Source organism: Halomonas sp. N3-2A, assembly GCF_002216165.1.
Classification (GTDB): Bacteria; Pseudomonadota; Gammaproteobacteria; order Pseudomonadales; family Halomonadaceae; genus Vreelandella.
Genome location: NZ_CP022286.1, coordinates 2,449,148 through 2,679,833 on the forward strand (window position 1 = coordinate 2,449,148; position 230,686 = coordinate 2,679,833).

Consider the following 230,686-nt stretch of genomic DNA (forward strand, 5'->3'; position numbering starts at 1 on the left):
GAGCGCACGCTGATTGCCATTGAATTTCATGACCCCGCACAGCCGCGCCAACTGATGGCGAGATTGCGTCGCCTGTACCTACGTGCTCGTCCTGAAAAAATGGAGATGAATATTCTGCGTGGCATTCTTTCGGCAACCGAAAAAGCGACAGACAAACATCGTCCATAGCGCTGGCCACCGCTGCGGCTTGGGCAACCGAAACTTGAAGTCGTATCGGTGCGCCCCAACATCGTTTTTTTGAGCGCTGCATTGCACTAGGCACTAGCCATATTCCAAGAACTTATGATTGCCGCCCTTTAACGCCCAAGGATCACCCATGTTTCAACGCTTGCGTGAAGACATTAATAGCGTATTCGACCGCGACCCAGCGGCACGTAACTCTCTTGAGGTGCTGACCAACTATCCCGGCCTGCACGCCCTGCTGCTTCACCGCTGCAGCCACTGGCTATGGAAGAAAAATTTTAAATGGTTGGCGCGAACGCTATCGACGTTTTCCCGCTGGCTGACCGGCATTGAGATTCACCCAGGCGCCACTATTGGCCGCCGTTTCTTTATTGATCACGGCATGGGCGTAGTGATTGGGGAAACAGCGCTAGTCGGCGACAACGTGACCCTTTATCAAGGCGTTACCTTAGGCGGCACCAGTTGGAATAAGGGTAAGCGTCACCCTACGTTAGAAGATGGCGTCATTGTTGGCGCTGGCGCTAAGATCCTTGGCCCGTTCACCGTAGGCGCGGGAGCTAAAATTGGCTCTAATGCCGTGGTCACCAAAGAAGTGCCATCCGGCGCTACGGTGGTGGGCATTCCTGGCAAAATCGTTAAACGCGCCGACCCCGATGTCGAGGAAGCGTTAGATGTCGACCCGGCTCGCCGCGAGGCAATTTGCCAAAAATTTGGCTTCGATGCTTATGGTGTAAGCCAGGATATGCCCGACCCTGTGGCACGTTCGATGCAGGCGATGCTGGATCACATGCACGCCGTGGATGAACGCATTGAGCGTATGTGCTCGACACTGCGTCAATTGGATGCCAACTATCGCGACGGCCAACTCCCGGCTCTGCGCGATGAAGATTTCGCCGACATTCTTGATGAAAACGATACGGGCTGCCCAGGGGTTGGCAAACACAGTTCCGAGCCAAAAGCCGACGCCGAGGCGGGCGAGCCAGCAGCCGCCAGTACCCAGCAAAGCGCTCCTGATTCAACGCCTAACTCGCCATCTGATGCAGCGGCTGATTCAACCTCTGACTCAACGACATCGCGCAATAGTTGACCAAAGCACTCAGGATTTCCATAATGGCGTTACATTTGCCGTAAGTGCGCTGAGGTTCAGCGTCGAGGTGCCTGTCATGCGCTTGACCACTAAAGGCCGTTACGCCGTTACCGCCATGCTCGATTTGGCGATAAATACCCCCCAAGGCCCGACCAGCTTGGGGGATATTTCTCAGCGTCAGGAAATTTCGCTCTCTTATCTTGAGCAACTATTTGCACGCCTGCGCCGAGCGGGTCTAGTTAGCAGCGTGCGTGGTCCTGGTGGCGGCTATTTGCTGGCTAAACCAGCCGAAGACATCAGCGTTTCCCAAGTGATTGATGCTGTTAATGAGACCGTGGATGCAACACGCTGCCAAGGGCTTTCAGACTGCCAACAAGGCGACACCTGCCTAACCCATCACCTGTGGTGTGATCTATCAGGGCAGATTCGTAACTTCCTTGATGACACCAGCCTTGCACAACTGATGCAGCGCCCCGATGTTATACGCATTGCCTCTCGGCAAAAGCAGCGCGTAGAAGCTGGCATTCTCGCCTCATCCCCTTAACGGCTTTCACTGCACGTTGGACTCTATGACGATGACCTCCACCCCTTCGCTGCCGATTTATTTGGACTATGCCGCGACCACGCCGGTCGATACCCGTGTGGCCGACGTCATGCAGCGCTATTTAACTGTTGATCAGCTGTTCGCCAACCCTGCCTCGCGCAGTCACATGCTGGGCTGGCAGGCGGAACAGGTGGTAGAGCAGGCTCGCCGTCAAGTCGCCGATACCATTAACGCAGACCCACGTGAAGTGGTTTGGACCAGCGGTGCCACTGAGGCCAACAATCTAGCGCTGATCGGCTACATGCGCGCCAATCGTGAGCGCGGCATGCACCTGGTAACGTCCACCATTGAGCATAAAGCGATAGTGGATACTGCCAACGCCCTGGAAAGCGAAGGTTTTGAAGTGACGTGGCTCACGCCTGGGCGAGACGGGCGTACCACGCCAGAACAGCTGCGCGCTGCCATGCGAGACGACACGGCACTCGTGTCATTAATGGCGGTCAATAACGAATTGGGTAGCATTAATGATATTGCCGCGCTGGCAGAGGTTGCCCATGAGTTCGGGGCTGTTTTTCATACTGATGCGGCCCAAGCTGTAGGACGTATTCCGTTAGATGTGGTGGCGCAACAAATTGATCTAATGTCGCTGTCTGGACATAAAGTTTATGGCCCCAAAGGCGTTGGTGCGCTTTACGTCAAACGCCATCCAGATATACGCATAGAAGCACTTATCCATGGTGGCGGCCACGAGCGAGGCATGCGCTCTGGCACACTTCCGACCCATCAAATTGCCGGCATGGGTGAAGCGTTTGCGCTAATGCAACACCATCACCAGGAAGATCAAGCTCATATCGCCCAGCTACACGCACGCTTCCTAAAAGGGCTAGAAGATGTTGATGGTGTCTTCGCCAACTCTCCGCTGGAAAATGCCGTTCCCAATATTTTAAACCTGGCATTTAAAGGGGTAGACGGTGAATCTCTATTGATGGCGCTGCGCGATGTTGCTGTGTCAACCGGGTCTGCTTGTAACTCTGCTAGCGTCGACCCTTCCTACGTTTTATTGGGAATCGGCACACCGCGCGCCCTTGCACTCTCATCGCTACGTTTTAGTTTTGGGCGTTTCACCACTGACGCCGACATTGATCATGCGCTGACACTACTGCGCCACGCGTTGAGCGGACTACGCTCAACGCGTTAAACGGCTGATGCCACATTTGGCAATCAACCTACCGACTTCTTGAAGGAGGACGCCCGATGGCAACTCTCAACATTACCCCCGCTGCTGCTCAGCAAATCCGTCACGTTCTCGACGAGCGTGGCCAGGGGCTTGGGCTGCGCGTTTCTGTAAAACCTAGCGGCTGCTCAGGCTATAGTTACGTACTCGACTTTGCCGATGACGTAAGCGATGACGAAATTCGCTTTGAAGAGCACGGCGCCAGCGTGTATATCGCGCCAGACGCGCTAGAAATACTCAACGGCAGTGAAGTGGACTATGTCAGCGAAGGGCTGAATCGCTTTTTCCGCTTCAACAATCCCAACGTAAAAGATGAGTGTGGCTGTGGCGAAAGCTTCACGGTCTAAACGTTTAGCGCTGCATCACCGGTATTCATCACCCCCTTGAGGCGCTATAATCGCGGCCACTCGGCAATCGGTAATGCACAGCAGCCCTGCCGACTCTTTTTTCCTGCGCCGCCTCGGCTTTCCGGGGCGGCACTTCTGCTTTATGCCTCTTAAGGAGATTCCACCATGGCAATTGAACGTACTCTTTCTATTATCAAGCCTGATGCCGTTGCTAAAAATGCGATTGGCGACATCATTTCTCGCTTTGAAAAAGCAGGCTTGAAAGTTGTTGCTGCGAAGATGGTTCATCTTTCTGAAGAAAAAGCAGGCGGTTTCTACGCCGAACACAAAGAGCGCCCTTTCTTTAAAGACCTTGTGGGCTTCATGACCTCTGGCCCGGTTGTTGTTCAGGTACTGGAAGGCGAAGGCGCTATCGCTAAAAACCGCGACCTGATGGGTGCTACTAACCCGAAAGAAGCGGCGCCCGGCACTATCCGCGCTGACTTTGCGGAAACAATCGACGCAAACGCTGTCCATGGTTCTGATTCTCCGGAAAGCGCTGAGCGCGAAATTAGCTACTTCTTCGGTAACGACGAAATTTGCCCGCGCTAAACCAAGCGTGCCGCCGATTCAACATCCGTTGCCGGCCATTTTCGCGGGGGCTATGCCCCCGCCTTTTCTCTGAACGCTGACCGCCATGACCACTACCGTAGCTCAACATACGCCTACCTCTCTCTCCTCGACCGAAAGCGAACCTGCCGCCACTAACGCGCCAGAGCGCCAGAACCTGCTGGGCATGTCTCGCGAGCAGATGGAGGACTTCTTTTTGTCGATTGGCGAAAAGAAGTTTCGCGCTGCCCAGCTAATGAAGTGGATTCACCAGGAAGGTAGCGATGATTTTGCTGCCATGACGAATCTATCCAAACCGCTGCGAGAAAAACTGGCTCGGCTGGCTGAGATTCGTGGCCCTGGCGTTGTCTATGAAGGTACCTCCAGCGACGGCACACGCAAGTGGGTCTTGGAAGTAGAAGATGGCAGCTACGTGGAAACGGTGCTGATTCCTGCGGAGAATGGCAAACGCCGAACGCTATGCGTCTCTTCCCAGGTAGGCTGCTCGTTAGACTGCAGTTTTTGCTCAACGGGCAAACAAGGCTTCCAGCGTAATCTGACCGCTGCCGAAATTATCGGCCAGGTTTGGGTCGCCCAGCGTAGCGTAGGCCCGCGCCGCGATACCGCTAATCGTCCGGTGACTAACGTAGTCATGATGGGCATGGGCGAGCCGCTGCTCAACTTTGATAACGTCGTGCCAGCAATGAAGCTGATGCTCGACGACAATGGCTATGGACTTTCCAAACGCCGCGTCACGCTTTCCACATCCGGCGTTGTGCCGATGATAGATAAGCTTGGCGATGAGATCGATGTAAGCTTAGCCATTTCGTTGCACGCTTCTACTGATGAGCTACGCAACGAGCTGGTACCGATTAACCGTAAATATAATATTCGCGCGCTGCTGGATGCCTGCCACCGTTATCTATCCAAATGCCCGGATAACCGTCAGGTTACCATCGAATATACGCTCATTAGAGATGTGAATGATCAGCAGGAACATGCTGAACAACTGGCGGCACTGCTAAAAGAGCTGCCCTGCAAAATCAACCTGATACCTTTCAACCCATTTCCTAATTCAGGCTACGAAAAGCCCTCACGTAACCAAGTGATGCGCTTTCAGCAATGGCTATACGACCTGGGTTATAACGCCACCGTACGCATCACGCGGGGCGATGATATCGACGCTGCTTGTGGCCAACTGGTAGGAAAGGTGAAAGACCGCACTAAGCGAAGTGCGCGCTATATTCAGTCTGTACAGCTTGATGCGGACTAAACCGCCGTTATCTTGACTTCCGTCGAGTGCGGCGCTTTGATGGACACGTTTTCAAACCGCCACAAGTGCAGCTCTATCGAATGACGATGCATCTGATGATCACTGCAAGATGGTTATTAGCAGAGAGTTATTAGAAGATAGTTATTAGAAGATTGTTATTAGCAGATAGCGACTACAAGAGGGTGTACATGATCGGTCACCGCTGGCGACGTTACCCATCCCGGGTTCACATGCTGTGCGTGCTAGTAAGCAGCATGTTGTTAGCTGGCTGTGCCACGTCAGGTAGCACGTCTTCTCAGGCTGACGATGACGCTGCAGACGCTTACACCCAACTAGGCGTTGCTTACCTAGAACGCGACAACCTAACCCGTGCGCTCAGCGCGCTTGATCGTGCGCTTGAAATTAATCCACGCAATGCCGAGGCACTTCAGGCGCTTGCGCTGGTCTATCAACAGCAGAGTGAAAATGAGCTTGCAAATCGCTATTTTCAGCAAGCGATTAACACCGCACCTTCTTTGACACGTGCGCGTAATAATTACGCGGCGTTTTTATATCAGCAGGGGCAGTTCAACGCCGCTTGCGAACAGTTAGAAATAGCATCTCACGATGCCCAATATGCCAATCGCGCCCAGCTATTTACTAACCTAGGGCAGTGCTATTTGGCAGCCGATAACATTGATGAAGCGCGCAAACGCTTATTGCGCGCAGTGAGCATTGATCCACGTAGCCCGCGTGGATATTTATTATTAGCCGAACTTGAAGCTTCACAGGGCAATTATGGTCAAGCCTGGGAGCCGCTGCAGCGCTATTTGCAGCTGGCCGGGCAAGATCCAGTCGCGTTGGAAATGGCGATCGATATCGCCCACGCCCGTGGTGATCACGCTGCGGCTGCGAACTACCAGCGCTTATTGAATATTGACTAACGGTGCCCTGACCACCTAATTATTGAAGGATGCTCAGCTATGAGCGATACACAATCATACGATAATGTTACGACCTCTAGCCCCATTGCCACACCCGGCGAGCTTCTCTCACGCCAACGCGAAGCACTCGGCGTACCGCTTACCGATGCCGCACGGGCGCTTAATTTACGCCCTGCGGTTGTCGACGGTTTAGAACAAGATAACTACGAAGAAATCCCTGTTGCCGCTTATCGCCGGGGCTATTTACGTGCTTATGCAAAATACCTGGGCATGGATGATCGTCTAGTACTTGAGGCCTACCAAGCTAACCATGGGAGTACAGAGACAGATCGTCGGGTGGCTCCAGTGTCAGTCACCCGGCCACCATCGCGTATTGGTGCATGGTTATTTAAGCTAGTCACCCTGCTAGTGATTGTTGCCTTGATTGCCGTCACGGTCATGTGGTGGCAAAGCCGTGGCGGCAGCGAACCCCCCAGCATGGGGAGCAATCCTTCACTAGAAGAAGGCGGCTCCAGCGATACTCCAGCCGACAATGCAACACCGACTGAACAAACGCTGGCAGCTACCCCTCAGTTGCCTAGCAACGCAACAGCACAACAAACCGGCACAGCCGAGGGAGTCGATGAGGGAGCGGCTAACGCCGCAACGGCTGCCATTGAGTCGGCATCAGAGTCGTCTACGTCTGCCGAAGGGGCAGAAGCTGCTGAGCTCACCGCTGCAGATACAGCTGAACAAGCGGACGCCGCCACTGACAGTGAAGACAACACGGTCGAAACAGCGCCCGCAACAAATCCAAACCTGCTTGAACTTACGTTTAACGAGCAGTCGTGGACTGAAATTTTTGATGCCAATAACCAGCGAGTGTTCGTTGGTCTGCAAACGCCTGGCACCACAGCAAGTGTTGAGGGCGAACCGCCTTTTCGTTTAACTATCGGCAATGCCACCGGCGTAGAGCTGCGCTATGAAGGCGAGGACGTTAACCTTGTCCAGCGCGCCGGTGCCAATAATGTTGCCCGCTTTACCCTGGGAGAGTGACCCGTCTTATGCACGCCCCTTCTCCGATTAAACGCCGCTTCTCGCGTCAAATTCACGTTGGCAATGTGGCTGTAGGTGGTGATGCACCTATTGCCGTTCAGAGCATGACCAACACAAATACGCTGGACGTCGATGCCACCGTGGCACAAATTCAGCAGTTAGAAAAAGCGGGAGCCGATATTGTCCGCGTTTCGGTACCCGATATGGACGCCGCTGAAAGTTTTGGCAAAATTAAGCAGCGTGTCGATGTCCCACTGGTGGCAGACATTCATTTTGACTACAAAATTGCCCTGCGTGTCGCCGAACTAGGTGTCGACTGCTTGCGTATTAATCCAGGTAACATTGGCCGAGAAGATCGCGTACGTGCGGTTGTTAATGCTGCCCGCGATAACGGCATACCGATTCGTATTGGCGTCAATGCCGGGTCGCTGGAAAAAGATCTACAGAAAAAGTATGGCGAGCCCACTCCCGCAGCGTTAGTGGAGTCGGCCATGCGCCATATTGATTACCTGGATCGCCTTGATTTCCAGGAATTTAAAGTCAGCGTCAAAGCCTCAGATGTGTTTATGGCGGTAGCCGCGTACCGCGACCTGGCTACCCGTATCGAGCAGCCACTCCATCTAGGCATTACCGAAGCCGGCGGCCTGCGCTCGGGTACGGTGAAGTCGTCGATTGGTCTTGGCATGCTGCTAATGGATGGCATTGGCGACACAATTCGCGTATCGCTCGCCGCCGATCCGGTGGAAGAAATTAAAGTCGGCTTTGACATGCTTAAAAGCCTAAGGCTGCGAGCCAAAGGCATTAATTTTATTGCCTGCCCTAGCTGCTCACGGCAAAATTTTGATGTTATTAGCACCATGAACCAGCTAGAAGAGCGGCTTGAAGACGTCATGACCCCACTGGACGTATCGGTGATTGGTTGCGTCGTTAATGGCCCAGGTGAAGCGAAAGAAACCGATATTGGTCTAACCGGCGGCTCCCCTGCCAACTTGGTGTACATCGATGGCAAACCCGCTAGCAAGCTGCGTAACGACCACTTGGTGGATGACCTTGAAAAGCTGATCCGCGATAAAGTACGCCAAAAACAGCAGCAAGAAGACGACATGATTGCGCGCAGCGTTTAAAAAAGCCGAGCAAGCGATACCCAACCTGGAGGCGGGCATAACCTTTTTTCCCCGCCCCAGTGTTGTCTCCCATACAAGGAGTTTTCATTGAGCAAGTCCGCCGCAAAAAAAATTCAAGCTATCCGTGGTATGAATGATTTATTGCCCAGCGAAAGCCCCCGCTGGCAATTTTTTGAAGCCAAGGTGCGTCAGTTGATGCATCGCTATGGCTTTGATGAAATCCGTACGCCCATTGTTGAACAAACGGCGCTATTTGCTCGCTCTATTGGTGAAGTCACCGATATTGTCGAAAAAGAGATGTATACGTTCGACGACCGCAACGGCGACAGCCTGACGCTGCGCCCCGAAGGTACGGCTAGCTGTGTACGGGCAGCGATGGAACATGGCTTGCTGCATAACCAAACGCAACGGTTGTGGTATCAGGGCCCAATGTTCCGCCACGAGCGTCCGCAAAAAGGCCGCTATCGTCAATTTCATCAGGTAGGCGTAGAAACGTACGGCTTTGATGGACCGGATATCGATGCAGAAGTCATTCTGCTTTCAGCGCGTCTATGGCAAGAGCTCGGCTTACTGGAGCATGTGACGCTAGAGCTTAACTCCCTAGGCTCCACAGAGGCGCGCGCGGCCTATCGCGACAAACTCGTCGCTTATTTTGACCAGCATCACGACGTCCTTGATGATGACTCTAAGCGCCGCCTCACCAGCAACCCACTGCGTATTTTGGATTCCAAGAATCCAGCGATGGCGGAAATGCTCAACGGTGCGCCGCAGTTGATGGATCATTTGGACGATGAGTCGCGGACACATTTTGAACAACTCAAAGCAATGCTGGATGCAGCAGGCATTGACTACGTTGTTAACCCACGCCTAGTACGCGGTCTTGATTACTACTGCCGCACGGTATTTGAGTGGACGACCACGGCCCTAGGCAGCCAAGGCACGGTATGTGCAGGCGGCCGCTACGATGGCCTGGTCGAACAACTAGGCGGAAAGCCCACGCCAGCGGTTGGTTTTGCCATGGGTATCGAGCGCTTAATATTGCTGCTGGAAACATTAGACCTGATTCCAGAAGAAGCGCTAGGTGGCTGCGATGTTTATCTGCTACCCATGGATGACAACGCTACTATTGTCGCCCTCACCCTGGCTGAAAAACTACGTAGTGAGCTGCCAACCCTTAGGCTGCAGTTACACTGTGGTGGCGGCAGTTTTAAAAGCCGTATGAAAAAAGCGGACAAAAGCAACGCACCGATTGCCGTCTTATTGGGCGAAGATGAGCTAGCAGAGCAAGCCGTAACGCTTAAGTTCCTGCGTGATGATCGCGAACAGTTGCGCGTATCTCAGGCTGAGCTCACCGCGACACTGCAAAACCTAGTGCCCCACTAACCTTACTGCCTACTCTCTGGCAGACGAACACTCGCCAGCCGCTCTTGCGGCTGAGCTAAAGAACAGGAGGCCGCCCGTGGCGGAGCTGAGAAGCGAAGAAGAACAGCTAGAGGTAATTAAACGCTGGTGGAAAGAGAACGGAACCTCTCTCATAGCAGGGGCTGTTCTTGCTGCGGCGGGTGTGTTTGGCTGGAATGCATGGCAAAACTATCAAGAAGGCCAAGCAGAAGCCGCCTCCGTGCGTTATCAGCAACTCGTCAACATGACCGCTGGTAACACTTTGGCAGATGATCAGTTAGCCAATGCCCGTGAGCTCATTGATGAAATCACCAGTGACCATGGCGACACCCTCTACGCAGAGTTAGCACAGCTGCTGGAAGCACGTTTAGCCGTTCAACAGGGTGATCTTGATGCAGCGAAAAGCGCGCTTGAGAACGTGGCTAGCGACTCCTCTCGCCGCTATGTGCAAAGCCTTGCATGGCTGAGATTAGCGCGCATTGAGATTGCAAACGGCAATCCACAAGCCGCCCTGAGTTTGTTAGATAAGTCGATTAGCGATGCTCTGGCAGCTCAACAGGCCAACGTGCGCGGCGACGCTTACGCTGCGTTAGACCAAACAGAACAAGCGCGAGACGCTTGGCAAACTGCGCTAGAACTGGCTCAAACCCAGAATCAGCCGCTTTACGGCGTACAGTTCAAGCTTGATGATCTCGGCGTCGAAGAGGTGACACAATGATCATGACCAGTCTTCCCAAATCGCTATTTTCAAAGCCTTCTGTGCGCATTACCGTCGGAGCCGTGGCACTCGCCTTGCTAGCAGGCTGTGCCAGTAAAGGCGAACCGGCTGACTCGCCTAAAGAGCTGCGTAGTTTTACAGCAACTTCAACGCTTAATGAGGTATGGGACAGAGACGTAGGCGATGGTCTTGGTCGTGCCCGTTACCCCATTGCTCCGGCTCGTGAAGGCGACAGCGTATTTGCTGCGGATGCCAATGGATTGGTCGCCGCCTTTAACGCCAATAACGGCAACCGCGAGTGGGAAATCGAGCTGGATACGCCTATTTCAAGCGCGCTTAACGCCATTGCAGGTCAAGTCTATTTAGGCACCCGTAACGGTGAAGTTATTTCCCTGGATCAGCGCGACGGTAGTGTCAATTGGCGCTCACGGGTTTCCAGTGAAGTGCTGGCAGCACCTCAAGCGAATCAACAGCTACTACTGGTGCAGAGCGTTGACGGCCAAATCACCGCGCTCGACCGTGTCACTGGCGAGGAGCGTTGGGTATATGCCAGCTCACAACCGTCGCTCACCCTTCGTGGTACCGGCACGCCAATGGTCATTGATCCTGTAAGCTTTGTTGGCTTTGCTAACGGACGACTAGCAACATTAGACAACCGCAATGGCCAACCACTGTGGGAGTTACAAATTGCTACTCCCCGCGGACGTAGCGACGTCGACAGGTTGGTTGATCTTGCCGGTCAGCCGGTAGTAACGCCTGATGGTCGACTTTTCGTTACTAGCTATAACGGTAGCGTTGTCGCTTTAGAAGCAACCCGCGGTGGCGTTCTATGGGAAAGCAACTTATCTAGCCGCCATACGCCTATTTTGGTAGGTAACATTCTGCTAGTGGTCACTGATGATAGCCACGTCGTTGGCCTGAATGCCGACAACGGACAGGAAGTGTGGCGTAACGATGACTTGGAAGACCGCCGGTTAACAGCACCTGCGTTTGCAGATGGCCGCGTGGTCGTCGGTGACTTCGAAGGCTACGTTCATCTACTTGATGCCCGCGAAGGCACGTTAGTAGGCCGTACGCGCGTGCACAAATCTGGCATTAGCGTGCGTCCTGCCACTGAAGGCAGCACCATTCATGTCCAGGCCAATAATGGTCGCCTGGAAACCCTGGAAGTAACCCCATGACACCCGTCATTGCTTTAGTCGGTCGGCCCAATGTGGGCAAATCGACGTTGTTTAACCGCCTAACCCGCTCACGCGATGCGCTCGTAGCGGACTTTCCTGGCCTTACCCGAGACCGTAAATACGGGAACGGAATGCTAGGCGGCAAAGCGTATACGGTGATTGATACCGGCGGCATCAGCGGTGACGAAGAAGGGATTGATGCGGCAATGGCCGAGCAGTCCCTGGCCGCCATTGATGAAGCCGATATTGTACTGTTTCTAGTAGACGCGCGCGCAGGGCTTAACGTGGCTGATGAAGCCATTGCGAACCATCTGCGCGTTAATCAGAAAAAAACCTGGCTGGTGGTCAACAAAACCGATGGTTTGGAAGAGCATTCGGCCATGGCCGACTTCTGGACTTTAGGGCTTGGCGACCCATGGCCGATTGCTGCCGCCCATGGCCGCAATGTCTCACTGCTCATTGACACAGTGTTGGAGCCGTTTCCAGAACGCGATCCTAGTATTCCTGGGGACACGGGCACCAAAGGCATTCGTATCGGTGTTATTGGCCGTCCCAACGTGGGTAAATCCACATTGGTTAATCGGCTGTTGGGCGAAGAGCGCGTTGTTGTATTCGATGAGGCGGGCACTACCCGCGATGCGATTGAAATCCCGTTCGAGCGTCGTGGTAAGCCCTACGTATTGGTTGATACTGCGGGTATTCGGCGGCGTAAGAACGTGCGCGAGATTGCTGAAAAGTTTTCCATTATCAAAACCCTGGATGCGATCAAAGAGTGTCACGTCGCCGTGATGGTACTCGATGCGCGCAGCGGTTTAGTTGAGCAAGATCTCCACCTGCTTGATTACGTGCTAACCACTGGCCGCGCGCTGGTGCTGGCCATCAATAAGTGGGATGGACTGGAAAGCGACGCAAAAGAGAAAATGCGCGCAGAAATTAAGCGCCGCCTGGGCTTTGCTGAGTATGCCGAGATGCATTTTATCTCCGCCCTACACGGCACCGCTGTGGGTGACCTTTATCCTTCGATCGAACGAGCTTTCAATGCCGCGAACGCTCACTGGTCGACCAACCGATTGACCACTCTGCTTCAAGATGCGGTCAGCCAGCACCCGCCGCCCATGGTTAACGGTCGGCGTATCAAACTGCGCATGGCACACCAAGGTGGTAGCAACCCGCCCATCATCGTAGTGCATGGTAATCAGACTGAATCACTGCCGGAAGCCTATCGCCGCTATCTAACCAACACCTTCCGTAAAGTGTTGAAGGTTCGCGGTACGCCAATGCGCTTTGAGTTCCGTTCAGGCAGCAATCCGTTTGACCACATGGCAGGGGCAAGCGATAAAGAGAAAGCCAAAAAACGCGAGCTCAACCGTACTAAAGAAGCACGTAAAAGCCGCCGTTAATGCTAGCTCATTAATCTACCAAACGCCTGCTGACCTTCATCAGCAGGCGTTTTGGTTGATGGCCCCCATTATCGAGTAATTTTGCTTGACTGCTATCCGCACTAGCCCTCAAATAGCCGCGTTTTTCGGCAATCGCCTCTCTGACATTTTGCACCTCTGAACCTTTGCCCTTCTTAGGAGAGATATTATTAATGCACTACGCAATTAAACGCGGGCGCGGCTTGCTCTTGCTGCTGATGGCAAGCTTGCTAGCAGGTTGCCTTGCCCTGCCCCAAACAGGCTTATTTGCCTTTCGCTTGGCGGTCACATCGCTGGGCATTGAAGAGGTGCGTATTGGCCCTTATAACGTGCAAGCAGGGCTTGATACTAGCGACCTGACAAGTTTGCTTGCGTCTAGCCTTGGCGCTGGCAGCTTGCCCGTTCAGGCCACCTTAGCGATGGGCCTTGGATTACCTACCGGTATGCCCGCTGTTGAGATGTCGGGTTTCCGTTGGATGCTCGATATGCCGGGGGTCGATCCAGTGCAAGGCCAATATCAAGAGGATGTAACACTAACATCAGGGGCAGACTCAACGTTACGTCTACCGGTATCGTTTGACATCCTGGCTACCGACACCCAGCGCATGATGCCAATGCTAGAACTCGCCAGTCAGTTAGCCACCCAGGGCTCACTACCGCCTGGCAGTGAGCTTTCTATCACGCCAGGAGACCTGCGTGGACTGGGTATGACATTACCTGCAGGGCTTTTAACGCCGACCATTCGCCTGAACGTAGGCGCCGACGGCCAGTTAACGCCTGTGCGTTAAGCCTGACGACTTCCTCCATGAAGCCGTTTGCGGCCCACCCACTGGGCTGCAAACTGCCAAGCCGTTCGGCCACTACGCCCTCCTCTTAGTGTTGCAAAACGAACCGCTTCTGCCCGTGCGGCCTCGCTCCAATCCTGCTTATCACCAATACGAGCCACCCAGTGCTCACAGACCTCTAAGTAAGTCGCTTGGCTGAAAGGATGAAAACCTAACCATAAGCCGAAGCGATCCGACAACGAGATCTTTTCCTCAACAGCGTCACCGTGATGTAGCTCTTCACCCACGAGACGCGTACCGCTATTGTCGTCCATGGATTCCGGCAGTAAATGGCGGCGGTTAGAAGTGGCATACAACAAGACGTTTTCCGGCGGCCCCGTTAAGGCGCCGTCTAAGACGCTTTTTAGCGCCTTGTAAGCATCATCATTACCTTCAAATGAAAGATCGTCGCAATACACCACGAAACGATGCGGCGTATCGCGCAGTTGTTCTACCAATATCGGCAGACTACCCAAATCGTGGCGATCCACTTGAATCAAGCGCAGCCCATCATTCGCCAACGAGTTAAGCAGCGCACGAATCACCGATGATTTCCCGCTGCCACGTGATCCCCACAGCAAACCATGGTTGGCGGGTAGCCCCTGCAAAAATGCACGGGTGTTATCGACTAACGCTAATTTTTGACGCTCGATGCCTAACAGGTCATCCAGAGTCATCGTGTCGCGTGGTGGCACGGGAACCAATCGCCCACCTAACGGATGACGCTGCCAAATAGCCGCCACATGCTTGTCCCAATCCACCTGGATCGGTGCAGGCGGCAACCAATGTTCTACGTGGTCCAGCAACCGCGTTAAGCGTTGGCTCAATTCAGCATCCATGATTGTCCTCAGAGTGCGTTATGATATGAGTTGATTTACCACTGACAGTGGTTATCTTGTGTGCAAAGATCCCTACTCGTCTATAAGGAAACCGCTTATGCGCTGGCTTCGCCCCCTGGCTGTTACCGCACTGTGTGCTTCTGTCGCAGCATGCTCCACGTCACCTACCGGCCGCTCTCAGTTGCTGCTGCTTTCAGATGATCAGCTTAATCAAATGGGCCAGCAAGCCTTTGCGCAGTATCAACAAGATATTCCCACCGCAGGTCAGGCAAGCCACCGCTATGTACAGTGCATCGCAGATGCCATTGTAGAAGTATTGCCAGCCGAACAGCGTAATCTTGATTGGCAAATCCGTGTCTTTGAATCTGAACAGCCCAACGCCTTTGCGCTGCCCGGTGGCTACATGGGTGTGAATACGGGCATGCTTGATATCGCCACCAATCAAAACCAGCTTGCCTCGGTTGTCGGCCACGAAATTGGTCACGTCATTGCGAATCATGCCAACGAACGCGCCTCAACAAAAAGCGCAACGTCACTTGGTTTATCGGTGCTTGCCAGCACCTCAGGCATGCAAACTCCTGGTGGCCAACAGCTAATGGGGGTACTGGGGATGGGAGCGGAATACGGAATTGCGCTGCCATTCTCCCGTCGCCACGAAAGTGAAGCCGACGTTATCGGTCTCCAGTTGATGGCTCAGGCAGGTTTTGACCCACGAGAAAGCGTTACCGTTTGGGAAAATATGCAGGCGGCCTCCGGCGGTGGCGCTCCGCCCGCCTGGATGTCGACGCACCCAAGTGAAGGCCAGCGTATCGAAGGGCTTCAAGCCAGCATGAATAACGCCATGGCAAGCTACGAGCAGGCACGCAATAACGGCCGCACCCCCAACTGCCCACGCCCCTAGGCACCTTAATATTGAGGTTTGAATGATTCGACTTGGTTTATTGCTGCTTGTCTTGCCGATTTTAGTGTTACTCGGCGTCTATTTCTGGGAGCTTGGTGACGTACGCGCTTGCCAGCTCGACGGGGGGCACTGGGACTACCTGACAAATGCGTGCCGTGACACGCCGCAGCCCTTTGTATCGTGGCTTGAACGCTCACCGCTGCTGGTCAACGGTGGCATGCTGGTCTCTGTGGTTGGTCTTGTTATGTGCATGATTGGCTTTTACACCAAATCTCGCTAAACACGCGAGAACAACCAGCATTAACCAATAAAGGCAGCCGCAATGGCTGCCTTTTCTTTGTTGAGCAATCGAAAGCTAGCTAGTCACTGGCGACGTTCAACGATTGCCTTAATAGTGTACGCACCGGGGCTGTTGCGGGCCGCACGTTACGCCATAAAAAGAAAGATTCAGCAGCTTGTTCAACCAGCATACCCAGGCCATCGAGCAACTTGGCGCCGCGTGGCCCTGCCCACTGCAAAAACACCGTGGGTTCCGAGCCATACATCATGTCGTAGGCCCAAGCACCCTGGTTAAATAAGTTATCCGGCAGCGGCGGCAAATCACCAGAAAGACTGGCACTAGTGCCATTGATCACCAAATCAAACTGGCCTTCTAACGTCTCAAATCCACCGCCATGAAGAGTGCCTAAGTCGGCAAATGCGTCTGCTAATTGGACGGCTTTTTCCGCCGTTCGATTGACGATAACAACGTCACGAGGTTGCTCGGCAAGCAACGGCTCAAGCACGCCACGCACTGCACCACCGGCACCGATCACCAGCACGCGTTTATCCTTAATGGGTACGTGATGGTATCCAAGGTCACGCACAAGTCCAATGCCATCCGTGGTGTCACCGTAAGTACGGCCATTGCCGCCGACAATTAGTGTATTCACTGCCTGAGCACGCTTGGCACGGTGGCTCAGGGTATCGCACAGCGCAAAGGCATCGCCTTTGAACGGGACGGTCACGTTCGCCCCTCGGCCACCCGCTGCCACAAACTCTCGCCAGGCACTGGCAAAACCTTCCACCGGTGCAAGTTCGGCGGTATAGGTCATAGGTTGCTGAGTTTGGCTAGCAAACTCTTCGTGAATTAATGGCGACTTAGAGTGCTTAATCGGGTTTCCAAACACGCAGTAACGGTCGGTCATACAGGCTCCTTACACTTTACCCAACTGGGTGGCTTCGGCTAGCCAGTCGCGTGGTACCAAGTAGTCGTGCAATTTAGCCTCTCGGCTGCCCTCGGGCGGTGTAAATGCGTACTCCCAACGGGCTAGCGGCGGCATCGACATCAAGATGGATTCGGTGCGCCCGCCGCTTTGCAAGCCAAACAGAGTGCCCCTATCCCACACTAAGTTAAATTCTACATAGCGGCCGCGGCGATAAAGCTGAAAATCACGCTCTTTTTCACCCCAGGCATCACCCTTACGGCGCTCTACAATCGGTACGTAGGCGTCCAGAAAGCTATCGCCCACCGCACGCTGAAAAGCAAAACAGTCGTCGAAACTGCCTTCATTTAAATCATCGAAAAACAGCCCACCAACACCACGTGTCTCGTCGCGATGCTTAAGATAGAAATACTCATCGCACCACGCTTTGTAGCGCGGATATACCTCTTCGCCAAATGGCATACAGGCAGCCTGGGCAACCCGATGCCAGTGCACAACATCTTCAAACACCGGGTAGTAAGGCGTTAGATCAAAGCCGCCACCAAACCACCATACCGGCGCCTCACCCTGTTTTTCAGCGATAAAAAAGCGCACGTTTCCATGACTTGTCGGCACATTAGGATTTTCAGGATGGAGCACCCAGGAAACACCCACCGCATGAAAGCTGCGTCCGGCTAGTTCCGGTCGTGCAGCCGTCGCCGAGGGGGGCAACTGAGCCCCGTAAACATGCGAGAAATTAACACCACCTTTTTCGAAAACAGCGCCTTCTTCGATGACCCTTGAACGTCCGCCACCGCCTTCTTCACGCTGCCAGCTATCTTCTTTAAATGTCGCTTTTCCATCAGCAGCGGCAAGCCCGGCGCACAACCGCTCCTGTAGATCCAGAAGGTAATGTTTAACGTCGTCTAGGTGCTCGTGAGCCACAGTAACTCCAAAGAGGTTGGGTATAAGTGTGATTGGTAAGTAGTCAACGGCAGAGACAGCTCAAGGCGCTTCGCTATGAACGCATTACTTTGCCCGTCACCAGGTCTTTGATAGTGCTGGGCTTTGCGTTTCCTCCAAGCTCACCCGCGACAATCGCGGCGACCTCCTCACCGAAAATGGACGCGACTTCGTCAGCGCTCATGGCGGGTGGGTCGCCCGCGCGATTAGCGGAGGTAGAGACGAGCGGGCCACCAAAGGCCTCACAGAGCGCCTTCATCAGCGGATGGTCGGTCACCCGCAGAGCCACACTTTGATGGGCACCGCGCACTAGACCGTGACTACGGCCATTGTCAGGCACTAGCCAGGTATTAGGGCCAGGCCAGCTGGCCGCTAAGGGTGCATGCAGCGCAACGGGCAGTTGGTTTAGCCAAGGCTGAAATTGCTGAATATTCGCAGCAACAAGAATCACCCCTTTGGCTGGATCACGCTCTTTCATACGCATCAAATGCGCTAACGCTTCATCGTTATCTGGGTCACAGCTCAGCCCCCAGACTGCTTCGGTGGGGCAGGCGATAACGCCCCCCTCTTTTAATGCTCGTACCGCCTCTTTAACCTCAACAGCCGATTTCATAGATGCTCCTCGTTACAAACGCGGCCCCTCATCACCTGAGATTGTTACATCTTCAGTAGATGAAAAACGGTTACTTACATCCTACCATGGCCGCGCTAAACGCACCCAGCCGCCCGCTTGCTGCGCCACTTTGCCATCAAGTTCCAGCATCAATAACCGTTGTTGGCATTCACTGACCGTAAGGCCCGCGCTCTGAACCAATATATCAATTGGCGTTGGCGTTGCGCCCAGCGCGCTTAGTAGATTGTCCTTGGGCTCATCGTTTTCGATAGGCAAATCAAGGCTTACGTTGTCAGCGATAGCACGTGGACCGGTTGGCATATAGCGTTCAGCCCAGTGCTGCAACTCTTCTAAAATATCGTCCACATGACGCACCAGCGTCGCACCGCTACGTAATAACTGCAGGCAACCACGAGCCTGCACGTTATGTAGCGACCCAGGCAGTGCAAACAGCTCACGGTCTTGCTCAAGGGCTAATCGTGCGCTTACCAATGAGCCGCTCTTCTCAGTCGCTTCGACCACTAACGTACCTAATGAAAGGCCGGTCACAATTCGGTTCCGTCGAGGAAAGAAGGCTGGCCGAGCAACGGTTCCTGGCGGATGCTCGGATAATAACAAGCCTCCTGGCACGCTACTTAGCTGCTCATGTAAATCACGGTGACGGGGCGGATAAATGACATCAACGCCACAGCCAAGCACTGCAATCGACTGCCCACCTGCTGCTAACGCTGCACGCTGTGCGACACCATCAACCCCGAGAGCCATACCGCTGACGATGCACCAGCCGCGATTAACAAGCTCTCTGGCAAACGCCTGAGCATTACCGCTTCCTTCAGCAGTGGGACGCCGAGTGCCCACCATAGCCAGTTTTGGGCCATCTAGTGCACTAAGATCACCTTGTGCCCACAGCACCACAGGTGGGTCCGGCAATTGATCGAGCAACTCAGGCCATGCGGGATGATTGCGATGGAGCAAATGGCGATTAGGCGCGGCCGCCAGCCATGCGAAGGTATGGTCGACTGCCTGCTGCAACGGGCTTCGCTCTGGCTGCGCCAACCAAAGCCGCAGCGCACTCGCGGCATTGCTGGGCAGCCCAGCAAGCCAGCCATGGGGCCATTGAGGCTGTTTGGCGGCCAGCGCTGCGGTGCGAAGCGCCCCCATACCCGGTAGCTCATTCACCACTAGCCACTCCTTGGCATCCATACCTATCCCCTGTTAGTTGTATGGTGTTTAGCGTATCGGCGTGTGTACCCGGTCTCCAACCGCTAAAACGTTCGATGCCTGCATCACCAACGCATAGCTCATCAGGCTATACGGCTTTACCACCATGACGCTTCCCGCCTCAGTGGCGGGAAGTTGCAGAAGCTCCTGGCTACGCGGGTCATTAACAAGTTCGCCCTGCTGGCCAACATGTAATACATGACCGGGCTGCAAGCCATCCTGAGTACCAATATCCAGTGCCACTATTTGTAAGCGTCCAATAAAGCGCACTCCGCCTGGTACCGCAATAATCTGGCCTGCGACATCGTTCAACGGTAAACGAGGCTGAAAACTACTTTCTGACGACTGAGATTCAAACAACGGGGCATCAAGCGGCAGCAAAATATCGTTATTACGCACCTCCTGGTAGGCGCTAAGTACTTCTAGGCGGGCAATCTCTCCCTCTCTGCTGAGCTGGCGCGCTTCGCCAATATTGATTAACTCCGTACCTAACGGAGTACCCTCAGCGGAAACATAACGCTCGCCCGGACGATAAATACCTAAACGCGCGCTGGACGGTAGTACGCCGCGCGCATACAGCATATCGCCTGCGCCACTCATCAAGCGTCGATTCTCACCGCCCACGACGTAGGCCAGTTCCCGTATAGGCGCGCCTGGTTCTACGACGCGATGCTCTCGCAAAAACGCCTGAATCGTTTCCATCGGCAGCGGCGCCATTGCCTGTTGCTGAGGAACGGCGCGCATTTGGGGAGAAAGCTTTACCACCCGCTGCGGAGATTCCCACGCCAATGCGGCGGTCGTCATAAGCGTCAAACATGCCAACGACGCGCTATAATAAAGAAACCTTTTCGCCACTGCCCTTTTCACCACCATCCTGTGCTCTCTTGTCAGTTATGGGTGAAGCCGTTGAGGGGAGCTGCATGGCGTTGTACGTGCCCAGGAACGCTTACAGCATGATATAGTGGCCGATAGTAAAGCACTTAGGTCTGCCAACACAGGTGGCAAGGCCTGCTCATATTAAAGACTCAGCATAACGGTGATTGTAACGCCATGGCCAAACTTCCTATTCTCGAATTCCCCGACGAGCGCCTGCGCACCAAGGCTGCACCGGTGGAAACCGTTGACGATGAGGTCCGCCAGCTCGTCGACGATATGTTGGAGACCATGTACGACGCGCGCGGCATCGGCCTTGCAGCGACACAAATCGATGTTCATCGACGTGTCGTAGTAATGGATGTCAGCGACGATAACTCGCAGCCGCTCGTACTTATTAATCCGCGCTACGAGCCGATTGGTGACGAAAAAGAGCCGCTTTCTGAAGGCTGCCTATCCATTCCGGAATACTACGCGGAAGTACCGCGTTATTTAAAAGTAAAGCTGAACGCGCTAGATCGTAGTGGTGAGCCCTACGAGTTAGAGGCCGATGGTTTATTAGCCCACTGCATTCAGCATGAGTATGACCATTTGGAAGGCGTGCTTTTTGTTGACTACTTATCACCCCTAAAGCGTGACCGAGTGATGAAAAAGATGCAGAAACGCCACAAGCTATTACACGACGCATAAACCGACCTACGCCGTGTTATTGCTGGCCGAGCTGACACGCTGCAAGCGCACAGAATGTTATTCCTGGTGCGTTGTAGCGTTGCTTCTCGGCCTTTATTTGTTTCCCCCACGGCACACGATTACTTTCCCCCTTCAATGCTAGGTAGTCATCACCATGTCACAGTTGCGCGTTGTTTTTGCTGGCACGCCGGATTTCGCCGCTTCAAGCCTTGCTGCCGTGCTCGAAAGTCAGCATCAAGTGGTAGCGGTCTATACTCAACCTGACCGCCCAGCAGGCCGCGGGCGCAAGCTCACCCCCAGCCCCGTCAAGCAGCTCGCTGTTGAGCATGGGCTACCTGTCTACCAGCCCGTCAGCTTAAAAGGCACTGATGCCCAAGCGGAATTAGCAGCATTGAATGCCGACGTAATGGTTGTCGTTGCTTACGGGCTCTTACTACCACAGGCCGTGCTCGACATTCCCCGTTTAGGCTGCATCAACGTGCACGCATCGCTGCTACCACGCTGGCGAGGTGCCGCCCCTATCCAACGCGCCATTGAAGCCGGTGATAGCGCATCAGGCGTTACCATTATGCAAATGGATGCGGGCCTGGATACCGGTGAGATGCTGTATGAAGTTCGTACGCCGATCACCTCGCGCACCACGGGCGGAGACTTGCATGATCGGCTGGCCATTCAAGGGGCGAATGCGCTGATTAACGTGCTGGATGCGCTGGACAGCAACGATTTAAAAGCAACACCTCAGCCTGACGAGGGCGTCACCTACGCCGCCAAGCTCAGCAAGGCGGAAGCCGAGCTGGACTTTCATCAGCCCGCTGAACAACTGGCGCGCAAAATCCGTGCGTTTAACCCGTGGCCAGTGGCTTGGTGCACGTTAGGCAATGATCGCTTACGTTTGTTGATGGCCAGTGTTGAACCAGGTGAACAGCCTCCCACTACGCCCGGCACACTACTCCAACATGGCGAGGATCACCTACGCATTGCCTGTGGCGAGCAAGGCCAAGAAGTACTGTGCGTTAGCCATGCCCAGTTACCTGGTGGTAAAGCGATGGCCGTGCGCGACCTGCTTAACGCCCGTCAAACCCCGCTTACCGTCGGCGCACGCCTTGGGCACGCCGCCGCTCATCAAGGAGTTAGTGAATGAGCCAGAATCGCCCACCCAAAGGCGGCAGCGGCCAGGAAGTTCGCGCCGCGGCCGCCCGCGCACTAGTCCCTGTTTTGACTGACCAAGGCTCACTGGCCGGGCTAGATGAGCACAGTGTGATTGCCCGCGATCGCAGCCTGTTAAAAGAGCTATGTTACGGTACCTGCCGACGCTTGCCGCGCCTGGAAGCGTTGGCCAGAACACTGCTCAAGCAGTCTTTTAAAAAGCGCGATAGTGATGTTCACGCCTTGTTACTGGTGGGCATCTACCAGCTGCTTTATATGCGTATTCCGGCCCACGCAGCGGTTGGCGAAACCGCTGGCGCCGCTCGCCTGCTAGGCAAAGAGTGGGCTACCCGAGTGCTTAACGGCTGCCTGCGCCGCCTCCAGCGTGAATCCGAAGCGCTTCAAGCCGCCGTTGACCTAGATGAGAGCGTTGCCCTGGAGCACCCGCCCTGGCTGCTTAATGCGTTACGCAGCGCTTGGCCTGAACAGTGGCGCGCCATTGCCGCAGCGAACAATGAACCAGGCCCCATGACGCTGAGAGTCAATCAGCACCACAACGACCGTGAAGCCTATTTACAACAGCTGACTGAGCAGGGGTTAAGTGGGCACCTATGCCTACACGCGCCGGATGGCATTACCTTGGATGCACCCTGTGATGTCTCCATACTTCCCGGCTTTGAAGAAGGTCATGTCAGCGTCCAAGACGAAGCGGCTCAGCTTTCTGCCGCACTGTTAGGGCCTGCATTAGCCCCCCGCCCAGGCGCCCACGTTCTCGATGCTTGCTGTGCGCCTGGCGGTAAAACTGCCCACCTATTAGAGCAGTTTGATATTGCTCTGACGGCCATTGATAGCGACAACCAGCGCCTAGGCCGTGTAGACGATACACTGAACCGCCTAGGCTTAACGGCAGAACTGCAGCACGCTGATGCTACCCAGCAAGACTGGTGGGACGGCGCGCCTTTCGACGCGATTTTGCTTGATGCGCCCTGTTCTGGCACGGGCGTTATTCGTCGTCACCCCGACATTAAAAAACTGCGCCGTAAAGAGGATATTCGCCAGCTCGCTAAGCTACAGCGCCAACTGCTGGATAATCTTTGGCCACTACTCCGCCCAGGCGGTACCTTGCTATACGCCACCTGTTCAGTGCTGCCCGAGGAAAACGCTGAGCAAATCAAGGCATTTCTTGACCGCACGCCCGATGCAGAAGTCACCACGCCAAATGACGTAGCCTGGGGCGAACCGAGTGGCCAAGGACGTCAACTGTTTCCCGCGCAAAGCAGTCATGATGGCTTTTTTTATGCCAGACTAGAGAAGCGTACTGCTTAATATACCGCCCCTACCGGGGTGGTGAACCGATGACAAGGATGGAGACACTATGAGTACTCACACTTATAAGCATATCGAGCTAACCGGTTCTTCTGAAAAGGGAATTGAAGAAGCTGTGCAAAGTGCCCTCGCCAAAGCATCAGAAACCATTCATAACTTACGCTGGTTCGAAGTCACCGACACTCGTGGCCATATCGAGGACGGCCGTGTCGCTCACTGGCAGGTCACGATAAAAGTTGGCTTCACACTCGAGTAATCCCTACCTGCTTTTCAACGGCGGCTGGTTTACACTGGCCGCCGTCTTTATTGCAGCGCACATATCTCTTGCCGAGAACGCGCTGGCGCTTACAACGGAACCGATGCTTAGCAATGAAAATCATCATTCTCGGCGCCGGCCAGGTCGGCGGCACCCTAGCGGAGCACCTTGCCCGCGAGGAAAACGATATTACTGTCGTCGATACCGACGGCGCGAAACTGCGCGAGCTGCACACTAAACTGGATATTCGCACCGTGACGGGCGCGGCTTCGTATCCCATTGTGCTGCGTCAGGCGGGCTGTGAAGACGCCGATATGTTGATTGCGGTGACCAACACCGATGAAATCAACATGATCGCCTGCCAAGTCGCCCATACCCTGTTTCGCACGCCTACCAAAATTGCCCGCGTACGCTCAACCGCCTACCTCACCCGTAAGGGGCTGTTTGCCCACGAAGCGATCCCTATTGATGTACTGATCAGCCCTGAACAAGTGGTTACGGATCATGTTCGCCGCCTGATTGAGCACCCGGGTGCGCTGCAGGTGTTGGAATTTGCCGGTGGTTTGGTGCAGTTAGTGGCGGTCAAGGCGTTCTATGGTGGCCCGTTGGTGGGACAGGATTTAGCCTTTTTAGCCAAGCACATGCCCAATGTGGAAACACGCGTGGCGGCAATTTATCGCCGCAACCGACCGATTATTCCCCGTGGCGATACGGTGATTGAAGCCGACGACGAGGTGTTTTTCCTGGCGGCACGGCGTGATATTCGCGCGGTAATGAGCGAACTACGCCGCGTTGAACGGGATTTCCGGCGGGTGGTGATTGCCGGTGGGGGCAATATCGGTGAACGTTTAGCCGAACACCTGGAGCACAGCCATCAGGTCAAGATTATCGAGCACAGTTTAGAGCGCTGTACTGCGCTTTCCGAGCGGCTTGACCGAACGGTGGTGCTACACGGCAGCGCCACCAGCAAGCGGCTGCTGGAAGAAGAGAACATCGAAGACTGCGATATCTTTTGTGCTCTGACCAACGACGACGAGGTCAATATTATGTCGTCGCTGCTGGCCAAACGCTTGGGCGCCAAGAAGGTACTGACGCTGATTAACAACGCTGCCTACGTGGACTTGGTTCAGGGGGGCGAAATCGATATCGCCATTTCCCCCCAGCAAGCAACCATCGGCAGCCTGCTTACCCACGTCCGCCGGGGCGATATTGTCAACGTGCACTCACTGCGCCGTGGCGCTGCGGAAGCCATCGAGGCGATCGCCCACGGTGATAAGCAGTCGTCCAAAGTGGTGGGCCGGACCATTGCTGAGATCAATCTGCCTGAAGGCACCACCATTGGTGCCATTGTGCGAGGCAAAGAGGTCATGATTGGCCATGGGGATGTGATGGTAGAAAGCGGCGACCACGTCATTCTATTCGTGATTGATAAGCGGCGCATTCGTGACGTGGAGCGGCTGTTCCAAGTGGGATTAACGTTCTTCTAGGCAATGGCCTTCTAGGCAACGCTCTTCAAGAAAACAGGCCACCGCTATGAGGCAACCACTGCTATGAGTTTGCGGGTCATACTACGCATTTTAGGGCTACTGTTGATGCTATTTAGCCTCACCATGTTGCCACCCATGCTGATATCGCTTTGGTTTCGCGACGGTGTTTGGCACGCTTTTATGAGCGGCATCGCCATTTCAGTGATAACGGGCTTACTGCTTTTCCTACCCAATCGCCGCGCCCATAAAGAGCTACGGATTCGCGACGGTTTTATTATTGCGGCCATGTTTTGGACCGTACTGGCACTCTTCGGCTCGCTACCACTGATGCTGTTTGGTGAAGGCTCGCTCGGTGTCACCGATGCAGTATTTGAATCGTTTTCCGGACTCACCACGACTGGTGCAACCGTCATTACTGGCATCGATTTTCTGCCAGAATCCATTCTTTACTATCGCCAGCAGTTGCAGTGGTTAGGCGGCATGGGGATTGTAGTGTTAGCGGTGGCCATTTTGCCCACCTTGGGTGTCGGGGGAATGGCCCTGTACCGTACTGAAATTCCTGGGCCGCTAAAGGATTCAAAGCTGACGCCGCGAATTACCGAAACCGCTAAAGCACTGTGGTACATCTACGCAACGCTAACGCTGGCCTGTATGGTCGCTTACATGTTGGCGGGGATGAGCTGGTTCGATGCCTTGGGACACAGCTTTTCGACCGTCGCTATTGGCGGATTTTCGACCTATGACGCCAGCATCGGCTACTTTGACAGTGCCGCCATTGAGCTGATTTGCGTTGGCTTTATGCTGATCTCAGCATTCAGCTTTAGCCTGCACTTTATTGCTTGGCGTGAAAAGCGCTTGCTGCACTACTTTCAGGACCCTGAAGCGCGCTTTTTAATGATATTTCTTGCTGGGTTAACCACGATCACCGTGATTACTTTGTGGCTCACGGACACCTACGACGATGTTGAAGGTCTTAGACACGCGCTATTTGAAGTTGTCTCTGTCGCCACCACTGCAGGATTTGCAGTTGCCGACTTTTCAGGCTGGCCAGGTGCGTTACCGTTTCTGTTATTTGTCGCCGCCTTTGTAGGTGGTTGTTCCGGTTCGACGGCGGGCGGCATGAAAGTAATCCGCATTATTCTGATCTTGAAGCAGGGTATGCGTGAAGTCATGCGCCTTATTCACCCCAATGCAGTCATTGCCGTTAAAGTGGGCAAGGTTAGTGTTCCCGACAGCATCGCCCAGGCGGTATGGGGCTTTTTCTCAGCCTACGTCATGCTATTTTTCTTGATGCTGGTGGGCGTTATGGCAACAGGTGTTGACCAAGTTACCGCTTGGTCAACCGTTGGCTCTGCACTAAATAATTTAGGCCCAGCACTAGGCGAAGCTAGCAGCCATTACGGCGACTTGCCCAGCCTAGCCAAGTGGATTTTGGTGCTCGCGATGCTGCTGGGCCGCTTGGAAATTTTCACGGTACTTGTGCTATTTACACCCGCCTTCTGGCGTCGTTAAACACGTATCAATGCTTTCTATTCAAATTGAGACACATTAATGATCCATGACGATACAACACCGCTGGCGCAAGAACCCAACGCGCAGCCTAAGACCAGCGGCCCGTTAAAAACCGTCACCGTTGGCGGCACCCGTTACACCCTGCTCGGCACCGCTCACGTCTCTGCCGAAAGTGCCGATGACGTTCGCCAATTAATCAACAGTGGCACTTTCGACGCCGTTGCCATTGAGCTATGCGACGCACGTCATCACAGCATGGACAACCCCGATGCCATGGGGGAACAGGATCTTTTTCAGGTATTTAAACAGGGCAAAGCGGGCATGGTAGCGGCAAGCCTGGCGCTTGGTGCGTTTCAGCAACGGATTGCTGAGCAGTCAGGTATTCAGCCTGGCGCTGAAATGCGTGCAGCAGTAGAAGAGTGCCGTACCCACAAGCTGCCTTTAATGTTGGTCGATCGTGACGTTGGCATTACATTAAAGCGCATTTACCGCAATGTCCCTTGGTGGCAACGCTTCTCGCTATTTTCGGGGCTAATTGGCAGCGTAATGTCGCGCCAAGATGTTTCCAAAGAGGACATCGAAAAGCTCAAAGAAGGCGATATGCTGGAGGCCACTTTCAGCGAATTTGCTGCCGAATCAGAAGCACTCTATACCCCGCTTATTCGCGAACGCGACCGCTATATGGCACTGCGCTTAGCTGAAGAAGCGCCGCCTGGGCGCTATCAAAACGTGTTAGTGGTGCTGGGTGCCGGGCATTTAAAAGGCACCGGTGAACACCTGGAAGCACCGCTTCCTGAAAACCCTACCACTGAGCGTGAATCGCTGGAGGCAACACCGCCACCGTCTAAACTCTGGAAAGCTGCCCCTTGGCTGATTACCGCGCTGGTTATCACCGGTTTTGTGATCGGCTTTTCGCGCAATACTGAGCTTGGCTGGCAGTTGGTCATTGAGTGGTTTTTAATCAATGGCATTTTATCCGGCGGCGCGACGATAGCAGCCCTTGCGCACCCTGTGACGGTGATTGCCACCTTCTTTGCCGCCCCACTGACCTCGCTTAACCCCACCATTGGTGCAGGCTTTGTCGCTGCAGGGGTCGAACTCTATATGCGCAAACCGAAGGTGCGCGACTTTTCGACACTACGCCATGATGTCACCGAGCTCAAAGGTTGGTGGAAAAATCGCGTCTCCCGTACGTTGCTGGTGTTTATTTTGGCAACATTAGGCTCTGCGGTGGGTACCTGGGTAGCAGGCTTTAGAATTGCCGGTGCACTGTTCGGTAGCGGCACCGCGTGAGTACGATCAAACAAGCGCCATGGCAAGCTGATGCATTGCTATTGCTGGTAACGGTGGTAGCCGCTGGCGGCTGGATTTTTTCTAAAGAAGCGTTAGCGGGCATGCCACCGTTACTGTTTATTGGTACGCGCTTTTTACTGGCAGGACTGATACTCCTACCCTTCGCCTGGCCTGCCCTAAGGCGCTTACCCGCGCGTAGGATAAGACGCGGCGTACTGGTAGGCTGTTTGTTCAGCACCGCGATGGCCTTCTGGATTCTGGGGTTAAATTACTCTGACCACCTGGGCGAAAGCGCGTTTATCAACAGCTTGGGAATTTTGCTGGTACCCGTTGTAGCACGGTTGCTGTTTGGCGACCGTCCGCCACGCTCTACCTGGATCGCCCTGCCAGTAGCGCTACTGGGCTTTGCCCTCCTGTCGCTAAACGCAGGGTTCAAAGTAGAAGCTAGTCAATTGCTAATGGTCTGCGCGGCGCTCTGCTTCGCGCTACTGATCAACGTCAATACTCGCGTGGTGCGCAACGTGCCAGCGCTACCGCTCACCACACTACAGTTGCTCTCGGTGGGCAGCGTACTGACCTGCCTATCCTTGTTCGCCGAGGATCAGCCGCTAGCGCTCAGCCCCTCAATTCTGGGCTGGTTTATGGCCAGCGTGCTGCTGGCAAGTTCGCTGCGCTTCTTTCTGCAAATCAAAGCCCAGGGCATGACCACACCTAGCCACGCGGCAGTTATCTTAATGCTTGAAGCCGTGTGGACCGCCCTATTCGCCGCATGGTGGTTTGGCGAAACCATGACCCTGCTACAGCTGCTTGGCTGTAGCCTGATTTTTACCGCCCTGTTGATTAACCGCTGGTACTGGGTACGTAAAGTGATGCTTCGCTGGCTACCGGGTGCTCAGCGCTAACCCTTGCGATCTAATAGCCGCTGCATGGCAGCGGTTGGTTCAGCAATTTTGCGATAGTAACGGCTTTCAGCGTAGCTATCGTTAAATACATCAAAGTAATCGTCTAGCACATCAGCGGCATTTTCATCACCACTTTGGCGCAGCAGTTCAATGGCAACTTCTGCCGTACACAGGTGCGCTTTTGAGGCGGGTTTGCGTAACCGATAGCGTGTTTCCCGCTCAGTGCGCAGCGGTAGTACCGGCAGCGCATCCAGATAAGGACTCTTGCGGAACATTCGCCGCGCTTGGCGCCAAGTGCCATCTAAAATCACAAATACCGGAATACGCGCCTGCTGCTTTACAGCGTGCACAGCATTAATGTCCACCACACGGTCCGCGTAGTCGGGCTGGTCATCTGGGAAGATCACAAAAGGCGCGTAGCGCGGATCTTCAAGCAGCGCGGCTAACTCTTCGTCCGGCGCGGTGCGGTACCAGGTAAACACTCTGGTTTGCGTCAGCACATCGCCAATTAACCGCCCCGTATTGGTCGGCTTGTAGTGTTCTATAGAGTGGGTCAACAGCCATACCTGGGCGGTGCTATCCGCTTTCACCTGATAAGGGCACAGACAGTTGAGCTCAGGAAGATTGCACCCTTCGCAGCGTGTGACAAAACTGCCCCGTGCTTTAAATTCACGCCGAGGTGGACGCGGATGCCCCGTAGCAGGGTCGTAGTCAGTCAATGAAGAAGACTCAGGGGGCTGTGACGTAGCGTCGGACATCCGCGCTCCAATTCATAAAGGGCGATTAACAAAAGACGGATAACAAAGGGCGCCGAGTATAAAGCAGCCCGGCCACCATGACGAACCCCAGCTCTCTAAAACCATTCGTAGTAAACCAACGCGCTTCGAATAGTTGACACCAAAAGCGTAACGCCGCTAGAGTCTCGTCAACTTTCAAAAGAAAAAAGGTTTACCCGTGACCGCCACCGCTTTCAATGCCGCCGCCCCGCGCCACGACTGGACGCTGGAAGAGATTAATGCGCTGTTCGCACTGCCCTTCAACGACCTGCTATTTAAAGCTCAGCAAGTGCATCGCGCCCACTTTGATGCTAACGCGGTGCAGGTCTCGACCCTGCTGTCGATTAAAACGGGGGCTTGCCCGGAAGACTGCAAATATTGCCCGCAGTCCGGTCACTACAATACCCAACTCGAAAAAGAGAAACTGCTGGAAATCGAAAAGGTCGTTGCCCAGGCCAAGGCTGCCAAAGAAGCTGGCGCTAGCCGTTTCTGTATGGGCGCGGCATGGCGCAGCCCGCGGGACAAAGATTTACTGCTGGTCGAAGAGATGGTTCGCCAAGTAAAAGCCTTGGGGCTGGAAACCTGCATGACGCTAGGCATGGTCGACGGTGATCAAGCCAGCCGTTTGGCGGCTGCCGGGTTGGATTACTACAACCATAACCTGGATACCTCCCCCGACTTTTACGCTGAAATCATCACCACCCGTACCTTCAGCGACCGCCTGGACACCCTGGCCACCGTGCGTGAAGCGGGCATGAAAGTATGCTCCGGCGGCATTTTAGGCATGGGCGAAGGCGCGCAAGACCGCAGCGCGCTGTTACAGCAGTTGGCGAAGTTATCACCGCACCCAGAATCCGTGCCCATTAATATGCTGGTTAAGGTACCGGGCACTCCGCTGGAGAACGTCGAAGACTTGGACCCACTTGAGTTTATCCGCGCCATCGCGGTGGCGCGGATTATGATGCCGCAAAGCCATGTGCGGCTTTCCGCTGGCCGCGAGCAGATGAGTGAGTCGACTCAAGCACTGGCATTTTTGGCGGGAGCCAACTCGATCTTCTACGGCGACAAACTGCTCACCACCGGCAATCCTCAGGCAGACCGCGACCGCGCGCTATTTGCAAAATTAGGCCTGCACCCAGAACGCCGTGATACCTGCGAAGATGAAGCCACTCACACCGAGCGACTCACCCAACAAGCTCAGCAGCGCGCCCAGGCAGAGCGGGCAGCAGCACTGGCGGTAGATGCCAGTGTCTGACGCGTGGCAGCAGCGGCTAGCCAGCGCCCGTCAGCAGCGTGTTGATCAACAGCGCTGGCGGCACCGACGAGTGAATACCCTTGGCACGCTGGACTTTGCCGGCAATGACTATCTCGGGCTGGCTCATGATCCACGCGTGCAAGCTGCCCAGGCAGAGGGTGCGCGCCGCTTTGGCGCAGGCGCGGGCGCGTCGCACTTGGTCAGCGGCCACTTGGAAGTTCACGACGCACTGGAAGACGCCCTAGCCGAGTGGACCGGACGACAGCGTGCACTACTGTTTTCCACTGGCTATATGGCTAACCTTGGCGTGTTGCAGGCGCTCGCTGACCCGCACACTGCCCTCTTTCAAGACCGTTTGAACCATGCCTCGCTACTCGATGGTGCAACGCTAAGCGGCGCTCGCTCGCGACGCTTTCATCACCGCAATAGCGCTGATCTTGAACGTCTGTTGGCGCGCAGTTCCGCCCCCCATAAGCTGGTGGTCAGCGACGGCGTGTTCAGCATGGATGGCGACGTTGCCGATATTGCCACCCTTGCCCACGTCAGCCAGCAACACAACTCCTGGCTAATGATCGATGATGCTCACGGTCTGGGCGTGTTAGGCGCTAACGGCAGCGGCTGTGTGGCAGGTTTTGATAGCCAAGCGGTGCCTATTTTGGTGGGTACACTGGGCAAAGCACTGGGCACCGCTGGCGCGTTTGTGGCCGGTGACGCGGCGCTGATTGAGCACCTCACCCAGTTTGCTCGCAGCTATATCTATACCACGGCCCAGCCCCCCAGCATTGCCGCAGCGACCCTGGAAGCGCTGGCTATCGTGCAGCGCGAGCCTGAACACCGCCTACAGCTTACGCGCCATATCAACTATTTTCGCCAGCAGGCCCAAGCGCTCGGGCTGCCCCTTGCCGACTCCCATACACCTATTCAACCGCTGTTACTCGGCAACGAGCCACGCACCATGGCTTGGGCGGCTAAGCTCGCCCAACGGGGTATTCACGTCGGGGCGATTCGTCCACCCACGGTACCTAATGGTGCCGCACGGCTGCGCATTACGCTGAGTGCCCGCCACACTCCAGGCGATATTGATCGGCTTATTGAAGGGCTGAGCGCCTGTCAGAGTGAGGAAGCAGCATGTCCCGCCTAGACGCCCCTCAACGTCTTGTGCTGCTGTCGGGCTGGGGGATCGATCAGCGTATCTGGCAGCCGTTGGACACCTACTGGTCCGCCCATACTGAGGTGCACACGGTGAACTGGCCGGGCTATGGCGATACCCCTGCCCTGGCTGAACCGGCCACCCTTGATACCCTTGCCAGCGCCATGGCCGACCAACTACCCAGCGACGCCGTATGGGTTGGCTGGTCGCTGGGCGGGCTGTTAGCCAGCGCGCTGCTCGATAAGCTGCCTGCACCACGCGGCTTGGTGCTGATTGGCACAGGCGGGCAATTTTGTAGCGATGACGGCGTGAGCAAAGCCGAGCTTGCCAGCTTTCAGCGCGCCTTTAGCCGCGACCCCGACGCCACCTGGCGGCATTTTTTACGCTGGCAAACCCAAGGCGAACCTAACGCTCGCCACGCCCACCAACAGCTACGTGCCATGTTGGGCGACACCCCCAGCGCTACTAACAGCACCCTATCCCAAGGGCTTCACTGGCTTGCCACCCTGGATAACACCCAGCGTTTGCAAGAGGCGCCCTGTCCGGTCATTCAGCTAGTGGGCGAGTACGATCCGTTAGTATCTTCCAGCACCCGCGCTCAGGCGATTAACCTTGCCCACGCAGGACACTGCCCGATGCTTTCCCAACCTGCTCAACTAGTCGCGACCATCGCTTCCCAGGCCGCACTGGTCGCCAAGGAGCACGTATGTACCTAACGGCAACGCCAAACTGGCAGGCAAAAGTCGCCCACGCTTTTTCTCGCGCGGCACCCCGCTACGATGCGCTGGCCAGCGCTCAGCGCCAGATAGGGGAAACGCTATGGTCATCGCTTCCGCCTAATGCCGACAACATACTCGACCTTGGCTGTGGTACTGGCGTCTGGACACAGCGACTAGCCACTCAATTTCCCCATGCCAACGTCACTGGGCTGGATATTGCCCCTGGCATGCTCGCCCATGCCCAGGCGCGCTATGGCCATCATATTCGTTGGCAGCAAGGCGATGCCGCCGCGCTGCCTTTTGAGCGCGCCACCTTTGATCTGGTCTTTTCCAACCTTGCCATCCAGTGGTGCCGCGATATCGATGCGGTGATGCGCGAGCTTCAACGAGTACTGTCCCCTGGCGGCCAAGTGCATCTCACGACACTCTTACCCGGCACGTTGGCAGAAGTCGCCTCTGCTTGGCAGCGCCCGGAGGCATTACTGCAAACGCCGAATGCCCAAGCGCTTGAACGCGCCGTTGGCTTAAGCGGCTTAACGCTGGTTGATCGCATTACCGAATGGCGGCGGTTTTACTACCCCGATCTCACTGCCGTCATGGACTCAATTAAGGGAGTAGGCGCCCAGGTGGCGCGGCCCAAGGCACGTCTTACCCGCCGAGACCTGGTCGCCGCCCGCCAGCGTTTTGAAACGCTACGTGAACCCCAAGGGCTCCCCGTTAGCTACCACTGCCTCACTCTGCGCTTGGAAAAATCACCATGACCGTCTATTTCGTAACCGGCACCGATACCGATGCAGGTAAGACCCTGGCCACCAGCGCACTGCTGTGCGCTGCCAAACAGCAGCAGCTCAGCACGCTGGGGCTTAAGCCGATTGCCTCTGGCAGCCACATCACGGCGGATGGGCTGCGCAATAGCGACGCCTTGGCGCTACAACAACAGAGCGCTCCCCCCGTCGATTACACCACCGTTAACCCGTGGGCGTTTGCGCCCGCTATTGCGCCGCACCTGGCCGCCAGCGAGGCGGGGTGCGCTCTTAACGTCAATAGCGTAGTGGCCTCGCTTACCGCCACCCTAAACGACATGCCGCGCGATTTAACGCTCATTGAAGGCGCTGGCGGCTGGCGTGTGCCACTCAATGAGCACAACGACTTTTCCGATATACCGCGGATGATGCAGCTGCCCGTTATTCTGGTCGTGGGACTAAAGCTTGGCTGTCTTAATCATGCGCGGCTTACCGCGGAGGTGATCGCTGCCGATGGCCTACCCCTTGCGGGTTGGGTCGGCAGCGTAGTGGACCCTGAGTTCGCCGCTGATACAGCGCGCTTTGAGGCCAATATCGCGCTGCTTAAAAACGCCCTTAACGCGCCATGTCTAGGCATTATTCCTCATTTAGCCACCGCCGATGCCACCCATGCGCGCCACGCGCTTTCACTATCTGCACTGCTCAACACCTCAGTTTTGAATCAGGAAGCCGCTTTATGAGTTCTCCCGTTTGGCACCCTTACGCCCACCTCAAAACACAAGCACCCGCCCCTAAAGTGGTCGGCGGCAGCGGTAGCCATTTCACCCTGGAAAGCGGCGAGCAACTGCTCGACGCGACCTGCTCCTGGTGGTGCATGATTCATGGCTATGGCCATCCACGTTTAGTCGCGGCCATTCGTGAACAGGCAGGCGAGCTATGCCATGTCATGCTCGGTGGCCTCACCCATAATCCCGCCGACCAGCTTGCTCGGGAGCTCGTGCGCATCACCCCTGACGGTCTTAATCACGTGTTCTACTCCGACAGTGGTTCAGTCGGGATGGAAGTGGCGATGAAAATGGCCCTGCAGTACCAGGTGCTCATCGGCCACCCCGAAAAGTGCAAGATGCTTTCGTTAATGAAGGCCTACCATGGCGACACCACCGGCTGTATGGCGGTATGCGACCCTGAAGAAGGCATGCACAGCCTGTTCGCCAGCCTGCTTCCCCAACACCACTTCGCTCCCGCGCCCACCGCACCGTTTAACGCCACACCGGAACAGGTAGCCGACGATTTAGCGGCGCTGCGCGACGTACTGGCGAGCCATCACCATGAGATTGCTGCCCTGCTGATGGAGCCGTTGTTACAGGCAGCAGGCGGGCTGAATATGACCTCGCCTGACTACCTGCGCGGCGCACGGGCGCTATGCGATGAGTTTGGCGTGCTGCTGATTTTTGATGAAGTGGCCACCGGTTTTGGCCGCACGGGTAAGCTGTTTGCTGCCAATCACGCTGACGTGACACCAGATATTATGGTGCTCTCTAAAGGACTAACCGGCGGCTATCTAGGCCATGCAGCAACCCTAGCCAACGACCGCGTTCACGATGCATTTGTTGGCGACAGCGCCCACCATGCCTTTATGCACGGCCCGACATTTATGGGCAACCCGCTGGCCTGCCGCGTCGCGCTGGAAAGCCTGCGCGTGTTTGAAGAGGAGCACTACCTGGACAAGATTGCGACTCTCAGCCAACAGCTTAGCCGAGCGTTAATTGACGACTCTGCGCTGAACGCCCACCCAGACGTGGCCGATGTGCGGGTGCTGGGTGCCACCGCGGTGATTGAAGCGCACTCCGCCGAGGCACTGAAAGGTGTCGGGCAGTTCGCCCGCGAGCGTGGGGTGTGGCTGCGCCCAATCGGCCGCTGGCTGTACACCATGCCCGCTTATATCGCCACCGACGCCGACATCGCTCAGATTACCGACGTAATGAAGGCATGGTTTTTGAAGCGATAACTCTTAAAGCAATAGTTATTAGAGAACACTCAAGGCAGCATTAAATTGCCCTGTTTGCGCCACTGGTTGACCAAGGCAGGAACGCCTTCACCTGCCGTGGTGTTAATCGCTAGAACGCCCGGCGGTGTTAAGGCATCCGCGTCGGGGTCGACCAGCGCACACGGGGTATCCAGGTCAATATACGATAGCAGCGATGCTGCGGGCATAACCGCCAAAGACGTGCCCACCACCAGCAAAAAGTCCGCTTGGCTAACAAGCTCGCAGGCGTCTTCAAACAGCGGTACCGATTCACCGAACCATACGACATCCGGGCGCAGCTGGCTGCCTTTGTCGCAAATATCACCCAGCGCAATACCGCCTTTTGGCAGTGGATAGCGCAGCCGCGCATCCACTGAAGAGCGCGCCTTCAAAATCTCACCATGCAGATGCAACACATCTCGCGACCCTGCACGCTCATGCAGATCATCAATATTCTGCGTAACCACGCTGACTCTAAAGCCATCTTTTTCAAGTGCCGCCAGGGCTTTATGGGCAGCATTGGGCTTGGCCTTACGAATTTGCTCCCGGCGCAGGTTATAAAACGCCAGCACCCGCTGAGGATCTCGCTGCCAGCCTGCAGGCGTAGCTACCTCTTCGACTGGGTGGTCTTCCCACAGGCCATCGCTGGCACGGAACGTTTTAATGCCACTCTCGGCGCTAATCCCTGAACCGGTAAAAACCACTAGGTGCGGTGTTGCTGTCATGTCTTCCTCGACTAAATCACTGCTTACTGTTTCACAAGGAGCCTCTTATTAATGTAATGAGCGCAGGCCAGACAAGGCAAAAATCAACGAAAAAGCGCAGTTTACGGGTTGTAAATGAGCATTTTGAGGCGATTTTTAACGCAGTATGGCCAAGCGCAATAGTTAATCAGAGGTTACTTAATATACCAGCTGCCCTATGGTCCCCGCGAAGCGCTGCTTATTACGATATGGGTAAACATCAATCACCCGACCATCGACAATGGCCTGCTGTAGCTCCAACCAGTAATCGGGATCAAATAACTCCGGATGCTGTTGCATAAAAATACCGCGCAGCTCCGGGTTGGCAAACATAAAGGGGCCGAACTCCTCGGGGAAGATATCATTGGGGCCAACGTAAAAACTCTCCCCACCACCTCCCTGAAAGTCATTGCCATACGATTTAGGCATGTGCCGAAAGCGACACTCCGTGAGATAGCACACCTCGTCGTAATCGTAAAAAATCACTCGACCATGGCGGGTAACACCAAAGTTTTTTAACAGCATATCGCCCGGGAAGATGTTCGCCGCTGCCATCTGTTTAATGGCGTTACCATAGTCTTTGAGCACCATTACGCGCTCGTCCGCGCTGCACTGCTCCAGATAGATATTCAGCGGTGTCATCATGCGCTCGGTATAACAGTGCTTGATGATCACCTTGTCATCTTTCAATGACACAGTAGACGGCGCTACTTCTAGCAAGTGCTCTAAACACTCTGGCGCAAAGTGATCCTGACGCACGATAAAATTCGAGAACTCCTGGGTATCAGCCATACGCCCAACACGGTCATGGCGTTTCACCAGGCGGTATTTCTCGCGCACTATCGCGTGGGTGACCTCTTTGGCCGGATCGAATTTATCTTTAATGATCTTAAACACGGTGCGAAAACTGGGTAGCACAAACACCGCCATCACCATGCCACGCACCCCAGGCGCAATGACGAACTGATCCTCACGCTTGGCCACTTGCAGGTTTAAGGCACGGAAAAATTCGGTTTTGCCATGCTTAAAAAAGCCAATCGCGGCATACAGTTCGCCTTCAGGCTTATGGGGCATGAGCTGTTTTAAGTAGTGGACAAACTCCCCAGGTACCGGTACATCGACTTGGAAGTAGGCACGGGTAAACGAGAAAATAATCGAGACTTCATCAGTCTCGGTTAACACGGTATCCAAGTGCAGGCAGGGGTCGCCGCCCTGCTGCTCGCCAAACCCCTCACCATGTAGAATAGGTAACACCAGTGGCACCTGCTCACCGCCCCCCAAAATGCGGCCGACTAAGTAGGCCCCTTTATTGCGGTAAAAGACGCTTTTCAACAGCTCTAATTGAGCGTCTTCTGACTGCAAAATAGCGGCGGGAAGCAGGGTTTCTAATAGGCCTGCAGCTAGTTCAATATCGCGTTCCAGATCAGCAAAGGCGTTATCAAACGGTGCCTCTTCAAGCGCCCAGGCAAGCGCTTGAGACCAATCACCGTTGACTGAATGCTGGCGACAAAGCTCAATTCCAGAATGGTGCGCAGCATCTTCTCGGGAGCTGTACACAAACATCCAGTCATTGCGAATATGACGGTGGTGGAAAATCGAGCAGAATAACGAGTTAAAAAACGTCTCGGCCAACTCGTAATCCAACCGCTGACTAATCAGCTGCGCATAGTGCTCACGTGCCTCCCGCCAGGTCTCACAGTACGTAAGCGCCTCATGATCAAAGGTACGCTGCAAACGTGTCAGCGTATCGCCCACTTTCTCTTCATAAAGGTTAATCCGCGCCGCTGAGGCTTGCTGGGCATCACGCCACGCCGCATCACGAAAACGCCGACTGGCGTCAAAGGTAATCTGCTTGAAGCGTGCTCGGTAGCCATCAAATCCATGCAGAATAGTGGCCGCTAAACGATACGCGGGAGAGTGCTTCATGGCGGTGCTCCTGACTATTTTCCCCAGCTTCGCGTAACGGAGCACTACATGCGAGAAGACCTTGGTGGGTAATCCGCATGTTTAAGAAGGCAGCTAGCTGTTTTAGCACTCATCATAAAAAGCCTCTGGGCCATTGGGCTCAGAGGCTTAAACTGCCTAGTTAGCCTAGGCGATTAGGATCAAACATTACAGCTTGGCAGCAGCTGGCGCCGGCTCGTCAATGTCTAGCTCTTCCGGGGCAGCAGTCACCAGCGCAAACTCCTCTTCAGCGGTTTTCGCCACCAGCTTATTCTTGCTGTAAAGGAAGTAGTACGCTGCACCAGCAATGAATAGAACGATGGTGTAATTAAACGCGCGGGGGTCGAAAGCATAGACACCGGTCAGCGCGACGAGGGAAAGCACTAACGCAACGCCAGAGGTCACCACACCACCGGGTGTTTTATAAGGGCGCGGCAAGTCAGGCTGTTTAACTCGTAATAGAATGTGGCTGAGCGCCATCAATGCATAAGAGAGCGTCGCGCCGACAACGGCCATCCCTAGAATTAGATCACCCTCGCCGCTAAGTGAGACTAAAAAGCCAAATACACCAGGCACAATCAGCGCCAGATAAGGCACTTTACGCTCGCTGGTCAGTGACAGCGGTTTTGGTAAGTAGCCCGCACGAGAAAGCGCAAACACCAAACGGCTGTAGCCATAGATAATCGAGAAAAATGACGCCACCAGCCCCGCAAGACCTAACACATTAACCAGCGTGGCAAGTGTTGGGTTACCCGCAACGTTAAGCGCATCGACCAGCGGCACCCCACTTTGACCAATCATTTCAGCCCCCGCCGCGCCGGCCAGTAACACCACGACCAATAAGGCGGTAAATAGCAGGAACAACATCGCGGCGATAATCCCTTTAGGCATATCCCGCGCGGGGTCTTTGGCTTCCTCTGCCGCTAGCGGCACGCCTTCAACCGCCAAAAACAGCCACATCCCAAACGGCAGCGCTGCCCATATACCGTACCAACCATAGGGCATAAAGGTGCTCGCACCGGCTGCATCGGTGGGCGCAATATCAAACAGATTCGCTGAATCGAAATTGCCAATCAGCGCCACTGCCGTTGCCAAAATCGCGAACACGGCCAGCCCGCTAATCACCATCATGACTTTTAGCGCTTCACCCACGCCTGCTAGGTGAATACCGATAAACACTGCGTAGAACAGCAGGTAAACCAGCGGCCCATTAATGCCCAGCAGCGATTCAACTGCCGAGCCAATGAAAATCACGATCGCAGCAGGCGCAAGCGCGTACTCAATCAACACCGCAAGCCCGGTTAAATAGCCACCGGCTGGCCCCATCGCTTGGCGGGCAAAGCTATAGCCTCCCCCCGCGGCTGGAATCGCTGCGGACATTTCCGCCAATGCTAATACGAGTGCCAGGTACATCATCGCCATTAAGCAGGCGGCAATGGCAAAACCACCCCAACCCGCTTCAGCAATACCGAAGTTCCAGCCGGCAAAATCACCGGAAATAACATAAGAAACCCCAAGCCCTGCTAGTAATAGCCAGCCCGCGGTACCTTTGCGCAGCTGGCGCTTGGCCAAATACGCTTGATCGACAGAAGGTTGTGTCATTGTCATGCCCTTTTCAGTGTGGAACGCAATCGTTGTCAGCGGCGTGCTGAGTCGGGGTGTTGGTTCCATATTGTTGTTAGGAGTTTTTTAGGAGCGTTTCTATAAGTGCTTGTTATTTATGTATTGTTATTACTCTTTTTAATTGCTATTTAATTACTCTGTTATCTATATGGCGCTGCTTATGCATAACGCTTCGCTTCCTGTGCCGCTTATTAATCGGCCACCAGGAAGTTTTGAGTTGTCCCCCCTGTTGCACCGTCTAATACGCTGTCCTCGCTACGATCTTTCAGTTGCACGCCAGACAGTTTCCGCTGACGGGCTTCGGTTAATAGCAACAACAACCGCCGTGCGGCCTCTTCCGGTTTGAGCCCTGCTGGACGCACGTTTGAAATGCAGTTGCGGCGATCATCCTTTAAGCCCACTTCTGGTTCCCAGGTCATATACAGCCCGAGGCTATCGGGGGAGCTTAAGCCTGGGCGCTCACCAATCATCACCAGCACGGCATCGGCATTAAGCAGCGCGCCAACCTCATCACCAATCGCCACGCGGCCCTGCTCTACGATGGTTAATGGCGCGAGCTGCCACTCCCGCTGATCACTCTCCAAGGCGCGATACAGCGCAGTAAGAAACGGCTCGCTGTTCTGCTGTACTGCCAGTGCGGAAAGCCCATCGACAATCACCACCGCTAAATCGAAGCGCTGGCCACATTGCGCCGCTTGTTGCAGTTGCTCTCGCGAAGCGTCGTCAAGACGACGGCCATAATCCGGACGCTGCAGATACATGGCCCGGTCTACTGCATGGCTATGCACATGAAGAGGTGTCTGGTTCAGGCTCAGCGCTGTCGTTAACTCATCGGCCAGCGCGTCGCACTCAAGGGGGCAGTGAACGGCATCCTGGGCTTGGGCATGAGCCAGTTGAAACGCCAATAGCTGATGCGTGGGCAGACTAATGCCCGCTCGTCCAAGCCCAATGCGAGCATCGGTAAATGCCCTCAGCCGCTCCCATGGGTTAGCGATCACAATCGGTGGGGCTTTTTTCGATTCATTATCAGACATCGCGAGCAGCCTCCGTTGGCAGGTGGCGCAGGCTATTAGCGAAAGCGGCAGGTAGTTGATCATTTAACCGATAGGAGGAAACATCTTGGAAGATTTGCATCTTCGCCAGCCACTGCTCGAACTCCGGGGCGGCCTTCAACCCAAGCACGCGCCGTGCGTAAAGGGCATCGTGAAAGGACGTGGTTTGATAGTTGAGCATGATGTCGTCAGAGCCTGGGATGCCCATCACAAAGCTACAGCCCGCCACACCTAACAGCGTCAGCAGGTTGTCCATATCATTTTGATCGGCTTCAGCGTGATTGGTGTAGCAAACATCACAGCCCATGGGCACGCCTAGCAACTTGCCGCAGAAGTGGTCTTCCAGCCCCGCTCGGGTGATCTCTTTGCCATCGTACAAATACTCAGGGCCGATAAATCCCACCACCGTATTCACCAGCAGCGGATTAAACTTGCGCGCCACCGCATAGGCACGGGCTTCACAGGTTTGCTGGTCTAAACCATGATGAGCATCAGCGGAAAGCGAGCTGCCTTGCCCAGTTTCGAAATACATCACGTTGCGCCCAACCGTACCGCGATTCAGCGTTTGAGCAGCCGCCTCGGCCTCCGCCAGGGTACTCAAATCAAAGCCAAAGCTGCGGTTGGTGGCTTCGGTACCGCCAATGGATTGAAAAACCAGATCTACCGGCGCGCCCTGCTCAATCGCTTCGAGTGTGTTGGTCACATGAGTGAGCACGCAGGATTGGGTGGGTATTTCGTATTTCTGAATGACATCGTCCATCAGGCGCATTAGCTTGATGCTTTGGGCGACATTATCAGTCGCAGGATTGATCCCAATGACCGCGTCGCCACTGCCATACAGCAAGCCATCCAGAATACTGGCGGCAATCCCGGTCACGTCATCGGTAGGATGGTTGGGCTGCAAACGCGTGGATAACCGCCCCGGCAAACCAATAGTATTGCGAAATGCGGTCGTCACATGGCACTTCTTGGCGACTAGCATCAAATCTTGATTGCGCATCAACTTGCTAACAGCGGCGGCCATTTCAGGGGTAATGCCAGGGCGAGCCGCGGCTAACACATCGCTGGTGGCATAGTCGGATAGTAGCCAGTTACGAAAGTCACCCACGGTTAAATGCTTCAGCGGCGCAAATGCAGCAGCATCGTGCTCATCGATGATTAAACGAGTAATTTCGTCTTGCTCATAGGGGACCAGCACATCATTCAAAAATGTGGTAAGCGGGAGCTCTGCCAGCACCATTTGCGCCACTACCCGCTCTTCTGCTGATTCTGCAATGACCCCTGCCAAGCGGTCGCCAGAGCGTGGCGGCGTGGCCTTGGCCATTAATTCCGCCAAGCCATTAAAGCGATAGCGGCGGCTTCCAACAGTTGTGTGATAGGTCTGCGCCATGGGACCTTCCTTTTTTATATTTAAAAGTGGCTTTTTCTATAACTACGGTTTCTAAAACTATGGTTTCTAAAACAATGGCGCCGAATGCGCGTTGAGGAACAGAATTTGCTTGTTTCCACAATAGCGCTATCACTTAATGGGGAGTATCGAGTTTTGGCAAACCTGTCATACTTATAAAAACATTATTAAATACAATAAATTAGAGGCAAGCATGCAACGTGATGGCACTTTAATCACGTTCACAGGAGTTTTTCATGACGCTGACAAGCCAAGACATTGCACCAAAAAAATGCATTCAAGAGGCGTTTGATGCCGACGAACATGCCCAAAATCTGACCCGCTGGCAGCAGCAATACGACCAACTAAGTCCTGGCCGCTTTTATGGGCGACTAGATGAAATTGAGTTACCCGCCATGCAGGTGTTTAAAGAACATACCGGGCAAGCACTGCGACAAGACTGCCGAGTGTGGGCTGACTCGCTCTGGCTGGGCATCCCCACTCAAGCACCAGGGTCACGAATTAATGGGCAGGCGTTGGAAGAATATGAGGTGATGTGTCATCCCGGCGGTCGTGATTTTGAGCTGGTAACCCCCGAGGCGTTTGATATCTATGGACTAGTGATACGTATGCCGTTATTACAGGCTGCCGCCCAGCGACAGGGGGTGATACTTGATCATGAGTGGCAAGATTCACCCCGCCGCCGGGTAGCGCCTGAAACTCTGCATGCTGTGTCTTTTTTACTTGAACGCTTACTCTCAAATCAACAAGGCCCCATCGCTGAAAACGTTCATCAAGATATTTTGCTAACAGGCCTAATGGAAGTATTAAAAGCTAACCAAACAAGCCATGAATTGCCTCCCAGCTACCCTCATCGAAAAGCAGTGGTTGACCGGGTGAAGCGCTATGTTGATGAGCACCTGGAAGGTCCAGTCACCATGGAAACGTTATGCGAGCTAACTCATGTCAGCAGGCGTACGCTGCAATACAGTTTTACGTCTATCCTAGGGATTAGTCCGCTGCAGTTTTTACGTTTAACGCGGCTGAATAGAGTGCGTCGTGCTCTGCGCAGCGCAGAGCCTCACCAAACAGTGACTGAAATTGCCACCTACTGGGGCTTTTGGCATTTGGGGCAATTTGCTCATGACTATAAGCAACAGTTTGGCGAAAGCCCTTCGCAGACGTTAAACGCGATTCACTGAGCGTGCGCGGCATCCCTTTCGAGGTAAAGATCTTATGTCGAGGCAACGATCCTATATCGAGGTAGAGACCCTATGGTAAATACCACCGCCTGGAATCGCTTGCGCTATAGCATTTACGCGCCAGTCTATGATCTGGTGGCGACTAAAGCGTTTCGTAAACCCCGCAGAAGTGCGCTTAACCAAGTTGACTGGGAACCTGGCATGCGAGTGCTGCTGGTGGGTGCAGGCACCGGCTTAGACCTGCCTTATTTACCGCGCGAATTAGAAATCCATTTAACCGACCTAACCCCCGCAATGGTGACGCGAGCCCGTGAGCGAGCGGAACATGCGCAACGTGACGTGGTATGTCGTGTGATGGATGCTGCTGCACTGGACTACCCAGATGCGCATTTTGACGTCGTTGTGATGCATCTTATTTTGGCGGTGATGCCCAACCCTGAACAGGGACTAGCCGAAGCGCACCGGGTACTGAAAAACGACGGGCAGCTCTGTGTTATGGATAAATTTCAACCCGACACCCACATTGCTGGTCCAAGTCGGCGAGCACTGAACGTCATTACTTCATTGATCGCGACCGACATCACCCGCCAGGCGACACCACTACTTCAACAAGCAGGCTTCAACATCCGCCGCGACGAACCCGTATTGATGAATGGCCTTTTTCGCGCACTTTTAGCAATAAAGTAAACTGCCCTCACAACTGCACATCGCCTCAAAATACCAGTACAGCCGAAACAACAACGTCCAATGCTGGTACAATTAATAGCAACCCGTTACTTGCACGCTTCATCAACATGTAAGGTGACCAATGCCTAAAGCAGCTGTGAAACGCTTCCGTCGTTTACCCGAAGAAGAGCAGTCCCGCGTGATTGAAATGGCTTGGGAAGATCGCACTCCGTTTGAAGCGATCGACACTATGTTTGGCCTAGGCGAGCCGGACGTCATAGAGGTAATGCGCCACCAGCTTAAGCCGGCCTCGTTTCGACTGTGGCGCAAGCGTGTTACTGGTCGCGCGACGAAGCATACGGCTTTGCGATCGCCGGATATTTTACGGGGCTACTGCCCAACGCAATATAAGCGCTAATCACCATTTGCCACGAAAAATCAGAGGATGCCATTTTCTAGTAGGTCTTTTTAATCGCTGAATAAATGTTATATTATCACATAACATAACGCCGTTTATAAAAACCCGCTTAGAGGTGCATTCACAATGACCGTGTTTTCTCCCCTGCCCGTCACCGTACTTTCAGGATTTCTAGGTGCAGGTAAAACCACCGTACTCAATCATATTTTGGCTAACCGCGAAGGTCGCCGCGTCGCGGTGATTGTCAACGATATGAGCGAGGTCAATATCGACGGTGCATTAGTGCGTGGCGGCCCTGGCGAGTCCACGTTAGATGGCGAGGTAGCGCTGAACCGTTCTGAAGAGCGGTTAGTAGAAATGAGCAACGGCTGCATTTGCTGCACGCTGCGTGAAGATTTGCTAGAAGAAGTTAGTCAACTGGCCAGAGAGGGTAAATTTGATTACTTGGTGATTGAGTCCACTGGGATTTCCGAACCGCTACCCGTGGCGGAAACCTTCACCTTTGAAGATGAAAGCGGCCAGAGCCTTTCCCACGTTGCACGCCTTGATACGCTGGTCACTGTTGTCGATGGAGCCAACTTTCTTGAGCAGTACCGCGAAGCGCAGAGCCTCGCTGAAGCGGGCGAAAGCTTAGGTGACGACGACGAACGTAACGTCGCGGACCTGCTGGTCGACCAGATCGAGTTTTGTGATGTATTACTGATCAGTAAAACGGATCTGATCAATAAAAAAGAGCTTGATGCGCTAACGGCGATTCTGCGCTCACTAAACCCTGATGCAGAGCTGGTGCCCATCACTCAAGGTGGCGTGCCGCTAGACAAGGTGCTTGATACTGGCAAGTTCAATTTTGAGCGCGCCCAGCAAGCGCCTGGTTGGCTAAAAGAGATGCGTGGCGAGCATGTGCCAGAAACCGAAGAGTACGGTATTGGCAGCTTTGCCTACCACGCTCGCCGCCCTTTCCACCCGCAGAAATTCCACGCTTTACTCAATGAAGGGTGGTTTGGTAAAGGGCTGCTACGCTCGAAAGGCTTTTTCTGGCTTGCTACTCGGCCACGCTTTGCAGGCCAATGGAGCCAAGCAGGTGGTATTGCTCATCACGGCCCAGCGGGCGTGTTCTGGAAAGCTATCCCCGAAGCTAACTGGCCGGAAGATCCTGAAACTCGCCAGTTCATTATGGAAAAGTGGCAGGAGCCGTTTGGCGACATGCGCCAGGAGCTGGTGTTTATCGGCCAGAACTTGGACCAAGCCAAGATGCGTGATGCACTAGACGCCTGCCTGCTAAGTGAAGCTGAACTGCTACAAGGTATGGAAGCCTGGAAGCAGCTACCCGATCCGTTCCCCGCTTGGGAGTAATGCTTTAACTGCCGGAGCTAGCTAAACAGCGCTCTGCCCACTGCCGCACTTCAGGGTAGGCACGCTGCTCAAAGACCGCGAAACCGTTAAGGCCGCGGGCTTTGAGTGGGGTAAAAATCGGCATAGTTAAACCGCATAAGAAGTGTGCCAGCCGCTGGGCATTGGGCGGCTGGCCGAACTGTTCGGTGTGGCGTTCAATCAGCGGTGTGGCATAGCGGATAAAATCCTTTTCAGACAGCGCGGGTAATGGCGTCGCATCCGGCAGCCGAACCGGGTTGCCGTAGCATACCGAACAGTGACCACAGCGGCCCTGCTCGGTATCAAGTGGTCCATCGAAGGTGGTATCCCCAAAATGCTCAGCTAACCGCCGAGTCAGGCAGCTTTGCGACTCAAACAGTGCCAGCATGGAGTGCAGCCGATCAATTTCGATTCGCTCCCGCTGTAGGCACTCATTAAACAACTGGCTCGCCACCGCCTCGACCGAAAATTCCGGCTGACAAATTTCATACACATCGGTCATGCGTTTACCTTCCAGGGTCAACCAACCTTTATCCTGGAAGTATTCAAGCGCGGTAATCACGCGGGCACGGGAAGCATCAATTTGCTGTGCCTGCCCAGCCTGATGCAGCCGCTCAAAATCCACCGTCCCCCAAGTACGAGCAATAGCAATATTGTCGATTAACAAACGTACAAAGGCTGCCCGCTCTCCTTCAAAGCGCCCCACCAAGGCAGTAGGCTCAATATGGTAGCGCAACCGATACTCGGCTAAGAACGCAAAGCGCGGCGCAATTATGCCGTGCATTTCCAACCGCACCAGTAGCGTTTTAAGTGGCAGCAGGCGGATATTGGTATCTCGGGAAAGCGTGTTGAGCAGCACTTCCCACTGGCGATCTGGCGCTTGACCGGCTGATGAGATTTCCTCCAATAAACGCAAAATACCCGCGTACTCAGGCGTATCGCCGTAAACGAAGCTCTCAAGCACTCGCAGACCATCGCGTCCGGCAATGGTTAAACAGGTGGAAGGCAGTCCATCGCGCCCTGCCCGACCAATTTCCTGACTGTAATTCTCAATCGATTTAGGTAGATCAAAGTGCACAACGTTGCGGATATTGCCTTTATCAATCCCCATGCCGAAGGCAATGGTAGCCACAATGCAGGGCGATTCGCCGCTCATAAACTGGCGCTGAATGTCGTCGCGGCGGGCTGAATCCAGTCCCGCATGGTACGCCTGGGCAGCAATCCCCTGGGCCTCCAGCGCACTTGCCAACTGCTCGGCGGTTTGCTGCAAGGTGACGTAAATAATCGTAGGCGCTTCGTTGCCAGGCGGCATTTGTGGCATAAGCCAATCAATCAACTGTTGCTGACGTTTTTCCATGGCGGGCACCACCAGAAGCTCTAAGTTAGCGCGATAAAAGCCAGTGGTAATGACATTTTCCGGTACGATTGAGAACTTCTCACGCATATCAGCGATAACCGCTGGCGTGGCCGTGGCTGTCAGTAGCAACACCTGGGGAATAGCAAAATCACGCTGATAATCGGGCAGTTTAAGGTAATCGGGGCGGAAGTTATGTCCCCACTCAGAGAGACAGTGTGCTTCATCAACCACCAGCAGCGATATTTGAACCTGGCGTAGAAAGTGCCGAAAACGCTCGTTCTTAAGCCGCTCCACCGACACCATAAGGATTTTCAGCTCACCGTTTTTGGCGCGCCCCATCACATCACGGGTCGTAGCGCGATCTTGGGTGGAATCAATACTGGCGGCTGCAACACCATGGCGTGCCAAGAAAGCGAGCTGATCCTGCATTAGTGCCAGCAGCGGCGATACCACCAGCGTCAGGTGTGGAAGATGAAGTGCAGGCAACTGATAACAGAGTGACTTCCCCGCCCCGGTGGCAAAAATCGCCGCCGTGGAGTGCCCCTCCAACACTCTGGACACCACCGCCTGCTGGCCGCCGCGAAAAGCATCAAATCCGAATACTGCCTTCAGCGTCTGCTGCGGTGATAGCGAGGTCATGGCCGTTCCCTGGAGTGTCGTCAATACGTTAGGGCTAAGCTAACGCGTTCACGTCATTTTCTCCAATCAAGGGGCGCCATTAAGTGCAGGGGTGCGGCTTTTCATTCTGTGCGGGGAGAGCCAGCGCCTGCCAAGCCTCAAAGGTGGTAAAAAACACCTGCCCTGTTAGCTCGCGGTAAAGCGCTGTGTTGGTTAAGCGATCCATCACCGGGCCTTTCACTTCCGCCAAGTGCAGCATTGCGCCAGCATCTTTTAACCGGCCGTTAATCGCTTCTAAGCTTTCAAGCGCGGACGCATCAATCACATTCACCGCCTGGCAGGTCAATACAATATGTTTTAACGAAGGGGAACGAGCAGCCAGTGCCATCACGGTATCTTCTAAGTAGCGAGCGTTAGCAAAGTAAAGACTTTCATCAATGCGCAGCATGGCCACATGCTGATCGGTTTCGACTTCATGGCGCTTCACGTTGCGGAAATGTTCGGTGCCCGGCACCCGCCCTACCACGGCACTATGGGGCTGGCTGGTACGATACAGGTGCAGCCCTAGTGAGAGCACCACACCGCTGATAATGCCGACCTCGACACTGTGCAGCAGGGTGAGTAGCAAGGTCGCCACCATTGCCACGCCGTCGCTGCGGGAGTATTGCCAAGTGCGCTTTACTGCGGGCAGATCAATCAATGTGCCCACGGCGACGATAATAGTAGCGGCCAATGTCGCCGTCGGCAGAAAGGCCAGCAGACCCGTGAGCAACAGCGCAGAAAGCACAATACCTAAGGCGGTAAATGCCCCGGCCAACGGTGTTGCCGCCCCCGCTTCAAAGTTCACTACCGAGCGTGAAAACCCACCTGAAACCGGCGAACCACCGCTGACGCCAGCGCCCAAATTGGCCATCCCAAGAGCGATAAGCTCTTGATTAGGATCGATACGCTGGCGGCGCTTAGCCGCCAGAGTTTGCGCCACGGATACCGATTCTACAAAGCCCACCAAACTGATCAATAAAGCGGCAGGCAACAGGCCAAGCCATAGCGACTGATCTAGGCTAGGCAGCGTAATGGCAGGCAAGCCGCTAGGCACAAAGCCGACCAGATCCACGCCGTACTGCCCCAAGTTAAAGTGCCAGGCCAGCAGCGTAGTCACCATCACCGCTGAAATCGGTGCGGCTTTGACCATCAATCCAGAAGCGCTGGCCGAGATACCTATCGCCATCAGCCAGGTATTCAAGCGCTTGCGGCAAACCAGCAGATAGCCCCACACCCCTAAACCAATCAGCAGCGTGATGAGATTGACCTGTCGCCACTGGCTGAACAGTGCGCCCAGCAGCTCGATGACATTATGCCCCGCAGCCTCAACACCTAGAATATGCTTGAGCTGACTAATGGCGATCAAGATTCCCGACGCAGTGATAAACCCAGAAATAACCGGATGGCTTAAGAAGTTGACCAAAAAGCCCAGCCGCAGTACGCCCATGGCAATCAATATCAATCCTGAAAGCGCCGCCAACACCAGTGCAGCGCCAATATATTCAGGGCTGCCTGGAGTAGCAAAGCTGCTTAAAGCCGACGCCGTCATTAATGCTGCCACGGCTACCGGCCCTACCGCCAAGCTGGCACTGGTACCAAAGATGGCGTAAAGCACCAGCGGTAGCATACTGGCATACAGGCCCATCTCTGGCGGCAACCCAGCCAGCAAGGCATAGGCCAACGCCTGGGGCACCAGCATTAGCGTGACGATAACGGCTGCCAGCGAATCTTTAAATAACACAGCCCGGTTATAGCGCCGCAGCCAGCCAACCACAGGCACCCAACGCTCTATGTTCATGGGGAGTACTCGCTCTGGTAATAGCACTGACTAAGGCACATCACACCGCACGCCTACGCTGTCTGATTTTCAAGCCCTTGACGGTGCTCTTCCAAATCAAAACCGGCTGCTTTGGCAGCGGAAAATAGTTCCGCCAGATCGCATTTTTCGGTATGGCGCTTTGCGTAAGCCCAAAGATGGGTAGCACGTTTACCTGACCGACAAAACGCCAAAATAGGCCGAGGTAGCTGCTGCAACGCCTTAGCAAAAGCGGCGACATCCACTTGGCTATACTCGCCGGGGGTCACAGGAATGTGTACCCAATGAAGGCCAAGTTCTGCTGCTTTAACGCGGTAAGCATCCTCTCCAGAAAACTCAGCGCTTTCACCAGGCTTGCAGTTACAGATCACCGTTTTAAAGCCCTGAGCTTTTACGTGCTCAAGCTCCTCGACCGTGAGCTGTGAAGTAATAGCAACGCCCTTCTCTAACGATTGTGTTTGCATGCATCTCTCCAGCGTTTCTCGCTGCCGCTTTAAGCAGCAGCGCAAGGCATAACCCCGTCAAAACAATTGTTATAAACATAGCTCATTTTGGAATATAAGCAATAGCGCACGACAAAAACACCCGGGACTTTTTTTGAGAAAAGACCCGGGTGGCGCATAAATATCGAAGGGGAAACGTAACGCTATTGAGTGTTGTCGCTGCTAGGGAACGGATTAATTAAACGCTTTCTCTAATGCAAAGCGCGGCTGTGGCTGGCCGTCTTTGTTAACGCTTTCAGTGAACATTGTAAGCGGGCGCACCCACAGGCCGTAGTCGCCGTAAAGCGCACGGTAAACTACCAGCACCTCTTCATTTTCACTGTGCTGAGCGGTGCCCAGTACTTCGTAAAGGCTGCCTTTATAGTGGCGATATATACCGGGAACAGGCGCAGTCATTCACTTTCCTCTTGTTGGGTCGTTGAAGGCATGGGCTTAGCGGCTTTTTTAGCCAACCGTTCGAGCACTTTTGAGGCAGCGACAAAACCAAACGTACCAGTGACAAAGGTGGCGGCGCCAAAGCCTGAGGCGCAGTCTAAGCGGGTAGCATCACCGTTGCCGGGCTTTTGCAGACAGACTTCGCCGTCAGCGCCAGGGTACACCAACTGCTCATCAGAATAGACACACTCAACGGAAAAGCGCCGCTTGGGATTACGCGAAAAACCATAATCACGGCGCAGCCGCGAGCGCACTTTAGAAAGCAGTGGATCGTGTTCAGTACGTGTTAAATCTGCCACCTGAATGCGGGTAGGATCCGTCTGACCGCCTGCAGCTCCCGTCACGGTAATCGGTAGTTTACGTCGTTTGCACCAAGCGATTAGCGCTGCCTTGGCGATCACGCTATCAATGGCATCCACCACATGATCGGCATCATCGGGGATACGCTCGGCAAGGTTAGTGGGCGTGACAAAAGCACTGTCGGCTACGACGTTTATCTCCGGGGCAATCAAGCGACAACGCTCGGCCAACACGTCCACCTTTGGCTGGCCAATGGTGGCGTCTAACGCATGGAGCTGACGATTGACGTTGGACACGCATACGTCATCCAAATCAATCAGCGTTAGCTTGCCAATGCCAGAACGCGCCAGCGCTTCTACCGTCCAGCTCCCCACGCCACCCACACCCACTACCACAACATGGGCATGGCGAAACGCCGTGGCAGCACGTTGGCCATACAAGCGGCGAATGCCGCCAAAGCGAAAGTCATAATCCGAAGACATTACAGGCTCTCTATTTTACAACATGCTATTTGACAGCACGGTTCGATTCATCACGACTACCGCTGAAGCACAGCGGGCGTTGAAATGGCTGGGGTGCGCACGCTATCTAGCGGCAGATGCCCAGCCCAGCCGAATTGCTCAAATAGGCTTCTCATGGTCGCATCGAGTGCGCAGCTTAGTTGGATGCGCTTATCGGCTAAGGGGTGATCAAACGCTAAATAGCTGGCAGCCAACAGCAAACGGGGAGCATTCAGTTGATCCGCAAAAAAACGGTTGTGGACACTTTTGCCGTGCTTGGCATCACCAATAATGGGATAACCACGCCGAGAAAGATGGCGACGGATCTGATGTCGCCGCCCGGTCATAGGCCGCGCTTCCACTAGCGAATAGCGCGCCACTGGATAGCGGTCTACCTGCACAGGCAATTCAACGCTATCCAGGCGTCGAATATCGGTCATCGCGGGCATAGCAGGCATCTCGGCTTTGGGGCGCGTGCCATCTTCTTCCCGCAATGGGTAATCAAGGCGCTCTTGCTCCGGCGCCTTGCCCCTCACTACCGCCAGATAGCGTTTTTCTACCTGCCGTTCGCTAAAGCCTTCACTCAACACGGCTGCCGCTTCAGATGATAAACCAAACACCATCACGCCAGAGGTGGGTCTATCTAACCGATGCACCGGATACACTCGTTTGCCAATTTGGTCACGCAGGCGTTGAAGCAAAAATTCTGTTTCTCCACGCGCCAGCGCCGAGCGGTGCACTAGTAACCCAGACGGCTTATGCACTGCAACAAGGTGCTCATCCTGATAAAGGATGTTCAATGGCAACATGGCACTCCCCGGTAACGGCAATTGAGATAACAAATCGCGGTGATTTGAAGCAGCGCGCTATTGTCGCGGCTTAACGGTTCAATGTCATCCGCTACTAGCGGCATCAAGAAAGCAAATAGCCCAACGCCCGATCCATTGGCAGAGTTGCTTCGCGGAAGCTACCTTGAAATGGCAACTCGTCATACGAGCTTCCATGGATAAGGAAAGGAGAATTGCACTATGCGTTATTCACTACCGCTAACAGGTATTGCCGCGGGGCTTCTGCTGGCAACTACCGCTCAGGCCAATGAAGCGCTCGACGTTGAAATGCACAAGGTCAGCGCTGAAGGAATTGAAGAGTCTATTGGGACTGTCGCTATTGAGCATACTGAGCACGGCGTGTTGCTTACGCCGTCGTTAACTGACCTAGAGCCCGGCGTATACGGTTTTCATGTCCACCAAAATGCCAGCTGCGAGCCTGCTGAAAACGATAGCGGCGAAATGACAGCAGCGCTGTCTGCAGGTGGTCATTACGATCCTGAAGAGGCTGGTACCCACCAAGGCCCCTACGGCGATGGCCATCTGGGCGACCTACCGGTTCTCACGGTGAATGAAGATGGCGAAGCTAACCTTCCCGTGCTGGCACCGCGCTTGAGTATGGAAGATATGCCGGGGCGCAGCCTGATGATCCATGCGGGCGGCGATACGTATTCAGATGCCCCCCACTTAGGCGGTGGCGGTGCGCGCATGGCCTGCGGCGTCGTTGAATCGTAGCGGTTAAAACCCCATCAATATAGCGATATATCGGGCAGCACAGCGCTGCCCTTTTTTGTGTTGATGATTGCTCTTGCTAGCACCATTGGCCACTAAAGTCTTAAAGCGATTCTCCTGATGAGTCGGTACATTCAGCCCGGCCAAATAAGCGTGCTAACAAGTAATTCACTAGCATGCACTACCCTATTAATCCCCCTGAGACTGAGTGCCCTGAATGATCACCTTCATTGTATCGATAATTCTTCTAGTCGTGGGCTACTTCACCTACGGCAAGTTTGTTGAGCGCGTGTTTGTTACTGACCGCAAGCGTCAAACACCGGCGTTTAGTATGCGTGACAATATTGACTATGTGCCGATGAACACCACGCGCAACTCACTTATTCAATTGCTTAACATTGCCGGTGTCGGCCCGATTTTTGGCCCCATTTTAGGCGCGCTTTATGGCCCAGTGGCTTTTATATGGATTGTGGTTGGCTGCATCTTTGCAGGTGCCGTACACGACTACCTCACCGGTATGATCTCGATTCGCAATCACGGGGCTCATTTGCCTCAGTTGGCGGGTAAATTTCTCGGTAAAACCATGAAGCATGTGGTCAACGGCTTTGCTATTTTGCTGTTACTGCTGGTGGGCACGGTCTTTGTAACCTCGCCCGCAGCGCTGCTTTCTAATATGACATCACTCTCTTTAACGCTCATTATTCTAGCGATTTTTGCCTACTATCTGGTTGCTACGCTGCTACCGATTGATAAAGTCATTGGCCGTATCTACCCCTACTTTGGCGCTTTGCTGCTGTTCAGCGCCGCAGGCATCGGTATTGGTTTGGTTGTTACCGGCGCACCGATTCCAGAACTCTCTTTCCAGAATATGCATCCGGAAGGAGCGCCCATTTTCCCGCTGCTGTTCTTAACGATCTCCTGCGGTGCTCTTTCAGGCTTCCATGCCACGCAAACCCCCATCATTTCACGCACGACGCAAAACGAAACCAATGGCCGTAAAATCTTTTACGGCATGATGATTGCCGAAGGCGTGATTGCGATGATCTGGGCCGCCGCCGCCATGAGTTTATTCCAGGGCGAACAATCGCTGTCCGCAGTGCTGGCGGCTGGTGGCCCTGCAGCGGTGGTCAGCGAAGTATCTATTAGCATGCTTGGCGCTGTTGGCGGCACGCTGGCCGTGCTGGGGGTTATTGTGCTGCCGATTACCTCGGGCGATACCGCCTTCCGCAGTGCACGAATGATTATTGCTGACTATCTCAAGGTTGAGCAGAAGCCGATTATTAAGCGTATTTTGATCGCCCTGCCACTGTTTGTTGCTTCTTACGCGCTTACCCACATGGACTTTACCCTGCTATGGCGCTACTTCTCCTGGGCCAACCAAACCACCGCGGTTATCGCACTGTGGGTCGGCACCATGTACCTAGTGCTATCACGTAAGCCTTATCTGATTACCTCGATCCCAGCTGTCTTTATGACCATGGCCACCTTTACCTATTTAGCCTACGCACCGATTGGCTTTGGCTTACCACTGCAAACAAGCTGTATCGTCGCGGCGCTGGGAACACTGGTATGTATCGCACTGTTTATGAAGCGTGTACGCCGCTTAAGCCGCGCAACCTTTGCTGTTGATGAGCATGCTGATGCCTTTGATGCAGGCCAAGAGGGACAGACCCAAACACTATCTACTGCTACCAAGTAAGTTATTGTTCTACTGCCCCTTAAGAGAAAAAGCGCTGAGTTAATCAGCGCTTTTTTTATGGGCATCTCTTAGCTTCTTCGACCACTTTTTGACTCGCTGTTTTGACTAGTTGTTTTAACCACTGAAACACGCCTTTTTAGACGCAGCATTAACGCATAGATTGATGCCCAACCAGCCAATGTTATATCATAACCAAAATATCTTATTGAGCGGTTCAGCAAGCGATGGTGTCAATGTGCAGCGACCCAGTGTTATCCGTGCGTGATCTGCGCATTAAAATCGGCCAGCAACAGGTTGTCGATGGACTCTCGTTTGACGTCATGCCCGGTGAGCGAGTTTGCCTATTGGGCGCATCTGGCTCGGGGAAATCATTCACAGCTAAAGCTGTGCTCGGTTTGCTGCCCCCTAATGCTCAAGCTCAGGGAAGTATACGGATTCAAGGCCAAGAAGCGATTGCGACATCGGCAACACAGCGGCTAAAAAACTCACGAGTGTCAATGGTTTTTCAGGATTCACTTTCGGCGCTTAACCCCTTAGTTTCTATCGGTTTCCAGCTGCGGGAACCCTTTTTACGCCATCACGGCCTATCGCGCCAAGCCGCGACTGACGCCGCAGTGGCACTTCTCGCATCACTGGACCTTCCAGAGCCCCAACGGTTAATCAAGCGCACCCCAGCAGAGCTTTCTGGTGGGCAACGCCAACGGGTCTGTATTGCCTTGGCTATGGCGTGTAAAACATCGTTAATGGTTGCCGATGAGCCTACGACTGCGCTCGATGTTGTCACTCAATCCCAAGTGTTACGCGCATTACGTCAACATACCGACAGCTCAGCATCTGCGTTGCTATTCATTACTCATGATCTACACGCGGCAGCACAGCTATGCCAGCGGGCAGTCATTATTGAACGGGGCATGATGATCGAAAGCGGTGAGTTAGACACCCTAATCACCTCCCCGCAGCACCCATTCACTCAAGCGCTCGTAGCGGCGGCGCATAATGTGCAACCGCCTGAAGTAGTCCCAACTGACTATTTGAAGAGTGCCTAAATGCAGAGCCATCCACTTTTTAAGTGCCAGGAAGCCTTCCTCTCAGCAAACGGGCTCTATAAAAGCGTCTCGTTACCCCGCACCGTTTTTTGGCGGGCGGGTGAATGCAAGCAAGTAATGAATAACATCAACCTGACGCTTTATCCGGGTGAACGTGTCGGACTAGTCGGCTTGTCAGGATCGGGGAAAACGACATTACTGCGCTCGCTGTTAGCGATTGAAGCGCCCGATACGGGTTCGATTACTTGTCTGCATAAAACGGTACGTCCCGCCTCCACGGCCAAGCTTAGATGGTACCGTCGAGCTGTTCAGTATATTCCCCAAGACCCCGGTGCCTCCCTTGATCCTCGCATGAGTGTTCGAGCGCTAGTGGCCGAGCCATTAATAAGGCTGAACGTTGATTGCGCCCCGGGAGAACGTGCCAGAGAAGCGCTGGAGCAAGTTGGCTTAGATGCACGTTTTTTGGACCGTTTGCCTCATGAGCTTTCCGGTGGCCAGGCTCAGCGGGTCGCTATTGCCCGTGCGATTGCTACGCGCCCGCGCTTTTTACTCGCCGATGAGCCACTGAGCGGCCTAGACCTACCGGTTCGCGCGCAGGTGATTAGCGTGCTGAAAAAGCTATGCGATGAAAGCGGCACAGGGCTACTGATGGTGTCCCATGACTTATCGGTGGTCACCCAATTGTGCCAACGCACGCTGGTCATGGATGACGGCAAAATAGTTGAAGATCGCTCAACGGAAGCGCTTTGGCGCGCCCCCCATCATCCGACTACGCGCTCGCTAATCAATGCCGTTGCGCAACTACCTACTTGTGCGCATCCAAACTGCAATGCAGCTGAGTTAGCAGCACTTTAATTAACGTATTTGTAACTTTTTTACTTTTTCTACCCATTTTTCCTGCCCGTCACTTCAACTGGAGTTTTTACGATGTTCCCCCGTCCGCTGCACCTTTCCCTGTCTATTGCCCTTGCCGCCCCGTTACTGCTGGCCGGTTGTTTTGATGAACAGCGTGACACCACATCTTCAGAGGCCGGTGAACGAATCAGCCTAGCGATGCTGCAGCCACCTCGCTCGGGATTAACGCCACTTTCCGATGATGCTTTCAAACTGTCGCGCTGGAGCACAGCAGAAACGCTCATTCGGTTGGATGCCAGCAGCGACCCACTGCCATTTCTGGCCACCGAGTGGGAGCAGCTCGATGGCCATATTTGGCGGTTCGTGATTCGCGATGGGGTCAGCTTTCATGATGGCACGACACTGACCGTTAGCGACGTAGTGAACGCTCTCACTGCGGCCACCCATGCCGCCCCGAAACCACGCATTTTAGATGGCGTGAACATGACCATCGAAGCCGATGGTGATAATGCGGTGATTGTGCGCACCGATACCAATGACCCGCTGATTCCCAATCGCCTATCAAGCCCCCAGCTAGCGATTTTAGCCGCCAGCGCCTATGGCGAGGATGGCCGGGTTAACCCCATCAAAGCAGGTACCGGCCCGTTCGTATTAACAGAGATCAACGGTACTAGCAGCGCCCATCTGGATCGCTTTGATGACTACTGGGGCGAGCCCGCCAAAGTGGCCGGTATTGATGCTGATTATGTCCCCGACGGCACCGCTCGGGCGGCAGCCTTAAGAACCGGTGTGGCCGATGTGGTTGAAGCGATTCCGGTGTCTCAGGTGGCGCTGCTTGACCCTGAGTTAGTCCACGAAGTGCCCATGCCACGCACCAATACGCTTTACCTGAATACCGAATCAGGCCCAATGACCGACCCCGGCCTGCGCGCAGCCGTTCGTGACGCAATAGACCGCTCCGCTATTGTGAATACCGTTTACGAAGGGCGCGCGGATATCGCTGAAGGGTTACTCGGCCCGGCACTAGCGTGGGCAAGCGACTACCGCACCCCGCTTGAAGATCGCACTGCACCCACCGAACCAAACGGCACTGACATCACCCTGGCGACGTTTACTGACCGCGCCGAGCTGCCCGAAGTGGCTGTACTGCTTGAACAGCAGCTGACCCGTGCAGGCTTTAACGTGAACCAAGAAGTGCGTGAGTACGCACATATCGAAGCAGACGCCTTAGCCGGTGAGTTTGACGCCTTTATTCTTTCGCGTGCCACCGTCCTCGATTCAGGCGACCCGGTGGCCTATATGTTCAGCGACTTCGCTTGTGCGGGCTCTTTCAACATCGCCCAGTTGTGTGACCCCGCCGTCGATGAAGCGCTAGCCAATGCCGTCACGCTGCCCACCGGAAGTGAGCGTCGTCAGGCAATTATCGAGGCGGAAGCAGCTATTTTGCGCACTGATGCGGCTATTCCGATGCTCCACGAACGCGTAATTCAGGGCGAGTCAGCGCGGGTCTCTAACGCCGAGCGCGACCCCCGCGAACGTGCGCTGATCACTGAGCAGACAACCATCGACGTCGACAGTGACTCCTAAGGGTACGCCACGCATGACAACCGCAATACCGCTGCGCCTATGGCGCAGCTTGCGTATCACGCCCTTTATTCCGCTGCTCTCACGTTTGGTTACACTAGCCAGCGTGGTGGTGCTGGTGGGGCTACTGCCGTGGTTATCCGGCAGGGACCCTGCACTGAGCATTTTGCGGGCACGCTCTGCCGAGCAGGAAGCCACCCCCGAAGCCTTAGCAGCCATTCGTGCTCAGTTAGGCCTGGATCTTGGCCCCTTCGAGAAGCTACAGAGCTGGCTGCTGGGTCTGCTGCATGGCGATGCAGGCAACTCCTGGATCTCCGGCGCCCCCGTGCTACCGGGTATGTTAAAGAGCGCCCAGGTATCACTTACGCTAATGACCTTTGGCATGCTGGTCGCGGTGGTTACCACTACGCTGATCTGTACCCCCGTGGTACGGCGTGGCTTGCGAGGTCAGGTTAGCCGTTCTTCCGGCACCATTGGTGCAGCTCTGACGGCTCTGCCTGAGTTTCTACTCGCCTCACTACTGCTAGTCGTGTTTGCAGCATGGCTAAACTGGCTACCGCCTTACGGCTGGCGAGGTTTTAGTTATGCCCTATTGCCCGCCTTTGCGCTGGGCCTTCCGGCAGGCGGTCTGTTGGGCCGCTTGTTTAGCGATGGCCTTGCTGCCACCTTCAGCGAGCGCTGGGTCGCTACCTGGAACGTAGCAGGCTTTTCACCCAGCCGAATTGTCATGGCCGCACTGCGACGCACCTTACCCAGCCTGATGCCTCAGGTCGGCATGGTCATGGTGGGTCTGACGGGTGGAGCCATTGCCGTCGAACAGGTATTCTCTATTCCAGGCCTGGGTCGAGCAACGCTTGGCGCAGCATCTGCCCAGGACCTTCCCGCGCTACAAACTGGCATTCTGATTCTGCTGATTATCGCCATTATATTAGGCAGCTTGGCCAATATTGGTCGCGTGCTGTTACTGGGCCGTGCTTTTCAGCTTGGGGCTCTGCCCGTGGCGCATAGCGAGCCACCTATTCCACGCAGGGCATGGGTCGTACCCACCATCGCGATGTTGCTACTCTTTGTGCTAATCGTAGCGGGGATGGGACGTGATCCGTTTAGCTCCGCGTTCATGCGCTTAGAATCCCCAAGCCTTGCGTTACCACTAGGTGCCGACGGCACTGGGCGCGACATTTTGGCGCGAGTAGCTCACGGAGCGCTGTCCACCATGGGCATGGCAACCGTCGTCGTATTCTTTTCGCTAATAATAGGGCTGCTGATTGGACTAGCCCCCAAGCTCGCCACGGGTCCTATTGAAATCACCAAGGCAACGCCCCCCACCATTGCGGGATTGATTGTCGCTGGGCTAATAGGGCCAAGCGCTAGCGGCGCGATCATTGCGGTAACAGCCGTCGCTTGGGCTCCGCTTGCTGCACACACAGCAGCACTGGTGGCGGAAGTAAAAGCCCAGCCCCACGTGCGTATTACGCCAATGCTAGGCGTGGGTCATTTCCGCTTAATGAGCCGTTACATCTTACCGGCCGTGCTTGGCCCAGTGTTTCGCCACGCCATGCTGCGCTTACCTGGCGTAGCGCTGGCCTTGGCAGCACTTGGTTTTCTCGGCCTGGGGCCACGCCCACCTTCACCAGAGTGGGGGTTAATCCTTGCCGAAGGTATGCCCTATATTGAGCGAGCGCCTTGGGCGGTGCTGATTCCCGCATTAGCACTGATTTTGCTATCGGTACTAGCGGTGTCACTTTCAAACCTGATGGGTTTAAGCAAACTATCTCGCTAGCAGTATCCAAGCTCAAAAATAGAAGGCCTAAACAGCCAAAAAAACGGGCAGCCACATGGCTGCCCGTTTTGCTGATTGACGCTTTAATTAAATTAACAAGCGTTACTCTTCGTCAGTCGCCAACTGCATATGTTTTTGTAGGTAATTTTGAATACCTACTTTATCGATCAGACCAAGCTGCGTTTCGATATGATCAATATGACTTTCTTCATCGGCAAGCAGGTCACGCAGTAGATCGCGGGTTACGTAATCCTTAACGCTTTCACAGTAGGTAATTGCTTCGATGTAGTCTTTGCGACCGTCATGCTCGATTTTCAAATCACTTTCGAGCATTTCTTTTACATTTTCGCCGATATGTAGTTTGCCTAGATCCTGCAGGTTAGGAATGCCTTCAAGGAACAAAATACGCTCGATTAGTTTATCGGCGTGTTGCATTTCTTCAATGGACTCATCGTATTCCCACTTGGCAAGCTCTTTAAAGCCCCAGTCTTTGTACATTTTGGCATGCAAAAAATACTGGTTGATGGCTACCAGTTCATTGCCGAGGGCGATATTGAGATGCTGAATAACCTTGGGATCACCTTTCATGACGTCACCTTTCTTAGTGTGCGATTACGCTAACTAGAGAGTATAGGCCATAAATAGGCTTACTCCCAACGATGCTGGGAGTATATAGGAAATGACTAAAAATTCAAAAGAATCATATAGTTGCTAACGATAAATCTAACAATAGTGATTCGCGTCACACAGCGTAAGCGAGACTCATATCCGCTTCGCAACGAGCCTCCTGAACCGCTTCACGGGTTAGCGATTTAGCAAAACAAGCGCATTTTCCGCACTGGGTTCCGCAACCTGTGGCCTCGCGTACTTCTCGCCAACTGCGCGCTCCATCGCTAACGTGCTGGCGAATCTGATGGTCGGTTACTCCCTTGCACACGCAAACGTACATGGCAACACCTCATAAAGATCATGAGATGAATGTAAATGATTCGCATACATCTTTTCAAGTAGAAATAGATGCTTTTTGGTAGCCATTCGTCTTAATAAAAATGAGCCATATGATAACGCCTTGTCATAGCAATATTTTTAGCAAAGCAGGCGGTAAAATTATTTTTTCGGTAGCACCACGGTTTGCGTATTCGAGGCGATATCTGGCCAGCTTCTGCGCTGTCGATCAAACAAAACCCACCAGTAACCAATGCCAAACGCGGCCAGGGAAAGCCAGGCTGTCACACAGCGAACGAGACTTTGCTTAAGTGTAATCGCATGACCATCGGTGGTTTGCACCCGCAGCCGCCATGCCTGCATCCCTAAGGTCATGCCGCCACGCCGCCACGAATAGACAAAGAATAGCGTGACAAAGAACAGCAACATCAGCCTAAGGCTCCAGATATCAAATTGAGTTGTGCCTATCTCGTCAGCCTGCTGCCCCAGCACAAAGCGAAAAAAAGCCAGATGAGCCACCGTCACCGCGAGCCAAATGGCTGTGACCAAAAATCCGTCGTACAGCATCGCGCCTAAACGGCGGCTTAACCCAGCAGGCCAAACGCTATCTAGTTGGGTAAAGCGCCGGGGGTTCGTCACCTTGCTCGTCACTATGCTCATCCTCATTCACGTATCGCCGCCGCAACTAGCCGTTGCGGTGTAAGAAATAAATACCTACCGCCGCACAGGCAAGAGTTGGCACCAACACCGCCCACACAGGCGAAAAACCAAAGATGGTTGATGCTGGTGCCAGCAGGTCTTGTACATACTTAAATACAAGGCCGGTCACCACGCCATAAAACACTCGCGTACCTGCGGCCACCGTGCGCAGTGGGCCAAACACAAAGGAAGCGGCGATTAATACCAGTGATCCCATCGTTAGTGGCATCAGCACCTTTTGCCAGAAATAGAGCAGCGGTTGGTCAGCTTGGAGGTTTTGACTTTGCAAAAAGTTAGCGTACGCCCACAGTTCACTGGGCGCTTGGCTCTCGACATCACGCAGCAAGCGTTCCAATTGAGTGGGCGTTAACGCAGTATCCCAACCTGCATATTGCTGATACTCCGACTCTGTATGATCATCAAAAATATGCGTAGTGGTAACGCCTTCCAACTGCCATGCGCCTTCCTCCCAATGCGCGCGATTCGCATGGGTAGCCTCAATTAGCCGACGCTCATCAAAACGATAGCGGGTTAAATCCAGCACCACGTTATCCGCACGAATAGCGCCAAAGCGATACACACTTTCTCCTTCAAACTGCCAACCACTTCGGCTAGTTAGCAGCGCCCCTTCCCCCTGGCGCTGTTCTAAACGCCATGCCTCGGCAAATTGCTCCGTACGGGGAGATACAAATTCGGCGACCAGCAGTACCACCACGACCACTAATAGCACCGGTTTCATGACACCCCAGACAATCCGCGCAAGCGACCGGCCAGCGGCACGCATCACCGTTAACTCGTTGCTGGATGCCATGCTCCCCATGCCAATCAGCGCGCCAATCAACACTGCCACCGGAGCGTATTGATAAAATCGCCAAGGCAGACGCATGCCCAGATAAATCAACACGTCTAACGCGGTATAGTTACCTTGGGTGTCGCCTAAATCACCGATATAGGCGATGGTGATGTCCAAGCCAAGCAGGACGAACTGGACGACAATGATGGCCGCCAACACATTGCGGGCAATATAACGATCAAGACGATCAGCAAGCATGAATTAGCCCCTTCATTAGCGCATTCCTTTACGTTGCGAGTGCCATAGCAGCAGGCAGCCAAGCGCCAAAAACAGCCCGTGTACCGGCCAAACCCCCAGCGCAACTTCCAGCGCGCCCTTACCGACCGCATCCACCGCAGCCAATAGCAGGCTCAAATAAGCGACGTAAAGAAAAACGGCAGGCAGTAGTTTGGCAAACCGCCCCTGACGAGGGTTTACTCTGGAAAGCGGCTGGGCTAGCAATGCCAAAACAAACACCATTAGCGGTAACCCCGCTCGCCACTGAAATTGCGCTTGGGCACGAGGACTGGGGTCGTTCCATAGTTCAGTCGTGGTCGCGTACTCTAAAGCATCCAGCTCTTGTCGATTCCGACTCAAGCCCAGGCGTAATGTGTAGCGTTCAAACGTTAACCGCTCGGCAGCTTGTTTCCCTGGCGTTACGCCATAGCGCTCGCCATCCTCCAGCACTAGAAAACGGCTGCCAGTTTCCATACTGGTTTCTTGATAACCAGAACCCGCCCGGGTCACGTAGCTATGGGTCTTTTCCGCCCCAGCCACAGGCTGCTCATGAACCAGCACTTCCTGCATTTCAGTGCCATCGCTGCTGAAATCGCTGATGTAAGCGGTACGTCCTCCACCGAAATCCTGGAAACGCCCAGGTGCCAGTACTGACACATCCAATCGACTGCGCTGCTCTTCAAGCGTGGCCTCAGTTTGTAACGCGCCCGCAGGTGTTAGCCACAAACTACACAGCCCCACCAGTACTGCCACGACCGAAGCAGGCAGCAGCGTTACTCGCAACAGCCGCATAGGGCTCATACCACACGCGACCATCACGGTAATTTCACTGTTCATATAAAGCTGACCATAGGCCAGCAATATTCCCAGGAAAAAAGATAGCGGTAGAATCAGCTCCATAAATCCTGGCAGGTGAAAAACCATCAGGCTGCCTAAGATAGTGACCGGAATGTCACCCTCTGCCGCATCAGAGAAATAGCGAATAAAACGGCTGCCCATGATGACCAGTAGCAAAATTCCCGCCACCGCTGACATCGTAAGTAATACTTCGCGAGTTAAGTACCGAAATAAAATCAACGCACTCTCCGGCTAGTAGCGCAGGTTGCAATGCAATGCGCCCATGGCTTGGGTACACTAATCAAACTGCTATCAAAAACCTGTTATCAAAAACCGATTATCAAAAACCCAAGTAACGGGGCATTATCCCGAATCACTCGATGCTTGTCTTGTTGGAGACGTCATGGAATTTTCCGTTCAGACCGCGAACCCAGCCAAAGCCGAAACGGCTTGCCTCGTTTTGCCTGTCTTTAAAGGTAGCGACCTATTGCCCGCCGTCGCCAAATTAGATGATGCGAGCGAACGGCTAATTGGCCAGCTGCTTGACCGTGGCGACTTTGATGCCTCGCTGGGCAATGTGCAGCTAGTTCCCTTTGCGCCGGGCCTGGGCGCCGAACGTTTATTGCTTGTTGGCCTAGGCGAACGTGCCAAATGCCAGGAAGCGGCGTTTATCAAAGCCTTAGACGCTGCCATGGCAGCGTTGACCAAGCTGCCAATTGACGAAGCTAGCGCTACCTTTACCGACGTTCCTCTAGAAGATCGCGACACTGCTTGGAAAGCCCGTAAAACACTCGAAGCGGCGGAACGCGCTGTTTATCGCTTTGACCAGTTCAAATCATCACCCACAAAAGCTCCCAGCCTGACCAAGCTGGATCTGATTGTCAGCGATGCCGACGAAGCACCGATGGCCAAACAAGGTGCAGCACTGGGCACCGCCATTGGCCAGGGTATCAACGTTACTCGTACCTTGGGCAACTTGCCGGGTAATGTCTGCACACCTCGTTATCTTGCCGAGCAAGCCGAGCAGCTAGGCCGTGATTCCCAAGGCGCCCTTGAGGTTGAAATCTTAGATGAAGAGGCGCTGGAAGCGCTGGGCGCTGGCTCACTGCTGTCTGTTGGGCGCGGTAGCCAAGAGCCGACTCGCCTGATCGTGATGAAATACCAGGGTGCGGAAAATCCTGAAGAAGCGCCCCATGTGCTCGTGGGCAAAGGCATCACCTTCGATACCGGTGGTATCTCGTTGAAGCCCGGCGAAGGCATGGATGAAATGAAGTTCGACATGGGCGGTGCGGCGAGCGTATTCGGCACCGTAAAAGCAGTGCTCGCCATTAAGCCCAAGCTAAATGTGGTGTTTATTGTTGCCGCTGCTGAAAACATGCCTGACGGCGCAGCCACCAAGCCCGGCGACATTATCAAAACCCTGAAAGGCTTGACGGTTGAAGTGCTCAACACCGATGCCGAAGGCCGTTTGGTGCTGTGCGATGCGCTTACCTACGCAGAGCGCTTTACCCCGGCTAGCGTGGTTGATATTGCCACCCTCACTGGCGCGGTCATTATCGGCCTTGGCCATCACGCAACGGGGCTGCTTTCCAACGATGATGATCTGGCACTCGACCTGCTGGACGCTGGCGAAGCGGCTTGGGATCGTGCTTGGCATCTGCCTCTTTGGGATGAATATCAGGAACAGCTAGATTCCAACTTCGCCGACTTGGCCAATATTGGTGGCCGCCCGGCAGGCACCATTACCGCAGCGTGTTTCCTGTCGCGCTTTGCCGATCACTTCCCCTGGGCGCATTTGGATATCGCTGGCACCGCCTGGCACTCTGGCAAGCAGAAAGGCGCTACCGGCCGCCCGGTTGGGCTACTAACCCAGTACTTGCTTGATCGTGAGGCCGATGCACAAGTAGAAAATAGCGACGGCTAACATCACAATCAGACGATCAACAGTTGCCATTCGTTGACGTAAACGTTACATCTAAGGGCATTAGCGTGCGTGCTGTTTTCAGGTCGCACGCTACACCATATAAACACTAACACTTGCCCTTCGGGGCCAAGCTATAGCGGAGAGAAGACGCCGTGCCCACAGCTTCAGATACCCAACTTGAATCACATTTTGAAATACTGCCGTCCAACCAACCGATGGCCGATGAGATTCGTGACAGCATTCTGCAAAACCCAGGTTTTGGTAAGTATTTCACTGACCATATGGCTCACGTCCGCTGGACAGTCGACGCCGGCTGGCACGGCCACCAAGTACGCCCTTATGGTCCATTAACCCTCGACCCAGCGGCCTCGGTGTTGCACTACGGCCAGGAAATTTTCGAAGGGGTTAAAGCTTACCGCCACGCCGATGGCTCCATCTGGACGTTCCGCCCAGAGAAAAACGCCGAGCGTTTTCGCCGCAGCGCCCGCCGATTAGCGTTGCCGGAGCTTTCCGATGAAGATTTCATCGGTTCACTGAAAGCACTGCTGGCCCAAGACCATGCCTGGGTACCCACACCTTCCAGCGATACCGACGAGTGCAGCCTCTATCTGCGCCCGTTTATGATTGCTTCGGAAGCTTTCTTAGGCGTACGTGCGGCTCACGAAGTCGATTACTACGTGATTGCCTCCCCTGCAGCGGCCTACTTCAAAGGTGGCCTTAAACCAGTTTCCATTTGGCTCTCTTCCCACTACAAGCGCGCGGCCCCCGGCGGTACCGGCTTTGCCAAGTGTGGCGGTAACTACGCGGCATCGTTGGCAGCGCAACAAGAAGCCACGGCCAATGGTTGCGGCCAAGTTGCGTTTTTGGATGCTGCCGAAAACAAGTGGCTCGAAGAGCTGGGCGGCATGAACCTGTTCTTCGTCTATAAGGACGGGCGTCTGGTAACGCCTCGACTAACCGATACCATTCTGGAAGGCGTGACCCGCAACTCCGTGCTTACCCTGGCAAAAGAGGCTGGTTTAACACCGGAAGAGCGCGCCATCAGCATTGATGAATGGCGCGAAGGTGCAGCGTCTGGCGAGATTACCGAAGTGTTTGCCTGCGGCACCGCAGCGGTTATCACCCCGATTGGCGAACTGGTTACTGAAAACGAGCGCATTCGCTTACAGGGCGATGGCAGCAACGACATTGCCATGCGCCTGCGCAAAAAACTGCTCGACATACAGTATGGCCACAGCGAAGACAAACACGGCTGGCTCACCCGGTTGGTATAAAACAGCCGGAGTAAATCGGCTGGTATGACCCAGAGCTTCGCCGCCGCACAGCGGAGGCGAAGCTTTTAAGCGTGTTAACACCGCTGGAGCCTTTGATGGCACGTATCGATTTTTATATCCTTCCTGACACTACCCTGGAAGCGCGCCTCCAGTTTGCTTGCAAGCTAGCCGAAACCATCCATCGCAAAGGCTATCGGTTGCATCTGCACTGCGAAGATAAAGCCCTGGCCGAACAGGCCGATGAGGCCCTTTGGCAGTTCCGTGAAGATGCCTACCTACCCCACGCGCTGGAAGACAGCGACATGGCCGCCAGCGTGCCGATTACGCTTGGTTGGCAGCAACTCCCCGTGCCAACGCAAGAAACCGCACTACTGAACTTGCACCCTGACATTCCCGACGGCGTGGAGCGCTACGCCCGCATTGCCGAAATTATCAATCAGCACCAACAAGTACTGGTCGCCAAACGCGCCTGCTGGCAGCGCTATAAAGAAATGGGTCATGAAGTGGTGCCGCATAAGTTGGGGTAACCTTTTTACCATCTGGCCACTGATGCATAGCCACTTACACTAGCGCCATACATAACAACAACTCAGCGGAAGAGTCACCCAATGCGCTTTCCCACTCGGCTTGCATCCACCCAATCTTCCCATGCTTTTTTAGCGCGCGCCCCATTAGCGGTGATTGTCATTGCCCAGCTGTTTGGAACATCGCTCTGGTTCAGCGTTAACGGCGTTGGGCTGGCGCTTCAACAAGCCGTTGGTTTGAGTGAAAGTGACCTGGGGCTGCTCACCATTGCGGTACAAGCAGGCTTTATTACCGGCACGCTGTTGATTGCTACCACCGGCCTTGCCGACCGCGTACGTGCCAGCCACTTGTTTGCTATCTCGGCGATAGCAGGCGCGCTGATTAACGCCGCGTTTATTGGCGTGGCCGAGAGCGTCAGCTTGGCGGTAGCAGCACGCTTTTTGGTCGGGCTTTGTCTTGCCGGTATTTATCCGCTCGGTATGAAATTGGTGGTGAGCTGGACACCCAACAACGCAGGCGCGGCGCTGGGCTGGCTGGTCGGCATGCTGACACTGGGCATTGCTTCTCCGCATCTACTGCGCGGGTTAACGCTGCACTTGCCATGGCAGTGGCCGCTGTTGCTGGCCTCTGCCCTGGCACTGCTCGCCGCACTGATGATTTTTAAACTAGGCGTGGGGCCACATCTGCCCGCCAAAGCCAGCGGCGGACGCCCTTGGGCGGGACTGGCTGCCTTCAAGCAAAAACACTTCCGCGCTGCGGCGCTGGGCTACTTTGGCCACTGCTGGGAGCTATACGCCCTGTGGGCGCTGGTACCTTTTTTAGTTGCTAGAGAGCTGGAACGCCTAAACGCAGCGCCGGGCCTTCAGCCATGGCTAAGTTTTGCGGTGATTGCGTTGGGCCTGCCTGGCTGCGTATGGGCTGGCCGCTGGAGCCGCCGAGTGGGCAGCGCGCGAGTGGCCTTTGTGGCGCTAGCGACCTCCGGCACGCTTTGTTTGCTCTATCCGCTATTAGACAGCACATCACCCTGGCTACTGCTAACCCTGTTAGGGATTTGGGGCATTAGCGTGATTGCCGATTCCGCGCAGTTTTCCGCGCTGGCGTCAGCCGCCGCCCCACCCGAGCGCCTCGGCGCGGCACTTGCCATGATGAATGCTATTGGTTTTGGCCTAACGATTCCTTCTATTGCCCTAGTCACTGCCCTGTGGGCCAGCCAAGGTCCCTGGGTAATCTGGTGGCTACTGCCCGGCCCAGTGCTTGGATTAATCGCCATGCGTGGTTTGCATGTTCGTACCACACACCCCTGACGCCAAGGGGTCGTTCGCGGTATACTTGCCACCATTTTTTTGCAAGCCGTGAGCCGACTCCCCATGGAAAAGACCTACCAACCCGAACAGATCGAAACCCGCTGGTACGAACGCTGGGAAGCCGACAACCGCTTCGCCCCAACAGGACGTGGCAAGCCATTTTCGATCATGATTCCGCCGCCTAACGTGACCGGCAGCCTGCACATGGGCCACGCGTTCCAGGACACCATTATGGATACCCTGACGCGCTGGAAGCGGATGCAGGGCAACAACACCCTGTGGCAGGTAGGCACCGACCACGCTGGTATCGCCACGCAAATGCTGGTTGAGCGTAAAATTGCCGCGGAAGAAGGCAAAACCCGCCACGACCTGGGCCGCGATGCGTTTATCGACAAGGTGTGGGAGTGGAAAGAGGAGTCCGGCGGCCACATCACCCGCCAGTTGCGCCGCATGGGCGCCAGCGTTGATTGGTCCCGCGAGCGCTTCACCATGGATGACGGCTTCTATAAAGCTGTGCAAGAAGTGTTCGTGCGCTTGCACGAAGAAAAGCTGATCTACCGTGGCAAACGCCTGGTTAACTGGGACCCTACCCTACACACCGCCATTTCCGACCTGGAAGTGGAAAACAAAGAGCAGCAGGGCAGCTTCTGGCACTTCCGCTACCCACTGGCCGATGGCGTCAAAACCACCGATGGTAAAGATTATCTGGTCGTGGCAACCACTCGCCCCGAAACCTTACTAGGCGATACGGGTGTCGCGGTTAACCCAGACGATGCTCGCTATGCCTCGTTGGTCGGCAAATTTATCGAATTGCCGCTAGTCGGTCGCCGCATTCCTATCGTTGCCGACGAGCACGCCGATATGGAAAAAGGCTCCGGCTGCGTGAAGATCACCCCGGCCCACGACTTCAATGACTACGAAGTCGGCAAGCGCCAGAACCACCTGCTGATCAATGTATTCACCAAGGATGCCACCATCCTTGAGCGCGCTGAAATCTTTGACCTGAAAGGCACTCCCCAGCCCGACGAAGACGCCAGCCTGCCCGCCAAGTACGCAGGGTTGGACCGTTTTGAAGCGCGTAAGCAGATTGTGGCCGATATGGACGCCCTGGGCCTTTTGGAACAGGTAGAAGCAGTCAACAACACCCTGCCCTATGGCGACCGTTCTGGCGATGTAATCGAGCCATTGCTCACTGATCAATGGTTCGTTGCGGTAGAAACGCTAGCCAAACCCGCCATTGAAGCGGTGGAAAACGGCGATATCCAGTTCGTGCCGAAGAACTACGAAAATATGTATTTCGCCTGGATGCGCGACCTGCAGGACTGGTGCATTTCTCGCCAGCTGTGGTGGGGCCACCGCATTCCCGCCTGGTACGATGCCGAAGGCAATGTGTACGTTGCCCGCAGCGAAGAGGAAGCCCGCGAGAAGCACGGCTTAGGTACAGAGGTGGCGCTGACCCAAGACGAAGACGTGCTCGACACTTGGTTCAGCTCGGGCCTATGGACGTTTGGCACGCTAGGCTGGCCGGAAAAAACCCCAGAACTGGAAACCTTCCACCCCTCCAGCGTGCTGGTGACCGGTTTTGACATTATCTTCTTCTGGGTTGCCCGGATGATCATGATGACCCTCAAGTTCACTGGCGAAGTCCCGTTCAAAACCGTTTATGTACACGGTTTGGTGCGCGACGGTCAGGGTCAGAAAATGTCCAAATCTAAGGGCAATGTGCTGGACCCCATCGACCTGATTGATGGCATCAGCCTGGATGCGCTGCTGGAAAAGCGCACCGGTAATATGATGCAGCCGAAACAGGCCAAAGCCATTGCCAAAGCGACCAAGGACGAATTTAAAGACGGCATTGAAGCCCACGGCACCGATGCCCTGCGCTTTACGTTCCTTTCCCAGGCAACCACCGGGCGCGATATCAAGTTTGATATGAACCGCCTGGATGGCTACCGCAACTTCTGCAACAAGCTGTGGAACGCTTCACGCTACGTGCTAATGAATGCCGAAGGTGAAGATTGCGGCACAGAGGGTGGCGACGTTGAGCTTTCACTGGCCGACCGCTGGATTATTTCCCAGTTGCAGAAAACTGAAACCCAGGTCACCAAAGCGATGGACGAGTACCGCTTCGACCACGCCTCCCAAGCGCTGTATGAGTTTGTCTGGAACGAGTACTGCGACTGGTACCTAGAGCTTTCCAAGCCGGTTTTGTGGGACGAAAATGCCAGTGCAGAAGCCAAGCGTGGCACCCGCCGTACGCTGGTCCGCGTACTGGAAACCATTCTGCGCCTCGCCCACCCGATGATGCCCTACATCTCAGAAGAGATCTGGCAGCGCGTTGCGCCGCTGGCAGGCACCTTCGTCGGTGATGGCGCGTCTATCATGCTCCAAGCCTGGCCGGAAGCTGACGAAAGCAAAATCGACGAACAGGCCACTCGGGATATCGAATGGCTAAAAGGCGTGATTATCGCGGTGCGTAACATCCGCGCTGAGATGAACATTGCCCCCGGTAAGCCGCTGGACGTACTGCTCACCAAAGGTAAACCGGAAGACGCCGAACGCCTGGAAAGCAACCGCCACTTCCTCGCCAAGCTGGCTAAGTTGGAAAGCGCCACCTGGCTAGCCAACCCAGACGACGCACCGCTTTCAGCCACCCAGCTAGTGGGCGATATGGAAGTGCTGGTGCCGATGGCAGATCTGATCGACAAAGACGCCGAACTCAAACGCTTAGCCAAAGAAATTGACAAGCAGGACAAGCTGATCGGCGGCATCGAGAAGAAGCTCGGCAACGAAGGCTTTATCGCCAAAGCCCCGGAAGCCGTGGTGGAAAAAGAGCGTGGCAAGCTCGCCGAATTCCAAGCTGCCAAGCAGTTGTTGGAAGAACAGCGTACGAAAATCTCTGCGCTGTAAATCATACCGCGCCAGACAAAAACACCCGCTTAAAGCGGGTGTTTTTTTAGCAGCCAATCGACTGTTCGAGTGTGACGCTCCCTTGTCCGCTGGCCCAATAGCGCCTATAACTTGACTATGGACTCACCCAGTACAGACAGCGTTTCGACTCGACACCCTTTGGCGGTGTTGCGTTTCCTTGGCTTGGTAGTGTTAGGAAGTGGCGTTGGAGGAGTGGCGGCGTTGGCTGCCGTTGGCTTCGTTAATACGGTGGTATGGCTCAACGACCTACTGTTGATCTCCCCCCGGGGCCAGATGATGGCTGCTGACACCACTTTAGTTACATTGGCTACTCTGCTAGTGCCAATCCTTGGGGGGCTGCTCGTTGGTCAACTACACCGCGGCCTGCCTGGGGGCCGCCCCCATACCCCTGCCGATGTCATCGCTGCCGTCCAGACCCGCCGAGGCAGCCTACCCGCCAAGGCGGGTATTCTCTCAGCGTTAAGCGGCCTAGCGTCGTTAGGCGCAGGCGCCTCAGTAGGCCAGTACGGTCCCCTGGTTCACCTCGGCGCGACACTTGGCTCTCTCATCACACGCGTGCTGCGTCTGGGACGTTCAGAGGACAATATCACGATCGCTTGCGGGGTAGCTGCCGCCATCGCGGCGGCCTTCAATGCGCCACTGGCAGGCATTGTCTTCGCCCACGAAGTGGTACTACGCCACTATGCCCTGCGCGCCTTCGCCCCAGTGGCTGCCGCCGCCATCGTCGGCTATGTGCTAGCCTCTCAGTTGCTGGCTCAAGGAGCGCTGTTCCACATTACTGAGCCTGCCGTCCCCCAGCCCTGGGAGTTCGCCCTTTTCCTAGCTCTGGGTGGCCTAGGCGCCCTAGTGGCCGGGGCCTATATACATGCCATTCTTGCTATGGGGCAACTGGCCAAGCGACTACCGCTGCCCACCAGCCTCCGTCCCGCTCTCGCCGGAGCACTGCTTGGACTGACTGCTCTTTGGGTACCCGATATTCTCGGCATGGGCCAGGAAACCCTGCGCTTCGCCACCTTGCCTGGGGCCTACGGCGGCGGCGAGCTGCTGCTGGTATTGCTACTCAAGCTGGCCGCTACCGCTTTGTGCTTGGGGCTCGGCTTCGCCGGTGGCGCTTTCAGCCCAGCGCTGGTGATCGGCACTCTATTTGGTGCTCTAGCCGGTACTCTGGTAGCAGAGCTTGGCGGCGGTCAAGAGACCTTTATCTTCTATGCGGTGTGCGGCATGGTGGCAGTTACCGCACCGGTACTCGGTGCCCCCCTCACCACGCTGCTGATCGTCTTCGAACTTACCGGCAGCTATGCCTTGACCACCGCCGCCCTGGCCAGCGTCACGCTAGCCAGTCCTCTGGCTGCCCAGCTGTTCGGCCGCTCGCTGTTCGATATTCAATTAGCCCGCCGTGGTTTGGATCTCTCCGCGGGCCGCAGTCGCGCGGTGCTCCAAGAAGAACGGTTGACCGAGCTGATTAGCCACGACGCCGTGACCCTACTCCCCGAGACCCCACTGACCATGGCTATCTCACGCCTTAGTTTAGCGGGGCGTGGCGAAGCTTACTTAGTGGATGATCAGGAGTGTTACCACGGTTGCGTTACCCTGGCGAGTCTGGAGGCCCTCCGCGAAGACAGCGAGTCCCCAACCCTGGCCGACTGCCCCAAAACTCCTCGCCCAGTGCTAGATCCTCAATCCTCACTTTGGGAGGCCATGCATCAGCTACAGAAGATCACCGGCGAGGCCATCGCGGTGGTGGATGAAAAGCGGCGCTTCTTGGGAGTGGTCTATGAGTCGAGCATTGCTCAGGCCTTCTTGCATCATAGCGACGCCCTACGTCGGGAGGAGCACGGTGCTGGCTAGACGATGGACCCTCGGACTACTGGCTGGGCTACTCACCCTGGCTCCCTCCATCAGTGCGGAAGTGCCCGACGCCGCCACCTCACTAACGGTACTGAGCTGGGGCGGCGCCTATGAGCAAGCCCAGCGCCGCGCGCTCTTCACGCCCTTCACCGAGGCTCATGGTGTAGCGGTGGAAGTGACCCGCTATAACGGCGGCCTGGCAGCACTGCGCCAAGCCGTGGCAGAGAACAACGTCCCTTGGGATGTGCTTGATATGACCCGCAGCGAGGCCATGGCAGCCTGCGAGGAAGGCCTACTGGAACCGCTTCCCCCGGAGCTGGCCGCCCCGGCGCCAAATGGCACCCCAGCAGCCCAAGATTTTCTCCCCGGCGCCCTGGGGCGTTGCTTTATCAGCCACTCGATCTTTGCCACCGTCGTGGCCTATCGCCGCGACGCCTTCCCCGGACGTCGCCCCACTCGCATCGCTGACCTCTTTGATCAACAGCGCTTCCCTGGTCCCCGGGCCCTTCAGCTCACCCCGGCGGCGAACCTAGAGTGGGCGCTGCTCTCCTACCGAGTGCCCCGGGAAGAGCTTTATCGCCTGCTCAGTACCCGTCGCGGCCTAGATCTGGCCTTCGCCCGGCTGCAAAGCATCGACAATATCCACTGGTGGGAAGCCGGTGATACTCCAGTGCGCCTATTGGAAGAGGGTCAGGTGGTCATGGCCTCCGGCTACAATGGGCGTTTCTTCGCTGCCATGGTGGAGCGCTACCTGCCCATAGAGATCCTCTGGGATGGCCAGTTTCAGGAACACGAAACCTGGGCAATCCCCCGCGGTGCCCCAAACGCTGAGGCGGCGCGAGACTTTATCCGTTTTGCCACCACCAGCGAACGTCAGGCGGAGCTGGCTCGGTATATCCCTTATGGCCCAGCGCGACGCTCTGCTGCTATGCAGGTCTCCACCCACCGCGACAGCGGCCTGGACATGCGCTTGCATATTCCTACCCATCCCATCAACGCCCAGGGCGCGGTGACCAAAGACGAGACGTGGTATGCACGCACCCAGGAACGCATCGAAGCTCTGTTTCGTGAGGCGCTATTTCATGAAACCCTGCCGACACAGCAATGAGCGTCGTTGCAATAAATGGGCGACCCCGTGGTTATTCATGTTGTAAAACATTGATAAGCTTTCCAAATGGGTCACGCACATAAAACCGACGGACACCCCAAGGCTCACTTACCGGCCCGTACTCAATCTCAATCTTTGCCAATTTCACTCTCGCCAAGGCAGTCTCTAAGCTATCCACCTCTATCGATAGGTCTGGCACTGGCGTACCTGAGCCGCCTTCCGACGCCACACTCAACTGAGCGGTCATTTCCTCGCCTGAGCTATAGGTCCTTATCCAGCCATGATCCATCACAAGCTTGAGACCAAAGATAGTCGCATAGAACTTCTCAGCGTCTTCAAGATGCTTGGCAGCAATGTTAGAGACAATACGCTTTACAATCACCTTACCTCCTACAAGCCAGCTCCATGGGATGAGGAATGCTCACCCTATCCCCCCCTTTCTCCTTATCTTTCATCTCTTTTTATGCGTAACCATGTAAGGTTAGTACAAGAATAGCCACTAACTGGCATTGCTAAACATATACCGACACGGATGACGCTATGCCAATACCTTTAGCGGCACGTTTGCAGGCACTGGAAAACACGCTGCAACAGGCGAAAATCGCTTACCAATCGCTTGCGCCGATGGCGGACACTGGGCTTGCCCACGATCATGTGTGGGTGCATCGCGATGGCGATGATTGGGTCGCACGGCTGCCCAAGCAGAGCCAAATGAACTTGGCCCCGGCCGACAACTTGGCATATGAAGCTGCGTGCTACGAACGCGCCAGCCAGGGTGGCCAAGTGCCCCGCTTGCATGGCATCTTGCCCGTGAGCGATGCCCTGCCGCGTGGAGGGCTGCTGGTCGATGCCATTGAGGGACGGCTGGCGCAGCTGCCGGACGATTTACCACGTATCGCAGAGACTCTGGCAAGCCTACATCGCTTACCGCTACCTGAGCATCCCGAACCACTACTAGCGCCTGCCGACTCATGGCAGGCCATGTGTGAGGAAGTTAGCCGCCAGGCCGAGTGGCTGGAAAAGGCCAACTTGGAGCCCGATGTCATTGCCCGTGTTCGCGATGAGCTGGAGGCACTGCCCACCACGCTGCCCGATGCCGAGCGCTGTTTGATCAGCTTTGATACCCACCCTGGAAATTTTCTGATCACTGCAGATGGTAGCGCGATGCTGGTGGACTTAGAGAAGTGCCGCTACGGTCTGCCAGGGATCGATTTAGCCCACACCTCGCTTTACACCTCGACCACCTGGGACATTAACAGCCAGGCAGTGCTTACGCTGGAAGAGGTCGTCGCTTTTTATCAGCGTTGGCAAGCGCATGCGGATAAATCACCCAGCACGGAAACGCTGGTTGCCTGCCGACGTGCCACTTGGCTGTGGTCATTAACATGGTGTGCCAAGTGGCGCGCCCAGTATTTGCAACGTAAAGATACCGAGCACCGCGGCCAGGATTGGTCAGCAGAACTCACCGATGCTGACGTCATTGCCCATGTCCGCGACCGGGTCGAGCACTATTTATCACTGCCGATAATTGAGCATGTCCATAATGAACTTCTCCACCTAAAAGAATCTCTATAACCAACTGATTTTACAAGGTGTATCATGAAACCACGCCCCCCCCTAACGACCGCTGTCGCCACTGCCATGTTGTCACTGGCGCTGCCCGCCATGGCTGCCCCAGATCCCAATGATTGGGATGCCGTACTGCAAGCTGCCGACGGTCAAACCGTATACTGGAACGCCTGGGGCGGTGACAGTCGCACCAACCGCTATATCGCTTGGGTGTCCGAGCAAATGCAGTCCTCGTATGGCGTCGATGTAGAGCACGTAAAGTTAGGTGACACAGGTAGCGCCGTTGCTCGTGTACTGGGTGAAAAGCAGGCTGGTAACATGGATGATGGCCGCATCGACCTGATCTGGATTAACGGCGAAAACTTCGCTGCCATGCGCGAACAGGACCTCTTATTTGGCCCCTTTGCCGAATCTCTGCCTAACTTCGCCTTGACTCACTCAGACGAAAACCCAGAAGTGGTGACCGACTTCACGCTGCCGACTGAAGGCTATGAGTCTCCTTGGGGAAAAGCACAAATCACTTTCTACTACGACAGCGCTCAAACCGAAACACCGCCGCAAAGTATTGCGGATTTGCTGGAGTGGGCCAAAGACAACCCTGGCCAGTTCAGCTATCCACGTATTCCCGATTTCACCGGCAGCACCTTTTTAAAACAGGCGTTAATTGAATTATCGAATCAAAATGACGCCCTTTATGCGCCAGTGGTTGAAGCGGAGTTTGCGGAGATCACCGCGCCATTGTGGGATTATCTAGATGAGTTACACCCACACCTATGGCGCAGCGGCCGCAGTTTCCCGGAATCAGGCCCTAACCTGCGCGCATTGATGAGCGATGGTGAGCTCAGCTTAGCCTTCTCCTTCTACCCGACAGATGCCGCCGTCGCGGTGATGGAGTATGAACTCCCAGAGAGTGTGCGCAGCTATGTGCTGGAAGACGGCACCCTAGGAAACGTTCACTTTGTCGCGATTCCCTTTAACTCTCCCCATAAAGCAGGTGCGATGGCGCTGGCCAATTTCCTGCTCTCACCTGAAGCTCAAGCCCAAAAGCAGTCGCTTAATATGTGGGGCGATCGCACCGTATTGGCAGTCAGTCGGTTAGATGAAAACGACAAGGCACTCTTCGAACAAGGGGAAAGCCATCCATCTGCGCTGCCTGCCGATGCCCTTTCCAATACCCTAGCCGAACCTCATCCCAGCTGGATGACGGCGCTACAGGATGCGTGGCTTCAGCGTTATGGCGTTAATTAATTGATCCTGCGGCTAGCCCCTATACTGCTTATTGCACTTTTGGTTATTCCAGTAAGTGCGGGGCTTGGCATGGTGTTGTTGCCTGCCTTTGGCTATTTACCGGTGCTCGGGGAGAACACATTTCATCTGGAAGCATGGCAAGCCCTATGGGCGCACGCTGGTCTCTACCGCTCCGTACTGCTGAGCTATTTTAGCGGTCTGATCACCGCCTTGGTGGCACTGTTCATTGTGGTGCTGTTTCTGGCGGCTAGCCAAGGCACCTGGATTGACCGTGCCATTCGGCGACTGGTCTCACCGCTACTGGCCATTCCCCATGCAGCCGTGGCCTTTGGCTTAGCTTTTTTGATTGCGCCCTCCGGGTTGCTGGTGCGCTGGGCGTCTCCTGGGCTCACTGGGTGGGAGCGCCCACCTGATCTGCTGATCATCAACGACCCGTTAGGGCTGGCGCTAATGGCGGGTTTGATACTCAAAGAAGTGCCCTTTTTGCTATTGATGAGTTTAGCTGCGCTACCCCAGCTGCGTCCTGAACAACGAGTCACCCTGGCGCGCTCGCTGGGCTACGCGCCCGGCATTGCCTGGCTGAAATGCGTTTTCCCTGCACTTTACCCACTGATTCGCTTGCCGGTTTATGCCGTAATTGCCTACGCCACTTCGGTGGTGGATATGGCGTTGATTCTTGGCCCCACCCTGCCACCCACGTTGAGCGTTTCGGTGCTCACTTGGTTTAATGACCCCGATTTAAACCGTCGCTTTATGGCGTCTGCCGGTGCCGTACTGCAGTTCGGCGTTACCCTAGCGGCACTACTGACTTGGTGGCTTGGCGAACAAGGGGTCAAACGTCTCTGCCAACGCTGGTTGGCCAACGGCTCGCGGGCATCAGGGGCAACGGCGATTGCGTTTGGCGGCCGTGCGTTGCTGCTAGCTGTCACTTTGTTAGCGATCAGTGCGCTGGCCGGGTTGGCACTGTTTTCGGTGGCGGGCTTTTGGCGTTTTCCGGATGCGCTGCCGGGTACGTTCACGCTGGATCATTGGCAGCGCATTCTACCCAACATGGCAACACCGCTGATCAATACGCTGAGTGTGGGGCTAACCGCGACGCTAATCGCCGCGGTACTGGTCGTGGCAACATTGGAGCATGCAGCGCGCTGCCACTTACCTGCATGGCGTGCTCAGTGGCTACTTTATTTACCGCTAATTGTGCCGCAAGTGGCCTTTCTATTTGGCTTAGTGGTGGCCGCTGAAAGCGTTGCCATTCGACCTCAGCACGCCTTAGTCGTAGCCGGTCACCTGCTGTTTGTAGTGCCATATCTCTATTTATCGCTGTCAGAAGCCTACCGGCGGCTGGATCCACGCTGGTTTCAGGTGGCACTATCGCTGGGTGTGCCCCCCTGGCGCGCTTTCTGGCAGGTACGGCTGCCACTGTTATTGGCCCCGCTACTCACCGCCTGCGCAGTCAGCTTAGCCGTCAGTATTGGCCAGTATTTGCCAACACTGCTGCTAGGGGGTGGTCGCATCCCCACCATCACTACCGAAGCCGTTGCCATGGCATCTGGCGGCAATCGCAGGCTAGTGGCGGTGTTGGCACTACTGCAGACGCTGCTCCCCTTTATTGGCTTTAGTCTGGCACTTATGATCCCCCGCCTTGTGTGGGCAAAACGCCGCCAAATGCGAGGAATTGCATGACACCCAACCGTCAAACCTTGCACATCAAACAGGTGACTATCACGCTGGCAGGCGAAGCACTGCTGGCAATGCACTGTGACATAGCGCCAGGCGAAGTAGTAACCGTGATGGGCCCTTCTGGCTCTGGAAAGTCTACGTTACTGGCCTATCTGGCGGGCTTTTTGTCGCCGGCCTTTCAGGCTCAAGGTGCACTCTATCTGGGCGATAAACGCTTAGACACCCTGCCCGCCGAACAGCGTGGCATTGGCCTGCTGTTTCAGGATCCGATGCTATTTCCCCATTTAAGCGTGGCGGGGAATTTGCGCTTTGGCCTGCCACACCATGCCAATAACAAACGCCAGCAGGTCGCCCAAGCGCTGGAACAGGTGGGGCTGGCGGGCTTTGAAAACCGCGATCCGGCGACCCTTTCCGGCGGCCAGCAAGCTAGGGTGGCGCTGATGCGCTTGCTGCTTTCACAGCCTCGCGCGGTGCTGCTGGATGAGCCGTTCTCCAAGCTGGACACCACACTGCGCCAGGAAATGCGTACGCTAGTGTTCGGCCAGCTTCGCGAAGCGGGCTTACCCACCCTGCTGGTTACCCATGATGAAGCCGATGCCAATGCTGCCGGAGGGCCAATCATTGCCCTTGGTTAACCCTGGCGCTGAAACGCCGCAACTCAGTATCATTATCCCTATGCTCAATGAAGCAGACGGCATTCAAGCTGCCCTGGCGCCTCTGCAAGTGCTGAGAGAAGCAGGCACGGAAATCATTGTGGTCGATGGGGGAAGTACCGATGACAGCGTGGCGTTAGCCACTCCGCTAGCGGATACGCTACTGACGAGCGCCCCTGGTCGGGCACAGCAGATGAACCTGGGCGCAGCACACGCGCGCTCAGCAGCGCTGCTATTTTTACATGCTGACACTCGGCTTCCCGAAGAGGCAAACAAGCTGATCTGCCAAGCGCTGAACACGAATTGCTGGGGGCGGTTTGATATTCACCTTGAGGGAAAAAGCCGCTGGTTGCCGCTCGTTAGCTTGCTGATGAATCTACGCTCGCGGCTGAGCGGCATCGCCACTGGCGACCAAGGCATGTTCCTTCGCCGCGCTACTTTTGAAGCGGTCGGCGGCTTTCCCGAACAACCGTTAATGGAAGATATTGAGTTAAGCAAGCGGCTAAAGGCAGTTTCTCGCCCCGCCTGCCTACGCGCCAAAGTGATAAGCTCAGGCAGACGCTGGGATCAGTTCGGCGCCTGGAAAACGATTTGCCTGATGTGGCGACTACGTTACCGCTACTGGCGCGGCGTCAGCGCCACCCAACTGGCCAAGGAGTATCGCAATGCCCGTTAAGTCAGCCGTGCAGCCCCATCTACATCTACTGGCCAAAGCGCCACTGCCGGGGCAGGCGAAAACGCGCTTAATTCCTTGCCTAGGGCCAGAAGGTGCGGCGCAAGCCCATGCCACCATGGTTCGTCACTGCGTTGCCACCGCCTGCCAAGCACTGGGATCGCAACACGTCACGCTATGGACCTCCTTAGAGCATCAGCATCCGTTGTTTGTGGAGCTGCAGGCTCACTACGGCATTTCGCTCGCCATTCAACGGCAGGGCGATGTGGGAATGCGCGTCCGGCATGCACTGAATAGCACACAAGGTCCGTCGATGGTGATGGGCACTGATTGCCCGAGCATCACCGTTGCCATGCTTAGGCAGTGCAGTGCAGCGCTTAAAAACGTGCCCGTGGTGATTTTACCTGCCGAAGACGGCGGCTATGGGTTGATTGGCACTCATGACGATCATCCTAGCCTCTTTGAGGACATTCCTTGGGGAACCGCGCAAGTGCTCCAAGTCACTCGTCAGCGGCTTGCTGCGCTGTCCTTGGAAGCCATCTTTCCCGACACCATGTGGGATATTGACCGCCCAGAAGACTGGCAGCGCTGGCAACAAACGCTGAAGCACGCAAACAGTCTGTAAGGATTTCGCTCTTTACGTCACTGTTACTGAACGAATGTTCTGCTTCTACCACCACCTTTCCCCAACGGAGCCTGCCATGAACCGCCAGCGCCTGCTGATTATCACCCTGCTGCTACTGGCCGTGCTTGGCTTTTACGTGAGCGGTGCCCATACGTTTTTCACCTTGGAAACCCTGCAAACCTATCGCAGCGATTTCCAGGCTGCATTTCAGCAATCCCCTTGGCAAGTTGCGGGCATTTTCTTTGCGGTATATGTGGTCATGACGACACTATCGCTACCCGGCGCGACACTCCTCACACTGCTGGGTGGCGCACTGTTTGGCCTCGGCTGGGGGCTGTTAATTATCTCCTTTGCCAGCACCATCGGCGCGACGCTGGCCTTTTTACTCTCGCGGTTCCTGTTTCGACAGCCGATTGAAAAGCGTTTTCCTCGCCAGTTCGACACGGTGAATCGTGGCGTTGATAAAGACGGCGCTTTTTATCTTTTCACCCTCCGCTTAGTACCGATATTCCCTTTCTTTATGATCAATCTGGTGATGGGCTTAACGCGGCTTAAAACAGTCACCTTTTATTGGGTAAGCCAGCTAGGCATGCTGCCCGGCACGGTGGTTTACGTGAATGCGGGCGGCCAATTGGGGGAACTTGAAAGCCTGGGCGGGATTATTTCTCCTGGGCTTTTGGCCTCGTTTGCGCTGCTGGCCGTATTCCCTTGGATAGCTCGCCGTATTGCGCTACAGGTGCAAAAGCGCAATGCCTATCGTGGTTTTAAGCGCCCATCCCGGTTCGATTACGACATTGTGGTCATCGGCGGCGGCTCGGCGGGTCTGGTCACTAGCTACATCGGCAGCGCCGTAAAAGCTAAAGTAGCGTTGGTAGAAAAGCATAAAATGGGCGGTGACTGCCTGAATACCGGTTGTGTACCTTCAAAGGCGCTAATTCGTGCCGCCCGTGCTGCTCACGACATGCGTACAGCACACCGCTTTGGCGTTAACGCTGGCGAGCCGGAGATTGATTTTGCCAAGGTGATGAAGCACGTACATCAAGCCATTACTGATATTGAACCCCACGATAGTGTCGAGCGTTACACCAAACTGGGCGTTGAGGTGTATCAGGAACACGCCACCCTGACATCTCCTTGGGAAGTTAAGGTCGGTGATAAAACCCTGACCGCCCGCCATATTGTGCTAGCCACTGGCGCACGACCCCGCGTGCCATCGCTTCCTGGCATCGAGCATGCACCACTGCTCACCTCAGAAAACCTGTGGTCACTCACGGAACTGCCTAAACGCTTGGTCGTACTCGGCGGCGGGGCAATTGGCTGCGAGCTCAGCCAGAGTTTTGCCCGCTTGGGCAGTCAGGTCACCTTGGTGGAAGGTATTCCACAGTTGCTAGGCCGAGAAGACCAAGACGTAGGCGAACACGTGGCGCGCACGCTCACCCAGGAAGGCGTTAACGTAATGACCGGCGCTAACGCCTTGGAAGTAAGCCAAGATGGCCCCGGACATCAACTGGTGGTAGAGCACAATGGCCAGCTCATCACCATCGAATTTGATTATTTGCTTGTCAGCGTTGGCCGCCAAGCCAATGTTGAAGGATTGGGGCTGGAAGCGCTGGGAATCACTACTACCAACGCTGGCACGCTGGAACTCAACGAGCGTCTGCAAACTCGGCTGCCCAACATTTGGGCCTGCGGCGACCTAGCAGGCCCCTACCAACTCACGCATGCCGCTGCCCATCAGGCGTGGCACGCAGCCGTTAATGCTCTGTTTGGTGAATTAAAAAGCTTCGCTGTAGATTATCGCTTTATGCCTGCTGTCACCTATATTCAGCCGGAAGTAGCGCGGGTCGGGCTCAACGAAAAAGAGGCCATCGCTAAGGGCGTGGCGTTTGAAGTCACCCGCTATGCCATGAGTGAAAGCGACCGCGCCATTGCCGAAGGCGCGACTGAAGGATTTATCAAGGTGCTTACCGTGCCCGGTAAAGACAAAATCCTTGGCGCGACCATCGTGGCTGAAAACGCCGGAGAATGGTTAGGAGAGTTCACCATCGCCATGAAGCATGGCCTGGGGCTTAACAAGCTATTGGGCACCATTCATCCCTATCCCACCCTTGGCGAAGCTGCCAAGGCCACCGCTGGCGTGTGGAAAAATGCCCACAAGCCCGAGCGTATTCTCACCCTATTGGAGCGTTATTTCCGCTGGCGGCGTGGTACGGAAAAATGATCTCCCCATGAAAAATCTCGTGCTGATTGGCGCGGGCCATGCCCATGCCTTCGTGCTGGAAGCCTTTGCTCAGCACCCAGATCCGTCAATCGCTATCACCGTGGTTAGCGACAGTGCGCTGTCAGCCTATTCTGGCAGCGTGCCAGCGTGGCTGGCAGGAGAATGCACGCTACGCGAAACACAAATTGATGTAGCGGCGCTCTCTCAACGGGCAGGCGCTCGCTTAATCACTTCGCCTGCAGTGGCTCTCGATCCCACTAAGCGCCAGCTAGCGCTAGCGAACGGCGAGGCGATCCATTTCGATGTAGCCTCATTTAACGTGGGCTCCACGGTAAGGTTGCCTGAACAGCCGTTTCTCGAAAAACATGGCAAACAAAACCCCTATTTGTTGGCGATGCGACCGCTCAGTTCACTGCACCACCGCTGGCAAGCGCTGAGAGAGAAAGTCGACCAGTGCCCTCAGGGGTCTACACAGCGGGTAGTAAGCGTAGGCGGCGGCGCGGCAGGCTGTGAAACCTTAATGAGTGTGTTGGCGCAGCTTCGTCAACAACGTTCAGACATTACTTGGCAGGGCGCGCTTGTCAGCGCATCAACAACACTGCTACCCGACGCAGGTCGACTACCTCGTTGGTTAACCCAACGTGCTCTGCGCCGGGCTGGCGTTACGGTGCTGCACGGTGAGCGCGGCCAGGCGCTAATAGCTGGTGGCGTCCACACCTCTAAAGGCGAACTGATTGACGCGGATATCGTGCTGTGGGCTACCGGTGCCGTTGGCCAACCTTGGCTGCAAGACACCCCGCTGCCGCTGGATAAGCGGGGATTCATCCAGGTGAATAAGACACTTGAGGTAGCGGGCCAGCCGAGGCTTTTTGCCGCGGGTGACTGTGCAGCGTTCAATCAACCACGGCATTCTTCTCCACTTTCCTCTTCTCCACTACCCAAGGCCGGAGTTTACGCCGTGCGCCAGGGGCCAGTGCTGGCGGAGAACCTGCGCGCCGCCTGTCACAATGAACCGCTGGCCGAGTGGAAGCCACCAAAACGTGTCCTGGCTCTAATTGGCACTGGCGACGGCCATGCGATTGCCAGTAGAGGCGCCATCGGTTTCTCAGGCCGCTGGGTATGGGAATGGAAAAAGCGGATTGATGCGCGCTTTATTGCCCGCTTCAACCCGCCTTTTAAGCACTAACTAGATAACTGCGATCAGATGCTAACTGAAGGCTTAGTTAGCTTCGCGCCAGCCGCCTAATACGCGGCTATCTGGTCCAAAAAACACCAGCCGATCATGGTCGATGAGGTAGCGATAGGCCGTATCGAGCATATCTGTTACCTGCTTGGCGTCTTCCATATTGGGGCAAGCCATGCGTGTTGAGGCGAGCTGGCTAAACTCGATACGCTGATTTTCACCCAACTCCACACTGCCGGTAAATCGGTTACAACCATCCGAACCGCTCACGCTGCCGTCGCGTCCAATTTGAAAGAATGGCGTATTGGGTAACGATACCCGTTCATCGGTACCTACTAGCAATAAATTCCAACGCTGATCGACTATCGGTCCTGACAGCGACACGTTTTCCGGCGCTGCCGTGCTCTCTTGCTCTGGTGTACTGCTACACGCACTGATTAATAGCGCGGTAGCGACACCGGCTAGCATTGCTCCAAATTTGACCGTCACTGTCTCATGCTCCTTATTGACAAATTACCAGCTTCCGCTGTTTTCCATTGACGCCCATGGCTCCTGAGAGGGCAACGCATCGCCTTTTTGCAGTAGCTCGACAGAAATACCGTCGGGCGACTTCACGAACGCCATATGCCCATCCCGCGGCGGGCGGTTAATGGTAACGCCGTTATCTTGAAGCTTTTTACATAGCGCGTAAATATCGTCAACGCGATAGGCCAAATGCCCGAAGTTGCGCCCGCCGGTGAGCTCTTCTGGATCCCAGTTATAGGTTAACTCAAGCTCTGGTGCCGCTAAGCGTTCGGAGCGCGCTTCATCTTCCGGCGCGGCGAGAAAGACCAGCGTAAAACGGCCCTTCTCATTTTCTTTGCGACGCACTTCTTTCAACCCTAAAAGATCGCAGTAAAAATTCAACGATGCATCTAAGTCTCTTACCCTTACCATAGTGTGCAAAAACTGCATGTCATTCTCCCTCCATCATTACTGGGTATATTCGCTAAAGATAGCGGGAATACTGTCGTTGCGGGTCCAACTGAGAACAGCGTAATCATCAACCCGGCCGGTTTCCATGCCCGGAGAGCCATGCGGCATACCTGGCACTGTTAACCCGATAACGTCTGGCTGCTCTTCTAACAGCCGCTTAATATCTGCAGCGGGTACATGGCCTTCTATCACGTAACCATCAACGATGGCTGTGTGGCAAGATGCTAGTTCTGCAGGAACGTTATTGGCTACTTTGACTGACCGCAGGTCGCCGTCACGGTGATGGTTTACAGTAAACCCGGCTTCTTCAAGATGGCTGACCCATGCACTACAGCAGCCACAGTTAGGATCGCTGTGCACATCAATCGTAGGCGCTGCCAAAGCGCTTAGCGAATAGGCAGCAAGAAGACTGCCCACTAGACCTTTAACTAGACGATTTCGTGACATTTAAAAACCCTCTTCACCGACATGTACAATAATACCTAGCTTACTTGGAATACGGGGCCACCCCAAGGAGACCTACGTGGATTCAGTCACACAAGCAGCCCTTGGGGCCGCCATAGGTGGTGCAATATTAGGTAAACGACTGGGTCGCAAAGCCATACTAATGGGTGCAGTGCTCGGCACGCTGCCCGATCTAGACGTGATGCTTGATTATGGCGATGCAGTGGCTAATGTGACTGAGCACCGCGGTTTTAGCCACTCCCTATTTGTGCTGACTGGCTTAGCCACGATAGTGGCGCTACTGTGCCAGCGTTTCATACCTGCGCGTGATATCAGCCTGGGGAGATGGTGGTGTTTTTTCGTTCTCTGTCTGACAACCCACCCGGTACTTGATTCATTTACTACTTACGGCACTCAGCTGTTCTGGCCACTGGATATGCCACCCATAGCGTGGCCTATCGTGTTTATTATCGATCCTTTTTACACCCTACCGCTACTGGTTGCGTTAACCATCGCTATTGCCGCCAAAAAAGTGCGTCGGGCTTGTACGATCGGATTAGTCGTATCCAGCATGTATTTACTACTGGCGGCAGGCGCGAAATGGAGCGTTGAGCAACGCTTAACCCCAGCACTGGCGGACGCTGGCTTACAGGCAGCGCCGGTATTAATTCAACCAACGCCGTTTAATATTGCACTGTGGCGCGCAACGGTTATTGACGGAGATCGCTATTTTGAGAGTTTGATCAGCGTATTTGATAATCAGGACGCACCAACGCTTGAAGCTATAAAGCGCAACGTCGCACTTGAGGAAAGCGTGCTAGCCAGCCCACTTGGCCAACGGCTGACATGGTTTACTGGCCCCTTTCTACGCTATGACACGCTGTTGATCGATGGTCAGGAAACGCTAATCGCCACCGATATTCGCCTTGGCTTTCCAGGCTTTCATCCGTTCAGTTTTACCCTGGCAACGTGGAAAGATGGTTCTTGGCACCCTGCCGACATAAGCGAGCAACTAGAAACCTCCCGAGAGCCTAGACTGGAAATACTTTCAAGGCTCGCTGCCAGGGCTATCGGTGATAACACCGCACTGTGTGCCAGCGACTTTATTGAAGCACAATGGCGTGCCGAGCCTTCGCTTTACCGTTGCTGACACATCAGTGGACTCAAAAGACCGTGCCAACTAAGGAGCGATGCCCTGACCACAGCCTTTGTACTGTTCCCCGCCGATTGTCAGCGTGACTCGAGCGGGATACGGCTGGCCTTTCATGTCATCAAAACAGGCGCCTGATTCAATGCGTACGCGGAAAAACTCCTCTGCGTTGGCATTTTCAATCACCACTCTGCCCGCCTCATTGTCCATGACGCTTACCATATAGGGCATGGTTTGCGTCTCGCTGCCGTAGTTCGTTGTCCAAGTCATCACCGGAGCATCATGAGCTAGCTCAATCGACCAGCCCGGCTCATTGCCACGCCCTAGAAACATCACGCCAGGATGGTCAGCGCGGGTTGCTGCGGCTCGGCGCTGCCCCTGTTGGCATTGCAACTGACCACGCGGTGTTTCAACCTGCGCTTGATCGCCACGATTCCAGAAGCTGATCTCACCATCTTGATAGCGCGCACCGCTTGCCACAATCGCTTCCGGTAAACGCCAGGCACCATGTAGTGACCAAAGACGCAGGTTATCGTCGTTCACCGCGGTGACCAAGTTCTGGTTTGCGGGCTGACACTCCCAAGCGTCAAAATGGGCCGCGCTGCCTGGAAATAGCGTAGCAGGCAGTAGCGGTGCGCTGCTGTGTACGGTTGTTTTGGACACTCCAGCAGCAGAATTAGCAGGCGTTGTCCCAGTATTTGCACAGCCCGTCAATGCAACCGTGGCCGTTAGCGCAATCAAACCGGTTAACCGATTAGGTGAGTAAGTCATGCATTCTGCTCCCTGTTGTCATCACTGTTGTTACCGTTACCGTTACCGCTATCACTATCGTTACTGCTATCGATGTTATGCCTTTGATCATCATAGGCACCGTCAATGGCGTCTAGTTAACGCTCGGCCTCGCTCTTCTTAATAAATAAATTTCACTTCAGCTAGCGACGCTTAAATGCTTTTAAGTCCTGCGGGTCAAAACTGTCAACCTGGGCTGGCAGCCCCAGCTCTTCGCGCTTTAACTTTATCTGCATTTTTTCAGCTAGGCGTTCAGAATCATCATCGGTAGTACGGCCGTTAAGTTCAGCGAGCTGCGTCATGCCTTGATGGTAAAATGTCACAATATCCAGCGCTACACGATTATCTTCCTCCACGCCGCGGCGCAGTGGCTGCAGGTAGCCACTAATCTGAGAAAGGTGGTGTTTGAGCTGCCATACATAGCGCATTTCAGCCATCCATGGGCGATCCTTAAGCACCGCAAACAGTACGCTGGTGGCCAACAAGCCAAGGAAGACCCCCAGCCCATTGAGCCATAAGGTGCTGCCAAAAGCGGAAGTTAACAGCATCGAGAACAGTAACCCGAAGACAATTAATTGCCCTGCCATGGCAATACTGATCATTCGCGCCTTGCGCTGGTAACTACTGGGATTATGCTGCTCAAGGGTGAAAACCATGGCCAACCTCATCATAAAAAGTAGTCTCTTATGATACGGGGCTGGCCAGGGCAAACAAGAGATTATCCAGCTGCGGGAAGATGACTGGGTTAACTCATTCGCTCAGCAGCGGTTTTTAGCAATCGTTCCGTGGTTTCCCAACTCACACAGGCATCGGTCACCGATACGCCGTAGCGCATCGCGTTAGGCGACAGCGCTTGCTTACCTTCAAACAGGTGACTTTCGAGCATTAGCGCCACCAAGTTGGCATCGCCTGCCTTGCGCTGTGCCAACACGTCGAGCAGCACTTCGCTTTGGCGTCGGTGATCTTTTCGCGCATTGGCGTGACTGCAGTCCACCATTAAGCGAGGGTTCTGTCCGGCGTCTCGTAGGGTATTCACCGCTGCTCGCACATGATGCGCCTGGTAGTTTGGCTCGCCATGACCACCTCGTAACACCACATGCGTATTGGGGTTACCAGCCGTTTCCTGCATGACCGGGCGTCCTTCATTATCCATGGCGAAACGCTGGTGGGAATGAGCCGCTGCCTGCATGGCATCAATGGCAACCTGAACGTCGCCGCTCGTCGCATTTTTGAACCCCACTGCGGCCGCAAGATCACTTGCCAGCTCTCGGTGTAACTGCGACTCAGTGGTACGAGCACCAATGGCGACCCAGCTCAGCAGGTCATCTAAGTAGGGGGCTAGCATTGGCTGTAAAAGCTCTGTGGCCACCGGCAGCCCCCGCGAAGCAACCGCGTGCATAAGCTCACGAGAAAGGGTGATGCCTTTTGACATATCACCACTACCATCTAGCCCAGGGTCGTATGCCAACCCCTTCCAGCCAACGGTGGTGCGCGGCTTTTCTACGTAAACACGCATGACCGGTAATAGTTGCTCGCTAACTTCTTCGCTTAGCGCAGCCAACCGATCGGCATACTCTAACGCTGCTTCTGGATCGTGGACGGAACAGGGGCCAACAACCACTAATAAGCGCTTATCTTGACCATTCAGGATACGCTGAACCGCCTGGCGCTGGTGGGCAATTTGCTCACCCAGCTGGCTATTGATAGCGACACTGCGGCGTAGCTCTGCCGGCAAAGGCAATGGCTGCGATGAGCTTGAGGGGCCGTTCGTTAATGACGCTAGGTTTGACAAGGTTGTGCAAGCAGGGCTGACATGGGCATTCATAACTTAACTCTCCGGAAGCGTGTGACATCGTGATAACAACAACTTGCCACCCAGGCTTGCACGGTCGGAGGTGGCAGCTTGCACCGACCGCGCGTCGCTAAATCGCCAGCCATAGCCATAACCGATATAGTTGGCAATATTGGCGAGCAGATTAGCGAGAGAGTTTGCGCGGTACATCATGATGCAGCTCCTTGATGAAATGTCTGTGAAACCCGAATAGTTAAACTAAATAAACCGTTAAAACGAAAGAAGCCTCGGTTGGGCTACCAACCGAGGCTTCTTTGCATGCGGCAGGCAACCTAGTCGGTGTGCCTGATGACGCGACGCTACTGGTCGGCCAGGGGCACACCGTGGCTAAACCAATAGGCAGCATAAAAGAATGCAGCAACGCACGCCCAAGCACTCGCCGCCGATACCGGCCTTGCTTGTGTGTGGCATGTGCATTGTGCTGTGTGCATGGCTACATCCTAATTTACAAGTCTAATTCACGTTGCTCATCGAGAACGATGACATCTGAGTGTTCAATCCTGCCTGCATAGGAACAAAATGGCAACCATCAGCCGCCAAACGCTTGTACCCAACCAATCGTTGCGGGCAGTGCACTCATGCTAACCAGGACCACAACGCCGAGCACAATAGAAAGTAAACCTGATTCGTCTTTGAAGTTGTCGTCATGGTGGGCCATGAAAGCCTCCTTTTTTATCGGTATCGGTTATCGGCACATGCCGTGCGTCAGTTATCGGCCAATCATTTTAGTGAGGGCGAGGAGCGTAGGCAAATACATCCGAGAACATTCTCTCACTACTGATGTTTTTTCGCTCGAACACATCAACACAGGCATAAACCATCCCCGGCGAGCCTGATAGGAAGATATCACAATCGCTGAGCGTCAACTGAGCCTTTGTAAGTTCGCTCTCAAGGGCACTTTCCAGCACTAGGTCAATGCGTCCTTGATGGTGTGATATTCGTTCACCAACCGCCAGCGGCTCGGTAAGCGGAAACTCTGTTACGGCTTGAAAAGCAACATTGGCATACTGTTGTGCCCATTCGCAGGCCAAGTCTTCGGCATACAGATCGCGGTGCTCGCGGTTTGCCCACCATAGCGAGATAGGCCGAGCGGGCTGCTGCCGTAGCGTCGCTTCTACAATGGCTTTCATCTGTGCAAAACCGGTGCCTGCCGCGACCAGCAGTAGCGGGCGCTCGCTTTCGGCGTCCAGCACACAGTCACCACTGGGTAAGCGTACGGTCAACTGGTTGGCCACCTGCAACAACTCTCTCAGGCGAGCAGAGTTATCCCGTTCAGGCCAGTGCTGAATATGCAATTCGATAATGCCATCGCCACGTTCAGCGCTGGCAATTGAAAACGGCACCCAGGTGTTATCGTCTAGTTTCAGCTCTAAATACTGGCCAGGCGCATGCTGCATGGCTTCTGGCCGCCCTTCCAGGGTCACCCCAAAGACGTCGGGATTTAAATCCTCAACGGCGGTTACCTGGCAGGTTAACGTCTTGCAAGTTGACGTGCTTGCGCTCATGAAAGCCTCTTTATGAAGAATCGTCCGACCTGCGCCACTGGGTTAGCCGTGGCGAGGTGTGGGTAACGGGATATCAATGCCCAGCTCGTCCCAACGCTCGTCAACGCGGGTCTTTATCGAATCGTCCATCACGATGGGAGTCCCCCACTCTCGATCCGTTTCTCCTGGCCATTTATTGGTGGCGTCGAGCCCCATTTTAGAACCCAACCCGGACACCGGAGACGCAAAGTCGAGGTAATCAATGGGGGTATTTTCCACCATCACGGTATCCCGCGCTGGGTCCATACGCGTGGTAATTGCCCACATCACGTCTTCCCAGTTACGCGCGTCGACATCGTCATCCAGTACAATGACAAACTTGGTGTACATAAACTGACGCAGAAAGCTCCAAACCCCCATCATGACGCGCTTGGCGTGACCTGGGTACTGCTTTTTCATGGTCACGACGGCCATCCGGTAGGAGCACCCTTCCGGCGGCAGGTAGAAGTCAACAATCTCCGGGAACTGCTTACACAGGATCGGCACAAACACCTCGTTAAGCGCGACGCCTAGAATAGCTGGCTCATCGGGTGGGCGGCCGGTATACGTGGAGTGGTATATCGCGTCCCGTCGCATGGTCATCCGCGTGACGGTAAAAACGGGGAAGTGATCGACTTCGTTGTAATAACCGGTGTGATCGCCAAATGGCCCTTCCGCTGCCATATCGTCGGGGTAAATAAACCCTTCAAGAATGATTTCTGCAGACGCAGGCACTTCCAGGTCAGCATGTCCGCACTTGACAAGCTCTGTGCGTGAACCGCGCAGAAGCCCAGCGAACGCATACTCGGAGAGAGAGTCGGGTACCGGTGTGACGGCGCCTAAAATTGTTGCAGGATCAGCCCCCAGCGCCACCGCCACAGGAAATGGCTCACCGGGATGCGCTTTTTGAAACTCAAGAAAATCCAGCGCACCGCCCCGATGGGAGAGCCAACGCATAATCAGGCGGTTTTTAGCAATTTTCTGTTGGCGGTAAATACCGAGGTTTTGACGCTTTTTATGCGGGCCTTTGGTAATCACCAATGGCCAAGTCACTAGCGGCGCCGCATCGCCAGGCCAGCAGTGCTGGATCGGCAAACGATCCAAGTCAACCTCATCGCCTTCAAACGATAGCGCTTGTACCGGAGCCCGCTTAACGATTTTTGGCCCCATACTTAGCACTTGCTTGAAAATCGGCAGCTTGTCCCAGGCGTCTTTTAACCCTTTAGGCGGATCGGGCTCTTTTAGAAACGCCAGTAGCTTACCCACTTCGCGCAGCGCCTCTACCGAATCCTGCCCCATGCCCAGCGCAACCCGTTTAGGCGTACCAAACAGGTTGCCCAGCAGCGGCATGTCGTGCCCCTTCACATTCTCAAACAACAGTGCGGGGCCACCAGCACGTAATGTCCGGTCGCAAATTTCGGTAATTTCCAGATAAGGATCAACTTCTGCTTTAATTCGCTTAAGTTCACCCTGCGCTTCAAGTGCCGCAATAAAATCGCGCAAGTCGTGGTACTTCAAGGCACTCTCCCCAAGGCACTTCCCCGGCTGTCAGACATTTATCGCTAGTGCTTGGCTGTAATGCAGCGCCTAGCGGCGCTTCATCGCTTCAAAGAACTCCAGATTCGTCTTGGTATCCTTCAGACGATCAATCAGGAATTCTGTAGCAGCCGTGTCTTCCATCGGGTTGAGCAGCTTGCGAAGAATCCACATGCGCTGCATTTCATCTTCTGACGCCAGTAGGTCTTCACGACGGGTACCGCTGCGACGGATATTGATCGCGGGGAACACGCGTTTCTCAGCCAGCTTGCGGTCAAGGTGCGCTTCCATGTTGCCGGTGCCCTTGAACTCTTCGAAAATGACTTCGTCCATTTTCGAACCGGTATCGACCAGTGCAGTGGCAATAATCGTCAGGCTACCGCCCTCTTCGATATTACGCGCGGCACCGAAGAAACGTTTTGGCTTCTCAAGAGCGTGGGCATCCACACCACCGGTTAGCACTTTGCCAGAGCTGGGCACCACGGTGTTATAGGCACGCGCCAAACGGGTGATGGAGTCGAGCAGAATCACCACGTCCTTCTTGTGCTCTACCAAGCGCTTGGCTTTTTCGATCACCATTTCCGCAACCTGCACATGGCGGGCGGGCGGTTCATCGAAGGTAGAGGCAACCACTTCGCCACGCACGGTGCGTGACATTTCGGTCACTTCCTCAGGACGCTCATCGATCAGCAATACAATCAGATGGCACTCAGGATTGTTGCGCGTAATGGACGTCGCGATGTTCTGTAGCATCAGTGTCTTACCCGCTTTAGGCGGTGACACCAACAGACCACGCTGACCTTTACCAATCGGCGCAGTCAGATCAATGATGCGCGCGGTAAGATCTTCGGTAGAGCCATTACCAATCTCCATGCGCAGCCGGTCGTCTGGGAACAGCGGCGTTAAGTTCTCAAAGAGAATCTTATGCTTGGCATTTTCCGGACGATCAAAGTTGATCTGGCTAACTTTGAGCAGGGCAAAGTAGCGCTCACCTTCTTTAGGCGGGCGGATTTTGCCGGAAATGGAGTCGCCTTTACGCAGATTAAAACGACGGATCTGAGACGGCGATACGTAGATATCATCCGGTCCAGCGAGGTAAGAGCTGTCAGCGCTACGCAGGAAGCCGAAGCCATCCTGAAGGATTTCCAGCACACCATCGCCATAAATATCCTCTCCACTTTTAGCATGCTTTTTGAGGATGGCGAAAATGATGTCCTGCTTGCGCGAACGGGCTAAGTTGTCGATACCCATCTCGCGGGCGATATCGAGCAGCTCGGGAACGGTTTTTTGCTTGAGTTCAGTGAGATTCATCGGTGTGTTAGAAAGTTGCTCATGAAAGCTGGGCGACAAGCGCCGGGAATAAGACAGGAGGCGTGACCTAAAAGTAGGGCTAAGCGCCGAGTGATGCGTTCAGAACCCCATCTAGGCACACGCTCAGATACTGAAAGCTAGGCAGTCTTGAAGTAAATGCCAATAAAGGAGTAACGGCATCAACGACTGCTTAACGTGAGGGTGCTAATAAACTAGTTAATCTGATCGGCACAGAAAATGCTGTTTCAGCGGGTTATCTGACGACTTGGACATCTGGCTGATGCCATTGGATACGTACTGCTCGGAATACCCGAGTAATACGCCTGTTTAATAGGCAAACAAGTTAACTCGGATCAAGCCAGTAGTTCGATGGTAGTCAAGGCCCGCGATAAACGCAAGTCTTTGACAATTGACAATACTAATAAGGCACCGCAACCTTGGCATAGCCACTAGGAAGGAACGCCCATGCCCAAGGAAATTTCACTCCCTCTCACCGCGCCGTCGGCTGAACTGGATAACACTGAACCGCAGCGCTTAGCCGCCATCGACCTGGGTTCTAACAGCTTCCACCTGCTGGTCGCTAACTATCAAAACGAGCGCCTTCAAGTCGTTGCCAGGATGGGTGAAAAGGTTCAGTTAGCCGCTGGGCTAGACGAGAACGGCTATTTAAACGAGGCAGCCATGCAGCGCGCGTTGGACTGTCTGGGCCGTTTTGCACCCTTTCTCAACGACATTGAGGATGCCAATCTGCGCATTGTCGGTACGAATGCGTTGCGCGATGCCTATAACAGCCAAGCGTTTATCGAGCGTGCCGAAGCGCAGCTTGGCCACGCTATCGAAATTATTGCTGGCCGCGAAGAGGCCCGGCTTATTTATTTAGGCGCCGCCCACGCGCTAGCCGAAAATGGCCGCCGCTTAATTGTTGATATCGGCGGCGGGTCGACGGAATTTATCATTGGCGAAGCCTTCGAGCCCAAAGCACTTGAGAGCTTACGCATGGGCTGCGTCACCTTCAGCAGCCGCTTTTTTCCTGATGGCGAAATTAGTGAAAAGCGTATGCGTCGTGCTGAGCTGTCTGCCCTGTCAGAACTGGCCAACATTCAGCGTCCCTACCTACGCCTTGGCTGGGATGACCCCGTGGGCTCTAGCGGAACGATAAAGGCTGCCGCGAGCGTGTTATATGCTTACGGCGATTCGCCCCAAGAAGGTGTTATCACCCGTAGTGGATTGAAAAAGCTGCGTGAACGCCTACTAAAATGCAAACAGCTGGAGAAAGTTGAGCTAGATGGTCTAAAGCCTGACCGAGCAAAAGTCTTTCCGGCAGGTATCGCCATTTTAAACGCTATTTTTGAAGCCTTTAATCTTTCCCAAATGCGCTTTGCAGACGGCGCCCTGCGCGAAGGAGTGCTTTATGACATGGCGGGACGGAATAGTGCGGAAGATACCCGTTCTAAAAGCCTAGATGCATTGAAGCGGATTTATGATGTTGACTCTCGGCAGGCAGAAAATGTCGCCGACACGGCCCTTCGCTTATTCAATAAAGTAAAAAAAGCCTGGGGGCTAACCCAAGAGCAAGGCCATTATCTTGTCTGGGCAAGTCATGTACATGAAATTGGCTTGGCTATCTCTCATAGTCAATTCCATCGCCACGGCGCCTATTTGCTAGAGCATTCCGACCTGGCTGGCTTTTCACGCCCTGAGCAGCGTCTACTGGCGTTTTTAGTGCGCGCCCATCGACGCAAGTTTCCGACTAAAGAGTGGCAGGCGCTGCCCGCCTCTCACCAGGAAGGCTGTGCCAAACTTGCTCGCCTGCTGCGCCTTGCCGTGCTTATTAATCACTCCCGGTCTGAAAATCCCCCGCCGCTACCAGAGATTAACGCAGAGGGTGAAGCGCTGCTGATGACGCTACCAGCCAGCGACGAACCGACGCTGTTAAGTACCGATATGGAGCAGGAACAGGCCTATATGACAGCGGCTGGATTTACGTTTTCGGTTGCGTAGAGGTAGCGGCAAGAGCAACGCCTTCAGCCTGCCACAATACGTCGGCAGGCGGCTGGATAACGCCCAGGCATGACTCACCTTCCATTACTACAATCAAACGCTCACGTTCCCAGGGCGGCACTCCCCGCTCTTGGAGCAAGCGTTTAACGTCACGCCGTCCACGCTCTTTTAACGCCACCACTTCACCACCACGTCGCCAACGCAACGTTACGCGGCGCGGCGGCGCCAGCGATACTTCCAGTACGCCCAAAGGGGTTAGTTGCCCTGGCGCGCCTTCCCACTCGACTTCCCACTTAGGCAGCGGCTTAAGCGGTGCCATGAGATAGAGACGGCGTTGCCAAATCCGTGCGTCTACTCCTGGCCATTCAACCTTCACCTGCGCGTCGTTCACTGCGCCTAACTGCGCTAGCAGGCTTTCAAGGCGTTTTTGCGGAGGAGTTGGGAGCGCTAGCTGCTTACAAAGCGTACGCACCAGCAGCCGCTGGCGAGGTAAGGAGCGTTGACTAAGCAACGTAGCATCCATGCAGTGTTCTCCGCGCATCAGCGTTGCCAGCTCTTCCGCGGCATAGGCCGCCAATAGCTGGTCTGCCTCCCCGGCATGCTGGGCGCTGTTGGCAAGGGCTCGTGCAGCACCAGGCCAACGTAGCTGTAATGCTGGCATCACCTGATGGCGTAAGCGATTGCGATCAAACGCGATGTCTCGGTTTGTCGGGTCTTCGCACCAGCTGATTGATAACCCATGCGCGGCATCAGCCAACGTCTGTCTGCTGACACTCAACCAGGGCCGCAGCAGAGTGAGCCCCTGCCACTCGCGGCGAAAAGGCATACCCGCCAAGCCACGCACACCACTGCCACGCAACGCGGCCAGCAGTAGCGTCTCTGCTTGGTCATCTTGGTGCTGGGCTAGCCATAGCGTATCGCCAGTGGGAATATGCGCCATAAACGCTTGGTAGCGCGCTCGCCGCGCCGCCCCCTCGATGCCCTCGCCCTGAGCGTCCACAGCAACGTTGGCCGTCACTAGTGATACACCAAGCGTATCGCACAGCGTTTGACAATGCGCTTCAAAGGCGCTGGCTGCCGCCTGTAGGCCATGGTTAATATGCATCGCCCGCAGCGGACGACGTGCGTCCCGGCAAACCTGAGCGGCCAACGTCAGCAGCAGCGAAGAGTCTAGCCCACCGGAAAGCGCGACCCAAATAGTACGCCCCGGCGGGGTCTCCGCCAGGGCGTCATGCAGTAAACGTAACAGCGGCTTAGGCGGCTGGGGCGCCATAGCTCATTAACCGTTTATAGCGGCGCTCCAGTAACGCATCGCTATCAAAGCTTTGCAGACGCTCCAGACTATTAGCCAAAGCCTCTTTAACGCGTTCAGCCGTCGTCAGTGGATGGCGATGAGCACCACCCAGCGGCTCTTTAATTAGCTCATCAACAAAGCCAAGCTCTTTGAGGCGCTCAGCAGTGATCCCCATGGCTTGGGCGGCGTCAGATGCTTTTTCAGCGCTCTTCCAAAGAATAGACGCACAGCCTTCTGGAGAAATAACCGAATAGGTGGAGTACTGCAGCATATGCAGCTCGTCGCACACACCAATCGCCAGCGCGCCACCAGAACCACCCTCCCCCACTACGGTGGAGATAATCGGTGTTTTCAGGCGTGACATCACCGCCAAATTATACGCAATGGCTTCCGACTGACCGCGCTCTTCTGCATCGATCCCTGGGTAAGCCCCAGGCGTATCGATAAAGGTTAGGATGGGCATTTTAAAGCGTTCGGCCATTTCCATTAGGCGGCAGGCTTTACGGTAGCCTTCTGGGCGCGGCATGCCAAAGTTGCGACGTACTTTCTCTTTAACATCGCGCCCTTTTTGATGCCCAATGACCATCACCGGCTGGTCATTCAAACGAGCAACACCCCCTACAAGGGCTGCATCATCGGCAAAGTTGCGGTCGCCGTGAAGCTCATCAAAGTCAGTAAAAATATGCTCAAGATAATCCAGCGTATAAGGGCGCTGCGGATGGCGAGATATTTGGGAAACCTGCCAGGGGGTTAAATCCTTGAAGATCGATTCGGTTAACTTACGGCTTTTTTCTTCCAGCCGAGATATCTCATCGGAGAGATTAACCTGGCTATCGGAGCTGACCAAACGCAGCTCCTCAATTTTTGCCTGAAGCTCGGCAATGGGCTGTTCAAAATCGAGATAGTTAGGATTCATCGGCTCTGCCTGTAAGCTGCCTATAAAAAAAGAAGCCTTGTCGAAACGGGCATGTATGGGGGCATTATCGCACCCTGAACCTGCCACGCAAGGCAGTACCCTTTCAATTAGCGTGCTGCACCGCCATTTAGCACTCAATTTGACGGTGGCACGCGCATGTTTATAGCGTTTGTTAGCGGTAGCGTAGCTGAACGCCAACCTGCCCCTGCACATCACGAAGGGCCAACAGCAGGTCGTCGCTGGGAGCTACTTTCCATTCATCGGCCAGCGCCAGCCAGCCAACCGCTGCTGAGTGGCGATACTGCAGCCGCACCGGCAACCCGCCGGTATCGCGGTATGGCGTAAGACTCTCACGCAGGCTATCGACTAAACGCCCGTTGATCTGTTCAGCATCCAATGCAAGTTCTACCGCTTCGCCATAGCGAATCCGTGCGGTCACCATCGGCGTAACGTCTTTACCCCGCAAGCGCAAACCACCGGAGAAGTCATCGTTGGATACTTCGCCTTCAACGATAATCACTTGGTCAGATTCGATTTGGCCCCGCAGTTGCTCAAATAGTTCGCCAAACAGGGAAGCTTCGATACGCCCAGTGCGATCATCCAGCGTGATAAACGCCATGGTATCGCCACGTTTGGACTTCATAGTGCGCATGGCTACCACTAAGCCAGCCACCCGCTGCGGCTCACGAGAGGCCTTCAAATCACTAATGCGAGTAGAGACAAAGCGCTTTAGCTCACGCTCATATTCATCAATGGGATGGCCGGTCAGATAGAGACCCAGCGTATCTTTTTCACCAGAAAGGCGCTCACGATCTGTCCATTCACGGGCGCTCTGATACTCAGCGTAAGGGTCCGTTTCTTCCTCTTCCGCAGTAAACGCATCGCCAAACATATCCAGCATACCCAGATTTTGGTTGGCATGGTTTTGAGCAGCCGCTTTCAAGGCGTCTTCCATCGCGGCGGAAAGCACCGCCCGGTTAGGGCCAAGATTATCCAGTGCGCCAGAGCGAATCAGCGCTTCCAGCGTTCGCTTGTTCATCCGTTTTGGATCAAGGCGGCGACAAAAATCGAACAGATCTTTAAATGGACCATCGGTGCTACGGGCTTCAACAATCGCACCAATCGGGCCTTCACCGACACCGCGAATGGCACCCAGGCCGTAAACCACGCGCCCTTCCGTATCAACGGTGAACTTGTAGCCACCGACATTAACATCCGGCGGCGTGACGGTAAGTTTGAGGTGGCGGCACTCTTCAATTAGCGGCACTACCTTGTCCAGGTTATCCATTTCCGTTGACATAACGGCGGCCATAAACGGGCCAGGATAGTGCGCTTTCAACCAGGCGGTTTGATAAGACACCAAGGCGTAAGCGGCAGAGTGCGATTTGTTAAAACCATAACCGGCGAATTTCTCAACAAGATCGAAGATATTGCCAGCAAGGTCTTTATCGATACCGTTGGCGGCACAGCCTTCCATAAAGCCTGAACGCTGCTTGGCCATCTCTTCGGGCTTTTTCTTACCCATGGCGCGGCGCAGCATATCTGCCTGACCCAGTGAATAACCGGCCATTACCTGAGCAATCTGCATGACCTGCTCTTGGTACAAAATAATGCCGTACGTCGGGCTGAGTACCGGCTTCAGCAGGTCATGCTGATAATCTGGGTGGGGGTAAGAGACTTCGGCACGGCCGTGCTTACGATTGATAAAGTCATCAACCATGCCGGACTGCAGCGGGCCTGGGCGGAATAGCGCCACCAGAGCGATCATATCGTCGAGGGAGTCTGGCAGCAGGCGCTTAATCAGCTCCTTCATACCACGAGATTCCAACTGAAAAACGGCGGTGGTTTCCGCGCGTTTAAGCATCTCAAACGTTTTGCTGTCGTCCAGCGGAATAGCGTCGATGTTAAGTGGCGCTTGACCGTTTACCCCCCGCACTTTATCGACCATTTCCAGTGCCCAGTCGATAATCGTCAGCGTCCGCAAGCCCAAAAAGTCGAACTTTACTAGCCCAGCGTCTTCGATGTCGTTTTTATCGAACTGCACCACCAGGCCAGAGCCATCTTCATCGCACAGCAGCGGCGAGAAATCGGTCAGCTTGGTGGGCGCAATAACGACGCCCCCTGCGTGCTTGCCGGTACCCCGGGTGGTGCCCTCTAGCTTGAGGGCCATTTCCCAGATCTCTTCGGCTTCGTCGTCGTTGCCGATAAACTCTTTCAGTGCCGGTTCTTGCTCTATCGCTTTGGCAAGCGTCATACCCACTTCAAAGGGGATCAGCTTAGAAAGCTTATCACCCAAGGAGTAAGGCCGCCCCTGGGCGCGCGCCACATCGCGCACCACCGCTTTTGCAGCCATGGTGCCAAAGGTGACAATCTGAGATACCGCATTGCGGCCGTAACGATTAGCTACATATTCAATCACTTTGTCGCGCTTTTCCATGCAAAAGTCGACGTCAAAGTCGGGCATGGAGACACGCTCAGGATTAAGAAAGCGCTCGAACAGCAAGTCGTAGCCAATGGGGTCAAGATCGGTAATTTTTTGCGCGTAAGCCACTAATGAGCCCGCACCAGAACCACGCCCTGGGCCGACTGGCACATTGTTATCCTTGGCCCACTGGATAAAGTCCATCACGATCAGGAAGTAACCAGGAAAGCCCATCTGGATAATAACGTTGAGCTCAAATTCAAGCCTGTCACGGTAGCGTTGATCAATTTCGCGATAGGCATCGCTATCGCGGGGGTACTGTTCAACAGGGAACAGAAAATCTAACCGTTCAGTGAGGCCGTCATGGGAGACTTTGCGGAAAAACTCATCCTGCGTCATCCCTTCGGGAATTTCGAACTCAGGTAGGAAAATTTCGCCCAACCGTACATCAACGCTACACCGCTCGGCGATCATAACGCTGTTCTCAAGCGCCTCAGGGATATCAGCAAACAGTGCTGCCATCTCCTCAGGGCTTTTTAGGTACTGCTCTTCGGTGTAGCGCCGTTCACGGCGCGGATCATCCAAGGCCTTGCCTTCACCGATGGCAACGCGGGTTTCGTGCGCCCAAAAGTCCTCCCGCTCTAAAAAGCGCACGTCATTGGTCGCTACCACTGGGGTATTCGACTCAATCGCCAGCTTCACACTCGCGTGAACGCAGTCTTCTTCAAGTGGCCGCCCGGTACGGATTAACTCCAAATAAAAACGGTCTGGAAAGGCGCGCTGCCACTCTTCCAACAGCTCTCGGGCTTCGCGCTCATGATCAGACAGCAAGTGACGACCTATCTCGCCTTCACGCCCGCCTGATAGCGCAATCAGTCCTTCGCTTTGCGCTAGCACCCACTGTTTGTCCAGAATGGCTCGCCCTTGGCGCTGGCCATCGGTCCACCCTTGAGAAATCAATTCAGTGAGATTGCGGTAACCCACATCGTTCATCGCCAGCAGCGTAATGCGATACGGATGGGCCTCATCATGGGGGTTGTACAACCATAAGTCGCTACCGATGATGGGCTTCAGGCCAGCGCCCTGCGCCGCTTTGTAGAACTTAACCAAACCAAACAAGTTAGCTTCATCGGTTAAGGCCAGAGCCGGCATCCCGCGCTCAGCGGTGGTACTGACCAGTGACTTGAGTTTTACCAAGCCATCAACCAGGGAGTATTCACTGTGCAAACGTAGATGAACAAACGGAACCGTCATGGGACTCTCAGCAACAAAGCTAGATAAATAGAAAATGCTTACAGCAGCGCTAACTGACGCTGAACCGGCGCAAAGCTCCGGCGGTGTTCGGCAAGCGGCCCGTGGGCAGACAGTGCCGCTAAATGTTCTTTCGTTGGATAACCTTTATGGCGGGCAAAGCCATAATCAGGATAGCGCAGATCAAGCTCAGCCATCTGAGCATCTCTGGCCACCTTGGCTAAAATTGACGCAGCGGCGATCGCAGGATGACGGGCATCGCCTTTTACCACCGCTTGCCCAGGAAGCTCGTGCCCAGGCAACCGATTACCATCGACCAATAAATATTCAGCCGCGGGTGTTAAAGCATCAATGGCACGCCGCATAGCAAGATGAGTGGCATGGTAGATATTTAGCTGATCAACCTCAGCAGCACTGGCCTCAGCCACAGCAAACGCTAACGCACGTTCGCGAATCAGCACATCCAGCGCTTCGCGTTTTTTAGCAGTGAGCTTTTTTGAATCCGTCAGCCCCTCAATAGGGCGACTAGGATCAAGAATCACCGCCGATGCCACTACACTACCAATCAGAGGCCCACGCCCAACTTCGTCAACGCCCGCTAAGAAGTCACCGCGATAGTCGATCACTAAGGGGGGATAATCAGTTGGCTTAACGGCCATGATGACTCCCTTCGTAGGAAACTATTTCGTCGCTAGCCAATGGCTGGCCCGCCGCCAGAGAGGTAATTGCTTGTGCCGCTCGTTGGCTGGCATTGCGCTGTAACGCACGATGCATATCGGCAAAGCGTGCCTCCAGGGCGTTACGTTCCTGGGCATTATTAAGCATTTCGTCGAGCCGATCAGCGATCGTTTCTGGTGAGGCGGCGTCCTGGATCAGCTCGGGCACAACGCCCTCTTGAGCAATCAAATTGGGTAGTGAAATCCATGCTGTTTTCACCAAGCGCTTTGCCAGCCAATGAGTTATCGGCGCCATTTTATAAGCCACCAGCATTGACCGATGACATAGCATGGCTTCTAGCGCGGCGGTGCCCGAGGCCAGCAACACAGCATCGCTGGCTACCATCGCCTCGCGAGCCTGCCCTTCCAAGAGCATGACACGCTCGCTTAACGTGGGGTAGCTTGCCAGAAGCTGGGTAATTTCTTGATAACGCTGGTGGGTCGCTGCGGGAATGACCACATGCAGCGATTCATTACGCTGACAGAGCAGTTCAGCAGCGCGTAAAAACGTATCACCAAGAAAGCGTATTTCATTACCCCGCGAACCAGGCAGTATTGCCAGAACAGGGGCTTGAGCAGGCAATGCGAGTATCTGGCGAGCTGCTTGGCGATCATTCTCAAGCGGTAATTCATCCGCTAATGGATGACCAACAAAAGCGACCGGCACCTGGTACTGATGGTAAAAGTCAGCCTCAAACGGCAGTAGCGTCAACATGCCATCAACCGCCTTGGCGATCTTTTTCACCCGCCCTTGCCGCCATGCCCATACCGAAGGGCTGACATAGTGAGCTGTCTTTAATCCGGCGGCACGCAGCTGTTTTTCAAGACCAATATTGAAGTCAGGCGCGTCAATGCCAATCATAATATCCGGCTGCCAGGCGAGCGCTTCTTCGCGCAGAGTGCGGCGCACGCGAATGAGCTCTGGCAAGTGCTTGATGACTTCAACAAGCCCCATCACCGATAATGTTTCAAGGGGAAAGCGGCTCGTCAGACCCTGCGCTTCCATGCGAGGCCCGCCCAGCCCACGAAACTCAATGTTGGGGTGGCGCAGCTTCAGCTCGTGCATCAACCCTGCCCCAAGGATATCCCCGGAGAGTTCGCCTGCAACAATGTAGACGCGCTGAAGTGTCATGATGACGGGAGAAGTAGTGGCATTTGAATCCATCGTTGATGTCGGCTAGACATCAATGTCATTAGCGGACGATACCGCGCGTTGACCGCTCAATAGAGTCGGCAAACGTGGTGACTTCGGGCAGGTCGAATCGGCTGCGCATTTCGCTAACCGCCTGCTCGACAGTTAAGCCCTGGCGGTATACCAGTTTGTAGGCACTGCTTAATGCATTGATCGCGTCTCGACTAAAGCCACGGCGCTTCAAGCCAACAAGATTAAGGCCTCGCGCTTCAGCAGGGTTGCCATTGATCATCACATAGGCGGGCGTGTCTTTGGTAATAATCGACCCGCCTCCGGCCATCGCATGTTCACCAAAGTGACAAAACTGGTGAACAGCCGCAAGGCCACCCAAAATAGCGTGATCACCGAGAACAACATGACCTGCCAACGTGACTTGGTTAGCTAGGATACAGTCGTTGCCAATCACACAGTCATGACCGACATGAACATACGCCATGAATAGGTTACGCGAGCCAATAGTGGTTTCGCCGCGATCCTGCACGGTACCACGGTGGAGAGTAACGCCTTCACGAACAACGTTATCATCCCCCATTACCAAGCGCGTTGGCTCGCCGGCATATTTTTTGTCTTGGCAGTCTTCTCCTACCGAAGCAAACTGAAAAATTCGCGTACGTTCACCGAGAACGGTAGGCCCTTTAATCACCACATGGGGGCCTATCACAGAGCCAGCGCCAATCGTGACGTCTGGCCCAATAACACTAAACGGGCCAACCTCAACGTCGTCAGCAAGCTGCGCTTTGGGATCAACCAGTGCAGTAGGATGTATCAAGCGACCTTCCTCTCAGCACAAATAATTTCCGCCTCGCAGGCTAATTCACCATCAACCGTGGCACGGCAGGCGAACTTCCAAATACCACGTTTCCCACGGATGACATTGGCTTCCAGGACTAACTGGTCCCCCGGCATAACAGGGCGCTTGAAGCGCACATTATCGCTTCCTACTAGATAGTACACATAGCCGTCAGCGGGCAGCTTATTGACCGTTTTAAAGCCTAAAATACCGCACACCTGAGCCAGCGCCTCTAAGACTAAAACACCTGGCATAATGGGATGGTGCGGGAAATGGCCATTAAAAAACGGTTCATTAATACTGACATTTTTGTACGCAACGATGGATTCACCCACGGTTAATTGCGTTACTCGGTCCACCAGCAAAAACGGGTAGCGATGAGGCAAGTATTCGCGAATTTCGTTAATATCCATAACCATCGTAACGACCTCTAAAATGACAAAAGGCCCGAATCATATCAGGCACGCACCAGCAAAGTTGCTGGTTAAAAAGCAGTGAATTATAACCTGCTGCTATGCAGCCTCAAGCTAGCTGTAGCTATATTGCTGCCAAAACTCTACTTGCTGCGATGGCTTTTCTCTAAACGAGATAAACGCTTGGCTATTTCATCTAGCTGTTTAAATCGCACCGCATTCTTGCGCCATTGGGTATTATTCATGGCACCAGTACCCGATGAATAGACACCTGGTTCATGAATCGAATTGGTCACTAGACTCATCCCCGTTACCTGCACACCGTCACAAATAGAAAGGTGTCCGGACAGTCCAACGCCCCCTCCGAGCATACAGTGCTTACCCACTGTCGTGGAGCCAGCAATGCCAACACATCCCGCTAATGCGCTGTGATCACCAATGATCACGTTATGCGCAATCTGTACCTGGCTATCGATTTTTACATCGTTGCCAATGACAGTGTCTCCCAACGCGCCACGGTCAATGCTTGAGCAGCTACCGACTTCAACATCATCGCCTAGCACAACCCCGCCTAATTGAGCGATTTTGTGCCATCCGGCCCCGTCATGGGCAAAGCCGAAACCATCACCACCGATCACACAGCCGCTTTGCAAAATCACTCGCTTGCCCACAACAACACCGTGGCAAACAGTCACATTGGCGTGTAGCCGCGTATCGTCGCCAATCACGCTATCGGCACCAATCACACTGCCAGCACCAACAACCACACGCTCACCTAACACGACGCCGGCTTCAATCACCGCATGCGCTTGAACAGACACACCGTTGCCCAACATAGCGTCATCCGCTACAACCGCTGTGGGGTGAATACCAGTCACATCCCGAGCAGGTAACGGATCGAATAGCTGGGAAAGCTTTGCGTAACCTAAATAAGGATTCGCCATCTCTAAACGCGGAACAGGGCAATTCTTGCCATGCTCAGGATGAAGCAACACTGCCGCTGCTTTTGTGGTTGCTAGATCTTTTAAATACGCACGATTAGCGAGAAATGCGACTTGATCAGGCGCTGCCTCTTTAAGCGTTGCGAGACCCCGAATCGGCTGTTCGGCGTCGCCTTCAAAATCGACGTCCAAGTGACGTGCAATCTGCGCAAGGGTAAGGTGATGAGGAGCGTGCGTCATGGGAGCCCAGAGAAACATGGGTGCGGACTAGCCGCACCAACAGTCCTAAAATTAGTTTAGCGAATCAAAAATCTGTGTGACCTCATTAGTCACATTAGGCAGGTCAGTTGATGAGTGCAACACCCCTTGAGGCTCTACCAGAACATCAATGTTGTGACGCTCTAACACCTGCTCTACCGCTTGTTCCAGCTTGGGCTCAGCGCCTTCAAGGAACCGCTGCTCAGATGCTTGCTGCGCTTGGAGCACTTCACGGCGCAGCTGCTCAAAGCGGCTACCCTTCTGCTGAAGTTCAGCAATTAGCGGATCTCGCTGAGACTGAGACATTGTCTCACCTTCACGCTGTAAACGCTCTTGTATGCGTTGAAGCTCTTCTCCTAACGCTTGAGCCTCGCGCTGCTGGTTACCGATTTGGCCTTCCAGTTGGCTCAACGATGACTGAGCCGACTGTGTATTCATCAACGCAGCGCGCCAATCAAGCACTGCCACTTCAGCGGCAATGGCGTAGGCGGGAAGCGTCATGGCGCCAAATAGGCACACAGCTGCTGTCAGTTTACGCATCGTGTTAACTCCTTTTTATTAGGTAGGTACCAACGTATCCCACCATGTTAGAACGTTTGGCCCAGCGAGAACTGGAAGAACTGGGTATCGTCACCGCTTTTATCGCTTAACGGTTCTGCAACGCTGAAGGTCAACGGGCCTACCGGCGTTAGCCACGAAAGGCCGATACCAACGCTGTAACGCAAGTCACCCAGGTCGACTCCAGAACTACATTGCTGGCGCCCAATATCTGCTTCCTGCACATCATAGCAAGAACTCAAGAAGGTATTACCCGCGTCGAGGAAGAGCGACGGTTGAATCGCACGCTGGTCTTCCACAAAGGGCATTGGGAAGAGCACTTCTGCCGACCCTTCTACCAAGATATTACCGCCCAACGTACGGTCACGTCCGCCATCTCGAGTCGGTGTTGTACGCTGTCCCAGGGTATTCGATGTAAAACCACGCACTGAACCTAAGCCACCCGCATAAAAGTTCTCATAGAACGGATAAGGATCATTGCTACCCAGCGTGTCGGCATAGCCCAGATTACCGGTAAACTTCAACGCCCAAGTCTGGTCATCGTTGATCGGGAACAGCTGCTGGGCACGAGCACGCAGCTTGTAGTATTCCGCATCACTACCAGGGACACCTGTTTCTAGCGAGACACGCTGATAGTTACCCGCTGTTGGCATAATGCCACGGTTCAAGTTATTACGTGTCCAGCTTGCCGTTAGCTTCAGGCTTTGTGCGTCATCGCCTTGATCTTCGACGTAACGAATGATTTCTGAGGCAGAGTCGTCATAGGTTTTAATCGTGAGTTCTTCAATACTGGCGCCAAAGTTCAGACGGGAAAGCTCGCTGATGGGGTAACCGAAGTTAATACCAGCACCGTAAGCATCGGTGGAGAACGTCGAAATATCGGAGTCGCCGTAATCCGTTTCCCGATAAAACAGGTTATAACCGCGCGAAATACCATCCAGTGTCCAGTAGGGATCCGTAAATGCAAAGTTAACGCTGGTAAACGTATCACTACGTTGCGCACCTACGTTGACGCGGTTACCGGTACCTAGGAAGTTATTTTGCGCCAAACCAACGCCATAAATTACCCCCGCACTTTGCGAGAAGCCGACACTGGCAGATACCGAGCCAGACGGTTGCTCTTCGACGTTATACGTTACGTCTAGCAAGTCGGGCTGCCCCGGAACCGGTTGCGTATCAACCTCTACTTGGCTGAAGAAGCCAAGACGCTCCAAGCGTTGACGCGACTGAGTAATCGACTCAGTCGAGGCAGGCGCACCTTCTAACTGGATCATTTCACGACGCAGTACTTCGTCTTGCGTTGTGGTATTGCCGTAAAACTCAATACGACGTACATAAGTTCGCTGACCAGGGTTGACCGCGATCACTAAATCAACCGTTTCACCATCACCGGCCATTTCTGGGATACCTTGAACTTCAGCAAACGCAAAGCCTTCCGCCCCAAGACGCTGACGAAGCGCCTCGGTAGACGCGTTGAGATCCCCACGAGAGAACGTATCACCACGGTTAATAGTCAGTAGCTCGTTCGCTTCGTTTTCGCTAATTTGCAGGTCACCTGCAAAACGAATGTCGCCTACTTGGAACTGGTTGCCCTCATCAATATTTAACGTGATGAAGATCTCTGACTTTTCAGGACCAATGGAAACCTGTGTTGAGGTGACATCAAAATTGACGTAACCACGATCCAAGTAAAAGGAGCGTAACCGCTCAATGTCCCCTGCCAACGCTTCGCGGGAATACTCATCTTTAGAGAACCAACCAAAAACACGCCCTGGCCGATCATTTAGCTCAAAGACGTCGCGCAGCGTGTCATCGTCGAACGCTTCATTGCCCACGATGTTGATCTGGCGGATTTTAGCGACTTCGCCTTCGTTAACATTGATATTAACCTGAACACGGCCTTCATCAATTTCGTCAACTTCAACATCGATACCGGCGCTGTAGCGCCCCTGAGCTTGATAAACCCCTTCAAGCTCACGCTGAATCTCTTCCAATGTGGAAAGTTGCAGTACTTGCCCCTCGGAAAGACCTGATTCGCGCAGACCGTTGCGCAGATCCTCATCAGAAATCTGCTGATTCCCTTCGATGTTCAAGCGCGCGATCGTCGGGCGCTCAACCACCTGGATAATCAACACATCTCCTTCGCGCGCGAGGGAAACATCTTCAAACAAACCTGTGGCAAACAAATCTCGCGCAGCGGCAGCAAGCTGCTGTTCGCTAACGCGATCATTGGCATTGACGGGAAACGCATTAAAGACCGAGGCGGCAGATACCCGCTGCAGTCCTTCCACACGAATGTCGGAAACATCAAAGGATTGTGCTTGGGCAGTGCTGGTACCTACCAACAACAATGCCGCCATTCCAAGGGTCTTGATTTTCATGCAGTCAGTTCGCTCGCGTTGGTCTGCCCATCATTCCAGATAGGCACCATATACATTTGTGCAGGCAGATGACAAGGCATCCAGCGCCCTACACGCGTCATTACCACAGGCGCATCAGATCAAAATAGAGAGCCATCAACATTAGGGTGCCTACCATGGCAAGCCCAATACGCAACCCTACTGCTTGCGTTTGCTCAGAGACCGGCCGCCCACGCACGACCTCTATAAAATAATAAAGTAAATGCCCACCATCGAGCACGGGTATTGGCAGTAGATTAAGCACGCCAAGGCTGATAGAAAGATACGCTAGAAAGCCTACGAACGCTTCCATCCCCGCACGAGCAGAGTCACCGGATATCTGCGCGATGGTAATCGGCCCCGAAAGGTTCGACGGTGAAATAAGCCCCACCAGCATCTTACGGATAGCATCTACTGTCAGCAGCGTCATCTCACCTGTACGTGATAACGCTTGACCTACCGCTTCTACAGGCCCGTAACGAATTTCACGTTGAAACTCTTCAGGCCATGTTACCTGCTGCGCTCCGGCACCAATGTACCCAACCTCGACGCCACTCTCCAGCGTATTACGTCCAGGGGTTAAGGAAAGGCTACCCTGCTCATCACCACGCTGGTAACCCACCTCTAAGGTTTGGCCTGCATTCTCACGAATAACCGAGACAAACTGCATCCAGTCGTCAATTGGCTCGCCATCCAGAGACACAATACGATCACCCGCTCGCAGGCCAGCTTGTGCAGCCGCCTGGCCATCAATCACTTGGCCTAGCACCGCGGGGACGTTCGGACGCCAAGGTGTAATGCCCAAACTCTGCATTGGCTGAGGCGGGTCCTGGCGAACCATGTAGTTGGCAACAGGAAGCTGATAAACCCGAGAGGCATTGGCCCCTTCAGGCTGTGCCTCAAGCACCAGGTCGCCATTAAACCCGATCATAGAGACAAGCTTTAAATTAATCTCTTCCCAGGAGCGCATAGTATCTCCCTGGATAGAGGTAATCTCTGCGCCGTGAGAAAGCCCTGCCGCTGCCGCAGGAGAGTTAGGAGCAACATCGCCAACAATAGGAGCAACGGTTGTAGTGCCAGCAACGAATAGCGCCCAGTAAGCTACAATCGCAAGTAAAAAATTTGCAATTGGGCCAGCGGCAACAATAGCGATACGCTGCCATACGGTCTTGCGGTTAAACGCCTGATCTAATTGCTCTTCAGGTACAGGCGCTTCGCGCTCGTCGAGCATTTTTACGTAGCCGCCTAGCGGTATCGCCGCCACCGCGAACTCTGTGCCGTGACGATCAACGGTCGACCATAGCGGCTTACCAAAGCCGACTGAGAAACGTAGCACCTTTACACCGCAGCGCCGCGCCACCCAAAAATGGCCAAACTCGTGAAAAGTTACCAACAACCCCAGTACCACGATCACCGCTAATATGTTCTGTATCAGGCCCACTCTTCGCTCCTTTACACGACTCGCTGATCAACGATGGCTGATGCTAAGCGAACTACTGGCATACTATTAGCGCCGCCTGCTCTCGTGCCCACTGATCTGCAGATAATATCCGCTCAAGCGTGTCGGCACGCCCTTCAAACGGTAGAGCCATCACTTTTGCCACTACGTCAGCAATCGCGCTGAAGCCAAGCTGTCCTTCCAGAAAAGCCTCCACGGCGACCTCATTCGCCGCATTCAAAATCGCCGGTGCAGCGCCGCCCTTGTGCATAGCATCACGGGCGAGCGACAAGCAGGGGAAAAGCGCTTCATCAGGGGCTTCGAAATCCAGACGCGCCACCTGAAAAAGATCCAGCGTCTCAACACCCGCATCAATCCGTTCCGGCCATGCCAATCCATAAGCAATAGGCGTACGCATATCAGGATTACCCAGCTGCGCAATCACCGAGCCATCATCGTAGGCAACCATCGAGTGAATAACGCTTTGCGGATGAACTACAACCTGTATCTGATCAGGCGTTGCATCAAATAGCCAGCACGCTTCGATAAGCTCTAAGCCTTTATTCATCAACGTCGCGCTATCGACGGAGATTTTGCGCCCCATTGACCAGTTAGGATGATGACAAGCCTGCTCAGGGGTCACCTTAGCGATATCTTCTGCCTGCCAGCCACGAAAAGGGCCGCCAGAGGCGGTGAGCAGCAGTTGGCGAACACCGTGCTGACGCAATCCACCTCTATGCTCGGTAGGTAGACATTGGTAAATAGCATTATGTTCGGAATCAATCGGCAATAAGGTTGCACCTGAGCGCGCAACAGCGTCCATAAACAGCGCGCCACTCATCACTAGAGCTTCTTTATTGGCCAACAGTACGCGCTTACCTGACTCGGCAGCTGCTAGCGCAGGTAACAGGCCCGCTGCGCCAACAATAGCGGCCATCACGGTATCCACTTGCCTTTCTCGCGCCACCTGGCAAAGCGCTATAGCTCCCGAAAGAACCTTAGTAGAGAGCCCTGACGTTAAAAGTGCTTGCCGCAACCAGGCCGCATCCTCAGGGTCATGTAATACAGCGACTTCTGGGTGATGAAAGCGGCATTGCGCTAAGAGCACTTCTTTTGAGGTATGGGCCGTTAAGGCATAAACGCGATAGCGATCTGGATATTGAGCAATGACATCAAGGGTGCTTTTACCAATTGAGCCTGTTGAACCAAGCACTGTAATACGCTGAACAGCTGGTTGGCTCATAGGGCGCTCACCTGGAGATGGATCACCTGCAAATAGAACAGCGCAAAAATAGGCACTGCTGCCGTCAGGCTATCAATACGATCCAGTACACCGCCATGGCCTGGCAAGAGCTGACTTGAATCTTTGATGTCCCGATAGCGTTTAAGCATACTTTCGAGAAGGTCACCAAGCACTGAAACCAGCGTCACTAAACCGGTAATCACTACCAGTGCGACACCGCCTATAAGGTTAATGGGCTGCCACACAGCGAACACAATTGCTAGCAATAGCGTGGCCGCAAGGCCGCCATAAACACCTTCCCAGGACTTACCTGGGCTCACTTTTGGAGCAAGCTTATTTTTTCCCCAACGCCTGCCAGCAAAGTAGGCGCCAATATCAGCGGTCCAGACTAACAACAGCACAAACAGCAGCCATACAGCGCCACTATCGCGGAGCACATTGAATCCTACCCAGCACGGCAGCAGCACCCACACACCCATGAGCAACCGCCGAGAAGTGGCTTGCCATTGGTTGGCAGTATCAGGGTAGTGGGTCACCCAATAAAGATTAATCCCCCACCCCACAGCGGCCAGCCAAAGCGGCCAAGCGGCAAACGCTGCTCCACCTAGCCACATTGCCAGCATTAACACTGCCATAACAGCTACCAGGGCAATTCGCGCTCCCTGACGGGCGACACCGGCCAAGTTGGTCCACTCCCAAGCACCTAGCAGCACAATTAGCGCTGTAAACAGTGCAAAGGCTCCACCTTGTAGTCCGAACAAGCCAGTCAGCGTCAGGGGCGCTAACCAAGCTGCTGTAATCATCCGCTGTTTAAGCACCTTGCGCCTCTATTTGTGCGTCGGTCATACCAAAACGACGGCGACGTAGGCAAAAATCGTCAAGCGCCTCATCAAGTGCCGCCCCGTTAAAATCTGGCCAGAGCAGTGGCGAAAAATGCAGTTCTGCGTAAGCTAACTGCCATAACATAAAGTTAGATAACCGCTGCTCTCCGCTGGTGCGGATGCATAAATCTACCGGCGGTACATTGTGCGTATTCATCGCCGCATCAAGACGTGCCTCATCAATATCGGAAGCCGCTAACTCACCTGCGGCGACTTGCTCCGCCAACTGCCTAGCCGCTCGCGCAAGGTCCCATTGACCACCGTAGTTGGCCGCAATCACCAGATGCATACCGGTATTCTCTGCGGTTAACGACTCGGCACGCTGAATATGCTTTTGAATCGCATGGGAAAAACCACGCTGTTCGCCAATAATTGACAGGCGAATATTACGCTCATGGAGCTTTTTGACCTCGCGCTTAAGCGCCATCAAAAAAAGCTCCATCAAGGCATTCACCTCAGCCGCTGGGCGCTTCCAGTTTTCACTTGAAAAAGCAAAAAGACTCAGTGTCTGAACGCCGCGCTGCGCAGCGCGTTCAATAACCGCTCGAACGGCTTCGACACCGGCTCGGTGACCGCGCACTCCGGAAAGCCCACGTGCCCGCGCCCAGCGGTTATTACCATCCATAATAATAGCAACATGGGCTGGCGGCGCCTCCTCGGACCGAGAAGGCGTCGCGCCATCCTGCTGCGCTTGGGGAAGCTGCGGAGACGTCATGGGTTCTCGCACCAAAGATCAGTCATAGTAAAGCCAAGCGATGACCCACGGGCAGCCAAGCCCCCCGTGGTTGATTGAAAGCAGGTAGCTATTTTTAGACTAATAACTACACCTGCATGAGATCTTGTTCTTTTGCGGCAAGCGCTTTATCGACCTCAGCAATATACTTATCCGTCAACTTCTGGATTTCGTCTTCACCCTGGCGCTGATCGTCTTCGGTAATTTCTTTATCCTTCAACAAAGACTTAAAATCACCGTTGGCATCACGACGTACGTTACGCACCGCCACGCGCGCATGTTCAGCTTCGCTACGCGCCTGCTTGATGTAACCTTTGCGCGTTTCTTCGGTCAACATCGGCATCGGCACGCGAATGACATTGCCGGCGCTGGCAGGATTGAGCCCCAGATCAGAGGTCATAATTGCCTTTTCAATCTTGGGCACCATGCCCTGCTCCCAAGGCGCCACTGTCAGCGTACGAGCATCTTCCACGTTAACAGAAGCCACTTGATTTAGCGGCACCTGACCACCGTAATAATCAACGGTAACAGCGTCGAGAATACTGGGATGAGCACGCCCCGTACGGATTTTGTTGAAGTTGCTGTGCAGCGCTTCAACGCTTTTCTTCATGCGAGATTCTGCATCTTTCTTGATGTCATTAATCACGATATTACCCTCTGTCTATCAGCGTGCCTTCCTTGCCCCCTACTACCAAATTCAGCAGGGCACCAGGCTTATTCATATCAAATACCCGCACCGGCATATTATGGTCACGTACCAGGCAGATTGCGGTCAAATCCATAACACCCAATTTTTGGTCTAGGGCATCGTCGTAAGAGAGCTGGTCATACTTCACGGCATCGGGATGTTTAACCGGATCTTTATTGTACACGCCGTCTACTTTGGTGGCCTTGATCACCACGTCAACATCTACTTCAATACCACGTAAGCAGGCTGCAGAGTCGGTCGTAAAGAAAGGATTACCCGTTCCCGCTGAAAACAGCACCACGTCTCCCGACGTTAAGTAGCGGATGGCGGTGCGGCGGTCGTAATGTTCTACCACACCACTCATGGGAATCGCTGACATTACCCGCGAGCGAATATTGGAACGCTCAAGCGCATCTCGCATTGCTAGCGCATTCATCACGGTTGCCAGCATTCCCATGTGGTCACCCGTCACCCGATCCATGCCGGCTTCATTAAGCGCCGCGCCACGAAATAGGTTTCCACCACCAATCACGATCCCCACCTGAACGCCAATACCAACCAATTGGCCGATCTCTAGCGCCATACGATCCAGCACTTTCGGATCAATACCAAAATCGTGCTCACCCATTAGCGCTTCGCCAGACAACTTCAGCAAAATACGTTTGTATTTTGATTTCGACTTTTCAGTCTTGCTGGCAGCAACTGCGGGGGCGGACTCTTGAACTTCACGTGACATGGCATCTCTCCTGAGGCAGACCTGAACACAGGCGGGCGAGACGACCCCTGTTTTTCACAGGGGCCGGATACACAAAAGCGTGCGCTCGCGCGCACGCCATCTTCTTTCTGAAACCTCTGACCTTAGCGACGGCCAGCCTGTTCCATAACTTCTTTAGCAAAGTCGACTTCTTCTTTCTCGATGCCTTCGCCCACTTCAAAGCGAGTGAAGCTAACCACTTCGCCACCCGCCGCTTTCACGAACTCGGCAACGGATTGGTTCGGGTCTTTAACGAACGGCTGTTCGGTCAGGCTGTTCTCGGCCAAGTACTTTTTCAGACGGCCTTGAACCATTTTCTCAGCGATCTGCTCAGGCTTACCGGCCATGTCCGGTTGGGCCAGAATAATCGCTTTTTCTTTGTCCAGCTCTTCCTGCGGCATATCTTCCGGGTGCGCAACCGACGGATTGATCGCTGCTACGTGCATAGCAACGTCTTTAGCAGCTTCCGTGTTACCACCTTTCAGAACGGTCAAGACGCCGATACGGCCGCCGTGAACGTATTCGCCTACAAGGCCACCTTCAACAGCGTTCACAACAACGGCACGACGCACACCGATATTCTCGCCGATTTTCTGTACCAGCTGCTCACGAGTAGACTCGAGGTCGCCAGCCATTACCGCTGCAACGTCTTCATTTTTTGCCGCAAAGAACGCATCCGCGATCTTGTTGGTGAAAGCGATGAAGTTGTCGTCACGGGCAACGAAATCAGTTTCGGAGTTGATCTCGACCATTACGCCGTAGCTGCCGTCTTCTGCTACGCGAGTAACAACGGCACCTTCTGCAGCGGTACGACCCGCTTTTTTCGCGGCTTTAAGGCCAGAGCTTTTACGCAGGTTCTCGATTGCAACTTCGATATCACCGTCGGCTTCAGTAAGTGCTTTTTTACACTCCATCATGCCAAGACCGGTACGTTCGCGCAGTTCCTTAACCTGAGAGGCGCTGATAGCAGCCATGAGTTTTCACCTCGGAAATGGTTCTAGCTGAAAGTTAAACGCGCTACAGAGTATAGGCTCGGTAGATGACCGTTGCGTATCACTTTGTAGAGCATTCGCCGGCATTAAGCGTCCGGCATAATCGGCCCACTTGAGCGAACTCAAAGCGGGAAAAAGGGGGCATAAGGCCCCCTCTTAAACATGATGCGGCTTATCTGGCCGCCGCACCACTGCAACCGTTACTCGGCAGCAGCGTCAGTGTCGGCAGAAGCGGCTTCTTCAGTCACTTCAACAAACTCTTCCGGACGACCTTCTTTTGCACGACCACACGCGTCAGCAATTGCTTTCACGTAGATCTGAATAGCGCGGATGGAGTCGTCGTTACCCGGGATAACGTAATCAACGCCATCTGGGTTTGAGTTGGTATCTACCACACCAATAACCGGGATACCCAGTTTGTTGGCTTCGTTGATCGCGATGCGCTCGTGGTCAACATCGATAACGAACAGCGCGTCAGGAAGGCCGCCCATGTTCTTGATACCGCCGATAGAACGCTCAAGCTTCTCTTGCTCGCGAGTTGCCATCAAGACTTCTTTCTTGGTCAGCTTCTCGAACGTGCCGTCTTCGCGCATGGTTTCAAGATCACGCAGACGCTTGATGGACTGACGAATGGTCTTGAAGTTAGTCAGCATACCACCCAACCAGCGATGGTTGACGAACGGCTGGTTAACGCGGTTTGCTTCTTCTTTGATGATCTTGCTAGCGCTGCGCTTGGTGCCAACAAACAAAATTTTGTTGTTGGATGCCGCCATCTTCTCAACCACGTCGATCGCTTCGTTCAGCGCCGGCAAAGTGTGCTCGAGGTTGATGATATGAATCTTGTTGCGCGCGCCGAAGATGAATTTACCCATCTTCGGATTCCAGTACTTGGTTTGGTGACCGAAGTGAGCACCTGCTTTCAGCAGGTCACGCATATTAACGTGAGACATGATAAAACTCCTGAAACTCGGGTTAGGCCTCCACGCACCCCATGGATCCGACCAGTGGCATCGTCAGACGCTGCCAGCGGCACCCGGGACCATGTGCCGGTGCATGTGTGTTTTCAAGGCTTGCTGTTTAGTAACACAGACTTCTGCATTACGTTTAAATAGCCTTTCTGCAGATGGCCAACCGACAAAGAAGCATCGGATGGCGATTGCAGGAAAGCGCGCGGCTTTATACCATAGATCATTACCAAGATGAAGTCACAGCGCATGTAACGGTCTTAATTTACCGCTCACCATTGCCGTTCACCACTTACTTTAGAACCCACATCGAGAATTCATGAACGTTCCTATCAAGACGCCTTCTGAAATCGAGAAAATGCGTGAAGCCGGGCGCCAAGCCGCCAGCGTCATTGAAATGATCACCCCCCACATCAAGGCGGGGATCTCTACGGGTGAAATTGATCGCCTGTGCCACGATTTTATTGTTAACAATTTGGGGTCCACACCCGCCCCGCTGAACTACCACGGTTTTCCGAAAGCAACCTGTACATCAATCAATCACGTGGTCTGTCATGGCATTCCTGATGATGCCAAAAAATTGAAGAACGGCGATATCATGAATTTGGATATCACCGTCAAAACAACTGACGGCTACCACGGTGATTCCAGCGTGATGTTCGTCATCGGCGATACAATCCAGGGCGAGCGCTTATGCCGTATCACTCAAGAGTGCTTGTACAAAAGCATTGAGCTAGTAAAGCCAGGCGTACACCTTTCGGAACTTGCCCGCGTTATCCAGCAACATGCTGAAGCACACGGCTACTCCGTAGTGCGCGACTTCTGCGGCCACGGCATCGGCGCCGATTTCCACGAAGATCCGCAGTTTCTTCACTATGATGGCTATGCACCCGATGCCGACATCCCGCTGGAAGCTGGCATGTGTTTTACTATCGAACCAATGATTAACGTAGGCGGCTATAAAACCAAGGTGCTACGCGATGGTTGGACAGCGGTCACTAAGGATCGAAGCTTATCTGCCCAGTGGGAGCACACGCTGCTGGTCACAGAAACCGGTGTTGACGTGCTGACTGCACGCAGCGACGAAGACTTCAGTTTTCTAAATCGCTGATGCTTCTTCATCACTACCGGTTCGAGCCGGACACCACGCTGTACGATCTCGCTATGTTTCGCACCGAACTCGCCGGATCACGCTCTCCTATTGCGCCGTTTAAAGCGGCGCTTCGGGAGCTACAAGCCAAACTGGATGAGCAGTTTCGTTCCGGGGCTGATATACGCGACCTAGTCCGCGGGCGAGCGTGGTATCTGGATCAGCTGCTAGCCATTGCCTGGGCGCAGCACGACTGGCCTGACGATGGCGTTGCCCTGGTGGCAGTGGGTGGTTACGGCCGAGGCGAGCTACACCCGCACTCAGACATCGACCTGCTACTGCTACTGGCGCATGATGATGACACCCCTTATCGCGAGTCGCTAAGCGCTTTCATTACCTTCTTATGGGATATCGGTCTTGAGATCGGCCATAGCGTGCGCTCGCTTAATGACTGTGAGCGGGAAGCTGAAGCTGATGTCACCGTGATGACCAACCTGTTGGAATCGCGACTCATTGCTGGCCCCGAACATCTTCGCCAAAAGATGCGTGAACGCCTTAGCGCCGAGCACATTTGGCCTGCTGACCGTTTTTTCGAAGCCAAGTGGCAAGAACAAATTGCCCGTCACTATCGCTACAACAACTCGGAATACCACTTAGAGCCAAACCTGAAAAGCTCCCCTGGCGGCCTACGTGATATTCAAATGATTGGCTGGGTAGCTAAACGCCATTTCGACACTGAGCACTATGCTGACATCGTCGCAAATGGCTTTATGAATGATGCCGAACTGCGCATTCTAAGCCAGGGCCAAGCCTTTTTATGGCAGGTGCGTTATACCCTGCACATGCTAACAGGCCGCGCCGAAGATCGATTGCTGTTTGATCACCAACGTACCATTGCCGAAATGTTTGGCTTTAGGGATACCCCTGAGCGCTTAGCAGTTGAACAGTTCATGAAGCGCTACTATCGGCATGTGACCGCCTTGGCCGGGCTTAACGACATGCTGTTACAGCACTTTGATGAGGTTATCCTACGCGGTAAAGAAGCCTTGGAAACCGTTAAGCTGAACGAGCGCTTCGAAACCAAAGGCGGCTACATCCAAGCGCGCTCACGCAATCTGTTTCGTGAGCGACCGGCGGCCATGCTGGAACTGTTTCTGCTGATGGCAAAGCACCCGGAAATAGAAGGGGTACGCGCCGACACCATTCGCCTGATCCGCGATCATCGCCATCAAATTGATGACCACTACCGCGAAGACCCTCGCCATCAGCGGCTATTCATGTCCATTTTGCGGGCTCCCGGCAATGTCCCTCGCCAATTAAGGCGCATGAACCGTTACGGCATCTTGGGCAAGTATCTGCCAGAATTTGGTCGCGCGGTCGGGTTGATGCAACACGACCTATTCCACATTTACACGGTAGACGCTCATACCCTGCGCTTACTGAAGTTTTTACACGGCTTTCGCAAACCGGATGCCAAAGACGACTTCCCCGTCGCAGCCACGCTGATTCATCAACTGCCTAAAATGGATCTGCTGTGGATTGCCGGGCTGTTTCACGATGTTGGCAAGGGCCGCGGCGGCGATCATTCTGAGATTGGTGCGCGTGATGTTGAGCAATTCTGCCACCGTCACCACGTCTCCCAACACGACACTAACTTACTGCGCTGGCTGGTGGAGCATCACCTATTGATGTCTATGACCGCCCAGAAGCGCGACATTAGTGATCCCGACGTGATTCGCGACTTCGCTCTAACGGTGCGCGACGAGACCCGCTTAGACTATCTCTACGTGCTCACCGTTGCCGATATCAATGCAACCAACCCCACCCTGTGGAACGGCTGGCGTGCGTCGCTGTTGCGCCAGCTTCATGCTGAAACCAAGCGGGCACTGAGACGAGGGCTAAAAAACCCGCCCGACCGAGATGACTGGGTGCGCGAAACCCGTACCGAAGCCCGCTCGTTACTGCAAACAGTCGGCGTAGACAGCGCTCAGATTGATCAACTGTGGGAATCTCTTGGTGAAGACTATTTCCTTCAGTACGCCCCCAGCGAAATTGTCTGGCAGACCCAAGGTATTCTTGCCCACCAGCCGTCTGTTTTGCCGCTGGTCTTAATTAGCGCACCCACCGCCGATATGGCCGAAGGCGGCACCAAGGTCTTTATCCACACCCGCTCGGTAGACGACCTATTTGCCGCGACCGCCGCCGCCATGGAGCAGCTGGGTCTATCTATCCATGATGCCCGCATCGCCACCTCGCACAACGACTGGACGCTAAATACGTTTATTGTGCTAGATCATTACGGCCAACCTATCCGTGATCCTGAGCATATTGAGGAGATGCGTCGGCATCTCGTCGAAGAGCTGGACGATCCGGATGACTATCCAGAGATCGTCACGCGCCACACACCGCGCCAGCTTAAGCACTTCAAAGTGCCCACCGAGGTGCTCATTGAGCAGGACCCAGCCAACGAACGTACGCTGCTAGAGCTAACTGCCCCAGACCGCCCTGGCCTACTGGCTCGTGTCGGGCGTATTTTTATGGAACAGGACATTGCCTTATCGGCTGCGAAAATTGCCACGCTGGGGGAACGGGTTGAAGACGTTTTCTTTATCACCACGAAAGCGGGTGAGCCGCTCACCGATCCAGAACGGCAACAGCAGCTTCGCGAACGGCTTATCGAAGTATTAGGCGTGTAAGCGCTTAAATGAGCGACGCCTTGGTGGTTAAGTTTGAGGTGGCACCAGGGGTTGCCTATAATCGGCGGTTTAGTTGGCCGTTTTTACAGACATCCAGCACCGCCTTTAGGCTATCAACGGACATGCCATGAATCCTGATCTAAACCTTCTGCACCCCTATCCGTTTGAAAAGCTAGCCGCCCTAAAGGCAGCGCTTGTGCCACCGGCGGGGCTTGCACATATCCCCCTCACCATTGGGGAGCCTCAACACGCCCCTTACGCAGGGGCGTTAGAGGCGCTGGTTGCCCATCAAGTAGAGATGGCTCGCTACCCGGCAACCAACGGCCTACCCGCCCTACGCGAAACAATTGCCCGCTGGGCAACCCAACGGTTTTCGCTTGCCGGGCTAGATGCCGAACAGCAAGTACTCCCCGTTAACGGCACCCGCGAAGCAATTTTTGCATTTGTGCAAGCCGCGTTGGATCGCCAGCGCCCCGCTAAGGTGGCTGTTCCCAATCCCTTCTACCAAATTTATGAAGGGGCCACACTACTGGCAGGTGGCGAGCCGCTCTATTTGGATTGCACGGCTGACAACGGTTTTCGCCCTGATTTTTCGGCCGTGAGCGCGGCGACCTGGCGCGATGTACAAATGGTATTCATTTGCTCACCGGGCAACCCCACAGGGGCCGTCACGCCACTTACTGAATTCAAGCAGCTCATCGCACTGGCCGATGAGCACGACTTTATCATCGCCTCCGATGAGTGCTATTCAGAGCTATATCTGGATGAAAGCACGCCCCCTCCCGGCCTACTGCAAGCCTGTGCAGAGCTTGGACGCGACGATTATCAACGCTGCGTAGTGTTTCATTCGCTATCTAAGCGCTCTAACCTGCCCGGGCTACGCTCCGGCTTTATAGCGGGTGACGCGAGCCTTCTCGCGCCGTTTAAGCGCTACCGCACCTATCACGGCTGTGCAATGTCGCTGCCGCTTCAGCACGCCTCTATCGCCGCTTGGCAGGATGAAACCCACGTACGTGCCAACCGGGACGCTTATCGCGAAAAATTTAGCGCTGTCACCAACGTGCTGGCACCCGTAATGGACTTCCCTACGCCGGAAGCTAGCTTTTACCTGTGGCCAGCAGTGCCCGACGGCGATGACATCGCCTTTACTCAGCGGCTATTTAGTGAGCAACACGTCAGCGTGTTACCTGGCAGCCTCATGGGCCGCCCAGGGAAAAATGGCCATAACCCCGGTTCGGGTCGACTACGTTTAGCATTAGTGGCGGAGCTTGCGCCCACCCTCGAAGCAGCTAAGCGACTTCGTCAACTGCTTGAGCGCGGCTAGACACCGTAGACTTGTTTAAGGAGGTTATATGCTGACACTCTATATCATCAACACATGCGACACCTGCCGCAAAGCACGCAACGTACTTGAAGAGAAAGGCATCCCTTTCAAGACCCATGACCTGCGTAAAGATGGTCTTTCAGCCGGCTTACTTGAGCACATTCTTGAGCGCGTACCGCTATTAGAAGCGCTTAATAAGCGCAGCAAAACATGGCGTGACTTACCCCAGGAAGAAAAAGACAGCTTGGATGCTACGTCTGCCCGCAGGCTAGTGCTTGAACAGCCCACGCTGCTCAAAAGACCACTGCTAGAAGTTGATGACGACACTATTTTAGTGGGCTACCGCGACGGCGATTACGACTCTCTCAGCGGCTAACATACCACTGAATCCTAACAACTGATTGTTATTCAAAACTTTAAAGGAAGACGCGTTATGCTGAGCTTCGCGCTTGGAATCGGCACCCAAAACACCCAGGGCGACTGGTTAGAAATCTACTACCCAGCCCCCCTGTTTAATCCTGCAGATAGCTTGGTAGCCGCAGCCAAAGAGGCGTTAGACGCCCCCGCTGGCAATACGGCAATCAGTTTCCTGCCCGAAGATTGCACGCGTTTGGCCAAAGCGTTGGAAGCTGCTGGCCACTCTGAGCAGGCAGCACTCGCCGAATCATTCGCCGCCAGCCATCGCCCCCTGGTCGCGATGTTTTTAGAAAGCGATCAGGCACCGCAGACCGTTCCTGAAGTTTACTTAAAGCTGCACTTACTCTCTCACCGCTTAGTGAAGCCCCATGGCTTGGATCTGACGGGAATGTTTGGCCTGCTGCGCAACATCGCCTGGACCAACGAAGGCGCGATTGATATCGAAGAGCTGCCCGCCCGCCGCCTAAAAGCGCGTTTAGCAGGTCGCGCGCTGTCAGTCGACTGCGTCGATAAATTCCCCAAAATGACCGATTACGTGGTACCCACCGGCATTCGCATTGGCGACACTGCTCGCGTGCGCCTGGGCGCTTACCTGGGGGAAGGCACCACGGTAATGCATGAAGGCTTCGTCAACTTCAACGCAGGTACTGAAGGCCCCGGCATGATTGAAGGCCGCATTTCTGCTGGCGTCATGGTCGGCAAAGGCTCCGACCTGGGCGGCGGCTGCTCCACCATGGGAACGCTTTCTGGCGGCGGCAATATCATTATCAAGGTAGGCGAAGGCTGCCTGATTGGCGCTAATGCAGGCATCGGTATTCCGCTAGGTGACCGCTGCACCGTAGAAGCGGGCTTGTATATTACCGCGGGCTCGAAAGTTACCCTGCTCGACGATCAGAAACAAGAAGTTAACACCGTGGCAGCACGCGAGTTAGCAGGCCAAGATGACTTATTGCTGCGTCGCAATTCACAAAATGGCCGCATTGAGTGCCTGACGAACAAAAGCGCCATTGCGCTGAACGAGGCACTGCATGCCCATAACTGAGCCTGAAACGCTGTCGCCCACGTTGCAGCTCGCGTTTGAGCTACTTAGCCGGGCGTCGGTAACGCCGGATGACGAAGGCTGCCAGGAACTCATGATCGAGCGCTTAACGGCGCTCGGTTTTCATATCGAGCAACTGCCGTTTGGCGATGTCAAAAACTTCTGGGCAATAAGAGGCCATCATGGCCCTGTATTGGCCTTTGCTGGCCACACTGACGTTGTGCCCAGCGGCCCCCACACGAACTGGGAATTCCCACCGTTTGAGCCGTGTATTGATGAGCACGGCATGCTCTGTGGGCGAGGCGCAGCAGACATGAAGGGCAGCCTAGCGGCGATGCTCACCGCCGTTGAGCGCTTTGTGACCACCCATCCAGAGCACGATGGCCGGATAGCGTTTTTAATCACATCCGATGAGGAAGGCCCTGCCATCGATGGCACCAGCGCAGTGGTTGAGCATTTACGCGAACGCAACGAGCGCTTGGACTACTGCATTGTCGGTGAACCCTCGTCGACCTCGCGACTGGGCGATATGATTAAAAACGGACGCCGCGGCTCACTGGGCGGCGTTCTACATCTCAAAGGAATTCAGGGTCATGTGGCCTACCCACACCTTGCGCGCAACCCTATTCACCAAGCGATGCCCGCACTGGATGCGTTGGTTAACGAGCACTGGGACGCAGGCAATGACTTTTTCCCTGCCACCAGCTTCCAGATATCTAATTTTCGCGCGGGCACCGGGGCCACTAACGTCATTCCAGGTGAGGTAGAAGTCGTGTTTAACTTCCGCTATTCCACGGAAGTTACCCATGAGATGCTAAGAAGCCGCACCGAGTCGATTTTGGATAAGCATGGCCTTGAGTACCATATTGATTGGACGCTCAACGGCGAACCATTCCTGACCGCAGAAGGCGAATTAGTCGATGCTGCCATTCGCGGTGTAGAAGCCGTTACCGGCGAGCGCCCTGCGCTTTCGACCAGCGGCGGCACCTCGGATGGTCGCTTCATCGCGACACTTGGCGCCCAAGTGGTCGAGCTTGGCCCGCTTAACGACACTATTCATAAAGTGAATGAGCGCGTGCGCGCCAGTGACCTGGATGAACTAAGCCGCATTTATGAGGCAACGCTTCAAGCCTTGTTAACGGACGACGAGGTGAGCGTATGATGGAGCGGTTTCCGGATATCGAGGTATACCTTGCCAGCGTAGCGATAGATAAGCTCAATGCGTGGCTAAGCGAAGCTCTCGATGCACCGCCCCTTAGCCCAGCCGGCAAGGGCAAATGGAAGACTCGCGGCCACCATCAAGGTGAAGCTGTGCCCGTACTATTGGTGGACAAAGCGGCCGATGGTTTTGCCAGCTTGTGGTTTGATAGCCACCACACCCCGTGGCACACCGACCAAGAGTGCGCTCAGCACGCCGCCGAAGCTTTACAGACCGAGGTTCGCTGCTCGTTAGGTGGCTGGCACCCCGGCGATGACCCTGATCGCTTCTGGCAGGTATTGCCAGGGGGCCAGGAAAAAGCCATTGAATGGCCTGATTCAGGCCGTTAAACGCACAAGACCCCGCTTAGCGGGGTCTTGTTTTTCAGCAGTTAACGATGCTAGCGCGATTCAATTAAAGCGATTTAATCAAAGCTACTCAATAATACTAACGTCGTCTGCCTGAAGGCCACGATCATTCTTAATCACGTGATAGCGAACAATCTGCCCTTCAGCAAGCATACGCGGGCCACGGCCACGAATAGCACGAAAGTGAACAAACACATCCTCGCCATTATCCCGGGTAATAAAGCCGTAACCTTTATTGGTGTTAAACCACTTTACTTCGCCCTCTTCGCGACCATCATTGGGGTCGATGATATCTTCCTCTTCATCATCTTCCACTTCAGGTACCGCTTGAGGCTGACGCGGCGCAGATTTAGTTCGAGAAACATCAGCTTTCACTACCATAGGCGGCGCCAGAGCAGCAGCGGCTAAAGTACCTATAAATAACGCAATAAAACATCCCAGAGCAGCGGCAATATACACACCACTTACCCCGCTGATGGCAAGCTCAGCCAGCCACTGCTCAGCAAGCGGTGCATTCGTTAAATGAACAATCCCCGCCAGAAGAAGTGGCGTGGGGGCGGCAAGTAAAACACTGATGAAGAAACAGCGAAAAACAACTTTTGGATTCATAGATGATAAAAGCTCTCTTGTTGTATGGGTAACAGACGAAGGACAATACTCGGCCAACTAGGCCCATTCCTAACAGTACCGAGCATACTACACAAGGTCACGATGTTATCATGACAAACGAATTATCGCCTGCAGAGCTAACTCAACTTCTTGAATCTTTAGAGAGTCGACTGGCTTACCAAGAGCATTGGCTAGACACCCTTGACCAAGCGGTTGCTCAGCAAGAGCGTCGGCTAGAAAAGCTGGAGCAACTGAGCACGCTGATGCGTGACCGCTTGCGCGAGCAGTATCAGGCGCTCCAGGCGGGTGACTCACAGGGTGATACCCGCCCAGAAGACGAAGTTCCCCCTCACTATTAGCACCACCACTAGCAGCACCACCCGGGTAACAGTAGTATCACCTACTACTAATTGACGTACCGATTATCATGCCACTGCACTCGCTGGGTCGATGCTCTTGAGTCCAAAAGCATCGGCAACAGCCTGATAAGTCACTTGACCATTATGGACGTTGAGCCCGGGCAGGAAGTGTGGGTCGTCTTTAAGCGCCTGTTGCCAGCCTTTATCAGCCAGCGCCAGTACAAACGGCAAGGTAGCATTGGTAAGACCCAGAGTAGATGTCCGCGCCACCGCGCCCGGCATATTGGCCACGCAGTAATGGACGATGCCATCCACGATATAGGTTGGCTCGGCATGCGTCGTAGGCTTGCTGGTTTCAAAACAGCCGCCCTGATCGATGGCTACGTCTACCAATACACTGCCTGGCTTCATATCGGCCAGCATGGCACGGGTAATCAACTTGGGGGCGGCGGCACCGGGGATAAGTACGGCGCCAATGATCATATCGGACTCTTTAGCTGCCTGATCAAGGGCGTCCGCCGTTGAGTAAACCGTTTTGATGCGCCCCTGGTAACGGTCGTCCAGCACCTCTAAGCGAGCAATCGACTTGTCCAGAATGGTCACCTCAGCCCCCAACCCTAACGCCATACGGGCAGCGTTTTCGCCGACCACACCACCGCCAATCACGGTAACTTTACCCGGCGCAACGCCTGGCACGCCGGGCAATAGCACACCGGAGCCACCCTGGGCTTTTTCCAGACTATGCGCGCCCGCCTGAACGGCCATGCGCCCAGCAACCGTGCTCATCGGCGCGAGCAGCGGTAGCCCACCTTTTGCATCGGTGATGGTTTCATAGGCAATGCAGGTAGCACCGCTGGCCATCAGCCCTTGGGTTAATTTTTCCTCAGCGGCCAAGTGCAGATAGGTAAACAGCGTTTGGTTGGCGGTTAGACGCGCCACTTCTTCGGCCTGAGGCTCTTTTACCTTGAGAATCAGCTCGGCGTTTTGCCACAACGCATCTACATTAGCTTCCACCTGGGCGCCTGCGGCTTCGTAGTCGCTGTCACTAAATCCGGCTCCTTCTCCTGCAGTTGCCTGCACGCTTACCGAGTGGCCACGCCCTACTAGCTCCCGCGCGCCTGTCGGAGTGAGTGCCACCCGATACTCATGGTTTTTGATCTCTTTTGGGACGGCGATTTTCATTAGCGTTTTCCTTCTCTATTGATTGTTAGTGCTAAATCTCAACTGCTAAATCGTCAGAGCCTCATCTTTACTACCTAGCCGTTAGAGCCAGGCCATCAATAAGCGCTATTAAGCAAATTACAGCACAGCTGGCACTAACCACCACCCCAAGCAAGAAAAACAAAAAAAACGCCGGCTAAGGCGTTTTTTGGGAGAAGAATCTAGCGTTTAACGAAAATCAGCGAAAAAATCGACGGCATTTCAGCATTAGCTACTCCGCCACCACCGCACCACCGTAAATGCGCTGGTACTCATCAGGCAACCGCGTGGGCCGCCCACTGCTAAGCGCCACACAGGCAAACCTGGTGCGGGCATTTAGCAACGTCTTGCCATTCTCCGAACGCTTAAGCTGAAATCGACGGGTCAAACTAAAACGACCATCGCAAGCAACAATCCACGTCGCCAGTTGCAACTTATCGTCGACAAAGGCAGGTGCCAGATAGTCCAACTCATGACGATGGACGACCATGGCACAGTCAAGGGACTGGTAGCGCTCAAGGGATAGCCCCAAGGCTTCGGAGTGGGCCCAACTGATCTGCTCAACCCAGCGTAAATACTCGCTGTTATTGACATGCCGGTAAGCGTCAATGGCCTCCGGCGTCACCTGAAGATCGATCACAAAAGGGTTTGGTAGTGCCCACTCCATAATGCAGCTCCTTGTGGTTACTCCTTGATGCTATTTTTTTGTCTTGCCAATGTTCGTCAAGCAGCGTCCTTGGCTTAGTCGCGGAATACCCGCACGCCCAGCGCCTTCAGGTACGAGGTTTCCGGGATAGCCGGATGAACGGGGTGATCGGGGCCCTGATGCCCCTGAAAAATCACCTGGCCATGACGGTCTTGGTGGCGAACGGCACCACGAACCACATCCACCAAACGCTCAGGCGCGAGGTGCATAGAACACGAGGCCGACAACAGCAAGCCATCGCGGCCCAATAGCCGCATCGCTTCACGATTTAGTCGTGCGTAAGCGCGCTCACCATTAGGGATATCCTTGCGCTTTTTGATAAATGCAGGCGGATCAAGAATGATCACATCGAACTGCTCGCCGTCAGCTTTCAATGCTGCTAACGCTTCAAAGGCATCGCCTTCGGCTACCGCTACTTGCTCCTGCACACCATTTAGCTCAGCATTGCGTGCCACCTGATCCAGCGCTGGGGCAGAAGCATCGACACACAACACTTCTGAGGCACCGCTCGCAGCCGCCTGAACCCCCCAACCGCCCACGTAACTGAATACATCCAGCACGCGCTTACCCGCCACTTGGCTGTTCAGCCATGCGCGATTGACGCGATGGTCGTAGAACCACCCTGTCTTTTGGCCATTCAGCACAGGCACGGCAAAGGTAACCCCATTCTCTTCCAGCAGAACCTCATCAGGAAGTGTGCCTTTGACCACTTCGACGTGGGCTTCTAGACCTTCCTGGCGACGGCCGCCCGTATCATTACGGAACACGATGGCATTAGGCTTAACAACTTTTTCCAGCGCATCGACAATATCTTCCGCCAACGCTTGCATACCTGCGGTATTCAACTGCACCACCAGCACATCACCGAAACGGTCAATCACCAAGCCCGGCAACAGGTCACCTTCACCGTGGATCAAACGGTAAAAAGGTTTATCGAACAGACGCTCACGCAGCGCCAGCGCTTGGTTGAAGCGGTGTACGAATAACGAGCGATCTAGACGCATTTCTGGGTCACGCGACATTACCCGACCACAAATCAGCGAGTGCGGATTAATGTAGGCGACGCCAAGGGTCTTGCCATTGGAAGCCTCAACTAACGCAGGCTCACCAGCAGCAAAGTTTTTTAGTGGCGTCTCTTTGATATCTACCTCATTGGAGTAGATCCACAGATGGCCCGCTTTCAGGCGGCGATCGGCATTTTTATTCAGGCGCAGGCGTTGAGTCACAACAATCTCCAAAAGAGCAATCTTACAAAGCACATAGACTCTGAAAGCATAGGCAAAACAGTTAATATCAAAGAGCGGCCGCTAACGCTGGCAACCAGGGCAAAACACGCTGGCCCGCTGGCCTAGAGTAATACGACGCAGCTCAACGCCACAGCGCAGGCAAGGCTGCCCATGGCGCCCATATACATTCAGCTGCTGGGCAAAGTAACCTGGCTCGCCCTGCCCACTGACAAAATCCCGCAGTGTCGTGCCACCTTGGGTAATCGCTGCCGCCAGCACCTCTTTAACCGCCTCGGCTAGCTGCTGATAACGGGCCAGGGAAATTTTCCCAGCGGCACGTCGGGGATCAATACCCGCCATAAATAGCGCTTCGGCAGCGTAAATATTACCTGCACCGACCACCACGCGGTTATCCATTAAAAAAGGCTTTACCGCAACGCGTTTATTACGCGATGCGTTATAGAGCCAGCGACCGTTAAACGCGTCATCCAACGGCTCAGGACCAAGGTGCGCAAGGCGCGTATCCAAGCTGCCATCGCCCTGCTGCCAGTCAACAAAACCAAAGCGGCGCGGGTCATGGTAGCGCAGCACATGCCCTTTGGCCGTCACCACATCAACATGGTCATGCTTTTTAGGCAAATCGCCGACGTTTGCAATCCTTAGGCTGCCCGACATGCCTAGATGCCACAACAGCGTGGCCTCACCTTCGAGAGTCGCCACGGGAATTTGGAGGTACTTAGCGCGGCGCTTTAATACGCCAACCCGGGCTCCTACTAGCCGCTCGGCTAGATCTTCGGGCACCGGCACGCGTAACCGAGTCTGGCGCACCAGCACCTCGGTAATCTCTTGCCCTTCTAAATAGGGGGCAATGCCGCGTCGCGTCGTTTCAACTTCAGGCAATTCGGGCATGATGAAAGTCTATGATGACAGCACCGTGACAACCACTCTGTCGCCTAAGCGGTGCCGAAGCGTAGGGACAGATACCGCCCACCTACAAAGTAAGCGGCTAAATACCGGGCATGCAAAAACCCGGCTTAGGGCCGGGTTTTTCAACAGGCACTCGCCTGCGGTGAAAGCCGATCATTGTAATCGCGATTACTTGATCTTAGCTTCCTTGTAGATAACGTGCTTACGGACGACCGGGTCGTATTTCTTGAATTCGAACTTATCCGGTGTATTCCGCTTGTTCTTATCAGTGGTGTAGAAGTGGCCTGTACCGGCACTAGACACCAGCTTGATCTTATCGCGCATGGTTTAACTCTCCCAAAATGCTAGCTTAGATGGCGTCGCCGCGTTTGCGGATATCAGCCAGAACCGTTTCGATACCTTTCTTGTCGATGATACGCATTCCTTTAGAGGAAACGCGCAGCTTGACGAAGCGGTTTTCAGATTCAACCCAAAAACGATGGGTGTGCAGGTTCGGCAAGAAACGACGACGTGTCTTACGCTGGGAGTGAGAAACGTTATTACCAGTTACCGGACGCTTGCCGGTAACCTGACATACTTTGGACATGAGAGCCTCCAACCGCTTGGCGAGTTGTTCAAAACTGTCGGGCAAACCGGAGCAGGGAGGGAGTCGACGCAGTGAACTGCCTAGCTGTACCCAAATCCGTTATTCAACCCAAGTTTAAAGGTGGCACTTTATACCAGAGCACCCGGCTACCAGCAAGCAAAAACGCCCCAAAATGCCAAAAAAGGCATCTTTTGGACAATTTACTTAGGTAAACGACGAGATTTTGTCGTCGCACCCTTTTCATTAATTGCTATAGCCAACCGCGCTCGGCAAACGAAACCACGTTACCGTCCCCCACCACGAAATGATCAAGCACTCGCACATCGAAGAGTGCAAGGGCATCTTTTAGACGTTCAGTAATACGTCGATCAGCATCGCTTGGTTCAGCAACACCCGATGGGTGGTTGTGAGCCAGGATGACAGCACCAGCGTGTAATTCAAGCGCACGCTTGGCTACTTCGCGGGGGTAAACGGATGCGCTGTCTAGGGTACCGCGAAATAGGGATTCATAGCGAATAATTCGATGCTGTGTATCTAAAAAAAGCACGGCAAACTCTTCATGACCCAGATGACGAAGCTGGGAGCTTAAGTAATGACGCACAAGCGACGGCGATGTGAGCGCATTGCCACGGGCAAGCTGGCTCGCCAAATGACGTCTAGAAAGCTCCAGGGTCGCCTGAAGCTGGGCAAATTTCGCACTACCAAGCCCTCGAGCCGCACAAAACTGATCCTGATCCGCCTCCAAAAGCTGCCTCAAACCACCAAAACTGGCCAACAAATCCCGTGCCAGATCCACCGCAGAGCGCCCCTGCACGCCTACTCGCAAAAAAATGGCCAGTAGCTCAGCGTCTGAAAGCGCCTGCACCCCCATGTTCAATAACTTCTCGCGTGGCCGCTCACCTTCCGGCCAGTGATTAATCCCCATCGCCGCCTCCTTGCCCACCCCTGATAGCACCATCAGCGTTTGCTACTGCGCCCACCCAAACTGGCTTTTCCAACTGCTGCTTGAGCATGCCAAAATAACCCGTCAAATGGTATGGTACTCACCTTTAACAAACGCTACATGGGACTACCCATCATGGCCTTATTATCGCCATCCCCGTTAACGTCACTTGCTGGAAAGCGCCTGCTGCTTGGCATTAGTGCCGGCATTGCGGCTTATAAAAGCGCGCTGATTGTTCGGTTACTCAAGCAAGCCGGCTGTGAGGTTCGCGTGGTAATGACCGAGGGTGCTCAAGCGTTTATTACGCCGTTAACGCTTCAGGCGCTTTCAGGGGAGCCAGTACGCACCTCGTTGCTTGATCCTGAAGCAGAGGCTGGTATGGGGCATATTGAGCTAGCCCGCTGGGCAGATGCCGTATTGATTGCCCCAGCAACGGCTGATTTGATCGCCCGATTGGTACATGGCATGGCTGACGACTTGCTAACCACTCTGTGCCTAGCCTGTGAAGCACCCAAGTTGATTGCACCGGCCATGAATCAGGCCATGTGGCGACACCCTGCAACCCAACGCAATGTCTCTCAGCTAGCCAACGATGGCTGGCAGTTGATCGGGCCAGCAGCAGGTGACCAAGCGTGTGGCGACGTCGGTCCTGGGCGAATGAGCGAACCCGAGGTTATTGTTGATTTCTTAGCACAGCATTTTGCTTCTGCTGCCAAATCACCAGCACCAGCACCAGCACCAGCATCTGCTTCTGCACCGCACGTAGTGATTACTGCGGGTCCCACCCGCGAGGCGCTGGATCCCGTGCGCTATCTATCCAACCACAGCTCAGGGAAAATGGGTTACGCACTGGCCGCTGAAGCTGCGGCTCAGGGAGCACGAGTAACCCTGATAAGCGGCCCAGTTAATCTCCCCACTCCTCACGGCGTTGAACGCATCGATGTGGAAACCGCCGCACAAATGCATCACGAAGCGTTAACACTCGCCCCCCATGCTGGCCTATTTATTGGCTGCGCTGCGGTCGCTGACTACCGCGCTGCCAGCGCTGCCGAGCATAAAATCAAAAAAACCGACGACAGCGATACGCTAACGCTTACGCTGGTCAAGAATCCTGACATTATTGCCGATGTTTCCGCGCTGCCTACTGACCAACGCCCTTTTGTGGTGGGCTTCGCCGCCGAGACTCAGGATGTCGCTCGCTATGCGGAAGATAAATTGACCCGCAAAGGGCTAGATATGATCGTAGCCAACGACGTTTCCCAGCAGGGGCTCGGTTTTGGCAGCGATAACAATGCCGCTCTGCTGCTGTGGCGCTCTGCGACGGGAACCCATCAACAGGAAGCCCCTCCTCAGCCTAAAACCCAGCTAGCCGCGCTAATTATTCGTCACGCACTATCACTATTGCCTTCTCAACGGTCATCTCAACCACCTTCTCAATTACCCTCTCAATCCTCCGGAGAATTATCATGAGCGGTTCTCGCCCACGCCTGCAGTGCAAAGTATTGGATGAACGCCTGCACGACTACCTTCCCTCTTATGCAACAACAGGCTCAGCGGGGATGGATTTGCGAGCACTGCTAGATGAACCACTGGTGCTTGCACCTGGTGACTGCCAGTTAGTACGAACAGGCCTTGCCATTTACATAGAAGATCCTGGTTTGGCAGGCATGATCTTGCCTCGCTCCGGGCTAGGTCATAAGCACGGTATCGTGCTGGGCAACCTCGTCGGTCTCATCGACTCTGATTACCAGGGCGAACTGATGGTATCCGTGTGGAACCGTGGTCAAAGCAGCTTTACGTTATCGCCCTTTGAGCGTCTCGCTCAGTATGTCGTTGTCCCTGTCGTGCAAGCGGAACTTACCATTGTCGATGCCTTTGAAGACTCCACTCGCGGCAGCGGTGGTTTTGGCAGTACAGGCAGCCAATAAGCCAAGCGCTGTTTTAGCGCATATCTAGGAGCGACAATGAACGTACCCGCGTCGATATTTCGTGCTTACGACATTCGCGGCATTGTGGACGATACGCTGAGCGAGACCACCACTGAACTCATTGGCCAAGCCATTGGTTCTGAAGCCGCCGCTAGGGGCGAGCAAACGGTCATTGTTGCCCGTGATGGACGACTTTCCGGGCCACATCTGCAAGCAGCGCTGATTCGTGGCCTAACAGCCTCAGGACGAGACGTTATCGATATCGGCATGGTGCCCACCCCCGTGCTTTATTTCGCCACCCATACACTGCCTGAAAGCTGCTCTGGGGTAATGCTAACCGGCAGTCACAACCCACCTGACTACAACGGCTTCAAAATCGTCTTAGCGGGTGAAACGCTCTCCGGTGATGCTATCACCGCCCTCTATGAGCGCATCCAAGCAAACGATCTCACCAGCGGCCAAGGCAGCGTTCGCCAGCACGATCTGCGCACGGCGTATCTGGAAAGAATTATTAGCGACATCCAGATTGAACGCCCACTGAGCGCGGTTGTGGATTGTGGCAACGGGGTTGCCGGAGAGCTGGGCCCGCAGCTTATCGAGCGCCTGGGGGTAAAAACCACCCCATTATTTGCCGACATTGATGGGCACTTCCCGAACCATCACCCCGACCCAGGCAAACCTGAAAACCTGCGCGACTTGATCCACAGCGTTAAGGAAACAGGTGCCGATATTGGCTTGGCTTTTGACGGCGACGGCGATCGCTTAGGCGTTGTCACACCAAGTGGCCGGATGATTTATCCTGACCATCTACTGATGGTATTTGCAGCTGATATGCTGTCACGCACCCCCGGTGCCAAGGTGATCTTCGACATCAAGTGCACCGGTAACCTGGCAAGAGTTATTAGCGACGCTGGCGGCGAACCGGAAATGTGGCGCACCGGGCATTCACTGATCAAAGCACGCATGCGGGAAACCGGTGCTGAGCTGGGCGGTGAGATGAGCGGGCATATTTTCTTCAAGGAGCGTTGGTACGGATTTGACGACGGCCTCTACGCCGCGGCCCGCTTGCTTGAAATTCTAGCGCGATACACTGGCAGTGCTGATGAATTATTTGATCAATTTCCACAAGATATCAGCACGCCAGAAATTAATATCACGGTCGCCGATGAAGACAAATTTGCGCTTATCAAGAAGCTTGCTAGAGAGGGCGACTTCGGCGAAGGTATCAAAACCACGATTGATGGCATTCGCGTGGACTATGCCGATGGCTGGGGACTTTGCCGAGCCTCCAACACCACACCTGCGCTAGTACTACGCTTTGAGGGCAGTGATGCCGCAGCACTTAGCCGAATAAAAGCGCGGTTTGCCAATGCCCTGGCAGAGATCTCGCCAGCACTGACGATCCCTGAACCTCAATAATGCAAACAAATACGACAGGGTGAACAGTAAAAAAGTGATCGCGCCAAGCGAACGCGCAACACAATACAAGTACGAGACAACACGCCGCATGGAAAAGCCAATGCTCGCGCTGTAATAACGGTCGCGATAAAAAAAGTAGCGACGGAAAAAAATCAAAAGGGACAACGTCATGAGTTCAACTAGCCGCGACCCCCAGGTCGTTGTAGAGGTATTGTCAGAAGCCCTCCCCTATATCCAGCAATTTTCGGGCAAAACGGTTGTCGTTAAATATGGCGGCAACGCTATGACTGAAGACACTTTGATCGATTCATTCGCGCGCAACATCGTGCTGATGAAAGAGGTCGGTATTAACCCAGTCGTCGTCCATGGGGGCGGGCCACAAATTGGCAGCCTACTGGAAAAACTGAATATCGAATCACGCTTTGTGAACGGCATGCGAGTGACCGACTCCCAAACCATGGATGTCGTAGAGATGGTGCTAGGGGGTCTAGTCAATAAAAGCATTGTGAATCTGATCAATCAAAGCGGCGGCAAAGCCATTGGTTTAACCGGCAAAGATGGCGCGCAAATTCGTGCTCGGCAGCTGAAAGTAGAGCACCAAAGCCCTGAAATGACCGTTCCAGAAATTATCGATATTGGCCACGTAGGCGAAGTGGAGTCTATCTCCACCGACCTTATTGAGATGCTTGCCGCTAGAGATTTCATTCCGGTGATTGCACCGATCGGCGTTGACGGTGAGGGGCACAGCTATAACATCAACGCCGACTTGGTAGCAGGTAAACTGGCCGAGGCACTCAACGCTGAAAAACTGATGCTCTTGACCAACGTCGCGGGCCTGATGAACAGTGAAGGAGAGGTGTTAACGGGTCTAACCACCGCTCAAGTTGACGCTTTAATTGCCGACGGCACGATATACGGTGGTATGCTGCCCAAAATACGCTGTGCGCTAGATGCGGTGAAAGGCGGCGTTAACAGCGCCCACATTATCGACGGCCGCGTTCCCCATGCGGTCTTGCTGGAAATCTTTACCAATGCTGGGGTAGGCACCCTGATTACTGACGCAGGTTAACCGCGACGGAGTGTTAACGTCATGAATGACGAACAAAAACCTCGCCGCCGGGAGCAAATCCTGCAAGCGTTAGCCGTTATGCTGGAAGAGGATAGCGGCAAGCGCATCACAACTGCAGCGCTTGCCCGCCAGGTTGGTGTCTCAGAAGCAGCGCTATACCGGCATTTCCCCAGCAAAGCGCGCATGTTTGAGGGGCTGATCGACTTCATTGAAGAAAGCATCTTTGCGCGCATTACCCGCATCCTAGAAGATATCCCCGATGCGGCGTCTCGGTGCGGCACTATCTTGGCCCTGCTTCTCGGCTTTGCCGAAAAGAACCCTGGGCTTGCCAGGGTACTGGGAGGAGATGTACTGACTGGCGAAACGGCCCGGCTGCGCCAGCGCGTTCACCAACTGTTTGAACGCTTGGAAACCCAGTTAAAACAGATACTGCGGGAAGCTGAGCTGCGCGAGGGGCTACGCACTAGCATATCGGCTTCAGCAGCAGCCAACCTGCTGATCGCTCAGGCTGAAGGGCGTATTTCTCAGTATGTGCGCAGTGATTTCAAGCGCTTGCCAACCGAGTACTGGGAAGACCAATGGGCACTGCTGTCTAGCCAGCTGTTACGAGCAGCCGTACAATCGGCTTAGAAAGCGTTGACACAGCATTCACGCCCAATAAAAACACCCCGAAGGCAGAGCCTTCGGGGTGTTTATCTAATGTACTTACCCGATATACGTACTTGATTAAGCAGCGATAGCTTCGCCCATTTTTTGGCGCAGCTTTTTCATCGCATTCTTTTCGAGCTGGCGAATGCGCTCAGCGCTGACGCCATAAACATCGGCTAGATCGTGCAGTGTCGCTTTGTTATCAGTGAGCCAGCGACGCTGTAAGATGTCCCGCGAACGCTCATCAAGGCCTTTCAAGGCTAGCTGTAAGCGACGCGTTGAATCTTCCTCAAAGTTACTGTCTTCCAGCAGCGTTGCCGGATCAGCGGAAGCGTCATCTAAAAAATACGCCGGTGCTTGATAGGTACTCTCTTCGTCGTCGCTAGGAGAGGCATCAAAGCCTGCATCGTAAGCCGACAGACGCCCTTCCATATCGCGCACTACTTCTGGCTTTACGTTGAGGTCTTCCGCAATCGCGTTAACTTCATCGTTATTTAGCCAGGCTAAGCGTTTTTTGGCGCTACGCAGATTAAAAAACAGCTTGCGCTGAGCTTTCGTGGTGGCAATTTTGACGATACGCCAATTGCGCAGCACAAACTCGTGAATTTCCGCTTTGATCCAATGCACGGCAAATGATACCAAGCGAACGCCTTGATTAGGGTCGAAACGCTTAACGGCTTTCATTAGACCGACGTTACCTTCTTGAATCAGGTCAGCCTGCGGCAGACCATAACCCGAGTAACTACGAGCAATATGCACAACAAAACGCAGGTGCGATAGCACCAAACGGCGTGCTGCTTCCAAGTCGCCTTCATCGTGGAGGCGGAATGCAAGCTCACGCTCTTCATCAACGCTTAGTACGGGGATGCCGTTAACCGCTTGAATATAGCCGCCCAGATCGTGACCTGGAGAAAGCTGACCCACCGGTAGAAGACTAGTGCTCATGTGCAGGTGGTCTCCCTTAAAACCTATCGTGGTTGGTGTTCCGTTAACTCTAAGACCTTAGCCTAAGCATAAGGTTCAAATGACCGATGCATTCACTGCATAAGACACAAAACGGGGTGGAAATTCCCGCTACTGACCGCATAACAAACATAATCAACGCGGGCGTATGCTAGAGAGATGGCGTGTGACAGCCAACCAAGCTCCCAGCCAGCCCAGTAGTGTACTGCAAGATAGCAGAATTGTAGAGCCTGTCATATCTAACTGCGGCAACACAAAGTTCGCTCCGTAGCTTGCCGCCAAGGCAGCAACAGGCATCGACAGCCAGTGGTTGCCAAATCCCAATAATCCCAGCGCCAGCAGACCGCCTCCCACGCCGTACCAAGCCCCGCTATAAAGGAAGGGTCGACGAACAAAGGCATGGGTCGCACCAATAAGCATCACGACTTCGATTTCTCGTCGTCGGCTCTCAACCGAAAGACGGATAGTGTTGCCCACCACCAGCAGCACACCACAGCCAAACAGCACCCCAAGCGCGAGCGCCACCCGTCGGCCAAGATCCGCCAAATGACGCAAACGTTCTACCCACGCCAAGTCCACGCGCACCTCGTCTACCCCAGAGAACGCTTCCAAGCGCTGTGCCAGTTGTGCCATAGCGGCGGGTTCAACGCTGTGTGGATAAATCACAATACTGGCCGGCAGTGGGTTATCGTCAAGTCCTGCCAGGGTGTCTTCTATCCCCAGCGACTGCTGAAACTCAACCATACCTTGCTCGGCGCTAATGAGACGCGTCGTTTCGACGCCTTCGTCCGCAATAACCGCTTCTTCAATGCGAACGGACTGTGCAGCGTCTACGGTCGTTTCCAAATAAACGGTGAGGGTTGCACTCTCATCCAGTTCTGCGTCTAGCAGCTTGGCGCTATCCAAGGTTAACCAAAGCGCCGCAGGCAAGACTAACGCTATGGCGATGGCCAGCATGGTTAGCAAATTACCCACAGGATGGCGTACCAGGCGATAAAGGCTATCCAATGCCATTGCACGGTGATGGCGTCCCCAGGCGCGTAAGCGGCTGCTAAAACGTGTTTGCTGTGAACGTGCACCACGCCGCTCGGCGGGTGGCTCACTGGGAGTTTTGGCCGTTTGTCGTTTCCCCTTGGGCGCTGCGCCTATAGGACGGGGTGTCGCGGCACGTTTCATACGGCCCCCTCATCAGCCACCAGACGGCCATCCTGCAAACGCAAAATGCGGTGACGTAGTCGCGCAATCAGCGCTAAGTCGTGACTGGCAACCATCACGGTGGTGCCAATACGATTGAAGTCTTCAAACAGCGCCATAATGTCGGCAGAAAGCTGTGGGTCTAAGTTACCAGTAGGTTCATCAGCAAGCAGCAGAGCTGGCTTATTAACCACCGCGCGGGCAATGCCCACTCGCTGCTGCTCACCGCCGGAAAGTTCTACCGGTAGCGCTTTTTCGCGGTGTAAAAGCCCGACCTTATCCAATGCTGCACGAACGCGCCGCGCCGTTTCGCGTGGCTCTACCCCCTGAATTTCTAGCGGCAGAGATACATTGCGGAACACGCTGCGATCAAACAGCAGTTGGTGATCTTGAAACACCACGCCAATTTGACGACGGTAAAACGGCACTTGGCTGGCGTGGAGCTCGGCAATGTCGTGCCCAGCCACCACAACTCGGCCTCGGCTAGGCTTTTCGAGGCGCATAATCAGTCGCAGCAACGAGCTTTTGCCAGCACCAGAATGCCCGGTCAGGAACACCATTTCGCCTCTTGCAACGCGAAAATTTAGGTGTGCCAGCGCCTCAAAGCGCCCTCCATAGCGCTTACCCACATGTTCAAAAGCGATCATGCGCGGCCATCATCCCCTTGCCGATCAAACAGCGCGTTAACAAAGTCATCTGCCTCAAAGGGGCGGAGATCATCCAGCCCTTCGCCTACACCAATAAAGCGAATCGGTGTTTTTAGCTGCTTCGCCAATGCGAAAATAATCCCACCCTTGGCGGTACCGTCCAGCTTAGTCAGCGTAATGCCACTGATCGGCACGGCGTCGTTAAATGTGCTGGCCTGGGAAATGGCGTTCTGCCCTGTCCCCGCATCCAGCACCAACATCACCTCATGAGGAGCAGTGCCATCCAGCTTCTGCATGACCCGATGGACTTTTTTCAACTCCTCCATCAGATGGCTCTTGTTGTGCAGCCGGCCTGCCGTGTCGGCAATCAACACATCCACGCCACGTGATTTGGCAGCCGCCACCGCGTCGTAAATCACTGAAGCGCTATCAGCACCCGTGTGCTGCGCAATCACCGGCGCGTTGTTACGTTCGCCCCACACTTTAAGCTGCTCAACCGCCGCTGCACGGAAGGTGTCGCCTGCGGCGAGCATGACGCTTTTACCTTCACGCTGAAAACGCTGGGTCAGCTTACCGATAGTTGTTGTTTTACCTACGCCATTAACACCTACCACGAGAATGACAAAAGGCCCGTCACTCTCTTTTTCAAAACTTAGCGGCGTCGCTACCGGCGCCAGCATCAACGCCAGCTCTTCTTGTAACCCGCGATAAAGCGCTTCTGGGTTATTCAGTTCTTTGCGCGAAACGCGCGCTTCAAGACGCTCAATAATCTCACTCGTGGCTTCAATGCCTACATCCGCCATCAGCAGTTGGGTCTCAAGGTCTTCCAACAGCTCATCATCAATCTGCTTTTTGCCTAAAAACAGATCGGCAATACCGTCCGTTAGGTTGGCGCGGGTTTTGCCTAGCCCTGACTTAATACGAGCGAACCAGCCTCTCTTTTCGCCTTTTTCGGCCACGGGCTTCTCTTGAAGGGCCGGTTTAGGGGCAGGCATTGTGGCCGGCTCTGGCTCTGGCTCTGGCTCTGGCTCTGGCTCTGGCTCTGGCTCTGGCTCTGGCTCTGGCTCTGGCTCTGGCTCTGGCTCTGGCTCTGGCTCTGGCTCTGGCTCTGGCTCTGGCTCTGGCTCTGGTTCTGGTTCTGGTTCTGGTTCTGGTTCTGGTTCTGGTTCTGGTTCTGGAACAGAGGCTAGCTCAGGCGCTGGCTCTAACTCACTTGTTTGTGTCTTTTCAGCGGTTTCTTCAACGGATGTACCGTGTTCCGCTGGCGCGGTTTCAGGCACTGACGTTTCTTGCACAACAGCTTCCGCTGTTGGCGAGGCCTGCTCTGTTTCATGCTCTAGCGCTGGCTCTTTGGTAACCTCTACTTCGCCATGCTCCTCCTGAGACAGCGCCCGCTGATCTTGCTGCTCCTGTTGGGAGTCGTGCTTTTTCTTACGTTTGAAAAAACCGAACATAGGTGTCATCCGACTAAATAGGTGAACATTGCGATTATCCTACCACCGCAGACCAAGACTTTGGATAAGTAGCCCGCTACAATCCGCGTTATGAAACGACAACGCTCTTCTCGCCCCTCTACTTCTCGCTCATCGACAGCGCGGCGCGGGTCTGCCAAACCGCCGGGTAAGCTACGCATCATCGGCGGCGACTTTCGCCGCCGTCAGCTGCCTGTACTCGACCATCCAGGGCTACGCCCCACCCCTGATCGCGTGCGTGAGACCCTATTCAACTGGCTAGGCCAACACCTGTTTGGCAAACAAGTGCTGGACCTCTTTGCAGGCACGGGAGCGCTAGGCTTTGAGGCCCTTTCCCGCGGCGCCAGCAACGTGACGTTTGTCGAGCGTGATTCCCGGGTAGCCGCGCTAATTGGTGAAAATATTATCACCCTTGGCGCCAGTAATGGCCGAGTGGTATCTACCGATGCACTCGCTTTTCTCAACCAACCCTGCCAACAGCCTGCGGATATCGTCTTCCTTGATCCACCGTTTCATCAAGGCTTAGCCGATTCCTGCTGCTCAGCATTAGAAAGCGGTGGCTGGCTTGCAGACGATGCCATGATCTACCTGGAAACTGAAAAGTCGCTCTCTCCAAACGTACCCACTAACTGGCAGCTGTATCGGGAAACCCAGGCAGGCGAAAGTGCGGCTCGCCTCTATCTTCGTAAACCCGTGTAAACTGCGCTTGCCGCAATCTTGCAGCGGCGTTACGCTCGCCTAACTGAATTACGTTTTTGTCCCCGTTATGACAGGTAGTGTGCCTGTCGACGTTATTGGAGGTAGGCATGAGCCTTGAGTTATTTAACCAGTTGGAACAGAAAATTACCGACACCGTTGAGGCGTTGGAATTGATGAAGCTTGAAAACGAAGAACTGCGTGGTGAAAACGCGCTGCTAAAGCAGGAACGTGAGGAGTGGGAGCGTCGCTTACAGGGCGTACTCAGCAAATTTGAAGATATCGAAAGCGATAGCGTGTCTTAAAGCAAGCGCGACATCAGTAGCGCATCTTCTCTCCCGGCTGCCTCCCGTGCAGCCGGGTAGTAATCTCGCCGCCGACCATCTTCATTAAACTCGTAGTGCTGATAGAGCTTTATCGCACGTTGGTTACTTGCCCGCACTTCGAGCAGTAAGCGTTCGCTTTGCCACTGCCTAGCACTGGCGACCACTTCGCCAAGTAGCTTGCCACCGATTCCCTGACCCTGCTGCTGTGGAAGCACTCCAATCGCTTGAAGCTCTGCCTCAAATGGCAAACGAACCACGATGGCATAACCAAGTAATATATCGCCAACGGACACTTGGCCAACTGATACAGGTTGTTGCCAGTAACCAATCACCTGTGAACTAGGGTCGTTTAGCGCGTCATGGAGATGCCGCGAACTTATGCCACTGTTAGCTTGCACTTCTAACGCCTGTAACGCAGCACTATCAGCAACGCTTAATGGGCTTATCACTGGGTGGCAACCTCAGCACGCCACTGCTGACCAAGCGACACCAGCGCAGGCCAAAGCTTACGCTTGGCACTCGCGTGTTCGGCAAGTGTCCTCAATGCAGGGCCCTGCCACACGGGCAGCGACAACGTTTGGCTGCGTTGCTGGCTAACAGACATGACCCGCGCTAAGGGGGAATCATCGGCTAGTTCGTCAGCTCCCCACCACAACAGGCGTTCCAACTGCCAGCCCTGCCGACCTGCCGCGCCAGCAATAAAGGCAGCTACTCCGTCTTGCGCTTCTTCCAACGGCTCCTCCGGCGTGAACGTGTTGGCCATTGGCGGCCATTTAAAATACGTCACCGCGGGCATTTCACCGCTCAACACGCCTGCTGCCCGCAGCATATTAGCCAGCAGTTGCTGTTCAATAGGCGTTATTTCCCCCTCATGAAGGCTTAACCAGCGCCCACCAACACACATACAGGAAAGGCTGAACGTAAGCGGCTCGACTTTGCTCACAGGCGATTTTTCCTGCGTAGAGCTTTCCTGTGCAGCAGTCACGGGGGCGTCGGCTGGCTTATTATCAGGAGCAGGAGGCTGGCCCAGCAGCGCGCGCACTGCTGCCGGGGCCGAAGAGGATGCCGATGCCGTGTCAGAGGCAACGGGAGCACTATCGCCTTTCGGTGACTGATTACGCGGGCGAGGTGCAGGTGCATCGTCCAATAGCGCTTGAAGGCGCTCTCGCGGCGGAGTAACAGCAGGCGCATCTTCCCATTCGCACGCCTCCGTAGGTCGTGCGTTAGGCAGTTGATATTTGGCTGCCCAGGCTGTTATGCCCATTGCATCCAAATACTGCCGGCGAATAACGTCTGGCGTCACTGGCCGCCGCCCCGGCAGTTAGGCGAATTCGGGCGCTCGCCGCCACGTGCCTGCCACTCTGTTGGAGTGTACAGATGCAACGCCAATGCATGCACGGGCCCAGACAGCTCATCGGCGAGCAGCGCATAAATCTGCTGATGGCGCTTCACCGGCATGATGCCATCGAAGCTATCGCTTACCAGGGTGACTTTAAAGTGCGTCTCAGCGTTAGCCGGCACGTTGTGCATGTGGCTTTCATTTTCTACGTGCAGCACGTCGGGCGTTAACGCCGCTAACTTCTGCTCAATCTGTGTCTGCATCGCCATGAGTACTTTCTCCTTCAATCAGCAACCAATTTATTGTACGCCCTTACTTGCTAACAGACGATGCCCGCCGCTCAATGAGAGCACGCTGGGCTAACGCCACCCGGGAAAGGCTCGCCATTAGCGCTAGCAGCGTGGTGCCAGCCCCCAGCCATAGGGTTATCTGTACAGGTGAACCCAACGCCAAGGCCGCCCCTACCAATGCCACCCCAACTGATTGTCCAACGGTACGGGTAGTGCTCATCACGCCGGAGACATTAGCGCTTCGCTCAGGCGGAAGACTGCCCATCATTTCGCGGTTGTTAGGTGGCTGAAACAGACCAAACCCGATGCCACACAAGGCGGTGCGCCACAGGCTGCCTGCCACGCCGGTAGATTCATCCACGAGTGCTAGCGCCACTAACCCAATAATCAGCAGTATCAAGCCTGCGCTTGAAAGAAGACTCGGGTTGATCCGGTCAGCTAAACGACCCGCTAGAGGGCCAACCACCATAATCGCTAACGGCCAAGGGGTGAACAACCAAGCTGTCTCCAGTGGCGAGAATCCCATCTGCTCCTGATAAAAAAACGACAGCGCAACAAACGTTAGCCCCTGACCGATAAAGGCCAACCCTGACGCTGAAACAGCCAGCGTAAAGCGTTTTTCAGCAAATATACTCAGCGGTAACAGCGGATAAGGTGCGTAGCGCTGGCGTCGAATAAACAGCCCACAAGCCAGCACCGCTATCACCGCCCAGCCACCGCTTTGCCATAGCGGTGCAGCATGGCCAACTGCATCCATTGCGAGAAAGAAGCTGGCTAGCATCAGCATCGACAGCAGTGCACCCAGCACATCAAAGCTGCCCCGGCGTGGCTTATCTCGCGGCAACGCACGACTAGCCAGCCATAGCGAACACACACCAAGCGGAACATTAAGCGCAAACAACCAGGGCCAGTCGACAAACGAGAGGATGACGCCGCTCAACGTTGGGCCGGCTGCATAGCCACCGGCCACCACTAACGCGCTAAGCCCTAAAGCGCTACCCAATAGACGTGACGGAAAAATTGCCCGATACAGCGACGGACCGATGGACAGCGTGGCCGCGGCCCCTAACCCCTGCAAGGCGCGAAATATCAGTAGCGTTTCTAGATTACGCGACAGCGCCGCCCCTAACGCCGCGAAAACGAAGGTGGCCAAACCAAATAAATAGAGCCGCCTGCGGGTGATCAGCTCACTTATGCCGGCGAACACTAATAAGAACGCCGCGCAGACCACTTGGAATAAATTGGTGATCCATACCGCTCTGGAGGCAGGCACATTAAGATCTGCGGCAATCGTTGGGAGTGCCAAATTAATCATGGTGGTGTCGACCACCGCCATTAGCGTCCCGGTGACGAGTGCCAGTACGGCAAGCGCACGCGCGGGCCCTGGCAAACCATCGTCACCCGCCCGAGTTTCAAACAATCGCATGGTGGTTCGTTCCTAAACTGCACCATTAAAAACAATAAAACCGGCCTGGGCCGGTTCCACAATACGCTTACATTAAGACGGCAATGCGCTAGTCTTGCTCATTGTCGAGCAGAAGAGCGTCATCAACCTCTGAAATTTCGAGGGCGGTTTCGTCGTCAAGGTCAATCGCAAGGTAGCTATGCTCAATGCGTAAAAAGTCTTGAAACAGTGACCAGTCAAGCTTTTCTGGCCATTGGCGCTCATCCTCTTCCCAAGCACGCAGCTCGGTCTCTAGGATCTCTACATAGCGCTCGCGAACAAACGTTTCCAGCGCTTCAGGGGTATCCATCTCTGGGATAAGGTATACCGTACTTTCACGTTCGACGTCGTCCAGGGTCAGGTCGTCGTCTCCCATGGTGGGTTCGAGCGCATTGATCCAGTCCACGAAGGTCTGGGTCGGCCTGACGCTCAGGGCAGAGCGATTTAGCAGTTTCATGGGATTCTCCTCGCCGTCGAAACGTTGATCATTATGGGTGCTAACGGATTAGTTTGCCATCGGTGCAGACGCAATATCGATTGATTCGGTAAAATGCTGAAGAATTTTTAGCTGACAACACCGTCACTCACCGGTACGGCTGTTACAGTCCTATGTACAGCCCTATGCCGGATAGACCATTAGGATACGCTCAATGAATACACAGACACGACTTGAAGCGATTAAGCACAGCGTCGAACAGAACGAGCTGACTTGGCCTAACGCTGACATCACTCTCGACCAAGACAACGATTCACTGGTGTTTACGCTCAAGGACTACGGCGACTTACCTGTTACCCTGACGCATTGCGAGCAAGAGTGGTTGGTGATGACCGAAGTGGCTCCCACCAGCGCGGTTGAGAATATCCATACCTTCAACGATGCTTTGTTACGCTTAGGCATGACCCTACCGCTAGTCAGTGTTGGCATCCACACCCTGGGTGACGAAGATTACTATGTGGTCTATGGCCAACTGTTTGCAGACTGCAAACTTGAGGCCATCAGTGCTGAAGTCGAAGCTTGCGCTCAGGCTGCACTGGAAATTGCCGATTTAATCGGTTGATTTAAATACTCACGAGTTTACGTGATCCAGGCACCAGCCAAGTATCGCCTGTTGTTAAGTATCACCCTGTTGTTCGTCCCGCGCGCAAGCGTCGGATTGGTTCGACTTAAGGAGTTACCCGATGTTACTACGCAAAATGTTTACCGCCCTGCGCGGCAAAGCCACTGAAACCGGCGAAGCGATTGTCGATAGTCAGGGGATTCGTATCATGGAGCAGGAACTGCGTGACGCTAAAACAGCAATGAACCGGGCCAATGAAGAACTCACGACCATCATGGCCAGGCGTAACCTTGCCGCCAAGGAAGTGGATACGCTGTCGGATAAAATGGCCGAGTATGAAAAAAGCGCCATGGCCGCGCTTGAAAAAGGCGAGCAGAGCTTAGCTGAAGAAGTCGCTGGGGAAATTGCCCGCCTGGAAAGCGAGTGCGAAATCGCTCAGGCCAATGTCACCCAATACGATGGCACTATCGAAGCACTAAAGTCGACCATCGCTAAATCGAAAAGTGAAATTCGCCGCGTTGAGCAGCAGATGTCCCACGTCAAGGCCACTGAAGCCGCGCAAAAAGCACAGGCTGCTGTTGCGTCTCAACACGCTGGACAAAACGCTAGCATGAACAGTGCCGTTGCCTCTCTTGAACGCATTAAAGAGCGCCAAGCCCTCCAGGCTGAAAAGCTTAAGATCGGTGAATCAATGCAAGCACAAGACTCCGGCGCTGACTTGGAAGCACGCCTTTCCCAGGCGGGTATCGGTAAACAGCAAACATCAGGAAGCGATGTTCTGGCTCGCCTAAAAGCCAAGCAAAATGCTGGCAACTGAGTGCCAAGTTAATACTACCGTCTGAACGCAAGGAAGACTGACGCCATGCCAGTGCTACAACGGCTACTGAAAGTTCTTAAAGCCTCTACGATTAACGTCAGCTGGACATTCCTGCTGTTGCTGGCGCTGGCACATATGGCAACCTCATGGATGTTAATGGGGCTCTCCGGCGAAGAGGTTGCCAACTCACTACCGTTGTGGCTGTATTTTTACGTCGTTACAGCCTCCACGGTGGGCTATGGGGACTTCTCACCAAGCTCAACCGCGGGGCAGTTGATCGCTGTGTTTTACCTGATCCCGGGCGGCATTTCGCTATTTGCGGCCCTGATTGGCAAGGCAACCGTCACGGTAGGCAACTTTTGGAGGCAGCAAATGCAAGGAAAAGGCGATTACAGCGATCTTACCGGTCACACGGTCGTGCTGGGCTGGCATGGAGAAACCACTGAAAAAATTATTGATATTCTCAAAGCTGATCGGCAGCTCCCCGATGAAATCGTGCTATGCGTCACCAAAGATATCAATAACCCTCGTCCAGGCGACCTAAAATTCGTCAAGGGCGATAGCTTCGCCAACATCGAGCTTCTCAAACGCGCCGGTGTTGAAAACGCCAGCCGTATTATTATCTATGATGGCAGCGATGAACGCGTGGCTACCGTAGCGCTTTCCGCTTACAGCCTGAAATCCCCTGGCTGCCATATCGTTGCCCACTGCGAAAACCCTAATACCGCAGCGATGTTGCGCCGAACATTGCCGGGCATCGAATGCACCGAGGCTCTGGCACTGGAAATGCTAGTACGTTCAGCCACCGATGCTGGCATTAGTCGCGTCGTGAATGAGCTGCTCGCCGTAAATCATGGTGCCACTCAATATCAAACGCGGCTGCAAGATATTCCTAAAGGCAGCACATTTGGCCAATTATTCGCCCTAGCCAAGGAAGCGCATAATGCCACCCTGCTCGGCGTCACTTCCGTTAGTGGCGAGGCGAATATGCTCAACCCGCCCTCCACCCGTGAGCTAAGCGACGGCGATGTGCTGTATTACATGGCCTATGAGCGTCTGACGCCGGCACATTTTTCATCGCTGCTGGCATGATATCCCACCGTTTCATGGAGGTTCATCACCATGCTTGGTTCACTTAAATCACTGTTTCGTGCCAACAGTAAAGGCGTGCAGCAAAAGCATGCCAGCGAAACTGCCCAGCGCTCTAGCGGACTGCCCGTCGGCATGACCCCAGACGACTTCAACGGTCTTCGACTTGGCGGTATGGTGTCGCTCAATATGCTGTCGTTGAAAGCGTTCGACAGCCTGAATTTTGATGCAAGCTGGAGTGGCGCAGCGCAGGAAATAGCCGCGATTGGCGTCGTCGAACTCGGCCAGGGCGAACAACTCGCGCGCTTTTATCTGGAAAATGACACTTGGATTCAAGCCTCCATTGCTAACGGCAAGGTGTTTGAATACAAACTGTTCGATTTCCTGTCGTCACAACATGTTTCTAATCTTGAATTTGATGGTCTGATCAACCAGCCGGATAGCCAGGCACCCGCTCATCCACTCGGCCAGAGCAGCTTTACGCTGGAAGCAGGCGACGACACTCCAGACGATCTTAAACGCTATCAACGCGTATGGGGCGCTGAAAGCAGCGCATGGTCAGCCCCGGTAGTGCTTGAGGAAACAGTGACTCGCGCTAATGGCAGCGGAATTTCCCAAGTCACGCACCACTGCATGCTCTATGAGCGCCAAGATCAGGCCTCAGAGCGCTTTGAATATATCCTACTCAGTGCTGAAGCCGATGAGCTGGAAGGCAGTTATCAATTAGTCACCAGCCTGGGCATCGATATCAGCGCAGTGATTATCGAAGCGCATTGATGGCCACCGTTAAGACGCTCTGATCACCATTCACGACTTATGCTCACCACACGGCTTACGATTCACCACTCACGATTGACGACTAAAAAAGGAAACGATAATGGGCAATATCGGTATGTACTTGGCAGGCCTGCCAGCGTTTTTCGCCTACCTGATCACCGCCGCCATCCTGCTGGTCGCGTTCATGGTCGCGTACAGCAAGATTACCCCGCATCATGAATGGAAGCTGATCCAGGAAGGTAACGCCGCAGCGGCAACCGCCTTTGGCGGCGCTACCTTAGGCTTTACCATACCGCTCTACAGCGCTATGGCGAACAGCGTGAGTTTCATTGATTTTATCGCCTGGGGCATTATCGCCTTTATCGTGCAGATCGTTACCTTCTTTGCCATCAAGCTGGTGTTGAAAAGCAAAGGGCAGAGCCTTTCTGGACATATTACCGATGGCCACGTCGCATACGGCATTTTCGCGGCAACTATCGCTATCGCGGTTGGCCTGCTCAACGCCGCGTCCATGATCTGGTAAGGGGAGACTTTCATGCAATCATCTAACCAGCCACCGCGCCGCAAGCGCAGTTCTCGGCTAACCCTGGCCTTGATGGGCGCGGCCGGTACAGCCGCGTTAGCCGGCTGTGGGCAATCATCTCCGCCGCAGGACACTCTATCGGACATCAACTTCTCCGAACCTAAGGCCTACCAAAACATAGACGAGTGCGTAGCAGACGAGCTTTACACGCGTACCGCCTGTGAAGCGGCGTTTACGGCAGCCGTTGAAGCGGTTCCGCGCTTTGACTCCTTAGAAGCTTGCGAACAGGTACATGGCGAAGGTGCCTGTGAGCCCCCTCCCCAATCAGCTCAACAGGGGCAAGGTGGCAGTTGGTTTGGTCCCGCGCTGATGGGCTATATGGTTGGCAATATGATGGCCAACCGCAATGGCGCGCGGGTACAAAGCCTGTATCAAGAGCCGGTCTACCGTACCCGCCAGAATCGCGGCGACTGGAACGCTGCGTCGTCTTCGGCTTCTTCACGGGTGGATCAACGTAACAAGGCCTTCCGCTCATCGGTTATGCAGTCCAACCAACGGGCAACTCAACGCTCTGGGTTCGGTTCGCGCTCCAGCGCACGGGGTGGATTTGGCTCCTAAGCTAAGCGCCGTCCGGTTACTATCTTTCGACGCACTCACCTGCGCCAGCAAGGAGCCGTTTTATGTTGCGCGTTGCCATTACTGAACGCCCTCAATGGCGCGAACTGGCGCACCAGCTAGGGTTTCACTTTCATACCATTGAAGGGGAGCCCTACTGGACCGAGGATGCCTACTACCAGTTCACGCTGGCCCAGATCGAACAGGACATTGAAGATCCCACCGAGGCGCTACACGAGATGTGTATGGATGCCGTTGACCGGGTCTGCCAGTCTGATGCCCTGCTTCACCAGTTAAATATTCCTGAACAGATGTGGGGCGTTATTCGTGCCTCCTGGCGTAATGGCCAGCCACACCTCTATGGACGCATGGATTTTGCCTATAGCGGTAATGGGCCTGCCAAACTGCTAGAGCTTAACTACGATACCCCCACCAGCATTTACGAGGCGGGCTTCTTTCAGTGGCTATGGCTTGAACAGGTGATCGAACAGCGCCTGCTGCCTGCCCACGCCGATCAATTCAATTCGATCCAGGAACGCATGATTGCTGCCCTCGCCCACATCGGGCAGCGCCTTGAACGCGATCCACCAGCCTCTCCGGCACTGCACTTCGCCTCCATCAAAGCCCATGAGGAAGATCGCGCCACAGTTGCTTACCTGCAGGACTGTGCCCTACAGGCGGGGCTGAATGCCTCCTTTATCCATATCGAAGATATCGGCTATCAACCCAACACCGACCACGGCTGTTTTGTTGATCTGGAAAACCGGCCCATCCGCGCACTGTTTAAGCTCTACCCCTGGGAAGAAATGAGCGATGACGCTTTCGGTGAGCTGCTGCCCATGATGCAAACCCACTGGTTCGAGCCTCCGTGGAAAGCCATCCTCAGCAATAAGGGCATCCTGCCGTTGCTCTGGCAGTGGCATGAAGGCCATCCCAACCTGTTACCGGCGTATTTTGACACCAGTGATGGCACGTCGCTGACACCCGGCTGGGTGCGCAAACCATTTTTCTCTCGGGAAGGTAGCAATATTGAGCTGATAACCACGAGTGGCCAGTACGAAGCCGTTGATGGCCCCTATACCGACAACCCGCGTATTTTGCAGGCCTACCACCCATTGCCGCGCTTTGGCGAACGGCATGCCCTGATCGGCAGTTGGGTAGTCGGTGACAAGGCGTGCGGCATTGGTATTCGTGAAGACGTTGGCAAAATCACCAAAGACTCCAGCTGCTTCGTACCGCACGCTATTGTCTAGAGCTTGTCAGCGTTACTCGCTGGCTTCGGGGCGCATCGCTGGGAACAGCAGTACGTCCCGAATAGAGGGGCTATCGGTAAACAGCATCACTAAACGGTCAATGCCAATTCCCTCACCCGCCGTTGGCGGCAAGCCATACTCCAACGCGCGCACGTAATCAGCGTCAAAATACATCGCCTCCAGGTCACCGGCATCTTTCTCGGCGGCCTGTTCGCGGAAGCGTTCAGCCTGATCTTCGGCGTCATTAAGCTCTGAGAAGCCGTTGGCAATTTCTCGGCCACCGACAAAGAACTCAAAACGGTCGGTAACGAAAGGATTAGCATCGTTACGACGCGCCAGCGGGCTAACTTCTGCGGGGTATTCAGTAATAAATGTCGGCTGGTCCAGCTTGTGCTCAGCCACTTCTTCGAAGATCTCGGTCTGAACTTTACCCAGCCCCCAGCTCTCCTTCACTTTAATGCCCAGCTTTTCTGCAACCGCTTGTGCGGCTTCCAGCGTATCCAAATCCGCATCGGTGATGCCGTCGCCATGATCAAGAATCGCTTGGCGTAGTGTTAGGCGTTGGAACGGCTTCCCGAAGTCATAGCTAGCGCCTTGGTACTCGATCGTCGTGGTGCCCAGCACTTCTTGGGCCGCCGTGCGCAGCATGGCTTCGGTCATATCGAGCAGGTCACGATAATCCGCGTAGGCCCAATAGAATTCGACCATGGTGAACTCAGGATTATGTCGTGTAGATAACCCTTCGTTACGGAAATTACGGTTGATTTCAAAAACCTTCTCGAAACCACCCACCACCAGACGCTTGAGGTAAAGCTCCGGTGCAATACGCAGGTACATATCAATATCCAGCGCATTGTGGTGAGTAATAAACGGCCGCGCTGCCGCACCGCCGGGGATCGGCTGCAGCATCGGCGTTTCAACTTCCATAAAGCCGCGAGCTTCAAAGAAGCGGCGCATGGAGCTGATTACCGCCGCGCGAGTTTCAAATACCTTACGCGACTGCGGGTTCATGATCAGGTCTACGTAGCGCTGGCGATAACGCGCTTCCTGATCGGTCAGGCCGTGGAACTTATCCGGCAGTGGACGCAGGCTCTTGGTCAACAGCTGCGCTTCTACCATCATCACGTACAGGTCGCCCTTACCCGATTTGTGTACTGGGCCACGGGCAGCGACGATATCACCGATATCCCACCCTTTGATGTCCTCAAGCACATCAGCAGGCAAGCCCTTTTTATCCACGTAGAGCTGGATTTGGCCAGCCACGTCTTGAATCACGATAAACGGGCCACGCTTACGCATGACGCGACCAGCCACCGACGCTTGATGATCAAGCGTTTCAAGCTCCGCTTTATCCTTTTCGCCCAGCAGGTCGTGTAGCTCAACCGTGAGGCTGTCACGGCGAAAATCGTTCGGGAAAGCGCTCTTACCTTGCTCAGCGGCGCGCTCACGGCGAGCCGCGAGCTTGGCACGGCGCTCAGCGATTAGGTGGTTTTCGTTATCGAGAGAAGACGCGTCTTGGTTAGCCATCGGGCACCCTGTTCAATGTTCAAACGCTAAAAAAATTACAAACCCTGCTTTAGGCTAGCGACGATAAACTGGTCTAAATCGCCGTCGAGCACTTTGTCGCAGTTACTAGACTGAACGCCAGTGCGCAGGTCTTTGATGCGCTGATCGTCCAGTACATATGAGCGAATTTGGCTACCCCAGCCGATATCGGCTTTAGAGTCTTCCGCTTCCTGCTTGGCCGCATTGCGCTTTTGCATTTCGTGTTCCCACAACTTGGCCTTCAACTGCTTCATGGCGAAGTCGCGGTTAGCGTGCTGGCTGCGCTGATTCTGACACGCCACCACGATACCGCTGGGCTCGTGGGTAATCCTCACCGCTGAGTCGGTGGTGTTAACGTGCTGACCACCTGCACCGCTGGAGCGGTAGGTATCTACGCGCAGATCAGAGGGATTAATTTCAACCTCAAAGCTGTCGTCAATTTCCGGCGACAGAAACACCGATGCAAACGACGTATGACGACGGCCGCCGGAATCAAATGGGCTTTTACGTACTAAACGGTGAACACCTGTTTCGGTGCGCAACCATCCGAAGGCGTAGTCACCTTGAATATGCAGCGACGCCGATTTAATGCCTGCTACTTCGCCAGCAGAAATTTCGATAATCTCTGCTTTGAAACCGTGGCTCTCTGCCCAGCGTAAGTACATACGCAGCAGGATATTCGCCCAGTCTTGAGCTTCGGTACCGCCCGACCCCGACTGAATATCCAGATAAGCGTTGTTCTCATCCATTTCACCGGAAAACATGCGACGAAACTCAAGCTTCTCCAGTGCCACTTGCAGACCATCGAGCTCTTTGCGCACCTCATCAACGGTGCCTTCATCTTCTTCCATCTCAGCGAGTTCAAGCAGGTCACGGCTGTCAGCCAGGCCCTGATCAAGCTCATCGATGGTGGCGACAATCGCTTCAAGCGAGGCGCGCTCTTTACCCAGTTTCTGGGCATAGTCTGGATCATTCCAGACATTAGGGTCTTCAAGTTCGCGGGAGACTTCTTCTAGCCGATCTTTGCGTTCGGCATAGTCAAAGATACCCCCTAAGAACGTCTGTCCGCTCAGACAGGTCCTTGATCTGGTTATGAATCGGGTTAGTTTCCAACATGGATCGCCTAGCCTTGGTCAGTATCGCACGGTTCAAAAGAGACAGGCGCCGCTGGGGCAGCTAAGCGCCTAGGCTTAAAAATGCCAACGCTAGCCGCCCCAGCGGCGAAATTCTGAGACGCATTGTAACGAAAGCCAACGCTTACCGCACCCACCCTGAAAAACGATCGCCATGCAAAAAACCCGGCTTACGCCGGGTTTATAGGTAAAGCGAGTCAAACAGTCAGCTTATGATCAGAAGCGATAGGTAAGCTGAGCACCGAAGCCATGGGCTTCGTTTTTGTAGTCGGCCGAGTAGTTAGAGGTAATCGGTGGTGTTTGCTGCCCTGCCACGGTGAAGCTGTCGGTTTTGCTTTGATCAACATGGGTGCTGCGCTCGGTAAGGTACGAGTAGGCAACGTCCAAGGTCAGGTCTGGCGTCGGGCTCCAGCCTGCGCCAATCGAGAAAATACGGCGGTCGTCAGAAGGAATACGCACGCTGCGCGTGGCATCCTGGGTGGGTGTAAAGTCGAGTGCTACCCCGGCACGCAGTGCTAGCGTTGGCGTTAACTGATACTCGCCACCGGTAGAGAACGCCCACGCATTAGAGTAGTTCTGCTGTTCGTTGGTAATCTCACCACGCTCAGTACCGGTGACCAAAATCTGGTCAAAGCGGCTCCAGCGTGCCCAGGAAACACCGAACATCAGCTTCAGCTTGTCGCTCATTTCCTGAGTCAGCGAGAAGTTGACTGTTTCAGGCGTTGTTAAATCCAACGCGGCCGTATCTGTTACTGTGCCGATCCCTAGCTGATCCAACACAGGTGAGTTCGCCGCAAAACTGCCTTCTAGATTGAAATCTACTTTTGAACGGTACGTTAAACCAAGGGTAGTTTCAGGTGCTGGCTGATAGATGACACCCAAGTTATAGCCCCAGGCCTCATCATCACCTTCTACACGTGAATCCACTTCAGAAAGGCCCAGCGGTGTTGCCACTGGCACCTGACGGCGAAGTTCGCCTTCTACGCGGTTATAGGTAAGACCCGCACCAACAGACCACTGCTCGTTGAAGCGATAAGAGACCGTCGGCTGAGCTGTCATCACTTTTACTTCGGTGTAGTTGCCCTGGTTACGCCCCTGAAAATCATTTTCATATTCTGTTTTAGAACCAAATGGCGCGTAGACGCCAAAACCGAATGCCAGTTGCTCGTTAACAGGGTGTGCATAAAAGGCGAAGGGAACTAATGTGCCTGGCACCATATCACCATCGTTAGAGCCTGCCACTGGCAACGTATCTGTCGCGCCTCCTGTCGCCTGCAGGAAAGCGGGGCTACTCTGTGAGGCACGGACATTAGAAATGTCGCTATTTACGTTTAGGAATGTGCCACCTACCGTAATTTGAGCACGGTCAAGAAACGACATACCCGCCGGGTTGCCGTACACAATAGTTGCATCATGCACATTTGAGCTACGTCCTGCATGACCATACCCCTGTCCGCTGACGCTCTGCTCATTGATTTGATAACCGCCTGCTTGCGCCTGACTGGCAAAAGCGACTGATGCTACTGCGGCCGCCAAGGTGAGCTTTTTAAATTTATTATGCATAGTGGGCCTCTCTTCCCGATGATCCGATGGATACTTCCATCCACCTGCTTTGTTCTAACACCTCAGTTTTCGCCCAATGACCGCTTGGGATCAAGGGCAAACGAGCGTTTTATTCCAGTTTTGACTTATACATTAGTCGAACGGTTGTTTTAAATCAGTGTTTTAGTCATTTCGACTGAAGGCCTCAATATCGCTTGACCTGTGTGTTACCCATAGGTTTTACACTAAAAAAACATCACAACTTCCACGCATGAGGGCGTTATGCAGCCTGGAACGATGAAGGTCGGCGAACTTGCCAAACGCGGTAGCGTTACCGCAGAAACGGTTCGTCATTACACCCGTGAGGGGTTGCTGGCACCAACACGCCACCCTGAGAACGGTTATCAGTTATTTTCAACCACTGACTTAGAGCGACTGCACTTTATTCAACGAGCACGCAAGCTCGGTTTTAGTGTGGCAGAGATTCGCGACATCCTGGCTCACGCCGATCAAGGCGACTCTCCATGTCCATTGGTGCGCGATCTGCTTACCCACCGACTACCACAAATCCGCGCACGCATTGCCGAGCTTGAAGCGCTCGCCCAGCGCATGGAACAGGCTTTAGAGAGCTGGCAGCACATGCCCAATGGCATGCCAGACGGTCATAGCCTATGTCGTTTAATTGAGAGTTTTCCCGAGGAGGCACCATGCAGTCACACACCCTGCAGCCACAAACACTGAGTCGCAGCGTGCCGGGCATGACCTGCCAGGGCTGCGTTAAGCGCATGCGCGAGGCGGTTCAAGCCGTTGATCCTAACGCCTACGTAGAAGGCTTTCCCGCAGAAAAACGCTTGGAAGTTACCAGTACGTTAGAAAACGATGCGCTGGATAGCACGTTAAGTGAAGCGGGTTATCCGCCGAGTGCCCCTAGCGGCGAGACTCAACCACCGACAGAAAGTGATCCTGCGCCAACGGTCGATAAAGGTAACGACAAACAGGCGGCTGAAAATGAGACGCTCACCAGCGCGCCTCAGCAGAGGCTGTTGATTAGTGGCATGACCTGCGCAGGCTGTGTGAATAGCGTCGAAAAAGCGTTGGCCAACACCCCGGGCGTTACCGATGCCTCGGTGAACTTTGGCACCCATACCGCCCAAGTAACCGGCAAGGTTGAGCGCGAGGCTCTGATTAACGCTGTGGCGGCAGCAGGCTATAGCGCCGAGCCCATTGTCGACATGCGCGAGGCCGAACGCATTCGTGAGTCCCAAGAGGCCGCAACCTATCGCCAGCGCCTGCGCGGCAGCATGCTGTCATTAGCGCTGGCCATTCCGCTCATGCTGAGCATGTTTGTTTACCACCCACACCCCATGGGGATGGGCCGTCTTTATTGGCTGGTCATTGGCCTGCTTACCCTGGCTATTTTGGCATTTCCAGGGCGGCACTTTTTTACCAACGCTTGGAAACAGTTCAAGCTCCACCAGGCCAATATGGACACGCTCGTGGCCATCGGCACCGGTACCGCCTGGCTGTATTCGATGATGGTCGTGGTGTTTGCTCCTTGGCTGCCCGAGGTCGCTCAGGGCATCTACTTTGAAGCATCGGCCATGGTGGTGGGGCTCATCCTGCTCGGCAATGCCATGGAGCTGCGTGCCCGCGGACGCACCAGCAGTGCATTAAAACGCTTGCTAGACCTGCAGGAGAAAACAGCCCGCGTGATCCGTAATGGCCAAGAACAGGAGTTGCCTGTTGACGACGTAGCGATAGACGATCATATCCGCGTACGACCCGGCGAACGACTGCCAGTGGATGGCATCGTACTCGATGGTCAAAGCTATATTGATGAATCCATGCTGACCGGTGAACCGTTACCCGTTCATAAAAACGCGGATGACGATGTCAGCGCAGGGACTGTTAACGGCAATGGCAGCTTGGTCTATCGCGCCACTCGTGTGGGCAGCGACACTCGCCTGGGACGCATAACCGAACAGGTCGCCAGCGCTCAAAACTCTCGTCCGCCAATTGGCGAATTGGCCGATAAGGTATCGGGAATTTTTGTTCCCAGCGTGATGATCATCGCCGTACTAACCGCGCTAATCTGGTTTAACATCGGCCCCGCTCCCGTGATGATCCATATGCTGGTGGCCGCCACCACGGTGCTGATTATCGCCTGCCCCTGCGCATTAGGGCTGGCAACACCGATTTCCACCATGATTGGGGTAGGTAAAGCCGCCGAGCACGGTGTATTGGTAAGAAGTGGTGAAGCGCTACAGACCGCCAGCCAAATCACCACCTTAGTGGTGGACAAAACCGGTACATTGACTGAGGGCAAGCCTCAAGTGACCGATGCGACTGTGCTACATAGTGATTCCTCGCAAGTGCTCGCTTGGGTAGCCGCTTTGGAAAGCCGTTCGGAACATCCGTTAGCCAATGCACTAACGGCTTATGCAGAAGCGCATAATGCCCCTTCTGAAACACTGGATACGTTTGATAGCGTCACCGGTGGCGGCGTGAAAGGTAGCACCCAAGCAGGCGACTCACTGCTGCTGGGCAATGCTCGCCTACTTGAAGAGGCTGGCGTGGACCTAACCCCTGCCGAAGAGAGCGTACGCCAGCTAGAGGCGAAAGCACGCTCATTGGTATACCTGGCAGCCAATGGCAAGCTAGCCGCTCTATTCGGCATCAGTGACCCGCTGCGTGCTGACGCGGCTGCCGCAGTGAAACGCTTACAAGAAGATGGCTTAACCGTCGTCATGCTTACTGGAGATAATCAACACACCGCGGCCGCCGTGGCACGAGAAGTGGGCATTAGCGAGTTTAGAGCTGGCATGACGCCAGATGATAAACACGCGGAAATTGAGCGTCGTCAGCAGGCAGGAGAGGTCGTAGGCATGGCGGGTGATGGCATCAATGATGCCCCAGCACTGGCACGTGCCAACGTTGGCTTTGCCATCGGCCAGGGCACCGACATCGCGATGGAGAGCGCTGGGATTACCTTGATGCGCGGTTCGCTACATGGTGTGGCTACTGCTATCGAATTAAGCCGGGCGACGCTCACCAACATCAAGCAGAACCTAGTCGGGGCCTTTGGCTATAACGTACTGTGCATCCCGATTGCTGCGGGCGTGCTTTACCCCTTCACCGGCATGCTGCTGTCACCCATCATTGCTGGTGCGGCCATGTCGCTATCGTCAATCACCGTGGTGAGCAACGCCAACCGCTTACGGCTTTGGAAACCCGCCCAACAGGAGGCCTTATGAGCCTATTGATCAACCTGGCAGGAATCGGTCTTATCGCCGCTATCGTATGGTGGTTTTGGCTTAGCGCCTGATAAGTAATTTCAACGTGGCTGTAGCATCATTGGTAGGCCGCCTTGTGGGCGTAATGTCAGTCGACATTCAATGCTCACTTGGTGGCCTTTCACTAGTTTAGGCGTGAAATGTTGTGCCAATGTTGCCAAGCAGAGAACACCTTCATAAAGCCCAAAGCGTTTTCCGAGACAAACACGTGGCCCCACGCTAAAGGGTAGATAAGCAAATTTGTCTGGACGTGGAGCCTCGGGAAGAAAACGCTCTGGAACAAAGTGATCGGGCGCCTCCCACAATTTACGGTGCCGGTGCAGCAACCAAGGAGATACGAGTAACACGGTTCCTTCCCGCACATCGCGATTGCGTACCTTATCCTCCCCACGCGCTTGTCGGCTCAGCATGGGTACCGGCGGATATAGCCGCATGGCTTCCTCAAATACCGCCATTGTATAAGGCAGCTTAGCGACATCTTCATAGCAGGGTGTTCTACCACCGAGCACGTCATCAAGCTCATGCTGCAGGCGCGCCATAGCCTGAGGATCATAATCAAGCAGGTACCAGCACCACGCTAATGCATTAGCCGTCGTTTCATGCCCTGCCATAAACATAACAATCGCTTCATTACGCACCGCTTTTCGGCCCATCGGACAGCCACTATCTTCGCCATCTTTCATAGACGTCATAAAGCTCTCAATCAGGCTATGCTGTCCTTGTCCTGACCTGTGCGTATGGCGATCAATAATACGGTCAATAATTTCATGCACTTGCTTTGCTGAATAGCGCGTACGCGCTCTTCGTAGTGGATTACCTAGCAAACTTAAAAATGGCAATCCCAGCATATTGGCCATATCTAAATGCTCAGAATGACGCTGATATTCGGTAAAACCAGCCACCACCTGCTCGGCTTCTTCGTCGGTGGTGTCATCCCCAAAAATCGTTCGGCCAATGATGCGCGCTGTTAAATGCGCCATCTCAGTCAGCATATCAATAGGCGCATCTGAGGGATGCTGGGCCCATCGCTTGGCAGTCTCCTCCGCCGAGGCGGTCATGGTGGTACAGAAGCCAGGTAACAAAGCGTTGGTTAGCGATGGCGCGCACTGACGTCGGCGCTGGCGCCACAAATCACCATCGCTTACAAACAACCCATCATCAAGCAGCGGTTCCAGAGCACGGCGCATTTGCGGACTTTTACGATCATAGTTGTCGTGCTGCTCAAGAAAAACGCGACGAACCGTATCGGGGCTATTACACAGAACATAGTCTTGCTTCATCAGCGCCATGCGCGAGGTGCGTATTGAGTAATCTTCCTCCCGCCAGACCGACAGCAAATTGTGCTGCGCCAAACGCAAGCGATGCACAATACCTTTACTGGATGAAACAGGCGTCACCTTGACCGGAGGTTCCAAGCCCTTAGCCCGGTTCAACGCCTCAGGAAGCCTCTGATGATCATTCGCACTTTGTGTTGTTACCGCTTTGTATAAAACACTATCGTGATGCATTGTCCCCTGCCCTACTATTTATATGTTTGGAAGCCGACTCTTATTCGCGGGACATACTTTTTAACTAAATTTAACGACGTCTACCTTAACAGGAACAGCCGGCTTGGCGCATCGACGGTTAGTTACCCTGCTTGATAAGAAATCTCTAGCGACCTGTCTCGTTAGTTCTACTTAACTAACACCGATATACCGCCCTGGTTTGTGATTCAAGGCAATAATCAAATTCAGCGTCAGTGCCCCCAACACGGAGTAACCCACGCGGTCTAGCGGTAGCTGGGTCAGTGCCACCAGCAAAATTAGCCCATCGATACCCAACTGCACATAGCCTGCCCGCAGGCCGTGCTTTTCTTGCAGATAGAGCGCAAGAATATTAATCCCCCCAAGGCTGGTTCGATGCCGGAACAACATCAACATGCCTATGCCCATTAAAGCGCCCCCCATCAACGCAGCGTACAGCGACGGAACATTGGCGAACTGTACCCAACCTTGGGTGAGTTCAGAAAACAACGACACCAAGCCAATTGCCGCAAACGTGCGCAGCGTAAAACTCCACCCCATGCGCTTAATGGCCAAATAGTAAAAGGGTACATTGATGGCAAAAAACCAGAAGCCAAATCCCCACCCAGTCACGTAATTCAGCAGTAATGCCAGCCCAGCGGTGCTGCCAGTGATCAATACCGAGTGGGTATAAAATGCCACACCTAAAGCAACAAACAGCGTGCCAAGTACCATGGCCATCATATCTTCATAGTATTTATGCGGATCTTTAGGCAGATCGTCCCGCATGAGGATGTCCTTTTGTAGAATTATTCGAGCACTTATTCCAAGAGACTCTGCAACGTCAGTGTGCTTACAGAGAATCACCGGGAAGGGAGAACGTATTTCCGACTCAATGGCGCTTATTTCATCAACGACCCAGCGCACTCTCTAGTATATTGGCGGCATTGACTGCCCCATTTGTTTTCTGCACGGTGCTTGAAAAACGCTGGGCAGATTGACGAAATACGGGCTCATGCATTAGCCGCTCTAGCTGTCGCACCAGTTTATTGGGATTAATTCTACGTACCGACATCTGCAAGCCGAATTTTTGGCGCACGCCAATTTGAGCATTGAGACGCTGTTCATAGTGGGCGGGCAGCGCCAGCATTGGCACACCCGCCGCTAAAGACTGATACATGCTGCCATTGCCACCGTGATATAGCATTGCTTGAGCATGAGCCAAGAGCTGCGAGCCAGGCGCATAGCGCGTAAAACGGAAGTTACTCGGGGCAGCATCCATCACCTCTTCGCTTACCTGACCACCGGTGGTCACCATAAAACGGTAAGGCAGCGCTCCCAACGTGGGATACGTGCTGCGCAGGAAGTGCTCTAACAACCCGGTTGAGCCCATGGTGATATAAATATTGGGCGTGCCATCTTGGAGTTCATCAAACCATTCAGGTAACGGCGCCGTTAGATCTGGAGAGATCGGCCCTACCATATGATAATCGCGAAACCGTTTAGGCAAGCTGTAGAGCCCTGGTAAATCAGGCGAAATCATTGGCATGTGATAGAGCATGTCAAAGGCATTTCGGTCTGGCCGCTGATACTTCTGATAAAGTCGCCGTCGGATACCAGACAGTAAATAGCGATCTAAGCCTTTAGCAGCGTAGTAGGTCGGTGTTGGCGGCGTTAACAGCCTCGCGGCATAGCCATTCATGATGCCAGCACACGGGACGTCGGCAATGTACGCAGCGGTACTGGCACTTACCGTGGCATCACCCACCACTAGATCAGGTTTGACCTGTTCGATAGCCTGCAATTGGGACTCAATAATCTTGGTCAGAGGCGCCCAATAGCGTAGGTGCACCATATCCCAAAAGGAGGCTTTCCAGCCAAGACGTTGAAAGCGTGACCATATATCGGGAAGATTCGGCTCCCGAGCATAGATAAGAGGGAACCCTGCTTCCTGAACAAGGCTCAAGCGAGAGCTGGGATGGTTAGGATCATCACCCGCAAAAATCACCTCGTGCCCACGTTGGCGCAGCACGTTGGCTATCTCGATACAACGTACCGTATGCGCAAGCACCCACCCCAGAGGGAAAAACAGGATACGTGACGGTCTGGCAGCCACATGGCTACCACTAAGCGAGTCTGACATACCAAGTTTCCTGTCTTATTCAACCATCAAACGATGTTGTCCACTGACTAAAATCCGCGAATAGCAACGAGGATTAGACGGGGCTGGCGTGTTCTACCATCAACTGCAATGACTCTCGCCCTCGCCAGCGGTTGCGATTGAGCTTATAGGCGCAGTGCAGCGTGTCGCCCACGCTAAAGGAGGGGAGCTCGCCTGGCGTTAACGCCCGGAACCAAATCGCTTTGCTGGTCACCGCGCCCATGGAAAGCTCCATCATCAGGTGAGCACCTTCAGCACCGACTGGACGCAGTGCTTCAACAATAAAGCGCCCTTCAAACAGTGGCGGGTCAAACTCACGCCCGTAAGGGCCAAGCGCTTCAACTTCGGTTAGCGTTAACAGCGATAGCTGCGACGTAGAGAGCTCGCCATCTGTCCATAGCCGCGGGTAAAGCGGTGTATCGCCCAGCTGCTCACCAACGGCCTGTAAAAATGCCGCTTTAAAGGCCGCTAACTGCTCTCTTGGTACGCCGACACCCGCCGCCCCACTGTGGCCACCAAAGCGCGGTAGCGACTCAGGGGCTAGCTCAAAGGTGCGTTGCAGCGCATCCCGTAGGTGCAGGCCATCAATCGAGCGACCAGAACCGGTCAACATATTGGGCGCCGCCGCGCGGGTCAGCACCAACGCGGGGCGGCCATAGGCCTGCACTAACCGCGAAGCGACAATACCTTGCACACCAGGGTGGCCATCTTCCAGCAGTACCACCACTGCAGGCTCATTAGCCTCCAGCGACGAAACGGCAAGCGCACGCGCTTCTTCGGCCATGTCCGCTTCAATCGCCTTGCGGGACTGATTGTCTTGATCAAGCACTTCTAGCTGACGATTGGCGACACTATCGCTTTCCGCGAGCATAAAGTGTAACGCCGCATAGGGATCATCCAGCCGTGAGCGAGCGTTAATTCGTGGCCCCATTTGGAACGCCAGCGTTTCAGCGTTAAATGGCACACTATCTGCCCCAAGCCGCGCCGCCATGGCGCGCCAACAGGCAGCGTCCATACGGTTGATCAGCGTTAATCCGTAGTTAACCACTGCGCGGTTAGCCGGACTACCGCCCAGCGAAACACAGTCCGCTACGGTGCCCAACGCGACGTAAGAAAGCCAAGGTGATAGCTTAGGTGTTGCATCAGGCAATGCCCCCCATTCAATCAATACGCCACGAGCAAGTGACATCAAAAGCCATGCCACCATGCACCCGGCGATCGTTTTATCGGGATAGTCACAATCACTGCGTGTCGGGTTAACACAGGCATAGGCAGAAGGCGGTGGGCCTTCCAACGGCAGCGCGTGGTGGTCGCTGACCACCACATCAATACCAGCAGCTTTCAAGCGTGCGATTCGCGGCTCATCTGAGCTGCCGCAGTCGGCAGTAATCACCAGCGTGGGCAGCGGCTTTAAAGCAAGCGTGCGTTCCACCAGCGGCAGGCTAATGCCATAGCCATCGTGGATACGGTGGCCAATCAAACTATGTAACTTGTGTTCAGATACGCCAAACAGCTCCACCAACGTACGCCGAATCACCACATGGGAGGTGATGCCGTCCACATCGTAGTCGGTGAGAATGCCGATGGATTCCCCTTCTGCCACTGCCTGGGCAATACGTTCAGCGGCACGGCGGCCATCGGCTAGCTTTTCTGGATGCGCCAAGTAGCGCAAGCTCGGCGCCACCAGGGGTGCGAGCTCGCCCTTATAGCCCGGCAATCGTGAGGCCAATAGCCGCGCTTGTAGCTCGCTTAAGCCTTCCGCTTGGGCACGCACATAGATAGCCTCGTCCAGTGGACGAGGCTCTAAGCGTGGCTGATTGGCGTTCTGCTGCGTGAGTGCTGGTTCGTCGGCCATGACGCCTCAGCGCCGATTGTCAGCGACAAACTGCTGCACGGCGCTCAGTTCAGCGGGCAGCACCGTGTAACGCTCTTCGCGCTCAAGCAAATCATCCATATGAGTGGGCAACGGCACACCTTGGAAGCCTGCCTTAACCACGGCTTCAGCGAATTTTGCCGGATGCGCGGTAGCCAGTGTAATCACCGGCGTCGTGGTATCCACGCGTGCGCGCTCTGCAGCGCGATAGCCAGTGGCCGTATGGGGGTCAAGGATCTCCCCAGTACGGTGATGAGCTTCACGAATGACTTCCAGAATGGTCGCATCATCAACGCTATGGCTAGCGAATTTTTCGCGCAGCTTGGCCAGCGGTGCATCGGCAAGCGCCGTAGGCTCTTGCTGGAAGCGTTCTAGTAGCGCTGCCACAGCGGCACCATCGCGGTCGTAAGCATCAAACAGCAAACGCTCAAAGTTTGACGAAACAACGATGTCCATTGACGGCGCTAGGGTCGCTGCCAACTCTTTCTTGGAGAAATCATTGGCGGCAAGCGTGCGATGCAGAATGTCATTGGCATTAGTGGCAATAATGAACTGCTTCACCGGCAGCCCCATCTTAAACGCCATGTAGCCTGCGAAGACGTTACCGAAGTTAGCCGACGGAACGCAGAAGCTCACTTCTCGCTGAGGCGCGCCCAATGCAACACCAGCGGCGATGTAGTAAACGATCTGCGCCATGATGCGCGCCCAGTTGATCGAGTTCACCGCCACTAAGCGCGTGCCATTCAGGAAATCCTGATTAGCAAAGCTCGCCTTCACCATTGCCTGGGCATCATCAAAATTGCCTTCGATAGCAATATTGAAGACGTTGTTGGCGAGCACCGACGTCATCTGGCGGCGCTGCACTTCAGATACGCGGTTATGCGGGTGGAGAATAAAAATATCGAGGTTATCGCAGTGGCGACAGCCTTCAATGGCCGCCGAGCCGGTATCCCCAGAGGTCGCGCCCATAATGACGGCACGCTCACCACGCTTTTTCAGGAAATGATCCAGCAACCGCCCTAGCAGCTGCAGCGCGACATCTTTAAACGCCAGCGTTGGGCCGTGGAACTGCTCTAGCAGAAAGTGATTGGCATCCAACTGCTTTAACGGCACAACGGCGTCATGATTAAACGTGGCGTAAGCTTCTGTCACCAAGCGACGGAAGGTCTCGTCGTCAATTTCACCATTTACAAACGGCTTCATGACCCGAAAAGCAATCTCGGCGTAGGAAAGGCCAGCCATGCTGGCCAGCTCTTCCTTAGAAAACTCGGGCAGCGTTTCCGGCACATAAAGTCCGCCGTCGCTGGCCATTCCAGTTAACACGACCTCTTCAAAGGAGAGCGCGGGCGCTTGGCCACGCGTGCTGATATAACGCATGAGTTACTCCCCTTCGCTCAGACTTTCAACGCGAATACGGGTAACCGGCCCAGCAATATCCGCCATGGACTCGATTTCACGGATAGCATCGTTCATCTGTTTCTCTTTTGTGCGATGCGTCAGCAAAATGATCGGCACCAACTCACCTTCAGTCGCCTCTTTCTGGATCAGCGCTTCAATAGAGATGCCCTGCTCGGCCAGAATGGTGGCAACACGCGCCAGCACACCTGGGCGATCCACCGCCAACAGACGCAGATAATACGCGGTGGTGATATCTTCCATCGGCATAATGGGCAGTTGACTGGCATCATCGTCGATGCCACTAAACGCTAGGTAAGGCACCCGGTAGTGGTGGTCCGTGGCGATATCACGGGCAACATCTAGAAGGTCGGCTACGACGGCAGACGCTGTCGGCTCAGCACCGGCGCCAGCGCCGTAATAGAGTGTTGGACCAACCGCATCGCCCATCACAGCAATCGCATTTTTAACGCCGTGCACATTCGCCAGCAGGCGCTCTTTCGGAATCAACGTCGGGTGAACCCGGAGCTCTAGCCCTTGATCAGTCCGTTTAGAGATGCCCAGATGCTTAATCACGTAACCCAGGTTATCGGCCTGCTCGACGTCTTCTGCAGTAATGCGAGAAATACCTTCGGTGAAGGCTTTATCAAACTGCAGCGGTACGCCATAGGCAATTGACGCCAGGATGGTCAATTTATGGGCAGCGTCGATACCTTCCACGTCGAAAGTGGGGTCAGACTCCGCGTAACCTAGCGCTTGAGCTTCGGCCAACACGTCTTCAAACGCGCGACCTTCATCACGCATATGGGTAAGAATATAGTTGCCGGTGCCGTTTATGATGCCCGCCACCCACTCGATACGGTTAGCACCAAGGCCTTCGCGTAGCGATTTGATGACCGGAATACCGCCCGCCACAGCCGCCTCAAAGGCAACAATGACGCCTTTTTTGTGCGCGGCGCGGAAAATTTCATTACCGTGAACAGCAATCAAGGCCTTGTTGGCAGTCACAACGTGCTTGCCGTTTTCAATCGCCGTTAGCACCAGCTCGCGGGCGAGATCGTAGCCACCAATCAGCTCTACCAGCACATCCACGTTAGGGTTATTAGCCACCTCAAACACGTCAGAGGTCGCATTAATGCCGGTAATATCGCAGTCAGGGTGAATACTGCGGTGGGCAACCTGCTCAATCACAATCGGGCGGCCAGCACGACGGCTAATGTCATCAGCATTACGTGTTAAGACGTTAAATGTACCGCCACCGACCGTACCTAACCCACAAATGCCTACTCTTACCGGTTTCAAAATACTTCCCCTTTCGTGATGGGCACCCATAGGTGCCGCCTCTTAAATCAGTGTCTCAGCGCTTTCGTTCGTCACTACTCGTGACGTTATTCGTCTTCCAAGCCTAACATGCTAACGAGCCGGTCGGGGGGTACAAACCCTGGCACCATTTTCCCGTCGGGCAACACAATCGCAGGCGTCCCCTGCACGCCCACAGCTTTACCTAATTCGTACTGATCGGCAACGGGGTTATCGCAGTTTGCCGATGCCGCAAGCGTTTGGCCTTGTTTAGCTTGAGTCATGGCCTCGCTACGGTTATCCGAACACCACACTTGCTCAAGCGTCGTCGCAGCACCACTGCCCATGCCTGCGCGTGGAAAGGCCATATAGTGCACTGCAATGCCGCGCTCGTTAAGCTCAGGCACCGTTTCATGTAGGCGCTCGCAGTATGGGCAGGTAGGGTCCGTAAACACAATTACCGTGGCTTTCGGCTCACCCACACCTTGAAAAACGACTCGCTCGCTCGCTGGAATGGCAGCCAGCACTGTAGCCCTTTCCTGGTTACGCGCCTGCTCGGTTAAGTTAACCAAACCATTATCCGCGTTTTGATAGAGGTCCCCTACCAAAAAGTGGCTGCCATCGGCATTGGAGTAAAAAGACTCCCCACTTTCCAGGATTACGTGATACACCCCATCCATTGGCGTTTCGTTTACCTGCTCCACCGGCATTGACTGGCCATTAACTTGTAAATTCTCCATCAGCTGCTCGGACACGGCATCAGCACTGGCAACAGCAGGCAGTAAGCACCCCGCCAGCGCCAGCCAAGAAGCACAGGATTTAGCAACTAAAGACATACGTTGATGCATTGTATCTTCAACCTCGCGGATGGTGTTCGGCATGCAGTTGCTCCAGGCGCGCCTGGGCAACATGGGTATAAATTTGCGTTGTAGATAGATCGCTATGACCTAACAACAGCTGTACGACCCGCAAATTAGCACCATGATTCAATAAATGGGTCGCAAATGCGTGGCGTAACGTGTGAGGCGACAAGGGCCGAGTAATACCTGCAGTGATAGCGTGGGCTTTTATACGGTGCCAAAACGTTTGCCGGGTCATGGCTTTATCTGCCCGCCCTGGAAACAGCGCGGGCCGTGTAGGATCTTGCATCAACGCGGGCCGCGCCGTTTTTAGGTAACGCTCTACCCACTCGGCCGCTTCTTCACCCATTGGCACCAGTCGATCTTTATCGCCCTTGCCTCTGACACGAACAACCCCTTGGCGAAGATTGACCGCATCGCCAGTCAATCCAACCAGCTCCGACACGCGTAGCCCGCAGGCATACAGCAGCTCAAGCATGGTGCGGTCGCGAACGCCAAGCGAGGTGTTGATATCAGGGGCGAGCAACAGACGCTCAACCTCTTCCTCTTCCAGGGTATTCGGCAAGCTAGGGCGTACCCGCGGCAGCGCCACATTGGCCAATGGGTCGCTGGCAATATGCCCATAAAGCCGTGCCCAACGGTAAAAACTGCGCAGCGACGAGAGTAGCCGTGCATTACTGCGTAGTTGATAGCCCTGTTCTCGACGTACTTCCAACCACTCGCTAAAACGCTCTGACGAGGGAGTTAACAGTGTTTCTCCCGCACTTTCGAGCTGCTGTTGCCAAGCAGTTAGGTCATGCCGATAGGCCGCTAACGTATGGTCGCTTGCCCCTTGCTCTAACCATAGGGCATCTAGATAGGCATCTATCACGCTCATAGGCTAACGGTCTCTTGACGGTGGTACCACAAACAAAAACCCCGCCCCGCAAAGCGGTGACGGGGTCTTGGTATCCGAGCGCGACGCATGTCAAAACAGCGTGCGCCCGTGAAAAGTGGCAGTTAAGCCAGCTTTTCCTTGATACGCGCCGACTTGCCGCTGCGCTCGCGCAGGTAGTACAGCTTGGCTTGACGAACGTCACCGCGACGCTTGACTTCAATAGAGTCAACCAGCGGGCTGTAGGTCTGGAAAGTACGCTCAACACCAACACCGTGAGAAATTTTACGTACGGTGAAAGCGGAGTTCAGGCCACGGTTACGCTTACCGATGACCACACCTTCAAACGCCTGCAGACGCTCACGAGTACCTTCCTTTACTTTAACCTGAACGACGATGGTGTCGCCCGGTGCAAAGGCCGGAATCTCTTTGCCCATTTGCTCGGATTCGATCGCCTGGATCACCTTGTTCTTGCTGCTCATTTTCATACTCCTAAATAACGTAATGGCTTGCCACGCAGTTGTGGAAGGGGCAAACCGTGATCCCGGCGCTCGAAGCGAGCTACGCGGGAGTCGTTATGGGTGACGCAGGTGCGTAGGCTAAGTCTTGTAGACTAACTGTCTCATAGACTATCTGTCTCACAGACTATCTGCCTAATTTGCCCTGCACCGCCGCTCTGTTCTATGCAATTGAAAAACAATCACTTAGTTGACAGAGCGTGTTCCTCGATAAACTCGTCTAGAAGCCGCTGCTGCTCGGCATCAAGCGTACGCCCTGCTAATAAATCAGGACGGCGCTGCCATGTACGGCCTAACGACTGTTTTAACCGCCAGCGCTTGATGGCCGCATGATTACCGCTTAACAGCACATCAGGCACTTGTCGCCCGTCGATCGTCTCAGGACGGGTATAGTGCGGACAGTCTAACAAGCCATCATTGAACGAGTCTTCGATAGCGGAATCCTGGTGACCCAATACACCGGGTACCAGCCGTGCCGCCGCGTCAATTAGCACCATTGCTGGCAACTCACCACCGCTCAGCACATAGTCACCAATTGACCACTCTTCATCAATGTCACTTTCCACCACGCGCTCATCAATGCCTTCATAGCGCCCAGCGACCACTACGAGAGGGCCTGCTGAGGCGAGCGCTTGAACTCCTTGCTGATCCAGCTTACGCCCTTGGGGCGAGAGATAGATCACGGTAGGCGATTGTCCCGTCGCTTGCTCTGCTCGTTGCCGAGCATCAAAGATAGCAGCCCGCAGGGTGTCTACCTTCATCAGCATACCGGGGCCGCCGCCGTAAGGGCGATCGTCCACGCTGCGGTGGCGGTCGGTGGCGTAATCGCGCGGATTCCAAAACTCCAGGGCAATACGCTGTTTCTCTACCGCTCGACCGACCACACCTTGTTGGGTAATCGCATCGAACATTTCTGGAAACAGCGATACCACGCCAATCCACATCGCGGGAGCATCCGTTAAGCTGCTTTCTTCACCGTTTGCTGCAGTAACAGTTGAATCAGTTACTGTGAGCTCGCTCGACAACTGCTTACTCAAACTTGTTTTCAAAACTCAGGATCCCAATTCACGACCATACGGCCATCTTCGAGGCTGATTTCAACAATTACATCATCGGGTAAGAAAGGTAGCAGCCGCTCACGCTTATCAATTGCGTCGTTATCACCGCGCACCACCATGACATCGTTTGCGCCGGTTTCAAACAGGTAACTGACCTGCCCTAACCGCTCGCCTGACTGAGTGAAGACAGTTAAGCCTTCAAGCTCATGCCAGTAATACTCATCATCGGAAAGCGTAGGCAGTGCCTCTTTCGGCATCAGAATGTCCGTTTGCGCCAGCGCTTCGGCTGCCGTTCGGTCATCAACACCTTTTAGCTGCACCACAAGACCCTTGCCTTGCCGACGTCCCTGAATCACGGTCATGCGCGTAAGGGATTCCCCTTGGCGCACCCACCATTCTGGGTATTCCATGATGCTGTCTATGGGATTGGTATAGGAGTAGACCTTAAGCCAACCTTTAATCCCGTGAGGGCTAGTTAGCTTACCAAGCACCACATGTGCGTCGTCTGTATGGCTAGTTTCAAAACGCGTCATCGACGACCGCTCCAACAAATTACAACGACAACATCACCTACTATCACTTACTGACAGTCACGCATTAACCGGCTTAAGCCTGTTTACGCGCTTCTTTAACCAGCTCAGCAACACGACCAGACAACTGGGCGCCTTGGCTCTGCCAGTGAGTAACACGCTCAAGATCAACGCGCAGACGCTCTTCTTGACCACGGGCAACCGGGTTGAAGAAGCCGATACGCTCGATGAAACGGCCATCACGGGCGTTGCGTGAATCAGTAACAGTCAGGTGATAAAAGGGACGCTTTTTGGCGCCACCACGTGCCAAACGAATGGTAACCATACGATAACTATCCTTCGGTTGAGGTTACGAGAGTGTGCAATAGCGCAGATCGCTATCAGAACACTCGTCATACTATTTTCTCGGCACTGCAGACTAAAATCAGTGATTTGCTGCGTACCATCAGGTTCTTCACTGGCAGATGGTAAGGCGATGCTCGCGCATTTTTGCCAACACCCACGCATGAAGAGGCCGCATTCTACGCAAATGCGCTCTGCTTGGAAAGCCTGACAGCCAGAAAACTCTTAAGCCGTCAACCTTGCCAAGCACGTTACAACGTTGCTAACAATGGCTTAACGCCAGGGAAGACCGCCGGGGCCACCCATACCGCCCATGCCACCGGCGCCGCCAGGACCACCCGGCCCGCCGCCGCCCATCATGCCCGACATGCCGCGCATCATTTTCTGCATCCCGCCTTTTTTGCCTGCTTTTTTCATCATTTTCTGCATCTGCTTATGCTGTTTTAGCAGGCGATTCAGGTCAGGTACTTGCAGGCCAGCACCCGCTGCAATACGGCGTTTGCGCGAACCATTGATGATATCGGGCTTGCGGCGCTCTTTGGGGGTCATTGAGTTAATCAATGCCTCCAGCTTGCCAAGCTCTTTTTCCGGACCAGGGCCTTGTGCCATATCAGCCATTTGCCCCATGCCAGGCAGCTTGCCAAGCAGGCCACCCATGCCGCCCATTTTTTTGAGCTGCTGTAACTGATCGCGGAAATCTTCCAGATCAAAACCGTCACCCTTCTTGACCTTGCTGGCCAGCTTGGCGGCTTTGTCCTTATCTACCGTGCGCTCGGCTTCTTCGATCAGCGACAGCATGTCGCCCATACCCAGAATCCGTGATGCCACACGGTCCGGATGGAAAGGCTCTAGGGCGTCTACTTTCTCACCAACCCCCATGAACTTAATGGGCTTGCCAGTGATATGGCGTACCGAAAGTGCTGCACCACCACGGGCATCACCGTCAGCCTTGGTGAGAATCACCCCGGTCAGCGGCAGTGCATCGTGAAATGCTTTCGCCGTATTCACCGCATCCTGGCCGGTCATGGCGTCGACCACAAACAGCGTTTCTTCCGGTGAAATTGCTTTATGCAGCGCCTGGATTTCGGCCATCATCGCTTCATCGATGGCCAGCCGCCCGGCGGTATCGACTAATACGACATCATGGAACTGAATTTTGGCGTGTTTGATCGCCGCCGTGGCAATATCCACTGGCTTCTGATCGGAACGAGACGCAAAGAAATCAACCTGAACTTCTTTTGCCAGCGTCTCTAGCTGATCAATCGCCGCTGGACGATAAACGTCGGCGGAGACCACCAGCACTTTTTTCTTTTCGCGTTCACGCAGGTAACGCGCCAGTTTAGCAACAGAGGTGGTTTTACCCGCCCCTTGCAAGCCTGCCATCAATACGACCGCAGGTGAGCCTTTTAGGGATAAGCCTTCATTGGCTTCGCCCATGATCGCTTCCAGCTCTTGCTGGACGATTTTAACGAATTGCTGGCCTGGCGAGAGGCTCTTTGAGACTTCCTGGCCAACAGCACGTTCACGAACACGCTCAATAAATGCCTTCACCACCGGCAAGGCGACATCTGCCTCTAACAGTGCTTTACGCACTTCGCGCAGGGTGTCTTTGATATTGTCGTCAGTTAGCCGCGCTTGGCCTTTGATCGACTTCAACGTCTGGGAAAGACGCTCACTCAGATTCTGAAACATGGGGCCTCTGCCTCCGTCGTTGTCGCCGGGCGGTCACACCGGACGAATGTAGGATCGATTATACGCGCTCGCCGCGCGAGTCTCCATGGTCGTCAACATTGGTTATCGATGGCTGTGCGACGCCGCTATGATTGGTTATAGTAGGCAGACTGTTCTAGCTTGAACGATTTAGCACCGCTGACTTTCACAGCGTTGATTCAATGACACTGGATTCAACAACGCGCTGCAAGGCGCACGGATAGCATCATGCAGGCGCTCCCTTTCGCCACGATCGCTTTTATACTCTATGTCGCCGCTGCCATTTGGCAGGGCATGACCTTATTTCGTCGCGTGCCACCACGCCAGGGCATGGTGCGTCTACTTGGTGCGCTTGGGCTTTTACTGCATATCCCAGTGGTCGTGGAGCTTGTTAGCTCAGCCCCAGGGCTACTGCCTGGTTTCACAACCAGCGCAACGCTTCTGATGGCCGTGGCCGTCAACGTTGTACTCGTCGCCAGCCTGTTTAAGCCGGTGCTCAACGCTGGCATCGTGCTATTCCCTCTCGCAGGTATCGCGCTTATTTTTGCCACTTGGTTACCGAGCCAGGGGAGCCAAAGCGGCTTAACGCCCGGCATTTTACTGCATGCCGTCAGCTCTGCGCTGGCGTTTGCCGTCTTGGCAATTGCGGCGATTCAAGCGGTGCTGGTCGGCCTGCAGAACCAAGCACTGCGCCATCACCATATTCGTGGCATTGTGCAATCGCTACCACCGCTCACCACCATGGAAAGAGTGCTGTTTGAACTGGTATGGTCAGGCATTATATTGCTGACACTTTCGATCATCAGCGGACTAATCTTTCTCGACAATATGTTCGCGCAGCATTTGGTGCATAAAACAGTACTTTCGCTGGGAGCGTGGATTATTTTCACCACACTTTTAGTGGGTCGCTATCGTTTTGGCTGGCGTGGCATGCGCGCTGTGCGCTGGACGCTTGGCGGGTGCATACTGCTACTGCTGGCTTACTTTGGCAGCAAGTTTGTCCTGGAAATCTTGCTCCATCGCTAAACCTATACTCACCGCATTATCAGCACTGATTTAATTTGGCGTTGATAACAGTGGCCTTGACAGGCCACTTCCATACTTCTAAAAATCGAGCCTAATACGCCATAAAGGAACTTTCGACTTGAGCGACGACTTCCCCCTGGGGTTACTGTTCGGCCTGCTAGCCATTTTGATATTGCTGTCTGCCTTTTTCTCCAGCTCTGAAACAGGCATGATGTCGATAAACCGCTATCGACTAAGCCATCAAGCTAACAGCGGTGATCGCCGCGCAAAGCGTGTCATGCGGTTATTAACGCGTCCCGATCGACTAATTGGCGTTATTTTAATTGGCAATAACTTCGTCAATAACTTAGCCGCCTCAATTGCGACCATCATCGCCATTCACTTCTTTGGCGACGTCTCCGGCCCCGCTATTTCAACGGCGCTACTGACGATTACCATCCTGATTTTTGCCGAAGTCACACCGAAAACCTACGCGGCCATCAAGCCTGAGCGGATCGCTTACCCTACCTCCCTGGGCCTGGAGCCACTGCTCAAACTACTTTACCCACTGGTATGGCTAGTCAACGTCATCTCAAATGGCCTATTACGCTTAATGGGCGTTAAAAGTGTTGAGAACGGCGGCGACAGTTTAACCCGCGATGAACTGCGCACTGTCGTTCACGAAGCAGGCACGCTAATTCCCTACCGACACCGCGCTATGCTGCTGTCGATCCTTGATCTTGAGAATGTCACAGTTAACGACATCATGGTGCCCCGGCACGAAGTTCTTGGCATTGATCTTGACGACACGCTGGAAGATATTCTGACCCAGATCCGCACCAGCCAACATACTCGTTTACCGGTCTATAAAGGCGATATCAACAATATTATTGGCATGCTGCATCTACGCAATGCAGCACGCTTTTTATCGCGTAGCGAAGTCACCAAAGCAGCAATTGTTCAAGAAGCACGGGAGCCGTATTTCATTCCCGAATCCACACCGTTACATACACAGCTGCTGAACTTCCAAAAGCAGAAGCGGCGTATTGGTATTGTGGTGGATGAGTACGGCGACGTGGAAGGCTTGGTAACCTTAGAAGATATTCTTGAGGAGATTGTCGGGGAGTTCACCACCGATGTCTCAGAAGATGATGAAATTCATCAGCAAGATGATGGTAGCCATGTCATTGAGGGCACTGCCAATATTCGTGAAATTAACAAAATGCTTGGCTGGCAACTGCCCACTGACGGCCCCAAAACCCTGAATGGCTTAATCCTTGAGCACCTGGAGGCGTTTCCGGAAGGGCCTGCCTGCTTGCAGATTGGTAATACGCGGATGGAAATTTTAGAAATCCGTGACAACCTGATCACTTCAGCACGCTGCTGGCAAAAGCTGCGCCTTGCACGCCGAACGTAGCGACTGACCGTCTAACCAATTTGGCGGTGGGTGATTTCGCTATCACCCGCTGCCTTCAGCGCCCTCACACGGGCCTCTAAATAGCGACGAAAGGCAATATCCTTCACCTCATGAACCAATACCGGCGGCCCGAAGTGCAAGCTGACCGGCGCACGAAAACGTGACGGCCATTTTTTAAGCGCCTTGCCACCGTAGTGTGATGTCCAAGACCCCCACAGCCCTGCCAAGCCAGCCGGAATGACGGGCACATTATCGCGAGCAAGAATGGTTTCGAGCCCGCGCCTAAAGGCGTGGATATCGCCATCTGGAGTGATACGCCCTTCAGGAAACACCATTACGATATCACCTGCGCGAAGCGCGCGGCTCACCTCATCCAGCGTTCGACGCAGCGCACCAGGACTATGCCGCTCTGATTCAATCGGAATCGCGCCCACGAGCTGGAACCACCACTTTAGCCAGCGAGATTCAAAGATAGGCTGATCCATCACAAACCGCAGCGGCCTGGGGCTACCGCCGCCTAACACCAACGCATCCATAAAGCTGACGTGGTTACAGACGACCAGGGCAGCGCCGCGCTTAGGTACGTTCTCTTGGCCATGTACAGAGAACCGATAACACACACGCATAACAACATAAATGGCGCGACGCAACGCGCAACGCACCATTTTCAACCACCACGTCACGTCGCCGCCTCCCGGTGGCGCAGGCCAGCCAGCACCGTGCTCATTAGCTGATCCAGCAGCTCATCCACCTTCAACTGCTGGCCTTGCCAATAGCCTAAGCGCTCGTTTAATCCAAGCTGCACCAAGCCGTGCACGCTCCCCCAGAGGGTGCGCCCAAGGCGTCGCGCTTCAAGATCATCCAATGCTGGCTGATACCGTTTCAACGAGGTCTCCACCTGCGTGAACAGCGCTTCAATAAGATCGCTCTGGCGCTGATCCAGCTCGCCTTCTTGGGCCAGTGGATAATCAAATAGCAACTGCCAGCGGTAGCAGCCTTGCTCAGCGAAGCGCCAATAAGCGAGCGCTAGCGAGCGCAGCCATGGCTCAGGATCATCTTCTGCCAGGCTAGTAATGGTATGCTGTAAGCGTGCCAACGTTTCAACGTTGACGTGCTGCAATAAGTTATTAAAGCTGCCATATAATTTAAGCAGCGTACTTGGCGCGCAGCCCACTTCTCTGGCCAGGGCACGCAGTGACAAACCATGGACTGGCTGCTTAGCCAACCACTCATCACAAGCGTGCATGACCTGCGCGTGGAGGGCATCGGGCGCATGCTGTCTAGGACGGGCCATGGCGATCTCTTAAGGTCAACGGCAAACAGGAAGAATGCCTCATCGCGCTTTAGCGTGAGCAAGGGATACGCTAGGATACCTTACATCGAACACTGTTTTCGACACTAAAACACGACATTTAACCTATTGTTGCGTTACCCCGCCATTTTGCACTCTCACGAGCCCCATTTCGCATAAGGAGACAGGCATGACGGGACGCCTTCACGTGCAGCGCCTCACGCTATCACGCCTTGTGCCCTCGCTGACTGATACTGAACCACTTATCGAATCGCCTAACTTAGCGCCCCGACAGCCTGTATCGGCAATACGACTTGAGCAGGGACGTTTGCGGCTTCAGCCATTATTTTGGGGGCTAACGCCTCCTTGGCTGAAAGTACTCGACCACGCGCCCCATTGCGCTAGAGCAGAAACGCTTAACCAACGTGCCATGTTTAACGAAGCGTTTAGCGCCCGCCGCTGTGTCATTCCAGTCAGCGGATTTTATATCTGGAAGATACAAGCACACAGCAAGCAACCCTATTTAGTGACCCACGTTAACCGAGGGCCACTATTACTGGGTGCTTTATGGTGCCGTTACCACACAACGCTCACCGCATTTACTGACTCGACGGCGCTAATCAGCGTACCTGCCAACGCCTGCCTTTCTTCACTGACTGACCGATTACCTGTCGTTATCCCTCCAGAAGCGTTAACGCGCTGGCTGGACCCGACGACCGACCTTGAAGCACTCAATGCGCTATTAATGCCTGCGCCATTGGAACTGTTGGGCGCTTTTCCGGTATCAAAACATGTTAATAATCCTGCCTATCAGTCATCATCCTGCGCCCACCCGGTAGGGCCGATGCTGCGCTGGGCTGTGCCATAGGAACCGTAATGTTACGATCTCATGAACCTCTGCCTAACCGTGACGCTGTACGGCAGGCCGTCATCGGCGTCGTGATTGGCGTCGCTTGGTGCACGCCTTTTTTCGCCTTCGCTCAAGACACCCCAGTGAAGGACGCCATCACGCCTATTGTCAGCCCATTTGACGAACGCGATTACCGCGTACTGACGCTGGAAAATGGCCTTCAAGCGCTGCTTGTTAGTGACCCAGAGGCCGATAAAGCCGCCGCCTCCATGAACGTTCGCGTAGGCAGCGCTCAAGACCCTGACGACCTGCAGGGGCTAGCCCACTTTTTAGAGCATATGCTGTTTTTAGGCACTGAACCGTACCCTCAGTCTGATGCCTATCAGCGCTACATTTCTGATAATGCGGGCTCCCACAATGCGTTTACTGCCCAACAAGACACCAACTATTTTTTTGATGTTGAGCCTTCGGCCTTGCCAGGCGCACTGGACCGCTTTAGCGAGTTTTTCCTTTCGCCGCTATTTAACGCCGACCATTTAGAAAGCGAGCGGAATATTGTCCACTCTGAGTACATGGCACGCATTCGTGATGAATCCCGCCGTGAAAACGATGTATTGAATCAGCTACTAAATCCTAGCAATCCCACGACGGGCTTTGCAGTAGGCAGCCGTGACACCCTTGCCAACCCAGCCGAGGGTGAAGCCACTCTCCGCGAGCGAGTGATTGATTTTTATCATCGCTACTACGATGCCAACGTCATGAATTTGGCCATTGTTGCCCCCCAGCCACTCGATACTCTTGAGGCATTAGTTGTCGAACGCTTTGCAAGTCTTCCCGACAATGACCTAAGCGTCCCCACCATTGACACGCCGCTGGTCGATTCAGACACGCTGCCCCGCTACATTGAGCGCCAGTCGCTACAGGATCGCCGCCAACTACGCTTCTATTTTCCGATTCCCGATCCTACCGATGAATACCGTACCAAGCCGACTCAGCTAATTTCTCACCTACTGGGCGATGAAGGCGACGGCAGCTTACTGGCAGCGCTACGCAAAGCGGGCCTTGCAGATGCACTTTCGGCGGGCGTGGGACGAGGTGACGGCAATGAGGCGCTCTTTGCGATCTCGATTAGCTTATCGCCAGCCGGGGCACAGCGACTGGACGATATTGAGGCCACACTATTTGCTGCCATTGAGCAGATACGCGAGGAAGGATTAGCCGAGTGGCGCTACGAGGAACAAAAAAACCTGAATGAACAAGCGTTCCGTTTTCAGCAGCATGGCGCACCACAGCAGGAAGCCACCCGCTTAGCCATGAGCCTTTCTCGTTATCCGGTGGATGATGTGCAGTATGCGCCTTACCGGATGGATGGCATGGATAGTGAGCGTCAGCAGCTGTATCTCGATGCACTGACCCCAGACAACATGCTGCGTTTCTACTCTGCGCCAGACGTAGAAAGCGATACCGTCTCGCCTTGGTTCAACACCCAATGGAAAGAGCAACCACCAACTCAGCCAGGGCAGGCGCTAGGAGGCCTAGCGTTACCGGAACCCAACCCCTTTATCGCCAATGACCTTACTCTCAAGACGGGACAAGATGAGCGCCCTGAAGTGTTGATTGATGCGCCTTCGTTTACCGCATGGCACATGCAAGATAGCCGCTTCAATACGCCAAGCGTTGAGTGGCGGGTAAGCCTCCAGCACCCCAGCGCCAGCTATTCAGCTGAAGAAGCGGTACTCACACGTCTCTTAGCGAGTTGGCTAAATGACAGCCTAAACGAGTCGTTATATCCAGCCTGGCTGGCTGGTCAATCGTTCAGCGCTTACGCTCACGGACGTGGTATGACGCTGTCATTTTCAGGCTGGCGCGATGGACAAACGCCACTGATAGAGCAGGCGATTAAGCAGCTTAAGCATGCCGACATTTCCCCTAGCGCTTTTGAACGTGTGCGCTATCAACTCCAGCGCGAGTGGCGCAACGCCCCCCAAGCATCGCTCTATGGCCAGGCAGGCCGTGCACTGGGCGAAGCACTACTGACCCCCCAATGGTCAGCGACTGAATTACTTGATGCCAGTCAGCGGTTAGAGCGCCACCACTTAGAAAACTTCCGCAAACGGTTTTTAGACGCGCTTTACATCGATGCAATGGCCGTTGGCAATTTGGATAAAGAGCTGGCTCGTGAGCAGGCCAATGTAATACGCGGCGCGTTATCACCACGTCTCACTCGTGAGGATATCCCTGCGCTTGAAGCACTACAGGTGAGCAATCAGCCTGAGGTGCTTCATCCACACAGCACCCGCGAAGAGTCTCTTGTGCTGCGTTATTTACAGGGTCGCGACACGTCCACTGAAGAGCAGGCGCGCCTCAGCGTATTGGCGCAATGGCTGGATACGCCCTTTTATCAGCAACTACGTACCGAGGAGCAGCTTGGCTATATTGTTAATGCGGGCTATTCCCCGCTGTTAGAGGCGCCGGGGATTGCCTTGGTAGTTCAGTCGCCGGATGTTGAGAGCAGCATGATCGCCGAGCGCATGGACGCCTTTATGGCGGCAGCGGGCGAGCGCCTGAATACGTTAACCGAGGAAGCGTTAGCACCGCATCGTCAGGCCGTTCATTCTCGCTTGACCCAGCGAGACACGAGCCTACAGGGCATGGCAAACCGCTACTGGCAAGCCACAGCACTGGAGGACGTGCACTTTGATCGCCGTGAACAACTCGCCACACTAGCGCTGGATGTTAGCGTACAAGAACTGCAGGCACTGTGGCCGACGCTTCAATCACACCAGTTAGATATTCGCTACAACCCTGGCGACTCACCCAGTGATATCGCCCCCTACCGAGAAGCACGCGTGCCGTTTACCGACGCACGCTAAGTGCTAATTAGCGAAACGAATTAGCTTAACGTTTTAGCTAGACTCACCAGCTCAGGCATCAAATGCCTGAGCTGGCATCATCGACTCAACGTACATCACCAACTCCTCTAACACTTGGCGCTCGCGATCCGATAGGGTCTGCTGGTTATAACGCTCTATCTCTCGCGCAAAGGCTTTCAGCGTAAAACCCGCCAAGGCTGGATCATTAATGCGCATCCAGCGAAACGCATCCCACTGCTCGCGCTCTTCGCCCTCCAACGTGTCTGGATAACTACGCGCACGGTAGCGAAACAACATTTCCTCCAGGCGAGGATCTTGAAAGGCAAAGCGCTGGCCGACTAAATCCCAGGGATCCATTGCCAATGCTCGCTCCATTTGCTGGCGATCAGCCGCAGAGAAAAAGCTGCCGGAATAGAGCATTAGGTCAGGGTCTTGAGGCACATCTTCGTAGGCTGCGTTAAATACCTCAGCTACTTTTTGCGCCACGCCGCTGGCCTCTCGCAGCGTTTTCCAATGGCCGCGACAGGCATCAATATCAATCGTTAACCGCTCAATGATCGTGCCGTATTCGCCTTTGTGCGGACCATCCACATCTTTTAACGCCGTCGCTGGAAAGATGACTGGACAGCGATTAATGTGGATCACTTTCAGCGGTATACGCACTTCCCCCTCGGAAAGATCCTGCTGACTGACGAACACACGCTCTCTGATTTGCTCGGCACTCATGGTCAGCAAATCACTAGGATCAACGCTTAAATCGTAAACAATAACGCCATTAGGATTCGTCGGATGCTCAGCCAGTGGCATGACTAATGCGCTACAACCACGGCTGGCAGGGTAACGACGGGAGATATGCAAAAGCGGTTTAGCGCTGGGCAAGTCTAACTGTTTGGCCACTGCACGCTTACCACGCATGCCCAGTAAATAGTCGAATAATTTTGGGTTTTGGGCTTTTAACAACCGTGCCAACGCAATGGTGGCACGTACATCAGCTACCGCGTCATGAGCACCTTCATGGGCAATGCCATTGGCCGCCGTTAAGTGTTCAAGTTTGAAGCTAGGCGCACCATCTTCCCGCTGCGGCCACTCAATGCCGTCGGGGCGCAAGGCGTAAAACGCGCGCACCACATCAATCAAGTCCCAACGGGAATTGCCGTTTTGCCATTCGCGGGAATAAGGGTCAAGCAGGTTGCGATAAAACAAGTGGCGGGAGATTTCATCATCAAAGCGAAGGCTGTTATAGCCCACCACGCAAGTGCCTGGCTCACTCATAAAGCCTTGGACTTGGCGGGCAAACTCCCCCTCAGGCAAGCCTTTCCGCTGCGCTTTTTGCGGTGTAATACCGGTAATTAGGCAAGCCGCAGGGTGAGGCAGGTAGTCATCAGCAGGTTTGCAGTAGAGCTCTATCGGCTCACCGATTTCATTAAGCTCGGCGTCAGTGCGTAATGCGGCAAACTGAGCGGGCCGATCGCGACGCGGATCAGCACCAAATGTCTCATAGTCATGCCAGAGAAAACTGGCAGGGGCAGCATTAGGTGGCGCCATTGATGAAATCTCCTTGAGCGTAGCTTCCCGCCCACAAGCCAACGAGCCACTTGCCGAAGCGGGTACAAAAGCCCAAGCCTAGCATAACCGCAACGCCTCTCGCCGCCCCTCTTAGCGAATAGCCATGCTTAACGACTGGCTATGCTGCTTCCATATGGAAACGTCAACCTTTCGGCAGCGTAACGTTGAGCTCCAACACTGAGCAATTGTCTTCGCTATCAAGCGAAATTTGAATGGCATCATCATCGACCTGTACATAACGACGAATGACTTCCAACAGCTCGCGCTCGAGCAGCGGCATATAATCTGGCTGACCGCGCTGGCCGCGCTGATGCGCCACGATAATTTGCAAACGCTCCTTAGCCACCGAGGCGGATTTCTTGCGCTCACGCTTCAAGAACTCCAGCAATTTCATCGCCGACCACCCCCGAACATACGGTTCAACAATCCCTTACGCTGTACTTCATGAAAGCGCAGAGGCATATCTTCACCTAACAGGCGCGATACAGTATCTGAATACGCCTGACCTGCATCGCTCGCCGCATCGTGAGTAACGGGAACCCCCTGGTTCGATGCACGTAATACCGCTTCGGATTCAGGGATTAAGCCAAGCAAATCAATAGACAAGATTTCACGAATATCATCAAGGGTCAGCATGTCCCCAGACGTTACGCGAGAGGGGTTATAGCGCGTAATCAGCAGATGCTCTTTAACAGGATCTAAGCTTTGTTCAGCGCGCCGCGTCTTGGAGCCAAGCAATCCCAAAATGCGGTCAGAGTCACGCACTGAGGAAACTTCAGGATTCGTGACAACAATCGCTTCATCAGCGAAGTACATAGCGAGTTGAGCCCCCCTCTCGATTCCTGCGGGGGAGTCACACAAGATAAAATCAAAATCTTGTTTGAGCTGCTCAAGGATTCGCTCTACGCCGTCCTGCGTCAGTGCATCTTTATCACGCGTTTGAGAGGCTGGAAGAATAAATAAGTTTTCAACGCGTTTATCGCGAATCAGCGCTTGGTTAAGCCCTGCTTCCCCTTGGATAACGTTTACCAAGTCATAAACAACGCGGCGCTCACAGCCCATGATCAGGTCGAGGTTACGTAGACCAACATCGAAATCAATGACGACTGTTTTTTTACCGCGCAGGGCAAGTCCTGTTGAAATAGCGGCAGCGCTGGTGGTCTTACCAACCCCCCCTTTACCGGAGGTCACTACAATAATTTTGGCCAAGAGTTACTTCCTTCTTGAAGTCGTTCATCGCGAGCGCGTTTAAAGGGTCGCACTGCGCATAACGGGAACATCAATGTCAACAACATGACATACTGTAACGTATAGCGCTTGCGACGTCGCTAGGCATTAAGCACCAACACACGCTCATGCGTTTGAATTAACCCAGCGGCTTAATTTCCAGCTGCTCTTTAGCGAAATGCACCTCTGTGGCACGGCCAAGCAACTGTGAATCAATATCTTCTAACCGTTTGTAATTGCCTGCCACAGAAAGAAGCTCTGCTTCTAATTCTCGACAGTAAATACCCGCCTGGGTATTGCCATGAATACCCGCCAAGGCACGTCCGCGAAGCGCTCCGTAGACGTGGATACTGCCAGCCGCCAGGACTTCAGCGCCCGCATTTACTGCCCCAATCACCACTAGATCGCCTTCTGATGCGCTTACCTGCTGGCCAGAGCGCACCGTACCGCGAAATAAGCGTGTTGCTACCGCAACCACTTCCTGGTCGGCAGCTTCCACCTCGTCTATGGCGTCATCAGAGGTAGCAGTAGTATCAACGCTCTCTAATAGCCTAGACCGCCCTTCTTCAACAGGGGCAAACCAGCCTAGCCCTAATGCCCAGGCAGATTGACGTACTGGCTCAGCTCCGCCACGTACGGCTACCGGCAGTAATTTATGATCGCGACATACCGCGCAAATGCGCTCAAGCGCCAAGTGAGGTTCATCGAGTTTTTCCACGCTCAGCACAACCGGTGTATGCTGAAAGAACGCGGGGGATTGCGACAACTTGCCAGCTAGCTGACTTCGTATGTGTTCCGGGTCAGCACTGCTCAATTCCATGACGGTCATTGGCAGCATGCCACCTTTAAAGGTGAAGGCAATGTCGGCACTGTTGGCGTTGAGGCTCATGGCCGAACTCCATGTCATGTTCAGGTAAGATAAAGGTAGCGCAATCTCGCGCTGGGTGTTGTGAAGAAGTATTAATCATCACTGCGCCTACAGCAAAGCTAAGCGACAGCGCCGATGACTGCAACTATCTGTCATCGGTAGTTGATTTTTTTTCACGCTACGCACCTCTCTGCAGGATGATCCATGCACGGACTGTTAAGACGCCTGTTCGCTCCTCGGTGGCAGCACCCTGATCCCGAGGTGCGTCTCAAGGCACTCGACCAGCTTGACCCTCAACAACCAGAACAGCAACAAGCGCTGAAGCAATTAGCACAGGATAACGAGAGTAACATCCAGCTTGCTGCTCTACTGGCCCTTGATGACTTAGCGGAGCTTGTCAATGCGCTTCCAGAGCATCGTCAAGACGAGGCTTGGTTTAACGCAGCTTGCCAGCGCTTATGTGGCTCACAGGGCCATACCGACCTGCAAAAACGGCAGGCTATCGTGTCAGAGCTATCGGAGCCTCGGTTGCTCAACGCCATTGCACTTCAGGGAGATAATCTTAACCTGAGGCTCACTGCGTTAGAGCAATTAACCGTTGAAAGCGACCTCGTCCACCAAGCCTGCCATAACGGCGTGGCAGCGGTGCGCCATCAAGCGGCTCAACGAATTGAAAGTGAAGAGAGCCTCAAAAAACTATTAAAAGAAGCGCGTCGTGACCGCCAGGTCATTCGTCTAGCGCGAGAAAAGCTCACCCAACTGCGCAATGATGCTGAGTGGCTAGCGGATCAGCAAGCCCAGCGTGAGCATCTGCTTAAACAGTTAGAACAGCACGCCGGGGCTCCCTGGGAGCCGCTGTATGGTGGTCGTTTCCGTCATTTGGAGCGTGAGTGGCAAAGCCTTTCCCACCCGCCCAGCGTGACGCAAGAGCAGCGTTTTCATCAGGCAGCGCTTAGCTGCCGAAAAACACTGCATCATCATGAAACGCAAGAACAAGCGCGCCAGCAGAGCATTGCTCATCGCGAAGAGATTGAACGAACTCGCGCTCAACTGCTTGAAGGCCTTGAAGAAACGTTAGAGGGCCTGACACATGCAGAGCAGCTAACAGTTCAGGATATCGATAGCCTACGGGCCCAACGCCAACTGCTCGGCCAGCGCTGGCAATCTCTGTCAGATCAGCACCCGCCTGGTGAGAACGTTCAACAACGCTATAGCCAAGCACTGAAACGCTATGAAGCATGCATGGAAGCATGGCAGCGCTGGCAAGCCATCAGCGCAGATATAGAAACGGCCATTGCCAACCAAGATAATGTGGCCATTGCCAAGTACGTTAAGCAGTGCGCTTGGCCTAAGCACATAACGCCTCCCGAGCTACTCAAGCATGCACAAGCGTTAAAAGATGCTGACGTTTCTACCAAACCCACCCCTACCGCATCACTTAACGCGCTTAGCGCCGACGTGGATAACTTTGAACACTTGTTAGAGCGTGGTGCCTTTAAAAGTGCCAGCCGCCTCTATCAACGCCTCAAACCCTCCATCGACGAACTGATAGGGGAAGAAGCCAAGCCGCTAAAAGCACGCGTGAAACAGCTAGGCGCACGGTTAGCAGAACTACGCGATTGGCGCGGTTTTGTGGCCGGCCCTAAACGCGAGCAACTCTGCGCTAGCATCGATGCGCTGGCTGACGATCAACACATGGCAGACGTTGCTCTAGATCGCCATCATCGTCAGTTGGTAAAAGAGTGGAAATCGCTCGGTGATGCCGCTGCTAACCGCGAACAGTCGGCACGCTTTCGCGCGGCTTCTGATCGCATTCACGAGCGTTTGGCTCCCTGGCGAGAACAGCTTAATCAAGAGCGTGACGCCAACCTTAAAGGCCGTGAAGCACTCTGCGAACAACTTGAAACGTTACTTGATCAGCCAGCAGAGGATGCCGATCCCGATGTATTGCGCGAGATCCGTGATAAAGCCCGCCACCAGTGGCGTCACTACTCTCCAGTTCCTCGGGATCAATCAGAAACCGTTGGCCGTCGTTTTGGGGCTATCCGTCATCGCCTTCAGGCGCTTATTGACCAGCGAGCGGAGCAGATCGCTAGTCAAAAGCGCCTGCTTATCGAACAAGCGAAAAACTTACAGGATGACCACGAGTCACCCTTAGCCGCCCGCATAGCGAGCACAAAGCAGCTACAGCAGCAGTGGCGCGCGCTGGGTCGTGCTCCAAAAGGCGAAGAACAAGCCCTATGGAAAGCCTTTCGTCATACTTGCGATCAGCTCTTTGCTCAGCGTGACGCTCACAAGCATGAGCAGGCAACTCGCCAACAACAGAAGCTCGATCAGCTGCAAACATTAATTGACGAAATGGATAGCTGGCAGCCGACGCAAGCCAAAGAGTCCACCACCCTTGAGTCCTACCTCGAAAGCATTAGCCAGCTTGAGCCGTTGCCGCGTAATCGGCGTAGTGACGGCATGCAGAAACGCCTTAGCGGCATTGTAAGAGCTAAGCGTGAGCGCTTAAGCCGCCTGGAAATTGCGCATACTGTGCAGCAGTGGCACAGCGCCTTACCGCTGGTAAATGCGCATATCGCCGCAGACCAACAAGCGCTAGCAGGCGAAGAGCCACAAGCAATTGATGCGAAAGAGGTATTGAGTGGGGAGCTGCCTGCTATTTTTATTGAGGCTCATCAGCAGCGCAATCATGCGCGGCTAACCTCTTCCACTCCCCTCTCAGCCGAAAAACTTACTGAGCTAGAAGATGGGCTGGCTCGTCTGAGAGTGCATTTGTCTTTGCTAGCGTTAGGTAGCGTCAAGCAGCGTGATGAACCTCTCCGCCTGGCGATTCAAGTAGAACGGCTAAATGAAGGGATCAATAACGAACGTAGCCGACCGGATGAGATCAGCGGCATATTAGCAGCACTTATGGCGCTTGGCCCCATGCCTAACCAATTGTGGCGCAAGGAAGCAGAAGAGTTTGATAACCTTTTTAGTCGCCTAGCGCGAGTGCCTCACCCTTAAGTTCTCTATATAAGTGTTACACCCCAGCAATGGCAACGGGAGGCGAATAGCCTCCCGTTTGCGCTTTACTGTAATTGAATTAATCAGCTAATCATGTTGGGCGATTAGCCCATAAACTGCCCGCCGTTAATATCAATATTGGCGCCAGTAATAAAGCCTGACTCTTTATCTGCCAGGAACGTTACCAAGCGACCGATCTCCTCCGGAGTACCGTAACGCTTTACTGGAATGGTTTCTCGAATGGCCTCACGCACCTGCTCGGGAATTTTCATGATCATATCGGTGGCAATGTAGCCGGGCGACACGGTATTCACCGTAATACCTTTGGTTGCCGTTTCTTGCGCCAGCGACATGGTCAACCCATGCATACCTGCTTTGGCAGCCGCATAGTTCACTTGCCCAAATTGGCCTTTACGGCCATTGATAGAAGAAATATTGATGATGCGACCGTAGCCCTGCTCCAGCATCATTTCAATAACGCTGCGGCACGTGTTGAAGACGCTATTAAGGTTGGTATCGATTACTTGATACCACTGCTCATAGGACATCTTCTTCATGGTGCCATCGCGAGTGATGCCAGCACAGTTAACTAACACGCTGATAGGCCCATATTTTTCTTGGATTTCGCGAGCACCTTCTAGGCAGGCATTGTGGTCGGAAAGATCGACACCCGATAACGCGATGTTGTCGTAACCAGCGGCTTGCTGGGTTTCCAGCCAGGTTTTGGCTTTCTCAGGATTGTGATATCCCGCGACTACCAAATAACCCGCATCCGCCAATGAATGGCAAATTGACGTTCCGATTCCACCAGTTCCACCTGTTACCCAGGCGACGGGGGCTTGATTGGTCATTGACTACCTCCCTGATATGACAAACGGCTTGGACGCTAAGCATTATGGTGATGTCGCAAGCCATTCTTAATAAGCGCCGTAGCGCCTCAGCATTCACAGCACGTCGTATTGTTAGTTGGACGACATACCGACAGTAAGCTTTTTGTTATCCCTATTGGAAGCATAGCTTTACTCTTCCAATGTTGCAGCACGATGAAGGTCGTGCCTAACAATATAAGCGTTTTATGCAGGGGGTTGACTTCACGCTAAAAATGCGTAGAATACGCCACACGTTGATGCGGGGTGGAGCAGTCTGGTAGCTCGTCGGGCTCATAACCCGAAGGTCATCGGTTCAAATCCGGTCCCCGCTACCAATATTTCGAAAGGCAGATCAGTTACTTGCTGATCTGCCTTTTTTGTTGTCTGTCATTCCAAAAAGCGCTGTGCCCAAATTGTGCCCACTCCGTGCCCATTTTTTTAAAATGCCTATCGGCGGGTAAAAAAGTTGTGATTCAGGCACCGAGCAGCTTTTCATTTTCACTCCCACCGAGTTAAGGTTCTGGGCTGGGCTCCTTGATATGAGTAACCAACTGCTCGATCTCACAATCAAAGTAATAGCATAGCTTGTCTAGATTATCGGTCACTGTGCTATTGATCTTACCCAGCACCAGTGGACACTGGCTTAAGCGACCATTCGAGATTCAAAGACCTCAGGACTGATCATCCCTATAGCACTGTGCCGCCGTTGCTTGTTGTAATCGAGTTCGATGTATTCAAACACCTGACGCCTCATGTCGCTTCGCGTTTTAAATTGCTCTCCATGGATCGCTTCAACCTTGAGGCTATGGAAGAAGCTTTCGGCACATGCATTATCATAACAGTTACCTTTGGCGCTTATGCTGCACTTAAGCTCATTCCGGGTAAGCAGCGATTGGTAAAGCGTGGAACAGTACTGGCTGCCTCGGACGCCCTTCTAAGTTTCAAGTGGCGATTTGCGTCTGGTTGATCTCCCGATGACAGCTGCGCAGCACATAATAGAGCTCCCGGGCAATATAGCGTTTCAGGCATCAGATGGTTTCCAGCTTGGAGTGGCCCTCTCTCACCCGCCGGGCAATGTATGCCTGAGTATCGGCATCCAGGCGTAGCCGCCCGATGGCGATGATATACAGCGCACTATTGGCGGCGCGATCGCCACCCCGGTTGAGTCGGTGTCGCTGCGTCTTACCTGACGAGACAGGAATAGGACTAACGCCACATAGCGCCGCAAGGCTGGCTTCTGAGCCAAGGCGGTCCGGATTGTCGTCTGCCGTGATCAGTAGCTGTGCGGCCGTCTCGTAGCCTACTGCCGTTCGCGACACCAACTTTGGTGCCAGCTCATCGACGATAGCCTTGATCATGACGTCCAAATCGGCAATCTCGTCGTGCAGTTCTAGGTAGCGGCGCGCGAGGGATTTCAGGGCGGTGCGGTAAGCCATCGTGACATCCCGGTACCCGTTCAAATCGAGTCGCCATGCCGCCAGTGTCCGAAGCAACTGCATTCGCGTCATGTTCCTCAACAGATCGCGCAGTTCCTCTGGCGCCGAGACCACTTGAATCACATGCTTCGACGAGGCGAAACCTCGCCGCCAGTGCTCCCGGGGCACCGACAGGTCCAGGGAAAGACACACTACCCGGGTCGATCGGAAGACCCGGGAGCCCTCACGGCACCAGGTCTTCAGAATAGATCGATTACTATAAGTGCCGGATCAACCCAGAAACACCTGGCGCCTTGTAGTCTTACTATCCGAGTGGACAATGACGCCTTTGGGCCTTTTGCGTTTCCATAGCTCCATCTGTAGCGAGTCACAGACAAGATCGGCCGTCATACGCTCACTCATTGCCCAACCGACCACTTTACGAGAGTAAAGATCAATGAGTCCTGCTAGGTAAAGCCAGCCTTCGCTCGTCGCCAAATAGGTGATATCACTCACCCACTTTTGATTGGGAGCTGAGGCCGTGAAGTTTTGCTCTAGTAGATTCGGTGCCACCGGCAGCGAATGCCGAGAGTTTGTAGTGGCCTTGAACTTACGGGCTGCTTTAGCGCGCAAGCCTTGTCGCTGTAAGTTGGCAGCCACCGTCTTACGGTTAATCGGCATTCCAACGTCCCGCAGATCGAGGGCCAGTCTCGGAGCGCCTGAGCGCCCTTTACGTTGGTGGTAAGATAATGGCTTGCTGACAGAGCTTTGGCGATGATGCCCCCTTGCGCTGTTGCCAAGCGTAGTAGCCACATCTAGCGACACCTATCACTTGGCACATACGCTGAATACTGAAGGCGTAGCGATGACGATGGATAAAGGCGTACTTCACTTCAGGCTTCTCGCAAAGTACACCGCGGCCTTTTTTGTGATGGTGACCCGTCCTGAATAGAGTTGACACGTTCTTGTCCTTATTTTGGGAGAGCGTGATGAGTCAACGAGTTAAGCGCACACAGAAAGACTACACTCTGGCCTTTAAACAGGCCGTGGTAGATCAAGTGGAGCTCGGTGAGATGACCTATAAGCAGGCGCAGAGTCGTTACGGTATTCAAGGTCGCTCAACGGTACTAAAGTGGTTACGTCGATATGGCCATCAGGACTGGCGTCCCTGTGCCACACAGCACTCTAGAAGGAGTCCCGACATGCCTCGGCCACTTACCCCTGAACAGCGGATCAAAGAGCTTGAAGAGAAGTTGCGGCTTGCTGAGCAAAAGGCTCAGTTCTTCGAAGCGGTTGTTGAGGTGATGGAGAAGGATTTTGGGGTGTCTGTAAAAAAGCAGCCAGGCAAGTCCTCACGCAAGAACGTGTTGCCGGATTAACCATTAGCAGGGTATGCCACCTTCTAGGTATCAGTCGCCAGGCTTGGTATCAGGCCAAAAAAGCGCAGCAGTCGCGAGAAGCCCGGGAGCAGCGAATCGTCGACTTTGTTCGAGACATACGACTTACTCAGCCCCGACTGGGCACCCGCAAGCTGCATCATCTGCTGCACCGCCAGGCCGATCAAGAGTTGCACGTGGGACGAGATCAGCTCTTTCAGGTACTTCGTGCACGGCGTCTGCTGGTGCCCATACGACGAGCTTATCATAAGACGACTCACAGCCATCATCGCTTCCGGCGACATCCGAACCTACTCAAGCCAGGCCCCGAGCAGGTGGTCGCCTGCCGTCCTAATCAGGTCTGGGTCGCTGACATTACCTATCTACCGACGCGTCACGGGATGAGCTATTTAAGTCTGGTCACCGACGCTTACTCCCGCAAAATTGTCGGTCATCACGTCCATGAGAGCTTACGTAGCCAGGACGTCGAGCAAGCCTTACGCAACGCTCTACGCCAACGGCCAGGAAGCGAGCCGTTAATCCACCACTCGGATCGAGGCATCCAATACTGCTGTGACAGCTATCAGAAGATACATCGCCAGTACGGTATCCAGTGCTCAATGACAGACGGTTATGACTGTTATCAAAATGCCCTAGCGGAGCGTATCAACGGGATACTGAAGACTGAATTTATCTTGATTCAGCCAGGAAATGTTGATCAAGCGCGTACGATGGTGAATGAGTCCGTGAGATTTATAACAGTCAGCGGCCGCACTTGGCGCTTAAATACAAAACGCCCAATGCAGTGCACTGGGCGTTTGAGATGAAATAAGTGTCAATCTATTTCAGGACTAGACATGGCCAGCTCTTCGTTGGCTTCGGCTAACTGGCGCTTCAAGCGAGCGTTTTCTTCTGCCAACGACTGCTCTCGTTCAGAGGTGTCTTGCTGAAGCTGGGCTTTAGAGCGCCACTGATAAAGCTGGCTCGTATGCATGCCCAGTTCACGAGCCGCTGCTGTAACGCCAATGCGATCAGCTAGCGCTAATGCTTCTTGACGGTAGGCATCTGAGTAACGGGTATAAGATTTTTTCTTCATTAGTGTTGTCGATCTTGCCATGATGCACCTCATCGTAGCGTATTACATTCTAGAGGTGTCCACTGTTACTGGGCAGGATCAGTTAGAGCGTTTACAAAACGACAGGCACCTTATTGCTAAATTAGACAATAGCACTTCAAACTTCAGCTCTTTGATCATTTCACCACATACTAGTAGCTGATAGCTTATTCGTGCTCAAATATAGCACCCTAAAGAAAGGAACGCGTTAGTACATCTCGGCACAAAATATCAATTTTCTTCTTAAACGACAAAACCCCACAAGAAGTGGAGTTTGTCAGCAATTTGAAGCCATTAACTGGCCTCTTTTACTCAGTATTTCACTAAGAAGTGTCAAGTCTGGCTAAAGTACGTTTTTGTAAACCACTCCCCCTTTCATAATCAGCAGGAGCTGCTCATCCGGCTGAGTCAGAACATTAATATCATCCAAAGGATTGTCCTTGAGCACGATAATGTCTCCTCTCGCACCTGGAATAATCTCTCCAAAATCACCGGTGTGACCATAGGCGTCGGCGGCGTGACTTGTCGCTGCACGAATCAGCTCATCGGTGGGCACCACGTCCTTACGCAAATTAAACTCGTTAAGCTGATGGCGCTGCATCCGGCCAAGCAGATCAGATCCATAAAGCATTTTAACGCCGTAACGCTGAGCCATTTCTAGCGCTTTACCGCCAGAATCCAGCACATCATAAACCTTGCGTTGTAGATGCTCAGCCATACCCGCCTCTACACCTTCCTTCGCTAGGGCATCGTAGGTGCAGAGGGTCGGAGTAAGATAAGCGTCGTACTCAAGGAATAGCCGACAGCTCTCCTCGTCCATGAGGTTGCCGTGTTCTATCGTCTTGACGCCTCGCGGGATTAGCCGGTTGATAGCGCGCGCCGTGTAAGCATGCGCCATGGTATGAATATTGGCGGCGGTGGCTTCTTCCACAATGGCATCAATTTCCTCAAGCGAAAATTGAGTGCTGTCGATACGGTCAGTCGGTGAAGAAACGCCGCCCGAGGCCATAATTTTAATCTGGGTGGCCCCCTTTCGAATTTCATCTCGAGCGGCCCGGCGTACTTCGCTGACACCATCGCAAACGCGACCTAGTCCCGCGCAGCAGAAGCAGCCCTCAAAAGTTTGCTGCCCTGGACCGCGCATGTCGGCGTGACCGCCAGTCTGGGAAAGTGCATTCCCGGCGTACATGATGCGCGGGCCGACCAAAGCGCCTTCGTCTACCGCTTTGGCTAGACCGTAATCTGCACCGCCAGCGTCGCGCACGGTCGTGAATCCGCGCATCAACATAGCTTCCAGCAGCTCGCTTGATTTGGCACCGACATAGAAAGGCGAAAGCGTCTCAAGCAGAGCAAAATTGGGTGTAATTGCCGTGACGTGCACATGTGAATCAACCAAACCGGGCATCAAGAAGTGGCCCTGAATATCGATGACCTGATCATCACTACCCTCTAGCGGCGAATCGCTCACATCGGTGATACGACCATCCTGAATGCGCACCTGCTGGTTCGCGAGTACTTTTCCGTTGCGCGTGTCGATGACGTTGGCATTAATTAAACGTGTCTTTGTCATGAGGGTTCCTTGTGGGTATTTCATGTGAGAGAGGCGTTAAAACATTTTTTGAGGGAGGTAGAGCGAAAGCGCTGGAATCAGCACGATCAACAACAGGGCAACAATATCCATGACGATGAACCAGGCAACGCCCTTAAAGACTTCAGACAGGGTGACGCTATTGCCCAGGGCACCTTTGATGACATACACATTGAGCCCGATAGGCGGAGTGACCAGCCCCACTTCCAGCAGCTTGACGACGATGATCCCGAACCAGATCAGGTTAAGGTCAGCGCCCTCTACTAAGGGCAGGATTAAAGGTAGAGTGAGCAGGAGTAGACCAATTGAGTCGATAAACATACCCAGAACGAGATAGATCAGTGCAACCGCGAGAATGATCCACCAGGTCTCAGTGCTGACGCCAAGAATCAACTCGGAAAAAGCGGCGGGTACGCCACTCATGGCTAGAAAACGGGTGAAAAACAGCGACCCGATGAGAATAATGAAGATGCTGGCCGTGCTCACCGCCGTGCTAACCAGCGCTTCACGAATGGCCGCAAAGGTTAGCGTGCGCCGCGTAAATGCGATCAGAGCAGCAATGGTTGTACCCACGGCCCCCGCCTCGGTAGGCGAGAAAATACCCATAAAAATCCCGCCCAGCACGGAGCCGATCAGCAGCGGCAACGGCCAGATATGCTTAAAGGCATCCCATTTTTCGCCCCAGCTAGAGCGCACATCAGCGTTGCCCGCCAGGCTGGGATTCAGCTTGGTGCGCACCATAATCATGGCGATGTAGAGCAGTGCTGAAAGTACACCGGGAATGAATCCCGCCATAAACAGCTGCCCCACCGACACCTGGGCATAAACGCCATAGAGTACCAACAAAACGCTTGGGGGAATCAGCGAGCCGAGTGTTCCAGATGCGGCGACGGTACCGGTGGCCAAACCCTTGTCGTAGCTATGCTTTAGCATTTCGGGCACAGCAATACGCGACATGGCCGCCGATGTTGCGACGCTAGAACCCGAAGCGGCGGCAAAGAAGGCAGAGGCCATGACACTGGAAACAGCCAGACCGCCAGGCAGGCGCGCCAGATAAAGGCGCATGGCATGAAACAGACCTTGGGTCATATTCGTGCTGGTACACAAATAGCCCATGAACAGGAACATAGGTGCAGCGGTCAGCTCCCAGGTACCCGCAAAGTCAAACGGAGTGGCTGAAACCATCCCCCAGGCCACACGCATGCTGGTCATTTCACCAATGCCAATAATTGACACCAAACCTAGCGCAACTCCGATTGGCACGCGCAAGGCTATCAGGGCCAAGGCGATGGCAATGCCTGCCACACCTATCTCGATATTACTCATTAGGAAACTCCTACAGGGCTTGGCGTTGTTGCAGCGCCTTAATCATGTTGGCGAGGATGGCCAAGCACATAGCAGCAAAGCCAACCGGTAACGCCCAGCGACTGGGCCAAAGGTAGAAAGTGAAGTTGGCCATGGCCGTTTCCGTTCGAACCGTAGCGCGCACTGCATCTAGATAGCTCTGGTAACAGAGCATGCCGAAATAGAGGAGCCCAAGGGTACTGGCGAACAGGTAAAGCGTCAGTTGGGCAATAGGTGGAAGCCTTCCCACCAGTACATCCACGCTGATGTGTTCCCGCTGAAGCTCTACATAGGCGAGTGGCAGAAAGACGACGGCTACCATGTAGTAAAAAGAGACAAACTCCAGGGTGCCGGTAAATGACTTTCCGAATAAGTAGCGCAGCCCTACATCAAGTGAGACATGCAGTGCCATAAGCACCAGAAATAACGCTGCCAGCACCATGGCACTTTTGGCGATCCACTGGCTCAACGACTCTACGTATTTGGCAATCATGCGGGCTCACTCCTATTCGCATCCGAGGCAGAAAACCCCAGTTCCAGCAGCGTCTCTTTCCAGAACAGCAGCATATCGCGGTAGAGTTCAGGGTCATCACGCCAAATGCTTTGCGCCCCCATACCCCGCATCATGCACAAAGTGGCATTCAGGGCGACGCGATTCTGGTGTGACGTATGGCTGGAACTGGCGACCAACTGCTCCCAAATTTGCTCCAGAGAGTCATTGAAATTAGCTGCCAACGGCACTAACACTTTCATGATGTCAGGGTCGGTGCGTGCATTAGTGAGATATTCCAGGGTCACCATATAAAGGTCGCCCTTGAAGTGCTCATGCAGTGCTTTAAGCAAGCTGTCAAAATTAAGCTCACCCGCTCTAACCTTAACGGCCATCTCTCTGACGCTTTCCACTTCGCGACTTAGCAAGTCCTCAAGCGCCGCCTGCATCAATAAGGTCTTGGATGGATAATGGTGAACTAGAGCACCCCGAGAAACACCCGCCAGACGTGCGACATCCACCGTTGACGTAGCACGAATGCCCTTCTCAAGAATGCACTCGATAGTCGCTTGCGTCACCCGAGCCTGGGTTTGGCGTGAGCGTTCTTCTTGATTCTGTCGCTTCGTCATAGCGAACCCTTATTTGGCTGAGGCCGCCTCAATGAGGCGGCCTCAGTATTGCCTATTAATAGATTCCGTAGTCAGCAGGAAGCTTATTGTAGATCTCTTCCATGGCCAGTTCGGCCAGAGCCTTTTCGTCTTCGCGATCAACTTCGCTGATTAAGGCATCCCACTTCTCGTAAGTCGCGATAAAATCATCAATCAGCGCTTCTGGGTCTTCAACACCGTACTCATCACGGGCCTTATCGTAGACATTGGCCAAGGCCTCATCGCGGAAAGCCTCCACAGATGCCATCAGATCCTCTTCAGGCTGGTAGATGTTGTTGCCATGGGCAGCGGCTTCTTCCAATGCGGTTTCAGAAGCGTTGAGGAACTGGACAATCATGCGTGTCATTGCGTTGGCCGTCGCTTCTTTAAAGACATCGCGCTCTTCATCGCTGAGGCTAACCCAAAAGCCCGAGTTGAAGCCCCACTGAGGGCCAGACCAATACATGCCAGTGGGCAGCAGCGTCGTGTACTCGGCGACTTCCCAAAGAGACCGATCGATCAAGTCATTAGGCGCATTCGTTGCACAATCTAATGATCCCCGATCAAGACCGCTGTACATCTCACTGGAAGGCACATTAACCGGTGTTCCACCTGCTTGTTCGACCCAGGCAGAAACAGTCGAGCCTGCGGTACGAATACGCTTACCACGTAGCTCGTCAAGATTGCGGACTGGCTCGCGGCAGAACAGCACATAGGAAGGCGTGTTATAGGCGCCCAGGTAGACAATATCCAGTTCCTCCCACTCGGCTAGCTGAATGGGATTATTAAGGCTGAAGTCTGTCACCGCCAGAATTCCAACCAGCGGGTCGTCATAGTTAAAGCCTAACTCCTGAACGGCATTCGCTACCGGCATTTCAGAAGGCGTGTAAATAGCCGCGTGGTGAGCAACCTGAACCACGTTATCCTGGATACCCTGCAGGTTAGCGCGTGGCGCCAGCAGGACGGTGCCGGTATAAACCTCGGGTTGCAGTTCACCGTTTGAGAGCTCCTTGACCATTTCAGCCCACTCGATATAACCGTAACGAGAGTGGGGGTGTTGCTGGTCGTAAAACGAATTGGCAATAAAGGAGGTTGCAGCATGGGCCGAAGAAGCAACAACAGGCAAGACCAGCGCTCCAACGGCGAGTGTCAGCGTATTACGAGTGAAGTTCATATAGTTTCCCGGACCGATTTAATCGGCTGTTTTTTCTGTTGTATTGTTTCATATTGTTGACACGTCACCCGATGTGGCGCGTGCACATAATTCAATCTAGACTTCTAATAACAAAAAAACAAGCAGGTCTGTTTGTTTTTAACATGACCAGTTCCGCAGATAAAGGTTAAGTAATGAAAGTAAAGGAAAACCCCACTCGACTTGATATAGCGGGCACCTGGCAAGGGATTCGCATGATGCTGCCTTTGGCGGTTTTTACGATCGCGTTTGGATTAGCGTTTGGCGTAGCCTCTGTGCACCACGGATTGGCCGGTTGGGAGGCGATGTTAATGAGTCTGTTTGTCTTCGCAGCGCCTTCGCAATTTGCGGCCCTAGAGATGTGGCATTCGCCTCTGCCGCTGCTTGCGCTGGCAGCCGTCACACTCGCAATTCATACCCGACATATGCTAATGAGTGCGGCGCTCTACCCCTGGCTCAAGGTGTTACCTCAACGCCAACAATTCGCGATGGTGATTCTGCTGACCGATTCCAACTGGGCAATGGCACTGGGAGAGTATCAGCGCGGCGAGCGAAACCTGGGCATTCTGCTAGGTGGCGGCATAGCGCTGTGGGGGGCCTGGGTCGGTGGCACTGCAATAGGTCTAGCCTTCGGTGGGGGCATTACCGAGCCTGAACGCTTCGGCCTTGATGTGATCATGCTGTGCTTTCTGCTGATGATCGTTGTCGGTGGAACCCCACGAGTAGCAATGGCCCTACCCTGGCTGGCAGCAGCGGCGAGTGCATTAATGGCGTACTGGTGGCTGCCGCCTTATCTCCATGTGATGGTAGGCGCAATTACCGGGGGCGTGGTGGCCGTATCGCTGCCTGGACGATTGTTCAGGGAAAGCGCCTCATGAGTTCATCATTAGTGTGGCAGTCGTTGATAGCCATCATGCTAATGGTAGTCATTGCTTATGGCTCCAGAGTGGTGGGGCTGCTAATCATGTCACATGTGCCGCTAGGACCACGCGTGCGACGATTCGTCGATGCCATGTCTAGTTCAGTCCTGATTGCCGTTATTACGCCTATCATCGTTCATGGTGACGGCGGCGTTCGGCTCGCGGCACTTGCAGCGGGTACGGTTGCGGTAGCATTTAGAAGCCCGCTGGTATCGATTGCTATGGGCATGCTTTGCGCTGCGGGTTGGCGCTGGTGGGTTGGGTAATATCGTGCGAAAACGGTGGAATTGAAAACCCCAGCGAGCGCATGTGCGAAACAGGCAGTATGCTCGCATTAGCGACCACGTAGCCGTTGCCGGCACCTACCAAGGCAACAGATGGATAGCATCGTTATCGGCATTGAGCAAACCATTAGAATGCCTCTTTACATCGAGCGTTTGAGCGATGCCCCCCATTCTCAATAGCATCCGTGTTTAGCGCCTGAAGTTACTTTATCGTTTTTTAACGCTAGTTGCTCGGCATCGGCGGAAGGCGTTAACCCACCCAGTTCCTTCTTCGGTCGTTCCTCGTTATATTCCCGCCGCCGCCTCGATGATTACCCTCGCGTGATGCAGGCTGGTGAACCAGCGCTCATTCAGGCATTCATCACGGAAGCGCCCGTTGAACAATTCGATATAGGCGTTTTGATTGGGTTTTCCAGGTTCGATTAAAAAAAGGTAACGCCACGTAGATGAGTCCACGCCAGCATGGCGCGCCCACAGAATTCCTTACCATTATCTGTATGAATGGCGTTGAGTAGCCCACGGTGTACAGCCAGCTGATCCAGAATCCGTGTTAAAGATAGCCCACCAATGGCAAGTTCAGGCACGATTGCCACGGCTTCATGGGTAGCGTCTTCGACAACAATGAGATTCTTAATCACGCGTCCCCCTGCCGTTCGATCAAACACAAAATCCATTGACCAAACCTAGTTAGCGGCACAAGGTCGGCCCAGGGGCTTTCGCTCTGAGGTAGGCACCTTCTTACGCTTACGGCGTTTTACCTACAACCGAGCCGCCGCGTAGAGACGCTCAACGCGCTTATGATTGACCCGCTCACCGGCTTGACGAAGCTTCAGGTAAATCATGCCAGCGCCATAGCGACGATGCCGATGAGCCAAGGCAACAGTGCGTTCACGCAATGCCTCTTGCGGCCAGGAGTCGATTGATAGCGCAATGCACTGGCACTCATACGGATGACACGGAGTGTTCGGCGCTCACTTAGGCCACGTGACACCATAAAGCGCACCACGCCTCGGCGTGCAGGGGCGCTCACGGCTTTTTCTCAGCGCCTCGCGAGTGACCTCCATCTCCAGTGGCGACTCCGCGAGCAGCTTTTTCAAGCGCCCATTTTCAGCTTCGAGTTCTTTGAGCCGCTTGGCATCGGGCACGCTCATGCCACCAAACTTGCTGCGCCAAAGGTAATAGTTGGGCCGTGCCAACGACATCGCTCTTTGATAGGGAGCCCTGCTTTGGCTTCGCCCAGGAACCCTATGATCTGTTCTTCGCTGAAACGCTTTCTCATGCCCGATCTCCTTACACATAGGATCGGACTCTAAAGTGTAGCGCTATTCAATCTGGAGGTTTTCGATGGAAACATCATATACCTAACGACTGAAGAGCTTGCCCAGCGGATTAAGTACGACTTCCGCACCATTCGTCAGCAGTTAAAAGATAGCGTTCTTATTGGGGACACTCACTACATAAAGCCATTTGGGCGGCGGAAGATTCTGTTTCTCCGGGAAGCGGTCGAACACGAAATGCTGAAGACTACTCATGGCAGACTCTTTATTCCTATGGAAAACGGAGGATTCAGCCATGGGTACCCGTCAACGTAAAGAGACAGGCAAGCTCTATCTGGACTTTTTCGGCCAAGGCTTGCGGCTGCGCGAACAAACTGCGATTAAAGAAACGCTGGCCAATCAAAAAAACACCCATCGCCTGCACTTACTGACGGCATTCAGCAACTTACTGATGAGTGATAAATACCTGTAGGAGTAGGGTTAATTTGCCTATTCCCCACTCAATGAGCGAGAGACAGGCAAAGAACGGCAGAAAAGTGTCTGAATTTTTCGTTTTCTATCAGCTCACGTGAGATTTGACAAATATAGGTAGTTACTCAGAACTCTCTTAGTAACTTTAACCATTAATAGACCGTGACTAACGGTAACAAGTAGATTGGCGGTGAAATATAGCCATCTCCAGACTCATTAAAACTATGAGTCATTATTATAAATGCTATTTCTGTATCAGAGGCAGCCCGGCCCCACTGATAGTTCAACCGCAGATTCCTTAAATCCACCTATATAAGAATTGCTTGTTTTCTGACTCATAACACACACTTCAGTGGATAAACAATCTTATCTGCGCCAGCGTGTCCGGGAAACTATAGCCACTTCAGCCCGCCGAATGGCCACCGTTGAGCAGATTTTCGCCATACTCAAAAGCTGCTGATGCTGGAACCTTGATTCTGCCAGAAGTGGTTACAGCTTAGATGTAATGAGTTATAACCTGATACGCTTGAGCGTAAATGGAACGATGGTAAAACCTCCCTGAGAACTCTATCGGATTTTTATTATCTGAAACGAATGAGTAATTAAAATCAAAATACCCCAGACAATGTCCGGGGCGTTTTACTCATCAGTCTAAAGGAATGTAGATGGAGTTTTCGCCCGGTCTTCTGATGCACCTTTTTATGCAGTGGAACGTCGTGAGAAGAGCAGCGGCGAGAGCGCGATTCAGAAGTCTGATTCACCTGGGAAGTACTTCTGATAAATCTCGTCGTAAGTACCATCCGCCCTAAGTTCCGACAGTGCGGCATTAAACTGCTCGGCGAGCTCCCCATCGCGCTGACGGAAGGCAATCCCGAAGCCCTCACCGAAGTACTCTTCAGGTTCGTTGACCAGCTCACCTACCACTCGATATCCCTCGCTACCGTCGAGTAGAGTAGCCACGCCAGCCGGATGATCCAGGAAGATGAGTTCAACGCGGCCCGTTTTCATGTCCATGATCATGTCGGACGTGGTCGAGTAGCGGCTGACCTCGGCCACGTCGCTGAAGGTGTCGGTCACATAACTGTCCTGCAGGGTCCCGCGTTGCACACCGATGGCCTTGCCGGCCAGCGTCTCTGGATTGATGGTCTCTACGTCAAGATCTGCGGCCCCGAACCAGGCGGAATAGGGCTTGATGTAGGGGGCGGAGAACAACACTGTCTCGCGGCGCGCATCGTTGATGGTCATAGAGGACATGATGGCGTCGTATTTACGGGACAGAAGGCCCGGGATGATGCCGCTCCACTCCTGCACCACCCACTCGCACTCACGGGAGATACGCTCACACAAGGCGTTGCCCAGGTCAATATCGAATCCAGTCAACTCGCCACTGGGCAGGCGGTACTCCATGGGCGCGGTGGGCACGTCGACGCCGATGCGTAACGGATCCTCGGCGCTGGCAGTCGCGGAGAGGCCGATAAGGGCGGCGGCGGTCAGAGAAGAGAAAGTCTTGTTCATGTTGTGGATCTCCTATGGTTTCTGCGGAATGGCATTGCCGAATGCCATGATCTTGCGGCGTTGCTTGCGGACGCCTCTGAGCTGCGGATTGAAGCGAGCCTCCAGACGGCGGAGTACGTAGAGCAGGGTCAGGGTGATGACCAAGTAGATCAGGGCGGCAAAGATGAACGCCTCAAAGGGAGCATAGAAGCGTGAGTAAACGAACTGGGCCGCCCCAGTGATATCCATCAGCGTCACTGTGCTGGCGATTGCGCTGGCATGGAGGGTTAGTATCACTTCGTTGCCATAAGCGGGCAGCGCCCGACGGAAGGCGCTGGGGAATACGATGCGCTGATATATCAGTGGCCGACTCATGCCACAGGCCTTAGCCGCCTCGAGTTCGCCACGGGGGGTGTTGACGATGGCGCCATGGAAGATCTCGGTAGTGTAGGCCACGGTGTTGAGGATGAAAGCCAACAGCGCCGGCAGGAACGGCTCCTTGACCAGCGGCCAGAGCCAGCTCTCCTGGACGTCGTCAATGAACACAACGCCGTAGTAGATCAAGTAGAGCTGAACCAGTAGCGGGGTGCCGCGAAACACGTAGGTGAAGGCCTGCACAGGACGCCTGAGCCAGCCATGGTGGGAACCACGGGCCAGGGAGAGCGGCAACGAGATCACGAAACCCACCAGCAGCGACAGCGAGACCAGAGCGAGCGTCGTCTTGATACCCTGCCAGTAGACGGCAAGCGTATCAGGGGTGAAGATCGCGCGCTCGGCCAGCCAAGCGGTGAGCGACTCCATTAGCATATCGATCATGACCTCCCCCCTGTGAAACCGGCGTTGTATTTCCGGGTCAGACGCTTGAACACCCACTCCGAAAGGCTGGTCAACAGCAGATAGATGACAGCTACGAACAGCATAAAGGTGAAGGGCTCGAGGGTAGTTTTGGAGGCCTGGGTAGCGACGCGAACCATATCCGACAGACCAATCACCGAGACCAGCGCGGTGGTCTTGAGCAGCACCAGCCAGTTGTTCGAGAGGCCAGGGAGAGCATGGCGCATCATTAACGGGAAGCGGATGCGCCGGAATATCAGCGCCCGCCTCATACCGCAGGCAGTGGCCGCCTCGACTTGGCCCTTGTCGACGGCCTGGATAGCGCCGCGGAAGGTCTCGCCCATGTAGGCACCGAAGATCAGGCCAATGGTCAGAACGCCGGCGATGAAAGCGTCGATATTGAAAAACAGGTCGAGTCCGAAGCGCGCATAGAGCCAGTCGGAGACGTCATTCATCAGCATCTGGCCGCCGAAGAAAAACAGCATCATCAGCACCAAGTCCGGAACGCCTCGGATCAGCGTGGTATAGAGCGTCGCCAGCAGATGAGGAAGACGCCGCTTCGACAGCTTGGCGCTGGCGGTGACGAGACCGAGTAGCACGGCGATGATCAGCGAAAGTGCAGCCAATTCGACGGTAACCAGAGCACCCTCGACTAGACGCATGCCGTAGCCATGAAGATTCAGCATGGAAGGACTCCTTCAGCGGGTCGAGAGGAACTGGCGCAGTCGGACCGATTGAGGGGAGCCCAGCACCCGCTGCGGGGGTCCCTCTTCTTCCACCTCACCTTGGTTCAGGTACATGATCCGGGTCGAAACGTCCCGAGCGAAGTCCATCTCGTGAGTCACTAGCACCATAGTGCGCCCCTCCTCAGCGAGCTGGCGCATCACCGCCAGCACGTCGCCGACCAGTTCTGGATCGAGCGCCGAGGTCGGCTCGTCGAACAGCATCACGTCGGGGTCCATCGCCAGTGCACGAGCAATGGCGCCGCGCTGCTGCTGGCCGCCGGACAACTGCGAGGGATAATGGTCAGCGCGCTCGTCTAAGCCGACCTTAGCCAGCAGCTCATAGGCCCGATCTAAGGCCTTTCTCCGAGGCATTCTCAGCACGTGAATGGGGGCCTCGATGATGTTTTCCACGAGCGTCATGTGGGCCCACAGATTGAAGCTCTGAAACACCATGGCGACCCGCGAGCGCATCCACTGCACGCGTTTGTCGTCCTCGGGGAGTCGCCCGTGGCGGGTCATTTTGAAGCGGATCGGCTGGCTGAGGATTTCGAGCTCTCCACCGTCAGGCTGCTCGAGCAGATTGAGGCAGCGCAGGAAGGTGCTCTTGCCCGAGCCGGACGAACCTATCAGGGTGATAACGTCGCCGCGTCGGGCCGTCAGTGAAATTCCCTTCAGCACCTGGGTCTCGCCGAAGCGCTTCGCGATGCTCTCAGCCTTGAGCAATACTTCTGGCTCAGTGGTGAGCATGGTGTCCTTGACGTTCGTCTGGGACGTTCGAGACTCTGGCAGTGGTGTTGTCATTGTTGTCATTGTTGTCATTGTTGTCATGGGCATCATCGTTTCAGTGGCAGTACTGGGAGAAGCTCGCTTCGAGCAGAGTCAGGAAGGCCTCGATGTCCTTGGACTGGATGACCATCGGCGGCTTGATCTTGAGCACGTTGTCATCGGGACCGTCGGTGGAGAGCAGCACCCCATTGAGGCGCAGGTAATGACAGATACGTTTGGCGGTGGTGGTATCGGGTGCAAGGCTCGGGCCTTCGATGATCTCGACGCCAAGGAAGAGTCCGCGGCCACGTACCTGCCCGACCCTGGGGAAGCGCTCAGCCAGAACTTCGAGGCGACCCTTGAGTGAGTCGCCGAGGGTCCTGGCATGGTGTTGCAGGTCTCGGGACTCGATTTCATCGAGCACCGCCAAGGCGATGGCACAAGACACCGGGTTGCCGGAGAAGGTGTTGAAGTACTCCATGCCGGTACGGAAGGCCTCAGCCACCGCCCGAGTAGTGACCACTGCTGCGATGGGGTGTCCGTTGCCGATGGGCTTGCCCAGGGTAACGATGTCCGGGGTGACGTCATACTGATCGAAGGCCCAGAAACTGCTGCCGGCACGGCCAAAGCCGACCTGGACCTCGTCGGCGATGTACAGGGTGCCACGTGCCTGCAGATGACGTGTCACGCCCTCGAGGTAAGTTCCAGGCCAGATCCACTGCCCACCGACGCCAGCGAAGCTCTCGACATAGAAAGCCGCTGGTTGCTCGCGAGCCTGAGAAAGGGTCTCGAGTGCCTCTGCCAGATACAGCTCATCGGCCCCCTCGCCACGATGTCGACCGCGATAGGTATCGGGGAAAGGCAACTTGATCACGTGCTCCGGGGTACCCTGGCCGCCCGGTCCGTCGTGTTTGTAGGGGCTAATGTCGATCAGGCTCGAGAGGTGTCCGTGGTAGGCATGTTCCAGCACGGCCAAATCGTGACGTCCTGTGTAGTTGCGAGCCAGACGCATCGCTAAGTCGTTGGCCTCGCTGCCAGAGTTGACCAGGAAGACCACCTCCAGATGGCCCGGCAGGGTAGCCAGCAAACGTTCGGAGTAGGTCACGATGGTGTCGTGTAGATAGCGGGTGTTGGTGTTTAGCTCGGCCATCTGCCGGGAGCCAGCCGCCACCACGCGCGGATTGGCGTGGCCCACATGACAAACGTTGTTGACCATATCTAGGTAGCGTCTGCCGTCCTCTGCGATCAGATAGGCCATGTCGCCGCGTACGATCTTTAGTGGATGCTGATAGGCATGGCTCAGAGTGGGGGAAAGTAGCTGACGACGAGCATGGAGCAGCGTAGCGATGCCGTTGCGACCGCCGTAGACATTGCCACGGCCAAGTGCTAGATCGGGATCGAGATAGACCGCTGCGACCGCTTGCCACTCCTCAGCATCCAGGCTCGTGCACATTCGCAGGCCACCGATATCCCCCTCCCCCCACAGGCAAGTCAAGGTGATGGTCTGGCCCGCAGCGAGAGACAGAGAAAAGCCCTCTATGCTCAGTTCGGCCCGCGGCAGAGGCGCGCTCGGATCGGCACTACGCAGGATCAGGCTGAGGCGTCCCAGATGGTGATCCTGCAGGCCAATCAGCAGACGATCGTCGCGCTGATCAACTCGGGTGACACGAACGTTGTTGCGCAGCACCAAGTCGCGCTGAGCGATAAAGGTCTCGCCGGTGGCGATCTGCCCTTCGACACCGGCCATCGGAACGCCAAAGGTCCGCGATGGCCTCAAAGCGGTGTAGCGATCGTCACCCAGCACGTCCAGCACTCCCCGCTTCGCCAGCCACTCCCTGCGCTCGTTCAGGAGGGCTAGCATCGAGACGGGATGGCACAAGGCGATCAGCTCCTCGGCAATCAGTTCTGGGCCGAGCGTGGTGAAGAGGCGCCACTGACGCAAGATCTGCACTTGGGATATGGCGATATAGGGCGCGTCTTGGCCGGCGGCAGCGGCCTTCAGGTAGTTCATTCGACTCAGCAGGATGCGCAGCAGGATGAGCCGTGGCAGACATTCGAGTTCCACCCTGGAGAGCGGCCGAATGCTGTGATAGCCCAGAGTCAGTTGCTTGAGCGCTTCCAGGCGGTCGGGACTGCGGTCAGTCAGGTAGACCGCGGCAACGGCGAGTTCAATGACAGTGAAGGCGTGGCAGGCATCACCGAAATCGATCAAGCCACTGGGATGCTCCGATGTCGGCGAGTCTAAGAACAGGTTGTAGTCGTTGGCGTCGTTATGGATCAGCTGAATGGAGAGCTCATGCTCCCGGGCGCGTACGAAATCGACGCATGCGGTCATCTGCTCGCGCATCTCGTGTTGCAGTCCTCCAATCTCGGGACGCTCCGCGAGAGTACGATACGCGGTCAAATCCCAGTCGTGGAAGGGCCCCACGGGCCAGCCCAGAGCGCTTGGTTCGAGTTCGGCCAAGGCCAGATCGAGATGGCCAAGCCCTTCGCCAGTGGCATACAGCTGGGCTTCACTGGGAGGCAGGCCCTCGGCCCAGAGGGTGCCATCCAGATAACTTAGTAGGCGCAGCTGCCAGTTCTCCCCATCCAGCCTGAGCGTCACGCTCGCTTGGCCACCTCGGCTGCGCCGATGGCGCGGCAGCTTGAGCCCACCCAGGGGCTGGTCTTCCAGGGCTGTCATCAAGGCCACCTCAGCTTGGATGGTTGGGGCCCGGCTGAGTTTGGCCAAGTAACGGCTGCCATCGTCCAAGATCAGGCAGAAGTTCTGGTCGGTGTAGCCATCGAGGCGTTCGAGGGCTCCCGCGAGGCCAAAGTGCTCGGCAAGTGCCTCTACGACACACTGTTCGATGGTTTCGGACATGATCATCGTTTCTGACATGAAGTCATCCTCAGGCGTGGTGGGTGTGACCACTCTGTTGAGAAGAGGTGGGCTGGGGCCGGATATTGGCGTTGCGCAGCATGTTGAGTCCCAGTACGGCGCAGGTGATAGCCAGCAGCAGGTTGATCAGGGAGAAGAAGGTAAAGGGCGCGTAGATCAACGTCGGGACCCCTAGAGTGGCGGTCAGGAAAGCGCCGCAGGTGGTCCAGGGAATCAACGGAGACACCACGGTAGAGGCGTCTTCCAGCGCACGTGACAGGTTCTCGGGTGCCAGCCCCAACTCCTCGTACTTCTCCTTGAACATGCGCCCCGGCAGGATATTGCCCATGTACTGGCTGCCGGTGAGCATCAGCGTCGTCAAGCAGGCCAGGTGGGTTGACAGCACCAAGGCCCCCGGGGTCTTCGCACGCCGAGTCATGGTCTCGACTAGGCGCCTGAGGAATCCTGCGCTGGCCATGATGCCGCCGAAGGACATCGCCGCGACGACCAGCCACAGCATGTAGAGCATTCCGAACATGCCACCCTTGCTCAGAATGCGGTCAAAATGGGCATCGCCAGTGGTGGAGACATAACCCGTGGAGATGGCGCGCACAACACCCTCGATGACTGGGAACAGGGTGTTGTCAGATGCCGCGGCCAGGCGCAGGGCGTTGTCCGTCTGCCACAGCATAGCGGCCAGCGCGCCCATTAGTAGCCCGATGAACAGCGTCGGTATGGCATCGACTTTTCGGTAAGCGAGCACCAGAACCACCAGTAAGGGAGCAATCAAAAGCGGACTGATCACGAAGTTCGCTTCGAGCATGGTGCGCAGCTCGGCGATTCTCGACAGGTTGTCACTGGCATCGGTGGTCATTAGGCCAATGAGCCAGTACAGCGCCAGACTCGCGGCGAGGCTGAGAAACACCGTGCGTGACATCGCCTTAATATGGAGAAACAGCTCTCCTCCGGAGACCGCCGCCGACAGGTTGGTAGTGTCCGACAGCGGCGAGAGCTTATCACCGAAATAGGATCCCGAGATGATGGCTCCGGCGGTGACGGCGGTGGATAAGCCCACCGATTCGGCGATGGTAATCAGCGCGAGGCCTATGGTACCGGCGGTGGTCAGACTACTGCCAATGCTAACGGCGATGATGGCGCAAATCAGACAGGCACTGAAGTAGAAGGCGTCACCGGAGACCAGGAAAGAGCCATAGTAGATCATGCTCGGCACGATGCCGGACAGGATCCATACGCCGATCAGCCCGCCGACCAACAAGATGATGACGATGGCGTTCATGGACACGTTGATGCCTTCGAAAATACCGGCCTTGAGCGTCGCGAATCGCTCGCCACGGGCCAGAGCAAGTCCTGCCGCCAGGGCGGCTGAGAAGATCAGGGCAAGCTGCACAGGCCCGCCGAGAGACTCGCCCTGGAACATATAGATCATCAGGCTGATGGATGCGATAGCGACCACTAGTGGTGTCAGAGCCATGGCCAGCGGAGGGGCAGTACGGTCGTCAGTAGAAGATGCGGTCATTAGAGTCTCCATTATCGTTGTTGTTCTGGCATCGGGAATACCGGAGTGTGAATGGAACAGTGGCGTCGGGAGGCGCCGCCTAGGTTGCAATCGCTACGATGCGTCGCGGGTCGGGACACAGGCTGCGCCAGATGGCGATCTCGGATGGGAAGGCAGCACCGGGGTAGTCGCCCTCGAAGTTCAGCATGTCTAGGATCACCTGGAAGTGCAGGTGGGGTACCCACCCGCCATTCTCGGAGGGGGAACCAAGACGGCAGAAGGCGTCACCTTGAGCGACATGGTCGCCTCGGGAAAGCCCTTTCAGGCTCTGGCGTGACAGGTGCCCGTAAAGGGTGAAGAAGGGAGTGTCATCCTCCATAGCATGCTCCAAGATGATGGTGGCGCCGTAGTCGAGGCGCTTGGCGTTGTAGGCCAGGCTATGCACTTTGCCATCGAAAGGAGCATGTACCGGCGCTTCGGCGTGCTCGAAGACGTCGACGCCGAGATGGACGCTGCGCGCTTCATCGCCGCGGAAGAACTGGGGTTCACGGTAGAACGCCCGATCCTCCAGGTAGCGGCCGAGGGCGACGCGAGAGTCACCCATGGCGTCGAACAGCAAGCATGTATTGTATTCAGGGTCGGTGTGGCCGCCGAGAGCAAAGCGCTGCTCGCTGGCAAACTCAATGACCTCGTGCGTCTTGTGGGCAAGGCTCGTGAGCAGAGCGACCGGGCTCTGATTACGGTCGGCCCATCGTTGGAAGCGCGCTTCTCCTGGGCACGGGCTGAGCCCTAATTGATAGCGCAGCCCATACAGTGCAAGAGCAGGATGAACTACGCCATAGCGTGACATTAGGGCAATCCTCAACGCCTCGGGCAGACAATCGAGAACCGCGGGATCTTCAAGGGCCTCGGGGGCAAGTTCGGTCGCCGGCGCCGCATCTTGCCAGCGCAGGCAGAGGGATCGAAGGTTATCGTGGGTCGGCATGCTTCTCTCTCTTTAACGAGGGCACCCCCTCCCGGGGCACCCGATTATTACGTGGGAATCAGTCGAACTTGATGCCCTGGGCTAAGGGCAACTCGCGGGAGTAGTTCACCGTGTTAGTCTGGCGACGCATATAGCTCTTCCAAACGTCGGAGCCGGATTCGCGTCCGCCGCCAGTCTCCTTCTCTCCGCCGAAAGCGCCACCGATTTCAGCGCCGCTGGGGCCGATATTGACGTTGGCGATACCGCAGTCGCTGCCGTCAACCGAGACGAAGGCCTCGGCCTCGCTGAAATTACGGTAGCTAATCACGTAGAGAATCGGGTCAAAGGTCTCATGCTTTACCAGCTCGTCCTGCTGTTCGACCTCGACGATGGCTGGCGCCACGTAGTAGCCCTTGGGGTACTCGTCAGCCAGTCGACGTTCGCCGCCAAACACTCTGGCGCCCCACTCACGCGCCTTGCCGAGCACCGATTGCATTTGCTCAAACGCCTGAGCATCGATCAGCGGGCCGACCAGACTGCCCCCCATCGGGTCGCCGATGGTCACACCGGCATAGGCCCTCTTGACCCGCTCGACAACCTCGCCGCGACACGATGCTGGCACCTGTCGCCACTGAATGAATGCCGCTTCCGCATAGGCGATGCAGGCGTCCATCGCGTCGGCCCCCGGCATGCTCACGCGACCAATCTCGGCACCATCGGTGGGGCTAATCACCGGGTAATCACCTTGAAGACACTGCTCTACACGTACTCCCAGGCGCTGCATGATGGCGTCGTTCATTCTTTCTCCGACTGGTCGCGATATTAAGTGGGTACACACTCAGTATCATCAGGGTTGTGAAAAATGCTCAAGCGACGAATATTCGGGAGTTCATTCTATTTTTTCTTCATCTACCAGGATCTGCGTAGTATCAGTGCTGAAGCCACACCACGACTTCCTCAATGCTAAAGTCGTGCTTGCTTTAGCCAGCGATATTTGAGCAACATCTTAAGGGTGTGCTTGGTCACTAAAGCGATATTTAGTCAGATCAACATTCCAATAATTCATGTTTTATGAGTCGTGTCTATCTTCCCACCCCTGACCGCGATGCAGTGCTTTGAGGCGTCTGCCCGGCACCTAAGCTTCACCCGCGCGGGGGATGAGCTGAACCTGACTCAAAGCGCCGTCAGCAAGCAGGTAGCCCAGATGGAGTTAGTGCTTCCCTCCCCTGTTCCGCCGTGTGCGCAAGCGCCTGCAGATCACTTCTTAGGGCTCACTCTATCTAACCGAAGTGCGCAAGATACTCGCCCAGGTGGAGATGTCGACTCGCTACATGCAGTCCTACGGGGGTGAGAATGAGGTTCTTAACGTCACTACCCTGGCGACTTTTGGAGCCCGCTGGCTGATTCCCAGGCTCAACGGCTTTCGCTTTCGCCATCCCAACGTCTACCTAAACATCAGCAACCGAGTGGAGCCTTTCGATCTCGAAGAAGAGCACATCGACGTAGCCTTCTTCTTCGGCCACGGTGCATGGCCTAAAGCGGAGTGCATCAAGCTGATTGATGAAGAAATAGTGCCGATTTGCGCGCCAGCCATACTGCCACCCGGCGGTGTCGACGCTCCACTGTCATTGACTCGATTGGTATTAATGCAGAGCGCGACCCGGCCTGAAGCTTGGCATGACTGGTTCCAAGCTCAGGGGTGCTATACAGAGCACAGCTATCACGGGCCGCGGTTCGACACCTTCTATATGGCTCTGCGCGCAGCGCGGTCAGGCTGCGGCATTGCACTGGTGCCGAGCTTCCTGGCCTAGGAGGAACTAGCGGCTGGCCATCTGGTGATACCCTGGCCCTTCGCTCTGACGAGCCGAAATGCCTATTACTTGGCATATCCTGAGCACAAGGGGGAGATGGCCAAGCTCAAGGGGTTCATCAACTGGCTCCTTGAGCACCGCGATGTTGCGCCACCAGCGATACCATGCGGTGCGGCGTAGCCGAGCAACTGGAAGACGAAGTGACTCACCTCGTCGATGCATGTAGCTCAAGAAGGGCCAGTCTCGTTACTGCCATGCTCAGGCTATCGAACCTGGTGAAGCCACTTTCAACAGATAGCCTGAAGAGCCATCATGGCTCAGCATCACATTGGTCACCTGACATTGCCGATGGCGTCGATGCCCACAAAGATCTACATGTGACCACTGTCGTGGATACATATGATCGGATGCTTGATACCGCTAGCTTTCCGCCCTCCCTCTCTTCGTGCTTTTTCTATCTTCCCTGATCGTCGCCAAACTTGAACAAATCCCCTACCCCACAGCTGAATAATTTGCATAGCTTATCCAGCGCATCCAACTCAACACGCTGAGCTGTTTCTTTATAAAGCAACGTGATGGCGTTGCAGTTCAACCCCGTTTCACGCGCCACACCAACGATCTTCATTTTGTGCTCGCCCACCCAAGCGTGCGGGATGACCACGATCCATCAAAAATCACTCTGGATAGCTTGCTGTCATTCCAAATGGTAAAGAATCGCTTTCAAATATTTTTGCTATATGAAATATCACATACACCCCCTTCTCATTAGCGCACCGAAAACAAGATGACACCCCGGTGACATAAGAGTGGCAAAAATATGTCAGTTAATTTCAAATTATTGATAAATATATAATTTAAATATTTTCCATTACGAAAACCTAGTCACGAATCGTTAAAAATATCATCAAACTGACATTGTCTAGACAACTGGTGTTCATCTGACTCGACCAGAATGTTGTTATTCCAAACGGGGGAGCAACATGTCTACTTCTATTATTCACGCTAAAGGCTTAAATAAGACGTTTGGGCACCGCCAGGTGCTTGATGACGTAAGCTTTTGCGTCGCACCTGGTGAAATGGTCGCGCTGATTGGACCGTCAGGCTCCGGTAAGTCCACACTGCTGCGCCACCTCGTCGGCCTAACCTGCGGAAATCGAAAAAATGGCGGTCACGTGTCTCTTATGGGGCGTGACGTACAGATGAACGGTCGTCTACACCGCGCAGTTCGCATTGAGCGTTGTCGAACTGGCTACATTTTTCAGCAATTCAACCTAGTAGGGCGTCTTAGCGTGCTAACCAACGTATTGGTCGGGCGGCTGGGTCGTATGTCCAAGTTACGCGCTCTCTTTGGCCGTTTCACCGATCAGGAACGTGAGCATGCACGAGCTTGCTTGGCTCGGGTGGGGCTTGAGGAACTGATGGATCAGCGCGCTAACACCCTTTCTGGTGGGCAAATGCAACGTGTGGCAATTGCCAGGGTACTGATGCAAGACGCCGAATTAATTCTGGCTGATGAACCAATTGCTTCACTGGACCCGCGCAGCGCTCGCGAGGTTATGGAAATCCTCAGTCGTATTCACGCCGAAGACGGCCGCACCGTGGTCGTCACCCTGCATCAAGTCGATGTTGCTCGCCGCTATTGTCAGCGTGCCGTCGCCCTTAAGGATGGCCGTTTGTACTTCGATGGCCCTATTAGTGAACTCACTGACGCGCGCCTGCAGGCACTTTACGAAAATGCTGATCTTGATGAGCTACGCACAAGCGAGCTGTCAAGCGACCAAGCATCCCCTGAAAACCGCCAAACTATTTCCGCGCATCACGCAGTAGCAACGCCAATGCCTAGCTAACAGCAGAACGGACCGCTCTTCCACCGATACGCCACTCACAATCGAACACACTATTATCCCGGAGACACACTCATGACGTTTACTTCTTATCGCCGTCTACTTCTACCGCTGGTTGCGGGGATTAGCTTTGCTGCAAGCACTCAGCTGTTGGCCGCCGATACACTTAAGTTCGGCATTATTTCCACTGAATCCAGCCAGAACCAGCGGCCAATGTGGCAACCGTTCCTTGATGATATGTCGGAGGAGCTAGGCATGGAGGTTGAGCCCTTCTTTGCCACTGATTATGCCGCAGTGATTCAGGCGATGCGTTTTGACCAGATCGACTTAGCTTGGTACGGCAACAAATCGGCCATAGAAGCCGTGGATCGTGCAGGTGGCGAGGTTTTCGCTCAGACAATCCCTGCGAATGGCCAACCGGGATACTGGAGTTTGATGATTGTGCATCAGGACAGCGATCTGCACAGCGTCGAAGACGTCTTGGAGAACTCCGGTGACCTCGTGTTTGGTAACGGTGATCCAAATTCAACGTCTGGGTATTTGGTGCCAGGTTACTATGTGTTTGCCCAAAACGACGTCGATGTTGCTACTGCTTTTAAGCGCACTCTGAACTCCAGCCACGAAACCAACGCTTTATCGGTGGCCAATCGCCAAGTTGATGTTGCCACCTTTAATACCGAGAGCATGGAGCGTCTTGAAATCAGCGCACCTGAGAAAGCTGAGCAGCTTCGCGTGGTTTGGACGTCCCCGCTGATTCCATCTGACCCGCTAGTATGGCGCACCAACCTGTCCGAAGAGACCAAGGATGGACTGCGTGAATTCTTCTTCAATTACGGCGATAGCGACGAAGAACAGGCAATTTTAGAGCCACTGCAATGGAGCCACTTTAAGGCTTCTAACAACGATGGTCTGCTGCCGATTCGCCAGCTTGAGCTATTCAAGCAACGTGCTGATGTGGCCAACAACGAGAGCCTATCAGACGCTGATCGTGAGCAGCAGCTAGCTGAATTAGATGCTCAGCTTGAGGCACTTAACCAACGCCTTCAGGACCTGCAAGGTGCTGAAGCAAACGCCGACACTGTTGCTACCACTGATTAATTTTCAGGCGACAAACCCAGATCATCCATAGCGGGGTGAGCGTAGACCGTTTTCCCCGCTCGGAGAGACCATGAACACCCATACATCTCAAATGACGACATCGCTGTTGCGTCGGCGTAGCTGGTTATCACTGATTGGTTGGTTTGTGCTGCTCAGCGTGCTGGCTTGGTCCTGGCAGGGAGCAGAGATACGTCCAAGCTTACTGGTTAGCAATGCCGACAACATGGCTACCTTGGCTGGCGATTTCTTTCCGCCCACTTTCGGCAACCTTGGCCACTATATCAACCAGATGTTGGTGACCATCCAAATTGCCATTTGGGGGACGCTACTGGCGATCATCGTGGCGGTACCCTGCAGCCTGCTCTCCTCCGAGAACCTGGTGCCTTGGTGGGTTTACCAACCAATGCGCCGACTGATGGATGCTTGCCGAGCCATCAATGAGCTGGTGTTTGCCATGCTATTCGTAGTGGCCGTAGGACTCGGCCCCTTTGCAGGCACATTGGCGTTGTTTGTACACACCACGGGCGTGCTAGCGAAGCTGTTTTCTGAGGCGGTGGAAGCCAGTGACGCAGGTCCGATGGAAGGTATCCGTGTAACTGGTGCAGGGCGTGTTGAGGAGATTATCTTCGGGCTGATTCCTCAGGTACTACCGCTATGGATCTCGGTAAGCCTTTACCGGTTCGAGTCGAATATTCGCTCTGCCACAGTACTTGGAATGGTTGGTGGGGGCGGTATTGGGGTCGCCTTGTGGGAAACCATGCGTGGTTTTCAGTACGCCGAAACCGCCACCATTATGCTGGTTATTATCGTCGCTGTGACCGTTCTCGATATAGCTTCCCAACGCCTGCGTAAGCACTTCATATAGTCTGGAAAAATTCCATTCTGATTAGCCCAGGCGAACGTCTAATAACAACAAAACCTCCTTTAGACAGGACGAAAAATGACACACAGCCCCTCGGCGAGGGGGGTTATAGCAGGAGTAAAAATGTCTAGACAACTAGCGCACCACAGCCATCAGGAAACCAGAGAACCACGCTATCGCCAGCTAGCCAGAATTCTCGCCCATGAGATTCGAACTCAGCATAGCGCGGGCGACCAGTTATCAAGCGAGCTGGCGCTAGCCAAGCGCTTTGAGGTAAACCGCCATACCGTTCGTCGCGCACTAGATGAACTGGTAGCCGCAGGCATGGTGACGCGTCATCAGGGCTGGGGCACCCAAGTCGTAGATCGGCGACTGGATTACATGGTGAACGCCGAAAGCAAGGTCACCCATAACCTTGCAGAAATGGGTATCAACACAGAGACACGCTGTTTATCTCAAGGCCTGTCACGCCCGCCCGAAGCGATCAGCCAACGCTTCGGTTTGGCTGAGGATGAGTGCTTGATCTGCGTTGATACGCTGAGGCTAGTGGATGGCATGCCATTAACGCGTTTGCGCCATTGGTTTGATGCCACGCGCGTGCCTGACTGGTGTGAGCGCTACCGTGGAGGCTCCACCCGTGCACTGCTTGACCAGCATTACGGTTTGCGCCTCTCCCGTGCCGCCGTGCGCCTGGAAGCGAGCCAAGCCAATCGTGACGATAGCCGCTTACTGCAGTGCCCCCAGCTCGCGCCGCTTCTTGTACTTACCAGTGACAATGTCGATGAGTCCCGGCGCCTTGTAGAAGTCTCCGTAAGCTGCGCCAGGGCTGACCGCGTTTCTTATCACTTTGATTTTTTAAATGAACGTTAACACTGACAAATGCCTGGTCTACACCAAACTGACAACGATGAGGAATCATGATGACTCCTGAACAACGTCACCGCATTCTTGCGCTGACGCCCACCAAACGCCTTTGTGAGAGCTGGGCAGTGCTCGGCATCCAAGTGCGATACCGCTGCGTTCGAGGCCCGGAAACCGGCATGGTGATGGTGCGTGGTCGCATGGGCGGTTCAGGCAACGCTTTCAACCTTGGGGAAATGACCGTGACACGCGCCAGCGTGGCCCTGGATGACGATACCCCTGGTGGCGGTGGATTAGGCCATGGATGGGTTGCTGGGCGTAGCCATGAACACGCCGAGCTGATCGCTCTGATCGATGCCTGTGCTCGACAACAACACTGGGCTCATCGCATTGATGAAGAGCTGATCGAACCACTTTCCCAGTCGCTGGCTGATGAGCGTATCGAGCGTTCTCAGACCGCCGCCGCAACACGAGTTGACTTTTTTACAATGGTACGCGGGGAGTAGCCATGCAGCATATTTTAACAAGTGCCGAGCCTCACGATCAGCGATCGCATGATCTAAGGCCGCATGACTGGCCAGCCCTTGATGACGCTGTTCACCATGGCCAACGCTTATTCCGCCAACTGCTAAGCGCTATGGCTGAACCCGGCACCATTGAGGAAGTTAGTCTCTCACCCCTACCCGAAGGCGTTGGCTTGTCACGCGCTGCCTGGGGAGTACTCCTAGCACTGTGCGACCTGGACTCGCGGATATGGATCTCCAACGAGCTGGATCGTGATGGCATGGCAGAGGCTATCGCTTTCCACACAGGGGCACGCATTGTGACCCAGGCCGACCAGGCCGACTTCGCCCTACTAACACCGCAGAGTTGTCAGGACCTGCCAGGCTTCGCCGAAGGCAGCGACACTCACCCGGACCGCAGCACAACCCTGTTGGTGGTATTGGAGACATTGACCAACGCCGAAGGACAACCCAGCAATAACACTGGCCGTTGGCGCCTGAGCGGCCCTGGTATTGCCGATACGCGAATGCTTGAGCTGGATGCTTCTGCCGAGGTGTTAATAACACGCTTGAAGGCTAATAGCGGCAGCTTTCCCCGCGGACTAGACACTATTTTGACCTGCTCAGAGCGTCTAGTTGCGATTCCGCGTAGCACTCGTATAGAGCCTCTAGTCGGCATGGCTTCAATGGATCAAGCAGCTGTCTGTGCAGAGGAGAACGCCTAATGTACGTTGCTGTAAAAGGTGGCGAACAGGCCATCGCCAACGCCCATCAGTGGATGGCAGACCGCCGTCGAGGCGACCGAGCACAGCCCGAGCTTAGCGTTGACCAGGTTTGTCGTCAGCTCGGTCTCGCCGTGGATCGCGTCATGGCTGAGGCTTCACTGCATGACCCTGAGCTCGCTGCTTTGGCATTAAAGCAAGCCAGCGGTGATCTGACAGAAGCAGTCTTTCTGCTGCGCGCCTATCGCACTACCTTACCAAGGCTGGCCGATAGCACCCCACTCAAGACAAGTGACATGCAGGTAGAGCGCCGTATCAGTGCCGCTTTTAAGGATGTCCCCGGAGGCCAAGTTCTTGGGCCAACCTACGACTACACCCACCGCCTACTTGACTTCATGCTGCTGGCAGAGGGCGAGATCCCCGACCCAGCGCGTGCCGAGGCTGGACTAGAAGCCTGCCCGCAAATACTCGATGCCCTTGATGCCGAAGGGTTGATTGAACAAGAGGTTGATGATGGTGCCGTGCCTTACGACATCACTCAGGATCCACCCGACTTCCCGGTTGATCGGGCTACTCGCCTGCAAATGCTGGCGCGCGGCGACGAAGGATATCTGCTAGCACTGGGCTATTCGACCCAGCGTGGCTACGGCCGCAACCATCCTTTCGCTGGAGAGATTCGTCAAGGCACCGTCGAAGTGGAGATTGAGGTGGAAGGCTTTGATGGCCCCGTCTGTCTCGGGGAGATCGTCATTAGCGAATGCCAGATGATCAATCAGTTTGGCGGCAGCCGTGAAAAGGCGCCTCAGTTTACTCGCGGCTATGGTTTGGCCTTTGGCCGTAACGAACGCAAAACCATGGCCATGGCGCTGGTCGATCGCGCGTTGCGCGCGGAAGAACTGGGTGAGCCGATTCAAGGCCCTGCCCAGCAGGCAGAGTTCGTACTAGCTCACGCCGACAATGTTGAAGCCTCCGGCTTTGTTTCTCACTTGAAGCTGCCGCATTACGTCGATTTCCAGTCGGAGTTAGAGCTGCTGCGTCGCCTGCGTCGTGAACACACCACTCAAGAATCTGCAGACTCTCGCCTTCCCAGCAGGAGCGTCCGAAATGAACGCCAGTAATGACAAAGCCGACAATGTTTATAGCGGCTACAACTTCGCCTATCTCGACGAGCAAACTAAACGCATGATCCGCCGTGCGCTGCTCAAGGCAGTCGCGATTCCCGGCTATCAGGTTCCTTTCGGTGGCCGAGAAATGCCAATGCCTTACGGTTGGGGTACGGGGGGCATGCAGCTTACCGCTAGCATCCTTGGCGCTGATGATGTGCTTAAAGTGATTGACCAAGGCGCCGACGACACCACTAACGCCGTCAGTATTCGTACTTTTTTCGAGCGCGTGGCTGGGGTCGAGACGACGACCCGAACCGGGGAGGCCAGTGTGATCCAGACCCGCCACAGAATCCCCGAACAAGCCTTGACGAAAGGCCAAATTCTAGTGTTCCAGGTGCCCATCCCAGAACCGCTGCGATTTATTGAGCCAAGCGAAGAGGAAACCCGAATAATGCATGGCCTTGAAGAGTATGGCGTGATGCACGTCAAACTCTACGAAGACATTGCCCGTCATGGACATATCGCGACAACTTATGCCTATCCGGTCAAGGTCGCTGATCGCTATGTTATGGACCCCTCACCGATTCCCAAATTTGATAACCCCAAGCTCGACATGAGCGAAGCGCTAATGCTGTTCGGCGCGGGCCGCGAAAAGCGCCTGTATGCCATTCCGCCGTACACACGGGTTAAGAGCTTAGATTTCGAAGATCATCCGTTTGAGGTCCAGACCTGGGGGGAACCGTGCGCTTTGTGCGGGGCTACCGATAGCTACCTTGACGAAGTTATCACCGACGATCAGGGAGGACGGATGTTCGTCTGCTCGGATACGGACTACTGCCAAGATCGCCACGAGGAGGTGGCATGAAGCGCCCACTGCTTACTCGCCCTGCCCTTCTTGAAGCGCGCGACATTACGCGTTTATACGGCCCCAACCAGGGTTGCCAGGACATCGATTTCACCCTGCACCAAGGTGAAGTACTCGGCATCGTCGGTGAATCAGGCTCTGGTAAGTCGACCCTACTGAGGGTGTTATCAGGGCTTGAAAAGCCCGATAACGGTCAAGTGATTTACCACCGCCCGGAGCCATTCGGCACTGCAGCTGTTGAGGCAAAAGATGAGTTTGATCTTTACGCTATTAGTGAGGCTCGGCGCCGGGCACTGCTGCGTCTCGAGTGGGGCCTTGTGCACCAGAACCCTCGTGATGGCTTGCGCCTAGGAGTATCCGCTGGGGCCAACATTAGCGAGCGCCTGATGGCACTGGGGCAACGCCATTACGGTAACCTGCGGGCCGCCAGCCAGGACTGGATGGGGCGAGTAGAATTAGACCCACGTCGCATCGATGATGCGCCACAAACGTTCTCGGGCGGCATGCAACAACGCCTGCAGATTGCCCGAACGCTGGTGACCGAACCCCGCCTAGTGTTTATGGATGAGCCCACCGGTGGCCTCGATGTCTCAGTCCAAGCACGCCTTCTCGACATGCTACGCACCTTGACCCGGGAGCTTGGTCTCTCAGTGATTCTGGTTACTCATGACCTAGCGGTTGCCCGACTGCTGGCCCACAGACTGATGGTGATGCGCCGTGGACGGGTAGTGGAAGCTGGGCTAACCGACCAGATTCTGGACGACCCACAGCACGATTACACCCAGCTACTCGTGTCATCGGTGCTGACACCATGAACCGTGCCCACTCTCAGGATTTTACGTTGAGGAGCCCGCTATGATGGCGAACAAACAAGCCTTTCTGAGCGCATCGTCGCTCGACAAGTCTTTCATACTACATGCTCAGGGCGGCCAGCAACTTACCGTGATGCGCGGCCTTGAACTAAGCCTAGTGCCAGGCGAATGTCTTGTGCTGGCCGGACGTAGCGGTATCGGCAAAAGTACCTTGCTGAAAATGGTTAATGGCAATTACCGCGTCTCCGGTGGCCGATTGACGCTGCACTTCGATGACAGTGAACTGGAACTTTCAGACCTACCTGCCCAGGCGTGGCATGTCTTGCGTCGCGATGTGATTGGCTATGTAAGCCAGTTTTTGCGTGTAGTGCCACGGGTCTCTGCGCGAGAAGTAGTCATGGAGCCGCTACTGTCTAGAGGCTGTGAGGTAAACGAAGCGCGCAGTCGTGCCGAAGCGCTACTAGCCCGGCTCAATCTCCCTGAGCGACTGTGGAGCCTGGCCCCTGGGACCTTTTCAGGGGGCGAGCAACAACGCGTCAACATTGCCCGTGGCTTTATTGCAGAGCATCCGCTGCTGCTGTTGGACGAGCCCACCGCCTCTCTGGATAGTGCTAATCGCGATGTCGTGGTCGAGCTGATTCTGGAAGCCAAGGCTCGCGGCAGCGCAATGCTGGGTATCTTTCACGACGAAGATGTTCGCGATCGCGTCGCCGACCGCCTGCTGCCATTGGAAAACCATATGTTGCGCTCAAGTGACACCCCGTTCTCAGACGCTGACTCGGGCCAAGCGTTAGCTAGTTCCTTTGCTACATCGCCAGCAGGGAAAAGTGATACCAAGGAGGCGCTGTGATGGGTGCCAATGACCAGATTCTGACCAACGCTCGCCTAGTACTCGAAGATGACATAGTCCATGGCAGCCTTGTCATCAAGGACGGAATGATCATGGCCGTTGAACGTGGGCTTAGTACACTGCCAGGTGCTATCGATTGCGCAGGCGACCTGCTGATCCCCGGGTTGATCGAGCTGCACACTGATAATATGGAGAAATACTTTCAGCCACGGCCTAAAGTATCGTGGCCACCGCGATCAGCGGCCTTGGCCCACGATGCGCAGATGGCAGCGAGCGGGATCACCACAGTATTTGATGCGGTGTCCATTGGCGACGTGGATGACCACGGCATGCGTCAGAATGCGTTGCATCAGATGGTTGAGGCTCTGACCGAGATCAACCGCAACGGCATGGCCCGCGTAGACCACCGTTTACATCTACGCTGCGAGGTTTGCCACCCAGATACGCTGGCACGCTTTCAGTCCCTTGCGGACACTCCTGAACTTGGCCTGGTATCTTTGATGGACCACTCGCCAGGGCAACGCCAGTTTGCCAGCTTCGACGCCTACCGAGTGTACTACAAGGGCAAGCACGGCTTCGATGATGCCAGCCTCGATGCGTTCATCGAGCGTCAGCAGGGCTTTAGCGCCCAATATTCAAGCGCCTACCGTCAAGCGATTTCTCAAGCCTGCCATGAGCGTGGTCTAGCACTTGCCAGCCACGACGATGCCACTGTAGAGCATGTGGCCGAAAGCCTTGAGTACGGCACTAAAGTAGCAGAATTTCCGACTACCCTGGAAGCTGCCAAAGCCTCACACAAGAACGGCATGGCAGTGATGATGGGTGCTCCTAATGTGGTACGTGGAGGCTCCCACTCCGGCAATATTGCCGCCAGTGAGCTAGTGCGCCATGGCGTGCTTGATATTCTTTCTTCGGACTACTACCCGGCTGCGCTTCTAGACGCAGTCTTCCAGATTGCCGCTATGGAGGGAGGCTATGACCTACCCCGTGCTGTGGCCTGCGCTTCGCGTAATCCTGCCAAAGCGGTCGGGTTTGATGACCGTGGCCGCATCAGTGAGGGGCTGCGTGCGGACCTGATTCGGGTGCGAGAAGTCAACGGCCATCCGCTGGTACAGCGGGTATGGTGCGCTGGAAAACAGGTGCACTAATGGGACGACTGGTCTATTTGATCGGTGCTAGCGGCGTGGGCAAGGACAGCTTGCTACAGGCCGCACGCCGCGCTCACCCCGAGTGGGTCGTTGCCCACCGCTATCTCACTCGGGAAAGTGGCATGGATGAAGACTGCGTGTCACTCAGCAATGCCGAATTCGCGGTGCGTCGCGAATCTGGCCTACTGTGCCTCGACTGGCATGCTCACAACTTAAATTATGGCGTTGGCGTGGAGGTTGAGTCGTGGCTTGCCAATGATGCCATCGTGCTACTTAACGGTAGCCGCCGAGCCTTACCGAAGGCGTACGATCGTTTCGGTGAGGCGCTTCTTCCGGTAGTGATCACTGCGCCTGCCGAGGTGCTGCGTCGTCGGCTAATTGAACGTGGACGAGAATCGCCCTGCGAAGTCGAACACCGGCTCAGACGCCACCACGCAATGGAGCGCGAACTGGCCGAGTCTTTTCCTGAGATCGCCCGAGTCGACAATGGCGGAAAGCTTTCAGATAGCCTCGCGGCACTGACAGCGGTGATCGAGGGACGCTCTTCGTCCAAGTTATAGAATCCAGGGAAGCTATAGCAGGGGAACTATCGATGGAGTTTCGATTTAATGGTACCGGCGACAGCGCTCAGGTACCACGCTTTGGATGCAACTGTGTGGCCTGTAACCGAGCCAGGGTGTTCACCAGCTTACAGCGCAACCCCTGCTCGGCGGAGGTCAGGGTCGACGGCAAGCGTTACCTGCTTGACGCCGGACGCATGGATTTGGCACTTAGCTGCGAGATGGAACGACCTGCGGCATTCTTAATCACGCATTATCATGCCGACCATGTTCAAGGCCTTTTTCATTTGCGCTGGGGTTGCGGAGAGCCGATTCCGGTTTATGGACCCAAGGACGCCCAGGGCTGCGCAGATTTGCATCGAAATTCTGGGATACTGGATTTTCAGCCCGGGCTCAAACCATTCAGAACGATCAAGTTCGATAGTCTGACAGTGACGCCTGTGCCGCTCAAACACTCCAAGCCCACACTGGGCTATTGTCTTGATGATGGCGGTACAAGGCTTGCGTATCTCACCGACACCTTCGGTCTGCCGGTAGAAACGGAGCGCTTTCTAAACAGCTGGCAACCTGACGTGGTAGTACTGGATGCCTGCCACCCAGCTTCCTACGCGACACCTCGAAATCACAACACGATTACCCAAGCGCTAGATATTATCACTCGGCTAAATCCACCCCGGGCCTACCTCACTCATATCAGCCATGAGCTTGACGCTGAGCGCCTGTTGAAACCTATGGACCTGCCACTCAACGTGCGCATTGCTCAAGATGGAGATACGCTCGATAATTGGCCATAAACACCCTAATAATAATTTAACTAACAAGTATTCGAGAGCAGCATTAAGGTATGCACGTTAACTTTATTATCCGGTTAACGCGTTGGCGTTCTGATTGGTTTTGCTCCTATCAAACACGCTCTTCTTGGAAACTATCAGTCGAACTGAGCTCTCTACTTACTGAGAGCTCATCGGCACTGCTCAATCGCGAGAAAACCCCAGAGCCGGACGCATCGGTAGTACACACCATGTCTCGATATACATTATGTGCTGAAGATTGCACTGAAGGTGACAACGCGGCTTAAAAGGTGTCGGACAGAAGAGGCCCATCAAAAGAGACAAGTGATCTGACACTAATATTAATATAGTGCCAGATCAGGTTTAATATTACGCGAAACGACCTGCTCGGAAAGGCGCCAGATTAATATCGGAAGGGCGCCCCGCCAGTTGATCGGCGATCAGTTCGGCGGTAATCGCCGCTTGAGTCACCCCTAGATGTTGATGGCCAAATGCAAACTGCACCTGCGGGTATTTAGGATGCCGACCGATCACTGGCAAAGAGTCTGGCAATGTCGGGCGAAACCCCATCCAGTCACAGGCTTGTCCAACGCCATGGTCATCGCTCAAAAGTGCGGAAGCATGATGCTTAAGCGTTTGTGAACGTTTAGGGTTGGGCGTTAGCGCCAACCCGCCCAGTTCAGAGAAGCCAACCACTCTAAGACCACATTGCATGGGTGTCATAACGATATTACGCTCAGCCGAACCAACTGGCTGACGTAACGCATTCTTGCGGTTAGTAATAGTGAGACTATGGCCACTTTCAGCCTCCAGCGGTATCTTCAGATCCAACTGCTCCGCTAGCTTAGCACTCCAGGCACCAGTGGCGATGACCACTCGCTGCGCTTCACTAGTGCGCTGACATGAGCGAATGGCGATACCTTCTCTGGTCACACCGATCTGCTCGACATCTTCTTGCACGATGTCCCCGCCCGCATTTTCAAATGCCTCGACCAAGCGCTGCAAAACGCGATAAGGGTCGCTTACCTGATGAGCGTTGGGAAAAAGCAGAGCATGATGAATATTCGGGTTCAGGCCACTATCCCGCGCCTGTACCGCACCGGCATCTAACAGAATTGCTTCGATAGCGTACTTTTCAAGCTTGTCACGATGCCGACACGCCTGTTCCAGAGCACGCACATTTTCCCAGACCATCAAATAACCCGAAGAGATCAATTCGTCCTGGGCACCGATCCCTGCCAGACAGCGTTTCCATGCCGCCAAGGAATGGCTGTTGAGCGCGGTCAGTGCTTGACGCCCCTTGTAAACGTCAGGCTTTCTAGCCGCCATGACAAAACGTAACAGCCACGGAAGCAAGTGTGGCAAGTAACGCGGCGGCAGCGCCAATGGCCCATGTGGATTAAGCAGTAGCTCTGGGGCTTTACGGAGTATCTCGGGTGTGGAAAGAGGATCAACCAGTTCAGTGGCAAGATAACCAGCGTTGCCAAAAGAGGCACCCTTGCCCGGTTCATCGCGATCCACAACCCGCACTCGAGCTCCCTCCTGTTGGAGCTTCAGCGCCGTTGTCATGCCGATCAGACCAGCCCCGATAACTACCACATCGGGGTGACGTGGGGAAGTTTCAAAACTCATGAAACCCTCGAATTGTTAAGCACCAGATTTTCGTCTTGTATCAGCGCAGATTCATCGTCCTGGGACGTGAGCTTAGCAGGCTGGTCACTGTTGGGGCGCTTCTTAGGATCGGCTTTATAGGAGAACCAACCGAACTGGGCGTAGATGATGCTCAACAGCGGCGATAGCCAGCAGGCAAATGCTAGAGGTATATAGAGCAAGGCGCTAAAATCACCGTCGCCCACTGTTAGCCCCAGAGTGGTGATAACAAAAGCGCCACCTACATTCCAAGGAATCAGCGGAGACATCAGAGTGCCGCCCTCTTCGATCGCACGTGCGAGGTTAAGTCGCGAGTAACCGAGTCGGTCATAAGCGCTAACGTACATACGGCCGGGTAACGCAATAGATAGATAAACATCACCGGAGATAGCGTTGACAAAAATAGGCGTTAACACCGCACTCGTTTGCAACGCCCTAAAACTACGCGCTTTTTCGGTAATAGTGGCGACCACTTTTTCTAAGCAACGGGTCTTTTCCAAAATACCGCCAAAGATCAATGCAAAAATGATTAGCGTCACCACCCAGGTCATAGACGTGACACCGCCACGGTTAAGTAGGGTATCTAGCGGCCCGACTCCTGTTTCAATCGCATAGCCACTATGGGCGTAGGTCAAAACATCGTGAAAGGAAACGCCCTGGGTCAGTATAGCGATGAGACCACCTAAACAGGTTGCGGTGAACAGAGCGGGAATAGGCGCGACTTTCAGAAAGGCTAACGATAAAATCACCAGCAACGGAAGCAACTGCCAGGCTCCCAATTGGAAAGCACCAGACAGACCTTCACGAATATCAACAATGCGGGCCAGCGTTGTCGTGGCTTCCTGGTCTCCCCCTCCCACCCAAGCATAAATCACCAAAGCAATGAGCATAGCCGGCACCGTGGTGGGCAGCATGTTTTTAATATGATCGAAAATATTGGTTTCGGTGACGGCAGGCGAAAGGTTGGTCGTATCAGATAGCGGAGACATCTTGTCACCAAAAAAAGCACCGGAGACTATCGCCCCTGAGGTCCAGTAAACAGGCACTTCGAGGGCAACACCGATCCCCATCAATGCAAGTCCAACAGTACCTACTGTGGTCCAAGAAGAGCCTACTACCAGTGACACAATAGCGCACATCAGCATAGTAGCCGCTAGAAACCACTGGGGACTGAGGAGTTCTAGACCATAGTAAATCAGCGTGGGAACCGTGCCGCTGGCAATCAAAACGCCGATCAACATGCCCACCACAATTAAGGTGGCAACAGCAGGCATCGCGACGTGGAGCAGCTTAAAGCCACCGACTTGCATTTCGTCCCAGCGATAGCCACGACTCCAGCCAAAGAGTGCGGCAATACCCGCACCTAAAGCTAGCGGTATATGAGGCGTGAAGTCACCGTAATAGAAAAGCTGAATCGCCAACAGGCCGATAGTAAGTATGATTGGCAGAAGCGCCATACTTAGCGACGGTAGCCCAATGGCTTTACTTTTATTTTTCAAGCTGGTTATTCCTTTTATTCAGCATTAGATCGTCAGTCAACTGTGATTAATTGCAGCTCCTTTCATAAGCAGTGATCGCAGCAGCAAGGTCTTCAGAAGACGCCCCGACTGCTTTAAACACCGTCACAGCTTCATTGGGGTTGTTTAGCTCGCTCCGTCCCAGGTGCCGCATGCCACAAAGTTCATAAAAATCTGCTAATACATCCGACTCACTTATGACACCGGACTTAATGGGGTCAATTAAATCTCCACTCTCGGCTAAGGCACCCGCTCTAGTGTCAACAAATACATAGCCCCTGCGCATAACTTCATCATCGGCTTCTCGCATATAAGGCGTAAAGCTGCCGACCAAATCGACATGCGTTCCTGGCGTGAGCCATTCGCCACGAATCAGTGGTTCTTGACTAAGTGTGGCGCAACTGATGATGTCGGCTTCGCTAACGGCCTGCTGAAGGCTATCTACGGAGACCACCTCTGCTTGGTAGCCCTGTTCAATAAGCTCATCGACCAGGGTAGCGGCTGATTTGGGGTAAAGGTCCCATACACGGACTCGTTTAATCGGACGTACCGATGCATGGGCGGGCACTAGGCGACGCGCCATCCTCCCGGCACCTACCATTAGCAACTCTGCCGAATTTTCGCGGGAGAGGTATCGAGAGGCCAGCGCTGACGCAGCCGCTGTTCTGCGTGATGTCAGCTCGTTGGCTTCGAACTGAGCCAAATGTTTTCCAGTACGTGCACAACTAAGCAGGTAGTGGCCGGTAAGTCCCGGCTCATGACGCGCTGTATTGCCAGGAAAAACATTAACTTGCTTAACACCTAGGTAGCGATTCTCTATCCATGCTGGCATCAGCAATAACGTTGCATCTGGATCGCCACTGACTTTCAAGTGATGGTGGTGGCGGATAGGTGACTGTACGTCGCGAGTAAATATTACGTCGAGAGCACCGATTAGAGCCTCCCAAGGTAAGGCATCGATAACTTGTTCAGCGTTGAAATACATACCAGACTCCATTTATAAAATGCATCGATACAGACTAAGATGGAGGAGGTTGCAAAGTCTTGGCATGGACTCCGTAATAGTTGTCATGTATTCCGTTTGAAGGCTAGTCTTTAAAATAGTCGCGTATACCTAACAAAGAGTGGCTCAGAGCCTACAGCTATTCTGTGTTTCCCTACACAGAGCAACATCCCCAGCTTGCCTACAGCTTGTACGGATTGAGTGATATCAGGATAACGACAATGCAACAAACTCAAGCAAGGTGTAACCGTATTGCCCGTAGTTCGGGCGAGCATTGCCATGACTTCCCACAGCTATTGCTAGGGTGGCGTGGAGAGATGAACTGTGAGCTTGAGAAAGCAACAGGAAGCCTGAATGCCACGACGGCCGCGATTATACCTGCCAATGAAAGACACATTTATACTGGTCGTAATGATTGCAGTGAGCTGCTGGTTATTGATTTAAGCAGCTATGACAGCTGCTTATCCGTACTTGAAAAAGACGCCAATATCGATATGTCGGAGCAGCTTTTTTCCAGACCACTTTTATTTGATATGCCTCCGATCCTCGTATCGACAGTGAGTCATGCAGTTGAGCAACTCCGCTTTTTTGGCCCTAGGGACTCGCGTTATCTACTGCGACGACAACTGGCAATGATGTTTGTTACGCAAGTTTATGAGCTGATGGCTGTAGGCAGCCTGGAAGCGCTGCCAAAAAATTGCCGCATTTCAGCTAGTGACATCAATTCCTTTATTGATACATCGTTGGAAATACCACCTTCTAATTACGCACTTGCCGATTTTCTGCATTTAGGGCAAAGCCAAATGCATCTACTATTTGTGCGCCATTTTGGTAAATCTCCACAGCAGTATGTATTAGAGCGACGGTTATCATGGGCAATGACATGGCTGCAAACCACTCGGTTGCCGTTGGGTAGAATTGCCATGGATTTAGGTTTCTCAGACAGTTCTTCCTTTTCTCGCGCTTTTCGCAAACATTTTGGTCATGCACCATCGGCAATTCGGAGTCAGAGCTCTACGCGATCGCAAATAAATCAGTTAAACTTAGACTAATAAAATAACCGCAGTATTTTGGGCACCAAGGTCGAGAAAAAAGGGCCAGTGCCGATATTTCCTCTGCTTTACTGACCTACGCTCGACGACGCCATATCCATGCCAACTATGACGTGGGCATAACCTGGGTGCGTCGACAGGGAGCTGTCCAAACCATTATTCTGCGCAACACTCACACCTGTGATCCCTACCGCTCCGAGCTCTGTGAGACCAACGAGAACACGAGTGGCCTGATACGGTAGTACTTCCCCAAAAGAACGAACTTACGGCAGGCCACCGCCGGATGGTGAAAGGTAGTCAAACCAACTGAATGCCCTCCCCCGAAAACGGCTCGTTTATCGGGCACCGGCGCAAGTGCTCAGGTGCCTTGGATATCGCAGGTCAGTAGCGTTAAAACAACGCACCCAAACGACTGATAATTTAACTACCCTGCCGAATACATTAGCGATCAGCATTCAATAGCATTAACGGCCAGTCCACCTTTGGATGTTTCCTTATATTTATCAAGCATGTCTCTCCCCGTATCGCGCATAGTGCGAATGACCTTATCCAACGATATAAAGTGAGTACCATCACCGTGCAATGCCATTTGCGCTGCATTAATGGCTTTTACGGTGGCAATAGCGTTGCGCTCGATACACGGCACTTGAACCAGCCCTCCCACCGGGTCGCAGGTTAACCCTAAATTGTGTTCCAGGCCGATTTCGGCCGCATGCTCTACTTGCTCGGGCGTTCCGCCCATCACATCCGCTAAGCCAGCCGCCGCCATGGCGCACGCCGAGCCGACCTCCCCTTGGCAGCCCACCTCTGCCCCCGATATCGACGCGTTTTTCTTACAGAGAATGCCAATGGCACCTGCCGCTAGTAGAAAGTCCACGACGTTTTTCTCGCAGGCGTTGGGCTGAAATTTCATGTAGTAGTGCAGAACAGCGGGAATAATGCCCGCAGCACCGTTGGTGGGCGCCGTTACCATCCGCCCTCCTGCGGCATTCTCTTCATTAACCGCGAGGGCAAAAATATTCACCCATTCCATTGCTGAAAACGTCGATGCGATTAGGCAATCATTCTGCTCAGCGGCTAAAAGCCGCTGATGCAACAGCTTAGCCCTGCGTTTCACGTTTAACCCACCCGGCAATACTCCTTCATGGGTTAACCCATTGTCGATGCACTCACACATGACTTGCCAGATTCGCCACAACTCATTTCTGACCTCGTCTTCTGTCCGCCATACTTTCTCATTCTCTAGCATTAAGCGGCTAATACTCAGCTGCTCTTTTTTACATAATGCTAGCAGCTCTTCAGCTGTATCGAAGTTGTAGGGAATAGTTGCCCCATCAAAGTCCTCTAACGGCATATCCACCTGGGCTTGTTCAACAACAAAACCGCCCCCTACCGAATAGTAGATATTTTCATGCAGCAACTCACCTTGATGTGTGAAGGCAGCAAGCCGCATGGCATTAGGATGATGAGGCAAACTCTCTTCATGGAAATAAATATCGCGATTCCAATCAAAAGCGATTGTTTTTTGGCGTCCAAGTTCTAATAACTGACTCTCTTTAAGCGACGCAATAGATGGCCCAATAATCAAAGGATCAATCGTGTCGGGGCGCTCACCCATTAGCCCCATAATAATCGCGTGATCCGTTGCGTGCCCTATACCCGTCGCTGACAGTGAGCCATAAAGATGAACGTCTAGACGGGCCACTTGATCAAGAAGGTCGGCTTCGCGTAGTGATGTAACATACTTAAAAGCGGCCTGCATGGGCCCGACGGTATGGGAACTGGAGGGGCCTACTCCAATCTTAAAAAGGTCGAAAACACTGATAGGCATTGGAGCACCTCTTGACGTATAAACAGGGGAAACTCAGGCGGCGCCTGAAAGTTTTAATAAGTTATTGATGTGATGAAAAATAAAACGAAACTATCTTTTATGGATAAGTTTTTATTTTTATAAACCGAAATTCTTAAGCACGCATTAGCATGCTTATACATAACTAAGGGCTACCTAGCGAACTAAAAAACGCTTGGTGCTGACAGTAGCCCCGTTATAAAAGCGCGCTATAACTGTGTGTGTTTATCGTTAATAGCTATAAGCCAAAAACCTTAGTTACCAAACACCACTGTACGCCCAGAATAAAAGAACACACGACGTTCCAAGTGATAGCTAATCGCTCTAGCCAGCGTCAGGCACTCGATATCCCTTCCCTTGGCAACCAGATCCTCTGGGTAGTGGGTGTGATCCACTGGCTCGACCCCTTGAGCAATAATTGGCCCTTCATCAAGGTCATTATTAATATAATGTGCCGTTGCCCCCACTAGCTTGACGCCTTTTTCGTACGCCTGATGATAAGGCTTAGCGCCTTTAAAACCGGGCAGTAGCGAGTGATGAATATTGATAGCGCGCCCGGCTAATAGTTCACACATTGAGGGGGAGAGTACCTGCATATACCTTGCCAGCACCACCAGCTCAGCGTCAGTATCCGCGATG

222 protein-coding genes, 1 tRNA gene and 5 pseudogenes (2 of these 228 cut by a window edge) are annotated in these 230,686 nt (G+C 54.4%); 108 read left to right on the forward strand and 120 right to left on the reverse strand.

The annotated features are described in order from the left end of the window. The 15 genes from trmJ to CEK60_RS11530 form a co-directional block, all read left to right on the forward strand. A protein-coding gene (gene trmJ, locus CEK60_RS11460; RefSeq protein ID WP_089039137.1) for a tRNA (cytosine(32)/uridine(32)-2'-O)-methyltransferase TrmJ crosses the window boundary here: on the forward strand, positions 1 to 168 show its 3' portion. Its footprint begins 579 nt before the window's first position; the window shows 168 of its 747 coding nt (coding positions 580-747); its start codon lies beyond the left edge, outside the window; it ends in the stop codon at positions 166 to 168. 148 nt (positions 169 to 316) lie between these two features. After that, positions 317 to 1,270, forward strand: a complete 954-nt coding sequence (gene cysE / locus CEK60_RS11465) for a serine O-acetyltransferase (protein WP_089039138.1) — start codon at positions 317 to 319, stop codon at positions 1,268 to 1,270. A gap of 76 nt (positions 1,271 to 1,346) precedes the next feature. After that, the gene (gene iscR / locus CEK60_RS11470) at positions 1,347 to 1,814 is read left to right on the forward strand and encodes a Fe-S cluster assembly transcriptional regulator IscR (protein WP_038481467.1); all 468 of its coding nucleotides are present in this window, start codon (positions 1,347 to 1,349) and stop codon (positions 1,812 to 1,814) included. A 31-nt stretch (positions 1,815 to 1,845) separates the two neighbouring features. After that, a complete protein-coding gene (locus tag CEK60_RS11475) occupies positions 1,846 to 3,012 on the forward strand; it encodes an aminotransferase class V-fold PLP-dependent enzyme (protein ID WP_089039139.1) in 1,167 nt (388 codons plus the stop codon). Positions 3,013 to 3,068: 56 nt separating this feature from the next. Further along, positions 3,069 to 3,395 (forward strand): HesB/IscA family protein, encoded by a 327-nt coding sequence (locus CEK60_RS11480; protein ID WP_038481461.1) that lies wholly within the window; start codon positions 3,069 to 3,071, stop codon positions 3,393 to 3,395. A 165-nt stretch (positions 3,396 to 3,560) separates the two neighbouring features. Then, complete coding sequence (ndk, locus tag CEK60_RS11485; RefSeq protein WP_038481458.1) at positions 3,561 to 3,986, forward strand: nucleoside-diphosphate kinase; 426 nt, start codon at positions 3,561 to 3,563, stop codon at positions 3,984 to 3,986. Between the two features lie 85 nt (positions 3,987 to 4,071). Then, positions 4,072 to 5,256 carry a 23S rRNA (adenine(2503)-C(2))-methyltransferase RlmN gene (gene rlmN, locus CEK60_RS11490; protein ID WP_089039140.1) on the forward strand — a complete coding sequence of 395 codons (1,185 nt, stop codon included), beginning with the start codon at positions 4,072 to 4,074 and terminating at the stop codon, positions 5,254 to 5,256. A gap of 188 nt (positions 5,257 to 5,444) precedes the next feature. After that, entirely contained in the window at positions 5,445 to 6,179 is a 735-nt protein-coding gene (pilW, locus tag CEK60_RS11495; protein WP_089039141.1) for a type IV pilus biogenesis/stability protein PilW, read from the forward strand. A gap of 39 nt (positions 6,180 to 6,218) precedes the next feature. Then, positions 6,219 to 7,214, forward strand: a complete 996-nt coding sequence (locus CEK60_RS11500) for a RodZ domain-containing protein (RefSeq protein WP_089039142.1) — start codon at positions 6,219 to 6,221, stop codon at positions 7,212 to 7,214. 8 nt (positions 7,215 to 7,222) lie between these two features. After that, positions 7,223 to 8,338: a flavodoxin-dependent (E)-4-hydroxy-3-methylbut-2-enyl-diphosphate synthase gene (gene ispG / locus CEK60_RS11505; protein WP_089039143.1), complete on the forward strand. Its 1,116-nt coding sequence runs from the start codon at positions 7,223 to 7,225 to the stop codon at positions 8,336 to 8,338. Positions 8,339 to 8,425: 87 nt separating this feature from the next. Beyond that, a complete protein-coding gene (gene hisS / locus CEK60_RS11510) occupies positions 8,426 to 9,721 on the forward strand; it encodes a histidine--tRNA ligase (RefSeq protein ID WP_089039144.1) in 1,296 nt (431 codons plus the stop codon). A 76-nt stretch (positions 9,722 to 9,797) separates the two neighbouring features. Further along, entirely contained in the window at positions 9,798 to 10,457 is a 660-nt protein-coding gene (locus CEK60_RS11515) for a YfgM family protein (protein WP_089039145.1), read from the forward strand. After that, positions 10,454 to 11,638: an outer membrane protein assembly factor BamB gene (gene bamB, locus CEK60_RS11520; RefSeq protein WP_089039146.1), complete on the forward strand. Its 1,185-nt coding sequence runs from the start codon at positions 10,454 to 10,456 to the stop codon at positions 11,636 to 11,638. The genes CEK60_RS11515 and bamB overlap by 4 nt, the downstream gene beginning before the upstream one ends. Further along, entirely contained in the window at positions 11,635 to 13,038 is a 1,404-nt protein-coding gene (gene der, locus CEK60_RS11525) for a ribosome biogenesis GTPase Der (protein WP_089039147.1), read from the forward strand. The genes bamB and der overlap by 4 nt, the downstream gene beginning before the upstream one ends. A 191-nt stretch (positions 13,039 to 13,229) precedes the next feature. Then, positions 13,230 to 13,844, forward strand: coding sequence for a hypothetical protein (locus CEK60_RS11530; protein ID WP_089039148.1), 615 nt, complete (start codon positions 13,230 to 13,232; stop codon positions 13,842 to 13,844). On the opposite strand, the gene CEK60_RS11535 is transcribed toward CEK60_RS11530, so the two are convergent. Next, positions 13,841 to 14,719 carry an ATP-binding protein gene (locus CEK60_RS11535; RefSeq protein WP_089039149.1) on the reverse strand — a complete coding sequence of 293 codons (879 nt, stop codon included), beginning with the start codon at positions 14,717 to 14,719 and terminating at the stop codon, positions 13,841 to 13,843. The genes CEK60_RS11530 and CEK60_RS11535 overlap by 4 nt on opposite strands. Positions 14,720 to 14,816: 97 nt before the next feature. Here CEK60_RS11535 and CEK60_RS11540 point away from each other — a divergent pair, with 97 nt between their 5' ends. After that, on the forward strand, positions 14,817 to 15,620 hold the full coding sequence (locus CEK60_RS11540; protein WP_089039150.1) for a M48 family metallopeptidase: 804 nt from the start codon (positions 14,817 to 14,819) through the stop codon (positions 15,618 to 15,620). A 22-nt stretch (positions 15,621 to 15,642) separates the two neighbouring features. Continuing rightward, entirely contained in the window at positions 15,643 to 15,900 is a 258-nt protein-coding gene (locus CEK60_RS11545; protein WP_038481419.1) for a hypothetical protein, read from the forward strand. A 79-nt stretch (positions 15,901 to 15,979) separates the two neighbouring features. Here CEK60_RS11545 and aroE read toward each other — a convergent pair whose 3' ends face one another. The 5 genes from aroE to CEK60_RS11570 form a co-directional block, all read right to left on the reverse strand. Then, on the reverse strand, positions 15,980 to 16,807 hold the full coding sequence (aroE, locus tag CEK60_RS11550) for a shikimate dehydrogenase (protein WP_089039151.1): 828 nt from the start codon (positions 16,805 to 16,807) through the stop codon (positions 15,980 to 15,982). A 9-nt stretch (positions 16,808 to 16,816) separates the two neighbouring features. Next, positions 16,817 to 17,749, reverse strand: coding sequence for an oxygen-dependent coproporphyrinogen oxidase (gene hemF / locus CEK60_RS11555; RefSeq protein ID WP_089039152.1), 933 nt, complete (start codon positions 17,747 to 17,749; stop codon positions 16,817 to 16,819). A 73-nt stretch (positions 17,750 to 17,822) separates the two neighbouring features. Beyond that, positions 17,823 to 18,380: an L-threonylcarbamoyladenylate synthase gene (locus CEK60_RS11560; RefSeq protein WP_038481410.1), complete on the reverse strand. Its 558-nt coding sequence runs from the start codon at positions 18,378 to 18,380 to the stop codon at positions 17,823 to 17,825. Between the two features lie 81 nt (positions 18,381 to 18,461). After that, positions 18,462 to 19,583, reverse strand: coding sequence for a DNA-processing protein DprA (gene dprA / locus CEK60_RS11565; RefSeq protein WP_089039153.1), 1,122 nt, complete (start codon positions 19,581 to 19,583; stop codon positions 18,462 to 18,464). A 27-nt stretch (positions 19,584 to 19,610) separates the two neighbouring features. After that, positions 19,611 to 20,474 (reverse strand): peptidoglycan-binding protein, encoded by an 864-nt coding sequence (locus CEK60_RS11570; protein WP_089039154.1) that lies wholly within the window; start codon positions 20,472 to 20,474, stop codon positions 19,611 to 19,613. Positions 20,475 to 20,651: 177 nt separating this feature from the next. Between CEK60_RS11570 and def the strand changes: the two genes are divergently transcribed. From def to CEK60_RS11610, 8 genes are all read left to right on the forward strand, one after another. Continuing rightward, a complete protein-coding gene (gene def, locus CEK60_RS11575; RefSeq protein ID WP_038481402.1) occupies positions 20,652 to 21,164 on the forward strand; it encodes a peptide deformylase in 513 nt (170 codons plus the stop codon). A 154-nt stretch (positions 21,165 to 21,318) separates the two neighbouring features. Then, positions 21,319 to 22,305: a methionyl-tRNA formyltransferase gene (gene fmt, locus CEK60_RS11580; protein ID WP_089039155.1), complete on the forward strand. Its 987-nt coding sequence runs from the start codon at positions 21,319 to 21,321 to the stop codon at positions 22,303 to 22,305. Next, positions 22,302 to 23,636 carry a 16S rRNA (cytosine(967)-C(5))-methyltransferase RsmB gene (rsmB, locus tag CEK60_RS11585; protein ID WP_089039156.1) on the forward strand — a complete coding sequence of 445 codons (1,335 nt, stop codon included), beginning with the start codon at positions 22,302 to 22,304 and terminating at the stop codon, positions 23,634 to 23,636. Before fmt ends, rsmB begins: the two co-directional genes overlap by 4 nt. Before the next feature lie 49 nt (positions 23,637 to 23,685). Further along, on the forward strand, positions 23,686 to 23,892 hold the full coding sequence (locus CEK60_RS11590; RefSeq protein WP_038481393.1) for a dodecin: 207 nt from the start codon (positions 23,686 to 23,688) through the stop codon (positions 23,890 to 23,892). A 113-nt stretch (positions 23,893 to 24,005) separates the two neighbouring features. Further along, positions 24,006 to 25,379 (forward strand): Trk system potassium transporter TrkA, encoded by a 1,374-nt coding sequence (trkA, locus tag CEK60_RS11595; protein ID WP_089039157.1) that lies wholly within the window; start codon positions 24,006 to 24,008, stop codon positions 25,377 to 25,379. Positions 25,380 to 25,442: 63 nt separating this feature from the next. Next, entirely contained in the window at positions 25,443 to 26,891 is a 1,449-nt protein-coding gene (locus CEK60_RS11600) for a TrkH family potassium uptake protein (protein ID WP_089039158.1), read from the forward strand. Between the two features lie 39 nt (positions 26,892 to 26,930). Beyond that, positions 26,931 to 28,184, forward strand: coding sequence for a TraB/GumN family protein (locus CEK60_RS11605; protein ID WP_089039159.1), 1,254 nt, complete (start codon positions 26,931 to 26,933; stop codon positions 28,182 to 28,184). Continuing rightward, positions 28,181 to 29,086, forward strand: a complete 906-nt coding sequence (locus CEK60_RS11610) for a DMT family transporter (RefSeq protein WP_089039160.1) — start codon at positions 28,181 to 28,183, stop codon at positions 29,084 to 29,086. The genes CEK60_RS11605 and CEK60_RS11610 overlap by 4 nt, the downstream gene beginning before the upstream one ends. Here CEK60_RS11610 and CEK60_RS11615 read toward each other — a convergent pair. Continuing rightward, positions 29,083 to 29,844 (reverse strand): tRNA-uridine aminocarboxypropyltransferase, encoded by a 762-nt coding sequence (locus tag CEK60_RS11615; RefSeq protein ID WP_089039161.1) that lies wholly within the window; start codon positions 29,842 to 29,844, stop codon positions 29,083 to 29,085. The genes CEK60_RS11610 and CEK60_RS11615 overlap by 4 nt on opposite strands. A 196-nt stretch (positions 29,845 to 30,040) precedes the next feature. Here CEK60_RS11615 and bioB point away from each other — a divergent pair, with 196 nt between their 5' ends. From bioB to bioA, 6 genes are read left to right on the forward strand one after another with little or no spacing between them, the layout of a single operon-like run. Further along, positions 30,041 to 31,117 carry a biotin synthase BioB gene (gene bioB, locus CEK60_RS11620; RefSeq protein WP_089039162.1) on the forward strand — a complete coding sequence of 359 codons (1,077 nt, stop codon included), beginning with the start codon at positions 30,041 to 30,043 and terminating at the stop codon, positions 31,115 to 31,117. Next, positions 31,104 to 32,258 (forward strand): 8-amino-7-oxononanoate synthase, encoded by a 1,155-nt coding sequence (gene bioF, locus CEK60_RS11625; RefSeq protein ID WP_089039163.1) that lies wholly within the window; start codon positions 31,104 to 31,106, stop codon positions 32,256 to 32,258. Before bioB ends, bioF begins: the two co-directional genes overlap by 14 nt. Then, positions 32,246 to 32,983: an alpha/beta fold hydrolase gene (locus CEK60_RS11630; protein WP_089039164.1), complete on the forward strand. Its 738-nt coding sequence runs from the start codon at positions 32,246 to 32,248 to the stop codon at positions 32,981 to 32,983. The genes bioF and CEK60_RS11630 overlap by 13 nt, the downstream gene beginning before the upstream one ends. Beyond that, a complete protein-coding gene (gene bioC, locus CEK60_RS11635) occupies positions 32,974 to 33,747 on the forward strand; it encodes a malonyl-ACP O-methyltransferase BioC (RefSeq protein ID WP_089039165.1) in 774 nt (257 codons plus the stop codon). The genes CEK60_RS11630 and bioC overlap by 10 nt, the downstream gene beginning before the upstream one ends. After that, positions 33,744 to 34,469 (forward strand): dethiobiotin synthase, encoded by a 726-nt coding sequence (gene bioD / locus CEK60_RS11640; RefSeq protein WP_089039166.1) that lies wholly within the window; start codon positions 33,744 to 33,746, stop codon positions 34,467 to 34,469. The genes bioC and bioD overlap by 4 nt, the downstream gene beginning before the upstream one ends. Beyond that, positions 34,466 to 35,737, forward strand: a complete 1,272-nt coding sequence (gene bioA / locus CEK60_RS11645) for an adenosylmethionine--8-amino-7-oxononanoate transaminase (RefSeq protein WP_089039167.1) — start codon at positions 34,466 to 34,468, stop codon at positions 35,735 to 35,737. Before bioD ends, bioA begins: the two co-directional genes overlap by 4 nt. A gap of 29 nt (positions 35,738 to 35,766) precedes the next feature. Here bioA and CEK60_RS11650 read toward each other — a convergent pair whose 3' ends face one another. The 5 genes from CEK60_RS11650 to CEK60_RS11670 all read right to left on the reverse strand — a co-directional run bounded on the left by CEK60_RS11650 (position 35,767) and on the right by CEK60_RS11670 (position 42,507). Beyond that, positions 35,767 to 36,480, reverse strand: a complete 714-nt coding sequence (locus tag CEK60_RS11650; RefSeq protein WP_089039168.1) for an SIR2 family NAD-dependent protein deacylase — start codon at positions 36,478 to 36,480, stop codon at positions 35,767 to 35,769. Between the two features lie 177 nt (positions 36,481 to 36,657). After that, entirely contained in the window at positions 36,658 to 38,424 is a 1,767-nt protein-coding gene (gene aceK, locus CEK60_RS11655; protein ID WP_089039169.1) for a bifunctional isocitrate dehydrogenase kinase/phosphatase, read from the reverse strand. A 186-nt stretch (positions 38,425 to 38,610) separates the two neighbouring features. Next, complete coding sequence (eat, locus tag CEK60_RS11660; protein ID WP_089039170.1) at positions 38,611 to 40,044, reverse strand: ethanolamine permease; 1,434 nt, start codon at positions 40,042 to 40,044, stop codon at positions 38,611 to 38,613. Between the two features lie 212 nt (positions 40,045 to 40,256). Continuing rightward, positions 40,257 to 41,099: an ethanolamine ammonia-lyase subunit EutC gene (gene eutC, locus CEK60_RS11665; RefSeq protein WP_089039171.1), complete on the reverse strand. Its 843-nt coding sequence runs from the start codon at positions 41,097 to 41,099 to the stop codon at positions 40,257 to 40,259. Beyond that, entirely contained in the window at positions 41,092 to 42,507 is a 1,416-nt protein-coding gene (locus tag CEK60_RS11670; RefSeq protein ID WP_089039172.1) for an ethanolamine ammonia-lyase subunit EutB, read from the reverse strand. Before CEK60_RS11670 ends, eutC begins: the two co-directional genes overlap by 8 nt. Before the next feature lie 254 nt (positions 42,508 to 42,761). Here CEK60_RS11670 and CEK60_RS11675 point away from each other — a divergent pair, with 254 nt between their 5' ends. From CEK60_RS11675 to zigA, 4 genes are all read left to right on the forward strand, one after another. Beyond that, positions 42,762 to 43,706, forward strand: a complete 945-nt coding sequence (locus CEK60_RS11675) for a helix-turn-helix domain-containing protein (RefSeq protein WP_089039173.1) — start codon at positions 42,762 to 42,764, stop codon at positions 43,704 to 43,706. 72 nt (positions 43,707 to 43,778) lie between these two features. After that, positions 43,779 to 44,393: a class I SAM-dependent methyltransferase gene (locus CEK60_RS11680; RefSeq protein WP_089039174.1), complete on the forward strand. Its 615-nt coding sequence runs from the start codon at positions 43,779 to 43,781 to the stop codon at positions 44,391 to 44,393. Positions 44,394 to 44,514: 121 nt separating this feature from the next. Beyond that, on the forward strand, positions 44,515 to 44,790 hold the full coding sequence (locus CEK60_RS11685; protein ID WP_089039175.1) for a TIGR03643 family protein: 276 nt from the start codon (positions 44,515 to 44,517) through the stop codon (positions 44,788 to 44,790). Between the two features lie 126 nt (positions 44,791 to 44,916). Beyond that, complete coding sequence (zigA, locus tag CEK60_RS11690) at positions 44,917 to 46,143, forward strand: zinc metallochaperone GTPase ZigA (RefSeq protein ID WP_089039176.1); 1,227 nt, start codon at positions 44,917 to 44,919, stop codon at positions 46,141 to 46,143. A gap of 4 nt (positions 46,144 to 46,147) precedes the next feature. Here the strand turns inward: zigA and CEK60_RS11695 are convergent, their stop codons facing one another. The 6 genes from CEK60_RS11695 to CEK60_RS11720 all read right to left on the reverse strand — a co-directional run bounded on the left by CEK60_RS11695 (position 46,148) and on the right by CEK60_RS11720 (position 52,541). Continuing rightward, complete coding sequence (locus CEK60_RS11695; RefSeq protein ID WP_089039177.1) at positions 46,148 to 48,157, reverse strand: RecQ family ATP-dependent DNA helicase; 2,010 nt, start codon at positions 48,155 to 48,157, stop codon at positions 46,148 to 46,150. A gap of 79 nt (positions 48,158 to 48,236) precedes the next feature. Continuing rightward, positions 48,237 to 49,976, reverse strand: a complete 1,740-nt coding sequence (locus tag CEK60_RS11700; RefSeq protein ID WP_089039178.1) for a SulP family inorganic anion transporter — start codon at positions 49,974 to 49,976, stop codon at positions 48,237 to 48,239. Between the two features lie 53 nt (positions 49,977 to 50,029). Next, complete coding sequence (locus CEK60_RS11705; RefSeq protein WP_089039179.1) at positions 50,030 to 50,458, reverse strand: TIGR01244 family sulfur transferase; 429 nt, start codon at positions 50,456 to 50,458, stop codon at positions 50,030 to 50,032. Between the two features lie 213 nt (positions 50,459 to 50,671). After that, positions 50,672 to 50,893, reverse strand: coding sequence for a DUF1653 domain-containing protein (locus CEK60_RS11710; protein WP_089039180.1), 222 nt, complete (start codon positions 50,891 to 50,893; stop codon positions 50,672 to 50,674). Further along, positions 50,890 to 51,714, reverse strand: coding sequence for a tRNA cyclic N6-threonylcarbamoyladenosine(37) synthase TcdA (gene tcdA, locus CEK60_RS11715; protein WP_089039181.1), 825 nt, complete (start codon positions 51,712 to 51,714; stop codon positions 50,890 to 50,892). The genes CEK60_RS11710 and tcdA overlap by 4 nt, the downstream gene beginning before the upstream one ends. A 56-nt stretch (positions 51,715 to 51,770) precedes the next feature. Then, positions 51,771 to 52,541 carry a pseudouridine synthase gene (locus CEK60_RS11720; RefSeq protein ID WP_089039182.1) on the reverse strand — a complete coding sequence of 257 codons (771 nt, stop codon included), beginning with the start codon at positions 52,539 to 52,541 and terminating at the stop codon, positions 51,771 to 51,773. Between the two features lie 219 nt (positions 52,542 to 52,760). Between CEK60_RS11720 and sodC the strand changes: the two genes are divergently transcribed. The 6 genes from sodC to CEK60_RS11750 all read left to right on the forward strand — a co-directional run bounded on the left by sodC (position 52,761) and on the right by CEK60_RS11750 (position 60,255). Continuing rightward, positions 52,761 to 53,294 carry a superoxide dismutase family protein gene (gene sodC / locus CEK60_RS11725; protein WP_089039183.1) on the forward strand — a complete coding sequence of 178 codons (534 nt, stop codon included), beginning with the start codon at positions 52,761 to 52,763 and terminating at the stop codon, positions 53,292 to 53,294. 214 nt (positions 53,295 to 53,508) lie between these two features. After that, positions 53,509 to 54,990, forward strand: a complete 1,482-nt coding sequence (locus tag CEK60_RS11730) for a carbon starvation CstA family protein (RefSeq protein WP_089039184.1) — start codon at positions 53,509 to 53,511, stop codon at positions 54,988 to 54,990. Positions 54,991 to 55,223: 233 nt separating this feature from the next. After that, positions 55,224 to 56,036, forward strand: coding sequence for an ABC transporter ATP-binding protein (locus tag CEK60_RS11735; RefSeq protein ID WP_089039185.1), 813 nt, complete (start codon positions 55,224 to 55,226; stop codon positions 56,034 to 56,036). Next, positions 56,037 to 56,891 (forward strand): ABC transporter ATP-binding protein, encoded by an 855-nt coding sequence (locus tag CEK60_RS11740; protein WP_089039186.1) that lies wholly within the window; start codon positions 56,037 to 56,039, stop codon positions 56,889 to 56,891. It abuts the gene before it with no gap. Between the two features lie 72 nt (positions 56,892 to 56,963). After that, on the forward strand, positions 56,964 to 58,478 hold the full coding sequence (locus CEK60_RS11745; RefSeq protein ID WP_089039187.1) for an ABC transporter substrate-binding protein: 1,515 nt from the start codon (positions 56,964 to 56,966) through the stop codon (positions 58,476 to 58,478). Positions 58,479 to 58,491: 13 nt separating this feature from the next. Then, a complete protein-coding gene (locus CEK60_RS11750) occupies positions 58,492 to 60,255 on the forward strand; it encodes an ABC transporter permease subunit (protein WP_089039188.1) in 1,764 nt (587 codons plus the stop codon). A 102-nt stretch (positions 60,256 to 60,357) separates the two neighbouring features. Here the strand turns inward: CEK60_RS11750 and bfr are convergent, their stop codons facing one another. The 5 genes from bfr to lptF all read right to left on the reverse strand — a co-directional run bounded on the left by bfr (position 60,358) and on the right by lptF (position 64,045). Next, positions 60,358 to 60,843, reverse strand: coding sequence for a bacterioferritin (gene bfr, locus CEK60_RS11755; RefSeq protein WP_089039189.1), 486 nt, complete (start codon positions 60,841 to 60,843; stop codon positions 60,358 to 60,360). 154 nt (positions 60,844 to 60,997) lie between these two features. Beyond that, positions 60,998 to 61,204 carry a (2Fe-2S)-binding protein gene (locus CEK60_RS11760; protein WP_083001105.1) on the reverse strand — a complete coding sequence of 69 codons (207 nt, stop codon included), beginning with the start codon at positions 61,202 to 61,204 and terminating at the stop codon, positions 60,998 to 61,000. A 158-nt stretch (positions 61,205 to 61,362) separates the two neighbouring features. Further along, positions 61,363 to 61,767 carry an RDD family protein gene (locus CEK60_RS11765; protein ID WP_226912679.1) on the reverse strand — a complete coding sequence of 135 codons (405 nt, stop codon included), beginning with the start codon at positions 61,765 to 61,767 and terminating at the stop codon, positions 61,363 to 61,365. 118 nt (positions 61,768 to 61,885) lie between these two features. Continuing rightward, a complete protein-coding gene (gene lptG, locus CEK60_RS11770) occupies positions 61,886 to 62,950 on the reverse strand; it encodes an LPS export ABC transporter permease LptG (protein ID WP_089039191.1) in 1,065 nt (354 codons plus the stop codon). A 15-nt stretch (positions 62,951 to 62,965) separates the two neighbouring features. Then, on the reverse strand, positions 62,966 to 64,045 hold the full coding sequence (gene lptF / locus CEK60_RS11775; protein ID WP_089039192.1) for an LPS export ABC transporter permease LptF: 1,080 nt from the start codon (positions 64,043 to 64,045) through the stop codon (positions 62,966 to 62,968). Positions 64,046 to 64,208: 163 nt separating this feature from the next. Here lptF and CEK60_RS11780 point away from each other — a divergent pair, with 163 nt between their 5' ends. The 7 genes from CEK60_RS11780 (at position 64,209) to CEK60_RS11810 (ending at position 74,719) form a co-directional block, all read left to right on the forward strand. Next, complete coding sequence (locus CEK60_RS11780) at positions 64,209 to 65,729, forward strand: leucyl aminopeptidase (RefSeq protein ID WP_089039193.1); 1,521 nt, start codon at positions 64,209 to 64,211, stop codon at positions 65,727 to 65,729. Positions 65,730 to 65,881: 152 nt separating this feature from the next. After that, positions 65,882 to 67,003 (forward strand): branched-chain amino acid aminotransferase, encoded by a 1,122-nt coding sequence (locus tag CEK60_RS11785; protein WP_089039194.1) that lies wholly within the window; start codon positions 65,882 to 65,884, stop codon positions 67,001 to 67,003. Positions 67,004 to 67,098: 95 nt separating this feature from the next. Beyond that, positions 67,099 to 67,530 (forward strand): DNA polymerase III subunit chi, encoded by a 432-nt coding sequence (locus CEK60_RS11790; protein ID WP_083001094.1) that lies wholly within the window; start codon positions 67,099 to 67,101, stop codon positions 67,528 to 67,530. Between the two features lie 81 nt (positions 67,531 to 67,611). After that, on the forward strand, positions 67,612 to 68,832 hold the full coding sequence (locus CEK60_RS11795) for an MFS transporter (RefSeq protein WP_089039195.1): 1,221 nt from the start codon (positions 67,612 to 67,614) through the stop codon (positions 68,830 to 68,832). 63 nt (positions 68,833 to 68,895) lie between these two features. After that, positions 68,896 to 71,742 (forward strand): valine--tRNA ligase, encoded by a 2,847-nt coding sequence (locus CEK60_RS11800; protein ID WP_089039196.1) that lies wholly within the window; start codon positions 68,896 to 68,898, stop codon positions 71,740 to 71,742. A 117-nt stretch (positions 71,743 to 71,859) separates the two neighbouring features. Beyond that, a complete protein-coding gene (locus CEK60_RS11805; RefSeq protein ID WP_089039197.1) occupies positions 71,860 to 73,611 on the forward strand; it encodes a chloride channel protein in 1,752 nt (583 codons plus the stop codon). Then, positions 73,601 to 74,719, forward strand: a complete 1,119-nt coding sequence (locus tag CEK60_RS11810) for an ABC transporter substrate-binding protein (protein ID WP_232471378.1) — start codon at positions 73,601 to 73,603, stop codon at positions 74,717 to 74,719. The genes CEK60_RS11805 and CEK60_RS11810 overlap by 11 nt, the downstream gene beginning before the upstream one ends. A gap of 31 nt (positions 74,720 to 74,750) precedes the next feature. Here CEK60_RS11810 and CEK60_RS11815 read toward each other — a convergent pair whose 3' ends face one another. Next, positions 74,751 to 75,101 carry a VOC family protein gene (locus CEK60_RS11815; protein WP_089039199.1) on the reverse strand — a complete coding sequence of 117 codons (351 nt, stop codon included), beginning with the start codon at positions 75,099 to 75,101 and terminating at the stop codon, positions 74,751 to 74,753. 158 nt (positions 75,102 to 75,259) lie between these two features. On the opposite strand from CEK60_RS11815, the gene CEK60_RS11820 reads away from it, so the two are divergent. The 8 genes from CEK60_RS11820 (at position 75,260) to CEK60_RS11855 (ending at position 84,574) form a co-directional block, all read left to right on the forward strand. Then, complete coding sequence (locus CEK60_RS11820) at positions 75,260 to 76,294, forward strand: phosphotransferase family protein (RefSeq protein WP_089039200.1); 1,035 nt, start codon at positions 75,260 to 75,262, stop codon at positions 76,292 to 76,294. A 24-nt stretch (positions 76,295 to 76,318) separates the two neighbouring features. Continuing rightward, complete coding sequence (locus CEK60_RS11825) at positions 76,319 to 77,536, forward strand: ABC transporter substrate-binding protein (RefSeq protein ID WP_089039201.1); 1,218 nt, start codon at positions 76,319 to 76,321, stop codon at positions 77,534 to 77,536. Then, entirely contained in the window at positions 77,537 to 79,219 is a 1,683-nt protein-coding gene (locus tag CEK60_RS11830; RefSeq protein ID WP_089039202.1) for an ABC transporter permease, read from the forward strand. Further along, a complete protein-coding gene (locus CEK60_RS11835; protein ID WP_089039203.1) occupies positions 79,216 to 79,851 on the forward strand; it encodes an ATP-binding cassette domain-containing protein in 636 nt (211 codons plus the stop codon). Before CEK60_RS11830 ends, CEK60_RS11835 begins: the two co-directional genes overlap by 4 nt. After that, complete coding sequence (locus tag CEK60_RS11840) at positions 79,817 to 80,545, forward strand: TIGR04283 family arsenosugar biosynthesis glycosyltransferase (RefSeq protein ID WP_089040908.1); 729 nt, start codon at positions 79,817 to 79,819, stop codon at positions 80,543 to 80,545. The genes CEK60_RS11835 and CEK60_RS11840 overlap by 35 nt, the downstream gene beginning before the upstream one ends. Then, positions 80,535 to 81,167: a TIGR04282 family arsenosugar biosynthesis glycosyltransferase gene (locus CEK60_RS11845; protein WP_089039204.1), complete on the forward strand. Its 633-nt coding sequence runs from the start codon at positions 80,535 to 80,537 to the stop codon at positions 81,165 to 81,167. Before CEK60_RS11840 ends, CEK60_RS11845 begins: the two co-directional genes overlap by 11 nt. Before the next feature lie 76 nt (positions 81,168 to 81,243). Continuing rightward, positions 81,244 to 83,388, forward strand: coding sequence for an FAD-dependent oxidoreductase (locus CEK60_RS11850; RefSeq protein ID WP_089039205.1), 2,145 nt, complete (start codon positions 81,244 to 81,246; stop codon positions 83,386 to 83,388). A 7-nt stretch (positions 83,389 to 83,395) separates the two neighbouring features. Beyond that, entirely contained in the window at positions 83,396 to 84,574 is a 1,179-nt protein-coding gene (locus CEK60_RS11855) for an FAD-dependent oxidoreductase (protein WP_089039206.1), read from the forward strand. A gap of 33 nt (positions 84,575 to 84,607) precedes the next feature. Here the strand turns inward: CEK60_RS11855 and CEK60_RS11860 are convergent, their stop codons facing one another. The 3 genes from CEK60_RS11860 to CEK60_RS11870 are packed head-to-tail and all read right to left on the reverse strand — an operon-like array spanning position 84,608 to position 85,993. Further along, positions 84,608 to 85,039, reverse strand: coding sequence for an META domain-containing protein (locus tag CEK60_RS11860; protein ID WP_193059995.1), 432 nt, complete (start codon positions 85,037 to 85,039; stop codon positions 84,608 to 84,610). A gap of 45 nt (positions 85,040 to 85,084) precedes the next feature. Then, positions 85,085 to 85,525: a lactoylglutathione lyase gene (gene gloA / locus CEK60_RS11865; RefSeq protein WP_089039208.1), complete on the reverse strand. Its 441-nt coding sequence runs from the start codon at positions 85,523 to 85,525 to the stop codon at positions 85,085 to 85,087. An 18-nt stretch (positions 85,526 to 85,543) separates the two neighbouring features. After that, the gene (locus tag CEK60_RS11870; protein WP_089039209.1) at positions 85,544 to 85,993 is read right to left on the reverse strand and encodes a DUF411 domain-containing protein; all 450 of its coding nucleotides are present in this window, start codon (positions 85,991 to 85,993) and stop codon (positions 85,544 to 85,546) included. Between the two features lie 76 nt (positions 85,994 to 86,069). On the opposite strand from CEK60_RS11870, the gene CEK60_RS11875 reads away from it, so the two are divergent. Then, on the forward strand, positions 86,070 to 87,140 hold the full coding sequence (locus CEK60_RS11875) for a metal-dependent hydrolase (protein ID WP_089039210.1): 1,071 nt from the start codon (positions 86,070 to 86,072) through the stop codon (positions 87,138 to 87,140). Between the two features lie 30 nt (positions 87,141 to 87,170). On the opposite strand, the gene CEK60_RS11880 is transcribed toward CEK60_RS11875, so the two are convergent. The 8 genes from CEK60_RS11880 to rho all read right to left on the reverse strand — a co-directional run bounded on the left by CEK60_RS11880 (position 87,171) and on the right by rho (position 94,151). Next, positions 87,171 to 87,911, reverse strand: a complete 741-nt coding sequence (locus tag CEK60_RS11880) for an MliC family protein (RefSeq protein ID WP_089039211.1) — start codon at positions 87,909 to 87,911, stop codon at positions 87,171 to 87,173. Between the two features lie 161 nt (positions 87,912 to 88,072). Continuing rightward, a complete protein-coding gene (locus CEK60_RS11885) occupies positions 88,073 to 88,585 on the reverse strand; it encodes a DUF3087 family protein (protein ID WP_089039212.1) in 513 nt (170 codons plus the stop codon). An 89-nt stretch (positions 88,586 to 88,674) separates the two neighbouring features. Next, positions 88,675 to 89,754: a 3-deoxy-7-phosphoheptulonate synthase gene (locus tag CEK60_RS11890; RefSeq protein ID WP_089039213.1), complete on the reverse strand. Its 1,080-nt coding sequence runs from the start codon at positions 89,752 to 89,754 to the stop codon at positions 88,675 to 88,677. A gap of 3 nt (positions 89,755 to 89,757) precedes the next feature. Continuing rightward, on the reverse strand, positions 89,758 to 89,934 hold the full coding sequence (locus CEK60_RS22395) for a hypothetical protein (protein WP_193059958.1): 177 nt from the start codon (positions 89,932 to 89,934) through the stop codon (positions 89,758 to 89,760). A gap of 376 nt (positions 89,935 to 90,310) precedes the next feature. Then, positions 90,311 to 90,439, reverse strand: a complete 129-nt coding sequence (locus CEK60_RS22810) for a hypothetical protein (protein WP_264298868.1) — start codon at positions 90,437 to 90,439, stop codon at positions 90,311 to 90,313. Between the two features lie 67 nt (positions 90,440 to 90,506). Further along, positions 90,507 to 91,286 (reverse strand): NAD(P)H-flavin reductase, encoded by a 780-nt coding sequence (locus CEK60_RS11895; RefSeq protein ID WP_089039214.1) that lies wholly within the window; start codon positions 91,284 to 91,286, stop codon positions 90,507 to 90,509. Positions 91,287 to 91,328: 42 nt separating this feature from the next. Beyond that, a complete protein-coding gene (gene ubiD / locus CEK60_RS11900) occupies positions 91,329 to 92,822 on the reverse strand; it encodes a 4-hydroxy-3-polyprenylbenzoate decarboxylase (protein ID WP_089039215.1) in 1,494 nt (497 codons plus the stop codon). A gap of 69 nt (positions 92,823 to 92,891) precedes the next feature. Next, positions 92,892 to 94,151 carry a transcription termination factor Rho gene (gene rho / locus CEK60_RS11905; protein WP_038481222.1) on the reverse strand — a complete coding sequence of 420 codons (1,260 nt, stop codon included), beginning with the start codon at positions 94,149 to 94,151 and terminating at the stop codon, positions 92,892 to 92,894. Between the two features lie 465 nt (positions 94,152 to 94,616). Here rho and ppx point away from each other — a divergent pair, with 465 nt between their 5' ends. Next, positions 94,617 to 96,152, forward strand: a complete 1,536-nt coding sequence (gene ppx / locus CEK60_RS11910) for an exopolyphosphatase (protein WP_089039216.1) — start codon at positions 94,617 to 94,619, stop codon at positions 96,150 to 96,152. On the opposite strand, the gene tilS is transcribed toward ppx, so the two are convergent. From tilS to rpsB, 18 genes are all read right to left on the reverse strand, one after another. Continuing rightward, positions 96,133 to 97,425, reverse strand: coding sequence for a tRNA lysidine(34) synthetase TilS (tilS, locus tag CEK60_RS11915; protein WP_089039217.1), 1,293 nt, complete (start codon positions 97,423 to 97,425; stop codon positions 96,133 to 96,135). The genes ppx and tilS overlap by 20 nt on opposite strands. After that, on the reverse strand, positions 97,406 to 98,362 hold the full coding sequence (locus tag CEK60_RS11920) for an acetyl-CoA carboxylase carboxyltransferase subunit alpha (protein WP_038486504.1): 957 nt from the start codon (positions 98,360 to 98,362) through the stop codon (positions 97,406 to 97,408). Before CEK60_RS11920 ends, tilS begins: the two co-directional genes overlap by 20 nt. Positions 98,363 to 98,534: 172 nt before the next feature. Next, positions 98,535 to 102,038 carry a DNA polymerase III subunit alpha gene (dnaE, locus tag CEK60_RS11925; RefSeq protein ID WP_089039218.1) on the reverse strand — a complete coding sequence of 1,168 codons (3,504 nt, stop codon included), beginning with the start codon at positions 102,036 to 102,038 and terminating at the stop codon, positions 98,535 to 98,537. Positions 102,039 to 102,076: 38 nt separating this feature from the next. Next, the gene (rnhB, locus tag CEK60_RS11930; protein ID WP_089039219.1) at positions 102,077 to 102,694 is read right to left on the reverse strand and encodes a ribonuclease HII; all 618 of its coding nucleotides are present in this window, start codon (positions 102,692 to 102,694) and stop codon (positions 102,077 to 102,079) included. Beyond that, on the reverse strand, positions 102,684 to 103,883 hold the full coding sequence (gene lpxB, locus CEK60_RS11935) for a lipid-A-disaccharide synthase (RefSeq protein WP_089039220.1): 1,200 nt from the start codon (positions 103,881 to 103,883) through the stop codon (positions 102,684 to 102,686). The genes rnhB and lpxB overlap by 11 nt, the downstream gene beginning before the upstream one ends. A gap of 61 nt (positions 103,884 to 103,944) precedes the next feature. Next, positions 103,945 to 104,712, reverse strand: a complete 768-nt coding sequence (gene lpxA / locus CEK60_RS11940; protein ID WP_089039221.1) for an acyl-ACP--UDP-N-acetylglucosamine O-acyltransferase — start codon at positions 104,710 to 104,712, stop codon at positions 103,945 to 103,947. After that, positions 104,709 to 105,152 carry a 3-hydroxyacyl-ACP dehydratase FabZ gene (gene fabZ / locus CEK60_RS11945; protein WP_089039222.1) on the reverse strand — a complete coding sequence of 148 codons (444 nt, stop codon included), beginning with the start codon at positions 105,150 to 105,152 and terminating at the stop codon, positions 104,709 to 104,711. Before fabZ ends, lpxA begins: the two co-directional genes overlap by 4 nt. Before the next feature lie 137 nt (positions 105,153 to 105,289). Continuing rightward, a complete protein-coding gene (gene lpxD / locus CEK60_RS11950) occupies positions 105,290 to 106,327 on the reverse strand; it encodes a UDP-3-O-(3-hydroxymyristoyl)glucosamine N-acyltransferase (RefSeq protein ID WP_089040909.1) in 1,038 nt (345 codons plus the stop codon). A gap of 51 nt (positions 106,328 to 106,378) precedes the next feature. Further along, entirely contained in the window at positions 106,379 to 106,885 is a 507-nt protein-coding gene (locus tag CEK60_RS11955) for an OmpH family outer membrane protein (RefSeq protein ID WP_089039223.1), read from the reverse strand. 47 nt (positions 106,886 to 106,932) lie between these two features. After that, complete coding sequence (bamA, locus tag CEK60_RS11960) at positions 106,933 to 109,284, reverse strand: outer membrane protein assembly factor BamA (protein ID WP_442311561.1); 2,352 nt, start codon at positions 109,282 to 109,284, stop codon at positions 106,933 to 106,935. A gap of 100 nt (positions 109,285 to 109,384) precedes the next feature. Next, a complete protein-coding gene (gene rseP, locus CEK60_RS11965) occupies positions 109,385 to 110,743 on the reverse strand; it encodes a sigma E protease regulator RseP (RefSeq protein WP_089039224.1) in 1,359 nt (452 codons plus the stop codon). A gap of 52 nt (positions 110,744 to 110,795) precedes the next feature. Then, positions 110,796 to 111,983 (reverse strand): 1-deoxy-D-xylulose-5-phosphate reductoisomerase, encoded by a 1,188-nt coding sequence (gene ispC, locus CEK60_RS11970; RefSeq protein ID WP_089039225.1) that lies wholly within the window; start codon positions 111,981 to 111,983, stop codon positions 110,796 to 110,798. Continuing rightward, a complete protein-coding gene (locus CEK60_RS11975) occupies positions 111,980 to 112,801 on the reverse strand; it encodes a phosphatidate cytidylyltransferase (protein WP_089039226.1) in 822 nt (273 codons plus the stop codon). Before CEK60_RS11975 ends, ispC begins: the two co-directional genes overlap by 4 nt. After that, on the reverse strand, positions 112,794 to 113,579 hold the full coding sequence (uppS, locus tag CEK60_RS11980) for a polyprenyl diphosphate synthase (RefSeq protein ID WP_089039227.1): 786 nt from the start codon (positions 113,577 to 113,579) through the stop codon (positions 112,794 to 112,796). Before uppS ends, CEK60_RS11975 begins: the two co-directional genes overlap by 8 nt. 106 nt (positions 113,580 to 113,685) lie before the next feature. Next, a complete protein-coding gene (frr, locus tag CEK60_RS11985) occupies positions 113,686 to 114,243 on the reverse strand; it encodes a ribosome recycling factor (protein WP_089039228.1) in 558 nt (185 codons plus the stop codon). Between the two features lie 4 nt (positions 114,244 to 114,247). Continuing rightward, positions 114,248 to 115,021 carry a UMP kinase gene (gene pyrH, locus CEK60_RS11990; protein WP_089039229.1) on the reverse strand — a complete coding sequence of 258 codons (774 nt, stop codon included), beginning with the start codon at positions 115,019 to 115,021 and terminating at the stop codon, positions 114,248 to 114,250. 122 nt (positions 115,022 to 115,143) lie between these two features. Beyond that, entirely contained in the window at positions 115,144 to 116,013 is an 870-nt protein-coding gene (gene tsf / locus CEK60_RS11995) for a translation elongation factor Ts (RefSeq protein WP_038481144.1), read from the reverse strand. A gap of 218 nt (positions 116,014 to 116,231) precedes the next feature. Next, a complete protein-coding gene (gene rpsB / locus CEK60_RS12000) occupies positions 116,232 to 116,981 on the reverse strand; it encodes a 30S ribosomal protein S2 (RefSeq protein ID WP_038481130.1) in 750 nt (249 codons plus the stop codon). 334 nt (positions 116,982 to 117,315) lie between these two features. On the opposite strand from rpsB, the gene map reads away from it, so the two are divergent. The 7 genes from map to CEK60_RS12035 all read left to right on the forward strand — a co-directional run bounded on the left by map (position 117,316) and on the right by CEK60_RS12035 (position 125,110). Further along, a complete protein-coding gene (map, locus tag CEK60_RS12005) occupies positions 117,316 to 118,107 on the forward strand; it encodes a type I methionyl aminopeptidase (RefSeq protein WP_089039230.1) in 792 nt (263 codons plus the stop codon). Further along, positions 118,107 to 120,782 carry a [protein-PII] uridylyltransferase gene (locus tag CEK60_RS12010; RefSeq protein WP_089039231.1) on the forward strand — a complete coding sequence of 892 codons (2,676 nt, stop codon included), beginning with the start codon at positions 118,107 to 118,109 and terminating at the stop codon, positions 120,780 to 120,782. The genes map and CEK60_RS12010 overlap by 1 nt, the downstream gene beginning before the upstream one ends. A gap of 127 nt (positions 120,783 to 120,909) precedes the next feature. Then, the gene (dapC, locus tag CEK60_RS12015) at positions 120,910 to 122,106 is read left to right on the forward strand and encodes a succinyldiaminopimelate transaminase (protein ID WP_089039232.1); all 1,197 of its coding nucleotides are present in this window, start codon (positions 120,910 to 120,912) and stop codon (positions 122,104 to 122,106) included. A 28-nt stretch (positions 122,107 to 122,134) separates the two neighbouring features. Beyond that, the gene (locus CEK60_RS12020; protein ID WP_038481117.1) at positions 122,135 to 122,482 is read left to right on the forward strand and encodes a Spx/MgsR family RNA polymerase-binding regulatory protein; all 348 of its coding nucleotides are present in this window, start codon (positions 122,135 to 122,137) and stop codon (positions 122,480 to 122,482) included. Between the two features lie 57 nt (positions 122,483 to 122,539). After that, positions 122,540 to 123,565 carry a 2,3,4,5-tetrahydropyridine-2,6-dicarboxylate N-succinyltransferase gene (gene dapD / locus CEK60_RS12025; RefSeq protein WP_038481114.1) on the forward strand — a complete coding sequence of 342 codons (1,026 nt, stop codon included), beginning with the start codon at positions 122,540 to 122,542 and terminating at the stop codon, positions 123,563 to 123,565. Next, on the forward strand, positions 123,552 to 124,724 hold the full coding sequence (gene dapE, locus CEK60_RS12030; protein WP_089039233.1) for a succinyl-diaminopimelate desuccinylase: 1,173 nt from the start codon (positions 123,552 to 123,554) through the stop codon (positions 124,722 to 124,724). The genes dapD and dapE overlap by 14 nt, the downstream gene beginning before the upstream one ends. Next, on the forward strand, positions 124,721 to 125,110 hold the full coding sequence (locus CEK60_RS12035) for a hypothetical protein (protein WP_089039234.1): 390 nt from the start codon (positions 124,721 to 124,723) through the stop codon (positions 125,108 to 125,110). The genes dapE and CEK60_RS12035 overlap by 4 nt, the downstream gene beginning before the upstream one ends. An 84-nt stretch (positions 125,111 to 125,194) precedes the next feature. On the opposite strand, the gene CEK60_RS22815 is transcribed toward CEK60_RS12035, so the two are convergent. Further along, positions 125,195 to 125,737, reverse strand: coding sequence for a cold-shock protein (locus CEK60_RS22815; protein WP_038481105.1), 543 nt, complete (start codon positions 125,735 to 125,737; stop codon positions 125,195 to 125,197). A gap of 110 nt (positions 125,738 to 125,847) precedes the next feature. On the opposite strand from CEK60_RS22815, the gene CEK60_RS12045 reads away from it, so the two are divergent. Then, positions 125,848 to 126,096 carry a SlyX family protein gene (locus tag CEK60_RS12045; RefSeq protein ID WP_038481102.1) on the forward strand — a complete coding sequence of 83 codons (249 nt, stop codon included), beginning with the start codon at positions 125,848 to 125,850 and terminating at the stop codon, positions 126,094 to 126,096. Between the two features lie 66 nt (positions 126,097 to 126,162). On the opposite strand, the gene ald is transcribed toward CEK60_RS12045, so the two are convergent. The 7 genes from ald to radC all read right to left on the reverse strand — a co-directional run bounded on the left by ald (position 126,163) and on the right by radC (position 131,666). Next, entirely contained in the window at positions 126,163 to 127,278 is a 1,116-nt protein-coding gene (gene ald / locus CEK60_RS12050) for an alanine dehydrogenase (protein WP_089039235.1), read from the reverse strand. A gap of 250 nt (positions 127,279 to 127,528) precedes the next feature. Next, on the reverse strand, positions 127,529 to 127,963 hold the full coding sequence (locus CEK60_RS12055; RefSeq protein ID WP_089039236.1) for an acyl-CoA thioesterase: 435 nt from the start codon (positions 127,961 to 127,963) through the stop codon (positions 127,529 to 127,531). Between the two features lie 74 nt (positions 127,964 to 128,037). Continuing rightward, positions 128,038 to 129,228, reverse strand: coding sequence for a class I SAM-dependent rRNA methyltransferase (locus CEK60_RS12060; RefSeq protein ID WP_009724128.1), 1,191 nt, complete (start codon positions 129,226 to 129,228; stop codon positions 128,038 to 128,040). 81 nt (positions 129,229 to 129,309) lie between these two features. Further along, a complete protein-coding gene (gene mutM, locus CEK60_RS12065) occupies positions 129,310 to 130,137 on the reverse strand; it encodes a bifunctional DNA-formamidopyrimidine glycosylase/DNA-(apurinic or apyrimidinic site) lyase (RefSeq protein WP_089039237.1) in 828 nt (275 codons plus the stop codon). A 186-nt stretch (positions 130,138 to 130,323) separates the two neighbouring features. Continuing rightward, positions 130,324 to 130,479 carry a 50S ribosomal protein L33 gene (gene rpmG / locus CEK60_RS12070; protein ID WP_009098622.1) on the reverse strand — a complete coding sequence of 52 codons (156 nt, stop codon included), beginning with the start codon at positions 130,477 to 130,479 and terminating at the stop codon, positions 130,324 to 130,326. Positions 130,480 to 130,504: 25 nt separating this feature from the next. Beyond that, positions 130,505 to 130,741, reverse strand: a complete 237-nt coding sequence (gene rpmB, locus CEK60_RS12075) for a 50S ribosomal protein L28 (protein WP_038481085.1) — start codon at positions 130,739 to 130,741, stop codon at positions 130,505 to 130,507. A gap of 250 nt (positions 130,742 to 130,991) precedes the next feature. Continuing rightward, complete coding sequence (gene radC, locus CEK60_RS12080) at positions 130,992 to 131,666, reverse strand: RadC family protein (RefSeq protein ID WP_089039238.1); 675 nt, start codon at positions 131,664 to 131,666, stop codon at positions 130,992 to 130,994. A gap of 153 nt (positions 131,667 to 131,819) precedes the next feature. On the opposite strand from radC, the gene coaBC reads away from it, so the two are divergent. The 5 genes from coaBC (at position 131,820) to slmA (ending at position 136,730) form a co-directional block, all read left to right on the forward strand. Next, positions 131,820 to 133,154, forward strand: a complete 1,335-nt coding sequence (gene coaBC, locus CEK60_RS12085) for a bifunctional phosphopantothenoylcysteine decarboxylase/phosphopantothenate--cysteine ligase CoaBC (protein ID WP_089040911.1) — start codon at positions 131,820 to 131,822, stop codon at positions 133,152 to 133,154. After that, the gene (dut, locus tag CEK60_RS12090) at positions 133,151 to 133,612 is read left to right on the forward strand and encodes a dUTP diphosphatase (RefSeq protein ID WP_089039239.1); all 462 of its coding nucleotides are present in this window, start codon (positions 133,151 to 133,153) and stop codon (positions 133,610 to 133,612) included. The genes coaBC and dut overlap by 4 nt, the downstream gene beginning before the upstream one ends. 36 nt (positions 133,613 to 133,648) lie before the next feature. Beyond that, positions 133,649 to 135,031 (forward strand): phosphomannomutase/phosphoglucomutase, encoded by a 1,383-nt coding sequence (locus tag CEK60_RS12095; protein ID WP_089039240.1) that lies wholly within the window; start codon positions 133,649 to 133,651, stop codon positions 135,029 to 135,031. A 169-nt stretch (positions 135,032 to 135,200) separates the two neighbouring features. Continuing rightward, positions 135,201 to 136,100, forward strand: coding sequence for an acetylglutamate kinase (gene argB, locus CEK60_RS12100; protein WP_089039241.1), 900 nt, complete (start codon positions 135,201 to 135,203; stop codon positions 136,098 to 136,100). A gap of 21 nt (positions 136,101 to 136,121) precedes the next feature. Further along, positions 136,122 to 136,730, forward strand: a complete 609-nt coding sequence (gene slmA, locus CEK60_RS12105; protein WP_089039242.1) for a nucleoid occlusion factor SlmA — start codon at positions 136,122 to 136,124, stop codon at positions 136,728 to 136,730. Between the two features lie 96 nt (positions 136,731 to 136,826). On the opposite strand, the gene rpoH is transcribed toward slmA, so the two are convergent. The 4 genes from rpoH to ftsY form a co-directional block, all read right to left on the reverse strand. Then, positions 136,827 to 137,693 (reverse strand): RNA polymerase sigma factor RpoH, encoded by an 867-nt coding sequence (rpoH, locus tag CEK60_RS12110; RefSeq protein ID WP_038481065.1) that lies wholly within the window; start codon positions 137,691 to 137,693, stop codon positions 136,827 to 136,829. Between the two features lie 153 nt (positions 137,694 to 137,846). Beyond that, complete coding sequence (gene ftsX, locus CEK60_RS12115) at positions 137,847 to 138,887, reverse strand: permease-like cell division protein FtsX (protein ID WP_089039243.1); 1,041 nt, start codon at positions 138,885 to 138,887, stop codon at positions 137,847 to 137,849. Beyond that, entirely contained in the window at positions 138,884 to 139,552 is a 669-nt protein-coding gene (ftsE, locus tag CEK60_RS12120; protein WP_089039244.1) for a cell division ATP-binding protein FtsE, read from the reverse strand. Before ftsE ends, ftsX begins: the two co-directional genes overlap by 4 nt. Then, positions 139,549 to 141,006 carry a signal recognition particle-docking protein FtsY gene (ftsY, locus tag CEK60_RS12125; RefSeq protein WP_089039245.1) on the reverse strand — a complete coding sequence of 486 codons (1,458 nt, stop codon included), beginning with the start codon at positions 141,004 to 141,006 and terminating at the stop codon, positions 139,549 to 139,551. The genes ftsE and ftsY overlap by 4 nt, the downstream gene beginning before the upstream one ends. Positions 141,007 to 141,096: 90 nt before the next feature. On the opposite strand from ftsY, the gene rsmD reads away from it, so the two are divergent. Both rsmD and zapB read left to right on the forward strand, forming a co-directional pair. Next, positions 141,097 to 141,723, forward strand: coding sequence for a 16S rRNA (guanine(966)-N(2))-methyltransferase RsmD (rsmD, locus tag CEK60_RS12130; RefSeq protein ID WP_089039246.1), 627 nt, complete (start codon positions 141,097 to 141,099; stop codon positions 141,721 to 141,723). Positions 141,724 to 141,830: 107 nt separating this feature from the next. After that, complete coding sequence (zapB, locus tag CEK60_RS12135) at positions 141,831 to 142,025, forward strand: cell division protein ZapB (RefSeq protein WP_038481051.1); 195 nt, start codon at positions 141,831 to 141,833, stop codon at positions 142,023 to 142,025. On the opposite strand, the gene rimI is transcribed toward zapB, so the two are convergent. The 5 genes from rimI to CEK60_RS12160 form a co-directional block, all read right to left on the reverse strand. Continuing rightward, positions 142,022 to 142,495, reverse strand: a complete 474-nt coding sequence (gene rimI / locus CEK60_RS12140) for a ribosomal protein S18-alanine N-acetyltransferase (RefSeq protein ID WP_089039247.1) — start codon at positions 142,493 to 142,495, stop codon at positions 142,022 to 142,024. The genes zapB and rimI overlap by 4 nt on opposite strands. After that, positions 142,492 to 143,349, reverse strand: a complete 858-nt coding sequence (locus CEK60_RS12145; RefSeq protein ID WP_089039248.1) for a hypothetical protein — start codon at positions 143,347 to 143,349, stop codon at positions 142,492 to 142,494. Before CEK60_RS12145 ends, rimI begins: the two co-directional genes overlap by 4 nt. After that, a complete protein-coding gene (locus tag CEK60_RS12150; protein ID WP_089039249.1) occupies positions 143,346 to 143,654 on the reverse strand; it encodes a BolA family protein in 309 nt (102 codons plus the stop codon). The genes CEK60_RS12145 and CEK60_RS12150 overlap by 4 nt, the downstream gene beginning before the upstream one ends. Positions 143,655 to 143,697: 43 nt before the next feature. Next, positions 143,698 to 145,101: an MFS transporter gene (locus tag CEK60_RS12155; protein WP_089039250.1), complete on the reverse strand. Its 1,404-nt coding sequence runs from the start codon at positions 145,099 to 145,101 to the stop codon at positions 143,698 to 143,700. Positions 145,102 to 145,189: 88 nt separating this feature from the next. Then, complete coding sequence (locus CEK60_RS12160) at positions 145,190 to 145,576, reverse strand: hypothetical protein (RefSeq protein WP_089039251.1); 387 nt, start codon at positions 145,574 to 145,576, stop codon at positions 145,190 to 145,192. Positions 145,577 to 145,769: 193 nt separating this feature from the next. Here CEK60_RS12160 and CEK60_RS12165 point away from each other — a divergent pair, with 193 nt between their 5' ends. From CEK60_RS12165 to CEK60_RS12195, 7 genes are all read left to right on the forward strand, one after another. Next, on the forward strand, positions 145,770 to 146,177 hold the full coding sequence (locus CEK60_RS12165) for a DUF2170 family protein (protein ID WP_089039252.1): 408 nt from the start codon (positions 145,770 to 145,772) through the stop codon (positions 146,175 to 146,177). A gap of 121 nt (positions 146,178 to 146,298) precedes the next feature. Continuing rightward, positions 146,299 to 146,994: a PspA/IM30 family protein gene (locus CEK60_RS12170; RefSeq protein WP_089039253.1), complete on the forward strand. Its 696-nt coding sequence runs from the start codon at positions 146,299 to 146,301 to the stop codon at positions 146,992 to 146,994. A gap of 45 nt (positions 146,995 to 147,039) precedes the next feature. Further along, positions 147,040 to 148,086 carry an ion channel gene (locus CEK60_RS12175; protein WP_089039254.1) on the forward strand — a complete coding sequence of 349 codons (1,047 nt, stop codon included), beginning with the start codon at positions 147,040 to 147,042 and terminating at the stop codon, positions 148,084 to 148,086. A gap of 30 nt (positions 148,087 to 148,116) precedes the next feature. Continuing rightward, on the forward strand, positions 148,117 to 148,860 hold the full coding sequence (locus CEK60_RS12180) for a DUF2491 family protein (RefSeq protein ID WP_089039255.1): 744 nt from the start codon (positions 148,117 to 148,119) through the stop codon (positions 148,858 to 148,860). Positions 148,861 to 148,960: 100 nt separating this feature from the next. Continuing rightward, entirely contained in the window at positions 148,961 to 149,383 is a 423-nt protein-coding gene (locus CEK60_RS12185; RefSeq protein ID WP_009724104.1) for a DUF350 domain-containing protein, read from the forward strand. Positions 149,384 to 149,395: 12 nt separating this feature from the next. Further along, positions 149,396 to 150,001, forward strand: a complete 606-nt coding sequence (locus CEK60_RS12190; protein WP_089039256.1) for a DUF1190 domain-containing protein — start codon at positions 149,396 to 149,398, stop codon at positions 149,999 to 150,001. 62 nt (positions 150,002 to 150,063) lie between these two features. Continuing rightward, the gene (locus CEK60_RS12195) at positions 150,064 to 151,251 is read left to right on the forward strand and encodes a glutathionylspermidine synthase family protein (protein WP_089039257.1); all 1,188 of its coding nucleotides are present in this window, start codon (positions 150,064 to 150,066) and stop codon (positions 151,249 to 151,251) included. Positions 151,252 to 151,263: 12 nt separating this feature from the next. Here the strand turns inward: CEK60_RS12195 and lysS are convergent, their stop codons facing one another. The 3 genes from lysS to CEK60_RS12210 form a co-directional block, all read right to left on the reverse strand. Beyond that, a complete protein-coding gene (gene lysS, locus CEK60_RS12200) occupies positions 151,264 to 152,778 on the reverse strand; it encodes a lysine--tRNA ligase (protein WP_089039258.1) in 1,515 nt (504 codons plus the stop codon). A 35-nt stretch (positions 152,779 to 152,813) separates the two neighbouring features. Then, positions 152,814 to 153,912 (reverse strand): peptide chain release factor 2 gene (gene prfB, locus CEK60_RS12205; protein ID WP_125745374.1). Its coding sequence is split into 2 segments (ribosomal slippage): positions 152,814 to 153,836 and positions 153,838 to 153,912, totalling 1,098 coding nucleotides; the frame shifts between segments, so codons are not numbered across the junction. Between the two features lie 233 nt (positions 153,913 to 154,145). Next, positions 154,146 to 155,492, reverse strand: a complete 1,347-nt coding sequence (locus tag CEK60_RS12210; protein WP_089039260.1) for an OmpP1/FadL family transporter — start codon at positions 155,490 to 155,492, stop codon at positions 154,146 to 154,148. A gap of 276 nt (positions 155,493 to 155,768) precedes the next feature. Here CEK60_RS12210 and CEK60_RS12215 point away from each other — a divergent pair, with 276 nt between their 5' ends. Together CEK60_RS12215 and CEK60_RS12220 are read left to right on the forward strand one after the other, a co-directional pair. Next, the gene (locus CEK60_RS12215; RefSeq protein ID WP_089040913.1) at positions 155,769 to 156,212 is read left to right on the forward strand and encodes a MerR family transcriptional regulator; all 444 of its coding nucleotides are present in this window, start codon (positions 155,769 to 155,771) and stop codon (positions 156,210 to 156,212) included. Then, positions 156,179 to 158,725, forward strand: a complete 2,547-nt coding sequence (locus CEK60_RS12220) for a heavy metal translocating P-type ATPase (protein ID WP_089039261.1) — start codon at positions 156,179 to 156,181, stop codon at positions 158,723 to 158,725. The genes CEK60_RS12215 and CEK60_RS12220 overlap by 34 nt, the downstream gene beginning before the upstream one ends. A gap of 80 nt (positions 158,726 to 158,805) precedes the next feature. Here CEK60_RS12220 and CEK60_RS12225 read toward each other — a convergent pair whose 3' ends face one another. The 13 genes from CEK60_RS12225 to ffh form a co-directional block, all read right to left on the reverse strand. After that, positions 158,806 to 160,272, reverse strand: coding sequence for a cytochrome P450 (locus tag CEK60_RS12225; protein ID WP_089039262.1), 1,467 nt, complete (start codon positions 160,270 to 160,272; stop codon positions 158,806 to 158,808). A gap of 171 nt (positions 160,273 to 160,443) precedes the next feature. Continuing rightward, positions 160,444 to 161,058 (reverse strand): YitT family protein, encoded by a 615-nt coding sequence (locus tag CEK60_RS12230; RefSeq protein ID WP_038480987.1) that lies wholly within the window; start codon positions 161,056 to 161,058, stop codon positions 160,444 to 160,446. Between the two features lie 121 nt (positions 161,059 to 161,179). Then, complete coding sequence (locus tag CEK60_RS12235) at positions 161,180 to 162,412, reverse strand: glycosyltransferase (protein WP_089039263.1); 1,233 nt, start codon at positions 162,410 to 162,412, stop codon at positions 161,180 to 161,182. A 73-nt stretch (positions 162,413 to 162,485) separates the two neighbouring features. Then, positions 162,486 to 164,285 carry a single-stranded-DNA-specific exonuclease RecJ gene (locus CEK60_RS12240; protein WP_089039264.1) on the reverse strand — a complete coding sequence of 600 codons (1,800 nt, stop codon included), beginning with the start codon at positions 164,283 to 164,285 and terminating at the stop codon, positions 162,486 to 162,488. Positions 164,286 to 164,291: 6 nt separating this feature from the next. Beyond that, the gene (gene thrC, locus CEK60_RS12245; protein WP_089039265.1) at positions 164,292 to 165,680 is read right to left on the reverse strand and encodes a threonine synthase; all 1,389 of its coding nucleotides are present in this window, start codon (positions 165,678 to 165,680) and stop codon (positions 164,292 to 164,294) included. Positions 165,681 to 165,683: 3 nt separating this feature from the next. Next, on the reverse strand, positions 165,684 to 167,000 hold the full coding sequence (locus tag CEK60_RS12250) for a homoserine dehydrogenase (RefSeq protein WP_089040914.1): 1,317 nt from the start codon (positions 166,998 to 167,000) through the stop codon (positions 165,684 to 165,686). An 86-nt stretch (positions 167,001 to 167,086) separates the two neighbouring features. After that, positions 167,087 to 167,878, reverse strand: a complete 792-nt coding sequence (locus CEK60_RS12255; protein ID WP_089039266.1) for a DsbC family protein — start codon at positions 167,876 to 167,878, stop codon at positions 167,087 to 167,089. Then, on the reverse strand, positions 167,853 to 168,734 hold the full coding sequence (gene xerD, locus CEK60_RS12260) for a site-specific tyrosine recombinase XerD (protein ID WP_089039267.1): 882 nt from the start codon (positions 168,732 to 168,734) through the stop codon (positions 167,853 to 167,855). The genes CEK60_RS12255 and xerD overlap by 26 nt, the downstream gene beginning before the upstream one ends. A 122-nt stretch (positions 168,735 to 168,856) precedes the next feature. Further along, positions 168,857 to 169,213, reverse strand: coding sequence for a 50S ribosomal protein L19 (rplS, locus tag CEK60_RS12265; RefSeq protein ID WP_009724084.1), 357 nt, complete (start codon positions 169,211 to 169,213; stop codon positions 168,857 to 168,859). Positions 169,214 to 169,431: 218 nt separating this feature from the next. Next, a complete protein-coding gene (trmD, locus tag CEK60_RS12270; protein ID WP_038486491.1) occupies positions 169,432 to 170,193 on the reverse strand; it encodes a tRNA (guanosine(37)-N1)-methyltransferase TrmD in 762 nt (253 codons plus the stop codon). A gap of 101 nt (positions 170,194 to 170,294) precedes the next feature. Beyond that, positions 170,295 to 170,840 (reverse strand): ribosome maturation factor RimM, encoded by a 546-nt coding sequence (gene rimM / locus CEK60_RS12275; protein WP_038480970.1) that lies wholly within the window; start codon positions 170,838 to 170,840, stop codon positions 170,295 to 170,297. 73 nt (positions 170,841 to 170,913) lie between these two features. Then, positions 170,914 to 171,162 carry a 30S ribosomal protein S16 gene (gene rpsP, locus CEK60_RS12280; RefSeq protein ID WP_009724081.1) on the reverse strand — a complete coding sequence of 83 codons (249 nt, stop codon included), beginning with the start codon at positions 171,160 to 171,162 and terminating at the stop codon, positions 170,914 to 170,916. 290 nt (positions 171,163 to 171,452) lie between these two features. Then, the gene (ffh, locus tag CEK60_RS12285; protein ID WP_089039268.1) at positions 171,453 to 172,871 is read right to left on the reverse strand and encodes a signal recognition particle protein; all 1,419 of its coding nucleotides are present in this window, start codon (positions 172,869 to 172,871) and stop codon (positions 171,453 to 171,455) included. A 246-nt stretch (positions 172,872 to 173,117) separates the two neighbouring features. Between ffh and CEK60_RS12290 the strand changes: the two genes are divergently transcribed. Together CEK60_RS12290 and CEK60_RS12295 are read left to right on the forward strand one after the other, a co-directional pair. Then, complete coding sequence (locus CEK60_RS12290) at positions 173,118 to 173,915, forward strand: cytochrome C assembly family protein (protein WP_089039269.1); 798 nt, start codon at positions 173,118 to 173,120, stop codon at positions 173,913 to 173,915. Between the two features lie 118 nt (positions 173,916 to 174,033). Continuing rightward, positions 174,034 to 175,311, forward strand: a complete 1,278-nt coding sequence (locus tag CEK60_RS12295; protein WP_038480964.1) for an HlyC/CorC family transporter — start codon at positions 174,034 to 174,036, stop codon at positions 175,309 to 175,311. 11 nt (positions 175,312 to 175,322) lie between these two features. On the opposite strand, the gene CEK60_RS12300 is transcribed toward CEK60_RS12295, so the two are convergent. Both CEK60_RS12300 and CEK60_RS12305 read right to left on the reverse strand, forming a co-directional pair. Next, the gene (locus CEK60_RS12300) at positions 175,323 to 175,976 is read right to left on the reverse strand and encodes a 1-acyl-sn-glycerol-3-phosphate acyltransferase (protein ID WP_446718664.1); all 654 of its coding nucleotides are present in this window, start codon (positions 175,974 to 175,976) and stop codon (positions 175,323 to 175,325) included. A gap of 14 nt (positions 175,977 to 175,990) precedes the next feature. Then, a complete protein-coding gene (locus CEK60_RS12305; protein ID WP_038480958.1) occupies positions 175,991 to 176,605 on the reverse strand; it encodes a TetR/AcrR family transcriptional regulator in 615 nt (204 codons plus the stop codon). Between the two features lie 187 nt (positions 176,606 to 176,792). On the opposite strand from CEK60_RS12305, the gene CEK60_RS12310 reads away from it, so the two are divergent. Both CEK60_RS12310 and CEK60_RS12315 read left to right on the forward strand, forming a co-directional pair. After that, complete coding sequence (locus CEK60_RS12310) at positions 176,793 to 177,470, forward strand: SOS response-associated peptidase (protein WP_089039271.1); 678 nt, start codon at positions 176,793 to 176,795, stop codon at positions 177,468 to 177,470. A gap of 8 nt (positions 177,471 to 177,478) precedes the next feature. Beyond that, positions 177,479 to 180,325 carry an insulinase family protein gene (locus CEK60_RS12315; RefSeq protein WP_089039272.1) on the forward strand — a complete coding sequence of 949 codons (2,847 nt, stop codon included), beginning with the start codon at positions 177,479 to 177,481 and terminating at the stop codon, positions 180,323 to 180,325. Positions 180,326 to 180,376: 51 nt separating this feature from the next. Here CEK60_RS12315 and sbcB read toward each other — a convergent pair whose 3' ends face one another. The 4 genes from sbcB to minC form a co-directional block, all read right to left on the reverse strand. Further along, positions 180,377 to 181,870, reverse strand: a complete 1,494-nt coding sequence (gene sbcB / locus CEK60_RS12320) for an exodeoxyribonuclease I (protein ID WP_089039273.1) — start codon at positions 181,868 to 181,870, stop codon at positions 180,377 to 180,379. 163 nt (positions 181,871 to 182,033) lie between these two features. Next, a complete protein-coding gene (gene minE / locus CEK60_RS12325) occupies positions 182,034 to 182,285 on the reverse strand; it encodes a cell division topological specificity factor MinE (protein WP_038480946.1) in 252 nt (83 codons plus the stop codon). Further along, entirely contained in the window at positions 182,282 to 183,100 is an 819-nt protein-coding gene (gene minD / locus CEK60_RS12330) for a septum site-determining protein MinD (protein WP_089039274.1), read from the reverse strand. The genes minE and minD overlap by 4 nt, the downstream gene beginning before the upstream one ends. Before the next feature lie 157 nt (positions 183,101 to 183,257). Next, positions 183,258 to 184,007: a septum site-determining protein MinC gene (gene minC, locus CEK60_RS12335; protein WP_089039275.1), complete on the reverse strand. Its 750-nt coding sequence runs from the start codon at positions 184,005 to 184,007 to the stop codon at positions 183,258 to 183,260. 183 nt (positions 184,008 to 184,190) lie between these two features. On the opposite strand from minC, the gene CEK60_RS12340 reads away from it, so the two are divergent. Next, complete coding sequence (locus CEK60_RS12340) at positions 184,191 to 186,998, forward strand: DUF349 domain-containing protein (RefSeq protein WP_089039276.1); 2,808 nt, start codon at positions 184,191 to 184,193, stop codon at positions 186,996 to 186,998. 104 nt (positions 186,999 to 187,102) lie between these two features. Here the strand turns inward: CEK60_RS12340 and phbB are convergent, their stop codons facing one another. Further along, positions 187,103 to 187,849: an acetoacetyl-CoA reductase gene (phbB, locus tag CEK60_RS12345; RefSeq protein WP_089039277.1), complete on the reverse strand. Its 747-nt coding sequence runs from the start codon at positions 187,847 to 187,849 to the stop codon at positions 187,103 to 187,105. 276 nt (positions 187,850 to 188,125) lie between these two features. Between phbB and CEK60_RS12350 the strand changes: the two genes are divergently transcribed. Continuing rightward, positions 188,126 to 188,202: transfer RNA gene (locus CEK60_RS12350), tRNA-Met, on the forward strand. A 177-nt stretch (positions 188,203 to 188,379) separates the two neighbouring features. Here the strand turns inward: CEK60_RS12350 and CEK60_RS23035 are convergent. The 5 genes and pseudogenes from CEK60_RS23035 to CEK60_RS23040 all read right to left on the reverse strand — a co-directional run bounded on the left by CEK60_RS23035 (position 188,380) and on the right by CEK60_RS23040 (position 190,243). Then, a complete protein-coding gene (locus tag CEK60_RS23035) occupies positions 188,380 to 188,496 on the reverse strand; it encodes a helix-turn-helix domain-containing protein (protein ID WP_446718629.1) in 117 nt (38 codons plus the stop codon). 14 nt (positions 188,497 to 188,510) lie between these two features. Continuing rightward, positions 188,511 to 188,792: pseudogene (locus CEK60_RS12360) on the reverse strand (IS3 family transposase); the annotation flags it as partial. 16 nt (positions 188,793 to 188,808) lie between these two features. Continuing rightward, a pseudogene (locus CEK60_RS12365) lies at positions 188,809 to 189,417 on the reverse strand (transposase); the annotation flags it as partial. A 156-nt stretch (positions 189,418 to 189,573) separates the two neighbouring features. Then, complete coding sequence (locus tag CEK60_RS12370; RefSeq protein WP_446718630.1) at positions 189,574 to 190,107, reverse strand: IS3 family transposase; 534 nt, start codon at positions 190,105 to 190,107, stop codon at positions 189,574 to 189,576. Beyond that, entirely contained in the window at positions 190,013 to 190,243 is a 231-nt protein-coding gene (locus CEK60_RS23040; RefSeq protein ID WP_446718669.1) for a hypothetical protein, read from the reverse strand. The genes CEK60_RS12370 and CEK60_RS23040 overlap by 95 nt, the downstream gene beginning before the upstream one ends. Before the next feature lie 28 nt (positions 190,244 to 190,271). Here CEK60_RS23040 and CEK60_RS12375 point away from each other — a divergent pair. Continuing rightward, positions 190,272 to 191,490, forward strand: a pseudogene (locus tag CEK60_RS12375) (IS3 family transposase). A gap of 24 nt (positions 191,491 to 191,514) precedes the next feature. Here the strand turns inward: CEK60_RS12375 and CEK60_RS12380 are convergent. The 6 genes and pseudogenes from CEK60_RS12380 to CEK60_RS12405 form a co-directional block, all read right to left on the reverse strand. Next, positions 191,515 to 191,775, reverse strand: a pseudogene (locus CEK60_RS12380) (transposase); the annotation flags it as partial. A gap of 340 nt (positions 191,776 to 192,115) precedes the next feature. Then, complete coding sequence (locus CEK60_RS12385) at positions 192,116 to 193,342, reverse strand: metal-dependent hydrolase family protein (RefSeq protein WP_089039279.1); 1,227 nt, start codon at positions 193,340 to 193,342, stop codon at positions 192,116 to 192,118. Between the two features lie 36 nt (positions 193,343 to 193,378). Then, a complete protein-coding gene (locus tag CEK60_RS12390; RefSeq protein ID WP_089039280.1) occupies positions 193,379 to 194,686 on the reverse strand; it encodes a TRAP transporter large permease in 1,308 nt (435 codons plus the stop codon). A 10-nt stretch (positions 194,687 to 194,696) separates the two neighbouring features. Beyond that, positions 194,697 to 195,197 (reverse strand): TRAP transporter small permease, encoded by a 501-nt coding sequence (locus tag CEK60_RS12395; RefSeq protein WP_089039281.1) that lies wholly within the window; start codon positions 195,195 to 195,197, stop codon positions 194,697 to 194,699. After that, on the reverse strand, positions 195,194 to 195,823 hold the full coding sequence (locus CEK60_RS12400) for a TetR/AcrR family transcriptional regulator (protein WP_089039282.1): 630 nt from the start codon (positions 195,821 to 195,823) through the stop codon (positions 195,194 to 195,196). The genes CEK60_RS12395 and CEK60_RS12400 overlap by 4 nt, the downstream gene beginning before the upstream one ends. A 55-nt stretch (positions 195,824 to 195,878) precedes the next feature. Then, positions 195,879 to 197,015: a C4-dicarboxylate TRAP transporter substrate-binding protein gene (locus CEK60_RS12405; RefSeq protein WP_089039283.1), complete on the reverse strand. Its 1,137-nt coding sequence runs from the start codon at positions 197,013 to 197,015 to the stop codon at positions 195,879 to 195,881. A 173-nt stretch (positions 197,016 to 197,188) separates the two neighbouring features. Between CEK60_RS12405 and CEK60_RS12410 the strand changes: the two genes are divergently transcribed. Beyond that, positions 197,189 to 197,911, forward strand: a complete 723-nt coding sequence (locus CEK60_RS12410) for an AzlC family ABC transporter permease (protein WP_089039284.1) — start codon at positions 197,189 to 197,191, stop codon at positions 197,909 to 197,911. Continuing rightward, complete coding sequence (locus tag CEK60_RS12415) at positions 197,908 to 198,219, forward strand: AzlD family protein (protein ID WP_089039285.1); 312 nt, start codon at positions 197,908 to 197,910, stop codon at positions 198,217 to 198,219. The genes CEK60_RS12410 and CEK60_RS12415 overlap by 4 nt, the downstream gene beginning before the upstream one ends. 191 nt (positions 198,220 to 198,410) lie before the next feature. Here CEK60_RS12415 and CEK60_RS12420 read toward each other — a convergent pair. Continuing rightward, positions 198,411 to 199,516: pseudogene (locus tag CEK60_RS12420) on the reverse strand (IS3 family transposase). A gap of 293 nt (positions 199,517 to 199,809) precedes the next feature. On the opposite strand from CEK60_RS12420, the gene CEK60_RS22685 reads away from it, so the two are divergent. Further along, a complete protein-coding gene (locus CEK60_RS22685; protein ID WP_232471379.1) occupies positions 199,810 to 199,986 on the forward strand; it encodes an Arm DNA-binding domain-containing protein in 177 nt (58 codons plus the stop codon). 743 nt (positions 199,987 to 200,729) lie between these two features. On the opposite strand, the gene CEK60_RS12430 is transcribed toward CEK60_RS22685, so the two are convergent. The 8 genes from CEK60_RS12430 to CEK60_RS12465 all read right to left on the reverse strand — a co-directional run bounded on the left by CEK60_RS12430 (position 200,730) and on the right by CEK60_RS12465 (position 209,942). Beyond that, on the reverse strand, positions 200,730 to 201,500 hold the full coding sequence (locus CEK60_RS12430; RefSeq protein ID WP_089039286.1) for a transporter substrate-binding domain-containing protein: 771 nt from the start codon (positions 201,498 to 201,500) through the stop codon (positions 200,730 to 200,732). 12 nt (positions 201,501 to 201,512) lie between these two features. Then, positions 201,513 to 202,295 (reverse strand): ABC transporter permease, encoded by a 783-nt coding sequence (locus CEK60_RS12435; protein ID WP_232471380.1) that lies wholly within the window; start codon positions 202,293 to 202,295, stop codon positions 201,513 to 201,515. Next, entirely contained in the window at positions 202,292 to 202,999 is a 708-nt protein-coding gene (locus tag CEK60_RS12440) for an ABC transporter permease (RefSeq protein WP_089039287.1), read from the reverse strand. Before CEK60_RS12440 ends, CEK60_RS12435 begins: the two co-directional genes overlap by 4 nt. 12 nt (positions 203,000 to 203,011) lie before the next feature. Next, a complete protein-coding gene (locus tag CEK60_RS12445) occupies positions 203,012 to 203,785 on the reverse strand; it encodes an ABC transporter ATP-binding protein (RefSeq protein ID WP_089040917.1) in 774 nt (257 codons plus the stop codon). A 94-nt stretch (positions 203,786 to 203,879) separates the two neighbouring features. Then, positions 203,880 to 206,684 (reverse strand): aminotransferase class III-fold pyridoxal phosphate-dependent enzyme, encoded by a 2,805-nt coding sequence (locus tag CEK60_RS12450; RefSeq protein WP_089039288.1) that lies wholly within the window; start codon positions 206,682 to 206,684, stop codon positions 203,880 to 203,882. A 10-nt stretch (positions 206,685 to 206,694) separates the two neighbouring features. Further along, the gene (locus CEK60_RS12455; protein ID WP_157698035.1) at positions 206,695 to 208,200 is read right to left on the reverse strand and encodes a Na+/H+ antiporter NhaC family protein; all 1,506 of its coding nucleotides are present in this window, start codon (positions 208,198 to 208,200) and stop codon (positions 206,695 to 206,697) included. A gap of 79 nt (positions 208,201 to 208,279) precedes the next feature. Continuing rightward, complete coding sequence (locus tag CEK60_RS12460) at positions 208,280 to 209,164, reverse strand: peptidoglycan DD-metalloendopeptidase family protein (RefSeq protein WP_089039290.1); 885 nt, start codon at positions 209,162 to 209,164, stop codon at positions 208,280 to 208,282. A 58-nt stretch (positions 209,165 to 209,222) separates the two neighbouring features. Then, on the reverse strand, positions 209,223 to 209,942 hold the full coding sequence (locus CEK60_RS12465) for an aldehyde dehydrogenase family protein (protein ID WP_446718665.1): 720 nt from the start codon (positions 209,940 to 209,942) through the stop codon (positions 209,223 to 209,225). A 306-nt stretch (positions 209,943 to 210,248) separates the two neighbouring features. Between CEK60_RS12465 and CEK60_RS22890 the strand changes: the two genes are divergently transcribed. Together CEK60_RS22890 and CEK60_RS22895 are read left to right on the forward strand one after the other, a co-directional pair. Further along, the gene (locus CEK60_RS22890) at positions 210,249 to 210,494 is read left to right on the forward strand and encodes a LysR family transcriptional regulator (protein ID WP_332459902.1); all 246 of its coding nucleotides are present in this window, start codon (positions 210,249 to 210,251) and stop codon (positions 210,492 to 210,494) included. Continuing rightward, positions 210,460 to 210,954 carry a LysR substrate-binding domain-containing protein gene (locus CEK60_RS22895; protein WP_332459869.1) on the forward strand — a complete coding sequence of 165 codons (495 nt, stop codon included), beginning with the start codon at positions 210,460 to 210,462 and terminating at the stop codon, positions 210,952 to 210,954. Before CEK60_RS22890 ends, CEK60_RS22895 begins: the two co-directional genes overlap by 35 nt. A gap of 6 nt (positions 210,955 to 210,960) precedes the next feature. On the opposite strand, the gene CEK60_RS22900 is transcribed toward CEK60_RS22895, so the two are convergent. Then, on the reverse strand, positions 210,961 to 211,185 hold the full coding sequence (locus CEK60_RS22900) for a hypothetical protein (RefSeq protein ID WP_332459870.1): 225 nt from the start codon (positions 211,183 to 211,185) through the stop codon (positions 210,961 to 210,963). Between the two features lie 223 nt (positions 211,186 to 211,408). Beyond that, entirely contained in the window at positions 211,409 to 211,579 is a 171-nt protein-coding gene (locus tag CEK60_RS12475; RefSeq protein WP_089039291.1) for a helix-turn-helix domain-containing protein, read from the reverse strand. A 355-nt stretch (positions 211,580 to 211,934) separates the two neighbouring features. Between CEK60_RS12475 and phnC the strand changes: the two genes are divergently transcribed. The 13 genes from phnC to phnP all read left to right on the forward strand — a co-directional run bounded on the left by phnC (position 211,935) and on the right by phnP (position 222,979). Beyond that, positions 211,935 to 212,801 (forward strand): phosphonate ABC transporter ATP-binding protein, encoded by an 867-nt coding sequence (gene phnC / locus CEK60_RS12480; RefSeq protein ID WP_089039292.1) that lies wholly within the window; start codon positions 211,935 to 211,937, stop codon positions 212,799 to 212,801. Positions 212,802 to 212,873: 72 nt separating this feature from the next. After that, a complete protein-coding gene (gene phnD / locus CEK60_RS12485) occupies positions 212,874 to 213,896 on the forward strand; it encodes a phosphonate ABC transporter substrate-binding protein (protein WP_089039293.1) in 1,023 nt (340 codons plus the stop codon). Between the two features lie 70 nt (positions 213,897 to 213,966). After that, entirely contained in the window at positions 213,967 to 214,761 is a 795-nt protein-coding gene (phnE, locus tag CEK60_RS12490; protein WP_089039294.1) for a phosphonate ABC transporter, permease protein PhnE, read from the forward strand. Between the two features lie 120 nt (positions 214,762 to 214,881). Then, entirely contained in the window at positions 214,882 to 215,628 is a 747-nt protein-coding gene (gene phnF / locus CEK60_RS12495; RefSeq protein WP_157698036.1) for a phosphonate metabolism transcriptional regulator PhnF, read from the forward strand. 47 nt (positions 215,629 to 215,675) lie between these two features. After that, positions 215,676 to 216,125 (forward strand): phosphonate C-P lyase system protein PhnG, encoded by a 450-nt coding sequence (phnG, locus tag CEK60_RS12500; RefSeq protein WP_232471381.1) that lies wholly within the window; start codon positions 215,676 to 215,678, stop codon positions 216,123 to 216,125. 2 nt (positions 216,126 to 216,127) lie between these two features. Further along, the gene (gene phnH / locus CEK60_RS12505; RefSeq protein ID WP_089039297.1) at positions 216,128 to 216,847 is read left to right on the forward strand and encodes a phosphonate C-P lyase system protein PhnH; all 720 of its coding nucleotides are present in this window, start codon (positions 216,128 to 216,130) and stop codon (positions 216,845 to 216,847) included. After that, positions 216,847 to 217,962, forward strand: a complete 1,116-nt coding sequence (locus CEK60_RS12510) for a carbon-phosphorus lyase complex subunit PhnI (RefSeq protein WP_089039298.1) — start codon at positions 216,847 to 216,849, stop codon at positions 217,960 to 217,962. Before phnH ends, CEK60_RS12510 begins: the two co-directional genes overlap by 1 nt. Continuing rightward, entirely contained in the window at positions 217,949 to 218,815 is an 867-nt protein-coding gene (locus CEK60_RS12515) for an alpha-D-ribose 1-methylphosphonate 5-phosphate C-P-lyase PhnJ (RefSeq protein ID WP_089039299.1), read from the forward strand. The genes CEK60_RS12510 and CEK60_RS12515 overlap by 14 nt, the downstream gene beginning before the upstream one ends. Continuing rightward, on the forward strand, positions 218,812 to 219,630 hold the full coding sequence (phnK, locus tag CEK60_RS12520; protein WP_089039300.1) for a phosphonate C-P lyase system protein PhnK: 819 nt from the start codon (positions 218,812 to 218,814) through the stop codon (positions 219,628 to 219,630). Before CEK60_RS12515 ends, phnK begins: the two co-directional genes overlap by 4 nt. Before the next feature lie 40 nt (positions 219,631 to 219,670). Next, positions 219,671 to 220,477, forward strand: coding sequence for a phosphonate C-P lyase system protein PhnL (phnL, locus tag CEK60_RS12525; RefSeq protein WP_232471382.1), 807 nt, complete (start codon positions 219,671 to 219,673; stop codon positions 220,475 to 220,477). After that, positions 220,477 to 221,625 carry an alpha-D-ribose 1-methylphosphonate 5-triphosphate diphosphatase gene (locus CEK60_RS12530; RefSeq protein ID WP_089039301.1) on the forward strand — a complete coding sequence of 383 codons (1,149 nt, stop codon included), beginning with the start codon at positions 220,477 to 220,479 and terminating at the stop codon, positions 221,623 to 221,625. The genes phnL and CEK60_RS12530 overlap by 1 nt, the downstream gene beginning before the upstream one ends. Further along, a complete protein-coding gene (gene phnN / locus CEK60_RS12535; protein ID WP_089039302.1) occupies positions 221,625 to 222,185 on the forward strand; it encodes a ribose 1,5-bisphosphokinase in 561 nt (186 codons plus the stop codon). The genes CEK60_RS12530 and phnN overlap by 1 nt, the downstream gene beginning before the upstream one ends. A 32-nt stretch (positions 222,186 to 222,217) precedes the next feature. After that, positions 222,218 to 222,979 carry a phosphonate metabolism protein PhnP gene (gene phnP / locus CEK60_RS12540; RefSeq protein ID WP_089039303.1) on the forward strand — a complete coding sequence of 254 codons (762 nt, stop codon included), beginning with the start codon at positions 222,218 to 222,220 and terminating at the stop codon, positions 222,977 to 222,979. 366 nt (positions 222,980 to 223,345) lie between these two features. Here the strand turns inward: phnP and CEK60_RS12545 are convergent, their stop codons facing one another. From CEK60_RS12545 to CEK60_RS12555, 3 genes are read right to left on the reverse strand one after another with little or no spacing between them, the layout of a single operon-like run. Further along, complete coding sequence (locus CEK60_RS12545) at positions 223,346 to 224,608, reverse strand: NAD(P)/FAD-dependent oxidoreductase (RefSeq protein WP_089039304.1); 1,263 nt, start codon at positions 224,606 to 224,608, stop codon at positions 223,346 to 223,348. Next, positions 224,605 to 226,125 (reverse strand): Na+/H+ antiporter NhaC, encoded by a 1,521-nt coding sequence (gene nhaC / locus CEK60_RS12550; protein WP_089039305.1) that lies wholly within the window; start codon positions 226,123 to 226,125, stop codon positions 224,605 to 224,607. Before nhaC ends, CEK60_RS12545 begins: the two co-directional genes overlap by 4 nt. Before the next feature lie 46 nt (positions 226,126 to 226,171). Then, positions 226,172 to 227,128: an ornithine cyclodeaminase family protein gene (locus tag CEK60_RS12555; protein ID WP_089039306.1), complete on the reverse strand. Its 957-nt coding sequence runs from the start codon at positions 227,126 to 227,128 to the stop codon at positions 226,172 to 226,174. Between the two features lie 239 nt (positions 227,129 to 227,367). Here CEK60_RS12555 and CEK60_RS22820 point away from each other — a divergent pair, with 239 nt between their 5' ends. Continuing rightward, positions 227,368 to 228,198 (forward strand): AraC family transcriptional regulator, encoded by an 831-nt coding sequence (locus CEK60_RS22820; RefSeq protein WP_089039307.1) that lies wholly within the window; start codon positions 227,368 to 227,370, stop codon positions 228,196 to 228,198. 448 nt (positions 228,199 to 228,646) lie between these two features. Here the strand turns inward: CEK60_RS22820 and CEK60_RS12565 are convergent, their stop codons facing one another. Together CEK60_RS12565 and purU are read right to left on the reverse strand one after the other, a co-directional pair. After that, entirely contained in the window at positions 228,647 to 230,029 is a 1,383-nt protein-coding gene (locus CEK60_RS12565) for an L-serine ammonia-lyase (protein ID WP_089039308.1), read from the reverse strand. A gap of 272 nt (positions 230,030 to 230,301) precedes the next feature. Continuing rightward, a protein-coding gene (gene purU, locus CEK60_RS12570) for a formyltetrahydrofolate deformylase (RefSeq protein ID WP_089039309.1) crosses the window boundary here: on the reverse strand, positions 230,302 to 230,686 show its 3' end. It continues 482 nt past the right edge of the window; the window shows 385 of its 867 coding nt (coding positions 483-867); the start codon falls outside the window, past its right edge — the gene reads right to left on this strand; its stop codon occupies positions 230,302 to 230,304.

Bases quoted from the DNA above. Each gene is read 5' to 3' on its own strand.
- cysE (WP_089039138.1), top strand. From the start codon at position 317: ATGTTTCAACGCTTGCGTGAAGACATTAATAGCGTATTCGACCGCGAC.
- iscR (WP_038481467.1), top strand. From the start codon at position 1,347: ATGCGCTTGACCACTAAAGGCCGTTACGCCGTTACCGCCATGCTCGAT.
- CEK60_RS11475 (WP_089039139.1), top strand. From the start codon at position 1,846: ATGACCTCCACCCCTTCGCTGCCGATTTATTTGGACTATGCCGCGACC.
- CEK60_RS11480 (WP_038481461.1), top strand. From the start codon at position 3,069: ATGGCAACTCTCAACATTACCCCCGCTGCTGCTCAGCAAATCCGTCAC.
- ndk (WP_038481458.1), top strand. From the start codon at position 3,561: ATGGCAATTGAACGTACTCTTTCTATTATCAAGCCTGATGCCGTTGCT.
- rlmN (WP_089039140.1), top strand. From the start codon at position 4,072: ATGACCACTACCGTAGCTCAACATACGCCTACCTCTCTCTCCTCGACC.
- pilW (WP_089039141.1), top strand. From the start codon at position 5,445: ATGATCGGTCACCGCTGGCGACGTTACCCATCCCGGGTTCACATGCTG.
- CEK60_RS11500 (WP_089039142.1), top strand. From the start codon at position 6,219: ATGAGCGATACACAATCATACGATAATGTTACGACCTCTAGCCCCATT.
- ispG (WP_089039143.1), top strand. From the start codon at position 7,223: ATGCACGCCCCTTCTCCGATTAAACGCCGCTTCTCGCGTCAAATTCAC.
- bamB (WP_089039146.1), top strand. From the start codon at position 10,454: ATGATCATGACCAGTCTTCCCAAATCGCTATTTTCAAAGCCTTCTGTG.
- der (WP_089039147.1), top strand. From the start codon at position 11,635: ATGACACCCGTCATTGCTTTAGTCGGTCGGCCCAATGTGGGCAAATCG.
- CEK60_RS11530 (WP_089039148.1), top strand. From the start codon at position 13,230: ATGCACTACGCAATTAAACGCGGGCGCGGCTTGCTCTTGCTGCTGATG.
- CEK60_RS11535 (WP_089039149.1), bottom strand. From the start codon at position 14,719: ATGGATGCTGAATTGAGCCAACGCTTAACGCGGTTGCTGGACCACGTA.
- CEK60_RS11540 (WP_089039150.1), top strand. From the start codon at position 14,817: ATGCGCTGGCTTCGCCCCCTGGCTGTTACCGCACTGTGTGCTTCTGTC.
- CEK60_RS11545 (WP_038481419.1), top strand. From the start codon at position 15,643: ATGATTCGACTTGGTTTATTGCTGCTTGTCTTGCCGATTTTAGTGTTA.
- aroE (WP_089039151.1), bottom strand. From the start codon at position 16,807: ATGACCGACCGTTACTGCGTGTTTGGAAACCCGATTAAGCACTCTAAG.
- CEK60_RS11560 (WP_038481410.1), bottom strand. From the start codon at position 18,380: ATGAAATCGGCTGTTGAGGTTAAAGAGGCGGTACGAGCATTAAAAGAG.
- dprA (WP_089039153.1), bottom strand. From the start codon at position 19,583: ATGGATGCCAAGGAGTGGCTAGTGGTGAATGAGCTACCGGGTATGGGG.
- CEK60_RS11570 (WP_089039154.1), bottom strand. From the start codon at position 20,474: ATGGTGGTGAAAAGGGCAGTGGCGAAAAGGTTTCTTTATTATAGCGCG.
- def (WP_038481402.1), top strand. From the start codon at position 20,652: ATGGCCAAACTTCCTATTCTCGAATTCCCCGACGAGCGCCTGCGCACC.
- fmt (WP_089039155.1), top strand. From the start codon at position 21,319: ATGTCACAGTTGCGCGTTGTTTTTGCTGGCACGCCGGATTTCGCCGCT.
- rsmB (WP_089039156.1), top strand. From the start codon at position 22,302: ATGAGCCAGAATCGCCCACCCAAAGGCGGCAGCGGCCAGGAAGTTCGC.
- CEK60_RS11590 (WP_038481393.1), top strand. From the start codon at position 23,686: ATGAGTACTCACACTTATAAGCATATCGAGCTAACCGGTTCTTCTGAA.
- trkA (WP_089039157.1), top strand. From the start codon at position 24,006: ATGAAAATCATCATTCTCGGCGCCGGCCAGGTCGGCGGCACCCTAGCG.
- CEK60_RS11600 (WP_089039158.1), top strand. From the start codon at position 25,443: ATGAGTTTGCGGGTCATACTACGCATTTTAGGGCTACTGTTGATGCTA.
- CEK60_RS11605 (WP_089039159.1), top strand. From the start codon at position 26,931: ATGATCCATGACGATACAACACCGCTGGCGCAAGAACCCAACGCGCAG.
- CEK60_RS11615 (WP_089039161.1), bottom strand. From the start codon at position 29,844: ATGTCCGACGCTACGTCACAGCCCCCTGAGTCTTCTTCATTGACTGAC.
- bioF (WP_089039163.1), top strand. From the start codon at position 31,104: ATGCCAGTGTCTGACGCGTGGCAGCAGCGGCTAGCCAGCGCCCGTCAG.
- CEK60_RS11630 (WP_089039164.1), top strand. From the start codon at position 32,246: ATGTCCCGCCTAGACGCCCCTCAACGTCTTGTGCTGCTGTCGGGCTGG.
- bioC (WP_089039165.1), top strand. From the start codon at position 32,974: ATGTACCTAACGGCAACGCCAAACTGGCAGGCAAAAGTCGCCCACGCT.
- bioD (WP_089039166.1), top strand. From the start codon at position 33,744: ATGACCGTCTATTTCGTAACCGGCACCGATACCGATGCAGGTAAGACC.
- bioA (WP_089039167.1), top strand. From the start codon at position 34,466: ATGAGTTCTCCCGTTTGGCACCCTTACGCCCACCTCAAAACACAAGCA.
- CEK60_RS11650 (WP_089039168.1), bottom strand. From the start codon at position 36,480: ATGACAGCAACACCGCACCTAGTGGTTTTTACCGGTTCAGGGATTAGC.
- aceK (WP_089039169.1), bottom strand. From the start codon at position 38,424: ATGAAGCACTCTCCCGCGTATCGTTTAGCGGCCACTATTCTGCATGGA.
- eat (WP_089039170.1), bottom strand. From the start codon at position 40,044: ATGACACAACCTTCTGTCGATCAAGCGTATTTGGCCAAGCGCCAGCTG.
- eutC (WP_089039171.1), bottom strand. From the start codon at position 41,099: ATGTCTGATAATGAATCGAAAAAAGCCCCACCGATTGTGATCGCTAAC.
- CEK60_RS11670 (WP_089039172.1), bottom strand. From the start codon at position 42,507: ATGGCGCAGACCTATCACACAACTGTTGGAAGCCGCCGCTATCGCTTT.
- CEK60_RS11675 (WP_089039173.1), top strand. From the start codon at position 42,762: ATGACGCTGACAAGCCAAGACATTGCACCAAAAAAATGCATTCAAGAG.
- CEK60_RS11680 (WP_089039174.1), top strand. From the start codon at position 43,779: ATGGTAAATACCACCGCCTGGAATCGCTTGCGCTATAGCATTTACGCG.
- CEK60_RS11685 (WP_089039175.1), top strand. From the start codon at position 44,515: ATGCCTAAAGCAGCTGTGAAACGCTTCCGTCGTTTACCCGAAGAAGAG.
- zigA (WP_089039176.1), top strand. From the start codon at position 44,917: ATGACCGTGTTTTCTCCCCTGCCCGTCACCGTACTTTCAGGATTTCTA.
- CEK60_RS11695 (WP_089039177.1), bottom strand. From the start codon at position 48,157: ATGACCTCGCTATCACCGCAGCAGACGCTGAAGGCAGTATTCGGATTT.
- CEK60_RS11700 (WP_089039178.1), bottom strand. From the start codon at position 49,976: ATGAACATAGAGCGTTGGGTGCCTGTGGTTGGCTGGCTGCGGCGCTAT.
- CEK60_RS11705 (WP_089039179.1), bottom strand. From the start codon at position 50,458: ATGCAAACACAATCGTTAGAGAAGGGCGTTGCTATTACTTCACAGCTC.
- CEK60_RS11710 (WP_089039180.1), bottom strand. From the start codon at position 50,893: ATGACTGCGCCTGTTCCCGGTATATATCGCCACTATAAAGGCAGCCTT.
- tcdA (WP_089039181.1), bottom strand. From the start codon at position 51,714: ATGTCTTCGGATTATGACTTTCGCTTTGGCGGCATTCGCCGCTTGTAT.
- CEK60_RS11720 (WP_089039182.1), bottom strand. From the start codon at position 52,541: ATGTTGCCATTGAACATCCTTTATCAGGATGAGCACCTTGTTGCAGTG.
- sodC (WP_089039183.1), top strand. From the start codon at position 52,761: ATGCGTTATTCACTACCGCTAACAGGTATTGCCGCGGGGCTTCTGCTG.
- CEK60_RS11730 (WP_089039184.1), top strand. From the start codon at position 53,509: ATGATCACCTTCATTGTATCGATAATTCTTCTAGTCGTGGGCTACTTC.
- CEK60_RS11735 (WP_089039185.1), top strand. From the start codon at position 55,224: ATGTGCAGCGACCCAGTGTTATCCGTGCGTGATCTGCGCATTAAAATC.
- CEK60_RS11740 (WP_089039186.1), top strand. From the start codon at position 56,037: ATGCAGAGCCATCCACTTTTTAAGTGCCAGGAAGCCTTCCTCTCAGCA.
- CEK60_RS11745 (WP_089039187.1), top strand. From the start codon at position 56,964: ATGTTCCCCCGTCCGCTGCACCTTTCCCTGTCTATTGCCCTTGCCGCC.
- CEK60_RS11750 (WP_089039188.1), top strand. From the start codon at position 58,492: ATGACAACCGCAATACCGCTGCGCCTATGGCGCAGCTTGCGTATCACG.
- bfr (WP_089039189.1), bottom strand. From the start codon at position 60,843: ATGAAAGGTGATCCCAAGGTTATTCAGCATCTCAATATCGCCCTCGGC.
- CEK60_RS11760 (WP_083001105.1), bottom strand. From the start codon at position 61,204: ATGTACGTTTGCGTGTGCAAGGGAGTAACCGACCATCAGATTCGCCAG.
- CEK60_RS11765 (WP_226912679.1), bottom strand. From the start codon at position 61,767: ATGCTGTACGACGGATTTTTGGTCACAGCCATTTGGCTCGCGGTGACG.
- lptG (WP_089039191.1), bottom strand. From the start codon at position 62,950: ATGCTTGCTGATCGTCTTGATCGTTATATTGCCCGCAATGTGTTGGCG.
- CEK60_RS11780 (WP_089039193.1), top strand. From the start codon at position 64,209: ATGGAATTTTCCGTTCAGACCGCGAACCCAGCCAAAGCCGAAACGGCT.
- CEK60_RS11790 (WP_083001094.1), top strand. From the start codon at position 67,099: ATGGCACGTATCGATTTTTATATCCTTCCTGACACTACCCTGGAAGCG.
- CEK60_RS11795 (WP_089039195.1), top strand. From the start codon at position 67,612: ATGCGCTTTCCCACTCGGCTTGCATCCACCCAATCTTCCCATGCTTTT.
- CEK60_RS11800 (WP_089039196.1), top strand. From the start codon at position 68,896: ATGGAAAAGACCTACCAACCCGAACAGATCGAAACCCGCTGGTACGAA.
- CEK60_RS11805 (WP_089039197.1), top strand. From the start codon at position 71,860: ATGGACTCACCCAGTACAGACAGCGTTTCGACTCGACACCCTTTGGCG.
- CEK60_RS11820 (WP_089039200.1), top strand. From the start codon at position 75,260: ATGCCAATACCTTTAGCGGCACGTTTGCAGGCACTGGAAAACACGCTG.
- CEK60_RS11825 (WP_089039201.1), top strand. From the start codon at position 76,319: ATGAAACCACGCCCCCCCCTAACGACCGCTGTCGCCACTGCCATGTTG.
- CEK60_RS11835 (WP_089039203.1), top strand. From the start codon at position 79,216: ATGACACCCAACCGTCAAACCTTGCACATCAAACAGGTGACTATCACG.
- CEK60_RS11840 (WP_089040908.1), top strand. From the start codon at position 79,817: ATGCTGCCGGAGGGCCAATCATTGCCCTTGGTTAACCCTGGCGCTGAA.
- CEK60_RS11845 (WP_089039204.1), top strand. From the start codon at position 80,535: ATGCCCGTTAAGTCAGCCGTGCAGCCCCATCTACATCTACTGGCCAAA.
- CEK60_RS11850 (WP_089039205.1), top strand. From the start codon at position 81,244: ATGAACCGCCAGCGCCTGCTGATTATCACCCTGCTGCTACTGGCCGTG.
- CEK60_RS11855 (WP_089039206.1), top strand. From the start codon at position 83,396: ATGAAAAATCTCGTGCTGATTGGCGCGGGCCATGCCCATGCCTTCGTG.
- CEK60_RS11860 (WP_193059995.1), bottom strand. From the start codon at position 85,039: ATGCTAGCCGGTGTCGCTACCGCGCTATTAATCAGTGCGTGTAGCAGT.
- gloA (WP_089039208.1), bottom strand. From the start codon at position 85,525: ATGCAGTTTTTGCACACTATGGTAAGGGTAAGAGACTTAGATGCATCG.
- CEK60_RS11870 (WP_089039209.1), bottom strand. From the start codon at position 85,993: ATGTCACGAAATCGTCTAGTTAAAGGTCTAGTGGGCAGTCTTCTTGCT.
- CEK60_RS11880 (WP_089039211.1), bottom strand. From the start codon at position 87,911: ATGACTTACTCACCTAATCGGTTAACCGGTTTGATTGCGCTAACGGCC.
- CEK60_RS11885 (WP_089039212.1), bottom strand. From the start codon at position 88,585: ATGGTTTTCACCCTTGAGCAGCATAATCCCAGTAGTTACCAGCGCAAG.
- CEK60_RS11890 (WP_089039213.1), bottom strand. From the start codon at position 89,754: ATGAATGCCCATGTCAGCCCTGCTTGCACAACCTTGTCAAACCTAGCG.
- CEK60_RS22395 (WP_193059958.1), bottom strand. From the start codon at position 89,934: ATGATGTACCGCGCAAACTCTCTCGCTAATCTGCTCGCCAATATTGCC.
- CEK60_RS22810 (WP_264298868.1), bottom strand. From the start codon at position 90,439: ATGGCCCACCATGACGACAACTTCAAAGACGAATCAGGTTTACTTTCT.
- CEK60_RS11895 (WP_089039214.1), bottom strand. From the start codon at position 91,286: ATGAGCGCAAGCACGTCAACTTGCAAGACGTTAACCTGCCAGGTAACC.
- rho (WP_038481222.1), bottom strand. From the start codon at position 94,151: ATGAATCTCACTGAACTCAAGCAAAAAACCGTTCCCGAGCTGCTCGAT.
- ppx (WP_089039216.1), top strand. From the start codon at position 94,617: ATGCCCAAGGAAATTTCACTCCCTCTCACCGCGCCGTCGGCTGAACTG.
- tilS (WP_089039217.1), bottom strand. From the start codon at position 97,425: ATGGCGCCCCAGCCGCCTAAGCCGCTGTTACGTTTACTGCATGACGCC.
- CEK60_RS11920 (WP_038486504.1), bottom strand. From the start codon at position 98,362: ATGAATCCTAACTATCTCGATTTTGAACAGCCCATTGCCGAGCTTCAG.
- dnaE (WP_089039218.1), bottom strand. From the start codon at position 102,038: ATGACGGTTCCGTTTGTTCATCTACGTTTGCACAGTGAATACTCCCTG.
- rnhB (WP_089039219.1), bottom strand. From the start codon at position 102,694: ATGGCCGTTAAGCCAACTGATTATCCCCCCTTAGTGATCGACTATCGC.
- lpxB (WP_089039220.1), bottom strand. From the start codon at position 103,883: ATGACACTTCAGCGCGTCTACATTGTTGCAGGCGAACTCTCCGGGGAT.
- fabZ (WP_089039222.1), bottom strand. From the start codon at position 105,152: ATGGTTATGGATATTAACGAAATTCGCGAATACTTGCCTCATCGCTAC.
- lpxD (WP_089040909.1), bottom strand. From the start codon at position 106,327: ATGACGCACGCTCCTCATCACCTTACCCTTGCGCAGATTGCACGTCAC.
- CEK60_RS11955 (WP_089039223.1), bottom strand. From the start codon at position 106,885: ATGCGTAAACTGACAGCAGCTGTGTGCCTATTTGGCGCCATGACGCTT.
- bamA (WP_442311561.1), bottom strand. From the start codon at position 109,284: ATGAAAATCAAGACCCTTGGAATGGCGGCATTGTTGTTGGTAGGTACC.
- ispC (WP_089039225.1), bottom strand. From the start codon at position 111,983: ATGAGCCAACCAGCTGTTCAGCGTATTACAGTGCTTGGTTCAACAGGC.
- uppS (WP_089039227.1), bottom strand. From the start codon at position 113,579: ATGACGTCTCCGCAGCTTCCCCAAGCGCAGCAGGATGGCGCGACGCCT.
- pyrH (WP_089039229.1), bottom strand. From the start codon at position 115,021: ATGTCACGTGAAGTTCAAGAGTCCGCCCCCGCAGTTGCTGCCAGCAAG.
- tsf (WP_038481144.1), bottom strand. From the start codon at position 116,013: ATGGCTGCTATCAGCGCCTCTCAGGTTAAGGAACTGCGCGAACGTACC.
- rpsB (WP_038481130.1), bottom strand. From the start codon at position 116,981: ATGTCTCACGTTAATATGCGTGACCTGCTGAAAGCAGGTGCTCACTTC.
- map (WP_089039230.1), top strand. From the start codon at position 117,316: ATGAACGTTCCTATCAAGACGCCTTCTGAAATCGAGAAAATGCGTGAA.
- CEK60_RS12010 (WP_089039231.1), top strand. From the start codon at position 118,107: ATGCTTCTTCATCACTACCGGTTCGAGCCGGACACCACGCTGTACGAT.
- dapC (WP_089039232.1), top strand. From the start codon at position 120,910: ATGAATCCTGATCTAAACCTTCTGCACCCCTATCCGTTTGAAAAGCTA.
- CEK60_RS12020 (WP_038481117.1), top strand. From the start codon at position 122,135: ATGCTGACACTCTATATCATCAACACATGCGACACCTGCCGCAAAGCA.
- dapD (WP_038481114.1), top strand. From the start codon at position 122,540: ATGCTGAGCTTCGCGCTTGGAATCGGCACCCAAAACACCCAGGGCGAC.
- dapE (WP_089039233.1), top strand. From the start codon at position 123,552: ATGCCCATAACTGAGCCTGAAACGCTGTCGCCCACGTTGCAGCTCGCG.
- CEK60_RS12035 (WP_089039234.1), top strand. From the start codon at position 124,721: ATGATGGAGCGGTTTCCGGATATCGAGGTATACCTTGCCAGCGTAGCG.
- CEK60_RS22815 (WP_038481105.1), bottom strand. From the start codon at position 125,737: ATGAATCCAAAAGTTGTTTTTCGCTGTTTCTTCATCAGTGTTTTACTT.
- CEK60_RS12045 (WP_038481102.1), top strand. From the start codon at position 125,848: ATGACAAACGAATTATCGCCTGCAGAGCTAACTCAACTTCTTGAATCT.
- ald (WP_089039235.1), bottom strand. From the start codon at position 127,278: ATGAAAATCGCCGTCCCAAAAGAGATCAAAAACCATGAGTATCGGGTG.
- CEK60_RS12055 (WP_089039236.1), bottom strand. From the start codon at position 127,963: ATGGAGTGGGCACTACCAAACCCTTTTGTGATCGATCTTCAGGTGACG.
- mutM (WP_089039237.1), bottom strand. From the start codon at position 130,137: ATGCCCGAATTGCCTGAAGTTGAAACGACGCGACGCGGCATTGCCCCC.
- rpmG (WP_009098622.1), bottom strand. From the start codon at position 130,479: ATGCGCGATAAGATCAAGCTGGTGTCTAGTGCCGGTACAGGCCACTTC.
- rpmB (WP_038481085.1), bottom strand. From the start codon at position 130,741: ATGTCCAAAGTATGTCAGGTTACCGGCAAGCGTCCGGTAACTGGTAAT.
- radC (WP_089039238.1), bottom strand. From the start codon at position 131,666: ATGGGGATTAATCACTGGCCGGAAGGTGAGCGGCCACGCGAGAAGTTA.
- coaBC (WP_089040911.1), top strand. From the start codon at position 131,820: ATGGCCTTATTATCGCCATCCCCGTTAACGTCACTTGCTGGAAAGCGC.
- dut (WP_089039239.1), top strand. From the start codon at position 133,151: ATGAGCGGTTCTCGCCCACGCCTGCAGTGCAAAGTATTGGATGAACGC.
- CEK60_RS12095 (WP_089039240.1), top strand. From the start codon at position 133,649: ATGAACGTACCCGCGTCGATATTTCGTGCTTACGACATTCGCGGCATT.
- argB (WP_089039241.1), top strand. From the start codon at position 135,201: ATGAGTTCAACTAGCCGCGACCCCCAGGTCGTTGTAGAGGTATTGTCA.
- slmA (WP_089039242.1), top strand. From the start codon at position 136,122: ATGAATGACGAACAAAAACCTCGCCGCCGGGAGCAAATCCTGCAAGCG.
- rpoH (WP_038481065.1), bottom strand. From the start codon at position 137,693: ATGAGCACTAGTCTTCTACCGGTGGGTCAGCTTTCTCCAGGTCACGAT.
- ftsX (WP_089039243.1), bottom strand. From the start codon at position 138,887: ATGAAACGTGCCGCGACACCCCGTCCTATAGGCGCAGCGCCCAAGGGG.
- ftsE (WP_089039244.1), bottom strand. From the start codon at position 139,552: ATGATCGCTTTTGAACATGTGGGTAAGCGCTATGGAGGGCGCTTTGAG.
- ftsY (WP_089039245.1), bottom strand. From the start codon at position 141,006: ATGTTCGGTTTTTTCAAACGTAAGAAAAAGCACGACTCCCAACAGGAG.
- rsmD (WP_089039246.1), top strand. From the start codon at position 141,097: ATGAAACGACAACGCTCTTCTCGCCCCTCTACTTCTCGCTCATCGACA.
- zapB (WP_038481051.1), top strand. From the start codon at position 141,831: ATGAGCCTTGAGTTATTTAACCAGTTGGAACAGAAAATTACCGACACC.
- CEK60_RS12150 (WP_089039249.1), bottom strand. From the start codon at position 143,654: ATGGCGATGCAGACACAGATTGAGCAGAAGTTAGCGGCGTTAACGCCC.
- CEK60_RS12155 (WP_089039250.1), bottom strand. From the start codon at position 145,101: ATGCGATTGTTTGAAACTCGGGCGGGTGACGATGGTTTGCCAGGGCCC.
- CEK60_RS12160 (WP_089039251.1), bottom strand. From the start codon at position 145,576: ATGAAACTGCTAAATCGCTCTGCCCTGAGCGTCAGGCCGACCCAGACC.
- CEK60_RS12165 (WP_089039252.1), top strand. From the start codon at position 145,770: ATGAATACACAGACACGACTTGAAGCGATTAAGCACAGCGTCGAACAG.
- CEK60_RS12170 (WP_089039253.1), top strand. From the start codon at position 146,299: ATGTTACTACGCAAAATGTTTACCGCCCTGCGCGGCAAAGCCACTGAA.
- CEK60_RS12175 (WP_089039254.1), top strand. From the start codon at position 147,040: ATGCCAGTGCTACAACGGCTACTGAAAGTTCTTAAAGCCTCTACGATT.
- CEK60_RS12180 (WP_089039255.1), top strand. From the start codon at position 148,117: ATGCTTGGTTCACTTAAATCACTGTTTCGTGCCAACAGTAAAGGCGTG.
- CEK60_RS12185 (WP_009724104.1), top strand. From the start codon at position 148,961: ATGGGCAATATCGGTATGTACTTGGCAGGCCTGCCAGCGTTTTTCGCC.
- CEK60_RS12190 (WP_089039256.1), top strand. From the start codon at position 149,396: ATGCAATCATCTAACCAGCCACCGCGCCGCAAGCGCAGTTCTCGGCTA.
- CEK60_RS12195 (WP_089039257.1), top strand. From the start codon at position 150,064: ATGTTGCGCGTTGCCATTACTGAACGCCCTCAATGGCGCGAACTGGCG.
- lysS (WP_089039258.1), bottom strand. From the start codon at position 152,778: ATGGCTAACCAAGACGCGTCTTCTCTCGATAACGAAAACCACCTAATC.
- CEK60_RS12210 (WP_089039260.1), bottom strand. From the start codon at position 155,492: ATGCATAATAAATTTAAAAAGCTCACCTTGGCGGCCGCAGTAGCATCA.
- CEK60_RS12215 (WP_089040913.1), top strand. From the start codon at position 155,769: ATGAAGGTCGGCGAACTTGCCAAACGCGGTAGCGTTACCGCAGAAACG.
- CEK60_RS12220 (WP_089039261.1), top strand. From the start codon at position 156,179: ATGCAGTCACACACCCTGCAGCCACAAACACTGAGTCGCAGCGTGCCG.
- CEK60_RS12225 (WP_089039262.1), bottom strand. From the start codon at position 160,272: ATGCATCACGATAGTGTTTTATACAAAGCGGTAACAACACAAAGTGCG.
- CEK60_RS12230 (WP_038480987.1), bottom strand. From the start codon at position 161,058: ATGCGGGACGATCTGCCTAAAGATCCGCATAAATACTATGAAGATATG.
- CEK60_RS12235 (WP_089039263.1), bottom strand. From the start codon at position 162,412: ATGTCAGACTCGCTTAGTGGTAGCCATGTGGCTGCCAGACCGTCACGT.
- CEK60_RS12240 (WP_089039264.1), bottom strand. From the start codon at position 164,285: ATGGCCGACGAACCAGCACTCACGCAGCAGAACGCCAATCAGCCACGC.
- thrC (WP_089039265.1), bottom strand. From the start codon at position 165,680: ATGCGTTATATCAGCACGCGTGGCCAAGCGCCCGCGCTCTCCTTTGAA.
- CEK60_RS12255 (WP_089039266.1), bottom strand. From the start codon at position 167,878: ATGCCGAACACCATCCGCGAGGTTGAAGATACAATGCATCAACGTATG.
- xerD (WP_089039267.1), bottom strand. From the start codon at position 168,734: ATGAGCGTGATAGATGCCTATCTAGATGCCCTATGGTTAGAGCAAGGG.
- rplS (WP_009724084.1), bottom strand. From the start codon at position 169,213: ATGAGCAGCAAGAACAAGGTGATCCAGGCGATCGAATCCGAGCAAATG.
- trmD (WP_038486491.1), bottom strand. From the start codon at position 170,193: ATGTGGATTGGCGTGGTATCGCTGTTTCCAGAAATGTTCGATGCGATT.
- rimM (WP_038480970.1), bottom strand. From the start codon at position 170,840: ATGACGCGTTTTGAAACTAGCCATACAGACGACGCACATGTGGTGCTT.
- rpsP (WP_009724081.1), bottom strand. From the start codon at position 171,162: ATGGTTACCATTCGTTTGGCACGTGGTGGCGCCAAAAAGCGTCCCTTT.
- ffh (WP_089039268.1), bottom strand. From the start codon at position 172,871: ATGTTTCAGAATCTGAGTGAGCGTCTTTCCCAGACGTTGAAGTCGATC.
- CEK60_RS12290 (WP_089039269.1), top strand. From the start codon at position 173,118: ATGCAGGCGCTCCCTTTCGCCACGATCGCTTTTATACTCTATGTCGCC.
- CEK60_RS12300 (WP_446718664.1), bottom strand. From the start codon at position 175,976: ATGGTGCGTTGCGCGTTGCGTCGCGCCATTTATGTTGTTATGCGTGTG.
- CEK60_RS12305 (WP_038480958.1), bottom strand. From the start codon at position 176,605: ATGGCCCGTCCTAGACAGCATGCGCCCGATGCCCTCCACGCGCAGGTC.
- CEK60_RS12310 (WP_089039271.1), top strand. From the start codon at position 176,793: ATGACGGGACGCCTTCACGTGCAGCGCCTCACGCTATCACGCCTTGTG.
- CEK60_RS12315 (WP_089039272.1), top strand. From the start codon at position 177,479: ATGTTACGATCTCATGAACCTCTGCCTAACCGTGACGCTGTACGGCAG.
- sbcB (WP_089039273.1), bottom strand. From the start codon at position 181,870: ATGGCGCCACCTAATGCTGCCCCTGCCAGTTTTCTCTGGCATGACTAT.
- minE (WP_038480946.1), bottom strand. From the start codon at position 182,285: ATGAAATTGCTGGAGTTCTTGAAGCGTGAGCGCAAGAAATCCGCCTCG.
- minC (WP_089039275.1), bottom strand. From the start codon at position 184,007: ATGAGCCTCAACGCCAACAGTGCCGACATTGCCTTCACCTTTAAAGGT.
- CEK60_RS12340 (WP_089039276.1), top strand. From the start codon at position 184,191: ATGCACGGACTGTTAAGACGCCTGTTCGCTCCTCGGTGGCAGCACCCT.
- phbB (WP_089039277.1), bottom strand. From the start codon at position 187,849: ATGACCAATCAAGCCCCCGTCGCCTGGGTAACAGGTGGAACTGGTGGA.
- CEK60_RS12385 (WP_089039279.1), bottom strand. From the start codon at position 193,342: ATGACAAAGACACGTTTAATTAATGCCAACGTCATCGACACGCGCAAC.
- CEK60_RS12390 (WP_089039280.1), bottom strand. From the start codon at position 194,686: ATGAGTAATATCGAGATAGGTGTGGCAGGCATTGCCATCGCCTTGGCC.
- CEK60_RS12395 (WP_089039281.1), bottom strand. From the start codon at position 195,197: ATGATTGCCAAATACGTAGAGTCGTTGAGCCAGTGGATCGCCAAAAGT.
- CEK60_RS12400 (WP_089039282.1), bottom strand. From the start codon at position 195,823: ATGACGAAGCGACAGAATCAAGAAGAACGCTCACGCCAAACCCAGGCT.
- CEK60_RS12405 (WP_089039283.1), bottom strand. From the start codon at position 197,015: ATGAACTTCACTCGTAATACGCTGACACTCGCCGTTGGAGCGCTGGTC.
- CEK60_RS12410 (WP_089039284.1), top strand. From the start codon at position 197,189: ATGAAAGTAAAGGAAAACCCCACTCGACTTGATATAGCGGGCACCTGG.
- CEK60_RS12415 (WP_089039285.1), top strand. From the start codon at position 197,908: ATGAGTTCATCATTAGTGTGGCAGTCGTTGATAGCCATCATGCTAATG.
- CEK60_RS22685 (WP_232471379.1), top strand. From the start codon at position 199,810: ATGGGTACCCGTCAACGTAAAGAGACAGGCAAGCTCTATCTGGACTTT.
- CEK60_RS12430 (WP_089039286.1), bottom strand. From the start codon at position 201,500: ATGAACAAGACTTTCTCTTCTCTGACCGCCGCCGCCCTTATCGGCCTC.
- CEK60_RS12435 (WP_232471380.1), bottom strand. From the start codon at position 202,295: ATGATCGATATGCTAATGGAGTCGCTCACCGCTTGGCTGGCCGAGCGC.
- CEK60_RS12440 (WP_089039287.1), bottom strand. From the start codon at position 202,999: ATGCTGAATCTTCATGGCTACGGCATGCGTCTAGTCGAGGGTGCTCTG.
- CEK60_RS12445 (WP_089040917.1), bottom strand. From the start codon at position 203,785: ATGCTCACCACTGAGCCAGAAGTATTGCTCAAGGCTGAGAGCATCGCG.
- CEK60_RS12450 (WP_089039288.1), bottom strand. From the start codon at position 206,684: ATGTCAGAAACGATGATCATGTCCGAAACCATCGAACAGTGTGTCGTA.
- CEK60_RS12455 (WP_157698035.1), bottom strand. From the start codon at position 208,200: ATGACCGCATCTTCTACTGACGACCGTACTGCCCCTCCGCTGGCCATG.
- CEK60_RS12460 (WP_089039290.1), bottom strand. From the start codon at position 209,164: ATGCCGACCCACGATAACCTTCGATCCCTCTGCCTGCGCTGGCAAGAT.
- CEK60_RS12465 (WP_446718665.1), bottom strand. From the start codon at position 209,942: ATGAACGACGCCATCATGCAGCGCCTGGGAGTACGTGTAGAGCAGTGT.
- CEK60_RS22890 (WP_332459902.1), top strand. From the start codon at position 210,249: ATGCAGTGCTTTGAGGCGTCTGCCCGGCACCTAAGCTTCACCCGCGCG.
- CEK60_RS22895 (WP_332459869.1), top strand. From the start codon at position 210,460: ATGTCGACTCGCTACATGCAGTCCTACGGGGGTGAGAATGAGGTTCTT.
- CEK60_RS12475 (WP_089039291.1), bottom strand. From the start codon at position 211,579: ATGAAGATCGTTGGTGTGGCGCGTGAAACGGGGTTGAACTGCAACGCC.
- phnC (WP_089039292.1), top strand. From the start codon at position 211,935: ATGTCTACTTCTATTATTCACGCTAAAGGCTTAAATAAGACGTTTGGG.
- phnD (WP_089039293.1), top strand. From the start codon at position 212,874: ATGACGTTTACTTCTTATCGCCGTCTACTTCTACCGCTGGTTGCGGGG.
- phnE (WP_089039294.1), top strand. From the start codon at position 213,967: ATGAACACCCATACATCTCAAATGACGACATCGCTGTTGCGTCGGCGT.
- phnF (WP_157698036.1), top strand. From the start codon at position 214,882: ATGTCTAGACAACTAGCGCACCACAGCCATCAGGAAACCAGAGAACCA.
- phnG (WP_232471381.1), top strand. From the start codon at position 215,676: ATGATGACTCCTGAACAACGTCACCGCATTCTTGCGCTGACGCCCACC.
- phnH (WP_089039297.1), top strand. From the start codon at position 216,128: ATGCAGCATATTTTAACAAGTGCCGAGCCTCACGATCAGCGATCGCAT.
- CEK60_RS12510 (WP_089039298.1), top strand. From the start codon at position 216,847: ATGTACGTTGCTGTAAAAGGTGGCGAACAGGCCATCGCCAACGCCCAT.
- CEK60_RS12515 (WP_089039299.1), top strand. From the start codon at position 217,949: ATGAACGCCAGTAATGACAAAGCCGACAATGTTTATAGCGGCTACAAC.
- phnK (WP_089039300.1), top strand. From the start codon at position 218,812: ATGAAGCGCCCACTGCTTACTCGCCCTGCCCTTCTTGAAGCGCGCGAC.
- phnL (WP_232471382.1), top strand. From the start codon at position 219,671: ATGATGGCGAACAAACAAGCCTTTCTGAGCGCATCGTCGCTCGACAAG.
- CEK60_RS12530 (WP_089039301.1), top strand. From the start codon at position 220,477: ATGGGTGCCAATGACCAGATTCTGACCAACGCTCGCCTAGTACTCGAA.
- phnN (WP_089039302.1), top strand. From the start codon at position 221,625: ATGGGACGACTGGTCTATTTGATCGGTGCTAGCGGCGTGGGCAAGGAC.
- phnP (WP_089039303.1), top strand. From the start codon at position 222,218: ATGGAGTTTCGATTTAATGGTACCGGCGACAGCGCTCAGGTACCACGC.
- CEK60_RS12545 (WP_089039304.1), bottom strand. From the start codon at position 224,608: ATGAGTTTTGAAACTTCCCCACGTCACCCCGATGTGGTAGTTATCGGG.
- CEK60_RS12555 (WP_089039306.1), bottom strand. From the start codon at position 227,128: ATGTATTTCAACGCTGAACAAGTTATCGATGCCTTACCTTGGGAGGCT.
- CEK60_RS22820 (WP_089039307.1), top strand. From the start codon at position 227,368: ATGCAACAAACTCAAGCAAGGTGTAACCGTATTGCCCGTAGTTCGGGC.
- CEK60_RS12565 (WP_089039308.1), bottom strand. From the start codon at position 230,029: ATGCCTATCAGTGTTTTCGACCTTTTTAAGATTGGAGTAGGCCCCTCC.